This window comes from Streptomyces mirabilis, assembly GCF_039503195.1.
Taxonomy (GTDB): Bacteria; Actinomycetota; Actinomycetes; order Streptomycetales; family Streptomycetaceae; genus Streptomyces; species Streptomyces mirabilis_D.
Genome location: NZ_JBCJKP010000001.1, coordinates 5,945,865 through 6,174,699, shown reverse-complemented (window position 1 = coordinate 6,174,699; position 228,835 = coordinate 5,945,865). Strand labels below are relative to the sequence as shown.

At 69.4% G+C, this 228,835-nt stretch carries 204 protein-coding genes, 4 tRNA genes, 16 pseudogenes and 1 riboswitch (2 of these 225 only partly in view); of the genes and pseudogenes, 60 read left to right on the top strand and 164 right to left on the bottom strand.

Annotated features, from left to right (window positions below):
* From AAFF41_RS28575 to tsaB, 7 genes are all read right to left on the bottom strand, one after another.
* Positions 1-510, bottom strand: partial view of a carbohydrate ABC transporter permease gene (locus AAFF41_RS28575; RefSeq protein WP_388412685.1) — the 5' portion only. Its footprint begins 507 nt before the window's first position; the window shows 510 of its 1,017 coding nt (coding positions 1-510); it begins with the start codon at positions 508-510; its stop codon lies beyond the left edge, outside the window.
* 9 nt (positions 511-519) lie between these two features.
* Complete coding sequence (locus AAFF41_RS28570) at positions 520-1,836, bottom strand: extracellular solute-binding protein (RefSeq protein WP_343324821.1); 1,317 nt, start codon at positions 1,834-1,836, stop codon at positions 520-522.
* Positions 1,837-2,088: 252 nt separating this feature from the next.
* Complete coding sequence (locus AAFF41_RS28565) at positions 2,089-3,108, bottom strand: LacI family DNA-binding transcriptional regulator (protein WP_060895778.1); 1,020 nt, start codon at positions 3,106-3,108, stop codon at positions 2,089-2,091.
* Between the two features lie 121 nt (positions 3,109-3,229).
* Entirely contained in the window at positions 3,230-3,481 is a 252-nt protein-coding gene (locus AAFF41_RS28560; RefSeq protein ID WP_319751773.1) for a hypothetical protein, read from the bottom strand.
* On the bottom strand, positions 3,478-4,599 hold the full coding sequence (gene tsaD / locus AAFF41_RS28555) for a tRNA (adenosine(37)-N6)-threonylcarbamoyltransferase complex transferase subunit TsaD (protein ID WP_319751774.1): 1,122 nt from the start codon (positions 4,597-4,599) through the stop codon (positions 3,478-3,480). Before tsaD ends, AAFF41_RS28560 begins: the two co-directional genes overlap by 4 nt.
* Entirely contained in the window at positions 4,592-5,098 is a 507-nt protein-coding gene (gene rimI, locus AAFF41_RS28550) for a ribosomal protein S18-alanine N-acetyltransferase (protein ID WP_060895788.1), read from the bottom strand. The genes tsaD and rimI overlap by 8 nt, the downstream gene beginning before the upstream one ends.
* 17 nt (positions 5,099-5,115) lie before the next feature.
* Positions 5,116-5,778 carry a tRNA (adenosine(37)-N6)-threonylcarbamoyltransferase complex dimerization subunit type 1 TsaB gene (gene tsaB, locus AAFF41_RS28545; RefSeq protein WP_319751775.1) on the bottom strand — a complete coding sequence of 221 codons (663 nt, stop codon included), beginning with the start codon at positions 5,776-5,778 and terminating at the stop codon, positions 5,116-5,118.
* A gap of 122 nt (positions 5,779-5,900) precedes the next feature.
* Here tsaB and AAFF41_RS28540 point away from each other — a divergent pair, with 122 nt between their 5' ends.
* A complete protein-coding gene (locus tag AAFF41_RS28540; protein WP_319751776.1) occupies positions 5,901-6,452 on the top strand; it encodes a hypothetical protein in 552 nt (183 codons plus the stop codon).
* 441 nt (positions 6,453-6,893) lie between these two features.
* Here the strand turns inward: AAFF41_RS28540 and tsaE are convergent, their stop codons facing one another.
* From tsaE to AAFF41_RS28485, 11 genes and pseudogenes are all read right to left on the bottom strand, one after another.
* A complete protein-coding gene (gene tsaE, locus AAFF41_RS28535) occupies positions 6,894-7,427 on the bottom strand; it encodes a tRNA (adenosine(37)-N6)-threonylcarbamoyltransferase complex ATPase subunit type 1 TsaE (RefSeq protein WP_060895783.1) in 534 nt (177 codons plus the stop codon).
* On the bottom strand, positions 7,393-8,631 hold the full coding sequence (locus tag AAFF41_RS28530; protein ID WP_319751777.1) for an alpha/beta hydrolase: 1,239 nt from the start codon (positions 8,629-8,631) through the stop codon (positions 7,393-7,395). Before AAFF41_RS28530 ends, tsaE begins: the two co-directional genes overlap by 35 nt.
* A 158-nt stretch (positions 8,632-8,789) precedes the next feature.
* Entirely contained in the window at positions 8,790-9,944 is a 1,155-nt protein-coding gene (gene alr, locus AAFF41_RS28525) for an alanine racemase (protein ID WP_343324820.1), read from the bottom strand.
* 46 nt (positions 9,945-9,990) lie between these two features.
* Complete coding sequence (locus tag AAFF41_RS28520; protein ID WP_319751805.1) at positions 9,991-10,824, bottom strand: L,D-transpeptidase family protein; 834 nt, start codon at positions 10,822-10,824, stop codon at positions 9,991-9,993.
* 292 nt (positions 10,825-11,116) lie between these two features.
* Positions 11,117-12,555 (bottom strand): annotated as a pseudogene (locus tag AAFF41_RS28515) (NAD(P)H-hydrate dehydratase).
* A 68-nt stretch (positions 12,556-12,623) separates the two neighbouring features.
* Entirely contained in the window at positions 12,624-12,995 is a 372-nt protein-coding gene (locus tag AAFF41_RS28510) for a holo-ACP synthase (protein WP_060895278.1), read from the bottom strand.
* Positions 12,996-13,059: 64 nt separating this feature from the next.
* Positions 13,060-14,307 carry a CU044_5270 family protein gene (locus AAFF41_RS28505; protein WP_343324819.1) on the bottom strand — a complete coding sequence of 416 codons (1,248 nt, stop codon included), beginning with the start codon at positions 14,305-14,307 and terminating at the stop codon, positions 13,060-13,062.
* Positions 14,304-14,933: an RNA polymerase sigma factor gene (locus AAFF41_RS28500; protein WP_319751781.1), complete on the bottom strand. Its 630-nt coding sequence runs from the start codon at positions 14,931-14,933 to the stop codon at positions 14,304-14,306. Before AAFF41_RS28500 ends, AAFF41_RS28505 begins: the two co-directional genes overlap by 4 nt.
* A gap of 204 nt (positions 14,934-15,137) precedes the next feature.
* Positions 15,138-15,629 (bottom strand): peptidylprolyl isomerase, encoded by a 492-nt coding sequence (locus AAFF41_RS28495; RefSeq protein ID WP_319751782.1) that lies wholly within the window; start codon positions 15,627-15,629, stop codon positions 15,138-15,140.
* A gap of 159 nt (positions 15,630-15,788) precedes the next feature.
* Entirely contained in the window at positions 15,789-15,986 is a 198-nt protein-coding gene (locus AAFF41_RS28490; RefSeq protein WP_319751783.1) for a hypothetical protein, read from the bottom strand.
* A gap of 81 nt (positions 15,987-16,067) precedes the next feature.
* Positions 16,068-16,481 (bottom strand): ATP-binding protein, encoded by a 414-nt coding sequence (locus AAFF41_RS28485; protein WP_343324818.1) that lies wholly within the window; start codon positions 16,479-16,481, stop codon positions 16,068-16,070.
* Positions 16,482-16,715: 234 nt separating this feature from the next.
* Here AAFF41_RS28485 and AAFF41_RS28480 point away from each other — a divergent pair, with 234 nt between their 5' ends.
* Together AAFF41_RS28480 and AAFF41_RS28475 are read left to right on the top strand one after the other, a co-directional pair.
* Positions 16,716-17,552, top strand: coding sequence for a helix-turn-helix domain-containing protein (locus tag AAFF41_RS28480; protein ID WP_319751785.1), 837 nt, complete (start codon positions 16,716-16,718; stop codon positions 17,550-17,552).
* Between the two features lie 8 nt (positions 17,553-17,560).
* Positions 17,561-17,773: a DUF397 domain-containing protein gene (locus tag AAFF41_RS28475; protein ID WP_319751786.1), complete on the top strand. Its 213-nt coding sequence runs from the start codon at positions 17,561-17,563 to the stop codon at positions 17,771-17,773.
* Here the strand turns inward: AAFF41_RS28475 and glmS are convergent.
* Positions 17,734-19,580, bottom strand: a pseudogene (gene glmS / locus AAFF41_RS28470) (glutamine--fructose-6-phosphate transaminase (isomerizing)). The gene AAFF41_RS28475 and the pseudogene glmS overlap by 40 nt on opposite strands.
* Before the next feature lie 209 nt (positions 19,581-19,789).
* On the opposite strand from glmS, the gene coaA reads away from it, so the two are divergent.
* Both coaA and AAFF41_RS28460 read left to right on the top strand, forming a co-directional pair.
* On the top strand, positions 19,790-20,758 hold the full coding sequence (gene coaA / locus AAFF41_RS28465) for a type I pantothenate kinase (RefSeq protein WP_343324817.1): 969 nt from the start codon (positions 19,790-19,792) through the stop codon (positions 20,756-20,758).
* Between the two features lie 72 nt (positions 20,759-20,830).
* Positions 20,831-21,778: a DUF389 domain-containing protein gene (locus tag AAFF41_RS28460; protein WP_319751787.1), complete on the top strand. Its 948-nt coding sequence runs from the start codon at positions 20,831-20,833 to the stop codon at positions 21,776-21,778.
* Here the strand turns inward: AAFF41_RS28460 and glmM are convergent.
* The 3 genes from glmM to rplM form a co-directional block, all read right to left on the bottom strand.
* Positions 21,775-23,133 (bottom strand): phosphoglucosamine mutase, encoded by a 1,359-nt coding sequence (gene glmM, locus AAFF41_RS28455; RefSeq protein ID WP_319751788.1) that lies wholly within the window; start codon positions 23,131-23,133, stop codon positions 21,775-21,777. The two genes, AAFF41_RS28460 and glmM, sit on opposite strands and share 4 nt — an antisense overlap.
* 163 nt (positions 23,134-23,296) lie before the next feature.
* A complete protein-coding gene (gene rpsI / locus AAFF41_RS28450; RefSeq protein WP_060895271.1) occupies positions 23,297-23,818 on the bottom strand; it encodes a 30S ribosomal protein S9 in 522 nt (173 codons plus the stop codon).
* A gap of 45 nt (positions 23,819-23,863) precedes the next feature.
* Positions 23,864-24,307 carry a 50S ribosomal protein L13 gene (gene rplM / locus AAFF41_RS28445; RefSeq protein ID WP_075028506.1) on the bottom strand — a complete coding sequence of 148 codons (444 nt, stop codon included), beginning with the start codon at positions 24,305-24,307 and terminating at the stop codon, positions 23,864-23,866.
* Between the two features lie 473 nt (positions 24,308-24,780).
* On the opposite strand from rplM, the gene AAFF41_RS28440 reads away from it, so the two are divergent.
* On the top strand, positions 24,781-25,662 hold the full coding sequence (locus AAFF41_RS28440) for a hypothetical protein (protein WP_319751789.1): 882 nt from the start codon (positions 24,781-24,783) through the stop codon (positions 25,660-25,662).
* A gap of 33 nt (positions 25,663-25,695) precedes the next feature.
* Here AAFF41_RS28440 and AAFF41_RS28435 read toward each other — a convergent pair whose 3' ends face one another.
* The 5 genes from AAFF41_RS28435 to AAFF41_RS28415 form a co-directional block, all read right to left on the bottom strand.
* Positions 25,696-26,448 (bottom strand): polyprenol monophosphomannose synthase, encoded by a 753-nt coding sequence (locus AAFF41_RS28435; protein WP_319751790.1) that lies wholly within the window; start codon positions 26,446-26,448, stop codon positions 25,696-25,698.
* A gap of 84 nt (positions 26,449-26,532) precedes the next feature.
* Entirely contained in the window at positions 26,533-28,185 is a 1,653-nt protein-coding gene (locus AAFF41_RS28430; protein ID WP_319751791.1) for a glycosyltransferase family 39 protein, read from the bottom strand.
* On the bottom strand, positions 28,182-29,951 hold the full coding sequence (locus tag AAFF41_RS28425) for an ArnT family glycosyltransferase (RefSeq protein WP_343324816.1): 1,770 nt from the start codon (positions 29,949-29,951) through the stop codon (positions 28,182-28,184). The genes AAFF41_RS28430 and AAFF41_RS28425 overlap by 4 nt, the downstream gene beginning before the upstream one ends.
* Positions 29,948-30,964 (bottom strand): glycoside hydrolase family 26 protein, encoded by a 1,017-nt coding sequence (locus AAFF41_RS28420; protein ID WP_319751793.1) that lies wholly within the window; start codon positions 30,962-30,964, stop codon positions 29,948-29,950. Before AAFF41_RS28420 ends, AAFF41_RS28425 begins: the two co-directional genes overlap by 4 nt.
* Complete coding sequence (locus tag AAFF41_RS28415) at positions 30,964-32,550, bottom strand: glycosyltransferase family 2 protein (protein ID WP_319751794.1); 1,587 nt, start codon at positions 32,548-32,550, stop codon at positions 30,964-30,966. Before AAFF41_RS28415 ends, AAFF41_RS28420 begins: the two co-directional genes overlap by 1 nt.
* 357 nt (positions 32,551-32,907) lie before the next feature.
* On the opposite strand from AAFF41_RS28415, the gene AAFF41_RS28410 reads away from it, so the two are divergent.
* Complete coding sequence (locus AAFF41_RS28410; RefSeq protein ID WP_343324815.1) at positions 32,908-37,254, top strand: Ig-like domain-containing protein; 4,347 nt, start codon at positions 32,908-32,910, stop codon at positions 37,252-37,254.
* Between the two features lie 195 nt (positions 37,255-37,449).
* On the opposite strand, the gene truA is transcribed toward AAFF41_RS28410, so the two are convergent.
* The 31 genes from truA to rpsJ form a co-directional block, all read right to left on the bottom strand.
* Positions 37,450-38,307: a tRNA pseudouridine(38-40) synthase TruA gene (gene truA / locus AAFF41_RS28405; protein WP_319751796.1), complete on the bottom strand. Its 858-nt coding sequence runs from the start codon at positions 38,305-38,307 to the stop codon at positions 37,450-37,452.
* A gap of 92 nt (positions 38,308-38,399) precedes the next feature.
* On the bottom strand, positions 38,400-38,909 hold the full coding sequence (rplQ, locus tag AAFF41_RS28400; protein ID WP_060895277.1) for a 50S ribosomal protein L17: 510 nt from the start codon (positions 38,907-38,909) through the stop codon (positions 38,400-38,402).
* A gap of 193 nt (positions 38,910-39,102) precedes the next feature.
* Positions 39,103-40,125, bottom strand: a complete 1,023-nt coding sequence (locus tag AAFF41_RS28395; RefSeq protein WP_003966937.1) for a DNA-directed RNA polymerase subunit alpha — start codon at positions 40,123-40,125, stop codon at positions 39,103-39,105.
* Positions 40,126-40,240: 115 nt separating this feature from the next.
* Entirely contained in the window at positions 40,241-40,645 is a 405-nt protein-coding gene (rpsK, locus tag AAFF41_RS28390) for a 30S ribosomal protein S11 (RefSeq protein WP_003956432.1), read from the bottom strand.
* Between the two features lie 64 nt (positions 40,646-40,709).
* Positions 40,710-41,090, bottom strand: coding sequence for a 30S ribosomal protein S13 (rpsM, locus tag AAFF41_RS28385; protein WP_060901485.1), 381 nt, complete (start codon positions 41,088-41,090; stop codon positions 40,710-40,712).
* A gap of 211 nt (positions 41,091-41,301) precedes the next feature.
* The gene (gene rpmJ / locus AAFF41_RS28380; protein WP_003998809.1) at positions 41,302-41,415 is read right to left on the bottom strand and encodes a 50S ribosomal protein L36; all 114 of its coding nucleotides are present in this window, start codon (positions 41,413-41,415) and stop codon (positions 41,302-41,304) included.
* A 69-nt stretch (positions 41,416-41,484) separates the two neighbouring features.
* Positions 41,485-41,706: a translation initiation factor IF-1 gene (gene infA / locus AAFF41_RS28375; RefSeq protein WP_003948620.1), complete on the bottom strand. Its 222-nt coding sequence runs from the start codon at positions 41,704-41,706 to the stop codon at positions 41,485-41,487.
* A 525-nt stretch (positions 41,707-42,231) separates the two neighbouring features.
* The gene (gene map, locus AAFF41_RS28370; RefSeq protein WP_075028514.1) at positions 42,232-43,068 is read right to left on the bottom strand and encodes a type I methionyl aminopeptidase; all 837 of its coding nucleotides are present in this window, start codon (positions 43,066-43,068) and stop codon (positions 42,232-42,234) included.
* Positions 43,069-43,208: 140 nt separating this feature from the next.
* Positions 43,209-43,871, bottom strand: coding sequence for an adenylate kinase (locus AAFF41_RS28365; protein ID WP_319750141.1), 663 nt, complete (start codon positions 43,869-43,871; stop codon positions 43,209-43,211).
* Positions 43,871-45,184: a preprotein translocase subunit SecY gene (gene secY / locus AAFF41_RS28360; protein ID WP_319750140.1), complete on the bottom strand. Its 1,314-nt coding sequence runs from the start codon at positions 45,182-45,184 to the stop codon at positions 43,871-43,873. The genes AAFF41_RS28365 and secY overlap by 1 nt, the downstream gene beginning before the upstream one ends.
* A gap of 228 nt (positions 45,185-45,412) precedes the next feature.
* Positions 45,413-45,868: a 50S ribosomal protein L15 gene (rplO, locus tag AAFF41_RS28355; RefSeq protein ID WP_060901489.1), complete on the bottom strand. Its 456-nt coding sequence runs from the start codon at positions 45,866-45,868 to the stop codon at positions 45,413-45,415.
* 2 nt (positions 45,869-45,870) lie between these two features.
* Positions 45,871-46,053: a 50S ribosomal protein L30 gene (rpmD, locus tag AAFF41_RS28350; RefSeq protein ID WP_060901490.1), complete on the bottom strand. Its 183-nt coding sequence runs from the start codon at positions 46,051-46,053 to the stop codon at positions 45,871-45,873.
* A gap of 2 nt (positions 46,054-46,055) precedes the next feature.
* Positions 46,056-46,661, bottom strand: coding sequence for a 30S ribosomal protein S5 (rpsE, locus tag AAFF41_RS28345; protein WP_006376045.1), 606 nt, complete (start codon positions 46,659-46,661; stop codon positions 46,056-46,058).
* 41 nt (positions 46,662-46,702) lie between these two features.
* On the bottom strand, positions 46,703-47,086 hold the full coding sequence (gene rplR / locus AAFF41_RS28340; protein ID WP_143602623.1) for a 50S ribosomal protein L18: 384 nt from the start codon (positions 47,084-47,086) through the stop codon (positions 46,703-46,705).
* Positions 47,087-47,089: 3 nt separating this feature from the next.
* A complete protein-coding gene (rplF, locus tag AAFF41_RS28335) occupies positions 47,090-47,629 on the bottom strand; it encodes a 50S ribosomal protein L6 (RefSeq protein WP_060901492.1) in 540 nt (179 codons plus the stop codon).
* 24 nt (positions 47,630-47,653) lie between these two features.
* Positions 47,654-48,052: a 30S ribosomal protein S8 gene (gene rpsH, locus AAFF41_RS28330; protein WP_010986352.1), complete on the bottom strand. Its 399-nt coding sequence runs from the start codon at positions 48,050-48,052 to the stop codon at positions 47,654-47,656.
* Between the two features lie 211 nt (positions 48,053-48,263).
* Positions 48,264-48,449, bottom strand: a complete 186-nt coding sequence (locus tag AAFF41_RS28325) for a type Z 30S ribosomal protein S14 (RefSeq protein ID WP_003948630.1) — start codon at positions 48,447-48,449, stop codon at positions 48,264-48,266.
* 5 nt (positions 48,450-48,454) lie between these two features.
* The gene (gene rplE / locus AAFF41_RS28320) at positions 48,455-49,012 is read right to left on the bottom strand and encodes a 50S ribosomal protein L5 (RefSeq protein ID WP_060901493.1); all 558 of its coding nucleotides are present in this window, start codon (positions 49,010-49,012) and stop codon (positions 48,455-48,457) included.
* Positions 49,012-49,335 (bottom strand): 50S ribosomal protein L24, encoded by a 324-nt coding sequence (gene rplX / locus AAFF41_RS28315; RefSeq protein ID WP_060901494.1) that lies wholly within the window; start codon positions 49,333-49,335, stop codon positions 49,012-49,014. The genes rplE and rplX overlap by 1 nt, the downstream gene beginning before the upstream one ends.
* A 2-nt stretch (positions 49,336-49,337) precedes the next feature.
* Positions 49,338-49,706, bottom strand: coding sequence for a 50S ribosomal protein L14 (gene rplN / locus AAFF41_RS28310; RefSeq protein WP_003998823.1), 369 nt, complete (start codon positions 49,704-49,706; stop codon positions 49,338-49,340).
* Between the two features lie 198 nt (positions 49,707-49,904).
* On the bottom strand, positions 49,905-50,192 hold the full coding sequence (rpsQ, locus tag AAFF41_RS28305) for a 30S ribosomal protein S17 (protein WP_060901495.1): 288 nt from the start codon (positions 50,190-50,192) through the stop codon (positions 49,905-49,907).
* Positions 50,192-50,416, bottom strand: coding sequence for a 50S ribosomal protein L29 (gene rpmC, locus AAFF41_RS28300; RefSeq protein WP_003998824.1), 225 nt, complete (start codon positions 50,414-50,416; stop codon positions 50,192-50,194). Before rpmC ends, rpsQ begins: the two co-directional genes overlap by 1 nt.
* Positions 50,416-50,835 (bottom strand): 50S ribosomal protein L16, encoded by a 420-nt coding sequence (gene rplP / locus AAFF41_RS28295; RefSeq protein ID WP_010986348.1) that lies wholly within the window; start codon positions 50,833-50,835, stop codon positions 50,416-50,418. The genes rpmC and rplP overlap by 1 nt, the downstream gene beginning before the upstream one ends.
* Before the next feature lie 5 nt (positions 50,836-50,840).
* Positions 50,841-51,677 (bottom strand): 30S ribosomal protein S3, encoded by an 837-nt coding sequence (rpsC, locus tag AAFF41_RS28290; protein ID WP_143602621.1) that lies wholly within the window; start codon positions 51,675-51,677, stop codon positions 50,841-50,843.
* On the bottom strand, positions 51,677-52,024 hold the full coding sequence (gene rplV / locus AAFF41_RS28285; protein ID WP_003974262.1) for a 50S ribosomal protein L22: 348 nt from the start codon (positions 52,022-52,024) through the stop codon (positions 51,677-51,679). The genes rpsC and rplV overlap by 1 nt, the downstream gene beginning before the upstream one ends.
* Positions 52,025-52,065: 41 nt before the next feature.
* Positions 52,066-52,347, bottom strand: coding sequence for a 30S ribosomal protein S19 (gene rpsS, locus AAFF41_RS28280; RefSeq protein WP_015035577.1), 282 nt, complete (start codon positions 52,345-52,347; stop codon positions 52,066-52,068).
* 12 nt (positions 52,348-52,359) lie between these two features.
* Entirely contained in the window at positions 52,360-53,196 is an 837-nt protein-coding gene (gene rplB / locus AAFF41_RS28275) for a 50S ribosomal protein L2 (protein ID WP_030039757.1), read from the bottom strand.
* Between the two features lie 39 nt (positions 53,197-53,235).
* The gene (gene rplW, locus AAFF41_RS28270; protein ID WP_060900354.1) at positions 53,236-53,652 is read right to left on the bottom strand and encodes a 50S ribosomal protein L23; all 417 of its coding nucleotides are present in this window, start codon (positions 53,650-53,652) and stop codon (positions 53,236-53,238) included.
* Positions 53,652-54,308 (bottom strand): 50S ribosomal protein L4, encoded by a 657-nt coding sequence (gene rplD / locus AAFF41_RS28265; protein WP_060900353.1) that lies wholly within the window; start codon positions 54,306-54,308, stop codon positions 53,652-53,654. The genes rplW and rplD overlap by 1 nt, the downstream gene beginning before the upstream one ends.
* 5 nt (positions 54,309-54,313) lie before the next feature.
* Positions 54,314-54,958, bottom strand: coding sequence for a 50S ribosomal protein L3 (rplC, locus tag AAFF41_RS28260; RefSeq protein ID WP_030619125.1), 645 nt, complete (start codon positions 54,956-54,958; stop codon positions 54,314-54,316).
* Between the two features lie 17 nt (positions 54,959-54,975).
* Positions 54,976-55,284, bottom strand: a complete 309-nt coding sequence (gene rpsJ, locus AAFF41_RS28255) for a 30S ribosomal protein S10 (protein WP_003948644.1) — start codon at positions 55,282-55,284, stop codon at positions 54,976-54,978.
* Positions 55,285-55,816: 532 nt separating this feature from the next.
* Here rpsJ and AAFF41_RS28250 point away from each other — a divergent pair.
* Together AAFF41_RS28250 and drmD are read left to right on the top strand one after the other, a co-directional pair.
* Entirely contained in the window at positions 55,817-56,692 is an 876-nt protein-coding gene (locus tag AAFF41_RS28250; protein WP_343324814.1) for an SNF2-related protein, read from the top strand.
* A 12-nt stretch (positions 56,693-56,704) separates the two neighbouring features.
* Positions 56,705-58,339: pseudogene (gene drmD, locus AAFF41_RS28245) on the top strand (DISARM system SNF2-like helicase DrmD); the annotation flags it as partial.
* 163 nt (positions 58,340-58,502) lie between these two features.
* Here drmD and AAFF41_RS28240 read toward each other — a convergent pair.
* The 6 genes from AAFF41_RS28240 to AAFF41_RS28215 form a co-directional block, all read right to left on the bottom strand.
* The gene (locus AAFF41_RS28240) at positions 58,503-58,964 is read right to left on the bottom strand and encodes a hypothetical protein (protein ID WP_343324813.1); all 462 of its coding nucleotides are present in this window, start codon (positions 58,962-58,964) and stop codon (positions 58,503-58,505) included.
* Between the two features lie 140 nt (positions 58,965-59,104).
* A complete protein-coding gene (locus tag AAFF41_RS28235) occupies positions 59,105-59,638 on the bottom strand; it encodes a hypothetical protein (protein ID WP_343324812.1) in 534 nt (177 codons plus the stop codon).
* A 64-nt stretch (positions 59,639-59,702) separates the two neighbouring features.
* Positions 59,703-61,499: an alpha/beta hydrolase gene (locus AAFF41_RS28230; RefSeq protein ID WP_343326366.1), complete on the bottom strand. Its 1,797-nt coding sequence runs from the start codon at positions 61,497-61,499 to the stop codon at positions 59,703-59,705.
* A gap of 8 nt (positions 61,500-61,507) precedes the next feature.
* The gene (locus AAFF41_RS28225; RefSeq protein WP_343324811.1) at positions 61,508-61,951 is read right to left on the bottom strand and encodes a hypothetical protein; all 444 of its coding nucleotides are present in this window, start codon (positions 61,949-61,951) and stop codon (positions 61,508-61,510) included.
* Between the two features lie 147 nt (positions 61,952-62,098).
* Positions 62,099-63,328 carry a type VII secretion-associated serine protease mycosin gene (mycP, locus tag AAFF41_RS28220; RefSeq protein WP_343324810.1) on the bottom strand — a complete coding sequence of 410 codons (1,230 nt, stop codon included), beginning with the start codon at positions 63,326-63,328 and terminating at the stop codon, positions 62,099-62,101.
* A 1,591-nt stretch (positions 63,329-64,919) separates the two neighbouring features.
* Positions 64,920-65,396, bottom strand: coding sequence for a hypothetical protein (locus AAFF41_RS28215; protein WP_343324809.1), 477 nt, complete (start codon positions 65,394-65,396; stop codon positions 64,920-64,922).
* 456 nt (positions 65,397-65,852) lie between these two features.
* On the opposite strand from AAFF41_RS28215, the pseudogene AAFF41_RS28210 reads away from it, so the two are divergent.
* From AAFF41_RS28210 to AAFF41_RS28200, 3 genes and pseudogenes are all read left to right on the top strand, one after another.
* Positions 65,853-66,474, top strand: a pseudogene (locus tag AAFF41_RS28210) (helix-turn-helix domain-containing protein); the annotation flags it as partial.
* Positions 66,475-66,478: 4 nt separating this feature from the next.
* A pseudogene (locus tag AAFF41_RS28205) lies at positions 66,479-66,853 on the top strand (Uma2 family endonuclease); the annotation flags it as partial.
* 87 nt (positions 66,854-66,940) lie between these two features.
* Positions 66,941-68,185, top strand: coding sequence for a cytochrome P450 (locus AAFF41_RS28200; RefSeq protein WP_343324808.1), 1,245 nt, complete (start codon positions 66,941-66,943; stop codon positions 68,183-68,185).
* Between the two features lie 10 nt (positions 68,186-68,195).
* Here AAFF41_RS28200 and AAFF41_RS28195 read toward each other — a convergent pair.
* From AAFF41_RS28195 to rpsL, 6 genes and pseudogenes are all read right to left on the bottom strand, one after another.
* Positions 68,196-68,642, bottom strand: a pseudogene (locus tag AAFF41_RS28195) (glycosyl hydrolase 115 family protein); the annotation flags it as partial.
* Between the two features lie 72 nt (positions 68,643-68,714).
* On the bottom strand, positions 68,715-69,197 hold the full coding sequence (locus AAFF41_RS28190; protein ID WP_319750129.1) for a DUF6193 family natural product biosynthesis protein: 483 nt from the start codon (positions 69,195-69,197) through the stop codon (positions 68,715-68,717).
* Between the two features lie 109 nt (positions 69,198-69,306).
* Complete coding sequence (gene tuf / locus AAFF41_RS28185; protein WP_101400105.1) at positions 69,307-70,500, bottom strand: elongation factor Tu; 1,194 nt, start codon at positions 70,498-70,500, stop codon at positions 69,307-69,309.
* 167 nt (positions 70,501-70,667) lie between these two features.
* The gene (gene fusA / locus AAFF41_RS28180; RefSeq protein ID WP_060900338.1) at positions 70,668-72,794 is read right to left on the bottom strand and encodes an elongation factor G; all 2,127 of its coding nucleotides are present in this window, start codon (positions 72,792-72,794) and stop codon (positions 70,668-70,670) included.
* Between the two features lie 39 nt (positions 72,795-72,833).
* Positions 72,834-73,304, bottom strand: coding sequence for a 30S ribosomal protein S7 (rpsG, locus tag AAFF41_RS28175; protein ID WP_003992340.1), 471 nt, complete (start codon positions 73,302-73,304; stop codon positions 72,834-72,836).
* Positions 73,305-73,306: 2 nt separating this feature from the next.
* A complete protein-coding gene (rpsL, locus tag AAFF41_RS28170; RefSeq protein WP_003948652.1) occupies positions 73,307-73,678 on the bottom strand; it encodes a 30S ribosomal protein S12 in 372 nt (123 codons plus the stop codon).
* Between the two features lie 621 nt (positions 73,679-74,299).
* Between rpsL and AAFF41_RS28165 the strand changes: the two genes are divergently transcribed.
* The 5 genes from AAFF41_RS28165 (at position 74,300) to AAFF41_RS28140 (ending at position 81,860) form a co-directional block, all read left to right on the top strand.
* Positions 74,300-74,956 carry a Crp/Fnr family transcriptional regulator gene (locus AAFF41_RS28165; RefSeq protein ID WP_319750128.1) on the top strand — a complete coding sequence of 219 codons (657 nt, stop codon included), beginning with the start codon at positions 74,300-74,302 and terminating at the stop codon, positions 74,954-74,956.
* Positions 74,957-76,277: 1,321 nt separating this feature from the next.
* Positions 76,278-78,434 (top strand): hypothetical protein, encoded by a 2,157-nt coding sequence (locus tag AAFF41_RS28155; protein WP_319750127.1) that lies wholly within the window; start codon positions 76,278-76,280, stop codon positions 78,432-78,434.
* A gap of 24 nt (positions 78,435-78,458) precedes the next feature.
* The gene (locus AAFF41_RS28150; RefSeq protein ID WP_343324807.1) at positions 78,459-79,826 is read left to right on the top strand and encodes a PE-PGRS family protein; all 1,368 of its coding nucleotides are present in this window, start codon (positions 78,459-78,461) and stop codon (positions 79,824-79,826) included.
* On the top strand, positions 79,823-80,326 hold the full coding sequence (locus AAFF41_RS28145; RefSeq protein ID WP_319750124.1) for a Pycsar system effector family protein: 504 nt from the start codon (positions 79,823-79,825) through the stop codon (positions 80,324-80,326). The genes AAFF41_RS28150 and AAFF41_RS28145 overlap by 4 nt, the downstream gene beginning before the upstream one ends.
* A 25-nt stretch (positions 80,327-80,351) precedes the next feature.
* Entirely contained in the window at positions 80,352-81,860 is a 1,509-nt protein-coding gene (locus AAFF41_RS28140) for a M48 family metalloprotease (RefSeq protein ID WP_343324806.1), read from the top strand.
* A gap of 88 nt (positions 81,861-81,948) precedes the next feature.
* On the opposite strand, the gene AAFF41_RS28135 is transcribed toward AAFF41_RS28140, so the two are convergent.
* From AAFF41_RS28135 to AAFF41_RS28085, 11 genes are all read right to left on the bottom strand, one after another.
* Positions 81,949-85,848: a DNA-directed RNA polymerase subunit beta' gene (locus AAFF41_RS28135; protein ID WP_060901496.1), complete on the bottom strand. Its 3,900-nt coding sequence runs from the start codon at positions 85,846-85,848 to the stop codon at positions 81,949-81,951.
* Positions 85,849-85,961: 113 nt separating this feature from the next.
* Entirely contained in the window at positions 85,962-89,447 is a 3,486-nt protein-coding gene (gene rpoB, locus AAFF41_RS28130; RefSeq protein ID WP_060901497.1) for a DNA-directed RNA polymerase subunit beta, read from the bottom strand.
* A gap of 638 nt (positions 89,448-90,085) precedes the next feature.
* The gene (gene rplL, locus AAFF41_RS28125; protein ID WP_343324805.1) at positions 90,086-90,469 is read right to left on the bottom strand and encodes a 50S ribosomal protein L7/L12; all 384 of its coding nucleotides are present in this window, start codon (positions 90,467-90,469) and stop codon (positions 90,086-90,088) included.
* 125 nt (positions 90,470-90,594) lie between these two features.
* Positions 90,595-91,125 carry a 50S ribosomal protein L10 gene (gene rplJ, locus AAFF41_RS28120; RefSeq protein WP_060901499.1) on the bottom strand — a complete coding sequence of 177 codons (531 nt, stop codon included), beginning with the start codon at positions 91,123-91,125 and terminating at the stop codon, positions 90,595-90,597.
* A 360-nt stretch (positions 91,126-91,485) separates the two neighbouring features.
* On the bottom strand, positions 91,486-92,337 hold the full coding sequence (locus tag AAFF41_RS28115; RefSeq protein ID WP_319750121.1) for an SCO4651 family lipoprotein: 852 nt from the start codon (positions 92,335-92,337) through the stop codon (positions 91,486-91,488).
* A gap of 149 nt (positions 92,338-92,486) precedes the next feature.
* Positions 92,487-93,422 carry an SCO4651 family lipoprotein gene (locus tag AAFF41_RS28110; RefSeq protein WP_319750120.1) on the bottom strand — a complete coding sequence of 312 codons (936 nt, stop codon included), beginning with the start codon at positions 93,420-93,422 and terminating at the stop codon, positions 92,487-92,489.
* 154 nt (positions 93,423-93,576) lie between these two features.
* Positions 93,577-94,302 carry a 50S ribosomal protein L1 gene (gene rplA / locus AAFF41_RS28105; RefSeq protein ID WP_060901502.1) on the bottom strand — a complete coding sequence of 242 codons (726 nt, stop codon included), beginning with the start codon at positions 94,300-94,302 and terminating at the stop codon, positions 93,577-93,579.
* A 94-nt stretch (positions 94,303-94,396) separates the two neighbouring features.
* Complete coding sequence (rplK, locus tag AAFF41_RS28100) at positions 94,397-94,831, bottom strand: 50S ribosomal protein L11 (protein WP_030359033.1); 435 nt, start codon at positions 94,829-94,831, stop codon at positions 94,397-94,399.
* Positions 94,832-94,999: 168 nt separating this feature from the next.
* Positions 95,000-95,875 carry a transcription termination/antitermination protein NusG gene (gene nusG, locus AAFF41_RS28095; RefSeq protein WP_319750119.1) on the bottom strand — a complete coding sequence of 292 codons (876 nt, stop codon included), beginning with the start codon at positions 95,873-95,875 and terminating at the stop codon, positions 95,000-95,002.
* A 77-nt stretch (positions 95,876-95,952) separates the two neighbouring features.
* The gene (gene secE / locus AAFF41_RS28090; RefSeq protein ID WP_060901504.1) at positions 95,953-96,234 is read right to left on the bottom strand and encodes a preprotein translocase subunit SecE; all 282 of its coding nucleotides are present in this window, start codon (positions 96,232-96,234) and stop codon (positions 95,953-95,955) included.
* A gap of 107 nt (positions 96,235-96,341) precedes the next feature.
* A tRNA-Trp gene (locus tag AAFF41_RS28085) sits at positions 96,342-96,414 on the bottom strand.
* A 247-nt stretch (positions 96,415-96,661) separates the two neighbouring features.
* Here AAFF41_RS28085 and AAFF41_RS28080 point away from each other — a divergent pair.
* Positions 96,662-97,888 (top strand): pyridoxal phosphate-dependent aminotransferase, encoded by a 1,227-nt coding sequence (locus AAFF41_RS28080; RefSeq protein WP_343324804.1) that lies wholly within the window; start codon positions 96,662-96,664, stop codon positions 97,886-97,888.
* 128 nt (positions 97,889-98,016) lie between these two features.
* Entirely contained in the window at positions 98,017-99,057 is a 1,041-nt protein-coding gene (locus tag AAFF41_RS28075) for an adenosine deaminase (protein ID WP_319750118.1), read from the top strand.
* Here AAFF41_RS28075 and AAFF41_RS28070 read toward each other — a convergent pair.
* A complete protein-coding gene (locus AAFF41_RS28070; protein WP_343324803.1) occupies positions 99,002-99,721 on the bottom strand; it encodes a hypothetical protein in 720 nt (239 codons plus the stop codon). The genes AAFF41_RS28075 and AAFF41_RS28070 overlap by 56 nt on opposite strands.
* A gap of 51 nt (positions 99,722-99,772) precedes the next feature.
* Positions 99,773-100,384 (bottom strand): TetR/AcrR family transcriptional regulator, encoded by a 612-nt coding sequence (locus AAFF41_RS28065; RefSeq protein ID WP_343324802.1) that lies wholly within the window; start codon positions 100,382-100,384, stop codon positions 99,773-99,775.
* A 125-nt stretch (positions 100,385-100,509) separates the two neighbouring features.
* Here AAFF41_RS28065 and AAFF41_RS28060 point away from each other — a divergent pair, with 125 nt between their 5' ends.
* Complete coding sequence (locus AAFF41_RS28060) at positions 100,510-101,142, top strand: NAD(P)-dependent oxidoreductase (RefSeq protein WP_343324801.1); 633 nt, start codon at positions 100,510-100,512, stop codon at positions 101,140-101,142.
* A 14-nt stretch (positions 101,143-101,156) separates the two neighbouring features.
* Here AAFF41_RS28060 and AAFF41_RS28055 read toward each other — a convergent pair whose 3' ends face one another.
* From AAFF41_RS28055 to AAFF41_RS28020, 8 genes are all read right to left on the bottom strand, one after another.
* Positions 101,157-102,212, bottom strand: coding sequence for a UDP-N-acetylmuramate dehydrogenase (locus tag AAFF41_RS28055; protein ID WP_319750114.1), 1,056 nt, complete (start codon positions 102,210-102,212; stop codon positions 101,157-101,159).
* A gap of 248 nt (positions 102,213-102,460) precedes the next feature.
* Positions 102,461-103,930: a DHA2 family efflux MFS transporter permease subunit gene (locus AAFF41_RS28050; RefSeq protein ID WP_319750113.1), complete on the bottom strand. Its 1,470-nt coding sequence runs from the start codon at positions 103,928-103,930 to the stop codon at positions 102,461-102,463.
* Between the two features lie 103 nt (positions 103,931-104,033).
* Complete coding sequence (locus AAFF41_RS28045; protein ID WP_343324800.1) at positions 104,034-104,603, bottom strand: TetR/AcrR family transcriptional regulator; 570 nt, start codon at positions 104,601-104,603, stop codon at positions 104,034-104,036.
* Between the two features lie 413 nt (positions 104,604-105,016).
* Complete coding sequence (locus AAFF41_RS28040; protein WP_060899259.1) at positions 105,017-105,445, bottom strand: MaoC family dehydratase; 429 nt, start codon at positions 105,443-105,445, stop codon at positions 105,017-105,019.
* Between the two features lie 2 nt (positions 105,446-105,447).
* Positions 105,448-105,900 (bottom strand): MaoC family dehydratase N-terminal domain-containing protein, encoded by a 453-nt coding sequence (locus tag AAFF41_RS28035; protein WP_060899260.1) that lies wholly within the window; start codon positions 105,898-105,900, stop codon positions 105,448-105,450.
* Between the two features lie 165 nt (positions 105,901-106,065).
* Positions 106,066-106,230 carry a 50S ribosomal protein L33 gene (gene rpmG / locus AAFF41_RS28030; protein WP_004571794.1) on the bottom strand — a complete coding sequence of 55 codons (165 nt, stop codon included), beginning with the start codon at positions 106,228-106,230 and terminating at the stop codon, positions 106,066-106,068.
* Positions 106,231-106,317: 87 nt separating this feature from the next.
* Positions 106,318-106,390 (bottom strand) — tRNA-Met (locus AAFF41_RS28025).
* 46 nt (positions 106,391-106,436) lie between these two features.
* Positions 106,437-106,509, bottom strand: a tRNA-Thr gene (locus AAFF41_RS28020).
* Between the two features lie 572 nt (positions 106,510-107,081).
* On the opposite strand from AAFF41_RS28020, the gene AAFF41_RS28015 reads away from it, so the two are divergent.
* Both AAFF41_RS28015 and AAFF41_RS28010 read left to right on the top strand, forming a co-directional pair.
* Positions 107,082-108,332: an amidohydrolase family protein gene (locus AAFF41_RS28015; protein ID WP_319750110.1), complete on the top strand. Its 1,251-nt coding sequence runs from the start codon at positions 107,082-107,084 to the stop codon at positions 108,330-108,332.
* Between the two features lie 196 nt (positions 108,333-108,528).
* Positions 108,529-109,185, top strand: a complete 657-nt coding sequence (locus AAFF41_RS28010) for an SDR family oxidoreductase (RefSeq protein ID WP_319750109.1) — start codon at positions 108,529-108,531, stop codon at positions 109,183-109,185.
* 33 nt (positions 109,186-109,218) lie between these two features.
* On the opposite strand, the gene AAFF41_RS28005 is transcribed toward AAFF41_RS28010, so the two are convergent.
* Both AAFF41_RS28005 and AAFF41_RS28000 read right to left on the bottom strand, forming a co-directional pair.
* Positions 109,219-109,431: a hypothetical protein gene (locus AAFF41_RS28005; protein ID WP_060901523.1), complete on the bottom strand. Its 213-nt coding sequence runs from the start codon at positions 109,429-109,431 to the stop codon at positions 109,219-109,221.
* A gap of 534 nt (positions 109,432-109,965) precedes the next feature.
* Positions 109,966-110,047, bottom strand: a tRNA-Tyr gene (locus tag AAFF41_RS28000).
* A 202-nt stretch (positions 110,048-110,249) separates the two neighbouring features.
* Between AAFF41_RS28000 and AAFF41_RS27995 the strand changes: the two genes are divergently transcribed.
* The gene (locus AAFF41_RS27995) at positions 110,250-110,738 is read left to right on the top strand and encodes a YajQ family cyclic di-GMP-binding protein (RefSeq protein ID WP_054228329.1); all 489 of its coding nucleotides are present in this window, start codon (positions 110,250-110,252) and stop codon (positions 110,736-110,738) included.
* 130 nt (positions 110,739-110,868) lie between these two features.
* Here AAFF41_RS27995 and AAFF41_RS27990 read toward each other — a convergent pair whose 3' ends face one another.
* Entirely contained in the window at positions 110,869-111,135 is a 267-nt protein-coding gene (locus AAFF41_RS27990; RefSeq protein WP_319750108.1) for a GlsB/YeaQ/YmgE family stress response membrane protein, read from the bottom strand.
* A 171-nt stretch (positions 111,136-111,306) separates the two neighbouring features.
* Between AAFF41_RS27990 and AAFF41_RS27985 the strand changes: the two genes are divergently transcribed.
* Positions 111,307-112,551 (top strand): APC family permease, encoded by a 1,245-nt coding sequence (locus AAFF41_RS27985; protein ID WP_319750107.1) that lies wholly within the window; start codon positions 111,307-111,309, stop codon positions 112,549-112,551.
* Positions 112,552-112,628: 77 nt separating this feature from the next.
* Here AAFF41_RS27985 and AAFF41_RS27980 read toward each other — a convergent pair whose 3' ends face one another.
* The 14 genes and pseudogenes from AAFF41_RS27980 to AAFF41_RS27915 form a co-directional block, all read right to left on the bottom strand.
* Positions 112,629-113,195: an SMI1/KNR4 family protein gene (locus AAFF41_RS27980; protein WP_319750106.1), complete on the bottom strand. Its 567-nt coding sequence runs from the start codon at positions 113,193-113,195 to the stop codon at positions 112,629-112,631.
* Between the two features lie 52 nt (positions 113,196-113,247).
* Positions 113,248-114,393 carry a barstar family protein gene (locus AAFF41_RS27975; RefSeq protein WP_319750105.1) on the bottom strand — a complete coding sequence of 382 codons (1,146 nt, stop codon included), beginning with the start codon at positions 114,391-114,393 and terminating at the stop codon, positions 113,248-113,250.
* A 15-nt stretch (positions 114,394-114,408) separates the two neighbouring features.
* Positions 114,409-114,801: a YccF domain-containing protein gene (locus tag AAFF41_RS27970; protein ID WP_319750104.1), complete on the bottom strand. Its 393-nt coding sequence runs from the start codon at positions 114,799-114,801 to the stop codon at positions 114,409-114,411.
* Positions 114,798-115,661 (bottom strand): zinc metalloprotease HtpX, encoded by an 864-nt coding sequence (gene htpX, locus AAFF41_RS27965; RefSeq protein ID WP_060901518.1) that lies wholly within the window; start codon positions 115,659-115,661, stop codon positions 114,798-114,800. Before htpX ends, AAFF41_RS27970 begins: the two co-directional genes overlap by 4 nt.
* Positions 115,662-115,829: 168 nt before the next feature.
* A complete protein-coding gene (locus AAFF41_RS27960; protein ID WP_319750103.1) occupies positions 115,830-117,329 on the bottom strand; it encodes an NADH-quinone oxidoreductase subunit N in 1,500 nt (499 codons plus the stop codon).
* Positions 117,326-118,903 (bottom strand): NADH-quinone oxidoreductase subunit M, encoded by a 1,578-nt coding sequence (locus AAFF41_RS27955; RefSeq protein WP_319750102.1) that lies wholly within the window; start codon positions 118,901-118,903, stop codon positions 117,326-117,328. The genes AAFF41_RS27960 and AAFF41_RS27955 overlap by 4 nt, the downstream gene beginning before the upstream one ends.
* A gap of 6 nt (positions 118,904-118,909) precedes the next feature.
* The gene (locus AAFF41_RS27950) at positions 118,910-120,901 is read right to left on the bottom strand and encodes an NADH-quinone oxidoreductase subunit 5 family protein (protein ID WP_319750101.1); all 1,992 of its coding nucleotides are present in this window, start codon (positions 120,899-120,901) and stop codon (positions 118,910-118,912) included.
* On the bottom strand, positions 120,898-121,296 hold the full coding sequence (nuoK, locus tag AAFF41_RS27945) for an NADH-quinone oxidoreductase subunit NuoK (RefSeq protein ID WP_319750100.1): 399 nt from the start codon (positions 121,294-121,296) through the stop codon (positions 120,898-120,900). Before nuoK (AAFF41_RS27945) ends, AAFF41_RS27950 begins: the two co-directional genes overlap by 4 nt.
* On the bottom strand, positions 121,296-121,949 hold the full coding sequence (locus AAFF41_RS27940; RefSeq protein ID WP_319750099.1) for an NADH-quinone oxidoreductase subunit J family protein: 654 nt from the start codon (positions 121,947-121,949) through the stop codon (positions 121,296-121,298). The genes nuoK (AAFF41_RS27945) and AAFF41_RS27940 overlap by 1 nt, the downstream gene beginning before the upstream one ends.
* Positions 121,946-122,680 carry a NuoI/complex I 23 kDa subunit family protein gene (locus AAFF41_RS27935; RefSeq protein ID WP_319750098.1) on the bottom strand — a complete coding sequence of 245 codons (735 nt, stop codon included), beginning with the start codon at positions 122,678-122,680 and terminating at the stop codon, positions 121,946-121,948. Before AAFF41_RS27935 ends, AAFF41_RS27940 begins: the two co-directional genes overlap by 4 nt.
* Before the next feature lie 2 nt (positions 122,681-122,682).
* Positions 122,683-123,650, bottom strand: a pseudogene (locus AAFF41_RS27930) (complex I subunit 1/NuoH family protein).
* Positions 123,647-124,926 (bottom strand): annotated as a pseudogene (locus AAFF41_RS27925) (NADH-quinone oxidoreductase subunit C). The pseudogenes AAFF41_RS27930 and AAFF41_RS27925 overlap by 4 nt, the downstream one beginning before the upstream one ends.
* Positions 124,923-125,591: an NADH-quinone oxidoreductase subunit B gene (locus tag AAFF41_RS27920; protein ID WP_343324799.1), complete on the bottom strand. Its 669-nt coding sequence runs from the start codon at positions 125,589-125,591 to the stop codon at positions 124,923-124,925. Before AAFF41_RS27920 ends, AAFF41_RS27925 begins: the two are co-directional and overlap by 4 nt.
* Positions 125,582-125,995 (bottom strand): NADH-quinone oxidoreductase subunit A, encoded by a 414-nt coding sequence (locus AAFF41_RS27915; protein ID WP_343324798.1) that lies wholly within the window; start codon positions 125,993-125,995, stop codon positions 125,582-125,584. The genes AAFF41_RS27920 and AAFF41_RS27915 overlap by 10 nt, the downstream gene beginning before the upstream one ends.
* Positions 125,996-126,377: 382 nt before the next feature.
* Here AAFF41_RS27915 and AAFF41_RS27910 point away from each other — a divergent pair, with 382 nt between their 5' ends.
* From AAFF41_RS27910 to AAFF41_RS27890, 5 genes are all read left to right on the top strand, one after another.
* Entirely contained in the window at positions 126,378-127,679 is a 1,302-nt protein-coding gene (locus AAFF41_RS27910; RefSeq protein ID WP_343324797.1) for a sensor histidine kinase, read from the top strand.
* A 338-nt stretch (positions 127,680-128,017) separates the two neighbouring features.
* Complete coding sequence (locus AAFF41_RS27905) at positions 128,018-129,373, top strand: sensor histidine kinase (RefSeq protein ID WP_319750092.1); 1,356 nt, start codon at positions 128,018-128,020, stop codon at positions 129,371-129,373.
* A gap of 451 nt (positions 129,374-129,824) precedes the next feature.
* On the top strand, positions 129,825-130,484 hold the full coding sequence (locus AAFF41_RS27900; RefSeq protein ID WP_054232179.1) for a response regulator transcription factor: 660 nt from the start codon (positions 129,825-129,827) through the stop codon (positions 130,482-130,484).
* 323 nt (positions 130,485-130,807) lie between these two features.
* On the top strand, positions 130,808-132,739 hold the full coding sequence (locus AAFF41_RS27895; RefSeq protein WP_319750091.1) for a 2-oxoacid:acceptor oxidoreductase subunit alpha: 1,932 nt from the start codon (positions 130,808-130,810) through the stop codon (positions 132,737-132,739).
* The gene (locus AAFF41_RS27890; RefSeq protein WP_319750090.1) at positions 132,732-133,811 is read left to right on the top strand and encodes a 2-oxoacid:ferredoxin oxidoreductase subunit beta; all 1,080 of its coding nucleotides are present in this window, start codon (positions 132,732-132,734) and stop codon (positions 133,809-133,811) included. The genes AAFF41_RS27895 and AAFF41_RS27890 overlap by 8 nt, the downstream gene beginning before the upstream one ends.
* Positions 133,812-133,842: 31 nt before the next feature.
* Here the strand turns inward: AAFF41_RS27890 and AAFF41_RS27885 are convergent, their stop codons facing one another.
* On the bottom strand, positions 133,843-134,205 hold the full coding sequence (locus tag AAFF41_RS27885; RefSeq protein WP_097285807.1) for a winged helix-turn-helix transcriptional regulator: 363 nt from the start codon (positions 134,203-134,205) through the stop codon (positions 133,843-133,845).
* A gap of 173 nt (positions 134,206-134,378) precedes the next feature.
* Between AAFF41_RS27885 and AAFF41_RS27880 the strand changes: the two genes are divergently transcribed.
* The 3 genes and pseudogenes from AAFF41_RS27880 to AAFF41_RS27870 all read left to right on the top strand — a co-directional run.
* A complete protein-coding gene (locus AAFF41_RS27880; RefSeq protein WP_319750089.1) occupies positions 134,379-135,233 on the top strand; it encodes an SDR family oxidoreductase in 855 nt (284 codons plus the stop codon).
* Between the two features lie 141 nt (positions 135,234-135,374).
* On the top strand, positions 135,375-136,448 hold the full coding sequence (rarD, locus tag AAFF41_RS27875) for an EamA family transporter RarD (protein ID WP_425526168.1): 1,074 nt from the start codon (positions 135,375-135,377) through the stop codon (positions 136,446-136,448).
* A 91-nt stretch (positions 136,449-136,539) separates the two neighbouring features.
* Positions 136,540-137,116 (top strand): annotated as a pseudogene (locus AAFF41_RS27870) (M28 family peptidase); the annotation flags it as partial.
* 61 nt (positions 137,117-137,177) lie between these two features.
* Here the strand turns inward: AAFF41_RS27870 and AAFF41_RS27865 are convergent.
* On the bottom strand, positions 137,178-138,359 hold the full coding sequence (locus tag AAFF41_RS27865) for a tetratricopeptide repeat protein (protein WP_343324796.1): 1,182 nt from the start codon (positions 138,357-138,359) through the stop codon (positions 137,178-137,180).
* A 169-nt stretch (positions 138,360-138,528) separates the two neighbouring features.
* Between AAFF41_RS27865 and AAFF41_RS27860 the strand changes: the two genes are divergently transcribed.
* Positions 138,529-139,077: a DUF6668 family protein gene (locus AAFF41_RS27860; RefSeq protein ID WP_319750153.1), complete on the top strand. Its 549-nt coding sequence runs from the start codon at positions 138,529-138,531 to the stop codon at positions 139,075-139,077.
* 244 nt (positions 139,078-139,321) lie between these two features.
* Positions 139,322-139,990, top strand: coding sequence for a flavodoxin family protein (locus AAFF41_RS27855; RefSeq protein WP_343324795.1), 669 nt, complete (start codon positions 139,322-139,324; stop codon positions 139,988-139,990).
* 3 nt (positions 139,991-139,993) lie between these two features.
* On the opposite strand, the gene AAFF41_RS27850 is transcribed toward AAFF41_RS27855, so the two are convergent.
* The 5 genes from AAFF41_RS27850 to AAFF41_RS27830 all read right to left on the bottom strand — a co-directional run bounded on the left by AAFF41_RS27850 (position 139,994) and on the right by AAFF41_RS27830 (position 145,701).
* Entirely contained in the window at positions 139,994-140,902 is a 909-nt protein-coding gene (locus tag AAFF41_RS27850; RefSeq protein ID WP_343324794.1) for an ABC transporter permease, read from the bottom strand.
* Positions 140,889-141,884: an ABC transporter ATP-binding protein gene (locus tag AAFF41_RS27845; protein WP_343324793.1), complete on the bottom strand. Its 996-nt coding sequence runs from the start codon at positions 141,882-141,884 to the stop codon at positions 140,889-140,891. The genes AAFF41_RS27850 and AAFF41_RS27845 overlap by 14 nt, the downstream gene beginning before the upstream one ends.
* 103 nt (positions 141,885-141,987) lie before the next feature.
* The gene (locus AAFF41_RS27840) at positions 141,988-143,220 is read right to left on the bottom strand and encodes a LolA family protein (protein WP_343324792.1); all 1,233 of its coding nucleotides are present in this window, start codon (positions 143,218-143,220) and stop codon (positions 141,988-141,990) included.
* A gap of 244 nt (positions 143,221-143,464) precedes the next feature.
* Entirely contained in the window at positions 143,465-144,469 is a 1,005-nt protein-coding gene (locus AAFF41_RS27835; protein ID WP_343324791.1) for a CHRD domain-containing protein, read from the bottom strand.
* 221 nt (positions 144,470-144,690) lie between these two features.
* Positions 144,691-145,701: a polyprenyl synthetase family protein gene (locus AAFF41_RS27830; protein ID WP_060894821.1), complete on the bottom strand. Its 1,011-nt coding sequence runs from the start codon at positions 145,699-145,701 to the stop codon at positions 144,691-144,693.
* A gap of 388 nt (positions 145,702-146,089) precedes the next feature.
* Between AAFF41_RS27830 and AAFF41_RS27825 the strand changes: the two genes are divergently transcribed.
* The 3 genes from AAFF41_RS27825 to AAFF41_RS27815 all read left to right on the top strand — a co-directional run bounded on the left by AAFF41_RS27825 (position 146,090) and on the right by AAFF41_RS27815 (position 149,840).
* Positions 146,090-148,372 carry a CocE/NonD family hydrolase gene (locus tag AAFF41_RS27825; RefSeq protein ID WP_343326364.1) on the top strand — a complete coding sequence of 761 codons (2,283 nt, stop codon included), beginning with the start codon at positions 146,090-146,092 and terminating at the stop codon, positions 148,370-148,372.
* Positions 148,373-148,377: 5 nt separating this feature from the next.
* On the top strand, positions 148,378-148,713 hold the full coding sequence (locus tag AAFF41_RS27820) for a hypothetical protein (protein ID WP_319750082.1): 336 nt from the start codon (positions 148,378-148,380) through the stop codon (positions 148,711-148,713).
* Between the two features lie 272 nt (positions 148,714-148,985).
* A riboswitch (cyclic di-AMP (ydaO/yuaA leader) is annotated at positions 148,986-149,146 on the top strand.
* Positions 149,147-149,150: 4 nt separating this feature from the next.
* Positions 149,151-149,840 (top strand): transglycosylase SLT domain-containing protein, encoded by a 690-nt coding sequence (locus AAFF41_RS27815; protein WP_319750081.1) that lies wholly within the window; start codon positions 149,151-149,153, stop codon positions 149,838-149,840.
* 146 nt (positions 149,841-149,986) lie between these two features.
* Here the strand turns inward: AAFF41_RS27815 and AAFF41_RS27810 are convergent.
* The 3 genes and pseudogenes from AAFF41_RS27810 to AAFF41_RS27800 form a co-directional block, all read right to left on the bottom strand.
* Positions 149,987-150,790: pseudogene (locus tag AAFF41_RS27810) on the bottom strand (HAD family hydrolase); the annotation flags it as partial.
* Positions 150,791-151,090: 300 nt separating this feature from the next.
* The gene (locus AAFF41_RS27805) at positions 151,091-152,293 is read right to left on the bottom strand and encodes an FAD-dependent oxidoreductase (RefSeq protein ID WP_319750080.1); all 1,203 of its coding nucleotides are present in this window, start codon (positions 152,291-152,293) and stop codon (positions 151,091-151,093) included.
* A 27-nt stretch (positions 152,294-152,320) separates the two neighbouring features.
* Entirely contained in the window at positions 152,321-153,571 is a 1,251-nt protein-coding gene (locus AAFF41_RS27800; RefSeq protein WP_388413251.1) for a carboxylate--amine ligase, read from the bottom strand.
* Positions 153,572-153,936: 365 nt separating this feature from the next.
* On the opposite strand from AAFF41_RS27800, the gene fahA reads away from it, so the two are divergent.
* Positions 153,937-155,160, top strand: coding sequence for a fumarylacetoacetase (gene fahA, locus AAFF41_RS27795; protein ID WP_343324790.1), 1,224 nt, complete (start codon positions 153,937-153,939; stop codon positions 155,158-155,160).
* A gap of 277 nt (positions 155,161-155,437) precedes the next feature.
* Positions 155,438-155,668 (top strand): annotated as a pseudogene (locus AAFF41_RS27790) (HEAT repeat domain-containing protein); the annotation flags it as partial.
* 157 nt (positions 155,669-155,825) lie between these two features.
* On the opposite strand, the pseudogene recQ reads toward AAFF41_RS27790, so the two are convergent.
* From recQ to AAFF41_RS27715, 15 genes and pseudogenes are all read right to left on the bottom strand, one after another.
* Positions 155,826-157,816: pseudogene (recQ, locus tag AAFF41_RS27785) on the bottom strand (DNA helicase RecQ).
* Between the two features lie 242 nt (positions 157,817-158,058).
* Complete coding sequence (gene nuoN, locus AAFF41_RS27780; protein WP_319750077.1) at positions 158,059-159,708, bottom strand: NADH-quinone oxidoreductase subunit NuoN; 1,650 nt, start codon at positions 159,706-159,708, stop codon at positions 158,059-158,061.
* Positions 159,705-161,276 (bottom strand): NADH-quinone oxidoreductase subunit M, encoded by a 1,572-nt coding sequence (locus tag AAFF41_RS27775; protein WP_060901534.1) that lies wholly within the window; start codon positions 161,274-161,276, stop codon positions 159,705-159,707. The genes nuoN and AAFF41_RS27775 overlap by 4 nt, the downstream gene beginning before the upstream one ends.
* Positions 161,277-161,281: 5 nt before the next feature.
* A complete protein-coding gene (nuoL, locus tag AAFF41_RS27770; protein ID WP_343324789.1) occupies positions 161,282-163,195 on the bottom strand; it encodes an NADH-quinone oxidoreductase subunit L in 1,914 nt (637 codons plus the stop codon).
* A gap of 14 nt (positions 163,196-163,209) precedes the next feature.
* The gene (gene nuoK, locus AAFF41_RS27765; protein ID WP_054232157.1) at positions 163,210-163,509 is read right to left on the bottom strand and encodes an NADH-quinone oxidoreductase subunit NuoK; all 300 of its coding nucleotides are present in this window, start codon (positions 163,507-163,509) and stop codon (positions 163,210-163,212) included.
* Positions 163,506-164,324 carry an NADH-quinone oxidoreductase subunit J gene (locus tag AAFF41_RS27760; protein ID WP_319750075.1) on the bottom strand — a complete coding sequence of 273 codons (819 nt, stop codon included), beginning with the start codon at positions 164,322-164,324 and terminating at the stop codon, positions 163,506-163,508. The genes nuoK (AAFF41_RS27765) and AAFF41_RS27760 overlap by 4 nt, the downstream gene beginning before the upstream one ends.
* Positions 164,321-164,923, bottom strand: coding sequence for an NADH-quinone oxidoreductase subunit NuoI (nuoI, locus tag AAFF41_RS27755; RefSeq protein WP_054232155.1), 603 nt, complete (start codon positions 164,921-164,923; stop codon positions 164,321-164,323). Before nuoI ends, AAFF41_RS27760 begins: the two co-directional genes overlap by 4 nt.
* Positions 164,916-166,292 carry an NADH-quinone oxidoreductase subunit NuoH gene (nuoH, locus tag AAFF41_RS27750; protein WP_319750074.1) on the bottom strand — a complete coding sequence of 459 codons (1,377 nt, stop codon included), beginning with the start codon at positions 166,290-166,292 and terminating at the stop codon, positions 164,916-164,918. Before nuoH ends, nuoI begins: the two co-directional genes overlap by 8 nt.
* Positions 166,289-168,792, bottom strand: a pseudogene (locus tag AAFF41_RS27745) (NADH-quinone oxidoreductase subunit G). The gene nuoH and the pseudogene AAFF41_RS27745 overlap by 4 nt, the downstream one beginning before the upstream one ends.
* The gene (nuoF, locus tag AAFF41_RS27740) at positions 168,789-170,138 is read right to left on the bottom strand and encodes an NADH-quinone oxidoreductase subunit NuoF (protein ID WP_177324079.1); all 1,350 of its coding nucleotides are present in this window, start codon (positions 170,136-170,138) and stop codon (positions 168,789-168,791) included. Before nuoF ends, AAFF41_RS27745 begins: the two are co-directional and overlap by 4 nt.
* Positions 170,135-170,944, bottom strand: coding sequence for an NADH-quinone oxidoreductase subunit NuoE (gene nuoE, locus AAFF41_RS27735; RefSeq protein ID WP_319750149.1), 810 nt, complete (start codon positions 170,942-170,944; stop codon positions 170,135-170,137). Before nuoE ends, nuoF begins: the two co-directional genes overlap by 4 nt.
* Positions 170,945-170,973: 29 nt before the next feature.
* Positions 170,974-172,317, bottom strand: a complete 1,344-nt coding sequence (locus AAFF41_RS27730; RefSeq protein ID WP_319750072.1) for an NADH-quinone oxidoreductase subunit D — start codon at positions 172,315-172,317, stop codon at positions 170,974-170,976.
* On the bottom strand, positions 172,314-173,054 hold the full coding sequence (locus AAFF41_RS27725; RefSeq protein ID WP_060901540.1) for an NADH-quinone oxidoreductase subunit C: 741 nt from the start codon (positions 173,052-173,054) through the stop codon (positions 172,314-172,316). Before AAFF41_RS27725 ends, AAFF41_RS27730 begins: the two co-directional genes overlap by 4 nt.
* Positions 173,051-173,605, bottom strand: a complete 555-nt coding sequence (locus AAFF41_RS27720) for a NuoB/complex I 20 kDa subunit family protein (RefSeq protein ID WP_003998928.1) — start codon at positions 173,603-173,605, stop codon at positions 173,051-173,053. The genes AAFF41_RS27725 and AAFF41_RS27720 overlap by 4 nt, the downstream gene beginning before the upstream one ends.
* Positions 173,606-173,619: 14 nt before the next feature.
* Entirely contained in the window at positions 173,620-173,979 is a 360-nt protein-coding gene (locus tag AAFF41_RS27715; protein ID WP_007383963.1) for an NADH-quinone oxidoreductase subunit A, read from the bottom strand.
* Positions 173,980-174,703: 724 nt separating this feature from the next.
* Between AAFF41_RS27715 and AAFF41_RS27710 the strand changes: the two genes are divergently transcribed.
* Complete coding sequence (locus tag AAFF41_RS27710; RefSeq protein WP_060901541.1) at positions 174,704-175,540, top strand: C40 family peptidase; 837 nt, start codon at positions 174,704-174,706, stop codon at positions 175,538-175,540.
* Positions 175,541-175,682: 142 nt separating this feature from the next.
* Here the strand turns inward: AAFF41_RS27710 and AAFF41_RS27705 are convergent.
* A pseudogene (locus tag AAFF41_RS27705) lies at positions 175,683-176,977 on the bottom strand (geranylgeranyl reductase family protein).
* A gap of 98 nt (positions 176,978-177,075) precedes the next feature.
* Between AAFF41_RS27705 and AAFF41_RS27700 the strand changes: the two are divergent.
* Both AAFF41_RS27700 and AAFF41_RS27695 read left to right on the top strand, forming a co-directional pair.
* Complete coding sequence (locus AAFF41_RS27700) at positions 177,076-177,582, top strand: GNAT family N-acetyltransferase (RefSeq protein ID WP_319750070.1); 507 nt, start codon at positions 177,076-177,078, stop codon at positions 177,580-177,582.
* A 125-nt stretch (positions 177,583-177,707) separates the two neighbouring features.
* Positions 177,708-178,040, top strand: coding sequence for a PASTA domain-containing protein (locus tag AAFF41_RS27695; RefSeq protein ID WP_054232190.1), 333 nt, complete (start codon positions 177,708-177,710; stop codon positions 178,038-178,040).
* 120 nt (positions 178,041-178,160) lie between these two features.
* On the opposite strand, the gene AAFF41_RS27690 is transcribed toward AAFF41_RS27695, so the two are convergent.
* The 4 genes from AAFF41_RS27690 to AAFF41_RS27675 form a co-directional block, all read right to left on the bottom strand.
* Positions 178,161-178,856, bottom strand: a complete 696-nt coding sequence (locus AAFF41_RS27690) for a demethylmenaquinone methyltransferase (protein WP_054232146.1) — start codon at positions 178,854-178,856, stop codon at positions 178,161-178,163.
* A gap of 123 nt (positions 178,857-178,979) precedes the next feature.
* Positions 178,980-180,350 (bottom strand): acyltransferase family protein, encoded by a 1,371-nt coding sequence (locus AAFF41_RS27685; protein WP_343324788.1) that lies wholly within the window; start codon positions 180,348-180,350, stop codon positions 178,980-178,982.
* A gap of 1 nt (position 180,351) precedes the next feature.
* Positions 180,352-182,739 (bottom strand): bifunctional polysaccharide deacetylase/glycosyltransferase family 2 protein, encoded by a 2,388-nt coding sequence (locus AAFF41_RS27680; protein ID WP_343324787.1) that lies wholly within the window; start codon positions 182,737-182,739, stop codon positions 180,352-180,354.
* A 19-nt stretch (positions 182,740-182,758) separates the two neighbouring features.
* On the bottom strand, positions 182,759-183,079 hold the full coding sequence (locus AAFF41_RS27675; RefSeq protein WP_308314074.1) for a hypothetical protein: 321 nt from the start codon (positions 183,077-183,079) through the stop codon (positions 182,759-182,761).
* A gap of 391 nt (positions 183,080-183,470) precedes the next feature.
* On the opposite strand from AAFF41_RS27675, the gene AAFF41_RS27670 reads away from it, so the two are divergent.
* Positions 183,471-184,511 (top strand): chitinase, encoded by a 1,041-nt coding sequence (locus tag AAFF41_RS27670; RefSeq protein WP_343324786.1) that lies wholly within the window; start codon positions 183,471-183,473, stop codon positions 184,509-184,511.
* Between the two features lie 92 nt (positions 184,512-184,603).
* Here the strand turns inward: AAFF41_RS27670 and AAFF41_RS27665 are convergent, their stop codons facing one another.
* The 5 genes from AAFF41_RS27665 to AAFF41_RS27645 form a co-directional block, all read right to left on the bottom strand.
* On the bottom strand, positions 184,604-185,050 hold the full coding sequence (locus AAFF41_RS27665; RefSeq protein ID WP_343324785.1) for an imidazolonepropionase-like domain-containing protein: 447 nt from the start codon (positions 185,048-185,050) through the stop codon (positions 184,604-184,606).
* 7 nt (positions 185,051-185,057) lie between these two features.
* Positions 185,058-186,272 carry a cyclic dehypoxanthinyl futalosine synthase gene (gene mqnC, locus AAFF41_RS27660; RefSeq protein WP_319750062.1) on the bottom strand — a complete coding sequence of 405 codons (1,215 nt, stop codon included), beginning with the start codon at positions 186,270-186,272 and terminating at the stop codon, positions 185,058-185,060.
* Between the two features lie 72 nt (positions 186,273-186,344).
* A complete protein-coding gene (locus tag AAFF41_RS27655) occupies positions 186,345-187,244 on the bottom strand; it encodes a prepilin peptidase (protein ID WP_343324784.1) in 900 nt (299 codons plus the stop codon).
* Positions 187,245-187,246: 2 nt separating this feature from the next.
* Positions 187,247-188,992 carry a serine/threonine-protein kinase gene (locus tag AAFF41_RS27650; protein WP_343324783.1) on the bottom strand — a complete coding sequence of 582 codons (1,746 nt, stop codon included), beginning with the start codon at positions 188,990-188,992 and terminating at the stop codon, positions 187,247-187,249.
* Positions 188,993-189,101: 109 nt separating this feature from the next.
* Entirely contained in the window at positions 189,102-189,950 is an 849-nt protein-coding gene (locus AAFF41_RS27645) for a menaquinone biosynthetic enzyme MqnA/MqnD family protein (RefSeq protein WP_054232137.1), read from the bottom strand.
* Between the two features lie 344 nt (positions 189,951-190,294).
* On the opposite strand from AAFF41_RS27645, the gene AAFF41_RS27640 reads away from it, so the two are divergent.
* Positions 190,295-190,498, top strand: coding sequence for a cold-shock protein (locus AAFF41_RS27640; protein ID WP_028805073.1), 204 nt, complete (start codon positions 190,295-190,297; stop codon positions 190,496-190,498).
* Positions 190,499-190,625: 127 nt separating this feature from the next.
* On the opposite strand, the gene AAFF41_RS27635 is transcribed toward AAFF41_RS27640, so the two are convergent.
* Both AAFF41_RS27635 and AAFF41_RS27630 read right to left on the bottom strand, forming a co-directional pair.
* Positions 190,626-192,530, bottom strand: coding sequence for an AMP-dependent synthetase/ligase (locus AAFF41_RS27635; RefSeq protein ID WP_319750059.1), 1,905 nt, complete (start codon positions 192,528-192,530; stop codon positions 190,626-190,628).
* A 299-nt stretch (positions 192,531-192,829) separates the two neighbouring features.
* Positions 192,830-194,143 (bottom strand): acetyl-CoA C-acetyltransferase, encoded by a 1,314-nt coding sequence (locus AAFF41_RS27630; protein WP_319750147.1) that lies wholly within the window; start codon positions 194,141-194,143, stop codon positions 192,830-192,832.
* 86 nt (positions 194,144-194,229) lie between these two features.
* Between AAFF41_RS27630 and AAFF41_RS27625 the strand changes: the two are divergent.
* Together AAFF41_RS27625 and AAFF41_RS27620 are read left to right on the top strand one after the other, a co-directional pair.
* A pseudogene (locus AAFF41_RS27625) lies at positions 194,230-195,024 on the top strand (SDR family oxidoreductase).
* 228 nt (positions 195,025-195,252) lie between these two features.
* Positions 195,253-196,110: a MaoC family dehydratase gene (locus AAFF41_RS27620; protein ID WP_319750057.1), complete on the top strand. Its 858-nt coding sequence runs from the start codon at positions 195,253-195,255 to the stop codon at positions 196,108-196,110.
* Between the two features lie 5 nt (positions 196,111-196,115).
* On the opposite strand, the gene AAFF41_RS27615 is transcribed toward AAFF41_RS27620, so the two are convergent.
* The 8 genes from AAFF41_RS27615 to AAFF41_RS27580 form a co-directional block, all read right to left on the bottom strand.
* Positions 196,116-196,799, bottom strand: coding sequence for a TetR/AcrR family transcriptional regulator (locus AAFF41_RS27615; RefSeq protein ID WP_319750056.1), 684 nt, complete (start codon positions 196,797-196,799; stop codon positions 196,116-196,118).
* 42 nt (positions 196,800-196,841) lie between these two features.
* A complete protein-coding gene (locus tag AAFF41_RS27610; protein ID WP_319750055.1) occupies positions 196,842-197,147 on the bottom strand; it encodes a DUF4229 domain-containing protein in 306 nt (101 codons plus the stop codon).
* 94 nt (positions 197,148-197,241) lie between these two features.
* Positions 197,242-197,781, bottom strand: coding sequence for a GNAT family N-acetyltransferase (locus tag AAFF41_RS27605; protein WP_343324782.1), 540 nt, complete (start codon positions 197,779-197,781; stop codon positions 197,242-197,244).
* Positions 197,782-197,962: 181 nt separating this feature from the next.
* Positions 197,963-199,126 carry an aminofutalosine synthase MqnE gene (mqnE, locus tag AAFF41_RS27600; RefSeq protein WP_054232131.1) on the bottom strand — a complete coding sequence of 388 codons (1,164 nt, stop codon included), beginning with the start codon at positions 199,124-199,126 and terminating at the stop codon, positions 197,963-197,965.
* Between the two features lie 86 nt (positions 199,127-199,212).
* Positions 199,213-199,668, bottom strand: coding sequence for an Lrp/AsnC family transcriptional regulator (locus AAFF41_RS27595; RefSeq protein ID WP_054232130.1), 456 nt, complete (start codon positions 199,666-199,668; stop codon positions 199,213-199,215).
* A gap of 168 nt (positions 199,669-199,836) precedes the next feature.
* A complete protein-coding gene (locus AAFF41_RS27590) occupies positions 199,837-200,511 on the bottom strand; it encodes a UbiX family flavin prenyltransferase (RefSeq protein WP_319750053.1) in 675 nt (224 codons plus the stop codon).
* 31 nt (positions 200,512-200,542) lie between these two features.
* Positions 200,543-201,448, bottom strand: coding sequence for a menaquinone biosynthesis prenyltransferase MqnP (gene mqnP / locus AAFF41_RS27585; RefSeq protein ID WP_060896634.1), 906 nt, complete (start codon positions 201,446-201,448; stop codon positions 200,543-200,545).
* A gap of 46 nt (positions 201,449-201,494) precedes the next feature.
* Positions 201,495-202,952 (bottom strand): menaquinone biosynthesis decarboxylase, encoded by a 1,458-nt coding sequence (locus AAFF41_RS27580; protein WP_054232127.1) that lies wholly within the window; start codon positions 202,950-202,952, stop codon positions 201,495-201,497.
* Positions 202,953-203,561: 609 nt separating this feature from the next.
* On the opposite strand from AAFF41_RS27580, the gene AAFF41_RS27575 reads away from it, so the two are divergent.
* Together AAFF41_RS27575 and AAFF41_RS27570 are read left to right on the top strand one after the other, a co-directional pair.
* Positions 203,562-203,969 carry a PLD nuclease N-terminal domain-containing protein gene (locus tag AAFF41_RS27575; RefSeq protein WP_319750052.1) on the top strand — a complete coding sequence of 136 codons (408 nt, stop codon included), beginning with the start codon at positions 203,562-203,564 and terminating at the stop codon, positions 203,967-203,969.
* Between the two features lie 89 nt (positions 203,970-204,058).
* Positions 204,059-205,450: a purine-cytosine permease family protein gene (locus tag AAFF41_RS27570; RefSeq protein ID WP_319750051.1), complete on the top strand. Its 1,392-nt coding sequence runs from the start codon at positions 204,059-204,061 to the stop codon at positions 205,448-205,450.
* A 4-nt stretch (positions 205,451-205,454) separates the two neighbouring features.
* On the opposite strand, the gene AAFF41_RS51680 is transcribed toward AAFF41_RS27570, so the two are convergent.
* Positions 205,455-205,607 (bottom strand): hypothetical protein, encoded by a 153-nt coding sequence (locus AAFF41_RS51680; protein WP_425526273.1) that lies wholly within the window; start codon positions 205,605-205,607, stop codon positions 205,455-205,457.
* On the opposite strand from AAFF41_RS51680, the pseudogene AAFF41_RS27565 reads away from it, so the two are divergent.
* The 3 genes and pseudogenes from AAFF41_RS27565 to AAFF41_RS27555 form a co-directional block, all read left to right on the top strand.
* Positions 205,603-206,484, top strand: a pseudogene (locus AAFF41_RS27565) (quinone oxidoreductase family protein); the annotation flags it as partial. The gene AAFF41_RS51680 and the pseudogene AAFF41_RS27565 overlap by 5 nt on opposite strands.
* 47 nt (positions 206,485-206,531) lie before the next feature.
* On the top strand, positions 206,532-207,197 hold the full coding sequence (locus AAFF41_RS27560) for a class I SAM-dependent DNA methyltransferase (RefSeq protein ID WP_319750047.1): 666 nt from the start codon (positions 206,532-206,534) through the stop codon (positions 207,195-207,197).
* A 295-nt stretch (positions 207,198-207,492) separates the two neighbouring features.
* Positions 207,493-208,596: a glycoside hydrolase family 113 protein gene (locus AAFF41_RS27555; protein ID WP_319750046.1), complete on the top strand. Its 1,104-nt coding sequence runs from the start codon at positions 207,493-207,495 to the stop codon at positions 208,594-208,596.
* Between the two features lie 23 nt (positions 208,597-208,619).
* Here AAFF41_RS27555 and AAFF41_RS27550 read toward each other — a convergent pair whose 3' ends face one another.
* Complete coding sequence (locus AAFF41_RS27550; protein ID WP_343324781.1) at positions 208,620-209,900, bottom strand: PucR family transcriptional regulator; 1,281 nt, start codon at positions 209,898-209,900, stop codon at positions 208,620-208,622.
* Between the two features lie 101 nt (positions 209,901-210,001).
* Here AAFF41_RS27550 and AAFF41_RS27545 point away from each other — a divergent pair, with 101 nt between their 5' ends.
* From AAFF41_RS27545 to AAFF41_RS27530, 4 genes are all read left to right on the top strand, one after another.
* Positions 210,002-210,460 carry a nucleoside deaminase gene (locus AAFF41_RS27545; protein WP_319750043.1) on the top strand — a complete coding sequence of 153 codons (459 nt, stop codon included), beginning with the start codon at positions 210,002-210,004 and terminating at the stop codon, positions 210,458-210,460.
* Positions 210,453-211,448, top strand: coding sequence for an isopenicillin N synthase family dioxygenase (locus tag AAFF41_RS27540; protein WP_343324780.1), 996 nt, complete (start codon positions 210,453-210,455; stop codon positions 211,446-211,448). Before AAFF41_RS27545 ends, AAFF41_RS27540 begins: the two co-directional genes overlap by 8 nt.
* Before the next feature lie 142 nt (positions 211,449-211,590).
* Positions 211,591-213,690 (top strand): hypothetical protein, encoded by a 2,100-nt coding sequence (locus tag AAFF41_RS27535; protein ID WP_319750041.1) that lies wholly within the window; start codon positions 211,591-211,593, stop codon positions 213,688-213,690.
* The gene (locus AAFF41_RS27530; RefSeq protein ID WP_319750040.1) at positions 213,690-215,234 is read left to right on the top strand and encodes an ABC transporter substrate-binding protein; all 1,545 of its coding nucleotides are present in this window, start codon (positions 213,690-213,692) and stop codon (positions 215,232-215,234) included. The genes AAFF41_RS27535 and AAFF41_RS27530 overlap by 1 nt, the downstream gene beginning before the upstream one ends.
* Before the next feature lie 69 nt (positions 215,235-215,303).
* On the opposite strand, the gene AAFF41_RS27525 is transcribed toward AAFF41_RS27530, so the two are convergent.
* The 8 genes from AAFF41_RS27525 to hemL form a co-directional block, all read right to left on the bottom strand.
* The gene (locus AAFF41_RS27525; protein WP_319750039.1) at positions 215,304-215,729 is read right to left on the bottom strand and encodes an SRPBCC domain-containing protein; all 426 of its coding nucleotides are present in this window, start codon (positions 215,727-215,729) and stop codon (positions 215,304-215,306) included.
* A gap of 57 nt (positions 215,730-215,786) precedes the next feature.
* Entirely contained in the window at positions 215,787-216,899 is a 1,113-nt protein-coding gene (gene ccsB / locus AAFF41_RS27520) for a c-type cytochrome biogenesis protein CcsB (RefSeq protein ID WP_319750038.1), read from the bottom strand.
* Positions 216,896-218,719, bottom strand: a complete 1,824-nt coding sequence (gene resB, locus AAFF41_RS27515; RefSeq protein WP_343324779.1) for a cytochrome c biogenesis protein ResB — start codon at positions 218,717-218,719, stop codon at positions 216,896-216,898. Before resB ends, ccsB begins: the two co-directional genes overlap by 4 nt.
* Before the next feature lie 3 nt (positions 218,720-218,722).
* The gene (locus AAFF41_RS27510) at positions 218,723-219,505 is read right to left on the bottom strand and encodes a cytochrome c biogenesis CcdA family protein (RefSeq protein ID WP_143602544.1); all 783 of its coding nucleotides are present in this window, start codon (positions 219,503-219,505) and stop codon (positions 218,723-218,725) included.
* Positions 219,502-220,125: a TlpA family protein disulfide reductase gene (locus tag AAFF41_RS27505; RefSeq protein ID WP_097285763.1), complete on the bottom strand. Its 624-nt coding sequence runs from the start codon at positions 220,123-220,125 to the stop codon at positions 219,502-219,504. The genes AAFF41_RS27510 and AAFF41_RS27505 overlap by 4 nt, the downstream gene beginning before the upstream one ends.
* A gap of 66 nt (positions 220,126-220,191) precedes the next feature.
* Positions 220,192-221,541, bottom strand: a complete 1,350-nt coding sequence (locus AAFF41_RS27500) for a polysaccharide deacetylase family protein (protein WP_343324778.1) — start codon at positions 221,539-221,541, stop codon at positions 220,192-220,194.
* 174 nt (positions 221,542-221,715) lie between these two features.
* A complete protein-coding gene (locus AAFF41_RS27495; RefSeq protein ID WP_319750146.1) occupies positions 221,716-222,363 on the bottom strand; it encodes a histidine phosphatase family protein in 648 nt (215 codons plus the stop codon).
* An 86-nt stretch (positions 222,364-222,449) separates the two neighbouring features.
* A complete protein-coding gene (hemL, locus tag AAFF41_RS27490) occupies positions 222,450-223,766 on the bottom strand; it encodes a glutamate-1-semialdehyde 2,1-aminomutase (RefSeq protein ID WP_343324777.1) in 1,317 nt (438 codons plus the stop codon).
* Positions 223,767-224,166: 400 nt separating this feature from the next.
* Between hemL and AAFF41_RS27485 the strand changes: the two genes are divergently transcribed.
* Both AAFF41_RS27485 and AAFF41_RS27480 read left to right on the top strand, forming a co-directional pair.
* Positions 224,167-224,604 carry a hypothetical protein gene (locus AAFF41_RS27485; protein WP_102914261.1) on the top strand — a complete coding sequence of 146 codons (438 nt, stop codon included), beginning with the start codon at positions 224,167-224,169 and terminating at the stop codon, positions 224,602-224,604.
* A gap of 101 nt (positions 224,605-224,705) precedes the next feature.
* Positions 224,706-225,104: a flavin reductase family protein gene (locus AAFF41_RS27480; protein WP_343326363.1), complete on the top strand. Its 399-nt coding sequence runs from the start codon at positions 224,706-224,708 to the stop codon at positions 225,102-225,104.
* Between the two features lie 37 nt (positions 225,105-225,141).
* Here the strand turns inward: AAFF41_RS27480 and AAFF41_RS27475 are convergent, their stop codons facing one another.
* Complete coding sequence (locus AAFF41_RS27475; protein ID WP_319750033.1) at positions 225,142-226,239, bottom strand: magnesium and cobalt transport protein CorA; 1,098 nt, start codon at positions 226,237-226,239, stop codon at positions 225,142-225,144.
* A 238-nt stretch (positions 226,240-226,477) separates the two neighbouring features.
* On the opposite strand from AAFF41_RS27475, the gene AAFF41_RS27470 reads away from it, so the two are divergent.
* The 3 genes from AAFF41_RS27470 to lysA form a co-directional block, all read left to right on the top strand.
* Positions 226,478-227,017 (top strand): universal stress protein, encoded by a 540-nt coding sequence (locus tag AAFF41_RS27470; protein ID WP_343324776.1) that lies wholly within the window; start codon positions 226,478-226,480, stop codon positions 227,015-227,017.
* 211 nt (positions 227,018-227,228) lie between these two features.
* Positions 227,229-227,645 (top strand): SAV_915 family protein, encoded by a 417-nt coding sequence (locus tag AAFF41_RS27465; RefSeq protein WP_319750030.1) that lies wholly within the window; start codon positions 227,229-227,231, stop codon positions 227,643-227,645.
* Positions 227,646-227,654: 9 nt separating this feature from the next.
* On the top strand, positions 227,655-228,835 hold the 5' portion of the coding sequence (gene lysA, locus AAFF41_RS27460; RefSeq protein WP_343324775.1) for a diaminopimelate decarboxylase. The gene runs 268 nt beyond the window's last position; 1,181 of the gene's 1,449 nt are visible here — the first part of the coding sequence; the start codon lies at positions 227,655-227,657; the stop codon falls past the right edge of the window.

The window sequence follows — 228,835 nt, the reverse complement described above, 5'->3', positions numbered from 1 at the left end:
GTCGGCGAGTCCGTCGCCCGGCGCGAAGATCATGCTGAACAGCACGCCGGTGATGACCTCGGACAGGATGTACGGCGCGAAGAACAGCATCCGGTAGACGGCCCGGCCGCGCAGTCTCTGGTTGAGCAGCACGGCCATGGCGAGCGCGAACGGCAGCTGGAGGACGAGGGAGAAGGCGACGAGCAGGACGCCGCGCCACAGGTCCCCGAGGAACACCGGGTCCTGGAAGAGCCGGGTGTAGTTGTCGAACCCCACGGAGTCGGTGGGCGAGCCGAATCCGCCCCAGTTGAAGAAGCTGATGTAGAAGGCGTAGCCCATCGGCAGGAGGACGAGCATCCCGAACAGGGCGAGCGCCGGGACCGTGAAGACGAAGGCCGCGAACCAGTCGCGCACGCGCCGCAGGACGGGACGGCGGGGCCCCCCGCCCGGTGAAACGGCCGTCACGCCGGTCGACTTGCCGCGATCGGGCACATACGTCGACGCGGTCGAGGTCGAGGTCGAGTGCGTCATCGCCGGCCGCTAGCTCTTCTCGCTCTTGGCGACCTGGGTCACCGAACGGGTGACCTGCTCGGGTGACTTGGAGCCGGCGATGAGCGCGGCGACGCTGTCGTTGATCTCCTGGCCGACGGCGGGGGCGTACGCCTGGTCGAGGTAGAGCTGGAAGCCGGTGGCGTTGTTCAGGGCGTCCGACACGGCGGTGAGGTTGGGGTCGGTCAGCGCGGGGCGCGCGTCCTTGGACACCGGTATCAGGCCGGTCTCCTTGACGAGGGTCTCGGCGAACTGCTTCTCCGCGAAGAACTTCAGGAACTCCACCGCCGCGTCCGGCGCCCCCTTGCGCACCGCGTGGCCGCCGCCCCCGCCGAACACCTCGGTGAGCGCGCCCTTTCCGCCCTCCACGGAGGGAAAGGAGAAGAAGCCCAGGTCGTCGCCGATGCCCTTGCCCGAGTCCTTCTCGACGGTCGGCGCCCACTGGCCCATCAGTTCCATGGCCGCCTTGCCGTTGCCCATCAGGGCCGCCTCACCGTTGGGGTCGGAGTAGGCCCCGCCGAGGAAACCCTTCTGGAAGGGTTCGAGCGCGACGAGGTCCTTGAGGTGCTGGCCGGCCGTGACGAACCCCTCGCCGGTGAAGTCGGCGTCGGTGGCCGCCTTCTGCATCGCCTCCAGTCCGGCGACGCGCATCGACAGATACGCCCAGTAGTACATGCCGGGCCACTTCTCCTTGCCGGCCAGCGCGATGGGCGTGATTCCGGCGCTCTTGAGGGCCTTGATGGTGTCGAGATAGCCGGACCAGGTGGTGGGCGGGGTGTCGATCTTGGCCTTCTTGAAGAGCGCCTTGTTGTACCAGAAGCCGACCATGCCGATGTCGAACGGGACCGCGTACGTCTTCTTGTCGAACTGGTAGGCCGCCAGCGAGGCGGGCACATAGTCCTTCGTCCAGGAGGCGGTCTTGTCGGTCAGGTCCTCGACCAGACCCGCGTCGATCTGCTGCTTGAGGACCCCGCCGCCCCAGGTGTGGAAGACGTCCGGAAGCTTCCCGGAGGTGGTCAGCGCGGTCATCTTCGACTTGTACGCCTCGTTCTCCAGCGTGACGACCTTGACCTTCACGTCCGGGTGCGCGGCCTCGAAGTCCTTGGCGCGCTGGGCCCACAGCTTCTTCGCGGGCTGGGTGGTGGTGATGTTCCACCACTCGATCGTGGTCTTGCCCGAACTGTTCCCGCTGTCGGAGGAACCGCACGCACTCAGGGCGGCCGCCCCCAGTCCGGTCGCCGCGGATGCCGCCAGGAACCTCCGGCGGGAGAAGAGGTGTAGGTGTTGCCCAACGCTCGCATCGCACACCTTCCGGAAGAGGGCCGATAATTATCGGCCGAGTGCGCCGGAAGTTACGGGTGCGGGACAGCCGTGTCAACGCCCCTGACAAATATCGGAAGTTCTTCGCGTGCGGGCCGGTGGGCTGATCGCGCAGTTCCCCCGCCTCTTCGGGCACGCCGGGATCAGCGCCCCGTCAGGGGCGCCGGGGAACTGCGCGACCGGCCACGCATCACCCGCAGCCGCCGAACCGTCTCAGACACCCCGCCCCTGAGGCGCCCCTCAACCCCGTCGCGCCGTACTCGCCCGAACGACCAGCTCGGTAGCCAGTTCAACCCTCGGAGAGACCGGGTCCTCGCCCAGCGCCAGCCGGAGCACCGTGCGCGTGGCCAGCTTCCCCATGTCCGCGAGCGGCTGCCGCACCGTCGTGAGCGGCGGCGCCGACCACCGGACCTCCGGCAGGTCGTCGAACCCGACGACACTCATGTCCTCGGGCACCCGCAGCCCCCGCCGCCGCAACGCCTCGATCGCCCCGAGCGCCATCTGGTCACTCGCCGCGAACACGGCGGTCGGCGGTTCCTCCAGGTCGAGCAGCGTGTTGCAGCCGTCGAAGCCGGCCTGATGGTAGAAGTCCCCCGGCACGATCAGGGCGTCGTCGACCGCGACCCCCGCGCCGTCCAGCGCCGCCCGGTACCCGTCGAGCCGCGCCCGCGAGCACAGCAACCGCACGGGCCCGGCGACAAAGCCGATCCGCCGGTGCCCGAGCCCGAGCAGATGCTCCGTCGCCGCCATCCCGCCCGCCCAGTTGGCGGCGCCGACGGTCGGCACGTCGAGGGTCGGGGATCCCGCCGGATCGATCACGACCAGCGGCACCCCGAGCCGCCGCAACTCCTCGTGCAGCCGGGGTTCGAGGACCGAGGTCACGAGGATCACGCCGTCCGAGGCGCGGGCCCGCAGATTGGTCATCCACTGCCGGGCCGAGCCCGACGCACCGTGGATGGCGGAGACGACCGTACCCACTCCGGAGGCGTGCGCGACCTCCTCGACCCCCCGGATGATCTCCACGGCCCAAGGGCTGTCGAGGTCGTTGAAGACCAGGTCGATCAGGGCCGCCCGGTCACCGGGCGCGGACGACCTGCGCTGGTAGCCGTGGCGCCGCAGCAGGTCCTCGATGCGGGCCCGGGTCTCCGGCGACACGTCGGAGCGGCCGTTGACGACACGCGACACGGTGGGCACCGAGACGCCGGCCTGCCGGGCGATCTCGGTGATCGTCACCTTGTTCTTGATGCTCTCCCGGGCCACAGCGCCCACCTCCGTCGACACGTCGAACCGCCCCTCTACCGTTCCACACCCACATACGAAACTTTGCAGGAGTCTTCCGGAAAAGCGAGTTCGTCGTGAAGCCCGGCCGGAGACGAAAGCCTCAGGAGACCGACTCGAACCGCCACCGATGGACCGCCCGGGTCACCAACTCTCCGTCCGGCTCAGGGAGTTCGGGCAACTCGGCGTCGTAGGGCGCATCCCACCAGGTGATGACGAGCACCCGGTCCTGCGGCGCGCGCAGGACCTCCCGCCGCAGCGGCTCGCTCGCCAGCTCCTGCCCCCGCACCCAGGCGAGCAGTTCCTCGCCCCGTCCGGAGACGGCCCGCGCCTCCCACATCAGCGCGACGCTCACGAGTACAGGTTCTCCTTGGAGACCTCGTGCACGTGATCATGGCCGGGGCCGTGGTCGTGGCCGTGCTCCTGGGAACGGCCGGGCACATGCGGGTCCGTCACCGGCAGCGAGGAGTCGGCCGACAGGTCCCAGTCGGAGGCGGCCCGGTTGCGGGAGACCATCTCCGCTCCCAGCGCGGCCACCATCGCCCCGTTGTCCGTGCACAGCTTCGGCCGCGGCACCCGCAGCCGGATCCCCGCGGCCTCGCAGCGCTCCTGCGCGAGCGCCCGCAGCCGTGAGTTCGCGGCCACGCCGCCGCCGATCATCAGGTGGTCGACTCCCTGGTCCTTGCAGGCCCGTACGGCCTTGCGGGTCAGCACGTCGACGACCGCCTCCTGGAAGGAGGCCGACACGTCACGCACCGGCACCTCCTCGCCCGCCGCCCGCTTGGCCTCGATCCAGCGGGCCACGGACGTCTTCAGGCCGGAGAAGGAGAAGTCGTACGCCGGGTCGCGCGGCCCGGTGAGTCCGCGCGGGAAGGCGATCGCGGAGGGGTCGCCCTCCTTCGCGTACCGGTCGATGACCGGACCGCCGGGGAAGCCGAGGTTGAGCACGCGCGCGATCTTGTCGAAGGCCTCGCCCGCGGCGTCGTCGATGGTCGCGCCCATGGGCCGTACGTCGGAGGTGATGTCGGTCGAGAGCAGCAGGGACGAGTGGCCACCCGACACGAGCAGGGCCATCGTCGGCTCCGGCAGCGGGCCGTGTTCCAGCTGGTCCACGCAGATGTGGGAGGCGAGGTGGTTGACGCCGTACAGGGGCTTGCCCAGCGCGTAGGCGTACGCCTTCGCCGCCGACACCCCGACGAGCAGCGCGCCGGCCAGCCCGGGCCCCGCGGTGACGGCGATGCCGTCCAGGTCCCTGGCGCTCACCCCCGCGTCCTTGAGCGCCCGGTCGATGGTCGGCACCATCGCCTCCAGGTGGGCGCGGGAGGCGACCTCGGGCACGACGCCGCCGAAGCGGGCGTGCTCGTCGACGCTGGACGCGACGGCGTCCGCGAGCAGCGTGTTGCCGCGGACGATGCCGACGCCGGTCTCGTCGCAGGAGGTCTCGATACCCAGGACCAGCGGTTCGTCAGCCATTGCTCTCTGTTCCTTGTACGCCGTTTACGGAGGGTGAACCCGGGGCGGAGCCGCTGTCGGACGCGGTGCGCATCCGCATCACCAGGGCGTCGACGTTGCCAGGCTGGTAGTAACCGCGACGGAAGCCGATGGGCTCGAAGCCGAAGCGCTCGTACAGCTTCTGCGCTCGGACGTTGTCCACCCGGCACTCGAGCATGACCTCGGCGCACTCGAACGCGGTCGCGGCCCGCAGCAGCTCGGTCAGCAGCCGGGCGCCGAGGCCGGTGCCCCACTGATCACGTCGTACGGCGATGGTCTGTACGTCGCCCAGGTCACCGGAGGCGGCCAGTCCGGCGTATCCGACGAGTCGGCCGCTCTCGGTCGCCACCACGTACCGGCGCGTCGCCCCGGGCCCGCGGGCGTGGGCCAGCTCGGACCAGAACATCCCCCGCGACCAGGCGTCCTCGGGGAAGAGGTCCTTCTCCAGCTCCAGTACGGGATCGATGTCCCACCAGCGCATCTCGCGCAGCTCGGCGGTCACTTCGGGGTGACCACCTTGTAGTTCTTGGGCACCTGGGCGTCCGGGCGGCGCAGGTAGAGCGGCCGGGGCGCCTCGAGCTCCTCGCCCGCGGCGAGTTTCTCCGCCGCCAGGGACGCGAGCGCGCCCGCCGAGACGTGCTCGGGAGCACGGGCGTCCGGGAAGGTGTCGGGATAGAGCAGCGCACCCGCACCCACGGCGGGCAGACCGGCGACCGTCCCGGCGATGTCGGCGGGCCGGTCGACCGCGGGCTCGGAGGCACGCGTACGAGGGTCGTCGTACAGCGCCCAGTACACCTCCTTGCGCCGGGCGTCCGTCGCGACGACGAACGGGCCCTCGACGCCGGTGCCGTCGGCGGCGTACGCGAGCCCGTCGAGGGTGCACAGGCCGTGCACGGGCACGCCGAGCACGAGGCCGAAGGTGTCGGCGGTCATGAGGCCGACGCGCAGCCCCGTGTACGGGCCGGGGCCCACACCCACGACGATGCCGGTGACGGCGTCCAGCGTGAGGCCTGCCTCGGCGAGCACCCGGTCGACGGCCGGCAGCAGCAGCTCTCCGTGCCGGCGCGCGTCCACCTGGCTCGACGAGGCGATGACGGACGTGCCGTCGTGCAGGGCGACGGTCACGGCGGGGGTTGCGGTATCCAGAGCGAGCAAGAGCACGCAAACAGCCTACGGCGCCCGAGCGGGACGCACGGCCGCCCCGGTCTGCGGGACGGCGGCTGCTACCGTCACCACAAAGGACGTAATGGACACGAACGCGGTACGAGAGGCGGGTACACAAGGTGGCTAGGAGCAGCTCGGGATTCGTGGCCGGGCTCACCGCGGCGGCTGTCGCGGTGGTCGGCTTCCTCGCCTACCAGGCGTCCGCGAACGTGCCCGACACCCTGGGCAAGCCCCTCGCGGGCGCGTCCAAGGTCCCCACCACGAAGGCACCCCGGGACAAGAAGAACCCGGTGGCGCTGCCGACCGCCTCGGGCAGCGGTGAGCGGGTCGTCTACTCGATCGACGACGACCGCGTGTGGCTGGTCGCCGCGAACAACAGGACCGAGCGCACCTTCAAGGTCACCCCCGGCACGGTGGACCCGGGAGTCGGCACCTACGCCGTCACCTCCCGGTCCAAGGCTGTCACCGGATCGGACGGCGCCCAGATCGAGCACGTCGTCCGCTTCGCCGTCGTCGACGGCGTGGCGATCGGCTTCAGCTCCGCCACAGACGGCTCCACGGGTTCCCCCGACTCCACCAAGAAACTCGGCGGTATCCGGGAGACCCGCAAGAACGGCACCGCGATGTGGAACTTCGCGACGATCGGCGTGAAGGTGGTCGTCATCCGCTAGTCGGCGGACCTGTGCGGAGGCGCGCCCTCAGGGGCGCGGGGCTGTGTACATCAGCGGCTCCGCCGCGGGGCGCGACCAGCCCCCACCCACCCGCAGACGAAGTACCGCCCCTCCAGCGGAGCGCTCACGCAGCTTTGCGCGGCCGCGCCTCCGCACGCGGCGCCTCCGGCATCGGCGCCCGAGGCGGCCTGGACACCGCGTCGGCCGCCGCACACGACGCCAAAAGGTCCCGCATCGACACCCCACCGCACGGCTGCTGCACCGGCGCGTCACGTTCCGAAGCCGACATGGACGCCTCCTGGGGGATTCGGGGGCAAGCGTGGTTAGGTAGACCTAACTACGGACTGAGGTCCATGTGACCACGGCCGGGACACCGAACGCAACATCTTGCCGACGGCTTGTCGGAACCTTCACGTCCCCCGGAACCCTCACCCAGGGTGATCAAGCCGCGAGCACGCTCAGATCGGTCGTCGCCCAGCGCTCCCCGAGCCCGGTGAGCGTGACGTGCCGTACCTCGTCCGTGGTGTCACCGACGGCCCGGTGGATGACGACGGTGAGCCGGTCGTCGGTGAGCTCCTCGACCTTGCCCTCGCCCCACTCCACGACGATCACCGAGTCGGAGAGCGACACGTCGAGGTCGAGGTCCTCCATCTCGTCGAGGCCGCCGCCCAGCCGGTACGCGTCCACGTGCACGAGCGGCGGACCGTCGCCGAGGGAGGGGTGCACACGGGCGATGACGAACGTCGGCGAGGTGACCGCGCCCCGTACGCCGAGCCCCTCGCCGAGGCCACGGGTCAGCGTCGTCTTGCCCGCGCCGAGCTCCCCGTTCAGCATCACGAGATCGCCCGCGCGCAGCAGCTTGGCCAGGTGAAGGCCCAACTCCCGCATCTGTTCTGGCGAGTTGACGGTGATCCGGACGTTCACGCCCTCGGCGGCGGTCTCAGCCGGGTTGTGTGCTGCTGCTGGTGCTTCCATAGCCACCCACGGTAGCCCCTGCCGGGACGGCGCCCGCGCGCATCAGAAGGTCGGCGAGACGGTCTATGACCACCTCGGGGTGCTCCAGCATGACCAGATGCCCGGCGTCCGGGACGAGCACCAGTTCGGCGTCCGGCAGCAGGTCCGCGATCGCCTCGCTGTGCTCACTCGGTGTCACCATGTCGCCGACCCCGGCCAGCACCAGCACCGGCAGTTCGGCGAAGTACGCGAGGGCCTCGGTCTTGTCGTGCTCGGTGAACGCCGGGTAGAACTCCGCGACGACGTCGATCGGGGTGCCCTCGATCATCCGTTCGGCGAACCGCACGATGGCCGGGTCGACGTCCCGGGACGCGAACGAGTACCGCTTGATGATCCCCGCGAACAGGTCGGCCGTGGCCCGCCGCCCCCGCTCCACCAGGGCGGCCTGCTGACCGAGCGCCTTCAGCACACCGGGCAGCACCCGGCGCACCGCGTTGACGCCCGCGACGGGCAGCCCGAAGTTGACCTCGCCGAGCCGCCCCGACGACGTACCGACGAGCGCGGCGGCGACGACCCGCTGGCGGACGAGGTCCGGATACCGCTCGGCCAGCGCCATGACGGTCATGCCGCCCATGGAGTGCCCCACCAGCACGATCGGCCCCTCCGGCACGGCCGCGTCGATGACGGCCTTCAGGTCCTGGCCGAGCTGGTCGATGGAGACGGGCGTGCCGTCCTTCGTCTGCGCGACCCCGCGCCCGGAGCGGCCGTGACTGCGCTGGTCCCAGTGCACCGTGCGCACCACCCCGCGCAGCGCGGCCCGCTGGAAGTGCCAGGAGTCCTGGTTGAGGCAGTACCCGTGGCTGAAGACGACGGTGACGGGGGCCGGGGCCTTGCGCCCGAAGAGCCGGCGCCGGCGTGGGGTGAACGTCACATCCTGCTCGATGTCGTCCACCTCGTAGTACAGCTCGGTGCCGTCGTCGGCGTACGCCTTGCCCGGCGTGCCGCGCAGCGAGCCGTACGGGCCCGTGGAGTCGAGCGCGAGGCGGGCCTTGTTGCGCATACCGCGGCCCACCGTCAGCCGCTCTATGGCGACTCCGGCGGCGGCCCCCGCGGCGACCACGCCTATGGCGACGCCGGCGATACCGGCCTTGCGCCAGTTCCCGGCGGCGGAGGCGACGGCCGCCGCGGCGACGTCCGTGACGGCCTCCGCGCTGCTCTCGCTCACGTACCGCTCCTCTTCGCCGGGTGTCGTTTCACTTCAGAAGGTCGTGCTGGGGGTGGTGCCGGTCGTGCTCCGGGCGGTGCCGGAGGTACCGCTGATGGTGCAACTATGTCCTGTTGCCCTGTTGTCCTGCGCGGGGCACCCCCCGTACTCCTTGCGGATTACCCGCCTTGTTCCTTATTCACGTATACGCGCGGCACTCGAGTTCCGATCCGGGTGACGATTTCGTACGCGATCGTCCCCGCCGCCCGCGCCCAGTCCTCGGCGGTCGGCTCGCCCCGGTCGCCCGGGCCGAACAGGATCGCCTCCGAACCGGGCACCGGCTCGTCCCCGCCCAGGTCGACCACGAACTGGTCCATCGCGACCCGCCCCGCCACCGTCCGCCACTTGCCGCCCACCAGCACCGGTCCGGTGCCGGAGGCGTGGCGCGGCACGCCGTCCGCGTAGCCGACGGGGACGAGGCCGAGGGTGGTGGCACCCGCGGTGACGTAGTGATGCCCGTAACTGACCCCGTGGCCCCCCGGTACGTGCTTCACCAGCGTGAGGGACGCGCTCAGCGTCATCACCGGGCGCAGCCCGAAGTCGGCCGGCGTGCCGATCTCGGGGCTGGGCGAGACGCCGTAGACCGCGATCCCCGTCCGTACGAGGTCGAAGTGGCTCTCGGGGAGGGTCAGCGTGGCCGGCGAGTTGGCGATGTGCCGCACCTCGGGGCGCACGCCCCGCTCCTCGGCGTACGTCACCATCTCGCGGAAACGGTCCAGTTGGGCGCGGATGGAGGGATGCCCGGGTTCGTCGGCGCAGGCGAAGTGCGACCACAGACCGGTGATGTCGATCAGCCCGCGTTCCTCGGCGCCCAGCGCCTCGCGCACGAGTTCGGGCCAGTCGGCGGGCTGGCAGCCGCCGCGCCCGAGCCCGGTGTCGGCCTTGAGCTGGACCCGGGCGGCCGTCCCGGCCGCCTCGGCCGCCGCGGTGACCTCCCGCAGGGCCCACATCCCGCTCACCGACACGTCGAGGTCGGCCTCGATGGCCTCCCGCCACGGCCCGCCCGGCGTCCACAGCCAGCACATGATCCGGCTGTCGGTCAGGCCGGCCGCGCGCAGCGCGAGGGCCTCCTCGGGGGTGGCGGTGCCGAGCCAGGTGGCGCCCGCCTCCAGCGCCGCGCGGGCGCACGGGACCGCGCCGTGGCCGTACGCGTCGGACTTGACCACGGCCATCAAGGCCGCGGACGGCGCGTGGGCGCGCAGGGTCCGCACGTTGGCCCGCAGGGCGGCCAGGTCGATCTCTGCGCGGGCGCGCAGGGGTGCTGTGTCGTTCATCGCGCCCCCAGTGTCTCAGAGCGGCCCGAGAGCCCCCGGAGGACGGTCAGGTGCCGGCCCTGCGGCCCCACACGTACACGTGGTCGCCCGTCTTCGTGACGTTCCACAGGGAGCGGGCGTCGGCGAGGCGCAGATTGACACAGCCGTACGAGCCGTTCGGGTCGTAGACGCTGCCGTAGATGGCGTGGAAGGCCTCTCCGCCGCTGAAGAACTGGCTGTACGGCATCGGGGTGTTGTACAGCGTCGACCAGTGGTTCTTGTGCTTCCAGTAGATCTTGAACCAGCCGGTCCTGGTCCGGTACCCGGCCCGCCCGCTGCGCATCGGCACCGGTCCCCACAGCACCTTCTTCCCCTTCTGCACCCAGGTGAGCTGCCGGGTCAGGTCCACACACGCGACGCGGTACGACCGCACGGGGCACTTCCCGGCCGCGTTCGGGTTCTTCTTCGCGGACAGCAGCCGCATCCAGCCCCAGGTGACGGCGCCAGCGAAGCCCGTGTTCGGCTTGATCCCCTGCTTCTTCTGGAACGCCCGGATGGCGGCGCAGTCGCCCTTCGACTGCTTCCCGTCGACCTTCAGCTTCAGCCACCGCTCGACCTGCCGCTGGTACGGCCCGGTCAGCTTGCTGCACGTCACGGACTTGCCCGCGACGGCCTCGCTGAGGGGGACGTACTCGATGAGCGCATCCGTCTGCGCGGGGGCGTCCCTCGGCTCGACGGCGTCCTCCTTCGCGCTCGGCGTGTACGCCTTGGGCGGCAGCATCTGGTCCGGCGTGTCCACCTGCCACGGCTGCTGGGGCCCCGGCGGCACGCCGGGCACCAGCTCGCTTCCCGGCCCGGGCGCCGGGGGCCCGGCCTCCGCCGCCGCCCCCTCCACCGGCATCACCACCAGCAGCGCGAAGAGCACCCCCACGCTCCCGCATCTCATTCGTCTGCTCATCATCATGCGACCAGCGATACGCAACCCCGGGGCGAGCGGGGGTGCGCCGCGCGGACGGGGTCCCCCGTAATGGGCAACGCAGCGCCCCTCAAGGGGCGCGGGGAACTGCGCGCCGAGCCCCTACCACCCGCGGCCGAAGAACCCACCCGGAGCGGGCTGGGGCGAAGCCCCGCCCCAGGGGCGCGAGGAAGTGCGCGCCCGGCCCCCACCGCCCCGCAGCCAAAGAACGGCGCAGTCAGCGCAGCGCGTCGCGGACGTCCCGCCAGGCCTCCGGAATCGCCGCCGCGACATCATGCGCCCCCAAGGGCGCCCCGTCCGCCGCGAGCCTCCCCGCCAGCCCATGCAGATACGCGCCCACACTTCCCGCGTCCAACGCCGACAACCCGGCCGCGAGCAACGACCCCGCAAGCCCCGACAGCACGTCCCCGCTCCCGGCCGTGGCCAGCCACGCCGTCCCCGTCGGATTCACCCGCACCGCACCGCCCGCCGGATCGGCGACCAGCGTCGTCGACCCCTTCAGCAGCACGGTCGCCCCGTACCGAAGCGCCAACTCCCGCGCCGACGCCAGCCGAGCCGCCTCCACCGACTCCCGCGAGACCCCGAGCAACGCCGCCGCCTCCCCGGCGTGCGGAGTCATCAGCGTGGGCGCGGTACGGGCCCGTACGGCGGACCGGTCCGCGAGCCGCAGCCCGTCCGCGTCCACCAGCACCGGCACATCCGCCCCGAGCACCTGCGCCACCGCCGACGCGTCGTCCCCGACCCCGGGCCCCACCACCCACGCCTGGACGCGCCCGGCCCGTGCGGGCCCCTGGTCCGACACGAGCGTCTCGGGAAAGCGGGAGATCACGGCATCCGCCGCGGGCCCGACGTACCGCACCGCCCCCGCCCCACCCCGCAAGGCCCCGGACACGGCGAGCACGGCGGCCCCGGGATACCTCGCGGACCCGGCCGCGATCCCGACGACGCCGCGCCGGTACTTGTCGCTCTCGGCTCCCGGCGCCGGCAGCCGCGCCGCCACGTCCGCGTGCTGAAGGGCCTCCTGTTCGGCCTCCTCGGGCAGTTCGAGCCCGATGTCGACGAGGCGTACCGAACCGGCGTACTCACGCCCCGGGTCGATGAGCAGCCCGGGCTTGTGCGTCCCGAAGGTCACCGTCAGATCGGCGCGGACGGCGGTACCCAGGACCTCTCCCGTGTCGGCCTCGATCCCGCTCGGCAGGTCCACGGCGACCACGGCCGCCCGGGAGTCCGCCGCGTACGCGGCCAGCGGCACCGCCTCGGGCCGCAGGCCGCCCTTGCCCCCGATGCCGACGATCCCGTCCACGACGAGGTCGGCCCGCAGGATCGACTTCTCGGCGGCGCCGGACCCGGCCACCGTGCCCCCGGCCCGCCGCAGCGCGGCCAGGCCCGCGCCATGCGTCCGTTCGGGCACGAGCAGCACGGCGGTGACCCCCGCCCCCGCCGCGCCAGCCGGGCCCCGGCGTACAGGGCATCGCCCCCGTTGTCCCCGCTGCCCACGAGCAGCACGATCCGGCTGCCGTACACATGTCCCAGCAAGTCCGCGCAGGCAGCGGCGAGTCCGGCCGCGGCGCGCTGCATCAGCGCACCCTCCGGAAGCCGCGCCATCAGCTCACGCTCCGCCGCCCTGACCGTCTCCACGCTGTACGCAGTACGCATGGGTCGAGTCTCCCGTACACGGGCTCACCGCGCCGCCCCGGCCGCCGGACATCGGCCCCTCCCCCGCCCTACCCCTCGGCCACCACCACGGCCGAGGCCACCCCCGCGTCATGGCTCAGCGACACATGCCACGAGCGGACGCCCAGTTCGGCCGCGCGCGCCGCCACCGTCCCCGTCACCCGCAGCCGCGGCCGGCCGCTGTCCTCGACGTAGACCTCCGCGTCCGTCCAGTGCATGCCGGCCGGGGCGCCCAGCGCCTTGGCGACCGCCTCCTTCGCGGCGAAGCGCGCGGCCAGGGACGCGATGCCGCGGCGCTCCCCGTTCGGCAGGTGCAACTCCTGATCCAGGAAGAGCCGATGGGCCAGCCCCGGCGTACGCTCCAGCGCCGCCAGGAACCGGTCGATCTCGGCCACGTCGATACCGACCCCGATGATGCTCATGCCCAGCACCCTATGGGCCGGACGGCCGCCGACGTGCCGACCTCTCGGCGTTGATTGCGCGAGCTCAGTGGCCGGCGTTCTTCGGCACGGTGATCTGGTGCTCACCCCAGCTCATCCGCGTCGTCGCCTCGTAGTTCACCGTCGTACCCGCGTCGAGACCCGCCTCCCGGGCCCTGGGCGACGGTTCGACCAGCACGCTCTGCTCGCAGAGCATCGCGCCGGTGGACGGGTCCACGACCAGCCGCTGTTGCACACTCCCCAGCGGGGTCCGCGCCGTGCCGGGGAACGCGACACCGACGCCCTCACGCCCCAGAGGATCGGTGACACGCCCCAGCCCCCGGACGCCGGGCAGGTCCGCGATCACCCGATACGCGGCCGCCCGTACGGCGGGCTTCACCGGCATCGTGATGAGGTCGGCCGCCTGGCGCAGCACAGAGGCCGTGCGGCCGTCGCCGGTCTCGGCACCGCTGCTGTCCTCCCCGTACAGCTTCTCCAGCTGACGGCGCAACTCCCCACTGTCGGAGGGCAGTTCACGCAGATCCTGGTACGAGACGTTCCGCGGGCCGAGGGCGTAGATCTTGTCGCCGGCGTCCGTCCGCATGACCATCGGTCGCCCGGTTCCGATCCTGTACCCCAGCGTGCCCTGTCCGGCCGCGGTCGAGGCTTCGGCCTGCACCGTGGCGGGCGAGCCCGCGGCCCGCCAGCGCGCCTGGTCCGCCTCGGTGCGGGGCGCGGTCACGTCGTCCAGACCGGAGACCATCAGGCTCCGGGTTCCCGGACGCACACCCACCGACCACTCCCCCCTCGACGTGGTGCGCACGGCGAAGAGCTGTCCCTTCGCACCGACGACGTTCACGTCCTGCGAGCGCGTGGTGGTCTGCCAGTACGTTCCCTCGGCCGCCGGTGTCTCCGCCTTCTTCGCCACGCTGAGCAGTTCGAGGCGGCCGTCGACCTGGACGTCGGCGCGACCGTCCGACGCCGCCGACCCCGGCGTGGCGGCCGAGGACTGCGGGCGTGCGCTCGCGCGCACGCCTGAAGGATCCTGCCCGTCGAGCGTGCTCACGACCACCACCGACGCCGCGACGGCCGCGACCGCCACGACGGTCCCGAGCGGCCGGATCCCGACCCAGAGGCGCCGCGGTTCCTGGGAGCGTGCCGCGCCACTGTCCGTCGCTCCGGCCAGGATGCGTGCCAGCTCGTCGTGCTGCCGCGGGGAGTCGGCCAGCCGGGCCGGGTCGAGTTCGTCGGGTCGGGCGTCCGCGAGCACCCTCAGGACGTCGGGCCGCCCGGACCGTGCGGGGGTGTTCTTCATGTGAGTGCTCCTTTGCGATCGGTGCTGCGGTGCGGGGCCCGAGCCGGTGGCACTTGCGTGGCCGACGCGTGTGCGGGTGACGCCTGTGCGGGCGGCGCTTGTGCGGGGGCTACGGACGCCGTTTCCGCCGGGGACACCACCTCCAGGGCTTTCTCCAGACGGCGGCGGGCCCGGTGCAGCCGGACGGTCAGCGTCGCGATGGTGCAGCCCAGGACCCGTGCCGCCTGCTTGGGGCTCAGCCCGTGCCAGGCGATCAGGGTCAGCAGCTCCCGGTCGGCGTCGGACAGACTCGCCAGGGCCTGCAACGCGGCTTCCCGGTCGGTCACATCCGCCGCGACGTCACCGACGTCGCCCCGGGCACCACTGCTGATGCGCTGCGCCTCCTCCGCGGCGAGGGCGTACTGGCGGCTGTCCCGGCGGCGCAGTTCGCGCACCAGGTTGCGGGCCACTCCCAGCAGCCAGGGCAGTGCGGGGTGCGGAATGTCCCGCACGCGCCGCCAGGCGACGGTGAACGTCTCGCTCGTGATGTCCTCGCCTACCTGTCGACCCACCAGACTCGTGGCATAGGCGAGGACGCGCGGATAGCACTCCTCGTAGACATCCCTGAAGCGTTGGGCATGTGTCACACGCCATCCCCTCATATCGGCTCTGTCACCAAGCAATGCGTGTGACGGCCCACTTCTTACAGGGCGAGCCGAAATTCATGCGGTGTGGTCCGTGTCACGCCGAGGAGAGGCGAGGGTGCCCCATACGGATCGAGCGGGAACGGCCGCAGCCGTTCCCGCTCGATCTCTGTGCTGTACGCCCGGACGAGTCCTGGCCCGGATCTCTCAGACGGTGCCGGAGTCCGCGATGACGATCTTCTTGGACGTGGCGCCGGAACGGCTGCCGAGCTTCTCGACGGCCCTGACGACGTCCATGCCCTCGACGACCTCACCGAAGACGACGTGCTTGCCGTCGAGCCAGTCGGTGACGATCGTGGTGATGAAGAACTGCGAGCCGTTGGTGTTCGGGCCGGCGTTGGCCATGCTCAGCAGACCCGGCTTGGTGTGCTTGAGCTTGAAGTTCTCGTCCGGGAACTTCGCGCCGAAGATGCTCTTGCCGCCGGTCCCGTTCTGGTTGGTGAAGTCACCACCCTGCAGCATGAAGTCCGGGATGACACGGTGGAACGGCGAGCCCTTGTAGCCGAACCCGTTCTGGCCGGTGGCCAGCTCACGGAAGTTGCGGGCCGTCTCCGGGACCACGTCGTCGTACAGCTTGAACTCGATCCGGCCGAGCGGCTCCCCGTCCGCGGACACCTCGAAGAAGACGTTCTGTCCCATGGCACTGCTCCTCTTGTATTCGAAAGGTCGTGTCCGAGAATAAGAGGGCACCGGCCCACGGGTCGCAGCGGGAACCCCCACAGCGGGACAAACGGCCTAACGCCACCATCGGGACGAGCCTCCCGGCCGCCCCCTGGGGCCTGTCCGGCGGGTCAGGCCCTAGTCACCGTCACCGCTGGACCGATGCACACTCCGCCGCCCGTTGCTCTTCACGGCGGCGCGCACCAGCTGCCCCACGACGAGCGTCACCGCCGCCACGCCCCGGACCCAGCGGGGCCCGCCTCGCGACGCCCACACCACACACACGCACCCACCGATGACAAGCACCAGGAGGCCGGCCAGCACCAGAACGCCCATGTTCCCCACCCTGCATTCGCATATCCGTACGGTGCGGGTGATCCTCTCAGGGGGAGGGCCCCACAGGACGCCCGCCCGAAACTAGGCCGCCGCCAGCTCGCACCACACGTACTTGCCGCGCTGTCCGTTCCTGGCCAGCGGCTGCCAGCCCCACAGATCCGCGCAGGCCCGTACGAGGGCGAGGCCGCGGCCCTCCTCCGCGTCGACGACCCGGTCCCACGGCAGGGAAGGCTCCGGGGGCTGCGGGTCCGCGTCCCAGGCGCCGATGCGCAGGACCCCGGCCCGCCACTGCACCCGTAGCGCCGCCTGGCCCTTCGTGTGCCGTACGGCGTTGGAGACCAGCTCGGCCGCGACCAGCTCGGCGACGTCGGCGAGGCGGATCAGTCCGTGCAGGGTGAGGATCAGGCGGACGGTACGGCGACTGACGGTCACGGCACGGAGGTCGTGGGGGATGTACATCATGTACTCCCAGGGCTCGGCGACGGTTTCGGACATGGGTGAACTCCGTTCGGGCGGTGGGGGGTTGGGGATACGCGGCGATTCCGGGCGGTGGCATTGACGCAGCCGTCGTGGCAGGACGGAGCGGTGCGCTTCCGGTGCCCCGGGGTGTCGCAGAGTGTGCGTTGCGTCACCGACGGTAGGGGTTAATGTTTCGGTTGGGCAAGTCGACCGCGTAATCTGACCCCGAACGAGTCGCGCTCACAGGCGCGTTGCACCGAGGAGCAGTCGATGACGACGAGGCGCGACCCAACGGCACGCCAGATGCGCCTGGCGGTCGAACTGCGCAGACTCCGCGAGGCGGCAGGCCTCAGCGGCCGTCAGGCGGCAGCGCTGCTGGGAGTGAGCCCCGTCCAGCTCAGCCATATCGAGTCCGGTCTCTCAGGGGTGAGCGAGGAACGTCTGCGCCGACTTGCGTCCCACTACGCCTGCGAAGACAGCGAGTTCATCGATGCTTTGGTCTCCTTGGCCACCGATCGGACGCGCGGCTGGTGGGAGGAGTACCGGGGCCTGCTGCCCACGTCGTTCCTGGACCTCTCCGAACTGAACCACCACGCCTGCTTCCGGCGCGATGTGGCGGTCCTGTACGTACCGGGCCTGCTGCAGACGGAGGAATACGCCCGTGCCGTCTTCTCCTCCAGAGTGCCCGAACTCACCCATGAAGAGCTTGAATTGCGTGTCCGTCACCGAATGGCACGCCAGGAGATCACCATCCCGTACGAGTTGGTGATCCACGAGGCGGCCCTACACATCAGGGTCAGTGACCGCGTCGCCTCCCGGGCTCAGCTTGTCCGGCTCCTGGAGATCTCCGAAGCGGACCACATCACCGTGCGCGTCATCCCCTTCGATCTGGACGGCTTCGCCAGGGCCGCCAGCACCATGACCTACGTGGGCGGCCCCGTACCCAAACTGGACACGGTGGTGCGTGACGTACCCCATGGCTCGGCCTTCATCGACTCCGAAGCACAACTGAGCGCCTTCCGAACGCGCTTCCGTAAGGTGGAGGCCGTATCACTCGACCCTGATCGGTCGCGTGACTTCATCCACCGGCTGGCGAAAGAGCTGTGAGGCATCCCATGGACAACTGGCGGAAGTCGTCCTACTCAGGCCCCGACGACGGCAACGAGTGCGTGGAAATCGCGAACTCACCCACCCACATAGCCATCCGCGACTCCAAGGCCCCGGCCAGGGCCACCCTCACCTTCCCGACCGGAGCCTTCGCCACCTTCATCGGCGCCCTGAAAACGACTCACTCGACCGTCACCGACTTCGCCAGGTTCCGAGGCTGATCCACCTCGTTCCCCCGCGCCGTCGCCAGTTCACACGCGAACACCTGCAACGGCACCGTCGCGACCAGCGGCTGAAGCAGCGTCGGCGTGGCCGGAATCCGGATCAGGTGGTCGGCGTAAGGCACCACCGCCGCATCCCCCTCCTCCGCGATCACGATCGTGCGCGCACCCCTCGCCCGGATCTCCTGGATGTTGGACACGATCTTGTCGTACAGAACCGAGCGCCCGCGCGGGGACGGCACGACGACCACGACCGGCAGATCGTCCTCGATCAACGCGATCGGCCCGTGCTTCAGCTCACCCGCCGCGAAGCCCTCGGCGTGCATGTAGGCGAGCTCCTTGAGCTTGAGGGCACCTTCCAGGGCAACCGGATAACCGACGTGCCGCCCCAGGAACAGCACGGTCTTCTTGTCGGCGAGCGATCGTGCGAGCTCCCGCACCGGCTCCATGGTCTCCAGGACCCGTTCCACCTCGCCGGAGATCTGGGACAGGTCCCGGATGACGGCCTGGATCTCGTCGCCCCACTTGGTACCGCGGACCTGGCCCAGGTACAGCGCGACCAGGTAACAGGCGACCAGCTGCGTCAGGAAGGCCTTGGTGGACGCGACGGCGACCTCAGGACCCGCGTGCGTGTACAGCACCGCGTCCGACTCGCGCGGGATCGTCGAACCGTTCGTGTTGCAGATCGCCAGCACCTTGGAGCCCTGCTCGCGGGCGTGCCGCAGCGCCATCAGCGTGTCCATGGTCTCGCCGGACTGGGAGATGGCGATCACCAGCGACCGCGTACCGAGAATCGGATCCCGGTACCGGAACTCGCTCGCGAGCTCCACCTCGCACGGGATCCGCGTCCAGTGCTCGATGGCGTACTTGGCGATCAGTCCGGCGTGGAAGGCGGTCCCGCAGGCCACGATGACGACCTTGTCGACCTCGCGCAGCTCGTGAACCGGGATCCGCACCTCGTCGAGCGTCAGTGAACCCGCCGCGTCGATTCGGCCCAGGAGGGTATCGGCGACCGCCTTGGGCTGCTCGGCGATCTCCTTGAGCATGAAGTAGTCATACCCCCCTTTTCCGCGGCCGACGCGTCCCAGTCGATGTGGTACTTGCGCACGTCCGCCGGACGGCCGTCGAAACCGGTCACCGTCACGCCGTCCCGGCGCAGCTCCACCACCTGGTCCTGCCCCAGCTCGATCGCCGACCGCGTGTGGGCGATGAACGCGGCGACATCCGAGGCGAGAAAGGCCTCGCCCTCTCCCACGCCCACCACGAGCGGCGAGTTCCGCCGCGCCCCCACCACCACGTCCGGATCGTCCGCATGCACCGCGACCAGCGTGAACGCACCCTCCAGGCGGCGGCACACCAGCCGCATCGCCTCCGCCAGGTCGTCGCACGCCGAGAACTCCTCGGCGATCAGGTGTGCGACCACCTCGGTGTCGGTCTCGGAGGCCAGCTCGTGCCCGCGCTCGGCCAACTCGGCACGCAGCAGCGCGAAGTTCTCGATGATCCCGTTGTGCACGACGGCGACGCGCCCGGCGTTGTCGAGATGCGGATGGGCGTTCGCGTCCGTGGGCCCTCCATGCGTGGCCCAGCGCGTGTGCCCGATCCCCGTCGACCCGGTCGGCAGCGGCCGGCCGACCAGCTCCTTCTCCAGGTTGACCAGCTTCCCGGCCTTCTTCGCGGCGGCGAGCCCCCCGTCCGCCAACACGGCGACGCCCGCCGAGTCGTACCCCCGGTACTCCAGCCGCTTCAGCCCGGCCATCACCACATCAAGCGCCGACTGCGACCCCACGTATCCCACGATTCCGCACATGCGCCGCAGCCTAAGCGCCAACAGCCCCCCGAACCCGGCACTCCGTGCCCGAATTCGGAAATTCCAGCCACCTTTTGGTGGGTCCCCCGGCCCCCTGGACGCCTCTGGACGCTCCACGTGACCCCGAGCAGCCGACTACGTGACCCACCCCACCCCCCACCCAGTCCACACTCCCGTAACAATGGACTGTGATCTCTCCGGTCTCCCCGATGCCCCGGAGCGCCCACCGGCACAGGCCGGAGGCGACTCCCTACGTCGACCTCACCCGAGCCGAGTGGAGCGTGCTGCGTGAAAAGACGCCGCTGCCACTGACCGCCGAGGAGGTCGAGAAGCTGCGCGGTCTGGGCGATGTCATCGACCTCGACGAGGTGCGGGACATCTATCTGCCGCTGTCCAGACTGCTCAATCTGTACGTCGGCGCCACGGACGGGCTCAGGGGCGCGCTGAACACCTTCCTCGGCGAGAAGGGCTCACAGTCCGGCACCCCGTTCGTCATAGGGGTGGCCGGGTCGGTCGCCGTCGGCAAGTCCACCGTCGCGCGCCTGCTGCAGGCCCTGCTCTCCCGCTGGCCCGAACACCCGCGCGTCGAACTGGTGACCACGGACGGTTTCCTGCTCCCCACCAAGGAGCTGGAGGCACGCGGTCTGATGTCGAGGAAAGGTTTCCCCGAGTCGTACGACCGTCGCGCCCTCACCCGGTTCGTCGCCGACATCAAGGCGGGGAAGGACGAGGTCACGGCCCCCGTCTACTCCCACCTGATCTACGACATCGTCCCCGACCGGCGGCTCACCGTCCGCCGTCCGGACATCCTCATCGTCGAGGGCCTGAACGTCCTGCAGCCCGCCCTCCCCGGCAAGGACGGCCGCACCCGCGTCGGCCTCGCGGACTACTTCGACTTCAGCGTGTACGTCGACGCCCGCGCCGCGGACATCGAGCGCTGGTACCTCAACCGGTTCAAGAAGCTCCGCCAGACCGCCTTCCAGAAGCCCGACTCCTACTTCCGCAGGTACACGCAGGTCTCCGAGGAGGAGGCGCTCGACTACGCGCGCACGACCTGGCGCACCATCAACAAGCCGAACCTGCTGGAGAACGTGGCTCCCACCCGGGGCCGCGCCACCCTCGTCGTGCGCAAGGGCCCGGACCACAAGGTGCAGCGCCTGAGCCTGCGCAAGCTGTAGCCGCGAGGCCCCCGACGCCGGCTGTGATCGCACGCCGCAACGCCGTCATCCCGTGCGTATACCCTGCGCCGCATGCTGCATCTGCGTCTGATCACCCCGGCCGACCGCACCGACGACGTCGTACGGCTGATCGAGAGGACCGTGGGCACGACCCATCTCGTCGTGCTCACGGGTGCCGCCCGCAACCCGGCGGGGGACGTCGTGACGTGCGACGTCGCGCGTGAAGCGGGCGACGAACTGATCAGCGGGCTACGGGAGATGGAGCTCGACCGGACCGGCTCGATCGCCGTCGAGAACATCGATCTGTCGCTGTCGAAGCGCGCCGACAAGGCGGAGGACGAGGCGCCGGGCGAGAGCGCGGACGCGGTGCTGTGGGAGCACCTGGCCGACGCGACGCACGAGGAGTCGACGCTCTCGGTGACCTACGTCGCCTTCCTCACGCTCGCCACGATGATCGCGGCCTGCGGCGTGGTCCTCGACAACGCGATCCTGATCGTGGGCGCGATGGCGGTGGGCCCGGAGTTCGGGCCGCTGGCCGGCATCTGCACGGCGCTGGTCCAACGCGTCCCACGACTGGCGTGGCGCTCGGTGAACGCGCTGCTCGTGGGCTTCGCGGTGGCGTTGGTGGTGACGGTCGGCTTCACGTACCTCATGGACGCGGTGGGCCTGTTCAGCGCGGTCAGGCTGGACGCCGAGCGACCCAACACCAACTTCATCTACCGTCCCGACGCCTTCTCGTTCGTCGTCGCGGTCCTGGCCGGCGTGGCCGGCACCCTCTCGCTGACCTCGGCGAAGTCGGGCGCGCTGGTCGGTGTCGCCATCTCGGTGACCACGGTGCCGGCGGCGGCGAACGCTGCCGTGGCCTTCGCCTACGGCGAGTACCGGCAGGCCTGGGGCTCCACCGAGCAGCTGCTGCTCAACCTGCTGGGCATCGTGCTGGCCGGTACGTTCACGCTGGTCGTCCAGAAGTGGCTCTGGGCCCAGCAGCGTGAACGTACCGCCAGAACAGGTCGGCTCTAGCCCAGCGCCGACTTCACCGCGTCCGCGAGCCGCCCCGCCACCGACCGCGCGTGGTCGATGTCGGCGGCCTCGACCATGACCCGGACGAGCGGCTCGGTGCCGGAGGGGCGCAGCAGCACCCGGCCGGTGGAGCCGAGTTCCCGCTCGGCCTCGGCGACCGCGGCCGCCAGTTCGGCGGAGCTGTTCACCCGCGAGCGGTCGACGTCGGGGACGTTGATGAGGACCTGCGGCAGCCGCTCCATGACGGACGCGAGGTCCCGGAGCGTACGGCCGGTCTGGGCGATCCGGGCCGCCAGCAGCAGGCCGGTCAGCGTGCCGTCGCCGGTGGTGGCGTGGTCGAGGATGATCACGTGCCCGGACTGCTCGCCGCCGAGCGCGTAGTTGTGCTCCTTCATCTCCTCCAGGACATAGCGGTCGCCGACCGCGGTCTGGATGAGGGAGACACCTTCGCGCTCCATGGCGAGCTTGAAGCCCAGGTTGGACATGACCGTCGCGACAACCGTGTCGGAGCGCAGTGCGGAACGCTCCCGCATCGCCAGCGCGATCACGGCCAGGATCTGGTCGCCGTCCACCTCGGCACCTGTGTGGTCCACGGCGAGGCAGCGGTCGGCGTCGCCGTCGTGCGCGATGCCGAGGTCGGCCCCGTGCTCGACGACGGCGGCCTTCAGGAGGTCGAGGTGGGTGGAGCCGCAGCCGTCGTTGATGTTCAGGCCGTCGGGCGAGGCGCCGATCGTGATGATCTCGGCACCGGCCTGCGTGAAGGCCTCGGGAGACACCCGGGCGGCGGCGCCGTGCGCCTCGTCGAGGACGACCTTCAGGCCGTCGAGACGGTTCGGGAGCACGCCGAGGAGGTGGGCGACGTACTGGTCGAGCCCCTCGTCGTACGCGCGCACGCGCCCGACCCCGGCGCCGGTGGGCCGGTCCCAGGGCGCGCCGGTGCGGTGCTCCTCGTAGACGCCCTCGATCCTGTCCTCCAGCTCGTCGGCGAGCTTGTGGCCGCCGCGGGCGAAGAACTTGATGCCGTTGTCGGGCATGGCGTTGTGGCTGGCCGAGAGCATCACGCCGAGGTCGGCGCCCAGCGCGCCGGTGAGGTACGCCACCGCGGGGGTGGGCAGCACACCGACGAGCAGGACGTCCACACCTGCGCTGGCCAGGCCCGCGACCACGGCGGCTTCCAGGAACTCCCCGGACGCACGTGGGTCCCGCCCGACCACTGCCACCGGCCGGTGGCCCTCGAACGTACCCGCCTCGGCCAGCACATGTGCCGCCGCCACGGAGAGACCGAGCGCCAGCTCGGCCGTCAGATCCGCGTTGGCGACACCGCGCACGCCGTCCGTGCCGAAGAGTCGTCCCACTGGTGTCCTCCTGATGAAGCTCAGTTTTCGGAAGTCATCCGATCATGCAAGCCTTTGAGCGCCTTGTGCCGTTATACGCCTTGGGCTGTGATAAACGAACGCCCCAGCGGCACACAGCGTGCCGCCGGGGCGAACGGTCGTACGAATACGCAGCAGCCAGTGATTAACGCTTGCTGTACTGCGGAGCCTTACGGGCCTTCTTGAGACCGGCCTTCTTGCGCTCGACCGCACGGTCGTCGCGCTTGAGGAAGCCGGCCTTCTTCAGGGCCGGGCGGTTGTTGTCCACGTCCGCCTCGTTCAGCGCGCGGGCGACACCGAGACGGAGCGCACCGGCCTGACCGGAGACGCCGCCACCCGAGATGCGGGCGATGACGTCGTAGCGGTTGTCGAGCTCGAGCACCTTGAAGGGCTCGTTGACTTCCTGCTGGTGCACCTTGTTGGGGAAGTAGTCCTCAAGGGTGCGACCGTTGATCTTCCACTTGCCGGTGCCCGGGACGATCCGGACGCGGGCGATGGCGTTCTTGCGACGGCCCAGGCCGGCCGCCGGCTGCGGGTCGCCGAAGCGGCCCGCGAGCGACTCCGAGGTGTACTCGCCCTCGACGGGGACCTCGGACTCGGTGGTGTAGTTCTCGATGTCGACGAGCTCAGTCTCTTCGACCGGCTGCTCAACGGTGGTCTCGGCCACGATTCTCCTCAGATTCTTTTCTGTCTTAGGGGGTGGTGGCCGGAACTACTGCGCGACCTGGGTGATCTCGAACGGGACCGGCTGCTGAGCAGCGTGCGGGTGGTTCTCGCCCGCGTAGACCTTCAGCTTCGAGAGCACCTGACGGCCCAGGGTGTTCTTGGGGATCATGCCCTTGATGGCCTTCTCGATGGCCTTCTCGGGGTTCTTGGCCAGCAGCTCGTCGTAACGGACGGAGCGCAGACCACCCGGGTAGCCGGAGTGGCGGTACGCCAGCTTCTGGGTCTTCTTGTTGCCGGAGAGGTGCACCTTGTCGGCGTTGATGATGATGACGAAGTCACCAGCATCGACGTGCGGCGCAAAGATCGGCTTGTGCTTGCCCCGCAGGATGTTCGCGGCAGTGGTCGCCAGACGACCCAGGACGACATCCTGGGCGTCGATGACGTACCACTGGCGAGTGATGTCGCCGGGCTTGGGGCTGTACGTACGCACGGTCGTAGCCTTCGCTTCTTCAGTGAGTGGGTCCTGACATGGCCACCACGGACGATCACGACAGCCCTGACCGCACCTCGGTGACGCATACCGAGTGCTGGTCGCTGGTCATCGGCCCCGGTGGACCGGTGTAAGGGCCCCTCACGTGAGAATGAGCAAGCCAATACACATAACGAACTGCAAGAGTACCCGCGGTTGCCCGGACGGGTCAAAACGCGGGTTCGCGACCCGAGCACCTCGGCACTCAGGGCCACGCCAACAGTCCCTGGAAACAGAGTAAGGCAGTCCTTTCCTCCGCAACGGTCCGACTACCCGGCGTCACCGGACGGCCGGTGCCCGGAACCCTGTCGAAGCGTGTCGCACCAACCACCCGGAGATGTCAGTTTTGCCCGTGCGCGCTCAGGTCACGCTAGGGGCTCAAGTGTCCTCCGGTGCGGAACGCCACCCCCCGGACCCCGTCTAAGATGCGGCCCATGAGTTATGGGCAGGGTGGGCAGGGGGAGCCTCCGTGGGATCCCTGGAAGCCTGGTTCTCAGCAACCCGATTGGGGACGTCGGAACCAGACTCCGGACTGGGCGGCACTCGCCGATGCGTCCGAGGCGCGCAACCGTCGGCGCAGACTGCTGGTGATCGTCGGCTCGGCGGTCGCCACGATCGCGGTCGGCGCTGCCGTCGCCGTGGCCGTCGTCTCCTCGAACGGGGACAACCAGGCCGGGAACGCGCCCAGCAAGCTGCCCGCCACCGCGAGCATCCCGAGCGACAGCACGGCGCCGGTGCCGACGTTCGCGCCGACCTCGGCGCCGCCGCCGCTGGATCCGATGGACTTCATATCCAGCGTGCAGAAGGACACCGCGCCGCTCAGCCCGGACATCCTCTTCCCCGGTTCGCAGCTCACGATGGGTGACCGCGTCTATCGCAAGGGCCCCACCGCCTCGACGACGAACTGCGCGTCGGCCGTGCAGGGCACCCTGCCCGCGGTGCTCAACAAGAACGACTGCACCCGGATGATGCGCGTCACCTACAGCAAGGACGGCGTCTCGGTGACCGTCGGCGTCGCGGTCTTCAACACCGCGGCCCAGGCGGCCAAGGCGAAGTCCGAGGCGGACAGCAAGAGCATCATCACCTCACTGTCCGGCCACGGCGTCGCCAACTTCTGCCGCACGTCGATCTGCCGCTCGACCACCAACTCCTACGGCCGTTACGCCTACTTCACCCTGGCCGGCTTCACCAACGGCAAGGACGTGACGACGAAGGACGCCAAGGTCTTCACGACCGGCGACGACCTGGCCGAGTTCGCCTTCCGCCAGATCCGCCGCCGCGGCGAGGCCCAGGCGTCGACGGCGGCCAACCAGTAGGCCGGCCGCCCGCCGCCGTACCCGGGCCCGGGGTCACTTGTTCTTCATGCGCAGCCGGATCGGCACCACAGCCGACTCCAGCTGCGTCTTCAGCGTCATCTTCGAGACCCCCTCGGTCCGCTCCTCGAAACGGATCGGGATCTCGACGGCGCTGTGCCCCGCCCGTACGGCCTTGTACTTCAGCTCGACCTGGAAGCTGTAACCGGCGCTGTCCAGCGTGGCCAGGTCGACGTCGCGCAGGGCCTGGGCCGACCAGAGGTTGAACCCGGCCGTGATGTCCCGGATCCGGGTGCCCAACACGGTACGGGCGTACCGGTTGGCGAAGCGGGAGAGCAGGACGCGGTGCGCGCCCCAGTCCTCGTCCAGCGAGCCGCCCTCGACGTACCGGCTGCCGATGACCAGGCCCACCCCGTTGGCCAGGGCCGTGCCGAGCATCCGGGGCACGGCCTCGACGGGGTGGCTGCCGTCGGCGTCCATCTGGACGACGTACTCGGCGCCCTCGTCGAGCGCGAGGCTCATCCCGGCCGCGTAGGCGCGCCCGAGTCCGTCCTTCTCGGTGCGGTGCAGCACGCTCATCCGGCGCCGCCCCTTGCTGTTGTACTTCTCCGCCAGCTCGTCGGCGATCCTGCCGGTGCCGTCCGGGCTGGAGTCGTCCACGATCTTCAGGTGAAGCCCGTCGAGCGGCAGCTGAAGCACCGCTTCGGCCATTCTCGGCAGGTTGGCCGCCTCGTTGTAGGTCGGCATCACCACAGTGACGGCAGTGCCCGCCCCCAGGTTGTTCGTCATTCCCCTTCTCCTCCCCATATGTCATCTTAAATTTCCCCCCGGTGGACGGCCGTGTCCGGCACGGCACCCGGAAGGCCGCTCCGCTCAGGTGTGGATCTTGCGCCGGGCGGCGTCGTCCTTCTTCCCTGACGTGTCGCCCGTGGCCGCCTTGGCGGACTTTTCGAACAGCACCAGCGTGAGGCTGTCCAGCTTGCGTGTCTTCACGACGCGAAAGCCTCGCTCGACCGCGGTCGCCGTCGCCTTCGGCATACCGCTGAGCGGCTGTCCGTCGAACGTGGTGGACACCAGCCACAGCCGGTCGGCGTTCGCCAGGCACTTCGCGGGCCGCGGGCACTCCGCGGCGCCGAAGGAGCCCAGTTCCTGCGGGGTGCGGTACATGAGCACGTCCCGCGGACGCCCCTTGTCGTCGCGCAGCTCGTAGTCCATCGCCCGGCGCTCCGACAGCGCCCCGCTGAACACGATCCCGTCGCCCTTGCGCTGACCGGCCTCGATGAACTGGGCCGCGCCGCGGAAGTCGGGCTCCCCGAGCGCGTTCTCACGGGTCTCGCGGATGCCCGGGAGCGCCTGCCAGGCGAGCCCTGCGACCGCTGCCGCGGCAAGCACCCAGCCGAACCCACGCCGGGCCGCGGCCCCCGTACCCGCCTTCGGCCCGGCCACCGGCCCGGCGATCCGGCAGACCGCGACCGCGGCGAGCAGCACCCAGGCGGGCGCCGTGAACAGCAGATAGCGCGGCAGAAAGAGATGCAGCTTGGACGCGGTGACATAGGTCGCCAGCGGCGGCAGCACGATCCACACGGCCAGTGGAAGCGCCCGGCGGCCCGCGAAGAACAGGCCCAGAGCGCCCAGCGCCATCACCGGCGCGGCCACCGCCCAGGACCCGAAGAGGTTCTTCGGGAAGTCGACCAGGTCCTTCATGACGGGGTTGTTCCAGGCGATCTGCCCGCTCTGGCCCGTGCCCTGGATCGCCATCGGGATGACGAAGCACAGGCCGACGGTGCCCGCCGCCGCGTACGCCCAGCCCACGATCCGGTCCCCCGAACGCCGGGCCATCAGGACCATCACGACATGCGCACCGAGCACCGCGAGCGAGGCCAGATGGCTCCAGCCGATCATCGGCACGGTGAGGGTGTAGCCCACCCACACCTTGAAGCCGGGCTGCTCCAGAGCCCTGGCGAGCAGCAGCGTCGACAGGAGCACGGCGGCCAGGGCGAAGGCGTACGGCCTGATCTCCTGCCCGTAGCGCGTCACCGTCGGCACCACCGCGAACAGGAAGCCGGCGAGCAGCCCGGTCTGCGTGGTGAACAGCCGCCGCCCGAGCAGAGCGAGCAGTCCCGCGGAGGAGGCCATGGCCAGGGCCCCCGGGATACGCATCGCGGTCGGTGAGTCCCCGGCGAGCGAGACCCAGAAGTGCATCAGCACGTAGTACGGGGTGAACACCACGTCGATGGAGCGGATCAGCTGGCTCAGGTCGTGGAAGGAGAGCGTCGCCGCCCACCAGGTGGCGTGCTCGTCACGCCACAGCTGTCGATGGCCGATCCCGCGCAGGATCAGCGCCAGCGCTGCGGCCGAGGGCAGCAGGAAGACGAGCAGCGCAGCGAGGCGCCCGCCGCGGTCACGGGTGTGCTGCTCGGCCTCGCGCCGCGCCCTCCGTCCTCCGGAACCGGCGCCCGCGGACGTCTCCGAGGCGGGCTCGTACCCCGCCGCCGTACCGCCACCGACCGCCGTCGTGCCGCTCATCGCTTGACCCAGATCCGGTAGGCGTTCTGACCGCTGCTCGTCGTGAACGGGAAGACTGCGGCCAGGCGGTAGTGCGTGTTGCCCTTCAGCCCCTTCTTGACCGCCTCGTACGTCGCCGGAGTCACCGAGCCGTGCATCACGATCACGTCGAAGCGCCCGTCACGCACCGCCTGTTCGAAGGCGTCGGGGCCGGTGTGCTGCTTGCCGTCCTTGCCCCGGTAGTCCATGAAGTAGGTGTTCTGCCACTGGTTCCAGCCGGTGACGTCGCGCAGGTAGTACGCGGGCACCTCCTGCTCCTCTGCCAGGTAGAACCCCTTCTTGTCGACGTGGGCCACCGTGCGCAGATAGGCGACCATCGGCGAGGAGTCCGGGAAGCTGTACGCCTTCTGCGCCTGCACCATGCCGAACACCAGCGCGAGGACATACACCATGATCCCGAGCTGTGGATGCCGGAAGTGCGGGCCGACCAGGCGGGCCATGCCCAGGCCCGCCATGGGCGCGGCGAAGAGCAGGCCGAAGCCGACGTGCTTGTAGAGCGAGACCTCGGTGTGCAGATGGATCTGGTACGCCGGTGCCAGCAGCGCCGTCCCGGTGAGCACCACTCCGAGCCCGGCGCGCCGCACCCGCCCGGCGGTCTCCCCCTCGATCCACGGCATCTCGCCCATCCGCCCGCGCAGCGCGTACGCGACCGAGCCGACGAGCGCCGCCAGGAAGACCAGACCGCCCCACTCGGCGCTGTGCTCCAGCAGCTTCATGGCGGAATCGGCCCCCTGGGCCCGGTTGGTGGTGGTGGAGCTGATGCCGCCGAGCGGCCCGGAGAGGACGTACCCGGCGCCGAGCAGCGCCCCGATGCCCGCGCCGAGGAACACCCCGCGGCTCAGGGTCTTCACCCCGCGGTGCCGGTGTGCGGTGACCACCGCGAGCAGCACCAGCGTCGGCAGATACAGGCCGGAGGCGTACTTCACGGCGAAGGCCAGCGCGGCCGGTGGCGCGGCCAGCAGGACGGCCGCCGAGCGCATCCGGTCGGTGCGCACGACGGCGTACATCGACAGGGCGAGCAGGAAGATCGCGGCGGCGTCGTACGTGGCGAAGTTGCCGAGCACGGTCGTCGACTGGAGGACGGAGAAGAGGGCGGCCGCGCCGAGCGCCGCCCGCAGGTTGAACAGGCGCCGGGTCACCGCGTACAGCAGGCCGGTGGCGGCCAGCATGAACAACAGGCTGAGGACCCGTACGCCCGTCAGCCCGAAGTACGAGTCCACGGCGGCGGCGAGCACCGGGTACAGCTTCGGGTGGCCGGAGAAGTAGCCCGCGAAGTCGACCGGCAGCTTGGTGCCGTGCAGCAGGTTGTTCAGTTCGTAGTGGCCGGAGGCGATGTAGAGCGCCTCGTCCTGGAAGGCCGTCCCCCGCAGCCGCAGCGAGAGCCCGGCCTGCACCAGCAGCAAGCACCCCAGCACTCCGCGCCCGAGCAGCTTGCCGCGCCGGTTGTCCACGGCCCAGGAGGACTCGGGGACGGCGGGCAGTGTGTAGCCGGGGTCGTCGGGCTCAGGTTCGGTTTCGGGTTCGGGCTCCGGTGCGGTCGCACGGACCGGGTTTCCGGGGCTCGAAGGGGTCGAGGGCTCCGCGTACGGGTCGTACGTCTCGTAGTACGGCGGATACGTCTGCTGCTGGGGCGGCCACGCGTACGAGTCCTGCCCGTACGACTCCTGTTGGTACTCCTGGTACTGCTGCTGGTGTTCCTGCGGCGGCTGCGGCTGTCTGCTGCTCATGGCTTGGTCACATCGAATCCGAAGCGGGAGGCGGCGGCCTGCTCGCGGAAGGTGCGCGTCGTGGCCGGACCGCTGGTGATGCGCCAGTCCGCTTCCTTGTCGAAGTTGAACCAGACGAAGCCGATCACGTCGTCGTGTGCGGCCGTCCCCTTGAAAAGGTCGGTGATGTCGGCCGGCTTGCGCTGCCCGGCCTCGGCCGCCGTCTCCGCGATGATCACGGGCTTCTTGGTGAAGGCACGGATCTGGGTCGTCGTCGGCCCGTACAGAGTCGAGAAGGTGGAGGGGCCGGTGCGGGCGTAGTAGCCGATGACTCCGACCCAGTCGACGTACTCCTCGCCCGGCCAGTACGGCTTCAGGCGCACGGTCGGCACCGGGTTGATCACGTTCGGGCTCCACACCCAGATGACCTGGGTGGCGCCCTCCTGGTCGAAGAGGTCGTGGACGTGCCGGTACGCGGCGACGAACTGCGCGGCGGTGGCCTTCTTCGTGCCCCAGGGGTACCAGAAGGCATTCATCTCGTGCGCGAAGCTGATCGCCACCGGCAGGTTGAGCTCCTTGACGGACCTCGCGTAGCCGCGGATGTACGCGTCGTCGGCGCCGGAGGCGATCTGCCCCAGCGTCTTGTCGAAGGGCTCCCAGGCGATGAAGGGCAGCGCCTTGTAGTCCCGGGCGTTCTGTACGGCGGCCGTCTCGTAGCGGTCGCCCCACGCCGAGTAGAACTCGATCAGGTTGGGCTTCTTGCCCGCGGACTTCGCGAAGGCGTCGACGTTCTTCATGTCGGCGGGCGCGCCTTCGGCGGCCAGGCCGAGGTACTTCTTCGCAGGTTTCAGCAACGGGCGTACGTCATACGGGGGTTCCGGCTTGGCCGTCTCGGTGGCCGCTGACTCGCCGGGGTCCGCCGCCTCGCCCTGGGCCCGTCGGTAGTCGTCCCTGCCCTGCTCGGAGAACGTGCTGCAACCGGCGAGGAGTGCGCCGGCGAGCAGGACTGCCGCCAGCGCACGAAAACGATTCATCACGCGATCTGCTCCCGGGGCTGGACGAGCACGCGCCCGACGACCATGGCATAGAAGAGGCCGGCGGACAGCATCAGCGCGAAGTCCGGCGGATAGAGCGTGAGCATGCGCCAGGCGGCGACGCCGATCCACAGCACCGCGGTCCCGGCGCTCCACACGATCATTCCGGTCCAGTACCGGCGCATGCCGTTCTTCTTGGCGCCCTGCGAGCCGGTCGGCTTCCAACCCATCGGACGTCCGCGCAACACGTCCCACACGGCGAAGACATGCGACCACCCGTACATCACCCGAACCGACCAGGCCTCCAGGCGGTACGGCGCCCGGTGCCACAGCGGCAGCACCAGCGTCACGTACGCCACGCTGGGCAGCACCCAGAGCGAGGCCTCGGCGCGCAGCAGATCGGGCCGCAGGATGAGCAGCCCGAGCGGGATCAGCGGGGCGAGAAAGGTCGCGAGGGCGGTCTGCAGGTAGTAGAGGAACCCGGAGACGTAGCACAGCCGCGTCTGGAACTTGAGGTCCATCTCCCAGAACCGCTTGCTGGTCAGCAGCGACAACGAGCCCATGCACCAGCGGTACTGCTGGTTGTGGAAGGCACCGGCGGTGTCCGGGCACACACCGGCCGACAGCGCGACGGGCACGTAGCGCAGCTTCCAGCCCAGCGCCCGCAGGTCGAAACCGGTGTACATGTCCTCGGAGTGCTCGATCAGCGTGATGCCGCCGATCTGGGCGAGGGCCGCGCGCCGGTACACCGCGCACGAGCCGACGCAGATCGATCCGTCCTTGTCCTCGCGGGAGGTCTGCACGGACCGGTAGAACTGCTCCTGCACCGCTCCCGCGCCGCGCTCGATCCAGTTCTGCCGGTCGGTGATCCGGAAGAACTGCGGCGACTGCACGATCCCGACCCGTTCGTCGGCGTCCATGTAAGGCAGCAGCTCGTCGAGCAGATCGGCACGCGGCGCGAAGTCGGCGTCGAGGATGAGGATGTGGTCCCCGCCGGTGATCCCGAAGGCGTGGTGCAGATTGCCCGCCTTCTTGAACCAGCCCCGGTTGGGCCGCACCACATACCTGAAGTCGAAGTCGTGCGCCATGGCCCCGACCTCGGTGTCCGCCGCGTCGTCGAGGACGTACACGTTCACGACGCCCCGGTAGGTGTCCGCAAGCCGGTTCACATGCACCCAGGTGTTGTGCAGCACCTCCAGGGGCTCACCGCACACCGGCAGGAAGACGTCCACACTCGGGTACGCGGCCGGCTGCCAGTGGCGCACCAGCAGCTTGTGCGCCTTGAGGTCGAAGTCCTTGCTCAGCCCGTCCAGATACAACGAGATCAGGTAGTCCGCGACCACGAAGGCGAGCAGCGGCATCGTCAGCCAGAACCACGGGCTGGACGCCGTGAAAAGGAACTGACTCACCGCCAGACACGCGAAGCTGACCAGCGAGCCGAACGTCAGCATCCACAGATGACGCCGCGCGTACGAGTACTTCTCCGCGTCGTCCGGCGGCTGTGGCAAGAGCCCATGGCTCTCCGGCTCGCGTCTGCGCCGATGAGGACGCTCAGCGCGCGCCGCAGCACTCACTGCACTGTTCATGAACCCCCCCAGGACCTGGAACGGACCTGTGAACCCACCCCGAGCCCGGCTGCCCCAAATTCGAACTTTCAGCCGGACCGCGAAAGCATAACCGGCTCTCCCCTTTAAGACTCAACAACCTTGTTACGTGATGGTTTCATCACGAGTCACAGGGGTAGCAGTGGCGCCGCACAGCAGCGAAGCACGCCCCCGCAGTGCGCAAAAAGGTCAACTGATGGTAAGAACAACCACTCAGTCTTCACGTTTGCGCCGCACCTGTGACCATTCCGGGTGCGAACACTAGGGAGAGGTCCCGATTTGCCCGGGTTTTCCGTGCCCGCACGCGGTGGCCGCCATCGCAACCGGCGGCGCAGATGGTTGTTCGCCACAGTGGCCGTGGCCGCTGCGGCACTGATCGGCACGACGATCAGCCTGGTGGCATCCTCGGCCCAGGCCGACCAGACCACCCAGGGCATCGACAATTTGCGCACCAACTGGGACCAGAACGAGGCCGGGCTCTCCCCGGCTGTTGTCCAGTCGTCCGCCTTCGGCCGGCTCTTCGCCACGAAACTGGACGGGCAGATATACGCCCAGCCCCTGGTGCTGGGCGACCAGGTGATCGCCGTCACCGAGAGCAACACCCTGTACGGCCTCGACCGCACCACCGGCGCGATCGAGTGGAGCAAGAACTACGGACCCTCATGGCCGGCCTCGGCGATCGGCTGCGGGGACCTGACACCCAATGTGGGCGCGACCGCGACTCCCGTCTACGACCCGGCCACCAACGCCCTCTACTTCACCACCAAGGTCGACGACGGCACCTCCACGCACCGCCACCCGACGTGGCTGATGCACGCAGTGGACCCGGCCTCCGGAGCCGAGCGCCCGGGGTGGCCGGTCACCATCGCCGGAAGCCCCGTCAACGACCCGAGCGCCAAGTTCGACGCCTACTACGAACAGCAGCGCCCCGGCCTGCTGCTGATGGACGGCGTCGTCTACGCGGGCTTCGGCGCCCACTGTGACGCATGGCCGTACCGCGGCTATGTGGTCGGGGTGAGCACCACCGGGCACAGCATCACCTCGATGTGGGCCACCGCGACCGGTGCCGGCACCGGCGGCGCCGGCATCTGGCAGGCGGGCGGCGGACTGGTCTCGGACGGGTCCGGCCGGATCTTCTTCAGCACCGGCAACGGCATCAGCCCCGCGCCCGGACCGGGCAAGACCGTGCAGGGAACCCTGGCCGAGTCCGTCGTACGCCTCCAGGTCGGCGCGGACAACAGCCTCAGTACGGCCGACTTCTTCAGCCCGAGCAACGCCGCCACCCTCGACCTCAACGACCAGGACATCTCCTCGGGTGCCCCGATGGCGTTGCCGGCCGGCTTCGGTACCACCGAACACCCGCATCTGCTGGTCCAGCAGGGCAAGGACGGGCGGGTGTTCCTGCTCGACCGCGACGACCTCGGCGGCATGGGCCAGGGGCCCCAGGGCGGCGACGCGGCGGTGAGCGTGTCCGGTCCCTACCAGGGCATGTGGGGGCACCCCGCGTTCTGGGGCGGCGACGGCGGCTATGTCTACGTCGTCGGCAACCAGGGTCCGCTGCGCGCCCTCAAGTACGGCGTGCGCAACGGCGGTACGCCCACACTCACCCTCACCGGCCAGAGCCAGGACACCTTCGGCTACACCAGCGGCTCTCCCCTGGTCACGTCGAACGGCAGCGACGAGTCCAGTGCCCTGGTGTGGATGACCTCCGCGAACAACGCCTCCGGCGCCGGCGGCACCCTGCGCGCCTACAGCCCCACGCCCGACGGCAACGGCCGTCTCCAGCTGCTGTGGTCGGCACCGATCGGCACCGCGACGAAGTTCAGCACGCCGACCGCCGAGGGCGGCAAGGTGTACGTCGGCACCCGGGACGGTGTGCTCTATGGCTTCGGCAGCCCGGCCAGGACCGCCCTGACCGCGGCCGCGCTGGACTTCGGCCAGGTCGGTGTGGGCGACAGCGGCTCCGCCGAGATGAAACTGACGGCCACGCAGGACGTCAGCGTCACCGGGCTCAGTGCCTCCGGCGCGTTCACGGTTGACCCGTCCGCCGTACCCACTCCGGAGCAGCCCACGGCGCTGGCGGCGGACGCCACCCTGGACGTACCGATCAGCTTCGCCCCCACCACCACCGGCGGCATCAACGGCACGCTGACCGCGAACCTTTCGGACGGCCAGAAGCTGGTCTTCGCCCTCCACGGCATCGGCACCAGGCCCGGCTTCGGGGCGGCGCCCACCGCCCTCGACTTCGGGGAGGTCCCCACCGGCAGCACCTCGACGCTGAACCTCCAGATCACCAACACCGGTACCGAACCGGAGACCATCGACTCGGTCGACGCACCCCGCGGCGCCTTCTCCGCCTCGGGGCTGCCGAGTGCGGGGACGGTCGTACCGGCCGGTGGCTCGTTCGTGCTCTCGGTCACCTACACGCCGGCCGGCGACCAGGTCGACAGCGACGCGCTCGTGGTCAGCAGCAGCGGCGGCGGCGCCACGCACACACTGAGCGTGCCGGTCAACGCGACGGCCATCACCGGGCAGGGGCACCTGGAGTTCTCCACGAGCTCGCTGGACTTCGGCCAGGTCCCGATCGGCAGCTCGAAGTCGCTGTCGTTCACCATCACCAACACCGGCAACATCCCGGTGACGGTGACCAAGGCCAAGGCACCGACCGGTGACTTCAACAGCCCGGTACAGCTCTCGGAGGGCCTGATCATCGGTCCCGAGCAGACCGCGGTGCAGAGCGTGACGTTCACTCCGCGTTCGGCCGCGGATCTGAGCGCCTCCTACGAGGTCACCGGCACCGGGACCGACACGAACGGCAACGCCCAGGGCGCCATGTACGTACAGGTCAAGGGCACCGGTACCGGCACCGCCACGACCACCTCGACCGCCGACGGACTGTGGCAGACCAACGGCTCGGCGGTGCAGGCCGACGGCGGCGGCGTCCAGCTGACCCCGGCCACCAGCAACCAGGCGGGCACGGCGGTGTACACCAAGCCGCTGCGCACCGACGGTCTGCGGGCCACCTTCACCACGAAGTTCGGCCCCGGCACCGGCGGGAAGGGCATGACGCTCGCTCTCCTCGACCCGGACCAGAACTCCCCCTCGGCGCTGGGCGGAGCCGGTGACAGCCTCGGCATCGCGGGGCGGCCGGGCACGGTGATCGCACTCGCCACCGGCTGGAACGACACTCTCAAGGCACAGAACTTCGTGGGCGTCGGGCGCAGTTCGGCCGACTCGTCGACGATCGACTACCAGTCGGTGGTCCCCCTCAGTGGCTCCCTGCGCCAGGGCACGCACCAGGTCGACATCCAGGTGGCCACCGGCCATCTGTACGTCTGGGTCGACGGGACCCAGGTGGTGGACGCGACACCGACGCTGACATCCACCGCGCTCCTCGCCTTCTCCGCTGCCAACGCCGACAGCGCCGACGTGCAGACGGTGAGCGCCCCGGTCGTCAGCAAGGGGCCGCCGGCGGCCACCTCGCTCCACCTCACCGCCCCGAGCACGGGCGTCCCGGGCCGGACGCTGACCGTCACCGGCACCCTGACCTCGTCCGCGGCGCTTCCCGCGGGCCAGGTCGCGCACATCACGCGGAACGGAACGGCGCTGCCCGACGTGACGACGGGGGCGGACGGCTCCTTCACCTTCAGCGACACCCCGCCCGCCGAGGGCACGTACACCTACGCCGCGAGCTACGCGGGGGACGCGACACACGGGACGGCGAGCACGACGACCCTCGTCCAGGTGTCCAAGCTGGCCACCTCGGTCAGTCTGACCGCTCCGGCGACGGCCACCCGCGCGCAGAAGCTGACGGTGTCCGGCAAGCTCTCCGGCTCGCCCTTCGCCGCCGGTGGGGTCGTCAAGGTGACGAAGACCGACCTCGGACACACGTCAGGCACCGCACTCGCCGACGCCAAGGTCTCCGCGGACGGTTCGTTCACCTTCTCGGACACCCCGCAGATCGGCGGCGCCAACACCTACAAGGTGACCTACGGCGGCGACGTCTCGCACAAGCCGGGCAGCGCCAGCGCGACCGTCCAGGTCTCCCGGACCTCGACGTCCCTGACCATCGCCACCGACCACGCGACATACGCGTACGGTCAGACCGCCAAGGTCACCGCGCACCTCGGCACGACGTACAACAAGCGCACGGTGGCGATCTACGCCCAGCCGTTCGGCGGCACGTCGGTCCTGGTGAAGTCGGGGACGGTGGACAGCCACGGCAACCTGGCCGGGTCCTACAAGCTCGCCCGCAACACCACGTTCAGCGCGGTGTTCGCCGGCGACTACCGGTACGCCCCGAAGACGGTCGCCCGAAGCGTGCAGACCCAGGTACGGGTCTCGGAGAAGCTCTCCGGTTACTACACGAACACGTACTACGGCAGCACCCTCTACCGGGTGTACCACCACACCGCCAAGGAGCAGTTGGACGTCACCGTCACACCCAACAAGGCCGGCCAGTGCCTCGTCTTCCGCGTGCAGCGCTACTACAGCGGCGCCTGGCACACGCAGACCACCACCCCCTGCTCCTCCCTCGGTTCCACCAGCGCCGGCCGCCACCAGATGACTCTCACCAAGTCCGTCAACAGCAGGTTCCGCATCGCCGCGGAGTACATCCACAGCAGTAAGGACAACACCAACCTCAGCACCTGGGGCGCCTGGCAGTACTTCACCGTCAGGCAGTAAGCACGACTGCGACCCGGCTGAACAGCCCCGCCCTCGGACAGCGGCCCAGGGCGGGGCCTCGCTTTCCGCGCGGCAGGTCCTCGTGGCCGACCTCCATGCGCCGACGGAGGCCGCGACCGGGCGCGTCCATGGCCCTGCCGACGGCCCGTGCAGTGGGCCGTGCCACCGCCTTCCGGTCCTCCGCCGACAGCCGGTTCAGCAGCAGCCGGCCCCCGGCAGCGTCCGCCGGTTCCGCGCCTCCTTGTTGCGCGCGGCGAGCAGTTCGTCCGCGGGGTAGCCGACCTCCTCCAGGGTCAGCCCGTGCGGCCGTACGACATGGACGGCCGAGTCCCGTACGCCGGCCGCGAGCACCTTCCCGGGCCAGTCGGGCCCGCGGTGCCCGTCCCCCACGAACAGCAGCGCGCCGATGAGCGAGCGCACCATGTTGTGGCAGAAGGCGTCGGCACGGACGGTGGCGGTGATGACCCCGTCGTCCCCGCGCACCAGGCTCAGCTCCTGGAGCGTACGAATGGTCGTGGCGCCCTCGCGCTTCTTGCAGTAGGCGGCGAAGTCGTGCTCACCCACGAGCCGCTCGGCCGCCTCGTTCATGGCGTCGACGTCGAGCGGCCAGTCGTGCCACAGGACGTGCCCCCGCAGCAGGGGGTCCACTCCCCCGGGATTGTCGGTGACCCGGTACGCGTACCGCCGCCAGATCGCGGAGAAGCGGGCGTTGAACCCGCTGGGTGCCTCCCTCAGGGACCACACCCGCACGTCCTTGGACAGCCGCCCGGCCAGCCGCTTGAGCAGCTTCTCCTCGTGCTCGGCCCACAGCTCGACGGGCAGATCGACGTGCGCCACCTGCCCGCGCGCGTGCACGCCAGCGTCGGTGCGCCCGGCGACGGTCAGCTCGTACGTGGTGTCCCTGGACCGCGTGACGGTCCTGAGGGCGTCCTCTATCTCCCCCTGCACGGTCCGGCGCCCCGAGGCCTGCTTGGCCCACCCGGAGAACTCGGTCCCGTCGTACGACAGATCCAAACGCACCCGTACGAACCCGGCCTGTACTTCGTCACTCACACCTAGATCCTCTCAAGGCCGGCAACTGTGCCGGAAACGCGAAAGCGGGCCCGCCCCCGAAGGGACGGACCCGCTCACAGCCAGGCAGTGCCTCAGGCGTCCTTCGACTCCTCGGCGGGAGCCTCGGCGGCGTCCTCGACCTTGGCGTCCTCGACCTTGGCCGGAGCCTCGGTCTTGACCTCGGCGTCCTTGGCGGCACGCTTGGTGGCCGCCTCGGCCTCACCGGTGGCCTGCTGGGCCACGGTCAGGGCCTCCACCAGCTCGATGACGGCCATGGGCGCGTTGTCGCCACGGCGGTTACCGATCTTGGTGATACGGGTGTAGCCACCCGGGCGGTTCTCGTAGCGCGGGCCGATCTCGGTGAAGAGCGTGTGCACGATGCTCTTGTCCGTGATCACCGAGAGCACCTGACGGCGGTTGTGAAGGTCACCCTTCTTCGCCTTGGTGACCAGACGCTCCGCGTACGGGCGCAGGCGACGGGCCTTCGCCTCGGTGGTGGTGATGCGACCGTGCTCGAAGAGCGACTTCGCGAGGTTCGCGAGGAGCAGCTTCTCGTGCGCGGCGCTGCCGCCCAGACGGGCACCCTTGGTGGGCTTCGGCATGGTGTTTCTCCTAGGTGTCTGCCCCGGCCGTATCAGGTACCGAGGTCAGTGTCCGAGCGGGCGATCGCCCGTCGGAGATCCGGTCACCTCTTGCAAGGCGCCGGAGGACCCGCGCCCCGTAAGGGGCGCGGGGAACTGCGCGACCAGCCAAGAACCGGCCCGCAGCCTGGAACCGGCAGTGGAACCCGAGCTCTTAGTACTGCTCGGTCTCCACAAAGCCCGCGTCCGCGTCGTCGTCGGCACCAAAGGCGTCGGCGGCAGCGGTCGGGTCGAATCCGGGCGGGCTGTCCTTGAGGGCCAGGCCCATGCCGGCCAGCTTCGCCTTGACCTCGTCGATGGACTTCGCACCGAAGTTGCGGATGTCCAGCAGGTCGGCCTCGGAGCGGGCGACGAGCTCACCCACGGAGTGGATGCCCTCACGCTTGAGGCAGTTGTACGAACGAACGGTGAGCTCGAGCTCCTCGATCGGCAGCGCGAGGTCCGCGGCGAGGGCGGCGTCCGTGGGGGACGGGCCCATGTCGATGCCCTCGGCGTCGATGTTGAGCTCGCGAGCCAGACCGAACAGCTCGACCAGGGTCTTACCGGCCGACGCCATGGCGTCACGGGGACGCATGGCCTGCTTGGTCTCGACGTCGACGATCAGCTTGTCGAAGTCGGTGCGCTGCTCGACACGGGTCGCCTCGACCTTGTACGTGACCTTCAGCACCGGCGAGTAGATCGAGTCGACCGGGATGCGCCCGATCTCCTGACCGACCTGCTTGTTCTGAACGGCGGAGACGTAGCCGCGACCGCGCTCGACGGTCAGCTCCATCTCCAGCTTGCCCTTGCCGTTGAGCGTGGCGAGGACGAGGTCGGGGTTGTGCACCTCGACACCGGCCGGAGGCGCGATGTCGGCGGCGGTGACCAGACCCGGGCCCTGCTTGCGCAGGTACATCACGACCGGCTCGTCGTGCTCCGAGGAGACGACCAGCTGCTTGATGTTGAGGATCAGGTCGGTGACGTCCTCCTTGACGCCCGGCACGGTGGTGAACTCGTGCAGAACGCCGTCGATGCGGATGGACGTGACCGCCGCACCCGGGATCGAGGACAGGAGCGTGCGACGCAGGGAGTTGCCGAGGGTGTAGCCGAAGCCCGGCTCCAGCGGCTCGATCACGAACCGGGAGCGGAATTCGTCGACGACCTCTTCGGTCAACGAGGGACGCTGAGCAATCAGCATGTTGCGATCCTTCAGTCATGGGCGCCCGCTATTTGACGCCCTGCTGCTACTGCAAGGGTACGGGCGGCACGTCTCCGAAGAGCCGTACCGCCCGCAACCTCAAGACAACCGAGCCTCAGACGCGGCGGCGCTTGGGCGGACGGCAGCCGTTGTGCGGGGTGGGGGTGACGTCCTGGATGGAGCCGACCTCGAGGCCAGTGGCCTGGAGGGAGCGGATCGCGGTCTCGCGACCGGAGCCCGGGCCCTTCACGAAGACGTCAACCTTGCGCATGCCGTGCTCCTGCGCGCGACGGGCGGCCGACTCGGCGGCCATCTGCGCGGCGAAGGGGGTGGACTTGCGCGAGCCCTTGAAGCCGACGTGGCCGGCGGAGGCCCAGGAGATCACGTTGCCCGAGGGGTCGGTGATCGAGACGATGGTGTTGTTGAACGTGCTCTTGATGTGAGCGTGCCCGTGAGCGACGTTCTTCTTTTCCTTGCGGCGCACCTTCTTGGCAGCGCCCTGACGACCCTTGGGGGGCATCTATTACTCCTACGGGAGGTGGTCGGTCCTACAGCGAAGACCGCTGATAAGCGTCCGCTGAGGACTACTTCTTGCCCGGCTTCTTCTTACCGGCGATGGCGCGACGCGGGCCCTTGCGGGTACGAGCGTTCGTGCTGGTGCGCTGACCGTGGACGGGCAGGCCACGACGGTGGCGCAGACCCTGGTAGCAGCCGATCTCGACCTTGCGGCGGATGTCGGCCTGGATCTCGCGACGGAGGTCACCCTCGGTCTTGATGTTGGCGTCCACGTACTCGCGGATCTTGACCAGCTCTTCTTCGGAGAGGTCACGAACGCGGGTGTTCGGGTTCACGCCGGTCTCGGCCAGCGTCTGCTGGGAAAGGGTCCGGCCGATGCCGAACACGTAGGTCAGGGCGACCTCCACACGCTTTTCGCGAGGGATGTCAACACCGGAAACGCGTGCCATTCAATGGCTCCAGTTGTCGTTCGGAGGTCTTCCGCAGAACCGGATCCCGCCCGCCGTCCTCTCCTCTTGTCGAAGATTCGGTACGAACCGGGTCCCCGGCCTCCGACCGGGGGTGTCAGGTCTGATGAGACTCAGTCCTGGGTTCTGCGTATGAACATGTACTGCTTGCGTCGCGCGAAGTATCTGCGGATGCAGAAGGTGCGGTCGTGCGTCAGCCCTGGCGCTGCTTGTGGCGCGGGTTTTCGCAGATGACCATGACCCGACCGTGACGGCGGATCACCCTGCACTTGTCGCAGATCTTCTTGACGCTCGGCTTGACCTTCATTGGTGAGGTTCTCCGGGTCAGTGCCACCCCCCGCGTCCCGGAACCGGGAACACGGAGTAAGGGCAAGATCTACTTGTACCGGTAGACGATGCGGCCACGCGTCAGGTCGTACGGAGACAACTCCACCACGACCCGGTCGTCAGGGAGGATGCGGATGTAGTGCATACGCATCTTGCCGCTGATGTGTGCCAGGACCTGGTGGCCGTTCTGGAGCTCGACCTTGAACATGGCGTTCGGAAGAGACTCGACGACAGTGCCCTCGATCTCGATGGCACCTTGCTTCTTGGCCACGCTTCGCCCTTCGAATCGACTACCTTGATCGACTTCGCACGAGCGCATGCAGACATGCGGGTGCACGAGAGCCGACGAGTCAGTCTACGTCAGGCCTCTCGGAAAGACGAATCGAGAAAGAATGCCCCACTACGGAGATCGTTAAGCAACGAGGGTCGTCAACGCGTCTCCGCGGACCCTCCGGGGCGGCACCGCGGAGACGTACGGCGATCACACCGCCACCCGCCGTATCCGCCCGGTACCTCCGCCCGGGTGCCGCGATCCCCCACACCCACCGACCCGCCCCCGCCCGCCACGGTGAGACCAGCGGGTCCGCCAGCACCGGGTCGGCACCATCAGGCCAACGGGTCCAGCAGCATCAGACGAGGCCGGCGGGGAGGCGCCGTCAGGCCAAGGGGCCCGGCACCATCAGGCCAACGGGTCTGCCACCGTCGGCCCAGCAGGACCGGCGACCATCCGACCCACAGGGTCCGGCGCCGTCAGCCCAACAGGACCGGCGCCATGAGACCAACAGGTCCGGCGCCGTCAGGCCAGTGGGTCCGGCGCCGCCGTGATCCCGTGCTCCGCCAGCTTCGCCCTGCCGCCGTCCGGGGCCGTGAGGACCAGCGGGCCCTCCTCCGTCAGCGCCACCGAGTGCTCCCAGTGCGAGGACCACGTGCCGTCCGTCGTGATGACGGTCCAGTCGTCCTCCAGCACCTCGGTCCGCGGCGTGCCCAAGGACACCATCGGCTCGATGGCCAGGCAGAAGCCGGGGACCAGCTTCGGCCCCTTGCCGCGCCGCTTCTCGACGTAGTTCAGCAGGTGCGGGTCCATGTGCATCTCGGTGCCGATGCCGTGGCCGCCGTAGTCCTCGATGATTCCGTACTTGCCGCCGCCGGGCTTCGGCTGGCGGCGGATGTACGTCTCGATCGCACGCGAGACGTCGACGAGCCGGTTGCCCTGCTTCATCGCCGCGATGCCCGCCCACATCGACTCCTCGGTCACCCGGGAGAGCTCGAGCAGCTCCGGGGCGTGACCGGAGCCCACGAACGCGGTGTACGCCGCGTCCCCGTGCCAGCCGTCCACGATCGCGCCGCAGTCGATCGAGATGATGTCGCCGTCCTTCAGGACCACCTCGTCGGACGGGATGCCGTGGACGACGACCTCGTTGGCCGAGGTGCAGATGGTCGCGGGGAAACCGCCGTACCCGAGGAAGTTCGACTTCGCCCCGTGCTCGGCCAGCACCTTGCGCGCGACCTCGTCCAGGTCCTTCGTCGTGGCACCCGGCACGGCCGCCTCACGGGTGGCCGCGTGAATGGCCGCGACGACCAACCCCGCCGCACGCATCTTGGCGATCTGCTCAGGGGTCTTGATCTGCACCATGGCGGCCCGCGCTCTCCGTCTTCTCCGTCATTCCGACGACGTACCCAACCAGGTCGTGCACCACTACGTACACAACCACCTGCACAACACTACGGCCGCGGCACCCCCGGAGGGCACCGCGGCCGATGGCAGCGTGACGACTACTTGTCGCCGACCTTGCTCTTGAGCGCCTCCATGGCGCGCCCCGTGACCTCTTCCACCTTGCCGAGCGCCGAGATCGTCACGACCAGGCCCTGACGGGCGTAGTAGTCGATGATCGGCTCGGTCTGCGTGTGGTAGACCTCGAGACGCGTACGGACCGTCTCCTCGGAGTCGTCGTCCCGCTGGTACAGCTCGCCGCCGCAGACGTCACAGACGCCTTCCTGCTTCGGCTGCTTGTACGTCACGTGGAAGACGTGCGAAGAGTCGTTGCGGCAGATGCGGCGGCCCGCGATGCGCTTGACCACCTCGTCCTCGGGGACCTCCAGGTCCAGCACCGCGTCCAGCTTCATGCCCTCGGTCTTGAGCATCTCGTCCAGCGCCTCGGCCTGCGAGACGTTACGAGGGAAGCCGTCCAGCAGGAAGCCGTTGGCGGCGTCGGGCTGCTCCATGCGGTCCTTGGCCATCCCGATGGTGACCTCGTCCGGCACGAGCTTGCCCGCGTCCATGTACGCCTTGGCCTGCTTGCCCAGCTCCGTGCCCTGACTGATGTTGGCGCGGAAGAGGTCGCCCGTGGAGATGTGCGGAATCCCCAGGTTCTTGGCAAGGAACGCAGCCTGCGTTCCCTTCCCGGCACCGGGCGGCCCGACGAGGACGATTCGCATCAGCGGAGGAACCCTTCGTAATTGCGCTGCTGAAGCTGGCTCTCGATCTGCTTCACCGTCTCAAGACCGACACCCACGATGATCAGGATGCTGGTACCACCGAACGGGAAATTGCCGGTTGCCCCGAAACCCACCAACGCCATTGTCGGCACGAGAGCGATCAGACCCAGATACAGCGACCCCGGCCAGGTGATCCGGTTGAGTACGTAGCTCAGGTACTCAGCGGTCGGCCGACCAGCCCGGATGCCCGGGATGAAGCCACCATACTTCTTCATGTTGTCCGCGACTTCCTCGGGGTTGAACGAGATCGCCACGTAGAAGAACGCGAAGAAAACGATCAGGAGGAAGTAAGAGACCAGGTAGATGGGGTGATCGCCCTTGGTCAGGTTCTGCGTGACCCAGGTCTTCCAGCCCGAGTTGCCCTTCGAGAACTGTGCGATGAGGGCCGGGATGTAGAGCAGCGACGACGCGAAGATGACGGGAATCACACCCGCCTGATTCACCTTCAGCGGGATGTAAGTGGACGTACCGCCGTAGGACCGGCGCCCGATCATGCGCTTCGCGTACTGGACCGGGATGCGCCGCTGGGCCTGCTCGACGAAGACGACCAGCGCGACCATGACCAGTCCGACCGCGATCACGGTGCCGAACTCGATCCAGCCGCCGGCCAGCGTGCCCTGCGTCTTGATCGCCCACAGCGCGGACGGGAAGGTCGCGGCGATCGAGATGAACATGAGGATCGACATGCCGTTGCCGATGCCGCGGTCGGTGATGAGCTCGCCCAGCCACATGACGACGCCCGTACCGGCGGTCATGGTGACGACCATCACGACGGTCTGGAAGATCGACTGGTCAGGAACGATCTGGTTGGCCACCTGGCAGCCACTGAACAGAGCGCCGCTGCGGGCGGTCGCGACAAGGCCGGTGCCCTGCAGGATCGCCAGCGCCACCGTCAGATAACGGGTGTACTGCGTGATCTTCGCAGTGCCGGCCGAGCCCTCCTTCTTGAGGGCTTCGAGGCGCGGAATCACCACCGTCAGCAGCTGCAGAATGATGCTCGCCGTGATGTACGGCATGATGCCGAGCGCGAAGATCGTGATCTGCAGCAGCGCACCACCACTGAACATGTTGACCAGCCCGAACAGACCCTGGTTGCCCTTGGCCACGTCGATGCAGGTCTGGACGTTCTTGTAGTCGACACCTGGGATCGGTACGTGGGTACCGACCCGGTAGACCACGATGATGCCGAGCGTGAAGAGCAGCTTCTTGCGCAGGTCGGGCGTCTTGAACGCCCGGGCGAACGCGGTGAGCACGGTGCCTCCTGCGACCCCCGCGCAACTGCGTCAGAGGTGACGGTCTTGAGGTTCGACGAATAGGTAGGTATCGGTCGACTGCCGCCCGACGGAACGCCGGACGAAAGTCGGCAGTGCAGGCCACCTTACCGGCGAGACTGCCCCCCTAGGAACGACCAACCGGGGATACCCCATTTGTAAGGGCACCCCCGGTCGGGATCGCTCATGTCATCGAGACGCCTGAAAAGATCAGACGAGCTCGGTGACGGTACCGCCGGCGGCGGTGATCTTCTCCTTGGCGGAGCCGGAAACGGCGTCAACCGAAACCTGCAGCGCGACGGAGATCTCGCCCTGGCCGAGGACCTTGACGAGGCTGTTCTTGCGAACGGCACCCTTGGCGACGAGACCCTCGACGGTGACCTCGCCACCCTCCGGGTACAGCGCGGCCAGCTTGTCGAGGTTCACGACCTGGAACTCGGTCTTGAACGGGTTCTTGAAGCCCTTCAGCTTCGGGAGGCGCATGTGGAGGGGCATCTGCCCGCCCTCGAAGCGCTCCGGAACCTGGTAACGGGCCTTCGTGCCCTTGGTACCACGACCGGCCGTCTTACCCTTCGACGCCTCACCACGACCCACACGGGTCTTGGCGGTCTTGGCGCCCGGGGCGGGACGGAGGTTGTGGATCTTGAGCGGGTTGTTCTCCGCCATGATCAGTCGACCTCCTCAACCGTCACGAGGTGGCGGACGGTGTGCACCATTCCGCGGAACTCGGGGCGGTCCTCCTTGACGACCACGTCGTTCAGGCGCTTGAGCCCGAGCGAACGCAGGGTGTCGCGGTGGTTCTGCTTGCTGCCGATGTACGACTTCGTCTGCGTGATCCTGAGCTGAGCCATGATTACGCACCCGCTCCCGCACGCGCACGCAGCAGAGCGGCGGGGGCGACGTCCTCGAGGGGCAGACCACGGCGAGCCGCGATCTCCTCGGGACGCTGCAGACCCTTGAGGGCCGCCACGGTCGCGTGCACGATGTTGATCGCGTTGGACGAGCCGAGCGACTTCGACAGGATGTCGTGAACGCCGGCGCACTCGAGGACAGCACGCACCGGGCCACCGGCGATAACGCCGGTACCGGGGGAAGCAGGCTTGAGCAGGACGACGCCCGCGGCCTTCTCGCCCGTGATCGGGTGCGGGATGGTGCCCTGGATACGGGGGACCTTGAAGAAGTGCTTCTTGGCCTCCTCAACACCCTTGGCGATGGCGGCCGGCACCTCCTTGGCCTTGCCGTAACCGACACCCACGGTGCCGTCACCGTCGCCCACTACGACGAGCGCAGTGAAGCTGAAGCGACGACCACCCTTCACAACCTTGGCGACGCGGTTGATCGCGACGACGCGCTCGACGTACGCGGTCTTCTCGGCGGCAGCAGCGCCGCCGTCACGGCCCTTCCGGTCCCGCCGCTCGCCGCCACCGGCACCGCTTCCGCGGCGCTGGGGTCCAGCCATTGGAATTACCTCTCTCTGTTTCCGCTAGCTACGGAACCGACTCAGAACTTGAGTCCGGCTTCGCGGGCGGCGTCCGCCAGGGCGGCAATGCGCCCGGCGTACTGGTTGCCACCACGGTCGAATACGACAGCCTCGACACCGGCGGCCTTGGCGCGCTCGGCGACCAGGGCGCCGACCGACTTGGCCTGAGCCGACTTGTCGGCCTCGCCACCGCGGATCGTCGTGTCCAGGGTCGACGCCGACGCGAGGGTGTGACCCTTAACGTCGTCGATGATCTGGGCCACGATGTGGCGGTTGGAGCGCGTCACGACCAGGCGCGGACGCTCAGCCGTACCCGAGATGTGCTTACGGATCCGGATGTGACGACGCTTGATGGCAGCACGCTTGTAAGCGTCGCCCTTAGCAATCTTGACACCGTATGCCATGGCTTACTTACCCGCCTTTCCGACCTTGCGGCGAATGACTTCGCCCTCGTACTTGACGCCCTTGGCCTTGTACGGGTCGGGCTTGCGCAGCTTGCGGATGTTGGCCGCAACCTCGCCGACCTTCTGCTTGTCGATGCCCTCGACCGAGAAACGGGTCGGAGCCTCCACCTTGAAGGTGATGCCCTCGGGGGCCTCGACGGTGATCGGGTGGCTGTAGCCGAGCGCGAACTCCAGGTTGGAGCCCTTCGCCTGGACGCGGTAACCGACACCGCTGATCTCGAGCTTCTTCACGTAACCCTGGGTCACGCCGGTGATCATGTTCGCCACCAGCGTGCGGGACAGGCCGTGCAGGGCCTTGTTCTGACGCTCGTCGTTGGGGCGGGTGACGTTGAGAACGCCATCCTCAGCCTTGACGACCTCGATCGGCGCGGCAACGGTGTGAGCGAGGGTGCCCTTGGGGCCCTTCACCTGGACCGTACGGCCTTCGATGGTGACGTCCACGCCGGCGGGAACCGTGATGGGGAGCTTGCCAATACGCGACATAGCTGTTTCCTCCGTTCCCTTCCGTTACCAGACGTAGGCGAGAACTTCTCCGCCTACGCCCTTCTTGCCGGCCTGCTTGTCGGTGAGGAGCCCGTGGGACGTGGAGATGATCGCCACGCCAAGGCCGCCGAGCACCTTCGGCAGGTTGGTGGACTTCGCGTACACCCGGAGACCGGGCTTGGAGATCCGCTTGATGCCCGCGATGGAGCGCTCACGGTTCGGGCCGAACTTCAGCTCGAGGACGAGGTTCTTGCCGACCTCGGCGTCCTCGACCTTCCAGCCCGTGATGAAGCCCTCCTGCTGGAGGATCTCCGCGATGTGCGACTTGATCTTGCTGTGCGGCATACCCACGGTGTCGTGGTACGCCGAGTTCGCGTTACGCAGACGCGTAAGCATGTCTGCGATCGGATCAGTCATGGTCATGAATTGGCCTTCGGCCTCTCTCGCCGGGGTTTCCTGTATGCGCCATCCCTCTCCCCACTCAGTGGCGGGACGGGTGCGGTGCGGGGACCTACGGCGTAGTAAGTCGTACGGGCGTCAGGCGCCCAACCGTCCTAGCCTAAGCCATGGAGGGGTGGGCACCTGACCAAGCCCTTTGCTTACCGAGAGCCTCTGGAGTCCGGAATTACCGGAACTACCAGGAGCTCTTGGTCACGCCCGGCAGCTCGCCACGGTGAGCCATCTCACGAAGGCAGACGCGGCACAGGCCGAACTTGCGGTACACGGAGTGCGGACGACCGCAGCGCTGGCAGCGCGTGTAGCCACGCACACCGAACTTGGGCTTACGAGCAGCCTTGGCAATCAGAGCCTTCTTCGCCATCTCGCTTACGCCTCCTTGAAGGGGAAGCCGAGGTGACGGAGAAGGGCACGGCCCTCAGCGTCGTTGGTCGCCGTGGTCACCACGGTGATGTCCATACCCCGGACGCGGTCGATCTTGTCCTGGTCGATCTCGTGGAACATGACCTGCTCCGTGAGACCGAAGGTGTAGTTGCCACGGCCGTCGAACTGCTTGGGGGACAGACCGCGGAAGTCGCGGATGCGCGGCAGCGCGAGCGACAGGGTGCGGTCCAGGAACTCCCACATGCGGTCGCCACGGAGCGTGACGTGGGCACCGATCGGCTGACCCTCGCGCAGCTTGAACTGCGCGATGGACTTGCGGGCCTTGGTGATGGCCGGCTTCTGACCGGTGATCGTGGTCAGGTCACGGACGGCACCGTCCATGAGCTTCGAGTCACGGGCGGCGTCGCCGACACCCATGTTGACCACGATCTTGACGAGGCCGGGAACCTGCATGACGTTCTCGTAGGAGAACTCCTCACGCAGCTTGCCCGCGATCTCCTCGCGGTACTTCGTCTTGAGACGCGGAGTGGTGGTGGTAGCCATCAGATGTCCTCACCCGTCCGCTTGGCAACGCGGATCTTGTTGCCCTCGTCGTCGAAGCGGTAACCGACGCGCGTGACGACCTTGTTGCCGTCCTTCTCCACGACGAGCTGAACGTTGCTCACGTGAATGGGGGCTTCGGTGGTCACGATGCCGCCGGCCTGCGAACCGCTGGCGGTGGGGCCGGCCTTCGTGTGCTTCTTGACCCGGTTGACACCCTCGACCAGGACGCGCTCGTCGCGCGGGTAAGCGGCAATGACCTTGCCCTGCTTGCCCTTGTCCTTGCCGGTGATGACCTGAACCGTGTCACCCTTCTTGATCTTCATGCTTACAGCACCTCCGGCGCGAGCGAGATGATCTTCATGAACTTCTTCTCGCGCAGCTCACGGCCGACGGGGCCGAAGATACGGGTGCCGCGAGGGTCGCCGTCGTTCTTCAGAATGACAGCGGCGTTCTCGTCGAAGCGGATGTACGAGCCGTCCGGACGGCGGCGCTCCTTGACGGTGCGAACGATGACCGCCTTGACGACGTCACCCTTCTTCACGTTGCCACCGGGGATCGCGTCCTTGACGGTGGCGACGATGACGTCACCGATGCCCGCGTAGCGGCGACCGGAGCCACCGAGCACACGGATGCAAAGGATTTCCTTCGCCCCCGTGTTGTCGGCGACGCGCAGTCGCGACTCCTGCTGGATCACGTCTATCTCCTGATTGTCTGCCGGTTCCCGCGGGGATCCCTTTCGGGTCGCCCCGCGAGCCTGGCGGAACCGTCCTGCGGATGAGCCCCGCAGGAATTACTTGGCCTGTTGAGGGAGAAAACCTCCGCCGGGGGCCGGGCACCTGACGGTGCGGCAGGCCCCCGGCGGGGCAACGGGGGGATTGAGCCCCCCGTTTGATTACTTCGCCTTCTCGAGGATCTCCACGATGCGCCAGCGCTTCGTCGCGGACAGCGGACGCGTCTCCATGAGGAGGACGCGGTCGCCGATACCCGCGGCGTTCTGCTCGTCGTGGGCCTTCAGCTTGCTCGTACGGCGGATGACCTTGCCGTACAGGGCGTGCTTGACGCGGTCCTCGACGGCGACGACGACGGTCTTGTCCATCTTGTCGCTGACGACGAGACCCTCACGGGTCTTGCGGAATCCGCGCGCCTCAGTGGTGTTCTCGGTCACGTTGCTCTCGCTCATCAGGCGCTCTCCACCGTTTCGATGCCCAGCTCGCGCTCACGCATCAGGGTGTAGATCCGCGCGATGTCCTTGCGGACGGCCTTGAGCCGACCGTGGTTCTCGAGCTGACCGGTCGCCGCCTGGAAGCGGAGGTTGAACAGCTCTTCCTTGGCTTCGCGAAGCTTCGCGAGAAGCTCCTCGTCACCCAGTTCGCGCAGCTCGGACGCCTTGGTACCGGCCGACATCACGCTTCACCTGCCTCGCGCTTGACGATCCGGCACTTCATCGGCAGCTTGTGGGCTGCGCGAGTGAGGGCCTCACGGGCGATCTTCTCGTTGGGGTAGGACAGTTCGAACATGACCCGGCCCGGGTGCACGTTCGCGATCCACCACTCCGGCGAACCCTTACCGGAACCCATGCGGGTCTCGGCGGGCTTCTTCGTGAGCGGGCGGTCCGGGTAGATGTTGATCCAGACCTTGCCGCCACGCTTGATGTGGCGGGTCATCGCGATACGGGCGGCCTCGATCTGGCGGTTCGTCACGTACGCCGGCGTGAGGGCCTGAATGCCGTACTCGCCGAACGAAACCTGCGTACCGCCCTTGGCCTGACCACGGCGCTTCGGGTGGTGCTGCTTGCGGTGCTTGACCCTACGGGGGATCAGCATGTCGGTCAGGCCTCCGTTCCGGTGCTCTCAGCCGGAGCGGCAGCCGCCGGAGCCTCGGCCTTGGGGGCCTCGGCAGCGGGAGCCTGCTGCGGCTTGCGGCCGCGGCCGCCACGCTCGCCACCACGGCCACCACGGCCGGCCGGGCGGTCGTTGCCGCCACCACGGGCCGGGCGGTTGCCGGCGCGGGCAGCGGCGTTCTCGGCGCGGACCTCGGCGATGTTCTTGACGTCGCCCTTGTAGATCCAGACCTTCACACCGATGCGGCCGAAGGTCGTCTTGGCCTCGAAGAAGCCGTAGTCGACGTTCGCACGGAGCGTGTGCAGGGGCACACGGCCCTCGCGGTAGAACTCCGAGCGGGACATCTCGGCGCCGCCGAGACGGCCACCACACTGGATCTTGATGCCCTTGGCGCCCGCCTTCATCGCCGACTGCATGCTCTTACGCATGGCACGGCGGAAGGAGACGCGGGAGGACAGCTGCTCGGCAACGGCCTGAGCAACCAGCTGAGCGTCCGTCTCGGGGTTCTTGACCTCGAGGATGTTCAGCTGGACCTGCTTGCCCGTGAGCTTCTCGAGGTCACCGCGGATGCGGTCGGCCTCGGCGCCACGGCGGCCGATGACGATGCCGGGACGCGCGGTGTGGATGTCCACCCGCACGCGGTCACGGGTGCGCTCGATCTCCACCTTCGAGATACCGGCGCGCTCCATGCCGGACGTCATCATCCGACGGATGGCGACGTCTTCCTTGACGTAGTCCTTGTACAGCTTGTCGGCGTACCAACGGGACTTGAAGTCCGTGGTGATGCCGAGCCGGAACCCATGCGGGTTAACCTTCTGGCCCATTACCGGGTTCCTTCCTTGCTGCTGACGACCACGGTGATGTGGCTGGTCCGCTTGCGGATCCGGTAGGCACGGCCCTGGGCCCGCGGACGGAACCGCTTCAGGGTCGGACCCTCGTCGACGTACGCCTCGGAGATGAAGAGGCTGTCGGCGTCGGTGTGGTCGTAGTTGTGCGCGGCGTTGGCAATGGCGCTGTCAAGCACCTTGCCGACCGGCACGCTCGCGGCCTGCGGGGCGAAACGCAGGACCGCCTGAGCCTCCGTGGCATCCATGCCACGGATAAGGTCCACCACGCGGCGGGCCTTCATGGGCGTAACGCGGATGTACCGCGCCTGGGCCCTGGCTTCCATGGTTGTCCTTCCAGTGTCTGTCATGGTCATTCCACCCCGCGTTAGCGGCGCTTCGACTTCCGGTCGTCCTTGACGTGACCCCGGAAGGTGCGCGTCGGCGAGAACTCGCCGAGCTTGTGGCCGACCATCGACTCGGTGACAAACACCGGAATGTGGGTCTTGCCGTTGTGCACCGCGATCGTGTGGCCGAGCATGGCCGGGATGATCATCGAGCGACGGGACCAGGTCTTGATGACGTTCTTGGTACCGGCTTCGTTCTGAGCGTCCACCTTCTTTACGAGGTGGCCGTCAACGAAGGGTCCCTTCTTGAGACTGCGCGGCATCTAAACCCGCTCCTAGCGCTTCTTGTTCGTCTTGCGGCGGCGGACGATGTACTTGTTCGAAGCCTTCTTCGGCGAACGAGTACGACCCTCCTTCTGACCCCACGGGGAGACCGGGTGGCGACCACCGGAGGTCTTGCCCTCACCACCACCGTGCGGGTGGTCAACCGGGTTCATCGCCACACCGCGGACGGTCGGGCGAACGCCCAGCCAGCGCTTACGGCCGGCCTTACCCCAGTTGATGTTGCTCTGCTCGGCGTTGCCGACCTCGCCGACCGTGGCGCGGCAGCGCTGGTCGACCAGGCGGATCTCACCGGAAGGCATACGAAGGTGGGCCATCGTGCCCTCCTTCGCGAGCAGCTGCACCGAGGCACCGGCGGAGCGGGCGAACTTGGCACCGCCACCGGGACGGATCTCGATCGCGTGGATCGTGGTACCGACCGGGATGTTGCGGAGGGCCAGGTTGTTGCCCGGCTTGATGTCGGCCCCGGGACCGTTCTCGACGCGGTCACCCTGCTGCAGGTTGCGCGGGGCGAGGATGTAGCGCTTCTCGCCGTCGGCGTAGTGCAGCAGCGCGATGCGCGCGGTGCGGTTGGGGTCGTACTCGATGTGCGCGACCTTCGCCGGCACGCCGTCCTTGTCGTGACGACGGAAGTCGATCACTCGGTAGGCGCGCTTGTGTCCGCCACCCTGGTGGCGAACGGTCACACGACCGGCGTTGTTACGGCCGCCCTTGCTGTGCAGCGGGCGGACCAGCGACTTCTCCGGCGTGGACCGCGTGACCTCGACGAAGTCGGCGACGGAGGAGCCACGGCGGCCCGGCGTCGTCGGCTTGTACTTGCGGATTCCCATTTCTCAGTCCTCGTCCGATATTCGGACCAGGGCGCTCCGTTAGGAGGCCTGGCCGAAGATGTCGATACGGTCGCCCTCAGCGAGGGTCACGATGGCGCGCTTGGTGTCAGCACGCTTACCGAAACCGCTCTTGGTGCGCTTGCGCTTACCCTGACGGTTGATCGTGTTGACGCCGGTGACCTTGACCGAGAAGACCGCCTGGACGGCCTGCTTGATCTGGGTCTTGTTGGCGCCCGGCGCGACGACGAAGGTGTACTTGCCCTCGTCGAGCAGCGCGTAGCTCTTCTCGGAGACGACCGGCTTGAGGAGGACGTCACGGGGGTCCGTGAAGCTCTTGCTCACCGGCGTCTCGACGGTGTTCTTGCCCTCGGCCTCGTGGCGCTTCGCCTTGGCGACGCGCGCGGCCTTGGCGGCCTTGGCCGCCTTGGAGGCAATGCTCGGGTGACGCGTAGCCATCAGGCTTCGCTCCCTTCGGTGTCAGCGGCCTTGGGGCCAGACACGAAGGACTCGAAAGCGGCCTGGGTGAAGACCACGTCGTCCGAGACGAGAACGTCGTACGTGTTCAGCTGGCCCGGCTCCAGGATGTGGACCTGGGGCAGGTTGCGCGCGGAGAGCAGCGCGGCCTCGTCGGAGCGCTCGATGACCAGGAGCACGTTCTTGCGCTCGCTGACCTTGCCGAGGAAGCTCTTGGCGGCCTTGGTGGAGGGGGTCTCGCCCTCGATCACGCCGGTGATGACGTGGATGCGAGCGTTGCGGGCCCGGTCGGTGAGGGCGTGGCGCAGGGCCGCGGCCTTCATCTTCTTCGGGGTCCGCTGCGAGTAGTCACGCGGCGTGGGGCCGTGGACGACGCCACCGCCGGCGAACTGCGGCGCACGGGTCGAACCCTGGCGCGCGCGGCCGGTGCCCTTCTGACGGTAAGGCTTCTTACCGCCACCGCGGACCTCGCCACGACGCTTGACCTTGTGCGTGCCCTGACGGGCGGCGGCCAGCTGTGCGACGACGACCTGGTGAAGCAGCGGAATGCTGATCTTCTCTACGTCGAAGATCTCGGCCGGGAGCTCAACGGTCCCGGCGGTGTCGCCGGAGGGCGACAGAATGTCAATGGTGCTCATAGTCCTCAGGCCCCCTTGGCCGCGGTGCGGACCAGGACGAGGCCGCCGTTCGGACCAGGAACCGCGCCCTTGATAAGGAGCAGGCCCTTCTCCGCGTCAACGGCGTGAACGGTCAGGTTCTGGGTGGTGACCCGCTCGTTGCCCATGCGACCCGCCATGCGGAGGCCCTTGAACACACGACCCGGGGTGGCGCAGCCACCGATGGAGCCGGGAGAGCGGTGCTTGCGCTGGGTGCCGTGACCGGCGCCGAGGCCCTTGAAGTTGTGACGCTTCATGACACCGGCGAAGCCCTTGCCCTTGCTCTTGCCGGTGACGTCGACCTTCACGCCCGCCTCGAAGACCTCGGCGGAGATCTCCTGGCCGAGGGTGTACTCGGAGGCATCCGCGGTGCGGATCTCGACGAGGTGACGACGGGGGGTGACGTCGGCCTTGGCGAAGTGACCCTTGAGGGGCTTGTTCACCTTGCGCGGGTCGATCTCGCCGAAGGCGATCTGGACCGACTCGTAGCCGTCGCTGTCGTTGGTACGCACCTGGGTGACGACGTTGGGGCCGGCCTTGACGACGGTGACCGGAACAACACGGTTGTTCTCGTCCCACACCTGCGTCATGCCGAGCTTCTCGCCCAGGATGCCCTTGATCTGCTTAGCCATTCTCAGATCACCGATCCCTAGAGCTTGATCTCGATGTCGACACCGGCCGGGAGGTCGAGTCGCATCAGAGAGTCAACGGTCTTGGGCGTCGGGTCGAGAATGTCGATCAGGCGCTTGTGCGTGCGCATCTCGAAGTGCTCGCGCGAGTCCTTGTACTTGTGCGGCGACTTGATGACGCAGTACACGTTCTTCTCAGTGGGCAGCGGCACCGGGCCTGCGACCGACGCACCAGTGCGGGTCACCGTCTCGACGATCTTCTTCGCCGAGCTGTCGATGACCTCGTGGTCGTAGGCCTTGAGCCGGATGCGGATCTTCTGTCCCGCCATGGCTACTCAGTAGTCCTTTGTCTCGTGAAACGCTCTGGAACCCGGGGGTTCGCGTCCCGTATCTCCGACCCACGCGGTCGGGTGTGTCGCGCTCCTGCCGCAGAAATATCCGTAACGGATTTCCCTACGAGGGACGCGGCCCGCCCGAAAGCAACCGCAGGACCGGAGGCTGGAACACCCACCGGGCGCCTGGCCCGCACCCCGCTGACACTTCCCGAAAGATTCCCGTACGTCCGCCCCAGCGCTGCCTTACGGCAGTTGAGGCGACGAGTACTGTGGGACTCGCTTCCGGTCCTCCCGACGGGAGGCGCGCAGCATCGGCACTCGACCGAGCAACCCCGTTAGTCTGCCACACGGGGCGGGGGCCTGGCCAATCGAGCCGAGGATCGTACCCCTTGAGTGACGCAGGTCAAACCCTGGGCACACGGCAAGGCTCGCGGCACGTATCCGCCCGGGGCATAAGCGTCCGCCCCGGGTCTCACCAGTCATTCCGCACCTAAGCTTTTCACAAGCGCTGAAGAGAATGATGCCCGTGAAAGCTGGGGGGACGAGCGAGATGACCGTACGGCTGGAGAATCCGGACACCGCCGAGGCACAGGACACCGGAGTACCAGCCCCAGGCCAGCGCGTGACCGTACGCAATCGCCCCTGGGTGGTCACCGACGTCGTCCGCTCGACCGCCGCCAGCGACGACCCGGCACGCGCCGCTGAGGCCGCAACCAGCCACCTGATCACCCTGTCCTCACTGGAAAGCGACGGCCGGGACGAAGAGCTGCGGGTGGTGTGGGAGCTGGAGCAGGCGACGGACGTTCACGACCAGTACGAGCTGCCGTCTCCCAGCGACGGCTTCGACGAGCCGGGGCGGTTGGACGCTTTCCTGGACGCCGTGCGCTGGGGTGCCATCGCCTCCGCCGACAAGACGGCGCTCCAGGCCCCGTTCCGCTCCGGCGTCGAGATCCAGGACTACCAGCTGGACCCCGTGGTCCGCGCCCTGTCCATGCCTCGTACGAACCTGCTGATCGCGGACGACGTGGGCCTGGGCAAGACGGTCGAGGCCGGTCTGGTGATGCAGGAGCTGATGCTGCGGCACCGCGCCCGCTCGATGCTGATCGTCTGCCCCGCTGGGCTGACGCTCCAGTGGCGGGACGAGATGCGGGACAAGTTCGGTCTGGACTTCCGGATCGTCAACACCAAGATGCTGCGGGAGCTGCGCCGCGCAGCCGGCCCGTACGCCAACCCGTGGACCCATCACCCGCGGCTGATCGTCTCGATCGACTGGCTGAAGCGCGAGCCCCCGATGCGCATGCTGCGCGAACTACTGCCCCAAGTGCCGGAATATCCCCGCGCCTTCGACCTGCTGGTCGTGGACGAGGTGCACACGTGCGCGCCGTCCGGATCGGGAAAGTAAGCGGTCGACTCGCAGCGCACCCGGGCCGTGAAGCTGCTGGCCCCGCACTGCGAGCACCGCCTCTTCCTCTCCGCGACCCCGCACAACGGCTACCTGGAGTCCTTCACCGCGCTCCTCGAACTGCTCGACGACCACCGCTTCGCCCGCGGGATCAAACCGTCCGACGAGCAGTTGCGCCGGGTGATGGTGCGCCGCATGAAGTCGGACCTGCCGCCACTGTGGAACGGCAAGCCGCGCTTCCCGAAGCGGGTGCCGCATGCGCTGGAGGTCGAGTACAGCGACGCGATGCGGGAGGCGTACGCGAAGCTGACGGAGTACGCGCGCTCCCGCCGCGCCGAACAGGGGAACGGGAAGGCGGGCGGGACGGCCGCCGACTTCGTGACGTCGCTGCTCAAGAAGCGCTTCCTGTCGTCTCCGAAGGCGTTCGCGGAGACGATCCACACACATCTGAACACGATGACGACCCGGCGCACGGAGACCGAGCAGGAGCCGGCCCCGAGCGTCCGCGTGCTGCGGCCGCTGATCGACGGGATCGAGGAGGCCGAGGAGGAGGACGAGCAGGAGCAGGCAGAGGCGGCGACGCAGGCCTTCACCGCCGCCCGTCAGGCCATGCGTCCGCTCTCCGACCGGGAGCACACCCTTCTCAAGGAACTGGACACCTGGTCCATCGACGCCGGGAAGCGACCGGACGCCAAGTTCGGCCGCTTCAAGGAGTGGCTGGACGGCATCGTCTGCCCTGACGGCCCCCTTGGCGACTGGGAGCCCGAGCGGGTCATCATCTTCACCGAGTACCGCGACACCCAGCGCTGGCTGTACGGACAGCTGATCGCCGCCGGTTACCCCGAGGAGCGGATCGCCCAGCTGTACGGCGGCCAGGACCAGGACGACCGGGAGCGGGTCAAGCAGGTCTTCCAGGAGAGCCCCGACCTGTCCCCCGTGCGCATTCTGCTCGGCACCGACGCGGTCAGCGAGGGCATCAACCTCCAGGCGCACTGCCACCGGGTGCTGCACTGGGAGATCCCCTGGAACCCGAACCGCCTGGAGCAGCGCAACGGCCGTGTGGACCGGCACGGGCAGCGGGCCCACCAGGTGGACGTGTTCCACTTCGTCCCGGCGGGCTGGCAGGGCTTCGACCCGGAGCACGACCACCAGACGGACTCGGGTTACGACGACGGCGCCCTGGAGGACGAGTTGCACTTCCTCGCCGTCGCCGCCCGCAAGACCGAGCGCATCCGTGAGGACCTGGGCAGCGCGGGCGAGGTGATCGCCGCGCAGGTCGAGCAGAAGATGCTGGGACGCCGTTCGAGCTGGACCACCGCCGACGCCGAGATCACCAAGCGGTCCGGAAAGGCCGTCCTGAAGGTCGAGCGGGACCTGGCACGCGACCTGGAACGCCTGGTGGATGCCCTGTCCGGCAGCCGCCAGGAGCTGCACCTGCACCCCGAGACGGTCGAGCGTGTCGTCCGTACGGGCCTGCTGCTGGCCCACAACAAGGACCTCTCCGAGGTGCCCGATCCCAAGCCGGGCAAGGGCGCCCGCTGTTTCCGGCTGCCTGAGCTGCCCGGTGCCTGGGCGCGTGCCCGCAACGACGGACTGCGCCACCCCCTCACCGGCAAGGAACGGCCAGCGCCGCGGCCAAGACGTTGATCGCCTTACGACGCCGCCCGAAGCTGGTGTTTCTCTGTGTCATGTCCAGAATCGTCCACGGCGGCCACACCGCGAGCATGAGTACGCGTGCTCAACCTCCGCCGCCTCCCCACTCACCCCGGTTATGCGCACTTCAAACTCGTGACGGTGTCTCACCGGAGGCTCAGAGTTTGAGCACTCCCCGCCAGGTCCATCCGGCGCCGAGCACCACGTTCCGCAGAGGGTCCGTCATCTCCCGCGTGTCGAAGCGGAACGTCTCGACCTTGCGCCGACAGCCGTCGGGGCCCTGCTTGGTCTCCCACTGCCGGTACACCGCGGGCGCGTGTCCACGTCCGTACTGCGCATCGGCGTGGTCGGACGAACGGTTCTCCCACCGCTCGTCGAGGAAACGCACCTCGTGCTTCTCCGAGAGCAGGCGCATCCGGGTCTTGAGGGCCACGCCCACTTCCCGGATCCGACACTCCGCGACCAGATCGGCCTTCTCCTTGGGGAGGGCGTTGCGCACGCGGAACGGCACATCCGGCCCGTTGAGCGCGAGCAGCGCGGCCCGGAGTTCCATGCCCGACAGCAGTACGACACCGGTGTCGGGGTACCTGGTGCCGGTCAACTTGTCGAAGAAGCCCATGGGATCAACCTGCCTGAGTATGCGCGCGCGGACGGGAGGATGAGTACGCCTCCTGATGCCTCGGGCGGCCATCGCTGATGGGGTTCTGCCGCTCCTCGCCTGGGCTGTACCCCACGGCCGTGCCGCCTGTCCGGGCCGTATCAGAACTGCTCGATCTTCTGGCCGTCCGGAACCTGATAGCAGCCGGAGACGACGAAGAAGCTGAGGTTCGACGGATTGTCCTTGGCCTGGTAGGTGATTTTGACGCTGAATTTCTTCGTGTCGTTGTCGGCCGTGAGGCTGAGGTTCTTGTTTCGGCTACTGTCCGGTCCGTATTCGACAACCTCCCAGCCATGCTTGGGCAGTTTTGACTTCAGATTTTCCATTGCGCCCTCGAGCTGCCCGGACGAGGTCGGAGTGAAGGACCAGGAATGGAAGATCTGGAAGTACTTGTCCGGGTCCTTCTTTCCGCACTCCTTGACTCCCGGCCCAGTGTCGGATGCCTTCCCTTTGAAGCCGATAAGGTTGTACAGCTCGCTGGAAGTCTTCTTCGCATCCTCAGCGGCGTCACTCGACGTGCTGACGCCGGAAGATGGGATGTCGTCGGAATTGTTGGTGTCAGTCATGCCGCATCCGGTGAGGGTCGCAAGGGCGATGGGCAGGGTGAGCGCGATTGCGCCCAGTTTCGTCTTCAAGTCGGGGACCTCGTTTAATCGAACCGTGACACGGGCCGGTCTGTTGGTCGGGCAGCCATGCTTCCTACTTCACATGCGCCCAGGGATCCGGCGGCGGCTTCAGCTCTACGTCGTCACCCTTTCCGACCGCAACCCGGGCCTGGTTCCGCAGGCTGTCGGAGCCCGCATCCCAGTAACCGCTGTGGCCCTCGGTATCCGTGGTCATCTGGTTGGCACCGAAGCTCGGATCACTGGGAACGACCCAGCCGTCCCCACCATGGCCGAAACGACCGATGTCCGGAACAGGGTCCCCGTCGGCCTCCTCGTTCCACACGTGCCCCGCGGGGACGTCCAGGTCCGTTGCGTGGGAAACCTTGACGCCGGGGCTGCCCGCGAGGACAACGTCATCTGCGTTGAGCTGCCCCGTCTGGGCCGCGGCGCCGACCAGGGTCGTTCCGTACGAGTGAGCGATCACAGTTCGGTGCGGATCCGAATCACCGGAATGCGACGCGTCAAGGCCGTCCATGAAGTCGCGGAATGCCGGAGCGCCGTCATATGCGTAGTGTTCGAACGGCGAGTCTTTGACGAGATTCTGAGGTGCGTCGTAGCCGAGCCAGGTGATCGTAGAAACAGACTCGCCATGTGCCTCGGTATTGGCCACACGCCACAGATCCGTCATTCGTCCGATATCACCGTTGATTTTGCCCAGATTCGATGTTGTGCCCGGCACATACACTGCCTGATGATCAGCAGTGTCGGGATTCCCGTTTGCGACAATCGCGCGCCCATTGCCGTCCGCGTTGAACCCCAGCAGGTACGCCTCGGGCAGCCCACCATTACCCGTCGCGTCGAAGCGGGTCTGGATCGACTCCATACCCTTGAGGGATGAGGTGAGGTGATCGTACTCGCCCCCGTATTTTTTGTACCAATCCATCCATTCATCGGTATGCACCTTGGACGCGTAGCCTCCGGCGCTGATCCAGGTCCACTCATTGAGCGGCGCCGCCGGTATCGAATTCAGCTCTGTCTGCATCGTGCCCCGTGCCTCGTCGAACACGATGCGGTTGGCCTCGTCCCGAACCGTGGCAGGTAGCCCGTCGAGCGCGCCCAGGGAGTCGGGATGCATGGAGACCCACGCGGTCTGCTCCTCCGCGCTGAGTCCCTTCCACCACTCCGCGTTGTCCTTCGGGCTGCCGTTCGTGGGTGGCTGCGGCAGCGAGTCGAGATACTTCTTGCCCGCCTCGCTCACACCCTTCGTGTCCGAGGAAGCGTCGGCCCAGTCCTTGTCGGAGACGGTCAGATCGTCGTCCGCCTTCAGCGCCCTCAGCTTCGGCGCCCACTTCTCGTCGGCCTCCGTCGCTTCCTTGAGGGCAGCGGCGATCTGGTCCGCGTAGTCCTGTGCGAGGCGGTGGTTGGGGTTGGGGTCGAAGTTGGCTGCCTGACGGCCCACCGCGGAGGCCGTGTCATCCGTCAGGCCGCTCACCGTGCCGCCTTCGGGGATCTTGCCGTCCTCGCCCTTCTCCCCACTCGGCGGATAGGTGATCGAGCCGTCGGCATTCACGGTGAGCTTCGCCGCCTGCGCGCCTTCGAGCGCCGCGTCGAGCTTGCTCTTGGCTGCTCCCACCTCGTACGAGAAAGCTTCGAGAGCCGTACTGACGAGACCGCATTCGACCTGGACGTAGTGGAAGTTCTTGCTCAGCTCCGTCAGCTGCTTGACCGCCGCGGTCGCGGCCTCGCCCTTCAGGGAGTTCCTCATGGCCACGACGATCTGGTTGTCGATGCGATCCTTGGCCGCGCTCGCCATGTCAGACGTGCTGCGGTATCCGTCGGCCGCTTCCGAGTACTCGGTCGGTTTGAGGGCTTTGAGCGTTGCAAGGTCCATGCTGGTGCTCACTGCCCCTTGACCTGGCCGCCGACAACCGGCGTGTCCGCGTACTCGACCTTCAGATTGCCGATCTCGACCTCAACCGCCTCGTCGGTCGCCAGTTGGGCATTGCCCGTCTTCTCCAGCAAGCCCGCCAACTTCCCGCAGCGCCCGCTCACGTCCCGGACGTAGCGCTCCCACGACCCGTAAACGTCCTTCTGGGCCTCTGCGGTCAGGCAGCCTGAGTCCTTACCGAGGCCTCTCTGGCCGTCCGCCAGCTTCCCCAGCGCCCCTCCGATGTCCTCACGGAGTGATCCGACGCCTTCCCCTGCCTTGGCCCAGGCCGGCCTGTTCGACACCAGCGTGCCGCCGGCACCCCCAGGATCCATCGGTACGTGGTTCAGCTGCATCTGGGTCGAGTTCCGCTCAGCCGCTGCGGTTTTGAGCTGCTCCCACTCCTCCCACGCCATGCGTGGTCCCTCCCCCGTGTCTCGTCGTACACCGACGAACCCATGTAAACGTGCGGCAGCAATGCTGCTGTGATCACGCAATACCGTAGCGTCGCCTCGTCAGGCGTCTCATCCGTACCGATAACCATCAGGCGTGAGTACGCGTACTCAGGTGCCCCTGGCGTGTCGGCGCCTGCCGACGACCACGGCCGTGACGGCTCCGCCGAGCAGTACGGCAGCACCGACGCCCAGCCCGATCCAGAGAAGGCCACTGCCTCCGTCCTCGGCGGAGGCCGCGACCGCGGTGCTGTTCTCCTTGGACTTGGCACTGGTGCCGTTGGGGCCCGCGCCCTCTGCCGACGGAGATGCTGAGGCCGCGGCAGCGAGGTCGGAGAGGGGATACTCGTCGGCCGGGCCCGGGTCACCGGGGTTCTGAAGGGCGAAGCGAGGGCGCACAATGCCGTAGCCGATGGAGTCGTTGCGCTTCGCGCCGTCCGTGGGGCCGCCGATGGTGTTGAGCATGACGCGCAGGACCTGGTTGTTGGTCCAGGTCGGATGCTTGGACCAGATGAGGGCGGCGCTGGCGGAGGCCAGGGCGGTGGCGTCGCTGGTGCCGCTCCCCTTGCAGAGGCCCGTCTTGCCGCCGCAGGCGTGGACCATTTCCTCGCCTGGGGCGGAGAGGTCCACCTGAGGGCCGTACTGGGACCAGGAAGTCCGCCGAAGATTCTTGCTCACGGCTGCCACACCGACGACACCTGGAGTGGCGGCTGGATACTCAACGGTGTTGCCCTTGTCGCCACTATTCCCTACAGCCGCGAAAACGAGCGAGCCGTGGTCCAGGGCGTATTTCACGGCAGCAGTCAGCTGGGGTGCGGTGACAGTCGTGCCCGCTGAAATGTTGATGACCTGAGCACCTGAGTCTGCCGCGTAGCGGATGGCCTTCGCGAGGTACGAGGGCCCTGCAAAGCCATTCTCGTCACCCTTGGCAGGCATACGGATGGGAAGGATCTTGGTGCCCGGTGCAAGACCGAACGCACCGTTTCCACCTCCGTACGCCCCTGTACCAGCGATGAGTCCGGCCATCCCCGTACCGTGGCCGTCGTAGTCCGTGTGCTCGTCTCCGGAACGGCTTGAAGGTGCCAGATCCAGTCCATCGAGCACCCGTCCCTTCAGATCGGGATTGTTTGGGTCGACTCCGGTATCGATCACGGCGACGGTGATCCCCTTGCCCGTGCTCGTCCGCCACATGTCCTCGGCGTGCATGGCGTCCAGGTACCACTGCTGGGAGCGGGTGGAGTCGGCGTGAGCCTGAGCGGCCGTACCGCCCGCCAGCAGTAGCCCGATGGCCGCTGAGGCCAGAACCTGGAACCTCCTGTGCCGCGTATTGCCGGTGGGCATGTACGTCCCTTTCGTATTTCTGGAATTCAGTCGGCGGTCGGTGCTTCACCGCGGCGGTCGGTCTGCCGCTTCTGCTTGGCCTGCCGGGCGCCACCGGTCTGTCCAGCGGCACCGCCGCGAGCACCTCTGCGATTGCCTGCCTCGCTGGGCGTACCGCCGGAGATGCCTCCTCGCGTCGGTGCGGAGGCTACCGGCGCGCCGGGACGGGCCGGCGCGCGGCCCGTCTGCTGCGGGGTGCCACCCACGACGCCGTTAGAGGGCGTGGGCGCGGAGCGTCCAACGGGTCGGCCGACGGCCGGGCGGGCAACCGCCTGCCCTCCTGGTCCTGCGGCCGAGCCGCGGCTGCCTACGGGCTCGCCGCCGACGACCGTCCCGCCGGGTAGCCGACCCGTAGGTCGGCCAGTGCTAGGCGTCGTAGTCGGACGCCCCCCGGTGATGCCTGAATTGGCCGGAAGACCACGGCCGGAGCCTTGGCCTGGAACGGTACGGCTCGGAGCCACGCCGGAGCCTGGCATGTTGCGGCTCGAGATCGGGCCGACTCCAGTGGCTCCACTACCAGGAAGGGAGCCGACGGCTCGTTGCCCAGGCCGGGCAGGCACGCGTCCAGCAACGTCCGATCTACCCGGGCCGACGGAGGCCGAAGGTATGCGTGGAGCGCCGCCTGAGAACGGCGGAGCCATGCCACTCCCCGCTGAAGGTACGCCTGTGTCCGGACGAGAGGGTGTGGGCATCCCGTTCGCCGCTCCTGCAGGCGGTTGATGAACTCCTGGGAGAGTAGTCGCCGAGTCAATGCCGACATGCGTGACAGGCTCGATGGTCCGCGCGCGCAGATGATCTGACGGCGCCTCACTCGTGAACTGCTCCGTCTCAAGCCGCCCCGAGGTCACAGCATGCCCATGCTCAGGCCGTACGGTTCCGGCGGTTCCGACGACTCCGGAAGCGGTGCCGCCCCCGCTCACACCGGCGGAGCTCCCGGGTGACGGGCGAGCCAGGTCCTCGACCGCATTGTCACGCGGCGGCACGAAGGCCGCAGGCGGCGGCGGAAACTTGGGCCTCTCCAGCCCGTCCAGCTGCGTGGCCGACAGCGAGTACGTCTGGCCCAGCTTCCGCATCTGCGCAGCCGCCTCCTGCCGCACCTTCTCCTTGTCCGCCGCCAGCGCCGCGAGTTCGCTCGCGGACTTGCTGCTCACCGTCGCCGCGTCCGGGTCGTTGTGCGCCGCTTGCGCCGCGTCCAGGTTCGCCTGGGCGCTCTTGGTGTCGCGCGGGATGGACGCCTGCGCCGTGGCGATCGCGCCCGAGGCCTCACCCAGCCACTTCGCGGCGCCCTCGCTGAAATCACCCAGGCGCAAAGTCGAGTTGGCCAGGTCGCCGCTCCACGTGCGGAACGCGTCCGCCCCCTCGCCCTTCCACTCCACGTACTGCGGGCGGACCTTGAGCTCCTCCGCGATCTTGCGGATCTCCTTGGCCGCGGCGATCAGCCGGTCGGCGGCGCCCTGCACCGTCCCCGCGTTCGCCTGGTCCAGCCACGCGAGCATCTGCTCGTGGCTCATGTCCTCGAAGGACGTACCGCCGCCGGTTCCCGTGCCGGACATCAGATCGTGCCTCCCGAGTCGCCGCTCGAAGGTGTCTGATGCGGCTTCGAATCGGTGCCGCCTTCGTGGCTCTTCTTCGGCAGCGCGGGGTCGTAGCTCCCGCCGTAGTGCTTCGTCGTCTCCGTGCTGATCGCCGTCATACGGTCGCGGATGTCCAGGTCGATGTTCTGGTAGCCCTTGTGCGAGGCCAGCACGGCGATACCCATGCCCTCCATGGAGTCGGACAGCAGTTTGGAGAGGCTCTCCAGCTCGGTGATCACCGTCTCGTACGAGGTGAAAAGGCCGGACGCCTCCGCCCACGCCCCGCTTCCGCCGCCGAACTGGTGCCGTGCGAGCTGCTCCTGCCCCACTTCGCCCGGTCCCGCCACCGAACCCTTGAGGTCGCGGATCAGGTCGTCGACGCGCTTCTGGAACTTCGTGAACGACGACAGCTCGGTGACCACATCACCGATCGCGTTCTGCGCCGCGTCGAACACGCTCGACGCCCACGACGCCGGTCCAGGCGCCGCCCCACTATCGCTCGGCAACACAATCTCTCCCCCGTACAGCCACAACAGCCGAAGCTTCACCTGCAACTCTAGCTATCGGCTGTGACAGTCCACAGACAGCCCCTGGCAGAGAATGACCGGAATCGGGCCATTCCGAGGAGGGGCTCGGCCAGTCTCCGAGGCCGGTGAGGAAAGGCATGGCTCCACTCAACCCCGCCACAGGAGACGGCACATGAGTGTCCGTACTCACATGCGGGAGCGGGAGTGTCCAAGTGCCCGTCCGGGCCGAACTCGACCTCGCAGCACCGGAGCACGGCGAAGCGTGTTCCGGTGCTGCCTGCGATCTTCCCCAAGAAACACGAGAGGGAAAGAACCCCGCCAAGCCCCACCCCTCCCGCCCGCCGAAGCGGTGACCACCGCGCAAACTCACTCCCGCGAGTGAATATGCCCACCTCGGGTGGATTCAGGGTCGGTTGCCTACCTTCCCCCGCCCAGTCCCGTATCGCGGGCAAAAACCACCCCCACCAGAGCGCTCACGCCCGTCCCGCCGGCGGCATCCACGGCCACACCCGCCACACCACCCGCTTCACGGTGATCGGCAACCACCTCGCCCAGCACCCGGAGCTCTCAGGACTCGCGATCGGGCTCGCCGTCTACATCCAGTCGCTCCCCACCGGCGCCCGCGTCGACATCAAGACCCTCGCCGCCCGGTTCCCCGAAGGCCCGCCCCGTATCGCCGCCGCGCTGCGCGAGCTGGAAACCCACGGCCACCTCCGCGGCACCCGCGAACGCACCCCCGGCGGCCGGATCGTCACCCGCACCGTCCCCTGCAACCAGCCCGGACACCACGGAACGGCGGCCGGACACCCCCAGCAGGCCCGCTCAACGCCCGGCCGCGGCCAAACGACCGCCCCGCAAGCTCCTCCCCACCGCGCCCCAGCCCGCGCACGCCTTCCCCACCCTCCTCCGGGCCGCCACCGACCTCCTCGCCGGCCTCCGCCGCCACGACTCCCGGCTCCTCCTCTCCGTCACCGACACGGAGCACCTGGCCCCCGGCGTCGCCGCCCGGCACGGGCACCCCGGACGGGGAGGACCTTCCCGAGGGCATCCTGCGCCACCCCGACGTCATGCTGATCGCCGAGGCGGACATGGAGGGTGACGGGTCCTTCGACCCCCGTACGATCATCGCCGCCATCGAGATCGTTTCCCGCTCGAGCCCGGACAACGACTGGGTGAGCACGGTGCGGGACTATCCGTTGCTGGGCATTCCGTCGTACGTGATCTTCGACCCGCGCATGGGAGAAGGTGCCGTCCTCTCCGACATCCACCCCACTCCCGGCGGCCCCCGCTCCGCGACCCGCAAGGACTTCATGTACGGCGAAGACGTCACCATCGCCGAATGGACGATCTCCACCGCGGACCTGCCCCGGTACCCGAACCAGTAAGCCGGACCGCGGCGATGACGGCATTCCGCTGCTCCGCCTGGAGCACTCCCGCACGACACCCCACCCCCGCCCGACGATGCTGAACGCATGGCAGAAGAGACCGGCACACTCGCCGAGCGGCCCGAGCAGCCTCTTCCCCCTGTTCGGGACTGGCCCGCCGGTGAGCTGAAGGCCACCGAGTTCGAGCCGGTGCTCGCGGAGCTGATGCGGGAGGGGCCGCTGACGCGGATCCGGCTTCCGTACGGGGAGGGCTGGGCGTGGCTGGCGACGCGCTACGACGACGTGAAGATGATCACGAACGATCCCCGGTTCAGCCGGCGGGAGGCCTCCGTCCGGCAGGTCACGCGACTCGCGCCGCACTTCGCGCCCCGCCCCGGGGCCCTGGCCTGGGCCGATCAGCCCGACCACAACCGGCTCCGGAACGCCGTCTCGGCCGCCTACACCGTGAGCGCCGTGAAGCGCCTGCGCCCCCGCGCCCAGGAGATGCTCGACGCCCTGGTGGACGGGCTGGTGGCGGACGGCCCCCCGGCGGACCTGGTCGAGCGGGTCCTCGAACCCTTCCCGATCAACGTCGTCTGCGAGGTCATGGGCGTACCCGTCGACGAGCGGCAGAAGTTGCACGACTGGACGCGGGAGATCATCAGCACGGCGGGCGGCGCCGAGGCCTCCGAGCAGGCCAAGAAGGGGCTCTTCGGGTGGATCGGGGAGGCCGTCCGCGAGCGCCGCGACAGCGAGAGCGACGGTGCCAGCGAGGACGTGCTGTCCCTGCTCGGTGGTGCCGTGCGGCGGGGCGAGCTCGGTCTGGAGGAGGCGATCAGTGTCGCCGGGCCGCTCCAGATCGGCGGCGAGGCCGTCACCCACAACAGTGGCCAGATGTTCTACCTCCTCCTCACCCGGCCCGAACTGCTGCAACGCTTCCGCGACGACCCCGCCTCCCGCCGGGCGGGCATCGAGGAACTCCTGCGTCACATCCCGCACCGCGCCGCCGTCGGTCTGCCCCGCATCGCCACGCAGGACGTCGACATCCACGGCACCCTCGTCAGCGCGGGCGACGCCGTCTATGTCTCCTACCTGGCCGCCAACCGCGACCCGGACGTCTTCCCCGACCCCGACCGGATCGACTTCGACCGGGACGCGGGGGCCCATGTGTCGTTCGGCAACGGGCCGCACTTCTGCACGGGCGCCGTCTTCTCCCGTATGCAGATCGAGCTGCTGATCGACACCCTGCTCGAACGCCTGCCCGGGCTGCGCCTCGCCGTGCCCGCCGATCAGGTCCCCTTCCGGCAGCGCACGATGATCCGCGGTCCGGTGGCCTTGCCGGTCGCCTGGTGACACGCCGGTCCACACGGTGGCTTTCCGCCGGACCCAGGTACGTCGGCCCGAGCCCACCCGTGTCGATCACCAGCCGTTGCAGCACCACCGTCGGGTCGACCATCCAGAACTCCGGGCGGCGCACCCGGGGAGCGGCGATCGCATGCCTCGTCGACGTCATGTTCACGTGGTCCGACGTGTCGCGGGCCCACTGGCTGTTCATCAGGCCGTCGTCGGCTCCCGTGGCCGCGGGGATGTCGACCGTCCGCGGCGGCGCGTCGTCGAAGGAGAGCGCGTAACGCAGGCCGCCCGTCGGGAGGGCCGGGTTGCGTGGGGACAGGTACGCCCACACGGTCACCGTGCCGACGCTCACCAGGCTCACCTCGTACTCCAGGCGCAGGGAGGCGGTGCCGCCCGGCGTCCGGCGCGGGGCCGTCACGGGGTACGGCGTCATGCCCGCCCCCGTGCGGCCGATCCGTGTACTGAGACCGTCATCGGCATACGGAGGCGGTCATCGCTTGGCGCAGCCGTCATGGGCTGACGAAGTCCGTCATAGGCGAAGATCGTCGGCGCTGCCGGCCACCGCCGGGCCGAGCCCCGCCGGAAGGTGGGCCACGACCAGGGCCACGGCCGCTTCCGCCGTGTCGGTCTCGCCGAGGAGGGTCCCGACGCGGGGCACGAAGACCCGGAAGCGCCCGTCGTACCGAGGCAGGACGCTCGGCACCCGCAGCACGTACGGGTACCGGGTGCAGCTGCTCAGATGCAGGGCGAAATGGCTGTTGTACGGATACAGCTGCCGCAGTGTCCGTTCCGCGCCGGCCACCTCGATGAGGTCCACGATGCCCGGGTAGCCCACCCCTGGCCGGAGGACCTCCTGCCGCTCGCGACGCCACTGCCACGCCAGCGCCAGCTGCCGCCACCGCGCCTCCACGGCATCGGCCGGGCCACGCCGATGCGCCGCCGCCACGTCCGGAAGAACCGGCTTCGCCGGCAGCGGCCTACGTCCCACCATGCCCGGGTCATGGGAATCCACGCACGCAGTGTGCGCGATGGGCACGGCAAAGGGGCCCGTACGACCGAAGTCGTACGGGCCCCTTCAAGGAGCTCGCGAGGAGCTACCAGGCTGTCAGGCCAACAAGGACTTACTTGTTGATCTTGATGACCTGGCCGGCGCCCACGGTCCGGCCACCCTCACGGATGGCGAACTTCAGGCCCTCCTCCATGGCGACGGGCTGGATGAGCGAAACGGTCATCTCAGTGTTGTCGCCCGGCATGACCATCTCGGTGCCCTCGGGGAGGGTCACAACGCCGGTCACGTCCGTCGTACGGAAGTAGAACTGCGGACGGTAGTTGTTGAAGAACGGCGTGTGGCGGCCACCCTCGTCCTTGGACAGGATGTAGGCCTGGGCCTCGAACTCGGTGTGCGGCGTGACCGAACCGGGCTTGATGATGACCTGGCCGCGCTCGACGTCCTCGCGCTTGATGCCACGGAGGAGCAGACCGACGTTCTCACCGGCCTGGCCCTCGTCGAGCAGCTTGCGGAACATCTCGATGCCGGTGACCGTGGTGGTGGTCTTGTCCTGCTTGATGCCCACGATGTCGACGGTCTCGTTGACCTTGAGGACACCACGCTCGATACGACCGGTGACGACGGTGCCACGACCGGTGATCGTGAAGACGTCCTCGATCGGCATCAGGAACGGCTTGTCGACGTCACGCTCGGGCTGCGGGATGTTCTCGTCGACGGCCTGCATCAGGTCGAGGACGGTCTGGCCCCACTCCTTGTCGCCCTCAAGGGCCTTGAGCGCCGAGACCTTGACGACCGGCAGGTCGTCGCCCGGGAACTCGTACTCGGAGAGCAGCTCGCGAACCTCGAGCTCGACGAGCTCCAGGATCTCCTCGTCGTCCACCATGTCGGCCTTGTTCAGGGCGACGACGATGTAGGGAACGCCGACCTGGCGGGCCAGGAGCACGTGCTCCTTGGTCTGCGGCATCGGGCCGTCGGTGGCGGCGACCACGAGGATGGCGCCGTCCATCTGCGCCGCACCCGTGATCATGTTCTTGATGTAGTCCGCGTGACCGGGGCAGTCGACGTGGGCGTAGTGACGCGTCTCGGTCTGGTACTCGACGTGCGCGATGGAGATGGTGATACCGCGCTGGCGCTCCTCAGGAGCCTTGTCGATCTGGTCGAAGGCCGAGGCCTCGTTCAGGTCCGGGTACGCGTCGTGCAGCACCTTGGTAATGGCGGCCGTGAGGGTCGTCTTACCGTGGTCGATGTGACCGATGGTGCCGATGTTGACGTGCGGCTTAGTCCGCTCGAACTTCGCCTTCGCCACTGGGTCCTCCTGTGGAGTGGTTCTGGTACGCCTTACTCATCGGCGCCAGGTGATCTTTGCTGGGATGCCGCCCGCCGGGGTTCTCCCCCGGGGACGATCTCTCGTCCCCTTGCCGGTTCGAAGCCCCGGCGGTCGGTGTCAAGCCTAAAGCGTGTAAACGGGGTGCGTTACTCGCCCTTGGCCTTCGCGATGATCTCCTCGGCGACGTTCCGGGGAACCTCGGCGTAGGAGTCGAACTGCATCGAGTAGCTTGCGCGACCCGAGGTCTTGCTGCGGAGGTCGCCGACGTAGCCGAACATCTCCGAGAGGGGCACGAGGCCCTTCACGACGCGGGCACCGGCCCGCTCCTCCATGGCCTGGATCTGACCACGGCGGGAGTTGATGTCGCCGATGACCTCACCCATGTAGTCCTCGGGCGTGGTGACCTCGACGGCCATCATCGGCTCGAGCAGCACGGGGCTGGCCTTGCGCGCGGCCTCCTTGAAGGCCTGCGAACCGGCGATCTTGAACGCGAGCTCGGAGGAGTCGACCTCGTGGTAGCCACCGTCGAGAAGAATGACGCGGACGCCCGTCATCTCGTAGCCGGCCAGGATGCCGAACTGCATGGCCTCCTGCGCACCCGCGTCGACCGAAGGGATGTACTCCTTCGGGATGCGGCCACCGGTGACCTTGTTCACGAACTCGTACGAGGCGTCGCCGCCCTCGATCGGCTCGATCGCGATCTGCACCTTGGCGAACTGACCGGTGCCACCGGTCTGCTTCTTGTGCGTGTAGTCGTGACGCTCGACGGCCTTACGGATCGTCTCACGGTACGCGACCTGCGGCTTACCGACGTTGGCCTCGACCTTGAACTCACGGCGCATACGGTCGACCAGCACCTCGAGGTGCAGCTCGCCCATACCACCGATGATGGTCTGGCCGGTCTCCTCGTCCGAGTGAACCTGGAAGGAGGGGTCCTCCTCCGCGAGACGCTGGATGGCGACACCCAGCTTCTCCTGGTCACCCTTGGACTTGGGCTCGATGGCGACCTGAATGACCGGCGCCGGGAAGTCCATGGACTCCAGGATGACCGGGTTCTTGTCGTCGGCCAGCGTCTCACCGGTGGTGGTCTGCTTCAGGCCCATGACGGCGACGATGTCACCGGCGCCCACCGACTCGATCTCCTCACGCTTGTTCGCGTGCATGCGGTAGATCTTGCCGATGCGCTCCTTCTTGCCCTTGACGGAGTTCAGCACGGCGCTGCCGGACTCCAGGCGGCCCGAGTACACCCGGACGAAGGTGAGCTTGCCCAGGTGCGGGTCGCTCATGATCTTGAACGCGAGGGCGGAGAGCGGCTCGTCGTCGGACGGCTTGCGCTTGACGACCAGCTCCGGGTCCTTCACGTCGTGGCCCTCGATGGCCTCGACGTCAAGCGGAGTCGGCAGGTAGCGCACGACCGCGTCGAGCAGGGGCTGAACGCCCTTGTTCTTGAACGCGGTGCCACAGAACACCGGGGTGACCGTGACGCCCTTGGACTTGCCGGACGCGATGGTGACACGACGGATCGCGGCGTACAGCTGCTCCTCGGTGGGCTCCTGACCCTCCAGGAACAGCTCCATGATCTCGTCGTCGTTCTCCGCGACGGCCTCGACGAGCTTGCCGCGGTACTCCTCGGCAGCCTCGGTGTGCGTGGCCGGGATGTCGACGACGTCGTACATCTCGCCCTTGGCGGCCTCGGCGGACCATACGAGCGCCTTCATGCGGACCAGGTCCACAACGCCCTTGAAGTCCATCTCGGCACCGATCGGAAGCTGCATGATCAGCGGCACCGCACCGAGGCGGTCCTTGATCATGTCGACGCAGCGGTGGAACTCCGCGCCGGTCCGGTCGAGCTTGTTGACGAAGCAGATGCGCGGCACGCCGTAACGGTCGGCCTGACGCCACACCGTCTCGGACTGCGGCTCCACACCGGCGACACCGTCGAACACCGTGACGGCACCGTCGAGGACGCGCAGCGAGCGCTCCACCTCGACCGTGAAGTCGACGTGCCCCGGGGTGTCGATGATGTTGATCGTGTAGTCGTTGTCCTCGAGCGGCCAGTGACAGGTGGTGGCAGCAGAGGTGATCGTGATGCCACGCTCCTGCTCCTGCTCCATCCAGTCCATGGTGGCAGCGCCGTCGTGGACCTCACCGATCTTGTAGCTGACGCCGGTGTAGAAGAGGATCCGCTCGGTGGTGGTCGTCTTGCCCGCGTCGATGTGGGCCATGATCCCGATGTTGCGGACCCTGGCCAGGTCAAGTGAAGTGGTAGCCATAAGGCTTCGGTCTTCTCTCGGTCTCGATGGGGGTAGCGACTACCAGCGGTAGTGCGCGAAGGCCTTGTTGGACTCGGCCATCTTGTGGGTGTCCTCGCGCTTCTTCACAGCGGCACCAAGGCCGTTGGAGGCGTCGAGAAGCTCGTTGAGCAGACGCTCGGTCATGGTCTTCTCGCGACGGGCGCGGGAGTAACCGACGAGCCAGCGCAGCGCGAGCGTGTTGGCACGACCGGGCTTGACCTCGATCGGAACCTGGTACGTCGCACCACCGACACGGCGGGACTTGACCTCGAGGGTCGGCTTGATGTTCTCCAGCGCGCGCTTCAGCGTGATGATCGGGTCGTTGCCCGTCTTCTCACGCAGACCCTCCATGGCGCCGTAGACGATGCGCTCGGCGGTGGAGCGCTTGCCGTTCAGCAGCACCTTGTTGATGAGGGAGGTCACCAGAGGGGAACCGTAGACCGGGTCGATGATGACCGGGCGCTTCGGGGCGGGGCCCTTACGAGGCATTTCTACTTCTCCTTCTTGGCGCCGTAGCGGCTGCGGGCCTGCTTGCGGTTCTTGACACCCTGGGTGTCGAGCGAGCCACGGATGATCTTGTAGCGAACACCCGGCAGGTCCTTCACACGGCCGCCGCGCACGAGCACGATGGAGTGCTCCTGCAGGTTGTGTCCCTCACCCGGAATGTAAGCGGTGACCTCGATCCCGCTGGTCAGACGCACACGCGCGACCTTACGCAGGGCCGAGTTCGGCTTCTTCGGGGTGGTCGTGAACACACGCGTGCAGACGCCGCGACGCTGGGGCGAACCCTCGAGTGCGGGCGTCTTGTTCTTCTCGACCTTGTCCTGCCGGCCCTTCCGGACCAGCTGCTGGATCGTAGGCACTACTTCTCCGGTTTCTGTGTGCCGAATGGTGAAGCTAACCTGGAACATCTCCGACCCACGCGGTCGGGTGTGTCGAATGCTGCAGACTCCCGCCGCGAGGCGAAAAGGGCGCAGATTACGGTGGCCGGTTACGGCTCGCCTTGCGGTTTGAAGGCACGCACGCGAGCCAGGGCACACCCCAGGCACAAGGTCTGAGCGTACCTACCTCAAGGACTTCGGTCAAAACAAATGCTGTCCAGGGCGACACGCCGGACTTCTTGCCACGTCAGCGCGGTGCTGCCGCAGGTCGGACGCGAGTCGGGGACGGGCGGTCGTGGGGCGGTGACGGGGCGGTCGCGGAGCCGTTGCGGGGCGGCACCGGGGGTGGTCGCGGACCGGCTTTAGCGCATTCCCTGGGCGCTCGTCCCCAAAAGTTTCCGATCCCCGACGGTACCGCGCAATCTCTGTCCATCGCCGCATGCCCTTCAGTACCTTGATCGGTCGGCTGCGGCGATCGGGGGGACCATGACGGCAGCACACGCACCGGACTCATCCGGGGCATCCGGGTCATCGGGCTCGTCGGACTTATCCGGTTCGTGGGATTCGTCGGGCTTACCCGGCGACGGGGGGCTCGACGACCGGGTGCCGTTCCTGGCCCGGCTGGAGAGCGAGGACCGCTCGGCGCTGCTCGATCTCGGGCACGAGCTCTCGTACGCGCCCCGGACGGTGCTCCTGCACCAGAGTGAGCCGTCCTCGCACGTCCTGTTCGTCACGCACGGCTGGACGAAGGTGACCGCGGCCGCCTCCAACGGCTACGAGGCGCTGCTCGCGCTGCGCGGCCCCGGCGACATCATCGGGGAGTCCGCGGCGCTCACCGGGCGCCCTAGGTCGGCCACCGTGACGGCCCTGGAGCCGGTCCGTACGGTCGCGGTCGAGCGCGGCCGGTTCACCGAGTTCCTCGCCCGCTCCCCCGCCGTCTCCTTCGCCCTCCTCGGCCTCGCCTCCGATCGCACCCGGGCGGCCGATCGGCGCCGCCTGGAATTCGCCTCCCTCAGCGTGCGGGAGCGCTTCGCGATCCTGCTGCTGGACCTCGCCCGCACCCATGGGCGGCGCACCGACCAGGGCATCGAACTCTCCGTACCCCTGAGCAAACAGGAACTCGCCGGGTCGGTGGGGGCCTCCCGCGAGATGGTCCAACGCCTGCTGAAGGACCTGCGGGAACGGGGGGTCGTGATGACGGGGCGCCGGGCGCTGGTGATCGTGCGGCCGGATGTGCTGCGGCGGATCGCGCGGGGGTGACGTGGGTTCGGTGGGGGTGGTGGCTTTGGCGGGGCCGGGACCGGTGGATCGCTGCCGGCCGGTGGGGGTCGGTCGCGCAGTTCCCCGCGCCCCCAAAAGCCTCGAGGCGTCCGGCGTTCGAGGTCGGAGGCCGTACGTCACCCACCCCACCCCTCACCTCCAGGCCCACCCGCCGGTCGAGCACGAAGCCGAAGGTCGCCCCCTCCCACCCCGGCCCGCGTTTTCAGCCCGTCCGGCGTGTGAGGACGAGGCCGTACAGGCCGATGCGGGGGTCCAGGGGCACAGCGCCCCTGGCGGGGTCGAAGGGGCGGAGCCCCTGGGGATGGGACGGGTAGGGGCGGCGGGGGCGAGGGACCGGGCGTTCTGTGTACGCCGTCACACTCCGACTGCGTCATCCGCCCTCACGCCACCACAACCCCGCCCGCCACTCTTCTGCCACTGCCGCACCACCTGCGAAAGGCGACCATGACCGACCCCGTGAGCCGCACGATCCTGTTGCTCGACATCGAGAAGTACAGCGACCGGGACGACATCGAGCAGGCGTACCTGCGGCGCATGCTGTACGACGTCGCCGACCGCACCCTGGAGCGCGCCGGCATCGACGAACGCCTGCGTCTGCGCGCCGACCGGGGCGACTCCGTGATGGAGCTGATCGACGCCAACGCCTCCGTCACCGCACTGCTGCGCGCCCTGCTCACCGAAGTCCCCACCCAGCTGCACGCGGTCAACCGGATGGCGTCCAGCTCGGCGCAGATCCGGCTGCGCGGCGTCGTCGCCACGGGCTACGTCGCCGTGGACGAGCACGACGGCTGGGTCGGCTCCGACCTCAACCACGCCTGCCGCCTGCTCGACGCCCAGCTGCTGCGCACGGCCCTGCGGGAGCGGAGGGACGACTTCGCCCTGTGCGTCTCGGAGAGCGTGCACACGGGGATCGTGCGGCACGGTCACGCGGGCATCCCCGCCGAGGACTTCCACCCGGTGACCGTGGACAGCAAGAACGGCCCGCTGCGCGCCTGGCTGCACGGCCCGGTTCCGGGGGCCGGCGACGACCACAGTGAGAAGGGGGGAACCTCGGTGCCGGGCGCCAGCTCGGGGAGCGTCCGGCACCGAGGCGGGACCAGCCTGGGGCCCAGGCGCCCGGGTCCCAGGCCCCCGAGGCCCGCGCGGCCCGGCCCTCCGCCCCTCCCGCGGGCGCCGTCTTCCACTTCGACGGAGGCGCCCCCACCTTCGGCGGCAGCCTCGTCGGCGGCGACCAGCACGGCGTGTCGGGCGGCCAGGTCACCGGAGACGTCCACCTCGGCGGGTCCGGGGGTGAGTCGGCGTGACGGTGCCTGCACCCACGGCGCCGGGCCCCGACGACGTACCCCCGAAGGACGTACACCCGGCCCCCGAACCGGACATCCGGCGCCAGGACGCAGAGGGGGAGGGAGAGGGGGAACAGGAACGGACGCAGGAGGCGCGCGCGGCACAGCGCGAGCTCTTCGCGCACACCCCGGGGTTCATCCTCGGCTCGGCCGCGTCCTTCGGCGGGAGTCTGGTCGGCGGCGCCCAGCACGGCGTGTCCGGCGGCGAGGTCGCCGGTGACGTGTTCATGGGCGGCAAGACGGAGATCCACCACCACGGCTCGGCGGCTTCGGCGACGTACGCCTCCGGAGAGATCCCGCGGCGCCACCTCGAAGACCTGGACGCCGTCTTCGTCGAGAGCCCCGCCTTCGCCGCCGCCCTGGACCGGCTCCGCGAAGAACGCGTCCTCGTCCTCGCCGGCGCCCACGCCACCGGCCGCCACGCCGCCGCGCTGATGCTCCTGCACCGGCTGGGCGTGCCCGCCGTGCACGCCCTCTCGCCGGAGACGAGCCCGGCGACCCTGAGCGCCCCGCTCACCGCGCCCGGCGGGCACGTCCTGCGCGATCTGCCGCTGAGCCGCAACCGGCCGCTGCGCGACATCCATCTCCACGCGGCCCGCGACCAGCTCAAGAAGGTCGACGGGTATCTGGTGGTGACGGTCGAGAACTCGCCCTTCCTGCTGGGCGCCACCGCCTCCGTCTGGCAGCCGCCGGAGGCGTCGGCCGTCGTCCGCGCGTATGTGAGCAGGCACCGCGCGCGGGACACGGACGGCCTTCTCGCCCTCGCCCCGGTGCGGGACTTCCTCGCTCGGGGGCACCATCAGCCCGCCGAGGCGGCCGAGTTCGCGAAGGAGGTGGCGGGTTACGACGGCGGCGAGGCGGCCGCGGCCCGGCTCGCGGAGTTCGGGCAGGCGGCCGTGGAGCAGCAGTGCCGGGAGTGGCTGAGCGACCCCGAGTCCACGCTGCGCGACAAGGCCTTCCTCATCTCGCTCGCCGTCTTCGACCGGGCGCCGTACGTCCTCGCCGCCGAGCTCGCGGACAAGCTGTTCGTGCACTTCCAGCGCTTGCAGCACCCCGAGGAGCCGCCGGAGATCCCGGTGTTCGGGCTCGCCGCCGAGACCCGGCTCGCGCGGGCCCGCGCCGAGGGGGAAGTGCGCGACGAGGCGACCGAATGGGGCCCGGTGCCGCAGTTCACCGCGTTCTTCCGGAAGGAGAACACCCCCCGCGCCCTGCTCACCGAGGTGTGGACGGGACATCCCTCGGCCCGGCCCGCGCTGATCGCCTGGCTGCGAGAACTGGCCCGCGACGGGCGTCCCGTCGTACGGACCCGGGCCGCCGCGGCCACCGCCATGCTCGCGCTCGCCGACCTGCCCTCCGCGGTCGCGCTGCTGATCGACGGCTGGGCGGTGTCCAAGACGTTCGGCCCCCGTGTCACCGCCGCGAACACCCTCACACTCGCCCAGCTCCTCGACGCGCCCGTCGTCCTGCGCCTGCTCACCCAGTGGTGCACGGACGCCCACCCGGCCCGCCGCTGGACCGCGATCCGCGCCTTCGGACTGCTCGCGCCGTTGCGCCCGGACCTGGTGGCCCCGGCCCTGAGCGCCCTGGCGACCCTGGCCCGTGCCGACAACAGCAGCCCGGCCGAGGCGGCCAACCTGATCGAGTCCACGGCCCTGCTGCTCTCGGTGGGCCTCAGGCGCGGCGAGATGCTCTCCGAGCTGGTGCGGCTGCTCCACCACGACACCCCCGCGGTCCGCGCGCTGGCACTGGGCGCCTTCGTACTGGCGTGCGACAACGCCGAGGAGGGCGCGCTCGTCGAGTGGTACGCCGGCGACGGCATGTACCAGGCGGACTCGGCCCGCGACCTCGCCACCCTCTGGCGCACCGCCCTCGGCGACCGCGCCCACACTCGGGGCGCCCTGAACGCCCTGCACACCTGGGTGTACGTGGCCGAGCGCCGCCCGGACGCGGCCCAGGCCCTGGAGCTGCTGCTGCCCGCACTGGTCGTCACGGCGGACGACCACAAACGCCTCAGCCACGAACTGCGGACCCTGCGCGGCCGGGACGGCGACCCGCGCCCGCCCCTCGCCGACCGCCTGCTCGCCGCACTGCGTCCCCCCGTCCCGACAGCCTGACACAGAGTTACGAGGAGTTGACCCATGGCGGAATTCCGCCGCCCGCCGGAGTGGCAGCAACAGGCCGACCGGCACACCATGCTGATCGACCCGGTGCTCACCGTGCGGCCGATCTCCCGTTTCGACTACACGGCCCGGCGGCCGGTCTCCGCGATCGACCACGCGCTGGTGTTCGCCACCGCGGGCGGCGGCTACGACGCGTACATGCCCCCGCACCGGCCCAGCCGCACAGACGCCGCGACCCGCCGCTACACTTCGGTCTACGAGGTCGACATGGGCAGCCATCCGGTCCAGCTGGAACTCGAACTGCCCAGCGACGACGACGCGTTCTCGTTCGGCGCCACCGCCGATCTGACCTGGCGCGTCTCGGACCCGATCGCGTACGTGGCCGGCGGCGAACGCGACGTGCCCACGCGGCTCGCCCGTGAACTCCACCAGCTGGCGCGACCGGTCAGCCGGCGGTTCTCCATCGAGGACAGCCGGGACGCCGAGGCCGAGGTCCAGTACGCGGTCGGGAGCGGCGTCTTCGCCGACGGCATCGGGCTCGCGGTCACGTGCGCGGTGCGGCTGCGCCTGGACGACGACGCGATCGCGCACAGACGGCGCAAACGGGCGCTGCGCTACGAGGCCGACATGCTCGACCCCGAGCACGAGTACCGGCTGCGCCAGGCCCAGCAGGTGCACGAGCTGGAGGTGCTGCGCCAGTACCAGTCCCAGGAATTGATGGCCCAGAAGATCGCCTTTTACCAGCACCACCTGCAGCACGGGGGCGTCGCCCAGTGGGCCTTCCACCTCGCCGCGCACCCCGAGGACACCCGGATGGTCATCAACGCCCTCCAGAAGGACCAGCTCTCCGTGATCGAGAGCCAGCTGGAGCTGATCGCCGGAGACACCCTGGAGGACTACCAGAAGGCCGAGTCGGCCCGCTCCACCCTGCGCGTCGTCAAGGAACTCAACAGCCGCCAGGAGGCCCCGCCACAGCCCCCGGTTCCCGGCCGACCGGCGTCGCCGCCCGGGGGCGTACCGCAGCAGCCGTACGACCCCTCACGGCCGTACGACCCCTCGCAGCCGCAGCCGTACAACCCCTCACCGCCGTACGGGGCCGCCGCACAGCCCCATGGCGGCGCTCCGGCCCCCGGAGGCGTACCGGGCGCCCCCTACGCCCCGCCGGGGCCGCCCGTGTCCCACCAGCCGTACGTCCCGCCCGCGCCCGGAAGCGTGCCGCCTGGGCCGTACCAGGCCGAGCACCCGGCCGCGCCCGCCGCCGGGAACCCGTACGACCAGGCGCCGCCGCCTCCGGCCGTGGCTCCCACGCCCGTCATTCCGCCCGCGCCGTCCGCCTGTCCGCCCTCGCCTCCGGCACCGGAGTCCTCCGAGACGAGCCCGGAGTGACCACCACCGCTCCCGGCACCGGAACCGCCGAACGGCTGCTGGAGGAGCTGCGGGGCGAGATCGCCCGGGCCGACAGCAAGGCGTCCGTGCTCGTGGCGGCGCTCGGGATGACGGCGGGGGTGTTCAGCGGGCTGCTGGCCGGGCGGAACTGGTCACCGAGCTCGCTCTCCGCACCCGGTACGGCCGTCTGGTGGACCGGCGCCCTGGCCCTCGCTTTCGCCCTGTTCGCGCTGCTGCTCGCGGTGCTCCCCCGGTACCGCGCCAGTTCATGGGTCCCGGGCCGGCCCCTCTGTTTCTTCGGCGACATCCAACAAGCCGTACGCGAAGGTCAGTTGGCGACCGCTCTCGCCGACACCGACCGCGATCCCGCCGCCGGTCTCACCGCGGCGCTCACCGAGACCAGCCGCATCGCCGCTCGCAAGCACCAGTGGATCCGCACCGGCCTGATCGCCTTCTGCGCGGGCACGGTGCTGCTTCCCGCCGGGCTGCTCATCGGCTGACGTCCCCATCCTGAAGGGCCCCATCTTGTCCTATCCACCAGACCCGGCCGCCCCGGAGCCCGGCCCCGTCTACCCGGACCCCCCGTACCCGGGCACGCCCGCGCCCCCGTACCCCGGATCCGCCGCTCCCGCGCCCCCCTATCCCGGGTCCGCCGCTTCCCCGCCCTCGTACCCCGGATCCGCCGCTCCCCCGCCCCCGTACCCCGGATCCGCCGCTCCCCCGCCCCCGTACCCCGGATCCGCCGCTCCCCCGCCCCCGTACCCCGGATCCGCCGCTTCCCCGCCCCCGTACCCCGGATCCGCCGCTCCGCCCCCGTACCCGGAGACCCCCGCGCCCCCGTCCTATCCGGGCGGCGCACCCCAGTACCCCGGAGCCGGGGCCGCGTACCCCGGAGCCGGGGCCGCGTACCCCGGGGCCGGGGCCGCACCCTCGTACCCCGCGGCGCCGCCCGCCCACCCGGGGGTCACGCCCACGTACCCGAGCGGCCCGCAGCCCACCGCCACCGCACCGCCGTACCTCCCACCGCGGACGCCCCCGGCCGCCCCCGCACCCGCGGCACCGCCGGAGGCCCCCGCACCCGACGACCTCGACTACCGTCACGCGGGCTCCCGCATCCACGTGGCCGCGCACCAGCGCGGTGCCGACGCCACCGCGATCGGGCAGCTGGCGGTCCAGGTGCCGGGCTTCCTCGTGAGCCTCGCCGTGGTCGCCTCGTTCGCCGTGGGAATCCTCGGCACGGCCATGGGCTGGCTGGTCATCCTCGCCTGGCTGACTTCCGGGGCGCTCGTCTTCCACCGGCCCACCGAGCTGGCCTTCGCCCGGCACGTGATGAAGCTCAGAGCGCCGCTCGCCGAGGAGCGGGCCCGTCTGGAGCCGATCTGGCGCGAGGTCACCGCCCGGGCGGGCATCGAGGCACACACGTACGAGCTGATGGTGGAGAACAGCACGGACCTGAACGCCGTGGCGGCCGCCGGCCATGTCGTCGGCGTCACGACGTACGCGCTGAACGAGATCCCCAGCAGCAACCTCGCCGCCGTACTCGCCCATGAACTCGGCCACCACACCGGCGGCCACGCCTGGACGGGCCTGCTCGGCCACTGGTACTCGCTGCCCGGCCGGATCGCCTGGGCCTTCATGCGGGGCATCGCCAGGATCGCGATCCGGGTCGCGAGCGTCTTCTCGCTCGCCGCGACCGGGATGGTCTACCTCTTCATCGGGATATTCGTGATCGGCGGGTTCGTCGCCGCCTGGTACATCACCGTGCCGCTCGTCGCCGCCCCCTATCTGCTCGCCTACGTGGGTCGCCAGGGCGAGCTGCGTGCCGACCGGCAGGCGGCGGACCTCGGCTTCGCGCCCCACCTGGCGCAGGTCCTCTACCACTTCCAGGCCCAGGAGGACGCCGTGAAGGCGCAGGCCGCGGCGCAGGGCAGGCAGCTCAAGGAACCGGGCGGCCTGGCCAAGCTGCTGACCACCCACCCGGACAACTACACCCGGCTCCAGGCCCTGGAGCCCTACCTCCGGCTCGGCCGCTGACCACGGACGACCGGCACCGGACAACGCCGAAGGGCGGCCACCCCGTACGAAACGGAGTGGCCGCCCTTCAGTACTTCAGACGTACGCCTTACTGGTTGTACGGACCGTAGTCGTAGTCCTCCAGCGGGACGGCCTGGCCGGAGCCGGTGCCGAACGGCGAGTAGTCGATGTCGTCGTAGCCGACGGCCGAGTACATCGCGGCCTTGGCCTCCTCGGTCGGCTCGACCCGGATGTTGCGGTAACGGGACAGACCCGTACCGGCCGGGATGAGCTTACCGATGATGACGTTCTCCTTGAGGCCGATCAGGGAGTCGGACTTGGCGTTGATCGCCGCGTCCGTCAGAACCCTGGTCGTCTCCTGGAAGGACGCCGCCGACAGCCACGACTCGGTCGCCAGCGAGGCCTTGGTGATACCCATCAGCTGCGGACGGCCGGAGGCCGGGTGGCCGCCTTCCTGGACCACACGACGGTTCTCGGTCTCGAACTTCGAGCGCTCGACCAGCTCGCCGGGCAGCAGCTCCGCGTCGCCCGACTCGATGATCGTCACACGGCGCAGCATCTGCCGGATGATGATCTCGATGTGCTTGTCGTGGATCGACACACCCTGCGAGTTGTAGACCTTCTGGACCTCGCCGACCAGGTGGACCTGGACGGCACGCTGACCCAGGATGCGCAGCACGTCGTGCGGGTTGGTGGCACCCACGGTGAGCTTCTGGCCCACCTCGACGTGCTCGCCCTCGGAGACCAGGAGCCGGGCGCGCTTCGAGATCGGGAACGCCGTCTCGTCGCTGCCGTCGTCCGGGGTGACCACGAGCTTCTTGGTCTTCTCGGTCTCCTCGATCCGCACGCGGCCGGAGGCCTCGGAGATCGGGGCGACACCCTTGGGCGTACGAGCCTCGAAGAGCTCGACGACACGGGGCAGACCCTGGGTGATGTCGTCACCGGCCACACCACCGGTGTGGAAGGTACGCATCGTCAGCTGGGTACCGGGCTCACCGATGGACTGGGCGGCGATGATGCCGACCGCCTCACCGATGTCGACCAGCTTGCCGGTGGCCAGCGAACGGCCGTAGCACATGGCGCAGGTGCCGACGGCGGACTCGCAGGTCAGGACCGAGCGGGTCTTGACCTCCTCGATGCCGTGCTTGACCAGCTCGTCGATGAGGACGTCGCCGAGGTCGGTGTTGGCCGGGGCCAGCACCCTGCCGTCGACGGTGATGTCCTCGGCCAGCGCACGTGCGTACACGCTGGTCTCGACGTTCTCCGCCTTGCGCAGGACACCGTCCGCGCCGCGCTCCGCGATGTGCAGCTTGAGGCCACGGTCGGTGCCGCAGTCCTCCTCGCGGATGATGACGTCCTGGGAGACGTCGACCAGACGACGGGTGAGGTAACCCGAGTCGGCGGTACGCAGAGCCGTGTCCGCCAGACCCTTACGAGCACCGTGCGTCGAGATGAAGTACTCCAGCACCGACAGGCCCTCACGGAAGGAGGCCTTGATCGGACGCGGGATCGTCTCGTTCTTGGCGTTCGACACCAGACCGCGCATACCGGCGATCTGACGCATCTGCATCATGTTTCCTCGGGCACCCGAGTCGACCATCATGAAGATGGGGTTCGTCTTCGGGAAGTTCGCGTTCATCGCCTCGGCGACCTCGTTGGTCGCCTTGGTCCAGATCGCGATGAGCTCCTGAGTGCGCTCTTCCTTGGTGATCAGACCGCGCTCGTACTGCTTCTGGACCTTCTCGTCCTGCGCCTCGTAGCCCTTGACGATCTCCTTCTTCGCCTCGGGAACGACGACGTCGGAGATGGCCACGGTGACGCCGGAACGGGTCGCCCAGTAGAAGCCCGCCGCCTTCAGGTTGTCGAGCGTCGCCGCCACGATGACCTTGGGGTAGCGCTCGGCCAGGTCGTTGACGATCTCGGAGAGCTGCTTCTTGCCCACCGAGTAGTCGACGAACGGGTAGTCCTCGGGCAGCAGCTCGTTGAAGAGCGCACGGCCCAGGGTCGTACGGAGGCGGAAGGTGTCACCCTGCTGCCACTCGGGCTCGCCCTCCTCCTGCGCCGGCGGGGTCCAGCCGCGGGGCGGGATGGTGCCCACCGGGAAGCGGATGTCGACGGCCGACTGGAGCGCGAGCTCCCCGGCGTCGAACGCCATCGTCGCCTCGGCCGTGGAGCCGAACGCGCGGCCCTCGCCCTTGACGTCGCGGAGTTCGCCGTCGGTGGTGAGGAAGAACAGACCGAGGACCATGTCCTGGGTCGGCATCGTCACCGGACGGCCGTCGGCGGGCTTGAGGATGTTGTTCGAGGACAGCATCAGGATGCGGGCCTCGGCCTGCGCCTCCGCGGAGAGCGGCAGGTGGACGGCCATCTGGTCACCGTCGAAGTCCGCGTTGAACGCGGTGCAGACGAGCGGGTGGATCTGGATGGCCTTGCCCTCGACCAGCTGCGGCTCGAAGGCCTGGATGCCGAGGCGGTGCAGCGTGGGCGCACGGTTCAGCAGAACCGGGTGCTCCGCGATGACCTCTTCCAGGACGTCGTACACGACCGTGCGGCCGCGCTCGACCATCCGCTTGGCGCTCTTGATGTTCTGCGCGTGGTTCAGGTCGACCAGGCGCTTCATCACGAACGGCTTGAAGAGCTCCAGCGCCATGGCCTTGGGCAGACCACACTGGTGCAGCTTCAGCTGCGGACCGACGACGATCACGGAACGCGCGGAGTAGTCCACACGCTTGCCGAGCAGGTTCTGACGGAATCGACCCTGCTTGCCCTTCAGCATGTCGCTGAGGGACTTCAGCGGACGGTTGCCGGGGCCCGTGACGGGGCGACCACGACGGCCGTTGTCGAAGAGCGCGTCGACGGCCTCCTGAAGCATGCGCTTCTCGTTGTTCACGATGATCTCGGGGGCACCGAGGTCAAGGAGTCGCTTCAGACGGTTGTTGCGGTTGATCACGCGGCGGTACAGGTCGTTCAGGTCGGAGGTCGCGAAGCGGCCACCGTCCAGCTGCACCATCGGACGCAGGTCCGGCGGGATGACCGGCACGCAGTCGAGCACCATGCCCTTGGGGCTGTTGCTGGTCTGCAGGAACGCGGAGACGACCTTGAGGCGCTTGAGCGCACGGGTCTTCTTCTGGCCCTTGCCGGTGCGGATGATCTCGCGGAGGCGCTCGGCCTCCTCGTCGAGGTCGAAGGACTCCAGGCGCTTCTGCAGCGCCGCGGCACCCATCGAACCGTCGAAGTACGTGCCGAAGCGGTCACGCAGCTCGCGGTAGAGGAGCTCGTCACCCTCAAGGTCCTGGACCTTCAGGTTCTTGAAGCGGGTCCACACCTCGTCGAGACGGTCGATCTCGCGCTGCGAACGGTCACGCAGCTGCTTCATCTCACGCTCGGCACCTTCGCGCACCTTGCGGCGCACGTCGGCCTTGGCACCCTCGGCCTCGAGCTCGGCCAGGTCGGTCTCGAGCTTCTTGGCGCGGGCCTCGAGGTCGGCGTCGCGACGGTTCTCGATCTGCTGACGCTCGACGGAGACGTGCGCCTCCAGCGAGGGCAGGTCGCGGGTGCGGCGCTCCTCGTCGACGAACGTGATCATGTACGCCGCGAAGTAGATGACCTTCTCGAGGTCCTTCGGGGCGAGGTCGAGCAGGTAGCCCAGACGCGACGGAACGCCCTTGAAGTACCAGATGTGGGTGACGGGAGCGGCCAGCTCGATGTGGCCCATCCGCTCACGACGCACCTTGGCGCGAGTGACCTCGACGCCGCAGCGCTCACAGATGATGCCCTTGAAGCGGACACGCTTGTACTTACCGCAGTAGCACTCCCAGTCCCGGGTCGGACCGAAGATCTTCTCGCAGAAGAGTCCGTCCTTTTCGGGCTTGAGGGTGCGGTAGTTGATGGTCTCGGGCTTCTTGACCTCGCCGTGGCTCCACTGACGGATGTCGTCAGCGGTGGCCAGACCGATCCGGAGCTCATCGAAGAAGTTGACGTCGAGCACTATGCGTCAATCCCTCTCAGGGTTGTAAGTCTTGGGGTCTGAAACGGGGGTCCTGGGGCCGGCGGGCCTTCTGCACCTTTTCCAAGGGCGTTCAAAGGCCCGCCGAACTCCCGTCAGACCTCTTCGACGCTGCTCGGCTCGCGCCGGGACAGGTCGATGCCGAGCTCCTCCGCCGCGCGGAAGACGTCCTCGTCGGTGTCACGCATTTCGATGGACATACCGTCGCTGGACAGCACCTCCACGTTGAGGCAGAGAGACTGCATCTCCTTGATGAGCACCTTGAAGGACTCGGGGATGCCGGGCTCAGGAATGTTCTCGCCCTTGACGATGGCCTCGTAGACCTTCACGCGGCCGGTCACGTCGTCGGACTTGATGGTCAGCAGCTCCTGGAGGGCGTAAGCGGCGCCGTATGCCTCCAGCGCCCACACCTCCATCTCACCGAAGCGCTGGCCACCGAACTGGGCCTTACCACCCAGCGGCTGCTGGGTGATCATCGAGTACGGACCGGTCGAGCGGGCGTGGAGCTTGTCGTCGACCAGGTGGTGGAGCTTGAGGATGTACATGTAGCCGACCGAGATCGGCTCCGGGAACGGCTCGCCGGAGCGGCCGTCGAACAGCGGCGCCTTGCCGGACGGAAGCACCATGCGCTCGCCGTCGCGGTTCGGGATCGTGTGGTTCAGCAGACCGGCCAGCTCGTCCTCACGCGCACCGTCGAAGACGGGAGTGGCGACGTTGGTGCCCGGGGCGACCACGTCGGCCTCGATGGCCTGCAGGCGCTGCGCCCAGTCGTCGGCGAGACCGGAGACGTCCCAGCCGCGGCTGGCGAGCCAGCCGAGGTGGATCTCCAGAACCTGTCCCGGGTTCATTCGGGACGGGACACCGAGCGGGTTGAGGATGATGTCGACCGGGGTGCCGTCCTCCAGGAACGGCATGTCCTCGATCGGCAGGATCTTCGAGATGACACCCTTGTTGCCGTGGCGGCCGGCGAGCTTGTCACCGTCCGTGATCTTGCGCTTCTGCGCCACGTAGACACGAACCAGCTGGTTCACGCCCGGCGGCAGCTCGTCGCCCTCTTCACGGTCGAAGACGCGGACGCCGATGACCTTGCCGATCTCGCCGTGCGGCACCTTCAGCGAGGTGTCGCGCACCTCGCGCGCCTTCTCACCGAAGATCGCGCGGAGCAGACGCTCCTCCGGGGTCAGCTCGGTCTCACCCTTGGGCGTGACCTTGCCGACCAGGATGTCGCCGGCGACGACCTCGGCACCGATGCGGATGATGCCGCGCTCGTCGAGGTCGGCGAGGACCTCCTCGGAGACGTTCGGGATGTCCCGGGTGATCTCCTCGGGGCCGAGCTTGGTGTCACGGGCGTCGACCTCGTGCTCCTCGATGTGGATCGAGGAGAGGACGTCGTCCTGCACGAGGCGCTGCGACAGGATGATCGCGTCCTCGTAGTTGTGACCCTCCCACGGCATGAACGCCACGAGCAGGTTCTTGCCGAGCGCCATCTCGCCGTTCTCGGTCGCCGGGCCGTCGGCCAGAACCTGACCGGCGACGACCCGGGCGCCCTCGTCCACGACAACCTTCTGGTTGACGGAGGTGCCCTGGTTCGAGCGGGAGAACTTGTGCAGGCGGTACGTGGTGTACGTGCCGTCGTCGTTGGCGGTGGTGACGTAGTCCGCGGAGACCTCCTGGACCACACCGTCCTTCTCCGACTTCAGTACGTCACCGGCGTCGACCGCGCAGCGGTACTCCATGCCGGTGCCGACCAGCGGCGCCTCGGACTTGATGAGCGGAACGGCCTGACGCATCATGTTCGCGCCCATGAGGGCACGGTTGGCGTCGTCGTGCTCGAGGAACGGGATCATGGCGGTCGCGACCGACACCATCTGGCGCGGCGAGACGTCCATGTAGTCGACGTCCTCACCGGGGACGTAGTCGACCTCTCCGCCACGACGGCGGACCAGGACGCGGGACTCCTCGAAGCGGAGCTCGTCCGTCAGCGGCGCGTTGGCCTGCGCGATGACGAATCGGTCCTCTTCGTCGGCCGTGAGGTAGTCGACCTCGTCGGTGACGACACCGCCGGTGACCTTGCGGTAAGGCGTCTCGACGAAACCGAACGCGTTGACCCGGCCGTAGGAGGCGAGCGAGCCGATCAGACCGATGTTCGGGCCTTCAGGGGTCTCGATCGGGCACATGCGGCCGTAGTGCGAGGGGTGCACGTCACGGACCTCGAAGCCGGCCCGCTCACGGGAGAGACCACCCGGGCCAAGAGCCGACAGACGGCGCTTGTGGGTGAGACCCGACAGCGGGTTGTTCTGGTCCATGAACTGCGACAGCTGGCTGGTGCCGAAGAACTCCTTGATGGAGGCGACGACCGGCCGGATGTTGATCAGGGTCTGCGGCGTGATCGCCTCGACGTCCTGGGTCGTCATGCGCTCGCGGACGACGCGCTCCATACGAGCCAGACCCGTGCGGACCTGGTTCTGGATGAGCTCGCCGACGTTGCGCAGACGACGGTTGCCGAAGTGGTCGATGTCGTCCGTCTCGACGACGATCTGCGTGCCGTTGTCACCGACGGTCTCGGTCTCACCGGCGTGCAGCTTCACCAGGTACTTGATCGTCGAGATGATGTCCTCGACGGTCAGGATGCCGGCGTCCAGCGGGGCCTCGCCGCCCAGCTTCTTGTTGACCTTGTAACGGCCGACCTTCGCGAGGTCGTAGCGCTTCGGGTTGAAGTAGAGGTTCTCAAGAAGCGTCTGCGCGGCCTCGCGGGTCGGGGGCTCGCCCGGACGCAGCTTGCGGTAGATGTCGAGCAGCGCGTCGTCCTGGCCCTGGGTGTGGTCCTTCTCCAGGGTGGCGCGCATGGACTCGTACTCGCCGAACTCCTCGAGGATCTGCTCGGTCGTCCAACCGAGAGCCTTCAGGAGAACGGTGACGGACTGCTTGCGCTTGCGGTCGATGCGGACACCGACCATGTCGCGCTTGTCGATCTCCATCTCCAGCCAGGCACCCCGGGACGGGATGACCTTCGCGGAGAAGATGTCCTTGTCGGACGTCTTGTCGATGGAGGAGTCGAAGTAGACGCCCGGCGAGCGGACGAGCTGCGACACCACGACACGCTCGGTGCCGTTGATGACGAAGGTGCCCTTGTTGGTCATGAGCGGGAAGTCGCCCATGAAGACCGTCTGGGACTTGATCTCGCCGGTCTCGTTGTTGGTGAACTCGGCGGTGACGAAGAGCGGGGCCGCGTACGTGAAGTCGCGGTCCTTGCACTCGTCGATGGAATTCTTCGGAGGCTCGAAGCGGTGGTCCCGGAACGTCAGGGACATCGACCCGGAGAAGTCCTCGATCGGGGAGATCTCCTCGAAGATCTCCTCCAGACCGGACTTCGTGGGGACGTCCTGTCCGTTGTCCAGAGCCGCCTCGACACGAGCCTTCCACGCGTCGTTGCCGAGCAGCCAGTCGAAGCTCTCGGTTTGCAGCGCAAGAAGGTTCGGAACCTCGAGGGGCTCCTTGATCTTTGCAAAGGAGATGCGCAGCGGGGCGGTGCTGGCGCCGTTGTTCGTATTCGCGGTCGAGGCAGTGCGCGAGGCGGCCAAGAGGGGGTCCTTCCGAGGGCTCGGACTCACTACGCGCGTACCGGCCCCCCACTGTGGGCACAGAGACAGTCCGTTCCCGATTCAGCCAAAAGGCCAGGTCAGGGATGATCTAGTCATCGGTGCTCACGCGAGGGCATGCCCCTGGTGACGGGCAGGAGGCAGCTAACAGGCAGCGCAAAGGGTCAGTGTAGCCACTAGGCCCACTGATGTCCAGTCCCGGTTTTTTGAGACCATCGTTGTTCTCAACACCTGCGACAAGCCACGCCCTCAATGCACATCGATACTGCCCTCTTCGTCACCGATCCATGCCTCGGATCCGGATCGTTGTGACGACGCGTCCTGAGAATTGCGCGCTGCGTGCGGTTCGTCAAGGCCCCCCATGCCCTAAGCAAGTGCCGCGATCGTCACGTGCAACCTGTCTTGCAGCCCGTCTTGCAGCCCGTCACGGGCTCGGCCGGAGGCACAACGAAGATCACCATACTCGTCGCCACCGACAGTGCAAGGCAGCCGCCACCGGACCCCCGGGAACGCCGAAGAGCGACCACCCAGTTGGGTGATCGCTCCTCAGTGCGTCAGCGTTACAGGCCTACGAGAAGTCCTGTATCGGCTCGCGAGGGGCCCGCAGCGGGCCCGTGGGACTACTTGACCTCGACGGAGGCGCCGGCGCCCTTGAGGGACTCGGCAGCCTTCTCGGCGGCCTCCTTGGCGACCTTCTCGAGAACGGGCTTCGGGGCGCCGTCCACGAGGTCCTTGGCCTCCTTCAGACCCAGGGAGGTCAGCTCACGCACGACCTTGATGACCTGGATCTTCTTGTCGCCGGCACCCGTGAGGATGACGTCGAACTCGTCCTGCTCCTCGACGGCCTCGGCAGCGGCGGCGGGGCCGGCCGGACCGGCGACGGCGACCGCGGCGGCGGCGGTGACGTCGAACTTCTCCTCGAACGCCTTCACGAACTCGGAGAGCTCGATGAGGGTCATGTCCTCGAACTGCGTGAGCAGGTCTTCCTGGCTGAGCTTCGCCATGATGGGCGATCCTTCCACTTATTCGGCTGGTGCCGGGATGTACATGTGAGGCGGGCGTACTTTCGGCCCGCTGCGACCACTGCCTGGGCGGAACTGCTCAGGCGGCGGTCAATGCGCGAGCCGAATTACTCGGCACCGCCCTGCTCGGCCTGCTTGGCACGAAGAGCGTCCACGGTGCGGACGAGCTTCGAGGGGAGCGCCTGGAAGAGCTGGGCAGCCTGAGTCTGCTTGCCCTTGAAGGCACCCGCCAGCTTGGCGAGCAGAACCTCGCGGGACTCGAGGTCCGCAAGCTTCTTGATCTCGTCGGCGGACAGCGCCTTGCCGTCAAGGACACCGCCCTTGATGACGAGGTTGGGGTTGTCCTTGGCGAAGTCACGAAGACCCTTCGCGGACACCACCGGGTCACCGGTGATGAACGCGACCGCCGTCGGACCGTTGAACAGGTCGTCGAGCGTGGAGATCCCGGCCTCGTTGGCCGCAATCTTGGTCAGCGTGTTCTTCACCACGGCGTACTGGGCGTCTTCACCGAGCGAACGACGCAGCGTCTTGAGCTGCGCCACGGTGAGACCCCGGTACTCGGTCAGCACGGCGGCGTTCGAGCTGCGGAACTGGTCCGCGAGCTCGGCTACCGCGGCAGCCTTGTCGGGCCTTGCCATAGAGCGTCGGCCTCCTTCCGGGTGATGAGGACCGCTCAGAAGGGGCTGGACAAAACGAAACGCCCCGGCGCAGGCGCACGGGGCGTAGCTCGACCGGTAGGTCCGCAAGCTGGGCAAGCGAACTCCGGGAGCACATCCACGGTCACCTACGCGGGTCGTCCGCAGTTTCAGCGGATCCTTCGGCCGCCCTGCCCTCTTGCGAGCACAAGGCAACGACCAGCGGTCTTTGGCTTCTGGGGAACAGTACGTGACGGGGTCGCTGTCAAGCAAATCCGCTCGACAGCGCCTCGTCCCGGCACTCGACGGCGCCTCGGCCCAGCACCCCACGGCGCCTCGGCCCAGCGACGGTTCGGTGCCGGATCAGCCCTTCTGGGCGTCCTTCATCAGCTGCGCGAGGTCGACGGTGTCCTTGGCGGGCGGGGCCTTCACCGTCACCGGCTTGTTGTAGTCGAGGAAGACCATGGTCATGTCGAGCGGGCCCTTGTCGGAGGCGGCGCGCACCCGGACCTGCTTGGTGTGGTCGTCCGGCCCGACCCACATGTCCATGGTGAGCTTGTCGGCGCCCAGCTCCTCGTACTGCTTCAGGCTCTTCTCGCGCTTGTCCCGCGTCGCCTTGTCCTTCTTCTTGAGCTCGGCGCGGAGGTCGTCGAGGGTGACCGTGCCGTTGTAGTGGGTGGTCTGCACGCCGTCGATCTTCTCGGTGCCGACCTTCTTCACGTCCTTGGAACCGGTCAGGTACGTGGACGCCTGGGACGGGTCCTGGTCGGCCTGGTCGGAGAGCTTGCTCGCGTCGATGCCCGCCGAGCCGTCGGCTCCCTTGGCCATCCCGGAGATGTCGAACTTCATCCAGCTCTTGCCGTCCATCTCCTTGGCGGTGGCCGCGCCCCCGCCCAGGTACATCGCCCCGTCGACGACCCGGATCTCCATCTTGCCGTCGGCGCCCTGGTCGAGAGCGGTCATCTTCATGCTCATGGCCAGCGGCTTCATGCTCATCGACGCCTGGGCCTCGACGCGGCCCGTCTCCGGGACCTTGCCGGTCATCCGGTAGCTGAGCGAGGTGATGGCCTCGCTGTTCTTCGCCGCCTTGGCCACGGCCGCCGCGGGCGTCATCTTCGGCGACTCGTCGCCCTTCGCGCAGGCGACGGCGCCCCCTGCGAGGACCAGGGCCGCGAGCGCGGCCCCCGCCGCTCCGTGACGTACGGAGTCACGCACAGAAAACATCAGGATCCCCCCAGGGAACACATGAGCGATACACAGACGGCGGCAGCGTAGCCCAGGGAGGTTCCAGCGGTCTCATGAATTCTTTTGAGTTTCTTGGTACTTGCGTTTCTTGGTACCTGGGCCTCCGGGCACCCGGAGCCTCAGCTCGTGGTGCCCGACCCGCTCGAAGTGTCGCCGCTGCCCGGCGTCAGGCCCTGTGTCTTCAGCAGGTCCTTGAAATCGGTCGTGTCCCCCGCCGGGGGCGCCACGGCGCCGACCTTCACTCCGTAGTCGCTGTAGTACGTCGTGGAGGACATCGTGCCGCTCGACAACTCGCCCTTGGAGACCGCCTTGACCAGCAGGTCCTTGCCGTTGACCCAGATGTCGACGTCCTCCGTCGTGATGCCGGCCTGGGTGAACTGCTTCTTGAGGTCGGCGAGTTGGCTCGCCGTGAGGTGGGAGCTCTTGGCCGCGAGGTCCGTCACGTTCACCGTGCCCGCGTAGTGCGTGGTCTTCTCGCCGCGGACCGTCTCGTCGCCGACCTTCTTCACATCGCCGGAGGCCAGCAGGAGCTTCACCGACTGGTTCGGCGAGCTGTTCTGCATCTGGTCCTTCAGGAACGCGCCGGAGCCGCCCGCGATCTTCGCGAGGTCGTCGTACGCGTACTTGATCCAGTGCTTGCCGCCCGTCTGCCCGGCGAACGCCTCGCCCATCTTGGCGTAGTAGGCGTCCGACAGATAGCGGGCCTGCATGGAGGTGCTGCCCGTCTTGCGCATCGCCTCGGCCATCGTGCCGCCGGTGTACGTGATCGTCATGTCACCGGTGAGGCCGCTGCCCCAGCTCATGGAGCCGCCCGACTTCATGGACATCAGCGTGCCCAGGCTCGTCGTGGACTCGATCCTGGCGGAGTCGGCGCCGTCGGTGGACTTCTCGGCCGACTGCAGGGCCGCTATGGGGCTGACGTGAGTCGTGCCCTGGGCCGCCTTGTCGTCCTTGCCGGAGCCTCCGGAGGAGCCCGACGAACAGGCGGCCACCCCCGCCAGCGCGCTCATCAGCGCGATCGAAAGGGTCACTCGGCGCACGCACGTGCTCTTCATTCGTCCCACCCCTATGCGAATCCTGAGAGCTGCACGCTAACGCAGCCCACTGACACACGTATCCAGGAATGGGGACGGGCCCCGCACCTCGAAAGGTTGCGGGGCCCGTGCCAAGAACGCGTATGCGACGCGGTCACCGTGGTGAGCGGAAGGCTCAGACGGCGGCCGGGTCCTCCTCGACGAGGAGGTTGCGGGTGCGGTTCGGGTCGACCGGAACGCCGGGGCCGATCGTGGTGCTGATCGCGGCCTTCTTGATGTAGCGACCCTTGGCGGCGGACGGCTTCAGACGAAGGATCTCGTCCAGCGCGGCGCCGTAGTTCTCCACCAGCTTGGCCTCGTCGAAGGAGGTCTTGCCGATGATGAAGTGCAGGTTCGAGTGCTTGTCGACGCGGAACTCGATCTTGCCGCCCTTGATCTCGGTCACGGCCTTGGCCACGTCCGGGGTCACGGTGCCGGTCTTCGGGTTCGGCATCAGACCACGCGGGCCGAGGACACGGCCCAGTCGGCCGACCTTGCCCATGAGGTCCGGGGTGGCGACGACGGCGTCGAAGTCCAGACGGCCCTTCGACACCTCGTCGATGAGCTCGTCGGAGCCGACGATGTCGGCGCCCGCGGCGAGTGCGGCCTCGGCACGGTCACCGGTCGCGAAGACCAGGACCCGGGCGGTCTTACCGGTGCCGTGCGGGAGGTTCACGGTGCCGCGGACCATCTGGTCGGCCTTGCGCGGGTCTACACCCAGGCGGAAGGCGACCTCGACGGTGCCGTCGAACTTGCTCGTGGAGGTCTCCTTGGCGAGACGGACGGCCTCGAGCGGGGCGTAGAGCTTCTCCCGGTCGATCTTGGCGTCCGCAGCGCGGAGAGACTTGCTGCGCTTGCTCACTACTGCTCCTGATGTGTTCTGAGGAGTCGTGGTACGGACCGAGCAGGCCCTGCCACGTGCGGCTCGCGCCGCATGGTTCCTGCGAAGGTGGGTGTCAGCCCTCGACCGTGATGCCCATGGAACGGGCGGTGCCGGCGATGATCTTCGACGCGGCGTCCAGGTCGTTGGCGTTGAGGTCGGGCATCTTCGTGGTGGCGATCTCGCGGACCTGCGCCTGGGTGATCTTGGCGACCTTGGTCTTGTGCGGCTCGCCGGAGCCCTTCTCGACACCCGCGGCCTTGAGGATCATCTTGGCGGCCGGCGGAGTCTTGGTGATGAAGGTGAAGGAGCGGTCTTCGTAGACCGTGATCTCCACCGGGATGACCCAACCGCGCTGCGACTCGGTCGCGGCGTTGTAGGCCTTGCAGAACTCCATGATGTTGACGCCGTGCTGGCCCAGCGCCGGGCCGACCGGCGGAGCCGGGTTGGCCGCGCCGGCCTGGATCTGGAGCTTGATAAGCCCCGTGACCTTCTTCTTCTTGGGAGGCATGTGCTCTCTCCGGGTCCTAGTGAGAGTTTTCAGCTTCCGTCCGGTTCATCCGGATGGAGGCATACCGCACAACGATAACGGGTATCCATGCGCGGCCAAAAACCGAGCAGGTCAGACGGGCTGCGTGAGCCCGTCTGACCTGTTCGGAAGACGTACGTCCAGAAGCTGCTAGTTCTTCTGGATCTGGTCGAACGAGAGCTCGACCGGGGTCTCGCGACCGAAGATCTCCACCAGGCCCTTGACCTTCTTGGAGTCGGCGTTGATCTCGTTGATGGTCGCCTGCAGCGTGGCGAACGGGCCGTCCGTGACGGTGACCGAGTCGCCGACCTCGAAGTCCAGCACCTGGACCTCGAGCTTGCGCTGCGGAGCGGGCTTGCCCTCGGCCTCGGCGGCCTCACGGGCGGCCTTCTCCTCGGCCTCCGGGGCGAGCATCTTGACGATCTCGTCCAGCGTCAGCGGGTACGGGTCGTAGGCGTTGCCCACGAAGCCGGTGACACCGGGAGTGTTGCGGACGACACCCCAGGACTCGTTCGTCAGGTCCATGCGGACCAGGACGTAGCCCGGGAGCTTGTTCTGCTTGATCGTCTTGCGCTCGCCGTTCTTGATCTGCGCGACCTCTTCCTGCGGCACCTCGGCCTGGAAGATGAAGTCCTCGACGTTCAGCGAGACGGCGCGCTGCTCGAGGTTGGTCTTCACGCGGTTCTCGTAACCGGCGTAGGTGTGGATGACGTACCACTCGCCGGGGAGCGTGCGCAGCTCCTCGCGCAGGGCGGTGACGGGGTCGACGGGTTCGGCCTCTTCCTCGGCCTCTTCCTCGTCGCCTTCCTCGGCGTCTACGGCGAGGGCCTCGTCGGGAACGTCCTCGTCCTCGACGTCCTCACCGGACTCGTCCTCGACGTGCAGGGCCGCTTCCTCGGCGGGCTCGCCGGCGGCGGCATCGGCAGCCTCGAACTCGTCCACGACGTCCGCGCCCTCGACGATGTCGAGCTCGTCGTCAACGGACTCGACCGACTCGCTGGCATCGTTCAGGTTCGGGTCAGACACGGTGGCTGCTTCTTCCTGGATACATGGGGGTGGAACGCGCGAAAGGGGCGCCGGTGACGGCGCCCTTCGCTCTCGGCTCAGCCGAAGACGTACTTGGCGGCGTGGTTGAGCCCATAGTCAATCACGGTCACCAGGCCAATCATGATGACGACGAAGACAATCACCACTGTGGTGTACGTCGTCAGCTGATTGCGAGTCGGCCAGACGACCTTGCGGAGCTCCGCGATGATCTGGCGGTAGAAAGTGGCAAGGCGCTTCAGCGGGCCCTTCTTGGCACGCTTACCGCCCTTGCGGGCCTTCTTCTGAGACTCGGGCGCCTCGGCATCAGGCATGTCGATGGAGCCCACGGCGTCCGTCACTCGTCCTCACCTGATTCCGGGTCGTGGCCGTGCCGCGCCCGGTTGAGCCGCACGGCGGTGCATTGCGGTACGTACATGCGCACACATCCTGGCGAAGGTGTGTGTAGCAGGGCCGGAGGGACTTGAACCCCCAACCGCTGGTTTTGGAGACCAGTGCTCTACCAATTGAGCTACGACCCTTTGTTTCCCCCAACGTACCGCATGCACCCGGATGCTCGGTGTGCATCGGATGAGTGCGGCCGGTGAAGGCCAACGAGGTGAGAGTGTACGTGGTCCGGGGCCGGTCGTCGAACAGAAAGTGTCCGTACGGGCTTTGTCCGCCGAAGATCGACCGGTGAGGGATCCGGATCCGGACGGTTGTTCTCTTGTTGTTCAGTCCGTGAAACCCGCGTGCCGGGGAAGTTTCCAGTCTGAAACGATGGGTGCCATGAGCCCTGCAACCCCTCCCACCGAGCGCCGGGTCTCCGCCCGAGTCGGCGCGATCTCCGAGTCCGCCACCCTCGCCGTGGACGCCAAGGCCAAGGCACTCAAGGCCGCCGGGCGTCCGGTGATCGGCTTCGGCGCCGGTGAGCCCGACTTCCCGACCCCGGACTACATCGTCCAGGCCGCCATCGAGGCCTGCTCCAACCCTAAGTACCACCGCTACACGCCGGCCGGCGGGCTCCCCGAGCTGAAGGCCGCGATCGCCGCGAAGACCCTGCGCGACTCCGGCTACGAGGTGGAGGCCGTCCAGGTCCTGGTCACCAACGGTGGCAAGCAGGCCATCTACGAGGCCTTCGCCGCGATCCTCGACCCGGGCGACGAGGTCATCGTCCCGGCGCCCTACTGGACGACGTACCCGGAGTCGATCCGTCTCGCCGGCGGTGTCCCGGTCGAGGTCGTCGCCGACGAGACCACCGGCTACCGCGTCTCGGTCGAGCAGCTGGAGGCCGCCCGCACCGAGAACACCAAGGTGCTGCTCTTCGTCTCCCCGTCCAACCCGACGGGCGCGGTCTACAGCCGCGAGCAGATCGAGGAGATCGGCCGCTGGGCCGCCGAGAAGGGCCTGTGGGTCCTGACGGACGAGATCTACGAGCACCTGGTCTACGGGGACGCGGAATTCCACTCCCTCCCGGTGGTCGTCCCCGAGCTCGCCGACAAGTGCATCGTCGTGAACGGCGTCGCGAAGACGTACGCCATGACGGGCTGGCGCGTGGGCTGGGTCATCGGCCCGAAGGACGTCGTCAAGGCCGCGACCAACCTCCAGTCGCACGCCACCTCGAACGTGTCCAACGTCGCCCAGGTCGCCGCCCTCGCCGCCGTCTCCGGCGATCTGACGGCCGTCGCCGAGATGCGCGAGGCCTTCGACCGCCGCCGCAAGACCATCGTGCGGATGCTCAACGAGATCGACGGCGTGCTCTGCCCCGAGCCCGAGGGCGCCTTCTACGCGTACCCCTCGGTCAAGGCCCTCGTCGGCAAGGAGATCCGCGGCAAGCGCCCCAAGGACACGGTCGAGCTGGCCGCGCTCATCCTGGAGGAGGCCGAGGTCGCGGTCGTCCCGGGTGAGGCCTTCGGCACCCCGGGGTACCTGCGCCTGTCGTACGCCCTGGGTGACGAGGATCTCGTCGAGGGCGTCAGCCGGATCCAGAAGCTCCTGGCCGAGGCACGGGACTGACGTTTTCGCGCTCCACGCGTGTGTGCGGGCCGTTTCCCCGGGGGAGACGGCCCGCTTCTTCGTGCGAGCAAGACCACTAACGAGGAAAGCGCTACCGACACGGCGGGAACGTACGGCAGGATCCTGGAATGGAGCGCGTACGTGATCTCTCTGAACTGCCGAAAGCCCATCTGCACCTGCACTTCACCGGTTCGATGCGGCCCACCACCGTGCTGGAGCTGGCCGACAAGTACGGCGTCCGGCTGCCCGAAACCCTCACCGAGGCCCTGACCAGCGGCGAACCGCCCAGCCTGCGGGCGACCGACGAGCGCGGCTGGTTCCGCTTCCAGCGGCTGTACGACGCGGCGCGGTCCTGCCTCAGAGAGCCCGAGGACATCAAGCGGCTGGTGCGCGAGGCCGCCGAGGAGGACCTGAGGGACGGCTCCGGCTGGCTGGAGATCCAGGTCGACCCGACCTCGTACGCGCCCCGGCTGGGCGGGCTCATCCCGGCCCTGGAGATCATCCTGGACGCGGTGGACTCGGCCGTGCGGGAGACCGGGCTCGGGATGCGCGTCCTGGTGGCCGCGAACCGCATGAAGCACCCGCTGGACGCCCGCACCCTGGCCCGGCTCGCCGTGCGCTACGCGGACCGCGGCGTCGTCGGCTTCGGGCTCTCCAACGACGAGCGGCGGGGCATGGCGCGGGACTTCGACCGGGCCTTCGCGATCGCGCGGGACGGCGGTCTGCTGTCCGCGCCGCACGGCGGCGAGCTGACCGGCCCGGCGTCGGTCCGCGACTGCCTGGACGACCTGCACGCCACCCGGATCGGGCACGGTGTGCGCGCCGCCGAGGACCCCCGGCTGTTGAAGCGGCTCGCGGACCGCGGCATCACCTGCGAGGTGTGCCCGGCGTCGAACGTCGCCCTTGGGGTCTACGAGAAGGCCGAGGACGTCCCCCTGCGCACCCTCTTCGAAGCAGGCGTCCCGATGGCCCTCGGCGCCGACGACCCCCTGCTGTTCGGCTCCCGGCTGGCCGCCCAGTATGAGTTGGCACGCCATCACCACGGCTTCACGGACGCGGAACTGGCCGAGCTCGCACGCCAGTCGGTGCGGGCCACGGCGGCTCCCAAGGACGTCAAGGAGAAGCTGCTGTCGGGCATCGACGACTGGCTGGCCGCCCCGGTCGCCTGAAGTGGGTGTAGGGCGGATACGCCTGGAAGCCGATGTCCAGCTCGACGTGACGGCCTCGGGACGGCGGCAGGTGCGGGGTGAGGGAGGCGACGAGCACGTCCTGCCCCTCGGGGGCCCGCTTCCCACGCGGCCCGAACCCGGCCGCCGCCTCCAGGTGCGTGGCCGCCGAGGCGAAGGTGTCGCGGGCCCCGAGGAGGAAGAGAGTCCCCGCGTGCACGGCCGGACGGATCCGGTCCCGCGCGTCGAGGCGGTCCCAGCGCTGCTCCCGGCGCGCCTCCCAGGCGGCCGCGTGGGCGGTGGTGCGCTCCTCGTTCGTGCGCACGGTGAGCGGGGTGCCCGCACGCAGCCGACGGCGCAGTTCGGGCCAGGCGGAGGCCCGCAGGCCCGGCGACCGGTGGGCGAGGACGAGGTCGACCGGCGCCCCGGGCGCGTAGGCCCTGGGGATGCTCCGCCGCAGCGGGACGTACACGATCGTGTGCCGGGAGAAGGCGGCGAACGAGAAGAGCGCGGCGAGGCGGGCGAGTCCGTCGTGGTCGCCCACGAGGTAGCCCCAGCCTTCGAAGGGGTCACTGAGCGTGGTGTGCCGCAGCGGCGGACGCGGCTGGACGACCCGGTGGGCCCGGGGGCCGACGCGCGGCGTGAACTCCGTGACGCTCAGCCGCACAGGGAGCGTCGCACGGCCGTGGGGGCTTGTCTCATCGGGCCAGGGTGACCGTCACGAGGTTCCGTCCGCAACGGAGATTCCGCCCAGCAGCGTGCGGGCGATCGACAGGGCGAACTCGTCCACGGGCGGCGGCTTGCCCTCCTCCGTGGAGTCGTAGGCGAAGGCGCGCTGGGCGCAGGCGCCCAGCAGGAGCGAGGCGGCCGCGTAGGTGTCGACCCCGGCGCGGACCCGGCCCGCGTCCTGTTCGGCGCGGAGATAGGCGTCGAGACCCCGGATGGGCATGTGGGGGCCCGACCCCATGGAGCGCATCGACTCCTCGTGCCGGCGCTTGAGCTGCGTCTCCGCGTACAAGGAGGCGGCGATCGGAAAACTCTGCTCATAGAAGAGGGCCGCCTGGCGGGCGATCCCGGTGAGGTTCTCCAGAAGGGAGCCCCGGCCCGGCTCGGCCGCGAGGCCGGCCAGCAGCGGCGACAGCTGGGGCAGGCGTTCCTTGAGCACGTTGACGAACAGTTCCTCCTTGCTCGGGAAGTACTTGTAGAGCGCTGCCTCCGAGCAGCCCGCGGCCTTGGCGATCTCCTTGGTCGTGGCGCGGGCCAGGCCGATGGTGAGCATGAGCTCGTGCGCCGCGTCGAGGATGCGGATCCGGGCCGGTTTCTGCTGCATGGGCCCCAAGGATTCCATGGTCAGCCCTGTTCGGCCTTGACGAGTGGGTGAGTGCTTACCCACTCTAGGAGCAAGCAGAGGTGAGTGAATACTCACCCACTCGATCCGTCCAGGGGGATCACGTCATGGAACTCACCGTCTTCGGGGCCACCGGCGGCATCGGCCAGGAGATCGTCCGGCAGGCGCTGGACTCCGGCCACCAGGTCACGGCCGTCGTAAGGGACCCGGCGCGGCTGACCGTCACGGGTACGGGCCTGGAGGTGTTCCGCGCGGACCTCACGGACCCGCAGGCGCTGCGCCCCGCGGTCGCGGGCCGGGACGCCGTCCTCTCCGGGCTCGGCGCCCGCAGCCGCAAGGACGCCGGGACAGCGACCCGGCTGACCCGTACGGTGCTGGGCGCCATGGAGGCCGAGGGGGTGCGCCGGCTGCTGGTGGTGAGCGCGGGGCCGGTCGGTCCCGACCCCGAGGGCGCGGCGTTCGCCGACCGCGCCGCGCGGGGCCTGGTCTCGCTGATCCTGAAGGACGTCTACGCCGACCTGGCGGACATGGAGGGCGAACTGACCCGGAGCGCGACCGACTGGACGGTCGTGCGCCCGCCGCGCCTGCAGAACAAGCCGGTGACCGGCTCGTACCGGACGGTCGTCGGAGGCTTCCCGCTCAAGGGCCGGTTCATCGGGCGCGCCGACGTGGCGCACGCGATGCTGGCGATGATCAACGACCCCGGGACGGTGAAGCAGGGCGTCGGAGTCGCCTACTAGAGCTGGAGTTCCACCTAGAGCTCCACACCCACCGTCACCGGCTCGTTGACGAGGGTGATCCCGAAGGCGTCGTGGACGCCGGCGACGACCTCGCGGGCCAGCGCGAGGAGGTCCTCGGTGGTGGCCCGGCCCCGGTTGGTGAGGGCCAGCGTGTGCTTGGTCGAGATCCGGGCGGGTCCGGAGCCGTAGCCCTTGGTGAAGCCGGACTTGTCGATCAGCCAGGCCGCGGAGGTCTTGGTGTGGCCGTCGCCCGCCGGGTACGCGGGCGGCACGACCTCGGTGCCCAGCCGCTCCGCCACGCGCGCGTGGAACGCGGTGAACTCCTCGTCCGTGAGGATCGGGTTGGTGAAGAACGACCCGGCCGACCAGGTGTCGTGGTCCTCGGGGTCGAGCACCATGCCCTTGCCGGAGCGCAGCTTCAGGACGGTCTCGCGGGCGGTGGCGAGCGGCACCCTGTCGCCGGGCTCGACCCCGAGGGAGCGTGCCGTCTCGGCGTACTTGATCGGCGCCGACAGCCCGTCCGCGTCCTCCAGCTCGAACCTGACGCGCAGCACGACGTACCGCTCGGGGTCGGCCTTGAAGCGGCTGTGGCGGTACGAGAAGGCGCAGTCGGCGTTGGCCAGGGTGACCGTCTCGCGCGCCCTGCGGTCGTACGCGATCACTTCGGTGATGGTGGACGACACTTCCTGGCCGTATGCGCCCACGTTCTGGATCGGGGTCGCGCCGGCGGAGCCGGGGATCCCGGCGAGGCACTCGACGCCGGCGAGCCCGGCCTCGACGGTGCGGGCGACCGCGTCGGTCCACACCTCGCCCGCCGCCACCTCCAGCCTCGTACCGTCGAGGGCGAAGCCGGTGGTCGCGATGCGCAGGGCGGTCCCGGCGAAGCCCTTGTCGCCGATGACCAGGTTCGATCCGCCGCCGATGATCAGCAACGGCGTACCGGTCTCGTCGGCCTCTCGAACGGCGGCGATCACCTCGTCGTCGGTCGCGGCGGTGATCAGCCGGGTCGCGGGACCCCCCAGCCGGAAGGTGGTCAGCGGGGCGAGGGGGGCGTCGTGGAGTTCCTGCACGGGCTCAAGAGTACGAGAAGGGCCCCGCCGGTCGAGGCGGGGCCGCTTCTGTGTCCGCACGGGATGGACCAATCAAGGGTTTGGATCCTGGACCCTCTACGACGAGCGGTTGCCCTTCCACTCACCGCGAGGCGGTTTATCCGGCCTCGGCGTGAGGCGTCTCCTGCGCCTCAGTCTGAGGCGGTTTCCCTTTGCCTCAGCGTGAGGCGGTTTCCGCTTGCCTCAGCGTGAGGCGGTTTCCCCTTGCCTCAGCGTGAGGCGGTTTCCAGAACCGGCGCCTGGGCCAGATCCTGCCGCTGGGGCGACTCGGGGGCGACGACCCGGGTCTGAGTCTGAGCCGCACGCCGCGCCGTCGGGATGAGCAGCGCCGCGACGCCCGCCAGGGCGACCACCGCCGAGCCCACCACGAGCGCCGGCCGCAGACCGTCCACGAAGGTCTGCGCGGTCCCGTAGCCGCCCTGCGCGGAGAAGATCGAGGACATCACCGCGATGCCGAGCGCGCCGCCCACCTCACGCAGCGCGTTGTTGGCGCCCGAGGCGATGCCCTGCTCCTGCGGACGGACGCTGGACATGACCAGGTTGGAGGCCGGGGCGAAGTACAGGGACATTCCGATGCCGCTGACGATCAGGGCGGGCAGCTGGGCGGCGTACGAGGCGTGGGCGGCGACCACGGAGGCGTAGTACGCGAGCCCTGCGGCCTGCAGGAAGAGCCCGGTGGCGACCACGGGACGCCCGCCGACGCGGTCGGAGAGGTACCCGGCGATCGGCGCGACGAGCATCGGCATCCCGGTCCAGGGCAGCATCCGCAGGCCGGCCTGGGTGGGCGAGTAGCCGAGGACGCCCTGCATGTACTGGCTGAGCAGGAAGATCGAGCCGAACATCCCGAGGAACATCAGCAGGCTCGCGGCGTTGATCCCGGCGAAGGCCCGGGAGCGGAAGAGCCGCATCGGCAGCATCGGGTTCTTGGCGCGGATGCCGTGGACGACGAAGCCGGTGAGCAGCGCGGCGCCGGCGAGCAGGCCGGTCAGGACGACCAGGCTGGTCCAGCCCTCGGCGGGCCCGCGGACCAGGCCGTACACGATCCCGAACAGACCGCCGCTGACGAGCAGGGTGCCAGTGATGTCGAGCGGGGCGCCGGTGCCGTGGGACTCGGCCAGCCGCAGTCGGGCGAGGGGCAGCAGGGCGAGGCCCAGCGGAACGTTCAGCCAGAAGATCCAGTGCCAGGAGACGTGTTCGGTGAGACTGCCGCCGATGAGGGGCCCGGAGGCGACCGCGAGTCCGTTCACCGCACCCCAGATCCCGTACGCCATGCCGCGCTTGGCGGCCGGCACCGCGGCCGTCAGCAGGGTGAGCGTGAGCGGCATCATGATCGCCGCGCCGACGCCCTGAACCGCGCGGGCGGCGATCAGCGAGTCGAGGCCGGGCGCCATGGCAGCGGCCGCCGAGGCGCCGGTGAAGACGGAGAGACCGACGAGGAAGAGCCGACGACGGCCGAACCGGTCGCCGAGCGCCGCACCGAACATCAGCAGGACGGCGAAGGTGAGCGTGTAGGCGCTCACGGTCCATTCCAGGTCGTCCAGCGCTCCGCCGAGATCCCTGCGGATGGAGGGCAGTGCGGTGGTGACGACGAGATTGTCGAGTGCCGCCATGAATCCGGCGACGCTGGTGATGATGAGGGCCCAGGTGGCTCCCCCGCGACGTGCGGTCTGCTGTGACATCGCTCCCCCTAAGGGCGATCGTTCCCTATAATTAGTTATTGCTGACTAACTTTTGCGGCCAGAAAAAGGCGCTTCCACCCGCCTCCCCCACCCGCTTCCGTGCCTACTTCTCCAGCCGGCCACTGAGCCGCGCCGACGGATAGAGCCCTTCCCAGACCCTGTGCTCGGGCGGAAAACCCATGGCCACCAGGCAGTTGATGAGCATCCCGTACGCCATGAAGCCCGTCGTCTCGTTCGGATCGGCGCCCAGCGACAGGTGGGCGGTCTCCCACAGCCGCATCCAGCCGGTCCGTACGGCCTCACCGAGCTCGCGATCACCGGCCTGCTCAGCGGCAGCGGTCGCGACGTACATCTGCATCTGCATCAGCAGTTGCTCCGGGTGCTCCGCGATGCTCTTCGTGTACGCGTTCGCCATGGCGTGCAGGGCACCTTCCCCCTCCAGCCCCTTGGCGGCTTCCTCGAAGGCGCGGATGGTGTCCTCCATGCAGCGCTGGGCCGCCGCGAGGAACATTGCCCGCTTGTCGGGGAAGAGCCGGAAGAGATACGGCTGCGAGACACCGACACGCTTGGCGATCGCCTCGGTGGACGTGCCGTAGTAACCACCCCGGGCGAACTCCGCGATCGCCGCACGGATGACGCTCTCGCGCCTCTCGTCTGCGCTCATCCTGACCATGCGGCTAAGTTAGTGCCCAATCACTAACTAAGTCAAGTGGTGGACGGGAGCGGCTTCGAAGGACACGCACGCCCCCACGACCGGCAGCCGCGCACGCACGGAAGGGGGCGTGCCGGTACGTCGCAAGCCCGTCGCTCACGTTCGGATCGAGCAGCGGCTCCCTTGCCCGGCCCACGTCTGACCCAACGGCGACGGGCCCGACGTACCGGCACGACCCCGCCCCACCCCCGCCGGACAGCCGGACCGCGGACGACGGATCACGGACACCCACAGACAACCGGACCACGAACGGGCGAACCGGGTACGACCAGGCACGACCAGGCGGAGCCGGCCACGACCAGACACACGTAAGGGGCGCCGACCACGGCCGACGCCCCTTACCCGCTCCTACCCATCGCCCCTCATGACGGCCATCAGGCCAGTCGAACGACCGCTCGCGACATGCCCAGGACCTTCTGCCCCGCACTCATCGCGGTGAGGTCGACGCGGACGGTGTTGTCGTCCAGCTTGGCCGCGACCTTGCCGCTGACCTCGATGGTCGCTCCCTTGTCGTCGTTGGGGACGACGACGGGCTTGGTGAAGCGGACGCCGTACTCCACGACCGCACCCGGGTCACCGGCCCAGTCGGTGACGACACGGATCGCCTCGGCCATGGTGAACATGCCGTGCGCGATGACGTCGGGGAGACCGACCTCGACCGCGAACTTCTCGTTCCAGTGGATGGGGTTGAAGTCCCCGGAGGCGCCCGCGTACTGCACGAGTGTGGCGCGCGTCACGGGGAAGGTCCGGGCCGGCAGCTCGGCACCGACCTCGACGTCGTCATACGCGATCTTCGCCGTCATGGTCAGCCCTCCTCCGCCGCACGTGCCACGAGCTTGGTGACGGCCGTCACCACGTGCTCGCCCGCCTCGTCATGGACCTCACCACGGATGTCCACGATGTCGTTGCCCGCCATGGACTTGATCGCCTCGATGGTCGAGGTGACCGTGAGCCGGTCACCCGCGCGCACCGGACGGGTGTAGGCGAACTTCTGGTCACCATGCACCACGCGGCTGTAGTCGAGACCCAGTTGGGGGTCCTGGACGACCTGCCCCGCGGCCTTGAAGGTGATCGCGAACACAAAGGTCGGCGGGGCGATCACATCGGAGTACCCGAGTGCCTTGGCGGCCTCCGGGTCCGTGTACGCCGGGTTGGTGTCCCCCACGGCCTCCGCGAACTCGCGGATCTTCTCCCGACCGACCTCATAGGGGTCGGTGGGCGGGTAGGACCGCCCCACGAAGGACTGGTCGAGCGCCATGGGCTCGGTACCTCCTGGTTTTCAGCCGGTGCAGCGATTCTCGGACCGATGCCCGTACGAGAACTGTCGGCGACTGCTCGACGACCACTCGCACGTCGGCACTCGGCCGGTGAACGACGCGAGGCCGCCCCCGTTGCTGGGGACGGCCTCGTGTACGAGCCTGATTTATCGCGTTTCGCGGTGCGCGGTGTGCGCGTTGCAACGCGGGCAGTGCTTCTTCATCTCCAGTCGGTCCGGGTCGTTACGCCGGTTCTTCTTGGTGATGTAGTTCCGCTCCTTGCACTCCACGCAGGCCAGCGTGATCTTCGGGCGGACGTCGGTGGCAGCCACAGGAGTGCTCCTTGACGAACGGATGGGACATTAACGCATAGAAGAGTAGCCGATCGAAGGACCGACCCCACAATCGGCTACTGTCTGTAGCGGTGACCGGACTTGAACCGGTGACACAGCGATTATGAGCCGCTTGCTCTACCGACTGAGCTACACCGCTGTGATGCGATTGGTCCCCGCCTTGCGACGGGAACCCCTCACACCAGAGCCCCAATACGGAATCGAACCGTAGACCTTCTCCTTACCATGGAGACGCTCTACCGACTGAGCTATTGGGGCGAGCGATGAAGACATTACACGCTCGCCCGCCGATCGCCCAAATCCGTTTCGCGGCACCCGCCCCGGCCTGTTCCCGGCCGTTCGCCGCCGCGACTCCGGCCCCTCACGAACGGTGCGTCACGGCCGCGACTCCGGCCGCTCCCGCCCCACGGATCACGGGAACACAGCCCGGTCGACTCCCCCGGTCCCCGCCTCTCCGCCCGGCCGACCAGCGACTCCGTCCGGCCGTCCCGACTCGCGTGTCCGGCTCTCGTCTCCCACTTTCTGTCCGTGCACGGACCACACCGGTACGACTATTGCGCTCCTCCCGGACGAGGAGGGTTCGCCACCCTAGGCTCGACTCACGCTGCGTGATCTTGCCCCTCACCACCCACGACCTCGCCCCTTCCGCCCGGCCACCTCCCACTCCTCCACCACCCAGCCACCCCACACCACCCACCACCCGGCCACCCACCATCACCCCGCACCCCCACCACCGAAGCGCCCACCTCTCCAGTCGCCCCCCTCAACCGAAGCGCCCCACCTCCCCCAGTCGCCCCTCCCCGCAGCCGCCCCCGAGCCCCAGGAGCGCGATGCCCGACAGTCAGCCGCAGCCACCCCACTCCTCGTCGGGACAGACCGACACCGCCACCCTGCTGCTGCGCGGAGCGCGGCTCACCGACGGCCGGACTGTGGACGTGCGGCTGGGCGGCGGGCGCATCGAGGCGGTCGGCACCGCAGGAAGCCTGGCGACACCCTCCTCCGGCTCGCGCGCCTCGAAGGTGGACCTCGACGGCTACCTGCTCCTGCCGGCCCCCGCCGAGCCCCACGCCCACGGCGACACGGCACTGACCGCCGAGGGCGACGGGCCCCTCTCGTACGACACCCAGGAGGTCCAGCGCCGGGCCACCGAGGCCTCGTTGCTGCAACTCGGGCACGGGGCGACGGCGTTGCGCTCGCACGTGCGCGTCGGCGACGTGCAGGGTCTCGACGCGCTGGCGGCGGTGCTCCAGGCGCGGCGGGCGCTGCGCGGGCTGGCCGAGCTGACGACGGTGGCGATGCCGCGGGTGCTCACCGGGGTCGCCGGTGCCGACGGGCTCGCGATACTGCAGGACGCCGTGAAGATGGGCGCTTCGGTGGTGGGCGGCTGCCCGGACGCCGACCCGGACCCGGCGGGGTACGTGGAGGCGGTCCTGGAACTCGCCTCGGAACACGGCTGCCCGGTCGACCTGCACACGGACGCCGCCGATCCCGCCCGGCTCGCCCGGCTCGCGGCGATGGCGGGCGGCCTGCGGTCCGGCGTGACGCTCGGCCCGTGCGGCGGCCTCGGCCGACTGCCGTCCGAGGTGGCCTCCCGGGCGGCCGACCAACTCGCCGCGGCGGGCGTGAGCGTGGTGTGCCTGCCGCAGGGCGGCTGCGGGGGCGTGGACCGGCGCGGAACGGCTCCGGTGCGGATGCTGCGGGCGGCCGGGGTACGGATCGCCGCGGGCAGCGGCGCCCTCCGCGACGTGTCGAACCCGGTGGGCCGCGGCGACCCCCTGGAGGCCGCCTACCTGCTGGCCTCACGGCACGGTCTGCGCCCCGAGGACGCGTACGACGCCGTGAGCTCCGGCGCGCGAGCCGCCCTCGGACTGCCCGAGGTGCGCGTGGAAGCGGGTTTCCCTGCCGAGTTGCTCGCGGTGCGCGGGAACCGGCTGGCAGGGGCGCTGTCGCTCGCGTACAGCCGGATCGTGGTGCATCGGGGGCGCGTGGTGGCACGGACCAGCGCGGTGCGGGAGTACTGCAACTCGGCGGCGGTGGCGGGCCTGGACCTGCCACGACAGGGACGCGGAGAGCCTTCCTAGCCACAACCGCCGTCCACCACCCCGCGCGTTGTGCGCGCACGGCCGCAACAACCGCCCGAGCGCCCCCTGTTCACCACGCGGGCCGAGGGCACGACGGCCTCCACCGCCGCGCGCCCCTGGGGACAACTCAAGACACCCCTGAGTCGTCCCCAGGGTCGTGCGGCGAACGGGTCCATCCGGGCGTACGGTCGGAAACATGCGCATTGTCATCGCTGGAGGTCATGGTCAGATCGCGCTGCGGCTGGAGCGACTGCTCGCCGCGCGCGGTGACGAGGTCGCGGGGATCATCCGCCGCGCCGAGCAGGGCGACGATCTGCGGGCGGCCGGTGCCGAGCCGGTCCTCTGCGATCTGGAGTCGGCTTCGGTGGAGCAGGTCGCCGCCCATCTGCAGGGCGCGGACGCGGCCGTCTTCGCGGCGGGCGCGGGCCCGGGCAGCGGTCCGGCCCGCAAGGCGACGGTGGACAGGGGCGCCGCCGTCCTGTTCGCCGACGCCGCGGAACGAGCGGGCGTACGGCGCCATGTCGTCGTGTCGTCCATGGGCGCGGACCCGGCGCACCCGGGCGACGACGTCTTCGACCTGTATCTGCGCGCCAAGGGCGAGGCCGACGAGTACATACGCGGTCGTACGTCCCTGGAGTGGACGATCCTGCGCCCCGGATCGCTGATCAACGACGCCGGCACCGGTCTCGTACGTCTGGAGGCCTCGACGGGCCCCGGAACGGTCCCGCGGGACGACGTCGCCGCGGTCCTGGCGGAGCTGGTGGAGACTCCCGCGACGGCCGGGCTGACCCTGGAGTTGATCAGCGGCTCGACGCCGATTTCGGTGGCGGTCAAATCGGTCGCGGGGAACTAGACACCGATCGGACCAGGCCATTCGCCGATCCGCTCAGAACAACGGAAGCTGCCCGGGAAAGTCGGGCACGGAGTACCCGTCCAGCGTCGGCTGGGCCGCCCCCAGCTGCGCCGGCCGACGCGACCCAGGACACGAGACCAGCTCCCCGCTCCCCCGGGCTCCAGGCGGATCATGCCGGGCGAACCGTCCCGCGACGACGGCGATCTCCCGACGGCACTCGGGGCAGTTCCTACGACGCGACGACATGAGATCAGTCTGCCCGGCCGGCAGCAGCCGCACCGACAGCACCCGACCCCAGCCCCGGTCGCCATCCACCGATTCCGCCCCCGCACACCGTCCCTCGCGTCAACAACTCTTCAGGGCAGCACACCTGGCGGCCTGCGGACACGGCCTTGAGTTCGTCCAGTGATTCCCGCATCGACCGCGACACCGCGCATTCCTCGTCCCCGCGATCCAACACTCGCAGCCAGTCGCGTTGAACGGTGAGCATCCCGGAGACCGCATCAAGACCCACCGCCAGCGCGTCGATCGGCGCCACGGCGTTCAGACCGCCGGCGACCGCCCGCACGCGACGGCGACGATGCCGCCAACGCCAAGATCTCCGCCCGTCTGGAGAAGTCCATCCAGCGAGCCGGAAAGCCCGCCCACGGCCCTTCCACGCACCCCGAGACAGGGCGTTCGAATACAAGACAGCGCGAGACAGGACGTCTCTCGCCAGAGCACATGACAAAGACCCCGTGACCTGCGTAGAGGGCAGGTCACGGGGCCTTTGTTCCCGTGTGGCGGCGCCAGGATTCGAACCTGGGAAGGCTGAGCCGGCAGATTTACAGTCTGCTCCCTTTGGCCGCTCGGGCACACCGCCGGGGTTGCTGCCCCGAGGACCGCTTTTCGGCGGTGCTCCCTGGCAACGACGTAAACGATACCTGATGCTCGGGGGTGCTTCGCCACCCGATTGATCTGCGCTTGGAGGGGAGGGGGTGGCTAGGCTTATGCGGATGCGGCCGGGGACCTACGCCGGGCTCGACGGCCGCCCCTACGCACCCCGATACAAGGAGCCACAGGACATGGCCGACTCCAGTTTCGACATCGTCTCGAAGGTCGAGCGGCAGGAGGTCGACAACGCCCTCAACCAGGCCGCCAAGGAGATCTCGCAGCGCTACGACTTCAAGAACGTGGGCGCCTCCATCTCCTGGTCCGGCGAGAAGATCCTGATGGAGGCGAACTCCGAGGAGCGGGTCAAGGCCGTCCTCGACGTGTTCGAGACCAAGCTGGTCAAGCGCGGCATCTCGCTGAAGGCCCTGGACGCGGGCGAGCCCCAGCTGTCCGGCAAGGAGTACAAGATCTTCGCGTCCATCGAGGAGGGCATCTCCCAGGACAACGCGAAGAAGGTGGCGAAGATCATTCGCGACGAGGGCCCGAAGGGCGTGAAGGCGCAGGTGCAGGGCGACGAGCTGCGTGTCAGCTCGAAGAGCCGTGACGACCTGCAGGCCGTGCAGGCACTGCTCAAGGGCAAGGACTTCGACTTCGCGCTGCAGTTCGTGAACTACCGGTAGCCATCGGCCGTCCACCGGCTTCGGCCGGTGGTTCTTTGGACGTACGAGGAAAGTTTCGCGTACGAGGAAGGGTGGGCCCCCGGGGGTGCCCACCCTTCTCGCCTGCTGGCTGCGGCCTCGGGGCGCGCCCTCAACGGCGCGAGTCGCCGAACAGGATGCGGTAGAGGATGAGCAGGACGAGCGAGCCGCCGATCGCGGCGGCCCACGTGGCGCCGTCGTAGAACTGCTTGGCGATCGGGTGGTCCAGCCAGCGCGAGGAGATCCAGCCGCCGATGAAGGCGCCCGCGATGCCGATGACGGTCGTTCCGATGAAGCCGCCCGGGTCACGGCCCGGCAGCAGGAATTTGGCGATGGCTCCGGCCAACAGTCCCAGAATGATCCAGCTGATGATGCCCATGCCCTGAACCTGCCTCTCCGCGCTGCGCCTGTGCTGTGATCCTGCTCCGGACCTGCTGTCTCATGCCTTCGAGTTCGAGCAGCCGGCGGTCGTGCTGATGTTCGTGGCGCGTTATCGGGAAGGACGCCTCGGCGGCGGCGGTCGGTTGCAGCGATCAGTAGGGTGCCGCCCATGACACAGTCCGGATCAGAGTTGCGGCGCACCCTGGGCGTCGGGGACGCCGTGGTCATCGGGCTCGGATCGATGGTGGGTGCCGGGATCTTCGCGGCGTTGGGCCCCGCCGCACGGGCGGCCGGGTCCGGTCTGCTCCTCGGGCTCGCCGTCGCGGCCGTGGTCGCGTACTGCAACGCGATGTCCTCGGCACGGCTGGCCGCTCTGTATCCCGCCTCCGGTGGGACCTATGTGTACGGGCGTGAGCGTCTCGGCGCCTTCTGGGGGTATCTGGCGGGCTGGTCGTTCATCGTCGGGAAGACGGCATCCTGCGCGGCGATGGCGCTCACCGTGGGCGCGTACGTCTGGCCGGGGCAGGCGCACGCGGTGGCAGTCGGGGCCGTGGTCGCCCTCACCGCGGTGAACTACGGCGGCATGCACAAATCCGCCCGGCTGACCCGGGTGATCGTTTCGGTGGTCCTCGCGGTCCTCGCTTCCGTGGTGGTCGTGTGTCTCGGATCGGACGCCTCCGACGCCGGCCGGCTGGACGTCGGGGTCTCCGGTGGCGCGGGCGGGGTGCTTCAGGCGGCGGGGCTGCTGTTCTTCGCGTTCGCCGGATACGCACGGATCGCGACGCTCGGTGAGGAGGTACGGGATCCGGCGCGCACCATTCCGCGCGCGATCCCGACGGCTCTGGGTGTCGCACTCGTGGTGTACGCGGCGGTCGCCGTGGCGGTCCTTTCGGTGCTGGGGCCGGAGGGGCTCGGGCGTGCCTCGGCGCCGCTGGCCGACGCGGTGCGGACGGCCGGTGTGCCAGGGCTCGTGCCGGTGGTACGGGTGGGTGCTGCCGTGGCCGCGCTCGGCTCGCTCCTCGCCCTGATCCTGGGCGTCTCACGGACGACGCTGGCCATGGCCCGCGACGGTCATCTGCCGGGCGCCCTGGCCGAGGTGCATCCGCGTTTCCAGGTGCCGCACCGGGCGGAGCTGGCCGTGGGCGCGGTGGTCGCCGCGCTGGCCGCGACGGTGGACGTGCGGGGCGCGATCGGGTTCTCCTCCTTCGGTGTACTGGCGTACTACGCCGTGGCCAACGCGTCGGCGTGGACCCTGAGTTCCGCTCCGGCGGCGCGGCTGGTGCCGGTGGTGGGACTCGTCGGGTGCGTGACCCTGGCGTTCGCGCTGCCGGCGCTTTCGGTGGTCGTGGGCGCGGCTGTGCTGGGTGTGGGGGTGGCGGCGTACGGCGTGAGGGGATGGCGGCGTACGGCGTGACGGGGTGGATGGCGTACGGCGTGACGGGGCGGGTGGCCCCGCGGTAGCTCGGCGGGGCGTCGGTGGCGGGCAGGTCGCTACGAGGCCTGTGCCGCCGCCGTGCGTATGCGGAAGTCGGGCCAGGGGGCCAAGTCCGCGTCGTCGTTGGACTCCTCGTACCAGCCGGAGCCCTCCAGCCAGGTGTCCAGCCACGCCTCTAGGTCGGGTGCGTCCACGTACCAGGCGTGGTCGGCCTCGTCGGCGTTCGGCTCGAAGAGCAGGACCGTGCCCCGGGGAGTGCGGCAGTCCACGCACGCGTACATCCCGCAGCCCCAGTGGGATATCGGCAGGACGCCCTCGGGCCAGGGCCAGTCGGGATCCTGGCGGCCGCTCTCCCGGTGGGCGAGGTACTGCGGGACGGCGGCGGGCTCGCCTGACGGGGAGCCATCGAGCAGCGGCAACAGGCCGTACTCCGGACCAAAGCCGCCGTCACCTATCTGCAGGTAGAGCGCGGCGAGCAGTGGCGGCAGGGTAAAGCCCAGGACGGCTTCGGCGCGGGCGACCGTCGCCGCGTCCACGGGCTCGGGGAGCGAAGGCCAGCCCCACGGGCGGGTGTTGCGGGCCTCCGTACCGACCCGCGCCAGCAACTGCTCGATTTCGGTCATGACTTCATGATGCAGCGCGCCACTGACAATCGGGCGGCCTGTGGATAACCCATCAGGCGATACGTACGTCGACGCCGTTCTCGGTGAGGAAGGCGAGCAGTTCCTCGAATGTCGGGGGTCTGCGGTCCCGGCACGGCGTCACGCCGAGGCAGGTGCGGGCGACGTCCGCGTCGTGCCGGACGAGGGTGAAGGGCGGCTCGGCGCCGTAGCCGCCTCGCAGGCAATCTGCGACGGCGCCCAGGTCGTGGCCGAAGTAACCGCCGGGACCATTCACCGCCTCGCCCAGCGCGCAGTGGAAGGCCGGCGCGTCGGTGACGTGGCGGCCGTCGAGGTGGTAGGTGGTGCCAGGCTCTGGGGCGGGCCCGTACGGGTTCGTTCCTTCCCGTGCCCGGTCGAGCCAGAACTCGCGCCCCTGCGAGCTGCATCGGGCCCAGCTGTTCGGCTCGGACTGGCGTTCGCGCCACCACACGTCCCGGGCCTCGCGGGCTGCTCTGGGAAGCCTCCGCGACCAGGGGTCTAGCGTGAGATCGACCAAGCCCCGGCCGTGCGCGGAGGGGATCCACGCGATGATCTCGCCTTCGAGTACGGACCCGACCGTCCGGCCGACCCGGTTGAGGCGCAGCACGTGGGCGTGTCCCAGGTCCTCGTCGCCCGCTTCGAGCGCGTCGCGCAGGGATCCGCGCGGAGAGCAGCCGAGCAGGCGCACCGGCGGGTCGGCCGGTTCGAGGAATTCGCCCGGGACTTGGACGAGGTCCCGGCAGTGGCCCCGCGGCTCGCCGTCCGCGCCCAGCAGTCGGTGTCCCGCGGAGAGCAATGGCCGTTGGGGGTGTTCGGCCTGGGTGTCCGGGACCGCCGACGTCTCGACGGTGATGTCGCGCAGCGTCGGGTCGAGCGCGCACGGGCGGTCGCCGAGGACCCGTGCGTACTCCAGTGGCCATTCCTCCCCGACCGGGGTGTGCGTGGCGTCGAGGGTCCGCACCAATAGGCCACCCAGCGGAGCGGAGCCTGTGGTGCGGGCCCGCTCCACGGCCCCGGCCAACTCGCCCCGGGGTGCGCAGCCGAGGAGGTCGTACCGGACGCGCGAGGGAGGGAGCGGATCGGCGTAGAGCTCGTCAGTGGCGTCCTTGCACAGCGCCCATATCGACTCGCCGACGCCCCTGTTGCTGTACGCCGCCACGGCGTACTTCGGATTCTGCACCCCCGCGCCGCCCCCTCAGCGCGTGGCGAACGGCTCGTCCGTGCGGACGATTTCGCGGCCCAGCGGGAGCAACGAGACCGGGATGAGCTTGAAGTTGGCGATGCCGAACGGGATGCCGATGATCGTGATGCACAGCAGGATGCCGGTGACGATGTGGGCGAGGGCGAGCCACCAGCCCGCGAGGACCAGCCACAGGACATTACCGACGCAGGAGGGGGCGCCCGCGTCGCGGCGCTCCACCGTCGTATAGCCGAAGGGCCACAGGGCGTAGACGCCGATACGGAAGGCCGCGATGCCAAACGGGATGCCGATGACGGTGATGCACAGCAGCACGCCGGCGGCCAAGTAGCCGAGGAACAGCCAGAAGCCGCTCAGGACGAGCCAAATGACGTTCAGGATTGTCTTCATTGCTGGCGACCTGCCATCTGCTCGAGCCGGGCGATGCGCTCCGCCATCGGCGGGTGCGTGGAGAACATCTTCGACATTCCCTGGCCCGGGCGGAAGGGGTTGGCGATCATCATGTGGCTCGCGGTCTCGATGCGCGGCTCGGGGGGCAGAGGCAGTTGTTTGGTGCCCGCGTCGAGCTTGCGCAGGGCACTGGCGAGGGCGAGAGGGTCGCCGGTGAGCTGGGCGCCGGACGCGTCCGCCTCGTACTCCCTGGAGCGGCTGATGGCCAACTGGATGAGGGACGCGGCGAGCGGACCCAGGATCATGATCAGCAGCATGCCGAGGATGCCGGGGCCCTCGTCGTCGTTCGAACGGCCGACCGGGATCAGCCAGGCGAAATTCACCAGGAACATGATCACGGAGGCGAGGGCGCCCGCGACCGACGAGATCAGGATGTCGCGGTTGTAGACATGGCTGAGCTCGTGGCCGATGACGCCGCGCAGCTCGCGCTCGTCCAGGATGCGCAGGATTCCCTCGGTGCAGCACACCGCCGCGTTGCGTGGGTTGCGTCCCGTCGCGAACGCGTTCGGCGCTTCGGTCGGTGAGATGTACAGGCGCGGCATCGGCTGGCGGGCCTGGGTCGAGAGCTCCCGGACGATGCGGTACAGGGCCGGGGCCTCGAATTCGCTCACCGGGCGTGCGCGCATCGCGCGTAGAGCCAGTTTGTCGCTGTTCCAGTACGCGTACGCGTTCGTCCCGATCGCGATGAACAGCGCGACGACGAGGCCGGTACGCCCGAAGAAGCTGCCGATGACGATGATGAGTGCGGACAGTCCCCCGAGGAGTACGGCGGTCCTGAGCCCATTGTGCCGGCGGTGCACGGTACGCCCTCCAAGTGGTGCGGCAGGGGAACCCTTTGCTTGCTGATACCTTGCTTCCACTTTTCAGTGGAACCTCCCGAACTGGTCAACGCCAGGCGGGGAGCACTAGTTCCCTTGTGCGCGCGACAGCGCCCGTGGACCGTCCGGGTGACAGTCCGGGTGACGGTCTCAGAACAGGCCGGTCGCGGAGAAGCGCAGAACCAGCTGAGGTGCCCCGGAGAGGACGATGCCCAGGACGGCCGTCAGGGCGATCGCGGCGGTCAGCGGGGCCGGGACGCGGTGCTTCTCGGACTCCCCCTCGGGGGCGCGGAAGAGCAGGGTCGTCCACTGGAGGTAGTAGAAGAGCGCGATCACGACGTTGACGGCCATGACCACGGCCAGCCAGCCGAGCCCCGCGTCGACGGCCGCCGCGAAGACGGTGACCTTGGCGAAGAGCCCGATGATGCCCGGCGGCAGTCCCGCGAGGCAGAGCAGGAAGAAGCCGAGGATCAGCGCGGACAGGGGGCTCCTCGCGTACAGGCCCCGGTAGTCGCTGATGCGGTTCAGGGGGCTCGTACGGGCGACGAGGGCGGCCACGGCGAAGGCGCCCAGGTTCACCACCGCGTACATCAGGGCGTAGGCGACGGTGGAGCCGATGGCCTTCTCGGCGTCCTTGGAGTAGGCGGCGGACGCGATCGGGACCAGGAGGTAGCCGGCCTGGCCGACGGAGGACCAGGCGAGCAGGCGGACCGCGCTGTACGCGCGCGTGGCTTGCTGGCGCAGGGCGCCGACGTTGCCGACGGTCATGGTGAAGGCGGCCAGCGCGGCGAGCGCCGGGCCCCAGACGTCTCCGTACGAAGGGAGGGCGACGACGGTGACGAGGATCAGGCCGGAGAAGCCGACCGCCTTGCCGACGACCGACAAGTAGGCGGCGATCGGCAAAGGCGCCCCTACGTAGGTGTCGGGCACCCAGAAGTGGAAGGGCACGGCGGCCGTCTTGAAGGCGAAGCCGACTAGGGTGAGGACGACGCCCGCCTGGGCGAGGGTGTGGAACTGTCCGTCGACGTGCTGGATCCTGTCCGCGATCTGGGTCAGGTAGAGGCTGCCGGTCGTCGCGTAGACGAAGCTGACGCCCATGAGACTGACGGCGGTCGCGGTGACGGAGGACAGGAAGAACTTCAGGGCCGCCTCGGAGGACTTTTTGTCGCCGCGTTTGATGCCGACGAGTGCGAAGGCGGGCAGTGAGGCGACTTCGAGGGCGACGATGAGCGTCGCGAGGTCACGGGAGGCGGGCAGCAGGGCGGCGCCCGCGGCCGAGGAGAGCAACAGGAACCAGAACTCCCCTTCGGGGAGGTCTTTGTTGGCGTCCTTCAGGGCCGTGACCGACAGCAGTGCCGCCAGGAGCGCGCCGCCGAGGACCAGGAACTGGATGACGAGGGTGAAGCGGTCCGCCGTGTAGCTGCAGGCGTGCGCGTCGCCCGTCAGGCAGAAGGTGGCGCGGTCGCCGTCCCGGAGGGGCAGCAGCATGAGCGCGGACGCGGCGAGCCCCGCCACCGACACCCAGCCGAGTACCGCCTTCTTCTCCTCTCCGACGAAGAGGTCGGCGACGAGCACGACGAGTCCGACGACCGCGGCGAGGGTGGGCGGCGCGATCGCGAGCCAGTCGACGGACTGGACCAGGGAGCTCATCGGGTGCCTCCTGCGAAGAGCTGCTGTACGGCCGGGTCGGTCAGGCCGAGGAGGGCCTTGGGCCACAGGCCGGCGACGACCGTGAGGGCGACGAGCGGCGTCCAGGCCGCGAACTCGTAGCTCTGGACGTCGGCGAGCTTCGGCGCCTCCTGCCCCGGGGTCTCGCCCATGCACACACGGCGTACGACGACGAGCATGTACGCGGCCGTGAGCAGCGTGCCGAAGGCGGCGATCGCCATGAACGTCAGATACGCGGGACGGCTGAGGTCGGCTGCGGGTTTGAACGCGCCGAACAGAGCCAGCATCTCGCCCCAGAATCCGGCGAGGCCCGGGAGCCCGAGCGAGGCGACGGCGGCGAAGGCGAGGAGCCCGCCGAGACGCGGAGCCTTGCCGTAGAGCGCGGCGCCGGTCTCCTCGGCGAGGGTGTCGAGGTCGGTGGTGCCCGTGCGGTCCTTCAGCGCCCCGACGAGGAAGAAGAGCAGTCCGGTGATGAGGCCGTGGGCGATGTTGGCGAACAGCGCGCCGTTCACGCCGGTCGGGGTCATCGTCGCGATGCCGAGCAGGACGAATCCCATGTGACCGACGGACGAGTACGCGATGAGCCGCTTGAGATCGCCCTTCGCTCCCTGTTTCGCGAGGGCCAGGCAGGCCAGGGATCCGTAGATGATCCCGACCACGGCGAAGGCGGCGAGGTAGGGGGCGAAGGTGTGCATCCCGTCCGGCGCGATCGGCAACAGAATCCGGACGAAACCGTACGTACCCATCTTCAGCAGTACACCGGCCAGCAGGACCGAGCCGACGGTGGGCGCGGCGGTGTGGGCGTCCGGCAGCCAGCTGTGCAGCGGCCACATCGGCGTCTTGACCGCGAGCCCGATTCCGATCGCCAGAACGGCGATGACCTGCACGGATGTGGTCAGCGACCGGCCGTTGTCAGTGGCGAGTGCCACCATGTCGAATGTGCCCGCCTTGATTCCGATCAGGAGCAGGCCCAGCAGCATGACGACCGAACCGAGCAGTGTGAAGAGGATGAACTTCCAGGCCGCGGCCTGGCGCTGCGCACCGCCCCACCGGGCGATGAGGAAGTACATCGGGATGAGCACCATCTCGAACGCGAGGAAGAACAGCAGCAGATCGAGGACGGCGAAGGTCGCGAGGGTGCCGGACTCGAGGACGAGCAGCAGGGCGACGAAGGCCTTCGGGGTCGGCCCCGCGGGCATCTTGAAGTAGCTGTAGAGCGCGCAGAGGAAGGTCAGCAGCGCGGTCAGGACCAGAAGGGGGAGGGAGATGCCGTCGATGCCGAGGTGGATCCGCACGTCGAGTGCGGGGATCCAGCTGATGTCCGTCGTGGCCTGCATCTTTGACGGGTGGTCGTGGTCGAAGCCGAGCGCGAGGACGATCGCGGCGATGAGCACCACACCGGTGACGATCACGCCGTGCCGCAGCACGGCCTGGTCCGGTGACTTCCCCTTCAGTCCGGGCGGCGCGGGCAGGAGAGCGGCGGCGGCGCCGATGAGCGGCCCGACGACGATCAACGCGAGAAGAATCTGCATCACGGATTCACTGATATCGATCACGCCTGCTCACGCTCCCGTGGCGACGAGGAGGGCGGCGACCACCAGGACGACGGTGCCGGCGAGCAGCGCGCTCACATAGGTCTGCACATTGCCGGTCTGCGCGCGCCGTACGGCGGCGCCGAGCAGGCGGGGTAGGGCGGCGGCACCGCGTACGTAGGTGTCGACGACCTCACGGTCGAGGAACCGGACGAGTGCGGCTCCGGCCTGGACGGGGCGGACGAACAGCACGTGGTACACGGCGTCGAGGTGGAATCCGACGGCCGCGTGCCGGTGCAGCGGGCCGAGCAGCAGCCGTCCGGGATCCGCCGGGTCCGGGGCGTAGGCCACGTCTCCGAACGTGGGCGCGTGACTGGCGATCGCCTCCGCCTCGACCCGCGCGGGCTCGGCATCGGGATGGGCCACGACCGCACCCATCGGCACGCGGGGAGCCAACGCGGTGGTGTGCCGCCAGGCGCCGTAGGTGACGATCCCGCCCACCAGGGCGAGCCCCGTGCCGAGGACGGAGGTGGTGAGGACCGGTGTCAGGTCGCGGCCGTCGAACCAGTCGGGCAGTCGGCCGTACGCGAGCCCGAAAGCGAGGGAAGGGACGGCGAGCACCCACAGCACGACGGTCATGCTGCGCGGCTCCTTGCCGTGGTCGGGAGCCTTGACGCCCCGGCCGTGGAAGGCGAGCAGCCACAGCCGGGTCGCGTACGCGGCGGTGAGTACGGCGGTGACCAGACCGGCGACGAGGACGATCCAGCCCGCGGAGCCGGGGGCGTGCTCGGTGTGGCCGGTGGCGACGTGCTCGGCCGCGCCGAGGACGGCCTCCTTGGAGAAGAAGCCGCTGAACGGCGGGATCGCGGCGAGCGCGAGCAGCGCCACGGTCATCGTCCAGTAGGCGTCGGGGACGCGGGATCGCAGGCCCGTCATGCGGGACATGACGGCCAGCGAGTTGGTGCCGGAGGCGTGGATGATCACGCCGGCGGCGAGGAACAGCAGCGCCTTGAAGGCGCCGTGGGACAGGAGATGGAAGACGGCGGCACCGCGGTCGCCGACGGCGAGGGCGCCTGCCATGTACCCGAGCTGGCCGATCGTCGAGTACGCGAGGACCCGCTTGATGTCGTCCTGGGCGAGTGCGGCGAGTGCCGAGCCCGCCATCGTGACGGCGGCCATGACGGCGAGGACCACCATCGCGGCCGAGGAGGCCTGGAAGACGGGGAGGAGCCGGGCGACGAAGTAGATACCGGCAGCGACCATCGTCGCCGCGTGGATCAGGGCGGAGACGGGTGTCGGGCCCGCCATCGCGTCGGGCAGCCAGGTGTGCAGCGGGAACAGCGCCGACTTGCCCGCCACGCCGGCGAGGAGCAGCAGGGCGATCAGCGTCGGATGGTGCAGTCCGCCGCTCGCGACGGTGCCGAGGACCGTGGTGATGCGGAAGGACCCGGCGTCGGTGGCGAGGGCGAACAGACCGATGAGGAAGGGGACGTCGCCGAGTTTGGTGACCAGGAAGGCCTTGATCGAGGCGGCGCGGGCCTCGGGGGTCTCCCAGTAGTGGCCGACCAGGAAGTACGAGCAGATGCCCATGACCTCCCAGCCGACCAGGAGCACGATCAGGTCGCCGGAGTAGACGACGAGCAGCATCGCGGAGGTGAAGAGGGAGATGAGAGCGGCGTACGAGGGGTAGCGCGGGTCGTCGCGCAGGTATCCCGTCGAGTAGATCTGCACGCAGGAGGCGACGACGCCGACGAGTACGGCGACGAGGGCGGCAAAGCCGTCGATGTGCAGGGCGAGTTCGATCGGGACCGAGCCGGTGGGCGTCAGTTCGGTGGCCGCGTTGATGGCCTGGCCGCCGCCCTGGCGCACGGCGACCAGTACGGCGAGGACGAGCGCGGTGAGGGACGGGAGTACCGCGAGGGGGCGGACGTAGCCGGGGACCGTGCGGCCGAGGAGGAGTCCGGCCGCGGCGCCCAGGAACGGAAGGAGGGGGACGAGGACGGCGAGGGTGGTCGTGGTCACGCGGTGGCCTCAGCCTTCTCGTCTCCCGTGACGGGGGCTTCTTCGGTGCCGTCGCCGTGGGAGCCGTCCGGGGCGGGGCCCTCGGCGGTGTCGCGGAGCTTGTCGATGTCCGAGGTTCCGCGGCCCCGGTAGACGGCGAGGACGATCGCCAGGCCGATGCCGATCTCGGCGGCCGCGATGGCGACGGTGAACAGGGTCAGGGCCTGGCCGGAGTGGAGCGTGTCGCGGGCGGTCCTGGAGAGCCAGACGTCGAAGGCGACGAGGTTCAGGTTGACGGCGTTGAGCATGAGCTCCACGGACATCAGGACCAGGATCGCGTTGCGGCGCGCGAGGACTCCGTACAGGCCCGTGCAGAAGAGGAGGGCGGAGAGCACGGCGGGATAGGCGAGGTGCATCAGCGGGTCCCTTCCTTCTCGCTCCGGCGGCTCTGGGCACCCGCGGGGGTGGCAGCGTCCGCCGTGGTGGTGGCGTCGGCCTTCGCCTTGCGGGAGAGGACGATCGCGCCGACCAGGGCGGCGAGGAGGAGGACGGAGAGGGCCTCGAAGGGGAGGACCCAGTTCTGGAAGAGGCTCGCTCCGGTGACCTCGGTGGAGCCGGCGGCGGGGCCCTTCAGGTCGACCCAGGTGGTGCGGAAGGCGTCCACGACCACCCAGACGAGGGCGGCGGCCGCGGCGACGGCCACGGTGAGGGCGGCCCAGCGGTTGCCCGAGTCGGCGTCCGGGGAGCGGCCGATCGGCGCCTTGGTGAGCATCAGACCGAACAGAAGGAGGACGACGACGGAACCGACGTAGATGAGGACCTGCACCCAGGCGATGAACTCGGCCGTGAGCAGGAGGTACTCGACGGCGAGGCCGCCGAGCGCCATCACCAGCCACAGGGCGGCGTGCACCAGCTGCTTGGTGGTGACGGTGACGATCGCGGCGCCGAAGGTGACCAGGCCGACGAGGAGGAAGGCGATCTCGACGCCCGTCGGGGAGAGGAAGCCGTGGCTTTCGGCGGTGGTGGTCGTGGCCCGCGCCGCGGCGGCCGTGGCTGCTGCGAGGCTCACGACGCACCGTCCTGCGGGTCGGAGGGCTTGGAGGGCTCGGGCGTGTCTGAGGTCGTACCTGAGGTCGTGCCTGTCGTCTCGTCCGTGGTCGGGCCTGTGGTCGTGCCACCGGCCGGGGGTTCGGGCTGGGCTGCCTGTTCGGCTGTCTGCGCCGCGAATTCGGCTGCCTCGGCTGCCGTGGCTGCCTCGGCGGCGAGTTTGTCGGCGGTTTTGCGGGCGGCGGCCAGTTCCTTCGGTTCCTCGGCGCCGGGGTCGAGGGCGGGCGGGGCCGGAACCGTCCACATCCACTCGCGGAGCTTGTCGCGCTCGTGGGTGAGTTCGTGGATGTCGGTCTCCGCGTACTCGAACTCCGGGGACCAGAACAGCGCGTCGAAAGGACAGACCTCGATGCAGATACCGCAGTACATGCACAGGGAGAAGTCGATGGCGAAGCGATCGAGGACGTTGCGGCTGCGCTCGCGGCCACCGGGGGCGGCCGGCGGGACCGTCTCCTTGTGGGAGTCGATGTAGATGCACCAGTCCGGGCACTCGCGGGCGCACAGCATGCAGACCGTGCAGTTCTCCTCGAACAGGCCGATGACGCCGCGGGAGCGGGGCGGGAGTTCGGGCTGGACGTCCGGGTACTGCGCGGTGACGGTCTTCTTCGTCATCGTGCGGAGGGTGACGGCCAGGCCCTTGGCGAGTCCGGAGCCAGGAATGCGGGAGCGGGTGGGCGGGAGAGGCTCGGCCATGGTTACGAGATCACCACCTTGACGATGCCGGTGAGGGCGATCTGGGCGAGAGAGAGGGGACGAGGAGGGTCCAGGAGAGTTTCTGGAGCTGGTCCTCGCGCAGGCGGGGGTAGGTGACGCGCAGCCAGATCACGACGAAGGCGAGGAGGGCCGTCTTCAGAAGGGTCCAGACCCAGCCGAGGCCGTCGGCACCCCACGGGCCGTGCCAGCCGCCCAGGAAGAGGACGGTGGTCAGACCGCACAGGACGACGATTCCGGCGTACTCGGCGAGGAGGAAGAGCGCGAAGCGCAGTCCGGTGTACTCGGTGTACGCGCCGAAGATGATCTCCGAGTCGGCGACGGGCATGTCGAAGGGCGGGCGCTGGAGTTCGGCGAGGCCCGCCACGAAGAAGACGACCGCGCCGACGATCTGCCAGGGCACCCACCACCACTCGAAGGCGGCGACGATGCCGGGCAGGGAGACCGTGCCGGCCGCCATCGCGACGGAGGCGGCGGTCAGCAGCATCGGGAGTTCGTAGGCGAGGAGCTGCGCGGCGGTGCGCAGGCCGCCGAGAAGGGAGAACTTGTTGGCCGAGGCCCAGCCCGCCATGAGCGAGCCGAGGACCCCCACGCCCATCACGGCGAGAACGAAGAAGATGCCCGCGTCGACGACCTGGCCGACGGCGCCCTCACTCGGGCCGATCGGGATGGCGAGGAGGACGAGAAGGTACGGGAGAAGGGCGACGGCGGGGGCGAGCTGGAAGATACGGCGGTCCGCACCCGCGGGGACGATGTCTTCCTTCTGCGCGAACTTCACGCCGTCCGCGACGAGTTGGGCCCAGCCGTGGAAGCCGCCGGCGTACATCGGGCCGAGGCGGCCCTGCATGTGGGCCATCACCTTGTGCTCGGTCTGACCGACGATCAGGGGGAACGTCAGGAACACGACGAAGACGACGAGGAGGCGTAGGGCGACGTCGAGAGCGTCGTTCACTGCGTGCCTCCGGCTGGGTTTCTCGGGGTGGGGTCTTCGGGAGCGGGCCCTTCGGGAGCGGGGTCTTCGGGAGCGGGGGTGGAGTCGGGGTGCGAGCCGGAGCCCGATTCGGACTCCGAATCGGAGTCCGAATCAGGGGATGCCGGGGGTTTCGAGGTGGCCTCGGGTGCCGGGTTCGGGGCAGCCGCGGGCTCCGGGGTCGCCCCCGGCTCCGACTCCGACTCCGACCTGGACTCCGGCTTCGGCTTCGGCTCCTGCTCCTGCTCGTCGAACGCGGGGCGGGCGTGGTGCCAAGGGGCGTCGGAGCTGCGCGGCGCCGCGGCAGCGGGCGGCTGCTCGGTGGCCTGTGCCCTTTGTGTCGCCGAGCCCTGGCTCGCGCTGCGCGTACGGCGGGGGCTGGCGGGAGGCGCCGGCTCGGCGGTTCCCGGGGCCGCGGGGGCGGCCGTCGAAGGTGCCTGTTCGTCGGCGGCCGGGGCCTCGGCCCGCTGGCTGGCCGAGCCCTGGCCGGCGCTGCGCGCCCGGCGAGGGGGCGTCGGGGCCTGCGCACCGGCGGCGGCAGCAGTGGCGGCACCGGCGGCGGGACCGGTTCCCGTGTCGCCGGTGGTGGTGGTCTGGCTCGCCGAGCCCTCGCCCGCCGTACGGGCCCGCCGCACCGGGCGATCGCCGGCGGCTCGGGCCGCTCCGCGCGCCGGGCGGGCGGGGGCCGGGGGAGCTGGCCCTTCAGGGGACCCCATTCGTTGGGGTCGGGTACGCCGGGCGGAAGCATCTGGCGGCGCTTGGGGCCACCGTGATCGGACTCCCCCGGCTCCTTCGCCCCGGGCCAGGCCTTGGCGACGCGGGCGGCGAGGACGAAGTCCTTGCGGAGGGGGTGGCCTTCGAAGCCCTCGGGGAGAAGAAGGGGGTCGAGGCCCGGGTGGCCCTCGAAGGTGACGCCGAACATCTCGTGGGTCTCCCGCTCGTGCCAGCCGGCGCCGGCGTACACGGAGACCGCCGTGGCCAGGACGGGTGCCGAGTGCGGGACGGTCGTACGGACGAGGAGGCGGCGTACGGGAGACAGCGCCACCACGTGCGCGGCGACGCGGAAGCCCGTGCCGGGTTCGTCGACGGCGCTCAGCCAGTCGAAGTAGGTGCAGCCCAGCGAGTCGCGCGCGGTCTCCAGGGCGGGGAGCCAGGCGGTCGGCGGTACGTCGACCGTCAGGACCTCGTACGACTCCTCGGCCGTGGCCTCCGGGCCGAAGAGCTCCTCGACGGGGGCGGGGAGCCAGCCGACGGTCATCGGTCCTCCCCCACGGCGGGCGGACGCACCAGGTCGCTCTGCAGGGCGGCGGCCGACGGACGCGGCGAGGAGCTGTAGCGCTCCCCCAGCGACTCCCGGGCGATCTTCTCCTGGAGCTTGAGGATGCCCTGCAGCAGCGCTTCGGGGCGGGGCGGGCACCCGGGGACGTAGACGTCCACCGGGATGATCTGGTCGACGCCCTTGGTGACGGAGTAGGAGTCCCAGTACGGGCCGCCGCAGTTGGAGCACGCACCGAAGGAGATGACGTACTTCGGCTCGGGCATCTGCTCGTAGAGACGCTTGACGGCCGGGGCCATCTTGTCCGTGACCGTGCCGGAGACGACCATCAGGTCGGCCTGGCGCGGACCCGGCGCGAACGGGATCACGCCGAGCCGGATGAAGTCGTGGCGGGCCATCGACGCGGCGATGAACTCGATCGCGCAGCAGGCGAGGCCGAAGTTGAAGACCCAGAGCGAGTAGCGGCGGCCCCAGTTCAGGACCACCTTCATCGGCTCCGGGGCCAGCCGGGAGAGCACGCCGAGCCGCTTCGGCTCGGGAAGCAGCACCTGCTCGGGAAGCACCACCGGTTCGGGCAGCACCGGTTCGGGCAGCGGCGCCGGTTCGGAGGGCGTCGAGGGGGTCACGTCCGAGGGGGTCACGTCCATGTCAGGACGCCCTTCTTGTATGCGTACAGCAGGCCCACGGCCAGGAAGCCGAGGAAGATGAACATCTCCACGAGGGTGGCCGCGCCGTAGCCGGGCGCGGCGAAGACGGTCGCCCAAGGGAAGAGGAAGATCGAGTCGACGGCGAAGATGACGTAGAGGAAGGCGTAGACGTAGTAGCGGACCTGCGTGTGGGCCCAGCCCTCGCCGACGGGGTCGACGCCGCACTCGTATGTCAGGAGTTTCTCGGGGGTCGGGACCACCGGCCGCAGCAGACGGCCCGCCCCGAAGGCGACGGCGACGAAGAGCACGCCGACGACGACGAGCAGTCCGACGACCGAGTACGACTGGAAGTAGCCCGCCGCGACGACGGCCCCGGTTGCCGTGACAACGGTCGGTTCCGACACGTCAGCCCCTCACTCCCTGACCTCGTTGCGCCCGGCGCGCGCCCCGTCGCGCACGCTGTGATGCGCCCCGTTCGACGATCTGTACGGACGGGAGTCTAGGGCCTGCTAAAGAGACGGTAAGCAGCCCGTCACGCATTGGCTATCGGGGACATGTCAGGGACTCGTCCGCCTCGCCCGTCGCCGGGTTCGCGCACTCGCCCGGCTCACGTGTCACCGGGTTCCCGTCCGCACCTCGCGGTCACTTCCCATTTCACCTCGCGAGCACATCCAGGTACACCGCGCGGCGGCCTTCGCTTTCACCTCAAGGGGTGGGGTTTTCCCCAGTGGATCGTGGCGGTCGACCTCATGGCGCGACGGCCCGCCGCCGGGCAGGCTAGCGAATATGACCGAACGCATCACCCCTGTCGGCCCCCTCGGCCCCCTCGGCCCCCTCGGCCCCCTCGGCCCGTCGGACACGCCGCAAGCCCCGGACATACGGGGTGTACCGGATGTACCAGATGCACAAGACGTACCGGACGAGTCGGCCGACAGCGACCGGCTGCCTCCCCCACGCTTCGCGCTCGGCCGGCAGACGTGGAAGGAGATCGCGCACCTCCTCGCCAACCTGCCGGTCTCGATCTTCGGCTTCGTGTACGTCGTGACGCTCGTCTCCACGGGCGCGGGGCTGGCCGTGACGGCGATCGGGCTGCCGCTGCTCGCGGGCGGGCTGCGGGGCACGCGGCTGCTGGGCCGGATGGAGCGGGCGCGGGCGCGCAAGCTGCTCGGCGTGCGGATCGACGAGCCGAGCCCGATGCCGGTGCGCGGGACGGGCTTCTTCCCCTGGTTGTGGTCGAGCCTGCGGGACCCGGTGGCCTGGCGGACCATGCTGTACGACTTCATCCGGCTGCCGTGGGGGATCGTCACGTTCACGGTCACGCTGACGTCGTTGTTCCTGCTGTGGCCGGTGCTGCCGTTCCTCGCGCGGGGGCTGACGAACGTCGACCGGGCCATGGTGCGTGGGCTGCTGTCGCCCTCGGACGAGTTGGAGCGGCGCATCGCCGAGCTGGAGTCGGACCGGGGGGTCGTGGTCGACACGGCCGCGGCGGACCTGCGGCGCATCGAACGCGACCTGCACGACGGGGCGCAGGCCCGGCTCGTCAACCTCGCGATGGGGCTCGGGCTCGCCAAGGAGAAGATCCTCGAGGGGCAGGCCGACGAGACCGTCGCGGCCATGGTCGACGAGGCGCACGGCGAGGTGAAGCTGGCCCTGCAGGAGCTGCGCGATCTGGCCCGCGGCATCCATCCCGCGGTCCTCACCGACCGGGGCCTCGACGCGGCGCTGTCGTCGATCGCCTCGCGCTGCACCGTGCCGGTGAAGGTGACGGCCGACCTCCCGACGAGACCGGCCGCCGCCATCGAGGGCATCGCCTACTTCACCGTGTCCGAGCTGTTGCAGAACGTCAGCAAGCACAGCGGGGCGCGCTCCGCGTCCGTCGACGTGTGGCGGACGGACGCGCGGCTGCTCATACAGGTCCAGGACGACGGACGCGGGGGGGCCGCCCTCGACGGCGGTACGGGGATGGCGGGGCTCGCGGACCGGCTGGGCGCGGTGGACGGGCTGTTCGTCATCGACTCACCGCCCGGCGGCCCGACCACCATCACGGCGGAGCTGCCTTGGCGGGACCGGGGGGTCGGGCGGGGCTGACGGGGCTGACGGGGCTGACGGGGCGGCCTATGGGGGTGACCTGTGCGGGTCCGCCTCGACGGGTCCGCCTTGGTGCGTCCGCCTTGGTGCGTCCGCCTTGGTGCGTCCGCCTTGGTGCGTCCGCCTTGATGGGTCTGCCTTGACGGCTGCTCTGCCTTGACGGGTCCGCCTTGACGGGGCCGCCCTGACGGGGCCGTCGGCAAGCGGCTTCCGTCCGGCTTCGAGGTAGGGAAAACCCCCGTCCCAAGACGCCGACCCGCTCCATGGTCGGCAAGGGCCGAGAACAGCAGGGTGGGAGTACGAACCGACGGGCAGGACGAGCAGAACGGACGAGACCGATGGCGACGGAGTACGGACAGGGGTACGGGTACCCGAGCGGGCCCGGATTCCACCAGGCGGGTGCCGAGGAGCGGCGGCACCGCCTCCCTGCACCGCTGCGGGCGCCGATCGAGGCGCGCAGCTGGCGCGAGTTCGGTTACGTGATGTCGGGCCTGCCGGTCGGCATCCTCATGTTCACGTTCGCCGTCACGATGTTCTCGCTCGGCATGGGCCTGCTGATCACCTTCCTGGGGATCCCGGTGCTCGCCGCGGCCCTCGCCGGCGTCCGCGGGTTCGGCGCGCTGGAGCGGGCGCGGGCGCGCGGGTTGCTCGGGATCGACGTGGCCGCGCCGGAGCCCCTGCGGGTGCGCAAGCAGGGGGCGCTGGCATGGATGGGGGCGCTCCTGAAGAGCGGTTCGGCGTGGCGGCATCTGCTGTACTCGGTGGTGCAGTTCCCGTGGTCGGTGTTCTCGTTCGTGGTGGCGCTGAACTTCTGGGCGTACGGCTGGGCGATGCTGACGTATCCGCTGTGGTTCTGGCTCTTCCCGGTGTACGGCGGGCAGGGCGGCCTCCAGCTCTACGGCGACGGCATGCACCGCATCTACCTGGACAACCCGTTCGAGATCACCGTCACCGCGCTGCTGGGGCTGCTGATCACGATGGCCACGCCGTGGATCGTGCGGGCGCTGACCATGGTGGACCGGGTGATGGTGGCGGGGCTGCTCGGACCGTCGCGGCTGGCGAGCCGGGTGGTCGAGCTGGAGTCGGACCGGGGGGTCGTGGTCGACACGGCCGCGGCGGACCTGCGGCGCATCGAGCGGGATCTGCACGACGGGGCGCAGGCTCGGCTCGTCAATCTCGCGATGGGGCTCGGGCTTGCCAAGGAGAAGCTCACCGAGGATCCGCAGGCCGCGGCACGGATGGTGGACGAGGCACACGGTGAGGTGAAGACGGCGTTGCAGGAGCTGCGGGATCTGGCGCGGGGGATTCATCCGGCCGTGCTGACCGATCGGGGGCTGGATGCGGCGCTGTCCTCCGTGGCCTCGCGGTGCACCGTGCCGGTGCAGGTGGATGTGGATCTTCCGGCTCGGCCGGCGCCGGCGATCGAGGGGATCGCGTACTTCACCGTCTCCGAGCTGCTGCAGAACATCAGCAAGCATGCGCGGGCGACGCGGGCCACGGTCGATGTGTGGCGGGTCGAGAACCGGTTGATGCTTCAGGTCGTCGACGATGGTGTGGGTGGGGCCGATGTCTCCCGCGGGTCCGGGCTCGCGGGGCTGGCGGAGCGGCTCGATGCCGTGGACGGGGTTCTGGTGGTGGACTCTCCTGTGGGTGGGCCCAGTCGGATTACTGCGGAGTTGCCCTGGCGGGGGTGAGCGGGGGTGGGGGGTGGGGTGTTTCTCGCCCCCGCCGCCCCTACCCGTCCCATCCCCGGAGGCTCCGCCCCCGCCCCCCCCCGGCGGGGCTCCGCCCCTGCGCCCCATCGCGGGTGCTGCCCCCGACCCCATCGCGGGTGCTGCCCCTGGCCCCCGCCGGGCAGCTGCCCCTCACCCCCACGGGGCTCCGCCCCCGCCCCCTGCCCCCGCTCCCCCGCTCCCCTCCGTCAGCCCGAAATTCCCCGCCCCCTAATCCCCACCCCGGAGCCAAAAGTGCGCCCCCGCATTCCCCCATCCCTCTCCTTCCCCCTCCCCCTGATTCCCCTTGGTTCCCCTTGCTCGGGGGCGGGTGGGTCCGAATGCTGGGATGCTGTGGGCTGATGTATGGGCGGGGACGCGGCCGAGGTGGGTCGGGGAATGGTGTGGGGGGCCGAGAATCGTGGAGGACAGGGTGCGGGTGGTCATCGCCGAGGATTCAGTGCTGCTCAGGGAGGGCCTGACCCGGTTGTTGACCGACCGCGGGCACGACGTCGTGGCCGGTGTCGGAGACGGCGACGCGCTGATCAAGACCATCACCGACCTGGCGGCCCAGGACTCGCTGCCGGACGTCGTGGTCGCCGACGTACGGATGCCACCGACGCACACCGACGAGGGTGTGAAGGCGGCCGTGCAGCTGCGCAAGCAGCACCCGGGGGTGGGGGTGCTGGTGCTGTCGCAGTACGTGGAGGAGCGCTACGCCACCGAACTGCTGGCCGGTTCGAGCCGTGGCGTCGGCTACCTGCTCAAGGACCGCGTCGCGGAGGTGCGCGAGTTCGTGGACGCGGTGGTGCGGGTGGCCCAGGGGGGTACCGCTCTGGACCCGGAGGTGGTCGCGCAGCTGCTCGGCCGCAGTCGTAAGCAGGACGTACTGGCCGGGCTCACCCCGCGGGAGCGGGAGGTCCTAGGACTTATGGCCGAGGGACGCACCAACTCGGCGATCGCACGGCAGCTCGTGGTGAGTGACGGAGCGGTCGAGAAACACGTCAGCAATATCTTCCTGAAACTCGGGCTTTCCCCGAGCGACGGCGATCATCGGCGTGTTCTCGCGGTCCTCACCTATCTGAACTCCTGAGGGACTGACACTAGGAACTGACACTGGGGCAGCCGAACGCACTGGGTCGGCCGAACGGAATCGCCCTCGAAGGACAGGGGCCCCGACACGGCACCAGAGCGGCGCGAGACCGGCACGAGAACCAAAGGATGAGGTAGAAGCGTCTTCCAGAGCAGCGTCGGGGGCGAGTAAGTCATGACAAGTCAGGGCGTCGAACCATCTCAAAATGGTGTCCATCATGCGAACGCCCGAGGGAAGGCGACCCTTACAGACGTAGGGTTGATCCCGGGAAGGCCTGCGGGAAGGCCGCTCCCAGACAGCCGCCTCGAAGGAGGTCCAGTTAAGTGACCAGCCAGGTCAGTAGCCCAGCGGAGCAGGCCGACGAAGCCGTCGTGGGAGAACAGCGCAAACCGGCGGGGGCAAAGGAGACACGCCGGCTCGACCGGGTGATCATCCGGTTCGCGGGTGACTCCGGTGATGGAATGCAACTCACCGGCGACCGCTTCACCTCCGAGACGGCGTCCTTCGGCAACGATCTTTCGACGCTGCCGAACTTCCCCGCCGAAATCCGAGCGCCCGCAGGCACACTGCCGGGCGTTTCTTCATTTCAGCTGCATTTCGCGGACCACGACATCCTCACGCCCGGTGACGCGCCGAATGTGCTGGTGGCCATGAATCCGGCGGCGCTCAAGGCGAACATCGGTGATGTGCCGCGCGGCGCGGAGATCATCGTCAACACGGACGAGTTCACGAAGCGGGCGATGGCGAAGGTCGGTTACGCGGCCAGCCCGCTGGAGGACGGTTCGCTGGACGGGTACGCCGTCCATCCGGTCCCGCTGACGACGATGACGGTCGAGGCGCTCAAGGAGTTCGAGCTGTCCCGCAAGGAGGCCGAGCGCAGCAAGAACATGTTCGCGCTGGGCCTGCTGTCCTGGATGTACCACCGGCCCACCGAGGGCACCGAGAAGTTCCTGCGGAACAAGTTCGCGAAGAAGCCCGAGATCGCCGCCGCCAACATCGCCGCCTTCCGGGCGGGCTGGAACTTCGGCGAGACGACCGAGGACTTCGCGGTCTCCTACGAGGTCGCCCCGGCCACCAAGACCTTCCCGACCGGCACCTACCGCAACATCTCCGGGAACCTGGCCCTGTCGTACGGCCTGATCGCCGCCTCCAAACAGGCGGACCTGCCCCTCTACCTGGGCTCCTACCCGATCACCCCGGCCTCCGACATCCTGCACGAGCTGAGCCGGCACAAGAACTTCGGCGTGCGGACCTTCCAGGCCGAGGACGAGATCGCGGGCATCGGCGCGGCCCTGGGCGCGGCCTTCGGCGGCTCCCTCGCCGTCACCACCACCTCCGGGCCGGGCGTGGCGCTGAAGTCGGAGACCATCGGGCTCGCGGTCTCCCTCGAACTGCCCCTGCTGGTCATCGACATCCAGCGCGGCGGGCCTTCCACGGGGCTGCCGACGAAGACGGAGCAGGCGGACCTGCTCCAGGCGATGTACGGGCGCAACGGAGAGGCCCCGGTCCCGGTGGTCGCCCCGTGCACGCCGGCCGACTGCTTCGACGCCGCCCTGGAGGCGGCCCGGATCGCCCTCACCTACCGCACCCCCGTCCTCCTCCTCTCCGACGGCTACCTGGCCAACGGCTCCGAGCCGTGGCGGATCCCGGACGTCGACGAACTTCCGGACCTGCGGGTGCAGTTCGCGCAGGGTCCGAACCACACCCTGGACGACGGCACCGAGGTGTTCTGGCCGTACAAGCGCGACCCGCAAACCCTGGCCCGTCCGTGGGCGATTCCCGGCACACCGGGACTCGAGCACCGCATCGGCGGCATCGAGAAGCAGGACGGCACGGGCAACATCTCCTACGACCCCGCCAACCACGACTTCATGGTCCGCACCCGCCAGGCGAAGATCGACGGCATCGACGTCCCGGACATCGAGGTCGACGACCCCTCCGGCGAGGCCAACACCCTGGTACTGGGTTGGGGTTCGACGTACGGACCCATCACCGCGGCGGTACGGCGGCTGCGGGCGGCCGGGGAGAACATCGCGCAGGCCCATCTGCGCCACATCAACCCCTTCCCCCGGAATCTCGGCGCGGTGCTGGGGCGTTACGAGAAGGTGGTGATCCCCGAGATGAACCTCGGCCAGCTCGCCACGCTCGTCCGGGCGAAGTACCTGGTCGACGCGCGCTCCTACAACCAGGTCAACGGCATGCCGTTCAAGGCCGAACAGCTCGCCACGGCGCTCAAGGAGGCCATCGATGGCTGAGACGTCCACAGGAAGCGCGGACACGATCGAGGCCCTCACTCTGGTGCCCAAGGCCGAGGCCAGGCAGTCCATGAAGGACTTCAAGTCCGATCAGGAAGTGCGCTGGTGCCCCGGTTGCGGTGACTACGCGGTCCTGGCCGCCGTACAGGGTTTCATGCCCGAGCTCGGCCTGGCCAAGGAGAACATCGTCTTCGTGTCGGGCATCGGGTGCTCGTCCCGCTTCCCGTACTACATGAACACGTACGGCATGCACTCCATCCACGGCCGCGCGCCCGCCATCGCGACGGGCCTCGCCTCCAGCAGGCGGGACCTGAGCGTGTGGGTGGTGACCGGTGACGGGGACGCCCTCTCCATCGGCGGCAACCACCTGATCCACGCGCTGCGCCGCAACGTGAACCTGAAGATCCTTTTGTTCAACAACCGGATCTACGGCCTCACCAAGGGGCAGTACTCACCGACCTCCGAGGTCGGCAAGATCACCAAGTCGACGCCGATGGGCTCGCTGGACGCGCCCTTCAACCCGGTGTCCCTGGCCATCGGCGCGGAGGCGTCCTTCGTGGCCCGGACCGTGGACTCCGACCGCAAGCACCTCACGGACGTACTGCGGCAGGCCGCCGCCCACCCGGGCACGGCGCTGGTGGAGATCTACCAGAACTGCAACATCTTCAACGACGGCGCCTTCGAGGCCCTCAAGGACAAGCAGCAGGCCGAGGAGGCGGTGATCCGGCTCGAACACGGGCAGCAGATCCGCTTCGGCGCGGACCGCGCCAAGGGTGTCGTACGGGATCAGCTGACCGGTGACCTGAAGGTCGTCACCGTCACCCCGGAGAACGAGGCACAGGTGCTGGTCCACGACGCCCACTCCGCGTCCCCGACCACGGCCTTCGCCCTCTCCCGGCTGGCCGACCCGGACACCCTGCACCACACCCCGATCGGCGTCCTGCGCTCCGTGGAGCGGCCGGTCTACGACACCCAGATGGCCGACCAGCTCGACACGGCCATCGAACAGCACGGCAAGGGCGACCTCGCCACGCTCCTCGCGGGCGGGGACACCTGGACGGTCGTCGGCTGAGCGAGCCGTCCGTTCGACGCGTTCGAGGCGCTCAGGAAGTTCCAGGGGCCCGGGTGGCTGACACCCGGGCCTCGTCGTACGCGTGGCGGGACTTCTCCACGTCGTCCATCCGGTCCTTGGTCCACACGGCCAGCGCGCGCACCTGCTCGGCGGCCTCGCGGCCCAGTTCGGTGAGCGAGTAGTCGACACGGGGCGGGATCACGGGCTTCGCGTCACGGTGGACAAGACCGTCGCGCTCCAGGGTCTGGAGGGTCTGGGTGAGCATCTTCTCGCTGACCCGGCCGATCGCCCGGCGCAGCTCGCTGAAGCGGTAGGGACGGTCGAGGAGTTCGATCAGTACGAGCACACCCCAGCGGCTGGTGACGTGCTCCAGGACGAGGCGGTACGGGCACATCGCCTCGCCCGTGTCGTACTTGGAAACGGCCGCAGGCTCGGACGCGGCCGGGGTGTCGGTGGGTACCTCTGCACTTACTCCCATGCCAGTACCTTACTTCAAAGTGGGTACTTTCGCTGAGTTAGCGCACCTCCTAGGGTTAGTGACAGACCTACCCCACAAGGAGCCACGTCATGAGCATCGTCGTCACCGGAGCCACCGGACACCTCGGCCGCCACGTCATCGAGGGACTGCTGGAGAAGGTTCCGGCCGACCAGATCACCGCCGTCGTCCGCGACGCGGAGAAGGCCGCCGGCTTCGCGGCCCGCGGCGTGAAGATCGCGGTCGCCGACTACAACGCGCCCGAGACCTTCGGGACGCTCCTCGCCGCCGGCGACAAGGTGCTGCTCATCTCCGGCAACGAGTTCGACAAGGGGCGCGTGGCCCAGCACCAGGTCGTCCTGGACGCCGCCAGGGCCGCCGGGGTCGCGCTCCTCGCGTACACCAGCGCGCCGGGCACCCTCACCGCCGCCCTCGCCGACGACCACAAGGGCACCGAGAAGGCGATCCTGGAGTCGGGTGTGCCCTACGCCCTGCTGCGCAACGGCTGGTACAACGAGAACTACACCGAGAACCTCGCCCCGGTCCTCGAGTACGGCGCCGTCACCCAGGCCGCCGGCGACGGCAGGGTCGCCTCCGCCGCCCGCGCCGACTACGCGGCCGCCGCCGTGGCCGTACTGACCGGCGAGGGCCACGAGAACAAGACGTACGAGCTGAGCGGCGACACCGCGTGGGGCTTCGCCGAGTACGCCGCCCTGGTGGCCGAGCGGTCCGGCAAGGAGATCGTCTACAACGCCGTCTCCGTCGAGGCGCTCACCGACATCCTGACCGGCGCCGGACTGCCCGGCCCCCTCGCCGCGATCCTGGCGGGCGTCGACGCGTCCATCGAGAAGGGCGAGCTCGCGGGCACCAGCGGTGACCTGTCCCGGCTGACCGGCCGCCCGACCACGCCGGTCGCCGAGTCGATCGCGGCGGCGCTGAAGGGCTGACTCCCCCTCGCGCCCTGGCACCGTCGCCGTACGCACCCCCGCCTGTCATGACCGTATAGCGATACGGGCATGACAGGCGGGGGTGCTCGGCGCTACCTTCTTGGAGGCTGCGCGGGAGCAGCTGTGCGAGAGGGAGGGCCGGTGGCCGTGCAGCAGGCGAAGAATTCGATGGGTGCGACCGGCTCCGCGGGTTCCAGTGGCCCCGCCGGCTCCGCGGGTTCCAGTGGCCCTGTCGGCTTGACGGGTCCCCGGACATCCAAGGCAGAGCAGCGCGTCGGGCTGTTGAACGGCTTCGCCGCGTACGGCATGTGGGGGCTCGTTCCCCTCTTCTGGCCGCTGCTGAAGCCGGCCGGGGCCCTCGAGATCCTCGCCCACCGGATGGTGTGGTCCCTCGCCGTGGTCGGCGTCGCCCTGCTGGTGATGCGGCGCTGGGCCTGGCTCGGCGAGCTGCTGCGACAGCCGCGCAAGCTGGCGCTGATCAGCGTCGCGGCGGCCGTGATCACGGTGAACTGGGGCGTCTACATCTGGGCCGTGAACAGCGAGCACGTCGTCGAGGCGTCCCTCGGTTACTTCATCAACCCGCTCGTCACCATCGCCATGGGCGTCCTGCTGCTGAAGGAACGGCTGCGCCCCCTGCAGTGGACGGCGGTCGCTGTCGGCTTCTCCGCGGTGCTCGTCCTCACCATCGGGTACGGCCGGCCGCCGTGGATCTCCCTCACCCTCGCCTTCTCCTTCGCCACGTACGGGCTGGTGAAGAAGAAGGTCAACCTCGGCGGGATCGAGTCGCTCGCCGCCGAGACGGCGATCCAGTTCCTGCCCGCGCTCGCCTATCTGCTGTGGCTGGGTTCGAGCGGGGGCGCGACCTTCGGTACGGAGGGTGCGGGGCACGCGACGCTGCTCGCGGCCACGGGCGTGGTGACCGCGCTTCCGCTGGTGTGCTTCGGCGCGGCCGCGATACGGGTGCCGTTGTCCACGCTGGGGCTGTTGCAGTACCTCGCCCCGGTGTTCCAGTTCCTGCTCGGCATCCTCTACTTCCACGAGGCCATGCCTCCGGAGCGGTGGGCCGGGTTCGCGCTGGTCTGGCTCGCGCTGTCGCTGCTCACCTTCGACGCGCTGCGGACCGCGCGGCGGGCGGCCAGGGCGCTCAGGGCCGGGGCGGTCGCGGGTGCCGTCGCCGGCGTGCGGGGTGCCGCCGCCGTGGACGCCACGTCGTAGAGGGTTTCGCCCCCCCCGGCGACCCGGGTTCGCTAGGCGAACCGCCCTGACCGGATTGCGCTCTTGACGGAACGTCAGCCTCACAAACACCAAGGCCTCCATCGACTATGTGAAAGCGAAGCTGGACGCGGCCGGATTCACCACGACCCTCCAGCAGTTCACCTCCTCCGGCCGCACCGGGTACAACCTGGTCGCCGACTGGCCCGGCGGCGACGCCAGGCGCGGAGGAGCTGGGGATGGTCGGCTCGAAGTACTACGTGAACAGCCTGTCCTCCGCGAACCGGGCGAAGATCGGCGACTATCTGAACTTCGACATGATCGGCTCACCGAACCCCGGCTACTTCGTCTACGACGACGACCCCACGATCGAGAAGACCTTCAAGGACTACTTCGCGGGCGTCGGCATCGCCACGGAGCCGGAGACCGAGGGCGACGGCCGTTCGGACCACTCCCCCTTCAAGAACGTGGGCATTCCGGTCGGCGGTCTCTTCAGCGGCGCCGACTACATCAAGACGGCCGCCCAGGCCGCCAAGTGGGGCGGCACCTCCGGCCAGGCCTTCGACCGCTGCTACCACGCCTCCTGCGACGCGGCGTCCAACATCGACGACACGGCGCTGAACCGGAACGCGGACGCGCTGGCGTACGCCGTGTGGACGCTGTCCTCCTAGGGCTCCCGGGGCCCAATGGGGCTTCCTGGGGCCCCCTGGGCTCCTCGTCCTCCCAGCCCTCCTAGGGGGTGTACGGGTTGTCCGCCAGGGAGCGGGCCCGGGCCCGGTCCGTGAGGCGGGTCATGCGGGTGCGGGCCGACTCGAGCTGTTCGAGGTCGTCGGCGGCGGGGCCGCCGTCGGCCACGAGCTCGGTCCACAGCGTGATCAGGTCCCGCCCCAGGTTCAGCCCCTGCACGGGGTCGCGCACGGCGCGCCAGGCCGCGGCGGCGCTCTGTACGTTGCCGTACGCGGCCTCGGGGTCCTGGTGCCGCCTGCGGACGCGGGCGAGGTCGAGGGACACGTGGAACGCCCGGAGCGGGTCACCGGCCAGATAGGCGATGTACGAGGTCAGCTCGCGCAGCCGCAGCACCTCCGGGTGCTCGGGGCCCAGCGACCGCGACGCGTCCGCGCCGACCCGCTCCGCCATCCCCGTGGCCTCTTCGATCCGGCCCATCTTCACGGCCTCGTTGATCCGCGCCACGGGCTCCACGAGGAACGCCGCGCCCTCCGTCTCCTGAACCGGTGCCAGCACGGACTCGGCGACGGCGTCGAAGCCGCGCGCGGGAGTGGGCTTCGGATCCGGCTCCGGCTCGGGGTCCAGGACGGACATGGCCTCCATCGCGGGGGCCGGACGCTCGGGAGTCGGTCCCACGGGCAGCGGCGGGCCGAACTCGCCCGTCGGAGCCACCGCGACGCCGGGGGCGGCGTCCCGCGTCGGCTCCGGCAGCGCACGCAGCGCACGCGTCGCCGCGGCCCCGGGCAGGGGCTGAGGCTCCGACACCGGAACCCGCGGCGCCGCGGGAGGGGCCGCGGGCGGCGCGGGAGGGGTTGCCGGCAGCGCAGGAGGGGTTGTCGGCAGCGAGGGCACCTCGGCCGACGGCCCCAGCCGTACCGGCTCGCCCGTGTACCGGCTCGACCCGTCCCCGTACACCTCCAGTGGTACGACGAAGCCGATCCGTTCGTCGTGGATGGTGGCGAGGACGGAGTGACCGGCGGCGAGGGCGAGTCGGTGGAGGTGGTTCAGGACGCAGGCCTGGACGGTCTCGCCGGGCACGACGACGACCGGCACACCGCCGACCGTGGCCCCGCCCCCGCCTTCCCCCGCGGGCGCGGGGACCCATACCTCCAACGGGCCGGCACCGGGGCCGACCGCCGAGCGCCGCCGCTTGGATTCCCGCTTCTGTTCGCGGCTGAGTCGAGACATCGATTCCCTCACTCGGGTCGTACTTCCATGCGTCGACCTTGCCTCAAGATCCCGTCAGGTACATACAGTCAAGTCTCTCGGCTCACCACCGCTGCATGCGTCACTACGGCGTCACAGCCTCGTAAGAGTGGCCGACAACGCCGACAACGACCGAGGAGAGTGTCAGGTGATGCAGGTGAGCATGCGGCAGGGGGCGGAGGGGCCCGAGATCTGGCTCCGCGGGCCGGTCGCCGACAGGGTGGAACCCGCTCTGTGGCCCGAACCCGCCCGGGACGAACCCGCACACCTCGCCGTCGGCCCACGGCGGTTCGCCTGGGTCGCGACGCACGGCGGGGCCGGCACCACCACGCTCGCCGCGGTCTTCGGCGGCCATGACGCCGGGCGGAACTGGCCCCGGCCCGACCTGGGAGAGCCGGGGTCGGTGCTCCTCGTCGGGCGTACGCACGCGGCGGGACTGGACGCCGTCTCGCACACCCTGGAGACCTTCCGCCGGGGCGAGGCGCCCCCGGGGCTCGACCTCGAGGCCGTGGTGCTGGTCGCGGACGCGCCCGGACGACTGCCCCGCCCACTCGCCCAGCGCGTCAAGGTGATCGATTCGATGATCGACGTGTATCAGGTGCCGTGGATCCCGGCGTGGCGCGTCGGTGACCTCGCCTCGGCGCCGCCCCGCGAGACGGCCGCGCTGGCCCGCCTGACGGGCGCCACGCGCCTGCCCTGACCCCCGACGGAACCCCCGAAGGGACCCCCGACGGGACCCCGTCAGAACCCCGGATGGCGGACGCGCGGACGCGGACGCCGGACGCCGACAGTCGGCGTCCGGCGTCCGCCATCCCTGCCTCTCGGCGCGGACCCTGTCTCTCGGGATGGACGGCACATGCGTATGCATATATTGTGCACGCATGCAGTTGCACTCGCGGGTCGTGGCATTCCGCGACCTGTCGCACACGCACCCTGGGGGACCCATGAGCCGTCACTTCCTGTTCCTGCTGGGCAGCAGCCGCCCCGACGGCAACACCGAGCTGCTGGCCCGACGGGCCGCCGAACAGTTGCCCACGGAGGTCGAGCAGCGCTGGCTGAGCCTCGCCGAGCACCCACTGCCCGACTTCGTGGACCTGCGGCGCGACAGCGACCACGTGCACCCGGCCGCGGGGAGCAATCCGGCGCTGCTGCTCGACGCCACCCTGGCGGCCACCGACATCGTGATCGCCTCGCCGCTGTACTGGTACTCGGTCTCCGGCCTCACCAAGCGCTACCTGGACTACTGGTCGGGCTGGCTGCGCACGCCCGACGTGGACTTCAAGGCCAGGATGGCGGGGCGCACCCTCTGGGGCGTCACCGCGCTGGCGCACGAGGAGGAACAGGTCGCCGACCCGCTGATCGGCACTCTCAACCACTCGGCCGCGTACCTGGGCATGCGTTTCGGCGGGGTCCTGCTCGGCAACGGCAGCAAGCCCGGTGACGTACTGAAGGACACGGCCGCGCTGGCGCATGCGAAGGCGTTCTTCGCACGGGAGGCGCCGCCCGCCCGCTACCCCTACGAGACGCACGACACCGGCGACACGCAGGGCACCCGGACCAGGCGCGACACACCCGGCACGCGCGACACGCAGGGCAGGGCAGCCGCGCGCTAGCGGCTACGCGGTGATGTCCTTCGCCGTGAACCGCGCCCACGCCGCCGAGCCGAACACCGCCGCGTACAGGCCCTGGAGTCCGAGATTGCGGACCATGTCGTCCCAGTACACCGGGTCGCGCATGAGGTCGGCGAAGGACAGCCAGTAGTGGGAGAAGAAGTACGGCTGGAGGGCGTGGAGCTGGGGTATCTGGTCGAGGATCTGGATGGTGATGAGAAGGCCGACCGTCGTCGCCATCGCCGCGACGCCGCTGTTGGTCAGCGTCGAGACGAACAGGCCGAGGGCCGCGACACCGATCAGTGACGCGGCGACGACCAGCGCGATGAGAAGCGCCCGTCCGAGCCCCTCGGTGAAGCTGATACGGGTCCCGGAGATCGTCGTCAGCTCGCCCAGGGGGAAGAGCAGCGCACCGACCGTGAGCGCCGAGAGCGCCACCACCAGGGTCGCGACCAGGCAGAACGTCATGGTGGTCGCGTACTTGGTGAGCAGCAGGCGGGTACGGCCGGCGGGCGCGACGAGCAGGTAGCGCAGCGTCCCCGCGTTCGCCTCGCCCGCGATCGCGTCCCCCGCGATGACGCCGATGGCCATCGGCAGGAAGAAGGGGAGGGTCGCGGCGAGCGCCGTGAACACCAGGAACAGGCCGTTGTTGGTGATCTGCGAGATGAACGCCGGTCCTTCGCCGCCACCACCGCCCGCCGTCAAGCCGTCGCGCGTCTCTATCTTGATCGCGACGCCGATGAGGATCGGCACGGCCGCGAGCACGGCGAGCAGCGCGATGGTCCGCCAGCGCCGGAAGGTGGTGAGGAGTTCGCTGCGGAAGAGTCCGAAGGTCCACAGGGGGCTCGGTTTGCGTACCGCCGTGTCCTCGACGCGTACCGCCTCGGCCCCGGCCTCGACTTCAGCCCGCGACATCGAACCCCTCCCCCGTCAGCGCCACGAACGCGTCCTCCAGTGAGGCCCGTTCGACACCGAAGCCACGGACGCGGACGCCGGCCGTGACCAACGCGGCGTTCAGTTCGGCGAGTTCGCGGTCCGGAGGTTCGGCACTCACGCCCGTCTCCGTCACGACGAGATCCGCGACTCCCTGTTCCTTCAGTACGCGCGCCGCGTCCCCGGGGTCCGGGGTGGTCACGACCAGCCGCCCCCGCGCGCCCGCCGCGAGCTCCGCCACCGGGCCCTGCGTGATCAGCCGCCCCTGTGCCATCACGGCGGCGTGCGTGCACACCTGCTCGATCTCGTCGAGCAGGTGTGAGGAGAGGAAGACGGTCGTGCCGTCCGAGGCCAGCTCCCTCACGAGGGAACGGATCTCGCGCATGCCCTGCGGGTCGAGGCCGTTGGTCGGCTCGTCCAGGACGAGCAGGCGGCGGGGCTGGAGCAGCGCGGCCGCGAGCCCGAGCCGCTGCTTCATGCCGAGCGAGTACGCCTTCGCCTTCTTGCCCGCGGCCGCGGTGAGTCCGACCCGGTCGAGGGCGGCCTCGACGCGGGTACGCCGGGTGCGCGGGTCGGCGGTCGGGTCGGCTGCGTCGTACCGGAGGAGGTTGTCGCGGCCGGAGAGGAAGCCGTACAGCGCGGGGCCCTCGATGAGGGCGCCCACCTGCGGGAGCACGGCGCGGGTGGCGCGGGGCATGGGCTGCCCCAGCACGCGCGCCGTGCCCGAGCTCGGCTCGATCAGGCCCATCAGCATGCGGATGGTGGTGGTCTTGCCCGACCCGTTGGGTCCGAGGAAGCCGAAGACGCTGCCCGCCGGGACGGTCAGATCGAGACCGTCCACGGCGAGCTGTCCGCCGCGGAAGCGTTTGGAGAGCGCGCGGGTGGCGATCACCGTGCCCTCGTCGGACACGCTGGCGGTGCCCACCACAGGCAGGTCCGTACCCTCGGCGGACCGCTCCTCCATGGGCTCCCTCGTTTCGGCTTCGTCCGTACGTCAGTTCCGTACGTCAGTTCCGCACGTCAGTTCCGCACGTCAGTTCCGTACGTCAGTTCCGTACGTACGGTACTCAGTGGGCCGCGTCGGCCGCCTTGACCAGCGCGTCCTTGGTGACCGCACCGGCGTACACCTTGCCGTCGTCCGTGATCAGCGCGTTGACCAGGCGGGTCGAGAAGACCGTGCCCGAGCCGAACGTGCCCTTGACGTGGTCACCGAGGGAGTTCAGGAACCCGGAGACGTTGCCGCCCTCGGACGACGAGCCGGAGGGCATGCCCTGGCCGCCGGTGTCGAACTCCGCGATGGTGCTCCAGCCCTTGCCGACGGTCTTCAGACCGTCGAGCCCCTTGCCGAGGTCACCGCGGCTCGGAGCGGACTCCGGGGCCTTGGAGCCCTTGGAGCCCTTGGAGTCCTTGCCCTCGGTGACCTTCGCACCCTTCGGCGGGGTGAAGTCGAAGGTCGAGGCGGCCGGCTTGGCGAAGGCGACCTGGGTGAACCCGGCGTCCACGACGGCCGCGCCGCCACTCGTCGGGACCAGCGTGAACTTCAGCGGCACCCCGGTCTTCGCGTCCACCGCGACGGTGATCGCGCCGACCGTGGAACCGGACTGCTTCGGCTTGATGAGCAGCTTGTAGGCGTCACGGCCCGCGACCTGCGCCGTGCCGTCGACCGTCACGGAGGTCGTGTCGTCGACCGACTTCAGGGCCTCGTCGGCGAGCTGCTTGGGCGTCGTCGGGACGTCCTTCGGCGCCTCCTCCTGGCCCTTTTCGGCTGCGGGGGCCGTCGAGTGGTACACCTCGTTCGACTTGCTGTCGTACGCCCACACGTCGTTGCCGTTGTGGATGATGCTGTACTCGGCGGCGTTCTCCAGGACGGAGACCTTGGCCTTGTCCGGACCGTCGGCCGCGACGCGCACCGTGTGCGTGCCGGAGGCCAGCTCCATGAGCTTGGACTGCGGGTCGGCGGAGGAGCCGCCGGACCCCTTGGTGACGCCGGAGAGCATGCCGCTCTCCAGGCCGCCCAGGCTGGGCAGTCCAAGATCGGTGCTGACCTTGACCGTGCCGGACAGCTGCTGGACGTCCGACTTGGCGATCTTCTCGATGAGCTGCTCTGCGGTGATCTTCGGCAGGCTGGGGTCGCCGGAGTCCGCGAGCGCCGGGACGAGCCCGATGGTCGCGGCCGCCACCCCCACCACTGCGACCGGAACGACGTAACGAGCCGCCTTGCGCCGACCTGCGCGGACGTCGTCGGCCTCGTCGGGCAGCCCTTCCGCCCCGGCGGTCCTGTCGGATTCGTACGGTGCCATGTGTGCCTTACCTCCGTCGTCGGCGGCGGCCTACCGTCCTCACTTCTCCACCCCTATAGCCGCCATTCTCACCCGAACCGGTGAGGAGTGGTGTTCTCAATCTGACCAAATCGGCCGACGAGATGCGTCAGACCCCGGACTCAACTCCACGTAGTCCTGCGGTATGACGTGAGGAGGCGGTGGCTCCCCCGACCCGTAGGGGTTGGGGAAACCACCGCCCGAGCTCACAGAGCCCTGGTACCCGTCAGCGCTGCACGAACACGTAGTCCGCCTGGTAGGGCACGCCCACGAGCGTGCCCGGTGAACAGGAGCCGGCCGGCGCGACGCCGCCCACGGTGTTGAGGCGCAGGATCTCCTGCGTGTCGGCCAGCAGACCGCGGTGCTTGCCGGACCGGGTGGCCTTGAGGTCCAGCTCGGCGATGTTCTTCTCGCCGTTCGGAGTCTTGGAGATCACCGCTCCGGTGACCGCGCTGCGGTCGGGCGCGACCCACTGCGGCGTACCGGAGTTGGGCTTCACGAACGTGTGCACGATGTCGCCGCCGAGCAGCGCCGCGACGTCACGCTGAGCGAAGACGTAGCCACCGCCTTCGACGGGCTTGCACTCGTAGATCTGCTTGCCCTTGACCACGGACGCCTGGAAGTTGCCGAGGGCGTCACGGAAGTCGAAGGAGCCGGTGACCTTGTGGAGTTGGCCGCGGACGGCTCCGCCCGGGAACTCGGCGGTGTGCAGATTGGCGTAGAACGCCCCCGGGTCGTTCTTCAACCGGTCCAGCAGGGCGGCGTCCTCCACCTTCACGGTGCCGACCACGTGGTGACCCTTGATCCTGCCGAGCAGCTTGGTGAAGTCGATCTTGACGCCGCCGTTGGTGCCCTTGGCGCCCTGGTGGATGTGGAGCATGGTCGGCCTGCCGGTGCCGCGCCAGGTCACGGCGACGGACACCTTGTCCCCCTTGACCTTGATGAACTCCAGCGCCGCGCCGTCCTTGTCGCCGACGGCGGGGCCGCCCTGGACGGGCACCTCGTTGGCGCCGCGGAGGCTCGTGGCGAGGATGGTGCCGCCGCTGCCGCCGACGACTCCGCTCCGCGCGACGATGGTCTGGTCGCCGTGCGCCGAGTGGCTCATGCCGCCGTGGTCACTGCGATGGCCCCCGTCGGCCGCGACCGCCGGGACGACGGCGGCGGCGACACCGGCCGCGACTGCCACCGCGACACCGGCCATGACCAGGCCCTTGCGGCGCATGTCCGACATGGCATTGAACGTAGCGTTCGATTCCATGATTCTTTTTCTCCCCGTAAGGCAGCTGACGCCCCCTGCGTCAGCTTCTGTACGGGAGTACGGACCGATTCCTACCCTGGACTCAATCCAACAATGTGACGTGTGTCACAGCAAGGAGAGTCCATTCGCCTGCGCCGGGGAGGACATACGCCGGCATCCGGGGAGGGCGTACGCCAGTGGCTCGCTCCGGGCACCTATCCGGCCCGGTGCACCACCGCGTCCACCAGCTCCATGAGCGCCGCCTTCGCATCGCACTCGGGGAGCGGAACGAGCGCGGCGCGGGCCTCCTCCGCGTACCGCACGGTGTCACGGCGGGCCTGCTCCAGCGCGGGATGCGCCCGCAGCAGGGCCAATGCCTCCGCGTGCCGGTCGTCGTCCGTGAGGTCGGAGTCGAGCAGCTCGCACAGCGCGATGTCCTCGGCGAGACCGAGCCGCTCCGCCCGCTCACGCAGCCGCAGCACCGGCAGGGTGGCGATGCCCTCGCGCAGGTCCGTACCGGGCGTCTTGCCGGACTCGTGCGAGTCGGAGGCGATGTCCAGCACATCGTCCGCGAGCTGGAAGGCGACGCCCAGCCGCTCCCCGTACTGCGTCAGCACGTCCACGACCGTCTCGTCGGCGCCCGACATCATCGCGCCGAACCGGCACGCCACGGCGACCAGCGAGCCGGTCTTGCCGCCGAGCACGTCGAGGTAGTGGTCGACCGGGTCGCGTCCGTCGCGCGGCCCCGCCGTCTCCAGGATCTGCCCGGTGACGAGCCGCTCGAACGCCTCGGCCTGGATACGGACCGCCTCGGGCCCGAGGTCGGCCAGGGTGTGGGACGCGCGCGCGAAGAGGAAGTCGCCGGTGAGCACGGCGACCGAGTTGCCCCAGCGGGTGTTCGCGCTGGGCACGCCGCGCCGCGCGTCGGCCTCGTCCATCACGTCGTCGTGGTACAGGGTGGCGAGATGAGTCAGTTCGACGACCACGGCCGAGGGCACGACACCCGGCGCGTAGGGGTCACCGAACTGCGCGGCGAGCATCACGAGCAGCGGACGGAACCGCTTCCCGCCGGCGCGCAGCAGGTGCTGCGCGGCCTCTGTGATGAAGGGGACCTCGCTCTTGGTGACTTCGAGCAAGCCCTCCTCCACAGCCGTCAATCCGGCCTGGACATCGGCTTCGAGAGCCTGGTCCCGCACGCTCAGCCCGAACGGCCCGACGACGGTCACGAGAGGTTCTCCTGTCTGCTGACGATCACATGGCGAACTCGGTCGATCATTCGGTCGATGACACGGTTTGTCGATGTGTCGCTGCCATCACTCAAGTCAGCGTATCCGGTCACGTTTCGATCACCACGAGCGCCCACCGTCCCCACTGCCGACTTCCTCCCGACTTCCCTCTCCCCCGCCATCCGATGTCCCCCGAGCGGCAGACAGTCCGCCACCCGGGCGGTTCGGGATCACGGGCGGTATGTTCTTGGTCAGTCGATATGACCCGATATGGGATGCATTGACTGATCGGACGTTGTTGAGCACCGCCCGCCGAAGACGACCGGGGCACCGAGGACGGCCACAGGGCACGAAGGACACCGAGGACACCCAGGACACCGTGATGAGCATGCACATCCGTACGTCCTTCTCGCACGAGACGACTCACGAGGATCTGTGGATCCCTCTCCCGGACGGCACCCGCCTGCACGCGCGCGTGTGGCGCCCGCAGACCGACGCGCCCGTCCCCGCGCTCCTCGAATATCTCCCGGACCGGCTCACCGACCGGACCGCGCCACGCGACTGGCAGCGTCACCCCTGGTACGCGGGCCACGGCTACGCCTCCGTCCGGGTGGATGCCCGCGGTCACGGCAACTCGGAGGGCGTGCCGGCGGACCCCTACGGGGAGAGCGAGCGGGCCGACGGGGTGGAAGTGATCCAGTGGCTGGCGGACCGGCCCTGGTGCAGCGGCGCGGTGGGCATGTTCGGCATCTCCAGGGGCGGCTTCACCTCCCTCCGGATCGCGGCCCTCGCGCCCGAACCGCTCAAGGCGATCGTCACGGTCTGTGCGACCGACGATCCCTATGACAACGACGGGCACCGCTTGGGAGGTGCCGTCCTCGCCGTCGAGACGCACGCCCGGGCGGCCACGGCGCTCGCCGACGTCGCCCGTCCGCCGGATCCGGTGCACGTGGGCCAGGTGATGTGGCGCGACATGTGGGTGAAGCGCCTGGAGAAGGTGGAGCCGTTCATCCATACGTGGCTGTCCCACCCGACCCGGGACGCGTACTGGCGCCACGCCGGTGTGCGCGAGGACGGGGGATACGGAGGAATCCGGGCAGCCGTGCTCGCGGTGGGCGGCTGGCACGACCCGTCCTGCGACACGGTGCTGCGGCTGGTCGAGACCCTCCCCGCCGACCGCGTACGCGGCCTGATCGGCCCCTGGTGCCACCAGTACCCGGACCGGGGCCTGCCGCCGGGCCCGGCGATCGGCTTCCTCCAGGAGACGCTGAGGTGGTGGGACCACTGGCTCAGGCCGACCGCCACGAGCGTCCCCGCGCCCGACCCCGACACGATCGGCCATCCCGATCTCGGCGTGATCAAAAATCCTGACCTCGGTGTGTTCAGTCCCGACCTCGGTGTGATCAAAGATCCCGGCCCCGACGCGACCGCCGAGCCGGACCCCGGCCTGAACGACGAACCAGGGCCCCGTGTGAACGACGATCCGGACCCCGATGTGAACGACGATCCGGACCCCGGGGTGAACGACGATCCGGACCCCGGGGTGAACGACCCTGACGTCATGGCGCAGCCCCTCCTGCGCTCCTACGTCATGGCCGCGCACCCCCCGGCGACGACGTACCCGTCCCTCCCCGGCCACTGGGTGGGTGACACCGCCTGGCCCTCCCCCTCCGTGACCCCGATCGCGTACGCGCTGCGGGGCGCACCGGTGCTGGTGCGCTCCCCTCAGCACACGGGCGTGGACGCGGGCCGTTTCCGCCCCGTCGGGAACGACGCGGACCTGCCGCCGAACCAGCGGGAGGAGGACGCGAGATCGGCCTGCTTCGAGTTCGAGGTCCCGGGGGAGACCTGGATCCTGGGGCGCCCCAGGGCCCGCCTCCGTCTGACGTCCCACTCCTCCTGGGGCCAGGTGATCGCCAGGGTGTGCGACGTCGCCGCCGACGGTTCCTCGACGCTGGTGACCCGGGGTGCTCTGAACCTGTCAGCGCGCTACGGCCCCGACCAGGCGGTCTCCTGGAAACCGGGCTCTACGGAGGACGTGGTTTTCGACCTGACCGCCACCGGCTACGCGTTCCCGTCCGGCCACCGCATCCGGCTCTCCCTGTCCTCCGCCTACTGGCCGTGGATCTGGCCCCAGCCTGGCTCGGCGGCGGGGTTCATCCTGGACCCGGCGGGCAGTTCCCTCGAACTTCCGGTGCGAGCAAGGGAGTCGGACCCGAAGATCACCTTCGAGGAGCCGGAGCAGTCCGAACCTCTGGGAGTGACGTCCCCGGCCACCCTTGACGAGCCCCGCCCCGAACGCCTGGTCGCCCGTGACGTGGCGAGGGGCGAGTGGCGCCTGGAGGTCGACCCTCGCCAGGACGGCACCCGTGTCCACCCTGACGGCCTGGAATGCACGGAGGACGCCCGGGACACGTACACCATCGACGAGTCGGACCCGCTCTCCGCCCGTGCCCGCTCGACGAGGTCGATCCGTCTGCACCGCCCGGAGCTGCCCTGGGACGCCCGGGTCGAGACACGCTCCGAACTCGGCTGCGACGCCCGGGAGTTCATCACCTCGAACGAGCTGATCTGCAAGGACGGCAACGAGGTGGTCTTCCATCGGACGTGGGAGAGAAGAATCCCCCGGACGGCGGACTGGGGACCCGGCGGCGGCATGGGCAAGCCCTGAGGAGCATGGCGCGGACCGATGAGTTCCTGATGGCCCTGGACGAGGGGATGCTCGCGTACTTCCGCGAGACGAACGACGAGCTGACCGACGAGATGGTCACGCGTTTCGGGATTCCCCGGGCCGAGGCGGTGGCGGGGATCAACAGGGCTTACCCGGGGCGGGAGTTCGGGCCCCACCCGGACCTGACGTGCCACGAACTCCCCGAATACCGGGCCTGCGGCCTCTACTTCAAGCCCCATGCCGGGCGGCTCCCCGACGACGACCCCGACACGGACCTGTCCGTGTGGGAGGTACGCCCGGCTCCGCCTACGGGCTCACCGGCCTGGACACTCGAGGCCTGATGTCCGATTTGCCGCCAGTGCCGCTTTATTTCTGCTTGGTCGCGTGAATTGGGTCACTCCCATGCGGAGTGGGCCCTTTATCCCCTCTTGACGACTTCCCCTTTGCATAAGGCAAGTTGAGCGTCACGTTCCGGATTAATCGGGCATTTTCTCCCCCTTATTACACAGGTGAAAGCGATCTACACCGGGAAATGAGGGCTTGTTCCGGACATGTGCTCTCGCATACGTTCACGTCGATCCGGACGGACCGCCCAATCCCGCCGCCGACCGGAATATCCCAGCCACCCACACACACGCACGGCAGGAGCGGGGGACCCAGGTAAGCCGCCGATCCGGACACCGGAACGGCTCGGGGTGAAGTCGCACACACCGTGCGGCCGGGCAGCTCCCGCCCGAACCCGACAGCTCACCTCGCAGGCGCCGGAGAGGAATTCGCCATGTCCGCACGAGGCAAGCACCGCAGCTTCAAGATCCACGGCATGCTCACTCGGGGCATCCTCGCCGCGGGAATGGGCGGAGTCACCCTCGCCCTTCCGCTCGCGGTGGCGACCTGCGCGCAGGCCGCCACCGCCACCACCACCGATGTCCAGCTCATCACGTACAAGGTGGTCGCGGGCGACACCCTGGCCAAGATCGCGCAGAAGTACCCCAAGAGCGGCGGGGCGGCGAAGCTGTACGCCGCCAACCGCGCCGTCATAGGCCCCGACCCGACGGCGCTCCGTCCGGGCCTCACCCTGACCGTGGGCACCAAAACCGTCCACATCCCCGCCAAGGCGAAGACGGCGCCCACCACGTCGAAGACGTACACGAACAACCTCGACGGATGGATCAAGCACTCGCTGGACATCATGGCCCGCGCCAAGATCCCCGGCACCTACAACGGCATCCACCGCAACGTCATGCGCGAGTCCTCCGGAAACCCCCTGGCCATCAACAACTGGGACTCCAACGCCAAGGCCGGCATCCCCTCCAAGGGCCTGCTCCAGGTCATCGACCCGACGTTCAAGGCCTACCACGTGCCGGGCACGTCGATGAACATCTACGACCCGGTCGCGAACATCACGGCGGCCTGCAACTACGCGGCGGCGAAGTACGGCTCGATCGACAACGTCAACGGCCCCTACTGACAGGACTGGTGGGGCTGGCTGAGCCGGTAGGGCTCGTACGACTGCCGAGGCTGATGCGGCTGATTACGCTGATGAGGTCGGAGAGACTCGGAGAGCTGCCGGGACCCACCGGGCTCCCCGGACTCCCGGATCCGATCCGACCGGCACGGGAACAGCCGCTCCAGCACCACCGCGATCCCGTCGTCCTCGTTCGACAGCGTCACCTCGTCGGCCACCGCCTTCAGCTCCGGATGGGCGTTGGCCATGGCGACCCCCCGGGCGGCCCAGTCGAACATGGGGATGTCGTTGGGCATGTCGCCGAAGGCGATGGTGGCAGCGGGAGTGAGCCCGAGGTGGGCGGCGGCGAGCGCCAGACCGGTCGCCTTGGTCACGCCGCATGGCTGGAGTTCGACGGTTCCCGGCCCCGACATGGTGACGGTGGCCAGCGAGCCCACCACACCCCGGGCCGCCGAGGCCAACTCGTCGTCGGACAGCGACGGGTGACGGAGCAACACCTTGCTGATCGGCTCCGTCCACAGGTCGTCGCGGTGATGCACCCGTACCGCCGGAAGCGTCGGATGCGGCATCACGTACCCCGGCTCGATGAGCGTCAGCCCGTCCACGCCGTCCTGGTCCACCGCGGCGTAGAGCAGCCCGACCTCCGCCTCGATCTTGCCGAGCGCGGTCTCCGCGAGGTCTCTGTCCAGGGTCACCGACCACAGCAGGCGGTCCGCGGCCGCGTCGTACAGCTGCGCCCCCTGCCCGCACACCGCCAGCCCCGCGCCGCCGAGTTCGTCGAGCAACGGTCGTACTCTCGGCGCCGGGCGCCCCGTCACGACCAGGTGTCGGGCGCCCGCCTCGGCCACCCTCTCCAACGCGGCCCGGGACCGGTCGGAGAGGGTGTCGTCGCCGCGGAGCAGCGTTCCGTCCAGGTCAGTGGCGATAAGTGAATATGCAGTCGGAGCGGCCATGATCCGAAGAATACGGATCGAACGACTCATCGGCCCGGCGTGAACCGGACGACGTCCGGTATCCCGTCAGCAACACCGTTCACCGTACGGGCCGTACCGGGCGTACAGAGTGCACTTCCGCCCCGTCCACCGATGCGGACGGTACGAAAAGACTCCGAGCGGAATGTCACTCCAGAGGATGACGCTGCTGTGGTGACTGTGGCCGCCTGAGCCCAACACGAGCTCCGACGCGGCGGGTTGGGCCCCGCCCACGGCGTGGCCCACCAGTCACCCCCCTCCGACCGACCTGGCGCCGTCACCTCACCCGTGCGCGCTCGCCAAGTGCTTGGCCAGCCGCGGCGAAGCGAACTCCGTACCGCACACGAACCGCATCACCGGCCCGTACGAAGCCGCCGCCGGCAACCCGGTGAAGTACAGCCCGGGCACCGAAGAGCAGTACCCCGCACCGAGCTTGGGAGTGCCGCGGCTCACCGCGAGCGCCGTACGCAACTCGTGTCCCAGGAAGTCCATCGCGGCGATGTCGACGCGATAACCGGTCGCCGCGATGACGTGGTCGGCGGCGAGCTCCTCGCTCCGGCCGCCCAGGGTCTGCACGGAGAGGACCGGACGCCCGTCGCAGACGTCGGCGCGAACGATCCCGGAGACCTCGCTGACCTCGACCTTGCCCTCGAAGCGGTCGCGCAGCCACCACGCCCCGAGGGGGCCGAGCACCCGGCGGACCAGGTAGTGCCGGGCTTCGGCGGGCAGATACCGGTAGGGGTGCGGGTAGTAGCTGAGCGCCCACAGGGACCAGGCGCGCCCGAAGGGCGACTCGGGACGCAGTTTCGGCTGCTTCCAGGGCGGTGCTCCGAAGGCGACCCTGCCCCGTCCCCGGGACACCACCCGCACCTGCGCGCCCGCCTCCGCCGCGAGCGCCGCCGTCTCCAGCGCGGACTGGCCCGCGCCGACGACGATCAGTTCCTTGCCGGAGAACCGGGCGAGGTCGTGGTGCTGGGAGCTGTGTGAGACGGGGCCGGTGGGTGTGGGTCCGTCCGCCGCCGCGCCGCCGAGCTCGGGCGGCAGATGGGCGAGTCCGTACAGTCCCGTGGCCACGACGACCGCCCGCGCCGTGAACGACTCCCCCGAGTCCAGCTTGAGTTCGAAGCCCTCGCTGCCCCGGCGGTCGACGGACACGACCCGCACCCGCTCCAACTCGGGCACCAGCTGCTGCTGGAACCACTCGCCGTACGCGATGAACGTCTCGACCGGAATGATGTCCTCGTCCGTGACGAGCCGGCGGATCCCCGCCGCGTCGCAGTAGTCGGCGAGCGTGTGGCCGGGCTGTGGGGCGTCGAGGCTGGACGCGACCGGCGTCGACTTGAGAAGCATCCCCTCGGGCATGTGGTCACGCCAGCTCACCATGGGCTCGCCGAACACGCGCACCGGGATGCCCCGCGCCCGCAGATGGGCGGCGGTGGACAGGCCGAACGGGCCGGCGCCGATGACTGCTACCGGATGAATCACGAAGTCCCTCCCCAGGACGTACGTTCGTCACTTCGTGGTCGTACTGATGCTGTTGCCACGGCGGTTGGTCCGCCACAGCTGATACAGATGCCTCGCGCCCGGCCGCACGAAGCGCGCGAGCATCGTGAAGAACGGCCGCAGGTCGTCACCCGCGAGCCAGGCCAACTCCGTGCCGCTCGCGCGAGCCGGCGCGTGCGGGGTCGTGTAGCCGCTGCGCCGGTAGGCGAGCAGGGCCGGCAGGTCAATGTTCTCCACGATGTACCGGTGACCGGCCCGCTGTTCCCCTTCGGGAACGGTGCGCCCGGTCAGGTCGAGATGCATGGCCCGGACGACGTCGATCCCCGACTCGTTCTCGAAAAGCCGGAACTGCGCGCCCATCCGGGGGTTGAAGTCGAGAAGTTTGTACTGCCCGTCGCGCCGGTCGAAGCGCAGATCGAGGTCGATGACGCCGCTGAAGCCGATCTGTTTGATGAAACGCGCGGCGAGGTCCGCGAGTTCCGGATTGTCGACGACGTACGCGTTCGCCGTCATTCCCGCGTGCGGCGGCCAGGAGCGGACCTTCACGCCCGTGAACATCGCGAGCGGCGTCGAGTCCGCGTCGAAGTACGCGTGCACGATCCAGTCCTCCGCCTCCTCCCTGGGCAGGTACTCCTGGAGGATCACGCCCGGCTGATCACCCCAGTCCCGGGCGAGTGACAGCAGCCCCTCCCGGGTCGCGATCCTTGTCGTCCCGTTCACCGCCGGCTGGCTGCGGCGTACGAACGCCTCCCGGTTCTTGGCGACGATCGGAAACCGAGCGCTCTCGGCGAACGCCACGATCTCCTCGTACGACTGTGGAAAGGCCGCCGCCGGACTGGGGATGCCGTGTTCCACACAGAGTTCGTGCAGGCCCTGCTTGCTGGCGAGGCGCCTGGGCAGTTTGGCGTCGACCCGGGGGAAGAGAAACCGCTCCCCCAGTTCCTCCTGGTGCTCGGCGATCACGACGGCCGCCTCCTCGTCCGTCGGGACGAGCACCGTCGGCCGCCCGATGCGGGCCCCGATCCGCAGCAACCCCTCGACCAGACGCTCCGGCTCCTCCGTCCCCGTCGTCGGCCAGACGAAGGCACGGCGCAGATAGCGCGAGGCCGCGGCAGGCGTGTAACGGTCCTCGGTGATCGCATACATCGGTATGCCGAGGCGGCCCAGACTTCGGATGGCGCCCACACCGCCGTGGTGCAGCGGATAGTCGCCAAACTTCACGATCAGGCCCGGAACGTTCCGATCGGCGTCGACCGGCACTCCGCTGACGCTCCTGGCCACGGGTCCCCCCACGTGTCCCCCCTACGGACCGGACCCACCCCGTCCGTGTCCCCAAAGGACGCTAAGCCGGAACTACCGAGTCCGACAAGGCCTATTCGGACATTGCGAACTCTTTAGGCACTGTCGAGGCAACTCTTCAGGTACTGCCACAGTGCCTCATGACGACGCGCGGCAACTCATGGCACCTCTTTGGGCACTGCCACAGCACGTCACTCCCCCGTAACCTGTGCCGCGACCACCCGGAACACGTGAAACACCCACACATGCACCGCGCGGATCACACGGCCAAGACAGTCACACGGACCACACAGCGCGCACGACCACGAAAGCGAGGCACCACCCCGATGCCCCCCTTCGATGTCCCCGAGGGCGATCCCTTCGGCCCGCACAACCTCCCCTACGGCGTCTTCTCCCGGGCCGGAGCGTCCGAGCGGAGCGTCGGCGTCCGGCTCGGCGACCACGTCCTCGACGCGGGAGCGACCGCCCGGGCACTCAGCTCTCCGTACGCCGAACTGCTCGCGCAGCCCACTCTGAACCCGCTGCTCGCCGCCGGCCGCACGGCCTGGTCCGACGTACGCCGCGCACTCACCGCCTGGGTGACGGTCCCGGCCCACCGGGAGACCGTCGTACCCCTCCTGCACCCCCTCTCCGAGGTGACCCTGCACCTCCCCTTCGAGGTGGCGGACTACGTCGACTTCTACGCCTCCGAGAACCACGCCCGGAACGTCGGACAGATCTTCCGCCCCGACGCCACCGACTCCCTCACCCCCAACTGGAAGCACCTGCCGATCGGTTACCACGGCCGCTCCGGCACGGTCGTGGTGTCGGGCGCGGAGGTGGTCCGCCCCTCGGGCCAGCGCAAGGCCCCCTCCGACACCGCCCCCGTCTTCGGCCCCTCCGTCCGGCTCGACATCGAGGCAGAGGTCGGCTTCGTGGTCGGCGCACCCTCGACCAGGGGCACGCCCGTCCCGCTCTCCTCCTTCCGCGACCACGTCTTCGGCCTCTGCCTCCTCAACGACTGGTCGGCGCGCGACATCCAGGCCTGGGAGTACGTCCCTCTCGGCCCCTTCCTCGGCAAGTCCTTCGCCACCTCGGTGTCGGCGTGGGTCACCCCGCTCGACGCGCTGGACGACGCACGGGTCGCGCCCCCGGCCCGCACGCACCCCCTCCTCCCCTACCTGGACGACTCCGAGGACGAGCCCGGCGGCTACGACCTCCGTATCTCCGTCGCCGTCAACGGCCACGTCGTCTCCGAACCCCCCTTCTCCACCATGTACTGGACGGCCGCCCAGCAACTGGCCCACATGACGGTCAACGGGGCCTCCCTGCGCACCGGCGACCTGTACGGCTCGGGAACGGTCAGCGGCCCGTCCGAGCACGAGCGCGGCTCCCTCCTGGAACTCACCTGGAACGGCCGCGACACCCTCGACCTCCCCGACGGCAAACGGGCCTTCCTGGAGGACGGCGACGAGGTCACCCTGACGGCCTGGGCCCCGGGCCCCGGCGGAACTCGGGTGGGACTGGGTGAGGTGAGGGGCCGCATCACCCCGGCACCCCACCCCTCCTGACCCCGGCGGCGTCCGGGGGCAACAACCCCGGCGGGGTGCAAAGGCGAGAGGCCCGGCGGGGTCCAAGGCCGATAGGCCCGCGCCTTTCGGGGGCGCAAACCCCGCCGGGGTGAAGGGACGAAGCCCCACGGCGGCCCGCCGGCAAGGGGAGACCAGGGGGTCGAAGGGGCGGAGCCCCTGAGAGGGGGCGGGTAGGGGCGGCGGGGGCCGAAGACCCCTACCCCGCCGCCCCCACGTCCCCACACCCGCACCCGCACTCGCACCGGACACCCTCGACCTGCTCACGACCGACCAGGACGCCCTGGTCCGGGCAGCGGCCTTCGCGACGCTGGCCGTCACAGGCTGCTCGTCATCCCTGGCCGCGCGCGCCGTCGCCGCCCAGGCCGACCCCGCCTGGCAGGTCCGCTCCGGCGCCGCGACCGCGCTGTCCGCCGCGGAGGCCCGGGTCGCCGTCCCGGCGCTCGCCCGGGCCCGGGAAGACCCGAACGCCGACGTCCGCAAGGCGACGGTCCTGGCCCTCGTGCAGCACTCCGCGATCGACGAGGACGCCCGCGCGGCCCTGACCACGGCCACGGCGGACTCCGACGCGGACGTCAGGGCGTGCGCGTCACGCGCCCTGTGACCACAGGGCCGAGCAGAGAACTGGGCAGAGGGCCGGAAGCGCCCTACATCCAGTCCTCCGGCTCCGGCTCCGGTTCCGCGTCCATCTCGGGCCAGTCCGGGTCCGGTGCCTCACCGGCCGCGGCGGCCGGTGCTGCTCCGGGAGCGCCGCCTGCCAGGGAGGCGAGCACTCCGATCACGCCCTCTCCGTATGTCGCGCGCTTCTTCTCGCCCACCCCGCTGATGCCGCCGAGGCCTTCGACCGAGGTGGGCCACACCGTGGCGATCTCCCGGAGCGTGGCGTCGTGGAAGATGACGTACGCCGGGACGCCCTGTTCCTTGGCCTGTTCGGCGCGCCAGGAGCGCAGGGCCTCGAAGGCGGGGACGAGCTCCTGGGGCAGGTCGGCCGCGGCGGCCTTGGCCTTGCGATCGCCCCGCGAGGACGAGGAGGAGCGGGAGACGGTGGGCTTCGGCGGCTCCTTGCGGAGCGGCACCTCGCGCTCGCGCCGCAGCACCGTCCCGCTCTCCTCGGTCAGCACCAGCGTCCCGTACTCGCCCTCGACCGCGAGCAGGCCTTGCGCCAGCAACTGCCGCACCACGCCGCGCCATTCGGACTCGGCGAGGTCCTCACCGATGCCGAACACGGACAGCTGGTCGTGATCGAACTGGATCACCTTGGCGGTGCGCCGCCCCAGCAGGATGTCGATGATCTGGCCGGCGCCGAACTTCTGTCCGCGCTCGCGCTGCAGCCGTACCACCGTGGACAACAGCTTCTGCGCCACGACCGTGCCGTCCGAGGTCTCGGGCGGTGCGAGGCACGTGTCGCAGTTGCCGCATGCCGGGGTGTGCGGGTCCTGACCGAAGTAGGCGAGGAGCTGGGAGCGCCTGCACTGGACCGTCTCGCACAGGGCCAGCATCGAGTCCAGGTGGGCGGCGGCCCGGCGGCGGAACGCCTCGTCGCCCTCCGAGCCCTGGATCATCTTGCGCTGCTGGACGACGTCCTGAAGCCCGTACGCCATCCATGCCGTGGACGGCAGTCCGTCACGGCCCGCGCGTCCCGTCTCCTGGTAGTAGCCCTCGACCGACTTGGGCAGGTCGAGGTGGGCGACGAACCGCACGTCCGGCTTGTCGATACCCATGCCGAAGGCGATGGTGGCTACCACGACCAGGCCCTCTTCGCGCAGGAAGCGCGACTGGTGGGTGGCGCGGGTGCCCGCGTCCAGACCCGCGTGGTACGGCACCGCCTCGACGCCGTTGCGGGAGAGGAACTCGGCCGTCTTCTCCACCGAGTTGCGCGAGAGGCAGTACACGATGCCCGCGTCGCCCGCGTGCTCGTCGCGCAGGAAGGACAGCAGCTGCTTCTTGGGGTCGGCCTTGGGGACGATCCGGTACTGGATGTTGGGACGGTCGAAGCTCGCCTCGAAGTGGCGGGCGGTCGGCATGGCCAGGCGCTGGGTGATCTCCTTGTGCGTCGCGCGGGTGGCCGTGGCCGTCAGCGCGATGCGCGGGACGTCCGGCCAGCGCTCGCCGAGCAGGGAAAGCGCCAGATAGTCGGGGCGGAAGTCGTGGCCCCACTGGGCCACGCAGTGCGCCTCGTCGATCGCGAAGACGGAGATCTTCCCGCGTGACAGCAGGTCCAGCGTGGTCTCCAGGCGCAGCCGCTCCGGGGCGAGGTAGATCACGTCGAGCTCCCCCGCCAGGAACTCGGCCTCCACCACGCGCCGCTCGTCGAAGTCCTGCGTGGAGTTCATGAACCCGGCGCGCACGCCCAGCGCGCGCAGCGCGTCCACCTGATCCTGCATCAACGCGATGAGGGGGAGACGACGACTCCCGTACCCGGTCTGACCAGGGCCGGAATCTGATAGCAGAGCGACTTGCCGCCGCCCGTCGGCATCAGGACGACAGCGTCACCGCCCGCCACCACGTGCTCGATGATCGCTTCCTGCTCGCCGCGGAAGGCGTCGTACCCGAAGACCCGGTGGAGCGTGGCCAGTGCCTCGCTCTCTCCCAGCGTCTCCGTCGCGTCCGCTTCGGTCATCACACCCGTCCCGCCCATCGTCCTGTCCCCCGTACGTCGCGCCTCGACCACTGCGTCCACGATAGGGGTCCGCGCCGACAGCCCGAGAGTTATCCACAGGCTGCGACCGATCGGCTTCCCTACGCACTCGTGTCCGGCCGGTCTCGAGCGACGACAGACCCTCGATCTTCGGAGGGTGGAAGTTCGACGGGCCCATGCGCTGACACGGCTCGGGCCCCGCTGCCTCACGAGGAGGGAGCGGGGCCCGAGCCGTGCGTGGTTCAGCGGACGAAGACTCCCGCCTGGCTCGCCAGGTTCAGGAAGTACTGCGGCGCCACACCGAGCACCAGCGTGACCGCCACGCCGAACCCGATCGCCGTCATGGTCAGCGGCGAGGGCACGGCGACCGTCGGCCCCTCCGGCCGAGGCTCGCTGAAGAACATGAGCACGATCACGCGGATGTAGAAGAACGCCGCGATCGCCGACGAGATCACACCGACCACGACCAGCGGGCCCGCGCCGCCCTCCGCCGCCGCCTTGAAGACGGCGAACTTCCCGGCGAAGCCGGAGGTCAGCGGAATACCGGCGAACGCCAGCAGGAAGACCGCGAAGACGGCCGCCACCAGCGGTGACCTGCGTCCGAGGCCCGCCCACTTGGACAGGTGCGTGGCCTCGCCGCCCGCGTCGCGGACCAGGGTCACGACCGCGAAGGCCCCGATCGTCACGAACGAGTACGCGGCCAGGTAGAAGAGGACCGACGAGACGCCGTCCCGCGAGGTCGCGATGACGCCCGCGAGGATGAATCCGGCGTGCGCGATGGACGAGTACGCCAGGAGCCGCTTGATGTCGGTCTGGGTGATCGCGACGATCGCACCACCCAGCATGGTGACGATCGCGACGGCCCACATGACCGGCCGCCAGTCCCAGCGCAGACCCGGCAGGACGACGTACAGCAGCCGCAGCAGCGCCCCGAAGGCGGCCACCTTCGTCGCCGCGGCCATGAAGCCGGTGACCGGTGTCGGCGCGCCCTGGTAGACGTCGGGGGTCCACATGTGGAACGGCACCGCGCCGACCTTGAAGAGCAGGCCCATGACGACCATCGCGGCGCCGATGAGCAGCAGCACGTCGTTGCCCATGGTGCCGGCGAGCGCCGGGTCGACGTTCGGGATCGTGCCGTCCACGACCTGCGCGATCGTCGCGTACGACACCGAGCCCGCGTAGCCGTAGAGCAGGGCGATGCCGAAGAGGGTGAACGCGGAGGCGAAGGCGCCGAGCAGGAAGTACTTGACGGCGGCCTCCTGCGACATGAGCCGCTTGCGGCGGGCCACGGCGCACAGCAGGTAGAGGGGCAGCGAGAAGACTTCCAACGCGATGAACAGGGTCAGCAGGTCGTTGGCCGACGGGAAGACCAGCATGCCGCCGATCGCGAAGAGCAGCAGCGGGAACACCTCGGTGGTGGTGAAACCGGCCTTCACCGCGGCCTTCTCGCTGTCGCTGCCGGGCACGGAGGCGGCCTGCGCGGCGAACGAGTCGACGCGGTTGCCGTGCGCCTCCGGGTCGAGCCGTCGCTCGGCGAAGGTGAAGACACCGAGGATGCCCGCCAGCAGGATCGTGCCCTGCAGGAACAGGGACGGTCCGTCGACGGCGATCGCCCCCATGGCCGCGATGTGCGCCTTCGTGGTGCCGTATCCGCCCGCCGCCAGTGCGATCACCGCGGCGAAGGCTGCGGCGAGCGCGACGACGGACAGGAAGACCTGCGCGTAGTACCGGGACTTGCGCGGCACGAAGGCCTCGACGAGCACCCCTACGAGCGCCGCCCCGATCACGATCAGGGTGGGCGACAATTGCCCGTATTCGATCTTCGGCGCGTCGATCTTGGAGATCGGTTCGGCCGCGGTTGTCCACAGGCTGTGGACAGCTGCTGTGTTCACTTGGCCGCCTCCACCTCGGGCTTGGGGTCCGTCTTATGGACGTCGGACATGGTCTGCTGGACCGCCGGGTTGACGATGTCGGTGACCGGCTTCGGATAGACGCCCAGGAAGATCAACAGGGCGATCAGCGGGGCGACCACCAGAAGCTCACGCACCCTGAGGTCGGGCATCTCGGCGACCTCCGCCTTCACCGGGCCCGTCATCGTCCGCTGATAGAGGACGAGGGTGTAGAGCGCGGCGAGGACGATGCCGAAGGTGGCGACGATGCCGACGGCCGGGTAGCGCTCGAACGCGCCCACCAGAACCAGGAATTCACTCACGAAGGGGGCGAGCCCGGGGAGCGAGAGGGTCGCGAGGCCGCCGATCAGGAAGGTGCCCGCGAGCACCGGGGCGACTTTCTGCACCCCTCCGTAGTCGGCGATCAGACGCGAGCCGCGCCGCGAGATCAGGAAGCCCGCCACCAGCATCAGGGCGGCGGTCGAGATCCCGTGGTTGACCATGTAGAGCGTCGCGCCCGACTGGCCCTGGCTGGTCATCGCGAAGATGCCCAGGATGATGAACCCGAAGTGCGAGATCGACGCGTACGCCACCAGTCGTTTGATGTCCCGCTGGCCGACCGCGAGCAGCGCCCCGTAGATGATGCTGATGAGGGCGAGGACGAGGATGACCGGCGTCGCCCACTTGCTCGCCTCCGGGAAGAGCTGGAGGCAGAAGCGGAGCATCGCGAAGGTACCGACCTTGTCGACGACCGCCGTGATCAGTACCGCCACCGGGGCTGTGGCCTCTCCCATGGCATTGGGCAGCCAGGTGTGCAGCGGCCACAGGGGCGCCTTCACCGCGAACGCGAAGAAGAAGCCGAGGAACAGCCACCGCTCCGTGTTGGTCGCCATGTGCAGCGAGCCGTTGGCGCGGGCCTGCACGATCTCCTGGAGCGAGAAGTTTCCGGCCACTACGTAGAGGCCGATGACGGCGGCCAGCATGATCAGGCCGCCGACCAGGTTGTAAAGGAGGAACTTCACCGCGGCGTAGGAGCGTTGGGTCGCCGCCGCCTTGTCGCCGTGTTCGTGGGCGCGGTCTCCGAAGCCGCCGATGAGGAAGTACATCGGGATCAGCATGGCTTCGAAGAAGATGTAGAAGAGGAAGACGTCGGTGGCCTCGAAGGAGATGATCACCATCGCCTCGACGGCCAGGATCAGGCCGAAGAAGCCCTGAGTCGGCCGCCAGCGCCTGCTTCCTGTCTCGTGCGGGTCGGCGTCGTGCCAGCCCGCCAGGATCACGAACGGGATCAGCAGCGCGGTCAGCGCGACGAGCGCCACCCCGATGCCGTCCACGCCCAGCTCGTACCGCACCCCGAAGTCCTTGATCCAGGCGTGGGATTCGGTGAGCTGGTAGCGGTCGCCGCCCGGGTCGAAGCGTACGAGCACGATCGCGGCCAGGACGAGCGTGGCGAGCGAGACGAGCAGCGCCAGCCACTTGGCGGCGACGCGTTGCGCGGCCGGCACGGCGGCCGTGGCGATCGCCCCGACCGCCGGGAGCGCCGCCGTCGCTGTCAGCAGAGGAAAGGACATCGGTATCAGACCGCCCTCATCAGCAGGGTCGCGGCGACGAGGATGGCCGCACCGCCGAACATCGAGACCGCGTAACTGCGCGCATAGCCGTTCTGCAGCTTGCGCATGCGCCCGGAGAGGCCGCCCATGGAGGCCGCGGTGCCGTTGACGACCCCGTCGACCAGGGTGTGGTCGACGTACACCAGGGAGCGGGTGAGGTGCTCCCCGCCGCGCACCAGCACGACGTGGTTGAAGTCGTCCTGGAGCAGGTCGCGCCGGGCCGCCCGGGTGAGCAGGGAACCGCGCGGGGCGACGACCGGGACGGGGCTGCGCCCGTACTGGGCGTACGCGATTCCGGCGCCGACGACGAGCAGCACCATGGTGGCCAGCGTGACCGTCAGGGCGCTGACGGGCGAGTTGCCCTCCGAGTGCCCGGTGACCGGCTCCAGCCAGTTGAGGAAGCGGTCGCCGATACTGAAGAAACCGCCCGCGAAGACCGATCCGAAGGCCAGCACGATCATGGGGATCGTCATGGACCTCGGGGACTCGTGCGGGTGCGGCTCATGGCCTTCGGCGTCCGGCTGCCAGCGCTTCTCACCGAAGAACGTCATGATCATCACGCGGGTCATGTAGTACGCCGTGATGGCCGCGCCCAGCAGGGCCGCGCCGCCGAGGATCCAGCCCTCGGTGCCGCCCTTCGCGAAGGCCGCCTCGATGATCTTGTCCTTGGAGAAGAAGCCGGACAGGCCCGGGAAGCCGATGATGGCGAGGTAGCCGAGGCCGAAGGTGACGAAGGTGATCGGCATGTACGTGCGCAGACCGCCGTACTTGCGCATGTCGACCTCGTCGTTCATGCCGTGCATGACCGAGCCGGCGCCGAGGAACAGTCCGGCCTTGAAGAAGCCGTGCGTCACCAGGTGCATGATCGCGAAGACGTAGCCGATGGGGCCGAGGCCCGCGGCCAGCACCATGTAGCCGATCTGCGACATCGTCGATCCGGCGAGTGCCTTCTTGATGTCGTCCTTCGCGCAACCGACGATCGCACCGAACAGGAGCGTGACGGCGCCGACCACGGTGACGACGAGCTGGGCGTCGGGCGCGGCGTTGAAGATCGCGGCGGAGCGGACGATCAGGTAGACGCCCGCGGTCACCATGGTCGCGGCGTGGATGAGGGCGGAGACCGGGGTCGGGCCCTCCATCGCGTCCCCGAGCCAGGACTGCAGCGGCACCTGGGCGGACTTGCCGCAGGCGGCGAGCAGCAGCATCAGGGCGACGGCGGTGAGCTTGCCCTCGGTCGCGCCACCGACGAGCCCCGGGTGCCCCTCGGTACCGAGCACCGGCCCGAAGGCGAAGGACCCGAAGGTGGTGAACATCAGCATGATGGCGATCGACAGGCCCATGTCGCCGACGCGGTTGACCAGGAAGGCCTTCTTCGCGGCGGTGGCGGCGCTGGGCTTGTGCTGCCAGAAGCCGATCAGCAGGTACGAGGCGAGGCCGACGCCCTCCCAGCCGACGTACAACAGCAGGTAGTTGTCGGCGAGGACGAGCAGCAGCATCGCCGCGAGGAACAGGTTCAGGTAGCCGAAGAAGCGGCGGCGCCGCTCGTCGTGCTCCATGTATCCGATCGAGTACAGGTGGATCAGTGAGCCGACGCCGGTGATCAGCAGGACGAACGTCATCGACAGCTGGTCGAGCTGGAAGGAGACGTCCGCCTGGAAACCCTCGACGGGGATCCAGCTGAACAGGTACTGGCTCATGGCCCGGTGGTCCGCGCTCTTGCCCAGCATGTCGGCGAAGAGGATCGCGCCGATCACGAAGGACGCGGCCGCGAGCGCCGTGCCGATCCAGTGGCCGACGGCATCGAGCCGCCTACCGCCGCACAGCAGTACGGCCGCTCCGAGCAGAGGCGCCGCTACCAGCAGCGCAATCAGGTTCTCCACGATTCAGCGACCCCTTACAGCTTCATCAGGCTGGCGTCGTCGACCGAGGCCGAGTGGCGGGAACGGAAGAGCGACACGATGATCGCGAGCCCGACCACGACCTCCGCGGCGGCGACGACCATCGTGAAGAAGGCGATGATCTGGCCGTCGAGATTGCCGTGCATGCGGGAGAAGACGACGAACGCGAGGTTGCAGGCGTTGAGCATGAGCTCGACGCACATGAACACCACGATCGCGTTGCGTCTGATCAGCACGCCGGTGGCACCGATCGTGAACAACAGGGCGGAGAGATAGAGGTAGTTGACCGGGTTCACTTGGACGCCTCCTCCGTCTTCGTGCGCTCCAGGCGTTCTTCGGCCCGCTGCTCCAGCGCCTTCAGATCGCTCAGCGCCTCGGTGGACACGTCACGGATCTGGCCGCGGTCCCGCAGCGTCTTGCTGACGGTCAGCTCGGACGGGGTGCCGTCCGGGAGGAGGCCCGCGATGTCCACCGCGTTGTGCCGGGCGTAGACACCGGGGGCCGGCAGCGGCGGTACGTGCTTGCCTTCCCGTACGCGCTGCTCGGACAGCTCGCGCTGGGTCTTGGCGCGCTCGGTGCGCTCGCGGTGCGTGAGCACCATGGCGCCGACGGCGGCCGTGATGAGCAGGGCGCCGGTGATTTCGAAGGCGAACACGTACTTCGTGAAGATGAGGGCGGCGAGGCCCTCCACGTTCCCGTTGGCGTTGGCCTTGCTCAGGCCGTTGAAGTCCTTCAGGGACGCGTTGCCGATGCCCGCGACCAGCAGGACGCCGAAGCCTAGTCCGCACACCAGGGCCAGCCAGCGCTGACCCTTGATGGTCTCCTTCAGGGAGTCCGCCGCGGTGACACCGACGAGCATGACCACGAAGAGGAACAGCATCATGATCGCGCCGGTGTAGACGACGATCTGCACGACGCCCAGGAAGTAGGCGCCGTTGGCGAGGTAGAACACCGCCAGGATGATCATGGTGCTGGCGAGACAGAGCGCGCTGTGCACGGCCTTCTTCATGAAGACGGTGCACAGGGCGCCGATCACGGCGACCGCGCCGAGGATCCAGAACTGGAAGGCCTCTCCGGTGGAGGTGGAGTAGGCGGCGAGCTGCGCGCTCATGCCCCCACCCCCTCTTCCGTGGGCTTCTCACCCTTGGAGACGGCTACTTGGCGCTCCGTGCCCGGCGCCGCCTCGGTCACCAGACCCCGGTAGTAGTCCTGCTCGTCCGTGCCGGGGAAGATCGAGTGCGGTGTGTCGACCATGCCCTCGTCGAGCCCGGCGAGCAGCTGCTCCTTGGTGTAGATGAGGTTGGCGCGGCTGGAGTCGGCGAGCTCGAACTCGTTCGTCATCGTGAGCGCGCGGGTGGGGCACGCCTCGATGCACAGGCCGCACAGGATGCAGCGGGCGTAGTTGATCTGGTAGACGCGGCCGTACCGCTCGCCCGGCGAGTAGCGCTCCTCGTCGGTGTTGTCCGCGCCCTCCACATAGATGGCGTCCGCGGGGCAGGCCCAGGCGCACAGCTCGCAGCCGATGCACTTCTCCAGACCGTCCGGGTGACGGTTGAGCTGGTGCCGGCCGTGGAACCGCGGGGCGGTGGTCTTCTGCTGCTCCGGGTACTGCTCCGTCAGGCGCTTCTTGAACATGGCCTTGAAGGTCACGCCGAAGCCGGCGACGGGGTTCTGGAAACCGGGCTTGGTCTCCTTCGGCTCCTCAGCCATCGGACCCCTCCTTTCCGTCACGAGTTCCGCCATTCGATCCGTCACTCGCAGTATCGGACCCACCACTGACAATCAACTCGCGCTCGCGGCGCGGGCGACGCCGCGGCACGGGTGGCAGCTCCTGTCCCGGCAGTGGCGGCACGGGGAATCCACCGGCCATCGGGTCGAAGGCGGCGGGCTCGGCGGGCGCTTCCTGAGCGCCCTGCTTGTCGCGGAAGATGTCCGCGGCGAACGAGAGCAGCAGCAGGACGAGGACACCGCCGCCGACGTACAGAGCGATGTCGGCGAAGTCGTAGTTCTCGTTCTTGAGGGTCCGTACGGTCGCGACGAGCATCAGCCAGACCACGGAGACCGGGATGAGGACCTTCCAGCCGAGCTTCATCAGCTGGTCGTAGCGGACGCGTGGCAGCGTGCCGCGCAGCCAGATGAAGAAGAACAGCAGCAGCTGCACCTTCACCACGAACCAGAGCATCGGCCACCAGCCGTGGTTGGCTCCCTCCCAGAAGGTGCTGATGGGCCACGGGGCCCGCCAGCCGCCCAGGAAGAGCGTGGTCGACACGGCCGAGACCGTCACCATGTTCACGTACTCGGCGAGCATGAACAGCGCGAACTTGATGGACGAGTACTCGGTGTTGAAACCGCCCACGAGGTCACCCTCGGACTCCGGCATGTCGAAGGGGGCGCGGTTGGTCTCGCCGACCATCGTGATGATGTAGATCAGGAACGAGACCGGCAGCAGGATGATGTACCAGCGATCGTGCTGCTGCTCGACGATCGTCGAGGTCGACATCGACCCGGAGTAGAGGAACACCGAGGCGAAAGCGGCACCCATGGCGATCTCGTACGAGATCATCTGCGCGCAGGACCGCAGACCGCCCAGCAGCGGGTAGGTGGATCCAGAACTCCAACCCGCGAGCACGATCCCGTAGATGCCCACCGAGGCGACCGCGAGGATGTAGAGCATCGCGATCGGCAGGTCCGTGAGCTGCATCGTGGTGCGGTGCCCGAAGATCGAGACCTCGTTGTCGGCGGGCCCGAAGGGGATCACCGCGATCGCCATGAAGGCCGGGATGGCCGCGACGATCGGCGCGAGGACGTAGACCACCTTGTCCGCGCGTTTGACGATGACGTCTTCCTTGAGCATCAGCTTCACGCCGTCGGCGAGCGACTGGAGCATGCCCCAGGGGCCGTGCCGGTTGGGTCCGATGCGCAGCTGCATCCAGGCGACGACCTTGCGCTCCCACACGATCGAGAACAGCACGGTGATCATCAGGAAGGCGAAGCAGAAGACCGCCTTGACGACGACCAGCCACCAGGGGTCGCGGCCGAACATGGAGAGGTCTTCAGTGGCGAGGTACAGACTGCTCATGCCTCCACCTCCTTGGGGGCCTCGCCGACGAGCGTCGCCGGGCCGATGCGGACGAGTGCGCCGGGCAGCGCCCCCGTGTCGGAGGCGACGCCCCCTCCGGTGGAGTTCAGCGGGAGCCAGACCACGCGGTCGGGCATCTCGGTGATCTGCAGCGGCAGTTCGACGGTTCCGGCACTGCTGGTGACCGCGAGGAGGTCGCCTTCCTTGACGCCCGCCTCGGCGGCGGTGGCGGCCGACACACGCGCGCGTGCGGCATGCCGGGTCCCGGCGAGCGCGTCGTCGCCCTCCTGGAGGCGGCCCTGGTCGAGCAACAGCCGGTGGCCCGCGAGCACGGCCTCCCCCGCGGCGGGACGCGGCAGTGATGCCGCGATCTCCACGGGCCCGGTGGCCCGCAGGCCGCCCCAGGGACCGAGCCGGTCCAGCTCCCCGCGCGTGGTGCGCAGATCCGGCAGGCCCAGGTGTACGTCCATGGCGTCGGCGAGCATCTGCAGGACACGCGCGTCGGTGGGTGCCAGTGGACGGGTCATCTGGTCGGGCTTGAGCGCGGCCTCGAAGAAGCGCACCCTGCCCTCCCAGTTCAGGAAGGTGCCCGCCTTCTCGGCGACCGCGGCCACCGGGAGGACGACATCCGCGTGCTCGGTGACCTCACCGGGCCGCAGTTCGAGCGACACCAGGAAGCCGACTTCGGAAAGGGCCGCACGCGCGCGTGCCGGGTCGGGAAGGTCGGCGACCTCCACGCCCGCCACCACCAGGGCCCGCAGCTCCCCGCCGACGGCGGCCTCGACGATCTGGCCGGTGTCGCGCCCGTAGCGGTGCGGGAGCTCGGAGACGCCCCAGGCGGCCGCGACCTCCTCCCGCGCGCGCGGGTCGGTGGCCGGACGCCCGCCCGGCAGCAGCGACGGAAGCGCGCCCGCCTCGATCGCGCCGCGCTCCCCGGCCCGGCGCGGGATCCACACCAGCGTGGCGCCGGTCGCGGTCGCGGCCCGTACGGCGGCGGTGAGGCCGCCCGCCACACCCGCGAGCCGCTCGCCGACGACGATCACCGCACCCTCGGTGCGCAGCGCCTCGGCGGCCCTGGCACCGTCGCCCTCCAGGCCGACGCCGCTCGCGAGGGCGTCCAGCCACTCGGTCTCGGTACCGGGCGCGGCGGGCAGCAGCGTGCCGCCCGCCTTGTCCAGGCCGCGTGTCGCGTACGTGGCGAGCGAGAACGTCTTCTGTCCGTGTCCGCGCCAGGCCTTGCGCAGCCGCAGGAAGACTCCGGGCGCCTCCTCCTCGGACTCGAAGCCGACGAGCAGGACGCCGGGCGCCTTCTCCAAAGAGGTGTACGTGAGGCCCGTACCGTCGAGGTCCCGTCCGTGTCCGGCGACCCGGGAGGCCAGGAAGTCGGCCTCCTCGGCGCTGTGCACGCGCGCGCGGAAGTCGATGTCGTTCGTGTCGAGGGCCACGCGCGCGAACTTGCTGTAGGCGTAGGCGTCCTCGACGGTGAGACGGCCACCGGTCAGGACGCCGGTCCGGCCGCGGGCCGCCGACAGGCCCCGGGCCGCCGCCTCCAGGGCCTCGGGCCACGAAGCGGGCTCCAGTTCACCCGACTCGCCCCGTACGAGGGGTGTCTCGAGCCGGTCCCGCTGCTGCGCGTACCGGAACCCGAACCGCCCCTTGTCGCAGAGCCACTCCTCGTTGACCTCGGGGTCGGGGGAGGCCAGGCGCCGCAAGACCTTGCCGCGCCGGTGGTCGGTGCGGGTCGCGCAGCCGCCCGCGCAGTGCTCGCACACCGAGTGCGAGGAGACGAGGTCGAACGGACGCGAGCGGAAGCGATACGCCGCCGAGGTCAGCGCGCCCACCGGGCAGATCTGGATGGTGTTCCCGGAGAAGTACGACTCGAACGGGTCGCCTTCGCCGGTGCCGACCTGCTGGAGCGCGCCCCGCTCGATCAGCTCGATCATCGGGTCGCCGGCGATCTGGTTGGAGAAGCGGGTGCAGCGGGCGCACAGCACGCACCGCTCGCGGTCGAGCAGTACCTGCGTGGAGATCGGGACCGGCTTCTCGTAGGTCCGTTTCTTGCCCTCGAAGCGGGACTCGGCGTTGCCGTGCGACATCGCCTGGTTCTGCAGCGGGCACTCGCCACCCTTGTCGCAGACCGGGCAGTCCAGCGGATGGTTGATGAGCAGCAGCTCCATCACACCGTGCTGGGCCTTTTCGGCGGCGGGCGAGGTGAGGTGAGTCTTCACCACCATTCCGTCCGTACACGTGATCGTGCAGGACGCCATGGGCTTGCGCTGGCCCTCGACCTCGACGATGCACTGGCGGCAGGCGCCGGCCGGGTCGAGCAGCGGATGGTCGCAGAATCGGGGATCTCGATGCCGAGCTGTTCGGCGGCCCGGATGACCAGGGTGCCCTTGGGCACGCTGATCTCGGCTCCGTCGATCGTCAGCGAGACGAGATCCTCCGGCGGAACCGCCGCCTCTCCCCCTCCCGAGGGAGCGCTGGTGGTCACCGTCATGCGTTCACCTCCGTGCGGTCGGCCCAAGCCGTGGACTTGGCCGGGTCAAAGGGGCAGCCGCGGCCCGTGATGTGCTCCTCGTACTCCTCGCGGAAGTACTTGAGCGAGGAGAAGATCGGCGAGGCGGCGCCGTCGCCGAGGGCGCAGAACGACTTGCCGTTGATGTTGTCGGCGATGTCGTTGAGCTTGTCGAGGTCCGACATGACGCCCTTGCCGGCCTCGATGTCGCGCAGCAACTGCACGAGCCAGTACGTCCCTTCGCGGCAGGGCGTGCACTTGCCGCAGGACTCGTGGGCGTAGAACTCGGTCCACCGGGTGACAGCCCGCACGACGCAGGTCGTCTCGTCGAAGCACTGGAGTGCTTTTGTGCCGAGCATGGAACCCGCGGCACCCACTCCTTCGTAATCAAGAGGGACGTCGAGGTGCTCGTCGGTGAACATCGGGGTCGAGGAGCCGCCCGGCGTCCAGAACTTCAACCGGTGGCCGGGGCGCATCCCGCCGCTCATCTCAAGGAGTTGACGGAGTGTGATGCCGAGCGGAGCCTCGTACTGGCCGGGGCTGGCGACGTGGCCGCTGAGCGAGTACAGCGTGAAGCCCGGGGACTTCTCGCTGCCCATCGACCTGAACCATTCCTTGCCTTTTCGGAGGATTGCGGGAACTGACGCGATCGACTCGACGTTATTCACCACAGTCGGGCACGCGTAGAGGCCCGCGACGGCTGGGAAGGGGGGACGGAGCCGCGGTTGACCACGGCGGCCTTCGAGCGAGTCGAGCAGTGCGGTCTCCTCACCGCAGATGTACGCGCCCGCGCCCGCGTGCACGGTGAGCTTGAGGTCGAGTCCGCTGCCGAGGATGTTCTCGCCCAGGTAGCCCGCCGCGTAGGCCTCTCGAACGGCCTCGTGCAACCGCCGCAACACGGGGACGACTTCACCGCGGAGATAGATGAACGCATGCGAAGACCTGATGGCATAACACGCGATCACAATGCCCTCGATGAGGCTGTGCGGGTTCGCGAAGAGGAGCGGGATGTCCTTGCAGGTTCCCGGCTCCGATTCGTCGGCGTTGACAACTAGATAGTGAGGTTTGCCATCGCCCTGAGGAATGAACTGCCACTTCATTCCGGTGGGGAATCCCGCGCCGCCCCGGCCGCGCAGACCGGAGTCCTTGACGTACGCGATCAGGTCGTCCGGCGACATGGCCAGCGCCTTGCGCAGCCCCTCGTACCCCTCGTGCCTCCGGTAGACGTCCAGCGACCAGGACTTCTCCTCGTCCCAGAAGGCCGACAGCACGGGTGCGAGCAGCTTTTCCGGGCTGGTCTCGTCGATCTCGGGTGCCAACGTCATCACTCCCCCTCCTCGGCTGCGGGACCCGCCGGGTGCGACGGATCGGAGGCCGACGTGTCCTGCGGCGCGTCGTGCGAGCTCAGGTGCTCGGCCGGCGGCTGGTCCTGCGGTGCCCGGCCGCCTCGCGGGTGGACCACGCGCGCCTGGACGCTCTCCCCCTTGGCCAGGCGGAGACCGATCAGTGAGGCGGGGCCCGCGCTGCCGCCCGCCTCCACGGCTCCCTCGCGCTCGTCGGGGAAGCCCGCCAGGATCCGCGCGGTGTCCTTGAAGGTGCACAAGGGGGCGCCGCGGGTGGGTGCGACCTCTGCTCCCGTGCGCAGGTCGTCCACGAGGCGCTTCGCGGAGGCCACGGTCTGGTTGTCGAAGAACTCCCAGTTGACCATCACGACCGGTGCGAAGTCGCAGGCCGCGTTGCACTCGATGTGCTCCAGCGTGACCTTGCCGTCGTCGGTGGTCTCGCCGTTGCCGACGCCCAGGTGGTCCTGCAGGGCCTCGAAGATCGCGTCGCCGCCCATGACCGCGCACAGGGTGTTGGTGCACACACCCACCTGGTAGTCGCCGCTCGGCTTGCGCCGGTACATCGAGTAGAAGGTCGCGACGGCGGTGACCTCGGCCGTGGTCAGGTTCAGTACGTCCGCGCAGAACCGCTGCCCCGTGCGCGTGACATGGCCCTCCTCCGACTGCACGAGATGCAGCAACGGAAGGAGCGCCGAACGGGAGTCCGGGTAGCGGGCGACGATCTCGCGCGCGTCCGCCTCGAGCCGGGCTCGGACGTCGTCCGGATAGTCGGGCGCGGGCAGTTGGGGCATGCCCAGGCTGACGCCCTCGGGGGTGGTGGTCACCGGTCGACGCCTCCCATCACGGGGTCGATGGACGCGACGGCGACGATGACGTCGGCGACCTGGCCGCCCTCGCACATCGCCGCCATGGCCTGCAGATTGGTGAAGGACGGGTCGCGGAAGTGGACCCGGTAGGGGCGGGTGCCTCCGTCGGACACGGCGTGCACCCCGAGCTCGCCCTTGGGCGACTCGACCGCCGCGTACGTCTGTCCCGGCGGGACGCGGAAGCCCTCGGTCACCAGCTTGAAGTGGTGGATCAGGGCCTCCATGGAGGTGCCCATGATCTTCTTGATGTGGTCGAGGGAGTTGCCGAGACCGTCGGGGCCCAGTGCGAGCTGGGCGGGCCAGGCGATCTTTTTGTCGGCGACCATGACCGGGCCGGGCTGCAGCCGGTCCAGGCACTGCTCGACGATGTGCAGCGACTGGCGCATTTCCTCCAGGCGGATCAGGAAGCGCCCGTAGGAGTCGCAGGTGTCGGCGGTCGGGATCTCGAAGTCGTACGTCTCGTAGCCGCAGTACGGCTGGGCCTTGCGCAGGTCGTGCGGCAGACCCGCGGAGCGCAGGATCGGGCCGGTGGCGCCGAGGGCCATGCAGCCGGCCAGGTCGAGGTAGCCGACGTCCTGCATACGTGCCTTGAAGATGGGGTTCCCGGTGGCGAGCTTGTCGTACTCGGGAAGGTTCTTGTGCATCTTCTTCACGAACTCGCGGATCTGGTCCACCGCGCCGGGCGGCAGGTCCTGGGCGAGTCCGCCGGGGCGGATGTACGCGTGGTTCATCCGCAGGCCGGTGATCAGTTCGTAGATGTCGAGAATGAGTTCACGATCACGGAACCCGTAGATCATGATCGTGGTGGCGCCGAGTTCCATGCCTCCGGTGGCGATGCACACCAGGTGGGAGGAGAGTCGGTTCAGCTCCATCAGGAGGACGCGGACGATCGAGGCGCGGTCGGGGATCTGGTCCTCGATGCCGAGGAGCTTCTCGACGGCGAGACAGTAGGCCGTCTCGTTGAAGAACGGCGTCAGATAGTCCATGCGCGTCACGAACGTGGTGCCCTGGGTCCACGTGCGGAACTCGAGGTTCTTCTCGATGCCGGTGTGGAGGTAGCCGATGCCGCAGCGGGCCTCGGTGACCGTCTCACCGTCGATCTCCAGGATGAGCCGGAGCACGCCGTGGGTGGACGGATGCTGCGGGCCCATGTTGACGATGATGCGTTCGTCGTCGGACTTCGCCGCGGACTGGGCGATCTCGTCCCAGTCGCCACCGGTGACCGTATATACGGTGCCCTCGGTCGTCTCCCGCGCCGCCGCGGCGGACGCGCCGGAAGAAGGGGTCTGCGTGCTCATGAGTACGACCTCCGCTGGTCCGGAGCAGGGATCTGGGCGCCCTTGTACTCGATGGGGATGCCACCGAGGGGGTAGTCCTTGCGCTGCGGGTGGCCCTGCCAGTCGTCCGGCATCATGATCCGCGTCAGTGCCGGGTGGCCGTCGAAGATCAGGCCGAAGAAGTCGTACGTCTCGCGCTCGTGCCAGTCGTTCGTCGGGTAGACGGAGACGAGCGAGGGGACGTGCGGGTCGGCGTCGGGGGCGCTGACTTCGAGGCGGATCAGCCGGTTGTGGGTGATCGAGCGCAGGTGGTAGACGGCGTGCAGCTCCCGGCCCTTGTCGCTGGGGTAGTGCACTCCGCTCACGCCCGTGCACAGTTCGAAGCGCAGGGCCGGGTCGTCGCGGAGGGTCTGGGCGACCCGGACCAGGTACTCGCGTTCGATGTGGAAGGTGAGCTCGTCGCGGTCGACGATCGTCTTCTCGATGGCGTTGTCGGGGACGAGTCCCTGTTCCTCCAGGGCGCCTTCCAGCTCGTCGGCGACCTCGTCGAACCAGCCGCCGTAGGGGCGGGTGGCCGGGCCGGGTAGCCGGACGGAGCGGACCAGGCCTCCGTAGCCGGTGGTGTCGCCACCGTTGTTGGCGCCGAACATGCCGCGCTGGACGCGGATCTCCTCACCGCCCTCGCCGCGCTGGCCGGGGAGGTTCGAGGCGCCGAGGTCCTTCTCGGGGTTCACCCCGTTGCCGTTCGCGTCGCTCACCGCAGCAGGCCCTTCATCTCAATGGTGGGGAGCGCCTTGAGCGCCGCTTCCTCCGCCTCGCGGGCCGCCTCCTCGGCGTTCACGCCGAGCTTGGAGGTCTGGATCTTCTGGTGGAGCTTGAGGATCGCGTCCATCAGCATCTCGGGGCGCGGCGGACAGCCGGGCAAATAGATGTCGACCGGGACGATGTGGTCGACGCCCTGCACAATGGCGTAGTTGTTGAACATTCCGCCCGATGAGGCACAGACCCCCATGGAGATCACCCACTTGGGGTTGGGCATCTGGTCATAGACCTGCCGGAGCACCGGCGCCATCTTCTGGCTGACGCGGCCGGCGACGATCATGAGGTCGGCCTGGCGCGGTGAGCCGCGGAAGACCTCCATGCCGAAGCGCGCGAGGTCGTAGCGGCCCGCACCGGTCGTCATCATCTCGATGGCGCAGCACGCGAGTCCGAACGTGGCGGGGAAGACGGACGCCTTACGCACCCAGCCCGCGGCCTGCTCGACGGTGGTCAGCAGGAATCCGCTCGGCAGCTTTTCTTCGAGTCCCATGTCTTAAAGGCCCCTCAGTCCCATTCCAGGCCGCCGCGCCGCCATACGTACGCGTACGCGACGAAGACGGTGAGCACGAAGAGCAGCATCTCCACGAGCCCGAAAACACCCAGGGCGTCGAAGGTGACGGCCCAGGGGTAGAGGAAGACGATCTCGATGTCGAAGACGATGAAGAGCATCGCCGTCAGGTAGTACTTGATGGGGAAGCGCCCGCCGCCGGCCGGCGTGGGGGTCGGCTCGATACCGCACTCGTAGGCCTCGAGCTTGGCCCGGTTGTATCGCTTTGGACCGATAAGCGTGGCCATGACCACGGAGAAGATCGCAAAGCCTGCCCCGAGGGCTCCCAGTACGAGGATCGGCGCATACGCGTTCACGCTCCTCGCTCCTCTCAGTCGGCACTGACTGCTGGCGGTTGCGTCAGGCAAGCACTTCTGCCCCACCCGTCCCACGAACCCCGTGCGTCCCGACGAAGATCGCGTACATGTGAAGCAGGTCACAAGCCCAACTGCCTCGCATCTTATGCCCGCCGGTCTGTGATCTGCGACACGGGGTATTGCACAAGCTTTGTGATCTCCACCACCTGACGAACGATCATGAAGTCGGATGAGCAGTGATCTTCATACGCGAAGCGTCCGTGCGATCACCAGATGTGACATTTCCGCTCGTCACCACAGGTCCGGGGCGGCGTCTCCATATCAAGAGACTTCCGACGCATGCAAATTGGTGCTGGACGCGGGGGCTTGATAGAGGACCGCGTTCACACATCAGGGGGAGGGGTGTGGACGGTGTGGACGAGCATCGGCGCGTGCATGCGTTCACGAGTACGGGGGAGTCGAGAGGTGCGCGCGAGACGCCGTGGGCCCGGCGACCGTTCCGTGACCTGTGTCACATCGACCTATGGGTCGGATAAGCCGGCCTTGGCCACAGCCTGCAACCAATGGTAGGCAGAGGGCAATTCGGACGTAATGCGGAAAGGGCATGATCACAGGCTTGATCATCTCTGTCCGGAATGCCCGTTACGGCGTCAATAAAGAGTGACGCGCCCCGGATTCGGCCGCGGATTGAACAACTGTGGCGCACCACACGTTTCTTGAAGGTATGAGGGAGTCCCTGATACCGGTTGTACCCATGTCCCACACCGCTCACATACGCAACCACCGGAAGCCCCGCCGCAACGCGTCGACGCTAGCGATGCGCGCCGGAGTTGCCGGTGGCGTTCTCAGCACCTTGGCCGTGGCCGGTGCGGCTGGTTCGGCGAACGCCGCCGAGCCCGTGACCCAGACCCTCGAACTGCCCACCCTGACGGCCGACCTGGCCACTCAGTTGGCGCAGTCCGCGGACGCCACGCAGCAGGCCGCTGCGAACTACGAGCTGCAGGCCGAGCGCGACGCGGCCGCCGCAAAGGCCGCGAAGCAGGCCAAGGCGGACCTCGCGGACGCCAAGAAGAAGGCGGAGGCCAAGAAGAAGGCCGAGGACGCGCGGAAGGCCGCGGCCGCCCAGGCCGCCTCCCGGTCGTCCACGCGGACCGTCCTGTCCAGCTCCGCGGGCTCCTCGAGTTCGACCGTCTCCGCCCCGGCCAGCGGCAGTGTCGCCACCGTCATCGCCTTCCTCAAGGCTCAGGTCGGCGACGCGTACGTGATGGGCGGTACGGGCCCCAACGCCTGGGACTGCTCCGGCCTCGTGCAGGCCGCGTTCCGGCAGGTCGGTGTCGACCTGCCGCGCGTCTCGCAGGACCAGTCGACGTCCGGTACGCCGGTTTCGCTGTCCAACATCCAGGTCGGCGACATCCTGTACTGGGGTTCGGCCGGTTCGGCGTACCACGTGGGTGTGTACATCGGTAACGGCCAGTACCTGGACGCGGCCAACCCCTCCAAGGGTGTGGTGATTCAGGACCTTTCGGGCTACCCGGCCACGGGCGCGGTGCGCGTTCTCTGAGTCGCGGGACCTGGTGAGTCGTACGGCGTGAAGGCCGCCACCCGAGTGGGTGGCGGCCTCGTCGTGCTGTCCCGGGGGGCGGGACCGCCCCCCGGAGGTCACCGGGGGTCGCCCGGGCCCCGGGCGCGACCCCGTGAGGGCGTCAGGCCTTCGGTGCCACCTTCGAGAGGCCGTTGATGATGCGGTCCATCGCGTCACCACCGGTCGGGTCCGTGAGGTTCGCGAGCATCTTGAGGGTGAACTTCATCAGGAGCGGGTGGGTCAGGCCGCGCTGGGTCGCGATCTTCATGACCTTCGGGTTGCCGATGAGCTTCACGAAGGCGCGGCCGAGGGTGTAGTAGCCGCCGTAGGTGTCCTTGAGGACGCGGGGGTAGCGCTGGAGGGCCAGTTCTCGCTGGGTGGGCGTCGAGCGGGCGTGGGCCTGCACGATGACGTCCGCGGCGATCTGGCCGGACTCCATGGCGTAGGCGATGCCCTCGCCGTTGAACGGGTTGACCAGACCACCGGCGTCGCCGACCAGCAGCAGACCCTTGGTGTAGTGCGGTTGGCGGTTGAAGGCCATGGGAAGGGCGGCACCGCGGATCGGGCCGGTCATGTTCTCCGGCGTGTAGCCCCAGTCCTCCGGCATGGACGCGCACCAGGCCTTCAGGACCTCGCGCCAGTCCAGTTCCTTGAAGGAGTTGGAGGTGTTGAGCACGCCGAGGCCGACGTTCGAGGTGCCGTCGCCCATGCCGAAGATCCAGCCGTAGCCGGGCAGCAGACGGTCCTCGGCGCCCCGGCGGTCCCACAGCTCCAGCCAGGACTCCAGGTAGTCGTCCTCGTGGCGCGGGGACGTGAAGTACGTACGGACCGCGACACCCATCGGGCGGTCCTCGCGGCGGTGCAGGCCCATCGCCAGGGACAGGCGGGTGGAGTTACCGTCGGCGGCGACGACCAGCGGCGCGTGGAAGGTGACCTCGCGCTTCTCCCCGCGTCGCCCAGCTTCGCGTGCACGCCCGTGATGCGGCCGGTGCGGTCGTCGATGATGGGGGCGCCGACATTGCAGCGCTCGTACAGCCGCGCGCCCGCCTTCTGCGCCTGCCGGGCCAGCTGCTCGTCGAAGTCGTCGCGCTTGCGGACGAGTCCGTAGTCCGGGTAGGAGGCGAGATCCGGCCAGTCCAGCTGGAGGCGGACGCCGCCGCCGATGATGCGCAGGCCCTTGTTGCGCAGCCAGCCGGCCTCTTCGGAGATGTCGATCCCCATGGAGACGAGCTGCTTGGTGGCGCGCGGGGTCAGGCCGTCACCGCAGACCTTCTCCCTCGGGAACGCGGTCTTCTCCAGGAGCAGGACGTCGAGTCCGGCCTTCGCCAGGTAGTACGCGGTCGTGGAACCGGCTGGTCCAGCCCCCACGACGATCACATCTGCGGTGTTTTCGGAGAGGGGTTGGGGCTCGGTCACGGCGGGGTCTCCCCAAGACTCGAAATCTGCGTGCTGACGGGCACTGGACATGGGCAGTCTATGCAGCGGTACTGATCACCTGGCTGAAGGGTTGCCCCGTGAACCGAGCTCTCCCCGACGTACGGCTGCGTGTCCCCACCGACGAGGACGCGTTCGCCTGGCACCGGATCTTCGCCGACCCCGAGGTCATGGAGTTCCACGGTGGGAAGGCGGCCGAACTGTCGGTGTACGAGGAGCTCACCGCACGGCAGCGCAGGCACGACGCCGAACTCGGTTTCTGTCTGTGGACCCTGGTCGACGCGGAGGGTGAGGTGCTGGGCTTCACCGGGGCGCAGCCGTGGCCGCGCGAGTGGGGGCCGAAGGGCGAGATCGAGATCGGGTGGCGGCTCGGCAGGGCGCATTGGGGCAAGGGGTACGTCACCGCCGCCGCGCTCACCACCCTGGAGCGGGTGCGCGCGGCGGGCGTCTCGGATGTCGTCGCCGTGGTCAGACCCGGCAACGAGCGCTCCATCGCCGTGACCCGACGCCTCGGCATGGAACGGGCCGAGGCCTTCACCCATCCCGCGACGGCCTCGCCCGCGCACTGCTACCGCCTCGCTCTCTGACGGCTTCCGGAAGGCCGCCTCACGGTTTATGGCAGCCACCCCGAGGGTTTCCGGCAGCCACCCGACGGCTTCCGGAAGGGCAGGGCCCGGGCTTACCCTTCCGGTACCGCTGGGGGGTGACGTCCGTGCGCCTGACACCCAAGACACCCGAAGTGCGCGTGCCGCGACTCATCGGCCTGATGGCCGTGGACGCACGCGAGACGGCCGACGCGCGAGGTGTGCTGCTCGCCGCGCCCGACCGGCCCGACTTCCATCTCACCGTCGTCGACTACGTCGTACGCCAATATCCGCCGCCCGGCTCCGAGGTGCCGCGCGGGGCCGTGGTCACCGTGTGGTTCGACCTCGGTGACGCGGAGGGCGGCGCGGGTGTGCGGGAGCCGCGACTGCCGGGTCCGCCGTCGGGCGGCATGCGCCGCGAGCTCGACGAGCCCGGGGACCCGTTCGAGGTGCTCAGGTGAGGGAGCCGCTCTCCGGAACCGGGAGCGGCAGCTCGCCCGGAGAGCGCGTCAGCCGACGCTTGCCCGGAAGAGGAGTCAGGCGGCGCCTGCCCGAGGGACGGCGCCTGCCCGGAGGACGCGTCAGGCGGCCTTGAAGCCTCGGTGCAGGGCCACCACGCCGCCTGTCAGGTTCCGCCAGGCCACCTTCGACCAGCCGGCCTTGCGCAGCTTCTCGGCGAGCTCGGGCTGGTTCGGCCAGGCGCGGATGGACTCGGCGAGATAGACGTACGCGTCGGGGTTGGAGGACACGGCACGGGCGACCGGCGGCAGTGCGCGCATCAGGTACTCGGTGTAGACCGTGCGGAACGGCGCCCAGGTGGGGTGCGAGAACTCGCAGATCACCACCCGGCCACCGGGCTTGGTCACGCGGTACAGCTCGCTCAGCGCCGTGTCGGTCTCCTGGACGTTGCGCAGGCCGAAGGAGATCGTCACCGCGTCGAAGGTGTCGTCCTTGAAGGGCAGCTTCGTCGCGTCGCCCGCGGTCAGTGGCAGCCAGGGGTGGTTCTTCTTGCCGACCCGCAGCATGCCGAGGGAGAAGTCGCAGGGCACGACGTACGCGCCGGTGCGGGCGAAGGGGAGGGACGAGGTCGCCGTACCGGCCGCCAGGTCCAGGATCTTCTGCGCGGGGCGCGCGTCGACCGCCTTCGCGACCTCCCTGCGCCACACCCGGTCCTGGCCGAGCGACAGCACGTCGTTCGTCAGGTCGTACCGTTCCGCCACGTCGTCGAACATCGAGGCGACTTCGTGCGGCTGCTTGTCCAGGGATGCGCGGGTCACGTCCCCATTGTGGCAGTAGCGGGTGCCGCTGGGTTCGAGTGGGATCAGCCCGAGCCCAACGACACCCTCTCAGGCCGGGCGACTCTGCGGCGCCCGACCCGTACGCCGGTCTCGCACGCCCCTTCAGGGGAGCAGCTTCGGCTTCTTCTTGGCGGCCACGTCCTCGACCCAGCCGACCAGCGGGATGGCGACCCAGATCAGCACCCAGCCGATGCCGAACAGGAACCACTGGCTCTCCAGCGGCAGCCACTTCTCGAAGGCCGGCACCTTCCAGAACTGGTCGATCAGCGGGACCGCGAGGACGAGGGCGATCTCGTGCCAGAGATAGATCGTCACCGCCCGCCCGTTGAAGATCGTCACGGTCCGGTCGAGCCGCTTGAAGCGGGCGAGCCAGGCGAAGTCGACGTCGTAGTACGCCTTGAAGTACATCAGCAGCGTCACGAAGCCGGCCGACCAGAAGGTCTGTGCGACGGGGACCTCGTCCAGGTCGTACGTACCGAACTCCGCCTGGTGCGCGAAGGCGTACCAGCCGCCGTACGCCAGGAGGGCGAGTGACGCCAGGATCACCAGGCCGGGCTTGAGCCGGTGGAGGACGCCCTCGCGGTGCGCGAAGCCGACCAGCCAGCAGAACAGGAAGGTGGCGAAGTCCGTCAGGCCGCTGCCGAAGCGGTTGTACGGAGGCTGCCAGGCGTACTGGAAGACCAGGATCGGAGCGAGGGAGAGGAGCAGCACCGGGAGGGGAGCCTTGCGGAAGACCTTCAGGAGCAGCGGGGACATCAGGACGAACCAGAGGTACGTCCGCAGGTACCAGAGGATCTCCCAGGCCTGGATGCCCCACTGGTTGCCCGGCGGGTCGCCGACCGGCACGATCCAGAAGACGATCTGCCAGCCCGGCATCCAGTCGTGGATCAGCATCGCCACCACGACGAAGAAGCCCCAGAACCAGAAGGGCGGCAGCAGCCGTCGCATCCGGCTCTTGACCACCTTGAGGGCGGGGCGTTCCAGGGACTTGGCCATCAGTGAGCCGGCGAGCGCGAACATCACGCCCATCGACGGGAAGACCAGGCCGGCCCAGGCCCAGCCGAAGGTGTGGTACGCCACGACACGGACCAGCGCGATGGCGCGCAACGCGTCGAAGTAGCGGTCGCGTCCGCCGCCCTTCGGCCTGGGACCGGCATCCGGTTCGGGTTCGGATCCGGGTTCTGGTTCTGGTTCTGGTTCTGGTTCTGGCACCGACCTCGGTTCCGGTGCCGGTTCCGTCCGGGGCTCGGCCTGGACCGGGTCCATCTGGACGGTGTTCGAGGCCGCCGCTTGCGGTTCTTCGGCAACGTACTGCCAGGGCTGCCCGTACTGGACGGGCTGCGCGGGCGGCCCGTATCCCTGGTCGTACTGGGGGTGTCCCTGTCCGTACGGCTGCGGCGGCACCTGCTGCCCGTACCCGTAGCCGTACCCCTGCTGCCCCTGCTGCCCCTGTTGTTCCGAGCCCCAGCTCATGTCAGCTCACTCCTGCCGGGGTCCCGACCTCACCCGTGCGCTTGAGCTTCTGCCAGCGGAGGCGGCCGCCGGTCAGGGCGGTCACGGAGGAGTGGATCAGGACGAGGTACATCATCTGGCGGTATGCGAGCTGCTGCAGCGGCAGCATCGCGAGGTAGCGGTACTTCTCGCGGTCGAGGCGGAACGCGTAGGCGGCGCAGACGAGTTGGACGACCAGCACCGCCAGCCAGGCCAGCAGTGAGGCCCAGAAGTCCACGAAGATCATCGAGTAGACGGTGAACACGTCGATGAGCGGAGCGAGGACCGGCGTGATGATCTGGAAGATCACGACGAGCGGCATGCCGATGCGGCCGAAGCGACCCGACGGGCCCTTGTCCGTCAGGGACTTGCGGTGCTTCCACAGCGCCTGCATGGTGCCGTACGACCAGCGGTAGCGCTGCGACCACAGCTGCTCCAGCGAACTCGGCGCCTCCGTCCAGGCCCTGGCGTGCTCCTGGTAGACGACCCGCCAGCCCGCACGGTGCATCGCGATGGTGATGTCGGTGTCCTCGGCGAGCGTGTCCTCGCTCATGCCCCCGACCTCGAGGACCGCGTCGCGGCGGAACGCGCCGATCGCGCCCGGGATGGTGGGCATGCAGCGCAGCAGGTCGTACATGCGGCGGTCGAGGTTGAAGCCCATCACGTACTCGATGTGCTGCCAGGCGCCGATGACGGTGTTGCGGTTGCCGACCTTGGCGTTGCCCGCGACCGCGCCGATGCCCGGGTCCGCGAAGGGCTGGACGAGTTGGTGCACGGCGTCCGGTTCGAAGACGGTGTCGCCGTCCATCATCACGACGATGTCGTCACTGGCGTTGCGGACGCCGTTGTTGAGGGCGGCCGGTTTGCCCGCGTTCTCCTGGCGGATGACCCGGACGTTGGGCAGGCCCAGCGACTCGGCGATCTCCTTGGTGCCGTCCGTGGAGCCGTCGTCGACGACGATGATCTCGATCGGATGGGTGCTCCGCGCCAGCGAGTGGAGCGTGTTGGCGATGCACTCCTTCTCGTTGTACGCGGGCACGATCACCGTCACCGGCCTGGTGACCGTCGGCCCCCAGCTGAACTTGCCGCCCTTGCCGCGCTTCCTGTTGCGCTGTCTGTAGTGGCGGCGGGCGAGGATCAGCATCATCCCGAAACGCCCCATGACGGAGACGCCGACGACCAGCAGCAGCCAGGAGAGCAGCGGCAGGACCCATTCGGCGACCGCGACCGCGTAGATGAGGGCCTTGCCCTCGTAGAGGGTCGAGCCGGTGGCCTTCTGCTGGCCGGACTGCTCGACGTCCACCTTGTTGGAGGAGTTGCTGGAGGAGGAGTCGGCGGAGCCCGAACCGGGTGCGGACTGCGCGCCGCCCGGCTGCTCGCCCAGCGCGCCGGCACCGGCCCCCGCACCCGCACCGGTCTGTCCCACCCCGGCCTCGACGGCCTGTCCGGAACCGGTGGCGTCCGTGCGGCCGGCACCGTTCGGTGCCCCGTTCAGCTTCGCCATCGCGCCGCTGACGGTGGTGAAGGAGTACCCCTTCGCCTTCATCTTCTTGATGTACGTGTCGAGCGCCTTGACCGTCTCCGAGCGGTCGCCGCCCGCGTCGTGCATGAGGACGACGGCGCCCTTGTCGTTCTTCGGCGTGGCCCACTGGACGATCTTCGAGACCCCCGGCTTCTTCCAGTCGTCGCTGTCGGTGTCGACGAAGACGCTGGTGTAGCCGAGGTTGCCGATCTCCTTGTAGACGGGCCAGCTGTAGTTGTCGACGGCGTTGATCTCCGAGGAGTACGGGGCCCGGAACAGCGTCGTCGTGATCCCCGCCGCACCCGCGAGCGCGAGCTGGGTCTGCTTCAGCTCGCGCTGGAGCCGGCCCGTGCCCTGGTAGGAGAGGTCGACGTGGGTGAAGGTGTGGATGCCGACCTCGTTGCCCTGGTCCACGAGGTCCTTCACGACGCCCGGATAGCGGGAGACCATCGAGCCGACCATGAAGAAGGTGGCCTCGATGTCGTTGTCGTCGAGCACCTTGAGGATCTGGGGAGTCCAGGTCGGGGTCGGACCGTCGTCGAAGGTGAGCACGATGGTCTTCTTCGGAACGGACCGGGTCTTGGCCGTGCCACCCGTGAACGTCAGGAGCGGACCCCCGTCGAGGATCTTCTGCGGCACCTGGTCGTAGGCCGCGCCGTCGCGCACCCGCGCGTCGTTGCCGATCTCGGAACGCAGATAGCCGTCGAGCAGCATCACGCTGGTGAGCCCCAGCAGGAGCAGCAGGGCGAGGATCACGCGCGGTTTCTGCAGCGCCGCGGCCTTGCCGGCCGCCCGCTCCATCTTGGTGGGGGCGCGCCGGCGGCCGCGTGAAGGCGTCGTCGAAGTCATGGAGGTGGGTCCGTTCCGGTCAGTTGGCGCCGGTGGAAGCGGACGCGGATGCGGCCGGGGAAGCGGCCGAGGAGGGGGCCGTGCCCGTGCGCAGGCCCGACGGTGGGGTGCCGGTCGGCCTGCCGGTGGGGGCCTCGCCGCCCTGCGGCCGAAGGTTGCCCCCGGGTGCGGAGCCGGCCTGGCCGCCGCTGAACGGGAAGAGCGAGGACGGGGTCAGCGAGGTGCCCCAGCCCATGAAGGCCATCCCGAGGACGACCGCGTAACCGAAGCAGACGGCGCCGACGAGCATGCCGAACCTGCGCAGCAGACGTGCTCTGCGCCCGGAGTTGTCAACGAACACGGGACCGTCTTCGGACGCGTTGCCGCGTTTGCGGCGGCGGCCGCGCCCTTGACTGTGGTTTTCGATGGCTGACTCGGATTGCATTCCCCGGATATTAGGGCTCCTTTATGTGGCCAATTCTCTGGTTCTCATGTGAGGCGCCCATGAAACGTGGCCCAAGCTGTCCATTCCCTGAGAGAATTCTTGAACATCCGCGCAGCTCACGGTCGATACATATTCCCCTTGTGTACCGATTCGCGGCCCGGCTTGCCCGATTCGCGTACCGCCGCTCATGGGTTTCCCATGCACTTCCTGTATTCGGGAATCACTCTCGGATGTGCCACCTTGGAACTCCCGGACCGCACTTTGTTTCGGTCCTGAGACAGAAATCACGAGAGCGGGTGCATACGCAATGAGGGGTTATCTGAGGCCGGCTGCCTGGCTCACCTGCCTGTTTGCTCTGGCGGCGGCGGGGTGCTCTTCCGGCGGTGCGGGCACCACGGACGCGGCGCCCGCGCAGACCTCCCGGGCCCCGCGGACGAGTGCGGCGCCCTCCGAGAGCGCGTCCTCCTCCAGCACCTCGTACGCGCCCTACGTGAGCGCCACGGAGGCCTCCGTGACGGACTCGACGGGGTCTCCGACCATGTACAACCTGGCCTTCGTGATCTCCGACGGCACCAACTGCACGGCCAAGTGGAACGGCACGGACGCCATCGACAAGGCCGCCGTGAAGTCCCGGATCTCGGCGCTGAAGGAGTCCGGCGCGAGTGTGCGTGTCTCGTTCGGCGGAGCGTCCGGCAAGGAGCTGGCGGAGGTCTGCGGCAGCGCGAGCGCGCTCGCGGCGGCGTACGGGGCGGCGCTCGACGCCGCCGGCTCCACCCAGGCCGACTTCGACGTCGAGGGGGACGCGCTGACCGACTCCGCGTCGGTGGCGCTGCGGTCCAAGGCGATCGCGCTGCTCCAGAAGGAGCGCGGTGACCTGAAGGTGTCCTTCACGCTGCCGGTCATGCCGTCCGGGCTGGATTCGGACAGTCTGGCGCTGCTGGAGTCCGCCAACGACAACTCCGTGAAGGTCTCCACGGTCAACATCATGACCATGAATTACGGGAGTTCGTACTCCGGGGACATGGGCGACTACGCCGAGACGTCCGCCAAGGCGACCCACGATCAAGTGCAGGACGTGTTCGGGCTGTCGAGTGCGGGGGCCTGGCAGGGGCTCGCGTTGACGTCGATGATCGGGGACAACGACGTGGCCGATGAGACGTTCGGCCTCTCGGACGCGGCGCAGGTCCGTGCGTTCGCCGAGTCGAAGAAGATCGCTTGGGTGTCGATGTGGTCGACGTTCCGGGATCAGCAGTGTTCGAGTGATGACGCCTCTTCGGACAATGCGGCCACCAATTGCAGTGGGGTTTCGCAGAGTTCGGGGGCGTTTGCGGAGGCGTTCGCCGGGTGACGGCGCATATCTGATCTGCGGGCCGGTGGGGGCTGGTCGCACAGTTTCCCGCGCCCCTGAAGGGCGCGCTCCCGTGCACGCGGCTCCAGAACTCAGCGGCGTCTGTGCACCAGGCGGCCTGCGCACACCGTCGCAAGGCACGTGCCGTCCGCGTCGAACACCGCCAAGTCGGCCCGGCCCAGGGCCACGATCGCCGCAGGCCGGGTGCGGGCCAGGACCACGACGTCGTTTCGCTGGGCCGCGGCCCGGAGTTCCGGTGTGTCGACGTGCTCCTGAAGAACCGCCACCGCACCCGACTTCAGCACCGCGTGCACACGTTCCCGTGGGGACGGCGCCTCGGGCAGTGGGCCCTCGTGGACGAGCGCCGGCCCGAGGGCCCCGGGCCAACTGCGGACCCGCGCCCCCGGAAAGCGCTCCAGCAGCACGTCCAGCGGGCCGGTGCCCGCGACCCGGTCGCCCTCCACGGCGACCGCGCCGTCCTTCAGCGGGTCCGCGTCCCAGCTGACGCGCAGCTCGTCGGCGGTGTGGATCGTCAGCACGGCGGGGCTAGTTGGAGGCGAGCAGCTTCAGCTCGGGGTGCGCCGTGCCGCCCTCGATCGCGGTGGACGAGATGTGGGACATGACGCGCTCGTCGACCGGGTCGTTCGCCGGGTCGTCGTGGACGACGATGTGCTCGTACGTCGTGGTCCGCTGGGCGGGCACGCGGCCGGCCTTGCGGATCAGGTCGATGATCTCCATGCGGTTGGAGCGGTGCTTGGCGCCGGCGGAGGAGACGACGTTCTCCTCCAGCATGATCGAGCCGAGGTCGTCCGCGCCGTAGTGCAGGGAGAGCTGGCCGACCTCCTTGCCGGTGGTGAGCCAGGAGCCCTGGATGTGGGCGATGTTGTCCATGAACAGCCGGGCGATCGCGATCATCCGCAGGTACTCGAAGAGCGTCGCCTGTGTGCGGCCCTTCAGGTGGTTGTTCTCGGGTTGGTAGGTGTACGGGATGAAGGCGCGGAAGCCGCCCGTGCGGTCCTGTACGTCACGGATCATCCGCAGGTGCTCGATGCGCTCGGCGTTGGTCTCGCCGGTGCCCATGAGCATGGTGGACGTCGACTCGACGCCCAGCCCGTGCGCGGTCTCCATGATCTCCAGCCAGCGCTCGCCGGACTCCTTGAGGGGGGCGATCGCCTTGCGGGGGCGGGCCGGGAGGAGTTCGGCACCGGCGCCCGCGAAGGAGTCGAGGCCGGCGGCGTGGATCCGCTGGATGGCCTCCTCCACACTCACCTTGGAGATGCGGGCCATGTGCTCGACCTCGGACGCGCCGAGGGAGTGGATGACCAGCTGCGGGTAGGCGGCCTTGATCGCGGCGAAGTGCTTCTCGTAGTACTCGACGCCGTAGTCCGGGTGGTGTCCGCCCTGGAACATGATCTGCGTACCGCCGAGTTCGACGGTCTCCGCGCAGCGGCGCAGGATGTCGTCGAGGTCGCGCGTCCAGCCCTTGGCGGTGTCCTTGGGAGCCGCGTAGAAGGCGCAGAACTTGCACGCCGTGACGCACACGTTCGTGTAGTTGATGTTGCGCTCGATGATGTACGTGGCGATGTGCTCGGTCCCCGCGTACCGGCGGCGGCGTACCGCGTCCGCGGCGGCGCCCAGGGCGTGCAGCGGGGCCTCGCGGTAGAGGACGAGCGCCTCTTCGGGGGTGATCCGCCCACCCGCGGCAGCACGGTCGAGGACGGCTGTGACATCAAAAGACGTGAGGTCGGCCTTCTCGGTCACCGGGAGCGTCCCTTTCGTAAGGGTTCTGGACGGACCCGGCCAGCCTACGCCAGCCACGCCCGCGGCCCGACGTCAGGCCGCGTACGCCCCGATCAGCAGCCCGACGTACGCCCCCGCGATCAGGAACGGTCCGAAGGGGATGGACGTCTTGCGCCCCGCGCGTCGCATCAGCACCAGCCCCAGCCCGTACAGGCCGCCGAACAGGAACCCGGCGAAGGTGCCGAGCACCACGGTCCCCCATCCGTACCAGCCGAGCACGGCCCCGATTCCCAGCGCGAGCTTCACGTCCCCGAAGCCCATGCCGTTGGGGTTGACGAGGAAGAGGAGGAAGTACGCGCCGCCGAGCACGAGCGATCCGAACAGCGCGGTCGGCCACTCACCCGCGTGCTCCGGTACGAGGGCCGTCACCCCCAGCAGTACGAGCGCCAGGCCCGCGAGCGGGAGGGTCAGGACGTCCGGCAGGCGCTGCACCCGGAAGTCCACGACCGCGAGCAGCACGCCGAGCGGCGCGAGCAGCAGCCAGACCGCCAGTTCGGGGCGGGCGCCGGTGGCGAGGGCGAGACCGGCGCAGCCCCCCGCGGTGGCGAGGGTGACGAGCGGGGTGCCGGTGCCGTAGCGGTACGCCGTCGGGGCGTCGCCCGGCATCCGCCCCGCCCCGTCCGGCACCCGCCCGGCGTCTTCGGGCACGCGGCCCGCATCACCGGGGCCTCGCCCCGCGTCCCCGGGCGCCGACCTCGACGTACGAACGTCACGAAGGTCCTGGACGCAGTCGGGGCAGCGGGCGAGGCCGAGCCAGCCGCCCGCGGCGCCGGTGAGGACGTGTCCGTCGGGGCACCGGGTCCGCCACGCCTCGTCCGGCTCCACCGCGAACCGGTAGGCGGCCCGCGGCACCAGCAGTCCCGCCGCCGCGCCCCAGAGGGCGGCGAGGACGGTCAGCCACAGCGGCCGGACGGACCAGAGTTCGGGGTCCACGGCTACTCGGCCTTCGACATGCGCGCCACCGGATCGCCCGCGTCCGCGTTGTCCGTCTCGTACTTGAGGTCGCCCCCGGCGGGGATCAGCCGCACCTCGTGGCTGCCGGTAGTACAGGTGCCGGGGTTGGACGTCTTGGCGATGCTCGTCGCGGTGAGCTGTGTGTCCGTGACCTTCTTCAGGACGAGTACGTCGTCACAGGTGCCGCCGATCAGATCGGTCGACCGGAACGTGCCCAACTCCTTGCCCACGGCGGCCTGGTGGAGGGTGACCCGGAACGTGCCCGCGGGCAGCTTCCCGTTCAGCGCGTAGGCGTCGCCCGACCAGGTGCCGAGGTAGTGCGCGGGCACGGAGGCGAGCGTCGCGCCGGCCGAACCGGCGGCGCTCGGTGTCGCCGCCGGAGGGCTGGCCGCGGAATCGGAGCCGCTGGAGGCCGAGTTGTCGTCACCGCCGCCCGGGAGCAGATGGAACATGAACACCGAGCCCACCGTCACCGCGGCCAGCGCTCCCGCCACGGCCAGCGCGAGCGTGCAACTCATCCTGCGGCCACGACCGTTCGCACCGGGGGCCGAGGTCGCGGCCATGCTGACGGAGAGCTTGCCCGGGTGATCCTCCCGGTGCTCTCGCCGGTCCTGGCGGCCGGGGTCGGCCGCGGGCGTGCTCGGGTGGACCGTCGGCGCCGCGACCGCGTCCTGGACATCGCGCTGCCCCGGAACGTACGTCGGCATGGCGTACGGCGGCATGGTCGGCGGCGGACCGAACACCCCGTCGGGCGGCGGCGTCCCGGCCCCGGAGTCCGTGCCCACCGAAGGACTGCTGAACCCCACCGGCCCGGACGGCGTCACCTCCGCCGCCTCCAGGTTCAGCAGCTGCACCGCGCTGCGGCTGACCTGCTCCACCAGGGGCCCCGGCAGCCACCCGGCGGTCACCAGCCGGGCCGCCCCCTCGGGGGCCAGGCGTCCGGCCACCTCACCCGGGGTCGGCCGCCCCGCCGGGTCCTTGCCGAGGCAGGCGGCCACGAGTTCTCGTAGCTCTCCGTCCAGGGAGCCGAGCCGGGGTTCCTCGTGCACCACCTTGTAGAGGAGGGCGGCCGAGGAGTCACCGGGGAACGGGGACTCGCCCGTCGCCGCGTACACCAGCACCGCGCCCAGGGAGAAGACGTCCGCCGCGCCCGTGACCCCCTTGCCGAGGATCTGCTCGGGTGACATGTAACCGGGGGAGCCGACGGAGACGCCCGTCGAGGTGAGCGAGGCGGTGCCGTCGGTGGCCCGGGCGATGCCGAAGTCGATGAGGAGGGGGCCGTCGAGGGTGAGCAGGACGTTGGAGGGCTTGACGTCACGGTGGACGAGGCCCAGTGCGTGGACCGCCGTGAGGGCCTCGGCCAGGCCCGCGCCCAGCACCCGTACCGAAGGCGCCGGAAGCGGACCGCCCGCGTCCGCGACCGCGGCGGCGAGCGAGGGACCGGCCGCGTAGCCGGTCGCGACCCACGGCACGGACGCCTCCGGATCCGCGTCGAGGACCGGGGCCGTCCACGCGCCGCCCACCCGTCGCGCGGCCTCGACCTCGCGGCGGAAGCGGGCGCGGAACTCCTCGTCGAGCGCGAAGTGCGGGTGCACGATCTTGACCGCGACCGTCCGCCCGCCCGCGCTGCGGCCCAGGTACACCCGCCCCATGCCGCCGGAGCCCAGCCGGCCGAGCAGCCGGTAGGGCCCCACGACCGTGGGTTCATCCACTCCGAGCGGCTGCATGGCGCTCCCACCTCCCCCGTACGCACGGACGCACTGCCCAGCAGGGTAGTTCCGTACGCCCCCGCGGGGTCCCGAACACCCCCCGCGGGTTCACAACGTCCCCGCGGTCTCAGGGAGTCAGCAGTTCGACCTTCACGTCCGTCGGGAAGCCGGTGGTCGAGCCGACCCGTCGGGCGAACTCCTGTACGGCCGCGAGCTGCGGGCCGCCGAAGCGGAAGTCGAGCGTGGTGAAGTACTGCTCCAGGGTCCGCTCGTCGAAGGCCTCCCAGCGGGCCGCCTGCTCGGCGACCTTGGAGACCTCGTCCAGCGAGAGGTCCCGGGAGGCGAGGAAGGCCTCGTGCACCTTGCGGGTGACGACGGGCTCGCGCTCCAGGTAGTCGCGGCGGGCCGCCCACACGGCGAAGACGAACGGCAGGCCCGTCCACTGCTTCCACAGCGTTCCGAGGTCGTGCACCTCCAGACCGAACTTCGGCCCGTCGAGGAGGTTGGCCCGCAGTGCCGCGTCACCGATGAGGACGGCGGCGTCGGCCTCCTGCATCATCAGGCTGAGGTCGGGCGGGCACGTGTAGTAGGACGGCTGGACACCCACGCTCTCGGCCAGCAGCAGCTGCGCAAGCCGAACGGATGTACGAGAGGTGGAGCCGAGGGCGACCCGGGCGCCGTCCAGCTGGTCCAGCGGGACCTGCGAGACGATCACACAGGACATCACCGGACCGTCGCAGCCGACCGCGATGTCCGGGAAGGCGACCAGCTCGTCGGCGTGCTTGAGGAACTCGACGAGCGTGATGGGCCCGATGTCGAGGTCCCCCTGCACCAGCTTCTCGCTGAGCTTCTCCGGGGTGTCCTTGGTGAGCTCGAAGTCGAGGAGCGTGCCCGTTCTCGCGAGCCCCCAGTAGAGGGGCAGGCAGTTCAGGAACTGGATGTGGCCGACGCGCGGCCGGGTGCGGTAATTGTCCACATCGCGAGGCTAGACCCCATGGAGTACCGTGCAGTCTCCAGGGTCCCCGCGTGGTTTCAGAAACCCTTCCGCCCCCTTGTGTCAACCCTTGCGACAGCGAGTCGACACCACCCTCGTCAACCCATCCGCCATGCGGGTCAAACATCCGGGTGACGTGATCTTGCCCCCTATTGCTTTCGGCTGCCTGCGTGCTAGGCTCGCCGCAAGTTGCAGTTTGGTTTCCCTTGCAGTACAGAGCCTGCGGAGCATGTGACCGCGGGCTCTCGTCGTTTTCAGACGTATGCAGTTGTTTACACAATCGCAGGTTCTGGAGCAGGGCAACCCTTTGGGCCCAAGGAGGGCTTATGGCTACCGGAACCGTGAAGTGGTTCAACGCCGAAAAGGGCTTTGGTTTCATCGCCCAGGAAGGCGGCGGCCCGGACGTCTTCGTCCACTACTCCGCGATCAACGCGAGCGGATTCCGCTCTCTCGAAGAGAACCAGTCGGTTTCCTTCGACGTCACGCAGGGTCCGAAGGGCCCGCAGGCGGAGAACGTCACCCCGATCTGAGTCTGCGGGCTTCATGAGCCCAATGCTTTGATCCGGAACGGATCGCAGTACCCAAGGAGCCCCGCGCCAGCCGGTCGCGGGGCTCCTGCCTTGTCCTCCCCTGTCCTCTCCTGTCGGCGGTGCGTTCCTACCGCACGTACAGCTCCTCGATCTCCTTGCTGAAGTCACGTTCGATCGCCGCCCGCCTCAGCTTCATGGTGGGGGTCACGTGACCCGCCAGTTCCGTGAAGTCTCCCGGGAGGACGGCGAAGCGGCGGATGGACTCGGGGCGGGAGACGAGTTTGTTGGCCTCGTCGATCGCGCGCTGGAGGATGACGTTCAGCTCCGGGTCGTCCGTGAGGAGCTCCGGCGGGACGGGGTGCTTGCCGATCATCTGGCGCCAGTGGGTGACGCCGTCCTGGTCCAGGGTGATGAGGGCGGTGACGTAGGGGCGGCGGTCGCCGAGGACGATGCACTGGGCGATCAGCGGATGCGAGCGGAGCCAGTTCTCCAGGGGCGCGGGGGCAACGCTCTTGCCGCCCGCGGTGATCAGGATCTCCTTCTTGCGGCCCGTGATGGTGAGGTAGCCCCCGTCGTCCAGTTCGCCGATGTCACCGGTCGCGAACCAGCCGTCCGGCGCCGCGTCGACGACGCCGCCCGCGTTCGGGTCCCAGTAGCCGCGGAAGATCTGTTCGCCGCCCAGCAGGATCTCGCCGTCCCCGGCTATCCGTACCCGGGTGCCCGGCAGCGGCCAGCCCACCGTGCCCAGTCGGGGTTTGAGCGGGGGCGTGACGGTCGCGGCGGCGGTGGCCTCCGTCAGGCCGTACCCCTCGAAGATCTCGATGCCGGCACCCGCGTAGAACGCGGCGAGACGGCGGCCCAGCGGGGAGCCGCCGCAGATCGCGTAGCGGACCTTGCCACCCAGCGCGTTGCGGATCCGGCGGTAGACCAAGGGGTCGTAGAGGGCGCGGGCGGCGCGCAGGGAGCGCGAGGGACCCGGCCCGGTGCCGTGCTGCTTGGCCTCGATCGCCTCGCCGTAGCTGCACGCGATGCGCGCGGCGCGGTCGAAGGAGGACCCGCGGCCCATCTTCTCGGCCGTGGCCCGGCCGGTGTTGAACACCTTCTCCAGGACATAGGGGATGGCCAGCAGGAAGGTGGGTCGGAAGCTCGCCAGGTCCGCGAGCAGGTCCTCGGTACTCAGGCTCGGCGCATGGCCCAGGCGCACCCGGGCGCGCAGACAGGCGACCGCGACCATCCGCCCGAAGACATGGGAGAGGGGGAGGAAGAGGAGCATCGACGCGGCGTCCGAGGTCTGCGCCTTGAAGATCGGATAGAGCAGTTCGATCGCGTTGTCGATCTCGGCGAAGAAGTTGCCGTGGGTGAGTGCGCAGCCCTTGGGGCGGCCGGTGGTGCCCGAGGTGTAGATGAGGGTGGCGAGCGTGTCGGGGCCGAGCACCCCGCGGCGCACGGCGACCTCCTGGTCCGGGATGTCCTGGCCCAGCTCGGCCAGCCGCTCCAGGTGTCCCTTCTCGAAGACCCACATGTGCCGCAGGTCGGGGATCCGGTCGCGTTCCGGGCCGAGCGAGGACGCCTGCGCCACCGTCTCCGTGGCGAGGGCGACGGCTCCCGAGTCCTGGAGGATCCAGCGGACCTGGAAGACGGAGGAGGTGGGGTAGACGGGGACGGTGACCAGGCCCGCCGCCCAGGCCGCGAAGTCCAGGAGCGTCCACTCGTACGTCGTCCGCGCCATGATCGCGATGCGGTCGCCGGGTGCCAGGCCCTCGGCGATCAGGCCCTTCGCCACCGCCAGCACCTGCGCGGCGAACTCGGTGGCGGTCACGTCCTCCCAGGCGCCGTCGGCGTTCTTCCTGCTGAGGACCGCCGCGTTCGGGGCCACGGCCGCGTTGTCGAACGGGATGTCCGCGAGCGAGCCGTGGGTCACCTGACCGACGAGGGGTGGCACGGACACCTCGCGCACCACTCCGTCCAGCCGCCTGATCTCGGGCTCCACGAGGGAGGGTGGGGAGTCGTACGGGCTGGGCTGGGTGGACATGGAGCGGCTCCTTGGCTACCAGGACCCGGTCGGTATGAGGCGGGTTGGGGGCGCAAAGCCTCATACGTGCCTGGGGCGTGGGGGGTTCATGCGAGTTTCAACAAGGCAGGGGTGACCGGGATCGTACGGGGCTGGGGTGTGGGGTTTGTGGGTGTCTGGGGCGGGCGGGGTGCGAGTTACCTCCGGTACGGGGTCTCGGGTGCGGGTGGTTTTTCAGGTGCGGGCCGGTGGGGGCTGGGCGCGCAGTTCCCCGCGCCCCTCAAAGAGCTCCGACCCAGCGGGATTGCAGGGTGCCGTCGTTAGTGGCGTTCCAGGATGGCCGTGACTCCCTGGCCACCGGCCGCGCAGATGGAGATGAGGCCTCGCCCGGGGGTGTCGCGTTCCGCGAGGAGTGTGGCCAGGGTGGCCACGATGCGGGCGCCGGTGGCGGCGAAGGGGTGGCCGGTGGCGAGGGAGGAACCCGCGACGTTGAGGCGGGAGCGGTCGACCGTTCCCGGGCCGCGCTTCTCCCAGGCGGCCAGGGTGGCGAGGACCTGGGAGGCGAATGCCTCGTGGACCTCGATGAAGTCGAAGTCCCGCAGGGAGAGTCCGGCGCGTTCCAGGAGGCGGGGGACGGCGTACGCGGGGGCCATCAGCAGGCCGTCCTCACCGCCGACGACGTCACCCTCGACGAAGTCGACCGCGGCGGTCTCGTAGGCGGTCAGGTGGGCGAGCGGGGCCAGACCCCGCGCCTCGGCCCAGTCGTCGCTCGCCAGGAGCACCGTCGCCGCGCCGTCCGTCAGCGGTGTCGAATTGCCCGCGGTCATGGTGGGGTCGGGCTGTTCGGTGCCGAACACCGGCTTGAGCGCGGCCAGTTCGGCGGGGGTCGAGTCCGGGCGGAGGTTCTGGTCGCGGGTCAGGCCGCGGAACGGGACGACGAGGTCGTCGAACAGGCCCCGTTCGTACGCCGCCGCCAGCCGCTGATGGCTGGTGGCCGCCAGTTCGTCCTGCGCCTCGCGGGTCACCCCCCACGCGCGGGCCGTCACGGCGGCGTGCTCTCCCATGGACAGACCCGTGCGCGGCTCGGCGTTGCGGGGGATGTCGGGGACCAGGTGGGAGGGGCGGACGCGGGCCAGGGCCCGGAGGCGGGCGCCGGGCGACTTGGCGCGGCGGACCTCCAGGAGGATGCGGCGCAGCTCGTCGTTGACCCCGAGCGGGGCGTCGCTGGCGGTGTCGGCGCCGCCCGCGATCGCGGACTCGGTCTGACCCAGTGTGATCTTGTTCGCGGCGGCGACGACGGCTTGCAGGCCGGTCCCGCAGGCCTGCTGGATGTCGTACGCCGGGGTGCGCGCGTCGAGTTTCGAGCCGAGGACGGTCTCACGGGCGAGGTTGAAGTCGCGGCTGTGCTTGAGGACGGCCCCGGCGACCAACTCGCCCACCGCCCCCGGTCCTTCGAGCCCGTACCGCTCGACCAGGCCGTCGACCGTCGCGGTCAGCATCTCCTGGTGGGAGGCGGTGGCGTACGGGCCGTCGGAGCGGGCGAAGGGGGTTCGGGCGCCACCGACGACCGCGACGGGGCGCGTCCCGGACAGCGTTCCGGCGGTGCTTGTTCTCGGTGGATTGCGGGGGCTCATCTCGACCTGCTCCTGATCCTTCACGTAGCCTTACCCTGGGTAACCTTACTCTGGAGTAAATTAACGTCCCAGCTGGGGGTTGGACAATGGCGGACCGCTATCTGAGCTTCCCCGGCACCGCACCCGGTCGCTTTCTGACCCGCCGGCTCGGGCTGCCCCAGCCGGCCGCGCTGCACCGCTGGTCGCCCGAACGGCCCACCCTGGAGGGGGCGTTGCTGCTCCTGACGGCCGGGAAGTCGACGCTGGACGACGTGGCCGCCGTGCTGGCCCGGACGGGGCTCGAGGTGCGGACGGAGGCGTCGGCACAGCGGCCGGCCGGGGTCGTGCTCGACGCGACCGGGGTCGCCTGCGTGGAGGCGCTCGCCGAGGTGCACGCGGCGCTGCATCCCGTGGTGCGGTCGGTCGCCGACGGTGGGCGGGTGGTGGTGCTCGGCGCCGCCCTCGCCCCCGACGATCACCATCAGGCGGCGGCACAGCAGGCGTTGGAAGGACGACGGATGTGCTGTTGGGGGACCGGGTGATGCGGCATGGGGGGCGGATCGTGGCCACCGCGTCGATCGCCGGGATCGCCGGGAACGTCGGACAGACCCACTACGCGGCCAGTAAGGCGGGGGTCGTGGGGTTCGTACGGGCGCTCGCTCCGCGGGTGTGGCGAGCACGGGGTGACGGTGAACGCCGTCGCGCCCGGGTTCATCGAGACGAAGATGACGGCGGCCGTGCCGTTGTTCGTTCGGGAGGCGGGGCGACGGATGAACTCCCTCGGGCAAGGAGGGTTGCCGGTCGATGTCGCCGAGACGATCGCGTGGCTCGCGGGGCCGGGGTCCTGGGACGTGACCGGACAGGTGGTTCGGGTGTGCGGCCAGAGTTTGCTGGGGGCGTAGGGGTTTGCCGCCCCCGCCGCCCCTACCCGTCCCATCCTTCTGGGGCTCTGCCCCAGGCCCCGGGGGGCGGCCTTTTGACCGCGGGCCGGTGGGGGCTGGTCGCGCAGTTCGCCGCGCCCCCGAGCGGGGGCTCCGCCCCCGCCGACGCACCCGCCCGCAGTCGTCGAACCACCCCGACAACGCCCCTGCCCCTCGCCGTTCGGATACGACCGATCCCGGGAGGATCCCATGACCACCCTCACCCTCACCGCTGCCCCGGCCCTCACCCCTCTCCTGGCCCGAGGTGCCCTGTTCTCCCCCCTCAAGCGGCGGCCCCGCCCGGACGCCCACGTCCCGCCGACCCGTCTCGTTCTCCCTGACGTCCGTATCGATCTCGCCCGGCTCACCACCTACGAGCGGGTCTGCGGGTTCGCCACGGGGGCGGACGCGCTGCCGGTGACGTATCCGCACGTCCTCGGGTTTCCGCTCGCCATGCGGATCATGGCCAGCCGCTCGTTCCCCCTGCCGCTGCTCGGGCTCGTCCACACCTCGATAGAGATCACCCAGCGGCAGCCACTGGCGGCCTCGGAGACGTACGAACTCGGCGTGCGGGTAGCGGGGTTGGAACCCCATCACCGTGGGACGCAGGCCTGCGTCGTGACCGAGGCGAGGGTCGACGGCACGTTGGTGTGGGAGTCGAGGAGTGCCTATCTCGCCCGGCACCGGACGGCCGGGGGGCCGACGTCCACGCCCCCACGGGAGCCGGGCGACGGCACGCCCCTCCCCGTCCGTGCCGAGTGGCGGCTCGGTGGTGACGTGGGGCGGCGGTACGGCGCCGCCTCGGGGGACCGCAACCCCATTCACCTGCACCCCCTCACCGCCCGCCTGTTCGGCTTCCCCCGCGCCCTCGCGCACGGCATGTGGACGGTGGCCCGTTGCCTCGCGGAACAGGGCCCCCAGGACGCGGTACGTCTGCGTGCCGACTTCAAGGCCCCCGTCCTCCTCCCGGGCACGGTCACCTACGCCGCCGACGGCCCCGCGTTCGAACTCCGCGGCACGGACTCCGGGCGCCTGCATCTGACGGGCGACCTACAGCCCATACCGTGAAGAGGTCAGTCCTGCGGGGGCGTCCACGGGCGGTTCTCCATCAGGTCGCCCAGGCCCGCCCAGGCGAAGTTCATCAGGGTCGCCGCGGCCTGCTTCGCGGAGACACCCGGCGTGGCGTTGGCCCAGGCGGCGAGGGCCTCGGCGGCGCCGACGAGGGCCTCGGCGAGTCCGGCGACCTCCCGTTCGGCCAGGGACGGGTCACGATGTTCCCCCAAGCTCTCAACTCCGCTCGAGCAGGGGCTACCCCCCTCGCGCGCGGCGACCACGATCAGCTGGGTGACGAACGCGACGAGTTCCTCGCGCATCGCCGCGACCTCGGCCGCGAACGGCTCGCCGTGCGTACGCGCCTGACGGTGCAGGACCGCCCAGCCGTCCGGGTTCTCGGCGGTGTGCGTGAAGAACGCCCGCAGGCCCGCCCAGAGTTGGCGGTCGGCGGGCAGGCCGGGCTGGACGCCCGCGCGTACCGCCGTGGTCAGTGCGGCCGCCTCACGGCGGATGCAGGCGGTGAAGAGGTCTTCCTTGGAGTTCAGGTACAGATACACCAACGGCTTGGACACGCCCGCCAGATCGGCGATCTCGTCCATCGAAGCGGATCGGTAGCCCCGCTGCCCGAAGGTCCGCACGGCGGCGTCCAGCATCTGCTGTTCACGTACCGCGCGCGGCATCCGCTTGTTCTTCACAGCACCCATACGGGCAAGCGTACGATCGGCCGCCGTCGGCCAGGCACAGCGTTACGAGGTCTGGCCCCGCACGCCGCCGCGGGTGGCGTCGTCCACGCCGTCCTCCTGGCTGCGGTTCTGCTCCAGGTTGGTCTTCATGCGATCCACGCGCGCGACGACCTGGGCGGAGGCGCGGTCGCGCTCCTTGCGCAGCACGACGAAACTGATGGGCGCGGAGATCACCAGCGCGAGCAGGACGATCCACATGTAGTTGGAGTCACCCAGGCCGCGCGGAGCGATGCCCAGGTAGACGAGGCCCCAGACGACCACGAGGCAGCCGGCGAAGACGCCGAGGCGCATCAGTGTGTAGCGGCCCATGTCAATCCACTCTTCCGTTCCGAACCGTTTCGAACGTTCCCAAAGGGCACCGTCCAGTGAAGCACGCCCGGCCCGATCCTCGTGCAGGGGGGCCTCAGTCGCCAGGCGGGAGAGGCAGCAGCATCGTGATCTCGTCACGGTCGTCGCCCGGCGCGACACGCAGCGCGTCGGGCGCCCGGCCGATCTCCTTGTAGCCGCAGGAGGCGTAGAAGCGTTCCAGTCCCTCCCCGCCCCGGCAGGTGAGGCGGAGTCCCTCCAGGCCGAGCGCGCGGGCCCGGTCCTCGGCCTCGCGGAGCAGGTCGGCGCCGTAGCCGCGACCCTGGAGGGCCGGGTCGACCATGACGGTGTACAGCCAGGCCCAGTGGCGCATGAGGGGGTGGTCGTTGAGGGCGAGGAACGCGGTGGCGGCGAGCCGGCCGTCGGCGGTGAATCCGGCGAGGAGCCGGGTGCGGCCCTCGGCTATCGCGGTGAGGTGGGCCTCGGCGCGGGGGCGTATGTCGACGGCGGTCACCGGTGGCACGAAGCCGACCGCACCGCCCGCGTTGGTGACATCCGTCCAGAGGGCGAGCAGCTGGTCGGGCAGGGGGTGGGTCGGCTGCGCGTCACGGGTGAACAGGGTGAAGGTCAGTGGCACGGCCACCGAGCGTAGAACACCGAGGTCGGAGGGGACCAACTGCAGATGTCACCCGTCCACGCCGGGTTGAACTTCCGGAACACGAGGACGCAGTCGTCGGACGAAGCGCAAGGCCGGCCCCCTCCGCGAGAAGGGAACCGGCACCGGGGGCGTCATGGGCGTGCGACCGGACCGCGGAGCGTCAGACGCGCATCGGCTGCGGCGACTCGCGGCGCGCCGGGTCCGGGCCGTCGTACTCGCGGATGATCTCGTAGCGGGTGTTGCGCTCGACCGGCTGGAAACCCGCGTCGCGGATCAGGTCGAGCAGGTCCTCGCGGGTCAGCTTGTTCGGCGTGCCGTAGTTGTCCGCGTCGTGCGTGATCTTGTACTCGACGACCGAGCCGTCCATGTCGTCGGCACCGTGCTGGAGGGCGAGCTGCGCGGTCTGCACGCCGTGCATCACCCAGAAGACCTTGACGTGCGGCACGTTGTCGAAGAGGAGACGGGAGACGGCGAAGGTCTTCAGGGCCTCGGCACCGGTCGCCATCTGGGTGCGCGCCTGGAGCCGGTTGCGGACCTTACCGTCCTTCATGTCCACGAAGTCGTGCTGGTAGCGCAGCGGGATGAAGACCTGGAAGCCGCCGGTCTCGTCCTGGAGCTCACGCAGCCTGAGGACGTGGTCGACGCGGTGGCGGGGCTCCTCGATGTGCCCGTACAGCATCGTGCACGGGGTCTTCAGACCCTTCTCGTGCGCGAGCCGGTGGATGCGCGACCAGTCCTCCCAGTGCGTGCGGTGGTCCACGATGTGCTGGCGGACCTCCCAGTCGAAGATCTCCGCGCCGCCGCCGGTGAGGGACTCGAGGCCCGCCTCGATCAGCTCGTCGAGGATCTCCGACGCCGACAGCCCGGAGATGGTCTCGAAGTGGTGGATCTCCGTCGCCGTGAAGGCCTTCAGGGAGACGTTCGGGAGGGCCTTCTTCAGCTCGCTCAGCGACCGCGGGTAGTAGCGCCACGGCAGGTTCGGGTGCAGGCCGTTGACGATGTGCAGCTCGGTGAGGTTGTCGTTCTCCATCGCCTTGGCGAGGCGGACGGCCTCCTCGATGCGCATCGTGTACGCGTCCTTCTCGCCCGGCTTGCGCTGGAACGAGCAGTACGCGCAGGACGCGGTGCACACGTTCGTCATGTTGAGGTGGCGGTTGACGTTGAAGTGCACGACGTCGCCGTTCTTGCGCGTGCGCACCTCGTGGGCGAGCCCGCCCAGCCAGGCCAGGTCGTCCGACTCGTACAGCGCGATGCCGTCTTCGCGGGTCAGCCGCTCACCGGCTCGAACCTTCTGCTCCAGCTCGCGCTTGAGCCCGACGTCCATGCCTCTACCTCTTCCTCAGACAGCCTTCGTAAACCGTACTCCCCCGCCCTCCGGGCGGGAGGGGCCCCCATCAGGCACGTCGTGCCCTAGCCCTCTTCGGGCAGCTCTCCGACCCGGTTCTCCCACTTCGTGGAGAGCACGATCGTCGTACGGGTCCGGGAGACACCCTTCGTCCCCGAGAGCCGTCGGATGGTCTTCTCCAGCCCGTCGACATCACTCGCCCGCACCTTGAGCATGAACGAGTCGTCGCCCGCGATGAACCAGCAGTCCTCGATCTCGCCGAGGTCCCGCATCCGCCGGGCCACGTCCTCGTGGTCGGCGGCGTCGGAGAGCGAGATGCCGATCAGGGCGGTGACACCGAGACCGAGCGAGGCGGAGTCGACGGTGGCGCGGTAACCGGTGATGACCCCGGCCGCCTCCAGCCGGTTGATGCGGTCGGTGACGCTGGGTCCCGACAGACCGACGAGGCGCCCCAGCTCCGCGTAGGAGGCCCGGCCGTTCTCTCTCAGGGCCTGGATGAGCTGCCTGTCCACCGCGTCCATGCGATCGCTAGCCTTCCGCTGAAGTGTGTGAGTCGTGAGTGGTGCGATGTTGCTCAGTGGTGCTCGGGTCGTGCGTGCTCGGGTCGTGCGTGCTCGGGTCGTGCGTGCTCGGGTCGTGCGTGCTCGGGTCGTGCGTGCTTCGCTTCACAGGTGCTCGGCCGTGGCCGCTCAGGTCGCTCGGGAACCGCCGCCGAGTTCGCCCTCCCACCGGCGGTACAGCCCGTGTTCGACGCCCGCCGCGTCCAACACCCGCCCGGCGACGAAGTCCACCAGGTCCTGGATGTGGGTGGCCCCCGCGTAGAACGCCGGAGAGGCGGGCAGCACGGTGGCGCCCGCGTCGTCCAGGGAGACCAGATGACGCAGCGTCTGCCCGTTCAACGGGGTCTCACGGACGGCGACGACGAGCTTGCGCCCCTCCTTGAGCGTCACACTCGCCGCGCGCTGCAGCAGATCCTTCGACAGCCCCAGGGCGACTCCGGCCACGCAGGCCGTCGAGGCCGGCACGATCAGCATGCCCTTGGAGGGGTACGAGCCCGAGGACGGCCCCGCCGCCAGGTCACCGGCGCTCCAGTGCCGTACGCCCTCGATGCGCACGTCGAAGGTGCCGGGCTTGCCGTCCGCGCCACGCGCCAGCCATTCCCGCAGGTCGTCCTGCCAGTGCGCGTCCCGGAAGGGAAGGCCGGTCTCGTCGAGCAGCGTGAGCCGGGAGGCGCGCGAGACCACCAGGTCGACGCTCTCCCCCGCCGCCAGGAGCGCCCGCAGCACGGAGGCGGCGTACGGCGTACCGGAGGCACCCGACACCCCCACGATCCAAGGCCGGCGCTGCGTCTGTCCTGGCTTCATGACGTCGAGGGTATCCGGCGGCTGTCGGGATTCAGACCGTGAGCCCGCGGACCAGCAGATCGAGCAGGGCACACACGAACAGGGCGATGCCGATGAATCCGTTGACTTGGAAGAACGCGCGGTTCAGACGGGACAGGTCGTGCGGCTTCACGATGGAGTGCTCGTAGAGGAACGCGCCCGCGACGATCAGCAGGCCCAGCCAGAAGAACGCGCCCGCGTCGGTGGCGACGGCGTACCAGGCGAACAGCGCGGTGGTGACGGCGTGGCAGCCGCGCGCCCCCCAGATCGCGGCGGGGATACCGAAGCGCGCCGGTACCGACATGACCCCGATCTCGCGGTCCGTGTCGACGTCCTGGCAGGCGTAGATCAGGTCGAAGCCGCCGATCCAGATCCCGACCGCGAGCCCCAGGATGACGGCGTCCCACGACCACTCGCCGGAGATCGCCAGCCAGCCGCCGATCGGGCCCATCGCCTGGGCCAGGCCCAGGATGGCCTGCGGGAAGTTCGTGAACCGTTTGCCGTACGGGTACACCACCATCGGGATCACCGCGATGGGGGCGAGGGCCAGGCACAGGGGGTTCAGGAGGGCCGCGGCCCCCAGGAAGAAGACCAGCGCGACCAGCGCGCCCGTCCACGCGTGCTTCACGCTCATCGCGCCGGTGACCAGCTCACGGTGGGCCGTGCGCGGGTTGCGGGCGTCGATCTCGCGGTCGATGATCCGGTTCGCCGCCATCGCGAACGTGCGCAGCCCGACCATCGCGATCGTGACGAGCAGCAGCCTGCCCCAGTGGATGTTCCTGTCCCACTCGAACATCGCGGTCAGCGCGGCGATGTAGGCGAAGGGCAGCGCGAAGACGGAGTGCTCGATCATGACGAGCCGGAGGAAGGCCTTGGTGCGCCCCGGCTGCTGCGGGAGCGCGGCGGATGCGCTGGTCACCGGCCGGCCGCCCGTCCGCTGTCGATCCGTCCGCTGTCGATGGACCTCACAGGCCGTACTCCTTCCAGCGGCGGTCGACCGTCGCCGCCGTCTCCGGGTCGGAGAGAACCATTTCCGGCCATCCCCCGTCCCGGGTGTAGCCCTCCTCGGGCCACTTCCTCGTCGCGTCGATGCCCGCCTTGCCGCCCCAGAACTGCTGGTAGGAGGCGTGGTCGAGATGGTCGACGGGGCCTTCGACGACGGTGAGGTCGCGGGCGTAGTCGGTGTTGCCGAGGGCCCGCCACGCGACCTCGTGGAGATCGTGGACGTCACAGTCCGAGTCCACGACCACGATGAGCTTCGTGAGGGACATCATGTGCGCCCCCCAGACCGCGTGCATCACCTTTTGGGCGTGCTTGGGATATTTCTTGTCGATCGCGATGATCGCGCAGTTGTGGAAGCCACCGGCCTCGGGGAGGTGGTAGTCCACGATGTCCGGCACGATGATCTTCAGCAGGGGGAGGAAGAAGCGCTCGGTCGCCCGCCCGAGGGGGCCGTCCTCCGTCGGGGGCCGCCCCACGACGATCGACTGGAGCAGCGGCCGCTTGCGCATGGTGACGCAGTCGATGGTCAGCGCCGGGAAGGGCTCCTGAGGCGTGTAGAACCCGGTGTGGTCGCCGAAGGGTCCCTCCGGGAGCATCTCCCCCGGCTCCAGCCACCCTTCGAGCACGACCTCCGCGTTCGCGGGCACCTGCAGCGGGACGGTCTTGCAGTCCACCATCTCGATCCGCTTGCCCTGGATGAACCCGGCGAAGAGGTACTCGTCGATGTCACCGGGCAGCGGGGCGGTGGAGGCGTACGTCACGGCGGGCGGGCACCCGAAGGCGATCGCGACCGGCAGCCGCTCTCCCCTTCTCGCCGCCACCTGGTAGTGGTTGCGGCTGTCCTTGTGGATCTGCCAGTGCATCCCGATGGTGCGCTTGTCGTGGCGCTGGAGGCGGTAGAGCCCGAGGTTGCGGATTCCGCTCTCCGGGTCCTTGGTGTGGGTGAGTCCGAGGTTGAAGAAGGAGCCGCCGTCCTGGGGCCAGGTGAAGAGCGCGGGGAGGGCGTCCAGGTCGACGTCCTCACCGTGCAGCACGACCTCCTGCACGGGCGCGTTGTCGGACTTCACCTTCTTCGGCGGTACGTGGGTCATCGCGCCGAGCTTGCCGAAGGCCTCGCGTACGCCGACGAAGCCGTGGGGCAGCTCGGGCCTGAGCAGGCCGCCGATCTTCTCGCTGATCTCGCCGTACGACTTCAGGCCGAGGGCCTTCAGCAGCCGCCGGTCGGTGCCGAAGACATTCATGGCGAGCGGCATGGCGGACCCGCGCACGTTCTCGAAGAGCAGCGCCGGTCCACCCGCCTTCTGCACCCGGTCGACGATCTCCCCGACCTCCAGATACGGGTCCACCTCGGCCTTGATGCGCTTGAGGTCGCCCTCGCGCTCCAGCGCCCTCAGCAGGGATCGAAGATCGTCGTAAGCCATGCGTCCAAGTATCGCTGAGGCCCACCCGACACCGACGTGCGCCCCACCGCCGTGGGCAGGACCACCCCTCTCGCCCCCGCCGCCCCTACCCGTCCCATCCCCGGGGGCTACGCCCCCAGACCCCCCATCGGTCCGAACGGCCTCGTCCTCAGACGCCGGACGGGCTGGGGGGCGCGGACGTGGATGGGTGGGTGGGGCATCGGCCTCCCGCGCCGCCCCCAGACGCCGGACGGGCTGAAAGATGCGGGCCGGGGTGGGTGGGGTGCGTGCGGCCTCCGGCTTCGCCCGCGAACGCCGGGTGGGCCGAGGCTTTCAGGGGCGCGGGTAACTGCGCGATCAACCCCCAACGACCCACGGCCGAGGAACCGCCCCGAGGGGCAGCGCCCCTTCAGGGGCGCGGGGAACTGCGCGACCAGCCCCCGCCCACCCGCGGCCGACGAACCACCAGGCGTACGGGGAGTCGGGGCGAAGCCCCGCTCCAGGGCCGGGCGGAGCCCCTGGGGTGGTGGGGCGGGGAAAGTGTCATCCCCCCGTTGAAGTCAGCCGCTACCCTGTGCGCGTCACCGGGGCGCACCGCCCCGCCACCGTCCACTGGGGGACCGTTCCGCCATGCTCAGGTATCTGCCGTTCCTGCTGGTCCTGGCGCTGTGGATCTACTCGTTCATCGACTGCCTGAACACGCCGGAGGAAGAGGTCCGCGGCCTGCCCAAGGTGGTGTGGGTGATCGTCATCCTGCTCTTCGGAGAAGTTCTCGTCGGCCCGATCGCCTGGCTCGTCGCCGGCAAGGTCGGCCGGGGCCCGACCCGAGGCGTCACGCCCTCGGAGTGGCGCCGCGAGCAGCGCCCGCAGTACGTCGCCCCCGACGACAACCCCGAGTTCCTGAACTCGCTCAGCACGGAGCCCGCGCCCTCCAAGAACGTCAAGGACGAGGCACTCCTGAAGGACTGGGAGGCCGACCTGCGGCGCCGCGAGGAGGAGCTGCGCCGGCGCGAGGCCGGCGAGGAGTCCGAGAGCTGACGCCCGTACAAGGTGTACGCCGACGAGCCTCCCGGAACGGACAGTGCGCCTCTGGCCGGGGGTGACGGCGCCCCGGACACTTACGGTGCATGACGACCGCTCCCGCCGGCACCACCGCACCGACCACGCCCGAGTACGGCGACCGAGTCATCGCCGTCGAGACGGCGGGCTCGGAACCGATCCCCGACGCCGAACGCCACGGCAGCCCGCTCCAGTTGCTGTGGACCTGGGCCTCCCCGAACATCGAGTTCGCGACCGTGTACATCGGCGTGATCTCGGTCCTCTTCTTCGGGCTGAACTTCTGGCAGGCGGCCGCGGCACTGCTGCTGGGCACGGCGCTGGGCGCGCTGACGCAAGGCGTCCTGTCCCTCGACGGACCCCGGTTCGGCGTCCCGCAGATGGTGATCGGCCGCCTCTCCTTCGGCTACCGGGGCAATCTGCTGCCGGCCGGAGTGAACGCCCTGGTGGCGGGTGTGGGCTGGTTCGCCGTGAACAGCGTGAGCGCCGCGTTCGCGTTGAACACGCTGACGGGTCTGCGCCCCCTGCCCTCCCTGCTGCTCGTGGTGGCGGTCGAGATCGTGATCGGCTTCATCGGCCACAACTTCGTGCACGCCTTCGAGAAGTACGCGTTCCCGGCGCTGGCGGTGGTGTTCCTGGTGGCGGGGGTGTGGACGTTCGACCACGCGGACCTGGGCGCCTCGGGCGGGGGCGGCGGCATCGGCGGCTTCCTGCTGGCGTTCAGCACGGCCTGGGGGTACGCGGCGGGCTGGAACCCGTACGCCGCGGACTACTCGCGCTACCTCCCCCGTACGGCGAACAGGTTCAGGACCGCTCTCTACCCGGCCGTCGGACTCTTCCTCTCCGTCGCGGTCGTCTCCCTCGTCGGCGCGGCGTCGGCGACGATCGCGGCCCCCGCCGGCGCGACCCCGACGGCCGCCTTCACCGGCCATCTCCCGTCCTGGCTCGGCGACCTGGTACTGCTCTCCATCATCCTGGGCGGCATCTCGGCGAACGCGCTGAACGTCTACTCCTCCGCCATGTCCATCACCTCGCTCGGCCTGCGGCTGCCGGCCCGGCTGGGGCGCGGTGCACTGGTGGTGATCTCGGGCGTGGCGGGTACGGCGGCGGCGTGGGCGTCGCTGTCCGACGCCGGGCATGCCTACGAGGCGTTCCTGCTGGTCGTCGCGTACTGGATCGGACCATGGCTGGGAGTGGTGCTGGTGGAGCGGTGGTTCGCGACCCGTACCCCGGACGACGGGCCGGCCCGGCGCCTGGGCGACCGCGCGTTCACCAACCGGCCCGGTATCACCGCCCTGTTGGCCGGCGTGGCGGTCTCGGTCCCGCTCTTCTCCAACCAGGAGAAGTACGTCGGCTGGGTGCCGAAGCACTGGGCGTCCTTCGGCGACATCACCTGCCTGGTGGGCTTCACGGTGAGCGCGACGCTGTACGCGTTGATGCGGCGGGCGCCCCGCACGGGCTGAGCGGTCAGCCCGTGGCGCTCAGCAGCGAGGCCTGCTCGGCGTACCCCACCTCGATGTGCCGTGCGCCGAACGCCTTCTTGAGGAGGGGCGCGGCGGTGGTGGGGTCGTCGACGCCCACGCACACGAACCCGGCCTCGTCCACGCCGACTTCGCGCACACGGGCCGACGGCTACCGGGTGCCCGCCCTGCCCTTCGTCCCCGGTCTGGAGGTCTCGGGCCACGTCCGGGCCCTCGGCGCAGGGGTCACCGGCCTCGCCGTGGGACAGGAGGTGGCGGCCCTGACGCAGGGCGGCGCGTACGCGGACGTCGTCGCCGCCGACGCGGTGACCGTCTTCCCGCTGCCGCCCGGCGTGGACCTGCGCACCGGCGCGACCCTCCCCACCGTGCTGCCCACCGCGTACGCCCTGATCCACACCGTGGGCCGGCTCCAGCCCGGCGAGACGGTGCTCGTGCAGGGCGCGGCGGGCGGGGTGGGCACGGTGCTGGGGCAGTTGGCGAGCGCGGCGGGGGCCGGGGCGGTCCTCGGGGTGGTGTCGAGCGCGGCGAAGGCCGCGTACGCGCGGGAGCACGGTTACGACGAGGTCTTCGTCACCTCCTCCACCACCCCCTCCTTCGCCAAGGAGATCCGCGAGGCGACGGACGGTCGCGGGGTCGACCTGGCACTCGACCCGGTCGGCGGCGAAACCCTCCGGGCCTCCCTCGACTCCCTCGCCCCCTTCGGCCGCCTCGTCTCCTTCGGCAACGCGAGCGGGGCGCAGCCGTGGCAGGTGGGCCAGCCCGACCTCTACCCCCTGGCCCTCTCGGTCTCCGGCTTCTCCATCCTCACCCTGGCCCAGACGTCCCCGGCCGAACTGCGCGCCCTCACCGAACGCGCCTTCCGGACGGTGCTGGACGGGGTGGTGTCCCTGCCGGTGACGGCGGAGTTCGCCCTGCCGGACGCGGCGGAGGCACACCGGCTGATGGGAACACGGACGAGCACGGGAAAGCTGTTGCTGCGCGCCCACGGCACGGACGGGGACGCCGACCTCGCGTGACGACCACGCACCAGGCTTGTCAGTCCCCCCGACTAGTCTCCCGCGCCATGACCTCCCACCCCATGACCTCCCGCCCGGACGCCACCAGGGCGTCGTACGACACCGTCGCCGTCGACTACAGCGAGCTCCTCAAGGCCGAGTTGGAGCACAAGCCCTTCGACCGGGCCATGCTCGCCGCCTTCGCGGAGAAGGTGCGGGACGGCGGAGGCGGACAGGTCGCGGACCTCGGGTGCGGGCCGGGACGGGTGACGATCCACCTGGAGAGCCTCGGGCTGGACGCGTACGGGATCGATCTGTCGCCGCGGATGGTCGCCGTGGCCCGGCGCAGCCATCCGCACCTCCGTTTCGAGGTGGGCTCGATGACGGACCTCGACATCGAGGACGCGTCACTCGCCGGGGCCCTCGCCTGGTACTCCACCGTGCACACGCCGCTGGAGGAACTTCCGCTGTTCTTCCGTGAGTTCCACCGGATCCTGGCACCGGGCGGTCATCTGCTGCTCGCCTTCAAGGTGGGCGACGAGCGCGTGCACCTCGATCACGCGTACGGCCATGACCTGGACCTCGACGTCTACCGCTTCCCACCCGAGCGTGTCGCCGAGCTGCTGCGCGAGGCGGGGCTGGTGGAGGTCGCCCGCCTCGTCCGTGAGGCCGACGCCCGCGAGAACACCTCGCAGGCGTTCGTCCTGGCCCGCAGGCCGGAACCCTCGGTGTGACGTCGACGTTTTCCTTCGAGGGACGGGATGAGGAGGGACCACCGCGCCGACCATGTTCGTCTCGCGCGAGGGCGCGTTCCTGCAGGAGCCCTTCCACATCCGGCTGGGCTTCTTCCGGGAGAACTTCGACGCCTTGGCGTACGGCATCGCAGAGGCGGCGTCCGAGGTGTGACGTGCGCTCGGTGCCCCCGCCGATACTTTCGTCGGCCGTCCGTAGACCATCGGCGGACGGCGGGACGCAGGACCGCCTCCCAGACTGAAGTCCGCGAACGCGAAGACGGACACGGGAGGCGCGATGCGGGGGATCACTCGGGCACGGTTCATGGGGATGGCCGCGGGGGCCGGGGGCGCGGTGGTGCTGCCGGTCGGGCGGGCCGGGGCGACGGGCCGTCGGCCGGGGCTGACGTACCGGGGTGTGGTGTACGAGGTGACGGACGGGGAGACGCCGAGCACCGGGTGGAGCCCCGGGCGCATGCGCCGCGACCTGCGCGCCGTCGCGCACGACCTGCACGCCGACTCCGTCAAGGTCACCGGCGACGGCGTCGAACGGCTCACCGCCACCGCGGCCGAGGCGGCGGAGCTCGGTCTGAACGTCTGGCTGGAGCCGGCCCTGGGCGACGTACCGGAACGCGAGATCCTCGACCACCTCGCGGAGACGGGCCGGTTCGCCGAGCGGCTGCGGCGACGGGGCGCGGGAGTGCATCTCAGTGTCGGCTGCGAGTTCGTGCTGTACGTGCCCGGGATCGTGCCCGGCGCCAACGCCCAGGAGCGCGTCGCGCATCTCCTCAAGGGCGACTTCGATCCCGTACTGATGGCACGGCGCCTGCACCGGTTCACAGCGAAGGCGGCGTCCGTGGGCAGGTCCGTCTTCCACGGGCGGCTCACGTACGCCGCCGCGCAGGACGAGGACGTCGACTGGGGCCTCTTCGACCTCGTCGGTGTCGACTACTACGGCTACTTCCGGGACCGGAACGCCTACGTCCGTGACCTCGCCGCGCTGCGGCGCTTCGGGAAGCCCGTCGCCGTCATGGAGTTCGGCTGCTGCACCTTCGAGGGCGCGCCGGCGAAGGGCGGCATGGGCTGGGACGTCGTCGACCACGGAAAGGAGCCGCCGGAGATCAAGGGCGGTCTCGTCCGCAGCGAGCGCACCCAGGCCGCCTATCTGACGGACGTGCTGTCGGTGTTCGAGTCGATGGGCCTGTACTCGGCGATGGCGTACACCTTCGTCACCCCCGACGCCCCGCACCGCCCCCGCGACCCCCGCCACGACCTCGACATGGCGAGCTACGGCATCGTGAAGACGATCGAGGACCGCCACGGCGGATGGCACTGGGAGCCGAAGGAGTCCTTCCGCGCGCTGGCCCGGCACTACGCACGGTCCCGCGCACACACCTGCTGACGGCCGGGTCGGACCGGGGCAGGTCAGGCCACGGTCCGCAGGCCGTCGTCCGCGGTCGCCGGCACCCCCCGCACGATCCGGTGCGCGCACAGGGCCGCGAGCAGTTCGCCCAGGAGGTCCGGGTCGTCGATCTCCAGGCCCAGGAGGGATTCGATGCGTTCCAGGCGCTGGTAGAGGGACTGGCGGCCGATGTGGAGCAGGGCCGCCGTGCGGGTGGGTGAGCAGCCGTGGCGGAGGTGGATCTCCAGGGTCCGGACGAGGTCGCTGGGGTGGGCGGCCTCCCAGGCCAGCAGGGGACCCAGGGTGTGCTGGACCAGGCGGGCGAGGCGGTCGCGGTTGGCGTCCACGCCGCCTCGGGTCAGCTCGCGTTCCAGGGTGAGGGCGCGGGAGGAGGTGACGACGGGGCCACCGGTCGGACCGGGTTCGGCGGACGGCACGGTGAGCGCCAGTTCCAGGGTCGTCCGGGCCGCCCGCAGTGTCTCGCTCCAGCGCAGCCAGCCGCCGCCCGCGAGGACCGCGTGTCCGACCGCCACGGTCGTCCCGGCCTCGGCGACCGTCCGGAAGGCCTCCTGCACGGCCCGTACGACATCGCGCCGCGCCGTCACCCCCCGTACGGCGTCGTCCGGCATCGCCACCAGCGCCAGGACATCCCCCGGGAACGCCGCCCGCAGCACCGCGACCCCGCCCAGGGAGCGGGCCGCCCGGTCGACCACGCCCAGCTCGCGCGCCCCGTGCGCCGACACCCCGACCAGCCGCGCGCCCGGTCCCGGATGGAACCCGGCGAGCGCCGCGCGTGCCTCCACCTCGGGCTGGTTGAGGGCTTGGCCGTCGGCGAGGTCGGCGAGCAGGGCGGCGGTGTGGTCGCCGCCCCAGGGCCGCATGGACGCCGCCCGCCCGGACAGGCCGCGCGCCACGATCGCCCGGTTGGCGGCCTCGGTGATACGGACGAAGGGCACCACCCGGTGCAGGGCGAGCAGCGGCAGCCCGAGCCGCCGCGCCTCGTCGACGACCTCCTCCGGCATCCGCACCAGCGACCGTCCGACCTCCACCGCGAGCCCCGCCGCTCCGCGCGCGGTCAGCTCGCGGACGTAGCGCCGCCGGGTGTCCTCGTCCGCGTCGGTCAGCCCGAAGCCGTTGGTGAGAAGCAGTTCGCCGCCGTCGAGGAAATTCGCCCCCTCGTACACCTCGCTCGAATGCACCCAGCGGACCGGGCGGTCCAGGGCGCCTTCGCCGGCGAGGAGTTCGGGCTCGCTGCCGCGGACGGGGTCGAGGGCCAGGATGTCGCGGAGGGTGAGTGCGGGCACGGGAACCTCCTTCAGACGCAGACAGTCCGTCCGGGTGCGGCTTGCCGGGAGAGTACTTTCCGCACGTTGCCCTCGTGTTTCGGCCACAGGAGAGTGGAGTCATGGAGCGCATGGATCAGGAACGGGCACGGATGTGGTTGTCGACCGCCGTCGCGGAGGCCCGCGCCGGGCTGGCGGAGGGCGGCATCCCCATCGGCGCCGCGCTGTACGGCGCGGACGGCACGCTTCTGGGCCGCGGCCACAACCGGCGGGTCCAGGACGGCGACCCGTCCATGCACGCGGAGACGTCGGCGTTCCGCGCTGCGGGACGACAGCGTTCGTACCGCGGTACCACCATGGTGACGACCCTGTCGCCGTGCTGGTACTGCTCCGGCCTGGTGCGCCAGTTCGGCATCTCGCGGGTCGTGGTGGGCGAGGCGGAGACCTTCCACGGCGGCCACGACTGGCTGGCCGAGCACGGCGTGGAGATCGTGCTCCTGGACGACCCCGAGTGCGCCGCGCTGATGCGCGACTTCATCAAGGACAACCCGGCTCTGTGGAACGAGGACATTGGTGAGTAGCCCCCCGAGCAGCCCCCGTACCACCGGCACCCCGCGCATCCCGACCATCGACCTGCGGCCCTGGCTGGACGGCGACCCCGACGCCCGTACCGCCATCGCCCGCACCGTCGACGAAGCCCTCCAGAGCGCGGGTTTCCTCCTCGTCACCGGACACGGTGTGGACCGGGCCCTCCGCTCCCGCATCCGCGAGGCCGCCCGCGCCTTCTTCACCCTCCCGACGGAGGTCAAGCAGCCCTACGCCGTCCAGGTCGGCGGGCGCGGCTGGCTCGGCCCGGGTGCCGAGGCCAACGGCTACTCGGAGGGTACGCAGACGCCTCCCGACCTCAAGGAGTCGCTGACCTTCGCGACGCACCAGCCCTTCGAGGACCCGTCGACCAACGCGGAGTGGTACGCGCCGAACGTGTGGCCCACCGAGGCCCCGGAGCTGCGGAAACTCTGCGAGGAGTACCTGGCGGGGATGGGCGGGCTGGAGAACCACCTGCTGGCCCTGCTGGGTGAGGCCCTCGGTCTGGAGCCGGACTTCTTCACCCGCCACATGGGCCACCCGACGTACGGCTTCAACATCAACTGGTACCCGGGGACGGAGGTCGTCGGCGAGCCCGAGCCCGGCCAGTTCCGTATCGGCCCCCACACCGACTTCGGCACCGTCACCATTCTCGACCGTCAGGCGGGCAAGGGCGGACTGCAGGTCTACACGGACGAGGGCGGCTGGGAGGACGCGCCCTTCGACCCGGCGGCCTTCACGATCAACATCGGTGACCTGATGGCCCGTTGGACGGGCGACCGGTGGCGCTCGGGCCGGCACCGGGTGCTGCCTCCGCCCGCCGACGCGCCGGCCGAGGAGCTGATGTCGCTGGTCTACTTCGGCGAATGCACGCCGGGGACGGTGGTGGAGTCGGTCCCCGCGCCGGTGGGCCGCCTCGCGTATCCGCCCGTCGACTCCCATGTTTATCTGCGCGAAAAGCTGGATTCGATCACCGTGGGATAGCTGGACGAAAGGGCGCGGAAAAATTTCGTAACCAAACGGACATCCCATGCCCTAGTCCGAATCAACTCCCCCTTTTTACACTGGTGTTGATAGACCTCACAGCAGCACAGAGCAGGACCGGACCGCGCCAGGGGGAGATGCGGTGCACAGAGGGCTGCACGGACGCGGAGCGTTGTTCGACACCGATCCGCCCGGTCTTGCATCACGGCTCGTCGGCCTGCGCCCGTACCAGCTGCGCTCGAACCCGTACGAACACCCGAAGGAACTGCCCTTCGTGGTGTTCGCGGGCGGGCGAGGGCTCGGCAAGAGCGCCGTACTGCGGGAGCTGCGCGACGCGTACCGCGGCCACACACCGGTCGCGCTGATCGACGGCGAGGAACGGCAGTTCGCCGGGCCACCCGCCGAGCGGCCCGCGGAGTCCTGGTCGCCGGTGGGACAGGCGCTCACCACCATCGCCGAGCAACTCGCGGAGCCGGTGACCGGCGCCGGGCGGATCGGCTTCCCACGCCTGACGTCCGGGCTGCTGGCCGTCGCGGCGGGCGGCTGGAGCGATCGCGACGTGCCCCGCATCCGGCAGGAGGCGGAGCGGATCCTGCTGCTGAACGAGACCGGCTCATGGCTCTCGGGGTTCGCGGGCCGCTGGGTGAGCAAGGTCGTCTCCAAGCTCATCGCCTCGCTCAGCGGTACGGGTCCCGTGATCGCGCCGATCATCGAAGCCACCCTGGAGGCGTTCGCCGAGGGGATCGGCCCCGCTCCCCGCCGACTGCGCAGGGCCGCCACCTGGTACCGCGACTATCCGAACGCGGGCGGCAATCCCAAGCTCGGCCTGATCCTGCTCTCCTCTCACTTCCGGGCGGGCGGCGACTCCCGCACGCACGCCGAGCGCTATCTCGTACGGGCCCTGCTGGCCGACCTCGACGACGCGTACGCGGGGGTCATGCAGCGCTCGCACCGGCTGGGCCGCCCGGTCGTGCTGATCGACAACGTGCAGGAACGGGCGGGCCTCGGCCTGCTGGAACCGGTGCTGCGCGACCGCGCCGACGGCATCGCCGACCACGTCGTCTTCTTCGCCGCCCTGCGCGGATACACCCATGGAGCGCTGCGCAACGCGAGCCGCCGCACCCTCCCCGAGGTCGCCCGGCACACCGGCTGGGAGCCGGGCACCTCACCGTCCTCGCGGGCGCTGCTCGTCGCGCTGCCGCCGCTGACCCCCGACGACACCCTGCACCTCGTGGGCGGCGTCTCGCAGGGCCTCGCCGTCCCCCCTCAACTCCCGTACGCCACCCACCGGCTGTCCGGCGGCAGCCCGCTCGGCGTCACCCTCCTCGCGGAGTCCGCCCGCCAGAACCTCCCCCAAGGAGCCAAGTCGCTGGGCGAGTTGCTCACCTCAGACGTCGCCGTCCACGAGGACAACGACGGCCGGCCCACCTATCAGGAGCTGCTCGACCGGCTCGTACCCGGTGGCCGGCTCGACGAGCTGACCGTGCTCGCCGCGGCCCACGACCGCGACTCGGCCTGCGTGCTCGCGGAGGTCCAGCTCTCCGACGACTTCGGCGCGTCGGGGGTCCTCGCGCTGGAGGAGCGGCTCGCCGAGGAGGGCTGGACGAGCGCCGCCGGGCAGTTCGTGGGCGATCCGTTCCTGCGCGCGCTGCTCCTGCTGCGGCTGCACCACCACGACCCCGACCACGCACGCTGGCAGTCCGTGCACCGCGCCCTGATCGACCACTACGGCGACGGGGACCAGCCGGACGGCGCGCGCTATCGACTGCATCACGAACTCGCGCTCGGCAAGGCGGACTTCGCCGTGGCGCACCTGCGTGACACCTTCCCGCGCACCGACACCGCGTCCTGGCTGTCCTCGCTCGTCTTCATCGCGTCCGCGCCCTACTACCACGCACACGACCCGGACGGCCGCGACTTCGGCGGTCACGACGACCGGGCGGCCGTCGCGCTCGGCCGCACCGACGCCGCCCAGCAGCCGCCGGACAGCGTGGACGCCGTACTGCATCTGCGGGTACGACGGCTGCTGCACGCGATCTGGCAGCTCACCGATCCGCTGGTGCTGCCCGACCCGAAGGTGTCCGACCGGCTCCGTTTCGAGCTGGAGCAACTGTCGAACCTGCGGCCCGCGGGCAACCCGCTGTTGTGGCGGGCCTCGCGGGAGTGGCCGTCCGACGCGCTCGCCGGCCACCCGCTGCGCATCCCTGGTGACGACGACGACAACGTGAACGGGGACCTGTGATGGCGCGCTTGTGGACCTGGCTGCGCGAGGATGTCTGGGAGATTCGTTTCCGCAGGTATGTCGCGCTGACCCTCGCGGCGGTGCTCGCGGGCCTCGGCGTCTGGGGCGGTATGACGGCCACCAAGGAGAACCGCTCCTGCGCGCCCGGCGTCGTCCAGCCCAAGGGCAGCGACGAGTGCGTGGGCGTCTCGTGGACGACGTACGCCTTCGGGCGCGCGCAGTTCGCCGACACCGTACGGGCCATCCACCGCGAGAACGCCCGCCTGGCGCCCGGCAGTTACGTCACCGTCGCGCTCCTGGAACCCTTCACCGCCACCGACGCCGACAACCTGGGCGATGTGCTGCACGAACTCCAGGGCGCCTATCTGGCCCAGTACCAGGCCAACCACGACACCACCGACCTGAAGCCGAAGATCCGCCTGGTGCTGGCCAACCCCGGCTCCACCGGCGCGTACTGGCAGCACACGGTCGACCAGCTGGCGGGCATGACGGGAGGCTCCGACCGGCTGCGCGCGGTGACCGGGGTCGGCCTGAGCACCGACAACAACAAGAAGGCCGTCCAGGAACTGACCAGCCGGGGCATCCCGGTGATAGGGAGTTCGATCACCGCCGACGACCTGGCCAACGGGCAGAACGGCAAGGACCCGTTCCCCGGGCTCGCGCGGGTCTCCCCCACCAACACCGACGAGGCCCGCGCCCTCGCCTCCTTCGCCAAGGTCTCCGCCGCCAACGCCTTCCTCGTCTACGACCGCACCGGCGACCCGTACACGCGCACGCTCCAGGCCTCCTTCGAGAAGATGCTCAAGGGATCGCGCTACGAGGCCCAGCCGTTCACGCCGCCCGCCGACCGCAGCAAGGAGGGCAGCACCTCCAACGTCTTCATGCAGATCACCAACATCCTCTGCAACACGCCGACCCCCACGAACACCATCCTGTTCGCGGGGCGCCACACCCAGCTGCGGCAGTTCATCAACATGCTGGGCCAGCGCGGCTGCCACGACCGCCGGTTCACGGTGCTCACCGGCGACGAGGGCTCCTATCTCGCCGGGGACAAGGACCTCGACCCGGCCGCGCTCAAGGACCCGCTGCTGACCGTCCGCTACACGTCCCTGGGCCACCCTGACGCCTGGCTGAAGGACACCGCGAAGACGGGCGGCAGCGCGGCCGACGCGAAGGTGCTGCAGTCGCTTCTGGGGAGTGCCGGGAAGGAGCCGGTCGGGCCCCTCGGGCCGATCGCCCTCGACGACGGCCAGCTGATCATCGCGTACGACGCCATGCGGCTCGCCGTGCGCGGCATCCGCGGGGCGTCGCCGACGGGGAAGATCCCGGCCCTCGCGGACGTCGGGCTCCAGTGGCCGCAGGTCAAGGGCAAGGAGCTGCGGGTGAACGGGGCGAGCGGGTGGATCTGTCTGGACGCCCACGGCAATCCGTACGACAAGGCGGTGCCGATCGTGCAGCTGACGCCCCAGTCACGGGCCCGCTTCGTGAAGATCGCGTGGCCCGAGGGAAAGCCACCCTCCGCGGAGTGTCTGCCGCCGGCGTGAGAGGGGGGCGCCGTCGGGGGATGTTCGTACGTGCGGGCTGTGTGTGGCTGGTCGCGCTTCCCCGCGCCCCTAAGGGGTGCTCCTGTCCGGAGCGCCTGCCAAGTGGGCGACCAATCTGTCGAAGCGTTGGCGCCAGCCCGGGTCCTCATCTCCAGGGGACTCGTGGGTGAAGCGGACCGTCGTGCCGGACGGGCGGCTCGGCTCCAGGTGGAAGCGGATGCGGCCCCGGCCCTCGACCGTGTACTCGGCGATCCGCTCGACGTCCCACGCCGTGATCCGGCCGCTGCCGATCCCGCGCAGCGTGACCGCCCCGCCGAGGCGTGGCTCGAACACCTCGGCGGCGGCCAGCCACCCCCGCAGTCCTTCCGAGGTGGCCACCGCCGCCCAGACGTTCTCCACAGGCTGGGGAAAACGCAGCAGGTAATGCAGGACGCGGGTGCCGTCCTCCCGGGTCTCGGTGGCGCCCTCTTCGATGCCTCGGGTCACTCCGGTCATGACACCAGCGTGGCCCGAGGCGGCCCGTTCCGCACGCGCCGAAGGCTAGGACCTGTCCTAGACGCCCGCGTAGGAGTGCTTGCCGGAGACGAAGATGTTGACTCCGTAGTAGTTGAAGAGGAAGCAGGCGAAGGCGATCAGGGCGATGTACGCGGCCTTGCGGCCCTTCCAGCCGGCCGTGGCGCGGGCGTGGAGGTAGCAGGCGTAGGCGACCCAGGTGATGAACGCCCAGGTCTCCTTCGGGTCCCAGCCCCAGTAGCGGCCCCACGCGTCGCCCGCCCAGATGGCGCCCGCGATGATCGTGAAGGTCCACAGCGGGAAGACGGCGGCGTTGACGCGGTAGGAGAACTTGTCGAGGGAGGCCGAGGAGGGCAGCCGCTCCATGACGGAGGTGGCGAAACGGCCCGGCCGGCCGCCGGTGGCGAGCTTGTTCTCGTACGAGTCCTTGAAGAGGTACATCAGGGTGCCGACCGCGCCCACGTAGAACACGGCACCGCAGAGGATCGCGGTCGAGACGTGGATGTACAGCCAGTACGAGTGGAGCGCGGGCACCAGCTGGTCGCTCGCCGTGTAGAGCACCGTGACCGCGAGGCCGAGGTCGAGGAGGACGGTGGTGACCAGGGGCAGGCCCAGCCAGCGGATGTTCTTCTTCAGCACGAGCATCGCCAGGTACACGGTGACGGCGACCGTGGAGAAGGTGACGCTGAACTCGTACATGTTGCCCCACGGCGCCCGCTGCACCGACAGCGCGCGGGCGACGACGCCGGCCGCCTCGACGGCCCAGGCGAGCACGGTGAGGGACACCGCGATCCGGCCGTAGAGGTCGCCCTGCTCGTCACCACCGTGTGCGCCGGGCCCGTCGGGCACGTCACGGGCGCCCGCCGCCGACCGGGTGACGACCTTCGGCCGCTCCAGGACGGCCGTACCGCCCGCCGACTGCACGGTGACCGCGGGGGTCTTCGCCTTCTCGGTGGTGGTGAGCGCGGCGGCGGTACGGGCGACCTTGCTGCGGCTGCCGAAGATCCACTCGGCGATGTACGCGAAGAAGGCCAGGGTGTAGACGGCCATCGCGGAGTAGATCAGCGTGTTGCTGATGTTGGCGAGGTGTTCGTTGGTGGCCGTGGCCAGATCGGTCACGGCGCCCAGGTCGGTTGCGGTGGCGAGAGTCACTTCTCAGCCCCTTCGGCGGCAGGTACGGAGGGTTCGGCGTCGGGGTCGGTTTCGACTGCGGCTTCGTCTGTGTCGGGCTTGGTGGGCGCCTGTTCGTGGACGAGTGCGGCCAGGTCGCCGAGTTCTTCGGGGAGCTTCGCGGACTCGCTGCGGCCGAGGCCCGCCATCTCGACGACGGTGACGCCGTCGGCCCCGGTGGCCGCCCGCACCCACACGCGGCGGCGCTGGATGAAGAGCGAACCGGCGAGACCGAAGATCGCGGTGAAGGCACCGATCAGCGCCCAGTCACTGCCGGGCTGCTGGGTGACCTGGAAGTTCGCCCACTCCTTGATGCCCTTGTCGAAGGTGATGGAGCCCGCGCCGTTCGGCAGCTTCATCGTCTCGCCGGGCAGCAGGCGCGCCTTGACGATGTTGCCCTTCGCGTCCTTGAACTGCTTCATCTTCGAGGTGTCGAGCTGGTACACGTTCTGCGGGATGCCCGCGTCGACCCCCAGGCTGCCGTGGAATCCGGACAGCGCGAGCACGGGGAAGTCGAGCGCGGGGAACTGGGAGAACATGTCGCCCTTGCCCGCGCCCGCGAAGGTCGGCACGAAGAAGGCGGAGAAACCGAGCTGTTCGCTCGTCCCCTGCGCGTTCTTGTAGCCGTCCATGACCTTGATCGCGCCCTGCGAGGTGACGTTCGGGTCGAGCGGCAGCATCGGCACGGCGTCGTGGTAGACGACGTTGCCCTTGCCGTCCCGGACGGTGACGACGGGCGCGTAGCCGTGCGCGGTGAGATAGACCTTCGAGTCGCCGATCTTCAGCGGCTCGTTGACCTTGACGGTGGTCTTCTTCTCCTTGCCGTACGCGCCGACGCTGTAGGTGATGGCCGCCTGGTACGTGCGAGGGGTGCCCTTGTTGGGGCCGTTCCGCTCGTAGGTGCCGGTGAACTTCTTGAGGTTGAAGCTGAACGGCGTGAGGTCGTCGGTGCTGAAGAGGTTGCCGGACTTGAAGTCGTCGTACTGCGAGATCGTGTTGGAGAACCCGTCGCCCTCGACGATCAGCTTGTTGCCCTCGGACTTGAAGAGCTGGCCCCAGGCGAAGGCGACCAGCATCACGATCAGCGCGATGTGGAAGAGCAGGTTGCCGGTCTCGCGGAGGTAGCCCTTCTCGGCGGCGACGGCGTCCTTCTCGATGTGCGCCCTGAACCGCCGCTGCTTGAGAATCTTGAGGGCGGCCTCGCGGACCTGCTCGGGCTCGGCCCCGGTGCGCCAGGTCGCGTACGCGGGCAGCCGGTTCAGCCGCTTGGGGGCGCCCGGCGGACGGCCACGCAACTGCCCGACGAACTGCCAGGTGCGCGGCACGATGCAGCCGATGAGCGAGACGAAGAGCAGGATGTAGATCGCGGAGAACCACACCGAGCTGTAGACGTGGAACAGGCCGAGCTTGTCGTAGACGGACCCGAGGATGCTGTGCGCGTCCTTGAAGTCCGCCACCTTCTGGGCGTCGGTCCCGGACTGCGGGATCAGCGAGCCGGGGATCGCCCCGAGCGACAGCAGGAAGAGCAGGATCAGGGCCACCCGCATCGACGTCAGCTGCCGCCAGAACCAGCGGGCCCAGCCGACGACCTCACGGCCGGTCCAGGTCAGCCAGCCCAGGGCGCCGGGCGCGCGGGGCCCGCCGAAGGAGCCGGGCACGGCCGTGTCGACCGGCGCGGTGGACAGCTGGGATCCGGCTTCGCCGAGTTCGCCGTCGGCGCTCACCCCGATGTGCCGCTTGGCGGTCGCCGGGTCCTTCGTCCTGCCCGTGCCGGTGTCGGTGTCGGTGTCGGTCGTGCTCATCGATCAGATCCCTACCGTGAAGCCGTTGGACCAGGTCTGCATCTGCTGCACGATGCTGTCCCAGGCGCCGGTGAGCAGGAGCAGGCCGGTCACGATCATCATGCCGCCGCCGATCCGCATCACCCATGCGTAGTGCCGCTTGACCCAGGCGAAGGCGCCGAGCGCCTTGCGGAAGGCGACGGCGGCGAGGACGAAGGGCACTCCCAGACCGACGCAGTACGCGACGGTCAGTATGGCGCCGCGGCCCGCGCTCGCCTGGTTCATGGAAAGAAAATTGATGGAGGAGAGCGTCGGTCCCAGACAGGGCGTCCAGCCGATGCCGAAGAGCGCACCGAGTATCGGAGCACCCACCAGGCCGGTCACCGGCCGCTTGTGGAAGCGGAACTCGCGCTGCGTGAGCCAGGGCATCATCCCCATGAAGAACACGCCCATCGCGATCATCAGCACGCCGAGGACCTTGCTGAGCGTGCTCTGGTACTCCTGGAGGGTCGATCCGAAGTAGCCGAACAGCGCCCCGCCGGAGACGAACACGGCGGTGAACCCCACCACGAACAGGCTGGCGCCCGCGACCATCCGCCCCCGTCTGGCCTCCGCCAGATCCGTGCCGGTGACACCGGTCACGTACGACAGATAGCCGGGGACGAGCGGCAGCACGCACGGCGAGAAGAAGGAGACGAGGCCGCCCAGGACGGCGATCGGCAGGGCGAGCACCAGGGCACCGCTGACGACGGTGTCGGACGACGCGGCGAGGTTCGTGGACGCGGCGAGAAGGGACACGTCGGTCACTTCTCCGCGACAACGGGGTCGAGCATCTCGCGGAGCTTCTCCTCGCTGAGGGCCTGCAGTGTGCGGGCCGCGATCTTCCCGTCCCGGTCGATGACGATCGTGGAGGGGATCGTCTGCAGGTTCAGCGTGCCCTTCTTGAAGCGGAGCAGCAGCTTGCCCGTGGGGTCGTAGAGGCTGGGGAAGGTGACGTCGTGCTGCTTCTCGAACGCCTGGGCCAGACTGACGTTGGCGTCACGGGTGTTGATGCCGACGAACTGCACGCCCTTCGCCGCGGTGTCCTTGGCGACCTTGGCGAAGTTCGGTGCCTCGGCGCGGCACGGCGGGCACCAGGAGCCCCACACGTTCAGGACGACGACCTTGCCCTTGTAGTCCTTGACGTCGAGCTGCTTGCCGTCCACGGTCGGGCCGGAGAGGTCGGGGGCCTGGACCCGGGAGCCCTTGGCGACGGTGGAGATGCCGTCCTTGCCCGCCACGAAGTTGCTGTCGCCCGAACCCCCGGACGTCCCTCCCGAACCGCACGCGGACAGGACAAGCGCGGCGACGGCGGCCCCGGTGGTGAGCAGGGCGGCGCGGCTACGGGTGCGGTTCGAGCGCTGTTCGGCGCGGCAGGCGGCACTCATGTGAAAAGTTTCGCATGCCCGTTTCGAGGATCTTCCGCACCCCCCTTGCGGGCGGAAAACACCATTTCAGGCGGCGTCCCCGGACCCCTTGGAAGTGGCCGTCCCGGAACCCTTACTGGTGCCAGTGCCGGCGCCCGAACTCGTACCAGCCCCCTTGCCGGTGTCGCCGAGGAACGTCTTCCAGCCACCCGCGGGCCGCTGTCCCACGTCCAACGTCCGCAGCTTGGCCAGGACCTCGGGCTTCTGTACGTCCATCCAGTCCACGTACTGCCGGAAGGAGACGAGGCGGACGTCCTCGCCCTTCTCCTTCTCCCGGGCGATGTGCTTGAAGGCGTACTCGACGGCGTCCATGTAGATGCCGCCGTTCCAGTGCTCGAAGTGGTTGCCGATGAAGAAGGGCGCCCGGTTGCTCTCGTAGGCCCGCCGGAACCCGGCGACATACGCCTCGCCCGCCTGCTGCCGCCACGCCGGGTAGTTGTGCGCGGGCGCCTTCGTCGAGTTGATCGACTGGTTGGCCAGCATGTTGTAGTCCATGGACAGCACCTCGAAGCTGCGCCCCGGGAAGGGGATCGCCTGGAGGGGCAGGTCCCACAGTCCGTGCCGCTTCTGCGGCCAGACCTGGCGGCCGCCGGGCGAGGAGGCGTCGTAGCGCCAGCCGAGTTCCTTGGCGGTGGGCAGCAGGTTGTTCTGGCCGAGCAGACAGGGGGTGCGCGCGCCGACGAGTTCCTTCTCGTAGTCGAAGGGCAGCGGGGGCAGATCGGTCCAGCCCGTGTTGGTCCGCCACTCCTTGACGAAGGACTTGGCCTGGTCGATCTCACTGCGCCACTGCGCCGGCGTCCAGTGGCCGACGGTGCCGTGGCCGGAGCAGAAGTGGCCGTTGAAGTGCGTGCCTATCTCGTGGCCGTCGAGCCAGGCCTGCCGGACGAGCCCGAGCGTCGACTTGACGTGGTCGTCGGAGAGATAGCCGATGTCGGAGGCGCCCCGGGGGTTGTTCGGCGGCAGGTACTTGCGCTTCTTCGACTCGGGCAGGAGGTACAGCCCGGAGAGGAAGAAGGTCATGTGCGCCTCGTGCTCGCGGGCGAGCCCGAGGAAGCGGGAGAAGAGACCGGTCCCGACCTCACCCGCGCCGTCCCAGGAGAAGATCACGAACTGCGGAGGGGTCTGGCCGGGCTCCAGAGGAACCGGCTTCGCGGGCTGCTTCGGCTGCTTGCCCGTGAAGGAGGTGGAGCCGTCGCCTATCAGGCGGCCGGGGCGCGAGGAGGCGCCGGGCTTGTCGGACGCACCGGGCTCGCCCGACCGGGAACCACCGCCCCCGCCATGACCGTCCTGTTGGTCGGTGCCGCATGCCGCGAGTCCCATCGCCGCCGCGGCACCCGCCCCGAGGCCGATCATTCCCCGCCGGCTGATGTCCCGCATTCGGTCCCCATCTCATCGCGCCCTCTCAGCTGGCTCCCAGCTGACACACAATGAGAGGGCACGACAAGCAGATAGGTTCCTTCGAACGCGCAACGTTGGTCGTATTTTACGAAGAACAGTTCGGGTAGCGACGCATACGAATACTTTGCGCCAACATGCACGGGAATAGACGCTCTACGCCCCGAACGCCTTGCCCTTCCCCTTCACCGGCTTGGCGCCCGCGAGGAGATGGGCCGGAACGAGATCCCGGGCGGGCTCGCTGTACCCCACGGACACGATCCTGTCGCCGCGGTAGGTGAAGGACGTCAGGGACGCCAGCGTGCACTGCCGCTTGCGCGGGTCGTGCCACAACCGCCGCTTCTCCACGAAGGACCGCACGATCCAGATCGGCAACTGGTGGCTGACCAGCACCGCTTCATGCCCACGGGCCGCGTCCTTGGCGGCGTCCAGCGCCCCCATCATCCGTACGACCTGATCGACGTACGGCTCGCCCCAGGACGGCTTGAACGGGTTGACGAGGTGCTTCCAGTTCTCGGGCCGCCGCAGCGCCCCGTCCCCGACGCCGAAGGTCTTCCCCTGGAACACGTTCTCGGCCTCGATCAGCCGCCCGTCGGTGTCGAGGTCGAGACCGTGCGCCTTCGCGATGGGCGTCGCGGTCTCCTGCGCCCGCTCCAGCGGGGAGGCGACGACATGCGTGACGTCCCGCGGGGCCAGGTGCTCGGCGACCCGCTCGGCCATCTGCCGCCCGAGCTCGGACAGGTGGTAGCCGGGCAGCCGCCCGTACAGCACCCCGTCCGGGTTGGCGACCTCGCCGTGCCGCATGAGATGCACGACGGTGATGTCCTGATCCCGGCCCTGCGTCTGGCTCTGTGTCTGATCCTGTGTCTGATCCTGCGTCTGATCCTGGCTCATGCCGTGGCCTCCGCCGCCGCCCGGGCCGCCGCCGGAAGGGCGTCGGCGATCCGCTGAATGGCCCGCTCGTCGTGGGCCGTGGACACGAACCACGACTCGAAGGACGACGGGGGCAGATAGACGCCCTGCGCCAGCATCGAGTGGAAGAACGCGGTGAACCGGAAGGACTCCTGCGCCTTCGCGCCCTCGTAGTCGCGCACCTCACGCCCGGTGAAGAAGACCGAGAACATGTTGGAGGCGTTCTGCAGCCGATGCGCCACGCCCTCCTTGCTCAGCGCCTCCGTGACCAGCCCGCGGAGCTGCTCGGAGACGGCGTCGACCTTGTCGTACGCGGCGTCGTCGAGCAGCCGCAGCTGGGCGAGCCCGGCGGCGGTCGCGACAGGGTTGCCCGACAGCGTGCCGGCCTGGTAGACGGGCCCCGCGGGAGCCAGGTGCTCCATGACGTCCTTGCGGCCACCGAAGGCGGCTGCGGGGAATCCTCCGCCCATGACCTTGCCGAAGGTCATGAGATCGGGACGTACCCCGTCGATCCCGTACCAACCGGCCTTGCTGGTCCGGAACCCGGTCATGACCTCGTCGGAGATGAACAGGGCGCCGTTGCGCGCGCAGGCGTCCTTGAGTCCCTGGTTGAACCCGGGCTGGGGCGGCACGACGCCCATGTTGCCCGGCGAGGCCTCGGTGATCACGCAGGCGATCTCACCGGGGTGCGCGTGGAAGGCCTCGTTCACGGCCTCGAGGTCGTTGTAGGGCAGGACGATCGTGTCCGCGGCCTGGGCGCCGGTGACACCGGGGGTGTCGGGCAGCGCGAAGGTCGCCACCCCGCTCCCCGCCGACGCCAGCAGCGAGTCGACATGCCCGTGATAGCACCCGGCGAACTTGATCACCTTCGACCGCCGGGTGAACCCGCGGGCGAGCCGGATGGCGGACATGGTCGCCTCGGTCCCGCTGGAGACGAGCCGGACCTGCTCGACGGGCTCGACCCGGGCGACGATCTCCTCGGCGAGCGCGACCTCGCCCTCACCGGGAGTGCCGAAGGAGGTGCCGCGCGCGACGGCCTCCTGGACGGCGCCGATGACGTCGGGATGCGCGTGCCCGAGAATCATCGGCCCCCATGAACACACGAGGTCGACGTATTCCCTCCCGTCGGCATCGGTCAGGTATGGACCGTTTCCGGACACCATGAAGCGGGGCGTACCGCCCACGGCGCGGAACGCGCGCACCGGAGAGTTCACGCCGCCGGGCGTGACGGCAGCCGCACGGTCGAAAAGAGTCTGCGAAACTGGGGCTTCGTACGGATAGCTCACACGGGCCATGGTGTCAGAGGCTGCGAAGATCCTGCGGACAGGTGTTTCAGCGTACGTTTCGGCGTGCGGCCGTGGGGGAGGTCACTGTCACGATGATCGGGTTGCGTGGCGGGGGTCGCGCGCCTTAGAAAAGCAGTCGGGTGGAGATATGCATCGCGGTGGCGGACTGGGCGAGGGGACCGATGACCTCGGTCCTCGGCGTGCCCGGCGGGGAAGGCACCGGCGCGAGGCGGAGGAAGCGGCCGAGGCACGACAGACGCAGGGGTCGCCGAGCTCTCCCGGATCACCCGGGTCGCAAGGATCACAGAACGATCCTGAGCGGATCGACCCGTCGGGCCGTATGGACGGTATGGACTACACGGACCGCGGGGCAGACCGGCTCAGGGCAGGAAGCGGGAATGGTGGCCGGGTGGGGGTGACCTACAAATACTTCGGCGCGCCGGACGGCGCGACGGCGGCCCGCGTGCCGATCTCGATGCGCCCCGAGGAACTCGGAGGCGACGAGCTCGGCATGAACGGCATGTTCACCAAGATCAAGCCGGAGACCATGGCCGCGATGGTCCTCACCGGCATCGAGGGCGTCCCTCTCCACAAGGTCCCGCCCCTGGAACTGATCGTCCTGCACCCCGACTACGCCGTCGTGAAGCTCCCCATGACCGTCGTCGACCCCCTGCGGGGCATCGGCGAGGAGGCGGTCGGCGCGGCGGCCTTCATCTGGTCGACGGTCCCGGACCGCGGGGGCCCGCGGGACGCCTTCAACGTGTACCAGCTTCTCCACGAATGGCAGGATTTCAGCCATCGTCTGCACGAGGCGGGGCATCAGCCGTACTGCCTGGTGTGGCCCTGACCTCCGGTTCTCCGTGACACGGGCGAGGCCTTCGGGTTCCGCCCGGGAACGGCGCGCACAACGGGCATGGGGGGCATGAGGGGCATACCCGCAAGGATTCCCTGCGCAATGTCGAGGACACCGGGGAGTTCGTGGTCAACTTCTCCTCCGAACCACTGCTGCGGTTGATCAACGCCACTGCCACCGACTTCCCCCGGTCGGTCAGTGAATTCGACTTCGCGGGAATCGACCGCGAACCGAGTCTGCGGGTACGACCGCCCCGAGTGGCGGCCTCCCCCGTCGTTCTCGAGTGCCGCTCGCACACCACCCTGCGGATGGGGAACTCCACCCTCGTCTTCGGACGGGTGCTCCACGCGGCGGTGCACGAGGACCACATCGTCGAAGGCCGCCCCGGCTCCGCACGTCTGCTCCCGCTCACCAAGCTCGGCGGCGACGAGTGGGGCACGCTGGGAGAGGTCCTGCACCTGAGCCGCATCCCCTCCGAGGAACCACGTCCCTAGGCGGGGTCAGGGGACGGGGCTGGGGACACGGCCGCGGTCACAGCCAGCCGTTGCGCTTGAACCCCCGGTGGATGACGAAGCACGACACGGCGATCACCGTGAGGGCCAAGGGGTAGCCGAAGCGCCAGTGGAGTTCGGGCATGTGGTCGAAGTTCATGCCGTAGACGCCGCACACCATCGTCGGTACGGCGATGATCGCGGCCCAGGCCGTGATCTTGCGCATGTCCTCGTTCTGGGCGACGGAGACCTGGGCGAGGTGGGCCTGAAGGATGGAGTCGAGGAGGGCGTCGAAGGCGGTGATCTGTTCGGTGACCCGGGACAGGTGGTCGGCGACGTCACGGAAGTACGCCTGTATCTCGGGGGCGACGAGGCGCATCGGCTCGGTCGCCAGGATGTGGAGAGGGCGGCCGAGGGGGACCACCGCGCGTTTGAGTTCGAGGAGTTCGCGCTTGAGCTGGTACATGCGGCCGGCGTCGGCGCCCCTGGCACCGCGGGGTGAGAAGACGGACGTCTCCACCTGGTCGATGTCGACCTGGACGGCGTCCGTGACGGTCAGGTAGTCGTCCACGACGTGGTCGGCGATGGCGTGCAGCACCGCGGCCGGGCCCTTGGCCAACTGCTCAGGCTCCGCTTCCAGGTCCTCGCGCAGGGGGCCGAGGGAGCCGTGCCGTCCGTGCCGCACGGTCACCACGAAGTCGGGGCCTGCGAAGACCATGATCTCGCCGGTGTTCACGACCTCGCTGGTGGCGGTCAGTTCGACGTGTTCCACGTAGGAGACCGTCTTGAAGATGGCGAACAGGACGTCGCCGTACTGCTCGACCTTGGGGCGCTGGTGGGCGTGGACCGCGTCCTCGACGGCGAGCGGGTGCAGGCCGAACAGTTCGGCGACCCGGGCGAACTCCGTCTCGGTCGGCTCGTGCAGCCCCAGCCAGACGAACCCGTGGCCGCCGCGTTCGCGGACCCGGGCGACGGACTCCTCGACGCTGGGCGCGGCCTCCTGGCGGACGCCGTCGCGGTAGATGACGCAGTTGACGACGGCGGAGCCGAGCGGGGAGCGGGCGGGGTGACTCAGGTCCACCCGGCGTCCGCCGCGTGCCAGACGGGCGACTTTGCGCAGATTGCCGACCATCGACATGCGGTGCTCCTTCCCCGGATTTCCCGGAATGGACGGCCAGTGTGCCAGCAAGGGGTAAGACCGACGTCAGAGCCCGGTTCGAGCGTGCGCCCCGCGCCGGCCCCGCGGTGTCAGGGGGGCGTCATAAATCACGCCCGCGCCGTCAGGCCCGCGCCAACGCGGCGGTCCGCCGCCGTCCTCCGGCCCTTCGATGGCCGATGGGTACGTGTGTGGACCGACATCGAGGAGTGCGCGAGCGATGGGCGAGGAAGAGCGGGGACCGCGCGTGGTCGCGGGAGTGAGCGGTTCGCCGGGGAGCCTGGCGGCCCTGCGCCGGGCCGCCGCGGAGGCCCGGCGCGGCGGAGCCGAACTGCTGGTCGTGATCGCCTGGGAGGCGCCCGGAGGTGACTTCGCCCACCGCAGTGCGCTCAGTCCACTGCCGATGGCCACGCTCCGGCTGGACGCGGGCCGACGGCTGCTCGCCGCGCTGGCCACCGCCTTCGGCGACGCGGGGCCCGGGGTCCCGCACCAGGGCCTTGTCGTTCGGGGCACACCGGGGCGGGCGCTGGTCGAGACCGCCGACCGGGCCGACGACCTGCTGGTGGTCGGCCCGGGGTGCCGAGGAATACCGCACCGGTGGCTGGTCCCGTCCGTCGCCCGGTACTGCCTCGCGCACGCCGTCTGCCCGGTGCTGGCCCTGCCGCCCTCGCCCCTGTCCCGCGAGCTCGCCTCGGTGCACCGCCGTATCCGGCTGGGGCTGCCGCTCGACGCGCGGGAGCTGGCCGAGGACAGGTCCTGAGCGACCCAGGGAGTGTCGCCCGGGTCACCCCGGGTCCGCAGTGACCTGGACAACACCCCCAGCCGCCCACGTCAGGGGCGCGTTACGGGGCCGGGGCAACGCGTCAAACCTCCGTCAGCGAGCGGTCCCCTCCCCGGCCCGGCGGGCATAGCCTCACCGAGGCGCACGGCCGAACCGGCCGGCGCCCGTCTCTTCCGCGAGGAGCAGCACCATGTCTCCAGTCGACCGCTCCGAGGATCCCGAGCCTTCCGAACGTTTCCCGGCCGGACTTCTCTTCGTTCCTGTCCGGTCGGGGCCCGCGGGCTGCACGGCCCGGTTCTTCCGCACCCCCCTGGGCGGCCGTACGGCCGTCGGCTTCACCTCGGCGGCCAGGCTCGCCGCCACGCTCGGCACGGACCAGGCCTGCATACGGCTCTGTGAACCCGCGCTGCGCGCCCTCGCCGCGCCCCTGGGCGTCACCACCCTCACCATCGACCCGCAGCTCTCCGCCCCCTCGGCCGACCGCACCGCGGCCACGGCCCGTGAACGCGAGAACTCCTGGCGCCGCAGGCATCCCCAGCACGTCGGCACCCTGCGGGTGACCGGCGCCGCCGTCGTCGTCGCATGCCTGAACCTGCTGATCGGCTGAGGAGACGCCATGTCCATTCAGGAACTGCCCGTACAGGCACAGCCTGTTCAGGAACCGCCCGTACAGGCACAGCCTGTTCGCGAACAGCCCGTCCAGGAACTGCACCGGGCACCCGGGACCGACAGCGCCGACCAAGGAGCCCCCGCCGACGCGCGCGACGCCGAAGGCCTCTCCGTCTGGCCCCGCTCCGCCCGCCCCGAACCCCACGGGGACGTCTCCGTCGGCGGTGTCTCCCTCACCGAGGCCGCCGACCGCTTCGGCACCCCCCTCTACCTCCTCGACGAACAGGAAGTCCGCGAGCGCTGCCGCGCCTACCGCACCGCGTTCCCCGACGCCGACATCCTCTACGCCGCCAAAGCATTCCTGTCCCGGGCCATGGCCCACTGGATCCAGGAAGAAGGCCTGGGCCTGGACGTCTGCTCCGCCGGAGAACTCGCACTCGCCGTCACCACCGGCTTCCCGCCCGAGAAAATCGTGCTCCACGGCAACGCCAAAAGCCCCGAGGACCTCAGCACCGCCCTGCGCCTCGGCGTCGGCCGCATCGTCGTGGACAGCACCTCCGAGATCACCCGCCTCGCCGCCCTCACGCCCCCCGGCACCCGCCAGCCCGTCATGGTCCGCGTGACACCCGGCATCGCCGCCGGCGGACACACCAAAATACGCACCGGCACCGACGGCCAGAAGTTCGGCCTGTCGCTCACGGACGGCTCCGCGCAGCACGCCGTCACCCGCATACTCGACCAGCCCCACCTCGAACTCGTCGGCCTGCACTGCCACATCGGCTCCCAGGTCACCACCGTCAAGCCCTACGTCGCCGCCGTACGCCGCATGACCGGACTCCTCGCCCGCATCCGCGACCAGCACGGCATCGCCCTCCCCCAGTTGAACATCGGCGGCGGCCACGCCATCGCCTACCGCCCCGGCGAAGAACACCTCAACATCTCCGCCCTGGCCGGACGCGTCCGCGCCGAACTGGAAGACGGCTGCGCCCGCGCCCACCTGCCCCTCCCCCGCCTCACCGTCGAACCCGGCCGCGCCATCGTCGGCCCCGCCGGCGTCGCCGTCTACCGGGTCCTGGCCGTCAAACGCACCGGCACCCACACCTTCGTCGCCGTCGACGGCGGCATGAGCGACAACCCCAGACCCGCCCTCTACGGAGTGCGCTACGCACCCCGCCTCATCGGCCGCCC

Excerpts from the sequence above, each read along its gene's own strand:
- tsaD (WP_319751774.1), bottom strand. The coding sequence starts at position 4,599 with ATGGCTGACGAACCGCTGGTCCTGGGTATCGAGACCTCCTGCGACGAG.
- rimI (WP_060895788.1), bottom strand. The coding sequence starts at position 5,098 with ATGCGCTGGTGGGACATCGATCCCGTACTGGAGCTGGAGAAGGACCTC.
- tsaE (WP_060895783.1), bottom strand. The coding sequence starts at position 7,427 with ATGGAAGCACCAGCAGCAGCACACAACCCGGCTGAGACCGCCGCCGAG.
- alr (WP_343324820.1), bottom strand. The coding sequence starts at position 9,944 with ATGAACGACACAGCACCCCTGCGCGCCCGCGCAGAGATCGACCTGGCC.
- AAFF41_RS28520 (WP_319751805.1), bottom strand. The coding sequence starts at position 10,824 with ATGCCGGTGGAGGGGGCGGCGGCGGAGGCCGGGCCCCCGGCGCCCGGG.
- AAFF41_RS28510 (WP_060895278.1), bottom strand. The coding sequence starts at position 12,995 with ATGAGCATCATCGGGGTCGGTATCGACGTGGCCGAGATCGACCGGTTC.
- AAFF41_RS28505 (WP_343324819.1), bottom strand. The coding sequence starts at position 14,307 with ATGAAGAACACCCCCGCACGGTCCGGGCGGCCCGACGTCCTGAGGGTG.
- AAFF41_RS28495 (WP_319751782.1), bottom strand. The coding sequence starts at position 15,629 with ATGGGACAGAACGTCTTCTTCGAGGTGTCCGCGGACGGGGAGCCGCTC.
- AAFF41_RS28490 (WP_319751783.1), bottom strand. The coding sequence starts at position 15,986 with ATGGGCGTTCTGGTGCTGGCCGGCCTCCTGGTGCTTGTCATCGGTGGG.
- AAFF41_RS28485 (WP_343324818.1), bottom strand. The coding sequence starts at position 16,481 with ATGTCCGAAACCGTCGCCGAGCCCTGGGAGTACATGATGTACATCCCC.
- AAFF41_RS28480 (WP_319751785.1), top strand. The coding sequence starts at position 16,716 with ATGACGACGAGGCGCGACCCAACGGCACGCCAGATGCGCCTGGCGGTC.
- AAFF41_RS28475 (WP_319751786.1), top strand. The coding sequence starts at position 17,561 with ATGGACAACTGGCGGAAGTCGTCCTACTCAGGCCCCGACGACGGCAAC.
- coaA (WP_343324817.1), top strand. The coding sequence starts at position 19,790 with ATGCCCCGGAGCGCCCACCGGCACAGGCCGGAGGCGACTCCCTACGTC.
- AAFF41_RS28460 (WP_319751787.1), top strand. The coding sequence starts at position 20,831 with ATGCTGCATCTGCGTCTGATCACCCCGGCCGACCGCACCGACGACGTC.
- AAFF41_RS28440 (WP_319751789.1), top strand. The coding sequence starts at position 24,781 with ATGAGTTATGGGCAGGGTGGGCAGGGGGAGCCTCCGTGGGATCCCTGG.
- AAFF41_RS28435 (WP_319751790.1), bottom strand. The coding sequence starts at position 26,448 with ATGACGAACAACCTGGGGGCGGGCACTGCCGTCACTGTGGTGATGCCG.
- AAFF41_RS28430 (WP_319751791.1), bottom strand. The coding sequence starts at position 28,185 with ATGAGCGGCACGACGGCGGTCGGTGGCGGTACGGCGGCGGGGTACGAG.
- AAFF41_RS28425 (WP_343324816.1), bottom strand. The coding sequence starts at position 29,951 with ATGAGCAGCAGACAGCCGCAGCCGCCGCAGGAACACCAGCAGCAGTAC.
- AAFF41_RS28420 (WP_319751793.1), bottom strand. The coding sequence starts at position 30,964 with ATGAATCGTTTTCGTGCGCTGGCGGCAGTCCTGCTCGCCGGCGCACTC.
- AAFF41_RS28415 (WP_319751794.1), bottom strand. The coding sequence starts at position 32,550 with ATGAACAGTGCAGTGAGTGCTGCGGCGCGCGCTGAGCGTCCTCATCGG.
- rplQ (WP_060895277.1), bottom strand. The coding sequence starts at position 38,909 with ATGCCGAAGCCCACCAAGGGTGCCCGTCTGGGCGGCAGCGCCGCGCAC.
- AAFF41_RS28395 (WP_003966937.1), bottom strand. The coding sequence starts at position 40,125 with ATGCTGATTGCTCAGCGTCCCTCGTTGACCGAAGAGGTCGTCGACGAA.
- rpsK (WP_003956432.1), bottom strand. The coding sequence starts at position 40,645 with ATGCCCCCCAAGGGTCGTCAGGGCGCTGCCAAGAAGGTGCGCCGCAAG.
- rpsM (WP_060901485.1), bottom strand. The coding sequence starts at position 41,090 with ATGGCACGCGTTTCCGGTGTTGACATCCCTCGCGAAAAGCGTGTGGAG.
- rpmJ (WP_003998809.1), bottom strand. The coding sequence starts at position 41,415 with ATGAAGGTCAAGCCGAGCGTCAAGAAGATCTGCGACAAGTGCAGGGTG.
- map (WP_075028514.1), bottom strand. The coding sequence starts at position 43,068 with ATGGTGCAGATCAAGACCCCTGAGCAGATCGCCAAGATGCGTGCGGCG.
- AAFF41_RS28365 (WP_319750141.1), bottom strand. The coding sequence starts at position 43,871 with ATGCGAATCGTCCTCGTCGGGCCGCCCGGTGCCGGGAAGGGAACGCAG.
- rplO (WP_060901489.1), bottom strand. The coding sequence starts at position 45,868 with ATGGCGGAGAACAACCCGCTCAAGATCCACAACCTCCGTCCCGCCCCG.
- rpmD (WP_060901490.1), bottom strand. The coding sequence starts at position 46,053 with ATGGCTCAGCTCAGGATCACGCAGACGAAGTCGTACATCGGCAGCAAG.
- rpsE (WP_006376045.1), bottom strand. The coding sequence starts at position 46,661 with ATGGCTGGACCCCAGCGCCGCGGAAGCGGTGCCGGTGGCGGCGAGCGG.
- rplR (WP_143602623.1), bottom strand. The coding sequence starts at position 47,086 with ATGGCATACGGTGTCAAGATTGCTAAGGGCGACGCTTACAAGCGTGCT.
- rplF (WP_060901492.1), bottom strand. The coding sequence starts at position 47,629 with ATGTCGCGTATTGGCAAGCTCCCCATCACGGTTCCCGCCGGCGTGGAC.
- rpsH (WP_010986352.1), bottom strand. The coding sequence starts at position 48,052 with ATGACCATGACTGATCCGATCGCAGACATGCTTACGCGTCTGCGTAAC.
- AAFF41_RS28325 (WP_003948630.1), bottom strand. The coding sequence starts at position 48,449 with ATGGCGAAGAAGGCTCTGATTGCCAAGGCTGCTCGTAAGCCCAAGTTC.
- rplE (WP_060901493.1), bottom strand. The coding sequence starts at position 49,012 with ATGGCTACCACCACCACTCCGCGTCTCAAGACGAAGTACCGCGAGGAG.
- rplX (WP_060901494.1), bottom strand. The coding sequence starts at position 49,335 with ATGAAGATCAAGAAGGGTGACACGGTTCAGGTCATCACCGGCAAGGAC.
- rpsQ (WP_060901495.1), bottom strand. The coding sequence starts at position 50,192 with ATGAGCGAGAGCAACGTGACCGAGAACACCACTGAGGCGCGCGGATTC.
- rpmC (WP_003998824.1), bottom strand. The coding sequence starts at position 50,416 with ATGTCGGCCGGTACCAAGGCGTCCGAGCTGCGCGAACTGGGTGACGAG.
- rplP (WP_010986348.1), bottom strand. The coding sequence starts at position 50,835 with ATGCTGATCCCCCGTAGGGTCAAGCACCGCAAGCAGCACCACCCGAAG.
- rpsC (WP_143602621.1), bottom strand. The coding sequence starts at position 51,677 with ATGGGCCAGAAGGTTAACCCGCATGGGTTCCGGCTCGGCATCACCACG.
- rplV (WP_003974262.1), bottom strand. The coding sequence starts at position 52,024 with ATGGAAGCCAGGGCCCAGGCGCGGTACATCCGCGTTACGCCCATGAAG.
- rpsS (WP_015035577.1), bottom strand. The coding sequence starts at position 52,347 with ATGCCGCGCAGTCTCAAGAAGGGACCCTTCGTTGACGGCCACCTCGTA.
- rplB (WP_030039757.1), bottom strand. The coding sequence starts at position 53,196 with ATGGGAATCCGCAAGTACAAGCCGACGACGCCGGGCCGCCGTGGCTCC.
- rplW (WP_060900354.1), bottom strand. The coding sequence starts at position 53,652 with ATGGCTACGCGTCACCCGAGCATTGCCTCCAAGGCGGCCAAGGCCGCC.
- rplD (WP_060900353.1), bottom strand. The coding sequence starts at position 54,308 with ATGAGCACCATTGACATTCTGTCGCCCTCCGGCGACACCGCCGGGACC.
- rplC (WP_030619125.1), bottom strand. The coding sequence starts at position 54,958 with ATGGCTAAGCAGATCAAGGGCATCCTGGGCGAGAAGCTCGGCATGACG.
- rpsJ (WP_003948644.1), bottom strand. The coding sequence starts at position 55,284 with ATGGCGGGACAGAAGATCCGCATCCGGCTCAAGGCCTACGACCACGAG.
- AAFF41_RS28240 (WP_343324813.1), bottom strand. The coding sequence starts at position 58,964 with ATGGGCTTCTTCGACAAGTTGACCGGCACCAGGTACCCCGACACCGGT.
- AAFF41_RS28230 (WP_343326366.1), bottom strand. The coding sequence starts at position 61,499 with ATGGACCTTGCAACGCTCAAAGCCCTCAAACCGACCGAGTACTCGGAA.
- AAFF41_RS28225 (WP_343324811.1), bottom strand. The coding sequence starts at position 61,951 with ATGGCGTGGGAGGAGTGGGAGCAGCTCAAAACCGCAGCGGCTGAGCGG.
- mycP (WP_343324810.1), bottom strand. The coding sequence starts at position 63,328 with ATGCCCACCGGCAATACGCGGCACAGGAGGTTCCAGGTTCTGGCCTCA.
- AAFF41_RS28200 (WP_343324808.1), top strand. The coding sequence starts at position 66,941 with ATGGCAGAAGAGACCGGCACACTCGCCGAGCGGCCCGAGCAGCCTCTT.
- fusA (WP_060900338.1), bottom strand. The coding sequence starts at position 72,794 with ATGGCTACCACTTCACTTGACCTGGCCAGGGTCCGCAACATCGGGATC.
- rpsG (WP_003992340.1), bottom strand. The coding sequence starts at position 73,304 with ATGCCTCGTAAGGGCCCCGCCCCGAAGCGCCCGGTCATCATCGACCCG.
- AAFF41_RS28150 (WP_343324807.1), top strand. The coding sequence starts at position 78,459 with ATGGCGGAATTCCGCCGCCCGCCGGAGTGGCAGCAACAGGCCGACCGG.
- rplL (WP_343324805.1), bottom strand. The coding sequence starts at position 90,469 with ATGGCGAAGCTCAGCCAGGAAGACCTGCTCACGCAGTTCGAGGACATG.
- rplJ (WP_060901499.1), bottom strand. The coding sequence starts at position 91,125 with ATGGCAAGGCCCGACAAGGCTGCCGCGGTAGCCGAGCTCGCGGACCAG.
- AAFF41_RS28110 (WP_319750120.1), bottom strand. The coding sequence starts at position 93,422 with ATGAAGAGCACGTGCGTGCGCCGAGTGACCCTTTCGATCGCGCTGATG.
- rplK (WP_030359033.1), bottom strand. The coding sequence starts at position 94,831 with ATGCCTCCCAAGAAGAAGAAGGTCACGGGGCTTATCAAGCTCCAGATC.
- AAFF41_RS28080 (WP_343324804.1), top strand. The coding sequence starts at position 96,662 with ATGAGCCCTGCAACCCCTCCCACCGAGCGCCGGGTCTCCGCCCGAGTC.
- AAFF41_RS28075 (WP_319750118.1), top strand. The coding sequence starts at position 98,017 with ATGGAGCGCGTACGTGATCTCTCTGAACTGCCGAAAGCCCATCTGCAC.
- AAFF41_RS28065 (WP_343324802.1), bottom strand. The coding sequence starts at position 100,384 with ATGCAGCAGAAACCGGCCCGGATCCGCATCCTCGACGCGGCGCACGAG.
- AAFF41_RS28060 (WP_343324801.1), top strand. The coding sequence starts at position 100,510 with ATGGAACTCACCGTCTTCGGGGCCACCGGCGGCATCGGCCAGGAGATC.
- AAFF41_RS28050 (WP_319750113.1), bottom strand. The coding sequence starts at position 103,930 with ATGTCACAGCAGACCGCACGTCGCGGGGGAGCCACCTGGGCCCTCATC.
- AAFF41_RS28045 (WP_343324800.1), bottom strand. The coding sequence starts at position 104,603 with ATGGTCAGGATGAGCGCAGACGAGAGGCGCGAGAGCGTCATCCGTGCG.
- AAFF41_RS28040 (WP_060899259.1), bottom strand. The coding sequence starts at position 105,445 with ATGACGGCGAAGATCGCGTATGACGACGTCGAGGTCGGTGCCGAGCTG.
- AAFF41_RS28035 (WP_060899260.1), bottom strand. The coding sequence starts at position 105,900 with ATGGCGCTCGACCAGTCCTTCGTGGGGCGGTCCTACCCGCCCACCGAC.
- AAFF41_RS28015 (WP_319750110.1), top strand. The coding sequence starts at position 107,082 with ATGCCCGACAGTCAGCCGCAGCCACCCCACTCCTCGTCGGGACAGACC.
- AAFF41_RS28010 (WP_319750109.1), top strand. The coding sequence starts at position 108,529 with ATGCGCATTGTCATCGCTGGAGGTCATGGTCAGATCGCGCTGCGGCTG.
- AAFF41_RS28005 (WP_060901523.1), bottom strand. The coding sequence starts at position 109,431 with ATGTCGTCGCGTCGTAGGAACTGCCCCGAGTGCCGTCGGGAGATCGCC.
- AAFF41_RS27995 (WP_054228329.1), top strand. The coding sequence starts at position 110,250 with ATGGCCGACTCCAGTTTCGACATCGTCTCGAAGGTCGAGCGGCAGGAG.
- AAFF41_RS27990 (WP_319750108.1), bottom strand. The coding sequence starts at position 111,135 with ATGGGCATCATCAGCTGGATCATTCTGGGACTGTTGGCCGGAGCCATC.
- AAFF41_RS27985 (WP_319750107.1), top strand. The coding sequence starts at position 111,307 with ATGACACAGTCCGGATCAGAGTTGCGGCGCACCCTGGGCGTCGGGGAC.
- AAFF41_RS27980 (WP_319750106.1), bottom strand. The coding sequence starts at position 113,195 with ATGACCGAAATCGAGCAGTTGCTGGCGCGGGTCGGTACGGAGGCCCGC.
- AAFF41_RS27970 (WP_319750104.1), bottom strand. The coding sequence starts at position 114,801 with ATGAAGACAATCCTGAACGTCATTTGGCTCGTCCTGAGCGGCTTCTGG.
- AAFF41_RS27960 (WP_319750103.1), bottom strand. The coding sequence starts at position 117,329 with ATGAGCTCCCTGGTCCAGTCCGTCGACTGGCTCGCGATCGCGCCGCCC.
- nuoK (WP_319750100.1), bottom strand. The coding sequence starts at position 121,296 with ATGCACCTCGCCTATCCCGCCGTGCTCTCCGCCCTCCTCTTCTGCACG.
- AAFF41_RS27935 (WP_319750098.1), bottom strand. The coding sequence starts at position 122,680 with ATGGCCGAGCCTCTCCCGCCCACCCGCTCCCGCATTCCTGGCTCCGGA.
- AAFF41_RS27920 (WP_343324799.1), bottom strand. The coding sequence starts at position 125,591 with ATGGACGTGACCCCCTCGGACGTGACCCCCTCGACGCCCTCCGAACCG.
- AAFF41_RS27910 (WP_343324797.1), top strand. The coding sequence starts at position 126,378 with ATGACCGAACGCATCACCCCTGTCGGCCCCCTCGGCCCCCTCGGCCCC.
- AAFF41_RS27905 (WP_319750092.1), top strand. The coding sequence starts at position 128,018 with ATGGCGACGGAGTACGGACAGGGGTACGGGTACCCGAGCGGGCCCGGA.
- AAFF41_RS27890 (WP_319750090.1), top strand. The coding sequence starts at position 132,732 with ATGGCTGAGACGTCCACAGGAAGCGCGGACACGATCGAGGCCCTCACT.
- AAFF41_RS27885 (WP_097285807.1), bottom strand. The coding sequence starts at position 134,205 with ATGTGCCCGTACCGCCTCGTCCTGGAGCACGTCACCAGCCGCTGGGGT.
- AAFF41_RS27880 (WP_319750089.1), top strand. The coding sequence starts at position 134,379 with ATGAGCATCGTCGTCACCGGAGCCACCGGACACCTCGGCCGCCACGTC.
- AAFF41_RS27865 (WP_343324796.1), bottom strand. The coding sequence starts at position 138,359 with ATGTCTCGACTCAGCCGCGAACAGAAGCGGGAATCCAAGCGGCGGCGC.
- AAFF41_RS27860 (WP_319750153.1), top strand. The coding sequence starts at position 138,529 with ATGCAGGTGAGCATGCGGCAGGGGGCGGAGGGGCCCGAGATCTGGCTC.
- AAFF41_RS27855 (WP_343324795.1), top strand. The coding sequence starts at position 139,322 with ATGAGCCGTCACTTCCTGTTCCTGCTGGGCAGCAGCCGCCCCGACGGC.
- AAFF41_RS27850 (WP_343324794.1), bottom strand. The coding sequence starts at position 140,902 with ATGTCGCGGGCTGAAGTCGAGGCCGGGGCCGAGGCGGTACGCGTCGAG.
- AAFF41_RS27845 (WP_343324793.1), bottom strand. The coding sequence starts at position 141,884 with ATGGAGGAGCGGTCCGCCGAGGGTACGGACCTGCCTGTGGTGGGCACC.
- AAFF41_RS27840 (WP_343324792.1), bottom strand. The coding sequence starts at position 143,220 with ATGGCACCGTACGAATCCGACAGGACCGCCGGGGCGGAAGGGCTGCCC.
- AAFF41_RS27835 (WP_343324791.1), bottom strand. The coding sequence starts at position 144,469 with ATGTCGGACATGCGCCGCAAGGGCCTGGTCATGGCCGGTGTCGCGGTG.
- AAFF41_RS27825 (WP_343326364.1), top strand. The coding sequence starts at position 146,090 with ATGCACATCCGTACGTCCTTCTCGCACGAGACGACTCACGAGGATCTG.
- AAFF41_RS27820 (WP_319750082.1), top strand. The coding sequence starts at position 148,378 with ATGGCGCGGACCGATGAGTTCCTGATGGCCCTGGACGAGGGGATGCTC.
- AAFF41_RS27815 (WP_319750081.1), top strand. The coding sequence starts at position 149,151 with ATGTCCGCACGAGGCAAGCACCGCAGCTTCAAGATCCACGGCATGCTC.
- fahA (WP_343324790.1), top strand. The coding sequence starts at position 153,937 with ATGCCCCCCTTCGATGTCCCCGAGGGCGATCCCTTCGGCCCGCACAAC.
- AAFF41_RS27775 (WP_060901534.1), bottom strand. The coding sequence starts at position 161,276 with ATGTCCTTTCCTCTGCTGACAGCGACGGCGGCGCTCCCGGCGGTCGGG.
- AAFF41_RS27760 (WP_319750075.1), bottom strand. The coding sequence starts at position 164,324 with ATGAGCGCGCAGCTCGCCGCCTACTCCACCTCCACCGGAGAGGCCTTC.
- nuoI (WP_054232155.1), bottom strand. The coding sequence starts at position 164,923 with ATGGCTGAGGAGCCGAAGGAGACCAAGCCCGGTTTCCAGAACCCCGTC.
- nuoH (WP_319750074.1), bottom strand. The coding sequence starts at position 166,292 with ATGAGCAGTCTGTACCTCGCCACTGAAGACCTCTCCATGTTCGGCCGC.
- nuoE (WP_319750149.1), bottom strand. The coding sequence starts at position 170,944 with ATGCCCCAACTGCCCGCGCCCGACTATCCGGACGACGTCCGAGCCCGG.
- AAFF41_RS27730 (WP_319750072.1), bottom strand. The coding sequence starts at position 172,317 with ATGAGCACGCAGACCCCTTCTTCCGGCGCGTCCGCCGCGGCGGCGCGG.
- AAFF41_RS27720 (WP_003998928.1), bottom strand. The coding sequence starts at position 173,605 with ATGGGACTCGAAGAAAAGCTGCCGAGCGGATTCCTGCTGACCACCGTC.
- AAFF41_RS27710 (WP_060901541.1), top strand. The coding sequence starts at position 174,704 with ATGAGGGAGTCCCTGATACCGGTTGTACCCATGTCCCACACCGCTCAC.
- AAFF41_RS27685 (WP_343324788.1), bottom strand. The coding sequence starts at position 180,350 with ATGAGCTGGGGCTCGGAACAACAGGGGCAGCAGGGGCAGCAGGGGTAC.
- AAFF41_RS27680 (WP_343324787.1), bottom strand. The coding sequence starts at position 182,739 with ATGACTTCGACGACGCCTTCACGCGGCCGCCGGCGCGCCCCCACCAAG.
- AAFF41_RS27670 (WP_343324786.1), top strand. The coding sequence starts at position 183,471 with ATGAGGGGTTATCTGAGGCCGGCTGCCTGGCTCACCTGCCTGTTTGCT.
- AAFF41_RS27650 (WP_343324783.1), bottom strand. The coding sequence starts at position 188,992 with ATGCAGCCGCTCGGAGTGGATGAACCCACGGTCGTGGGGCCCTACCGG.
- AAFF41_RS27640 (WP_028805073.1), top strand. The coding sequence starts at position 190,295 with ATGGCTACCGGAACCGTGAAGTGGTTCAACGCCGAAAAGGGCTTTGGT.
- AAFF41_RS27635 (WP_319750059.1), bottom strand. The coding sequence starts at position 192,530 with ATGTCCACCCAGCCCAGCCCGTACGACTCCCCACCCTCCCTCGTGGAG.
- AAFF41_RS27630 (WP_319750147.1), bottom strand. The coding sequence starts at position 194,143 with ATGAGCCCCCGCAATCCACCGAGAACAAGCACCGCCGGAACGCTGTCC.
- AAFF41_RS27620 (WP_319750057.1), top strand. The coding sequence starts at position 195,253 with ATGACCACCCTCACCCTCACCGCTGCCCCGGCCCTCACCCCTCTCCTG.
- AAFF41_RS27615 (WP_319750056.1), bottom strand. The coding sequence starts at position 196,799 with ATGGGTGCTGTGAAGAACAAGCGGATGCCGCGCGCGGTACGTGAACAG.
- AAFF41_RS27610 (WP_319750055.1), bottom strand. The coding sequence starts at position 197,147 with ATGGGCCGCTACACACTGATGCGCCTCGGCGTCTTCGCCGGCTGCCTC.
- mqnE (WP_054232131.1), bottom strand. The coding sequence starts at position 199,126 with ATGGACGTCGGGCTCAAGCGCGAGCTGGAGCAGAAGGTTCGAGCCGGT.
- AAFF41_RS27595 (WP_054232130.1), bottom strand. The coding sequence starts at position 199,668 with ATGGACGCGGTGGACAGGCAGCTCATCCAGGCCCTGAGAGAGAACGGC.
- AAFF41_RS27590 (WP_319750053.1), bottom strand. The coding sequence starts at position 200,511 with ATGAAGCCAGGACAGACGCAGCGCCGGCCTTGGATCGTGGGGGTGTCG.
- AAFF41_RS27580 (WP_054232127.1), bottom strand. The coding sequence starts at position 202,952 with ATGGCTTACGACGATCTTCGATCCCTGCTGAGGGCGCTGGAGCGCGAG.
- AAFF41_RS27575 (WP_319750052.1), top strand. The coding sequence starts at position 203,562 with ATGCTCAGGTATCTGCCGTTCCTGCTGGTCCTGGCGCTGTGGATCTAC.
- AAFF41_RS27570 (WP_319750051.1), top strand. The coding sequence starts at position 204,059 with ATGACGACCGCTCCCGCCGGCACCACCGCACCGACCACGCCCGAGTAC.
- AAFF41_RS27560 (WP_319750047.1), top strand. The coding sequence starts at position 206,532 with ATGACCTCCCACCCCATGACCTCCCGCCCGGACGCCACCAGGGCGTCG.
- AAFF41_RS27555 (WP_319750046.1), top strand. The coding sequence starts at position 207,493 with ATGCGGGGGATCACTCGGGCACGGTTCATGGGGATGGCCGCGGGGGCC.
- AAFF41_RS27545 (WP_319750043.1), top strand. The coding sequence starts at position 210,002 with ATGGAGCGCATGGATCAGGAACGGGCACGGATGTGGTTGTCGACCGCC.
- AAFF41_RS27530 (WP_319750040.1), top strand. The coding sequence starts at position 213,690 with ATGGCGCGCTTGTGGACCTGGCTGCGCGAGGATGTCTGGGAGATTCGT.
- AAFF41_RS27525 (WP_319750039.1), bottom strand. The coding sequence starts at position 215,729 with ATGACCGGAGTGACCCGAGGCATCGAAGAGGGCGCCACCGAGACCCGG.
- resB (WP_343324779.1), bottom strand. The coding sequence starts at position 218,719 with ATGAGCACGACCGACACCGACACCGACACCGGCACGGGCAGGACGAAG.
- AAFF41_RS27505 (WP_097285763.1), bottom strand. The coding sequence starts at position 220,125 with ATGAGTGCCGCCTGCCGCGCCGAACAGCGCTCGAACCGCACCCGTAGC.
- AAFF41_RS27500 (WP_343324778.1), bottom strand. The coding sequence starts at position 221,541 with ATGCGGGACATCAGCCGGCGGGGAATGATCGGCCTCGGGGCGGGTGCC.
- AAFF41_RS27495 (WP_319750146.1), bottom strand. The coding sequence starts at position 222,363 with ATGCGGCACGGCGAGGTCGCCAACCCGGACGGGGTGCTGTACGGGCGG.
- hemL (WP_343324777.1), bottom strand. The coding sequence starts at position 223,766 with ATGGCCCGTGTGAGCTATCCGTACGAAGCCCCAGTTTCGCAGACTCTT.
- AAFF41_RS27475 (WP_319750033.1), bottom strand. The coding sequence starts at position 226,239 with ATGTCGATGGTCGGCAATCTGCGCAAAGTCGCCCGTCTGGCACGCGGC.
- AAFF41_RS27470 (WP_343324776.1), top strand. The coding sequence starts at position 226,478 with ATGGGCGAGGAAGAGCGGGGACCGCGCGTGGTCGCGGGAGTGAGCGGT.
- AAFF41_RS27465 (WP_319750030.1), top strand. The coding sequence starts at position 227,229 with ATGTCTCCAGTCGACCGCTCCGAGGATCCCGAGCCTTCCGAACGTTTC.